This window comes from Sulfitobacter sp. IGS-18 (assembly GCF_059628195.1).
Genome location: NZ_CM184556.1, coordinates 2,184,331 through 2,409,837 on the forward strand (window position 1 = coordinate 2,184,331; position 225,507 = coordinate 2,409,837).

General features: G+C 63.5%; 212 protein-coding genes, 3 tRNA genes, 1 other RNA gene and 2 pseudogenes (2 of these 218 cut by a window edge). 99 read left to right on the forward strand and 119 right to left on the reverse strand.

The genetic code is table 11. From position 1 onward, the window contains the following. Both ACWNZ3_RS10560 and dusB read right to left on the reverse strand, forming a co-directional pair. Nucleotides 1–632, reverse strand: the 5' portion of a protein-coding gene (locus ACWNZ3_RS10560) for a two-component system sensor histidine kinase NtrB (RefSeq protein ID WP_274575507.1). Its footprint begins 442 nt before the window's first position; only the first 632 of its 1,074 coding nucleotides appear in the window; the start codon lies at nt 630–632; the stop codon falls past the left edge of the window. Beyond that, nucleotides 629–1,615 carry a tRNA dihydrouridine synthase DusB gene (gene dusB / locus ACWNZ3_RS10565; protein WP_496899915.1) on the reverse strand — a complete coding sequence of 329 codons (987 nt, stop codon included), beginning with the start codon at nt 1,613–1,615 and terminating at the stop codon, nt 629–631. The genes ACWNZ3_RS10560 and dusB overlap by 4 nt, the downstream gene beginning before the upstream one ends. A 180-nt stretch (nt 1,616–1,795) precedes the next feature. Between dusB and ACWNZ3_RS10570 the strand changes: the two genes are divergently transcribed. The 4 genes from ACWNZ3_RS10570 (at nt 1,796) to ACWNZ3_RS10585 (ending at nt 5,210) form a co-directional block, all read left to right on the forward strand. Then, nucleotides 1,796–2,926, forward strand: coding sequence for a bifunctional 2-C-methyl-D-erythritol 4-phosphate cytidylyltransferase/2-C-methyl-D-erythritol 2,4-cyclodiphosphate synthase (locus ACWNZ3_RS10570; protein WP_496899916.1), 1,131 nt, complete (start codon nt 1,796–1,798; stop codon nt 2,924–2,926). Continuing rightward, nucleotides 2,923–3,417: a phosphatidylglycerophosphatase A family protein gene (locus tag ACWNZ3_RS10575; protein WP_496899917.1), complete on the forward strand. Its 495-nt coding sequence runs from the start codon at nt 2,923–2,925 to the stop codon at nt 3,415–3,417. Before ACWNZ3_RS10570 ends, ACWNZ3_RS10575 begins: the two co-directional genes overlap by 4 nt. Continuing rightward, nucleotides 3,414–3,890, forward strand: coding sequence for a CinA family protein (locus tag ACWNZ3_RS10580; protein WP_269361881.1), 477 nt, complete (start codon nt 3,414–3,416; stop codon nt 3,888–3,890). The genes ACWNZ3_RS10575 and ACWNZ3_RS10580 overlap by 4 nt, the downstream gene beginning before the upstream one ends. 138 nt (nt 3,891–4,028) lie before the next feature. Further along, a complete protein-coding gene (locus ACWNZ3_RS10585) occupies nt 4,029–5,210 on the forward strand; it encodes an ammonium transporter (protein WP_496899918.1) in 1,182 nt (393 codons plus the stop codon). Here the strand turns inward: ACWNZ3_RS10585 and ACWNZ3_RS10590 are convergent. Together ACWNZ3_RS10590 and ACWNZ3_RS10595 are read right to left on the reverse strand one after the other, a co-directional pair. Beyond that, on the reverse strand, nt 5,192–6,469 hold the full coding sequence (locus ACWNZ3_RS10590; protein WP_496899919.1) for an MmgE/PrpD family protein: 1,278 nt from the start codon (nt 6,467–6,469) through the stop codon (nt 5,192–5,194). The two genes, ACWNZ3_RS10585 and ACWNZ3_RS10590, sit on opposite strands and share 19 nt — an antisense overlap. Next, nucleotides 6,466–6,918: a type II toxin-antitoxin system RatA family toxin gene (locus ACWNZ3_RS10595; protein ID WP_269361876.1), complete on the reverse strand. Its 453-nt coding sequence runs from the start codon at nt 6,916–6,918 to the stop codon at nt 6,466–6,468. Before ACWNZ3_RS10595 ends, ACWNZ3_RS10590 begins: the two co-directional genes overlap by 4 nt. 69 nt (nt 6,919–6,987) lie before the next feature. On the opposite strand from ACWNZ3_RS10595, the gene hpt reads away from it, so the two are divergent. The 5 genes from hpt to ACWNZ3_RS10620 all read left to right on the forward strand — a co-directional run bounded on the left by hpt (nt 6,988) and on the right by ACWNZ3_RS10620 (nt 10,386). Next, the gene (gene hpt, locus ACWNZ3_RS10600) at nt 6,988–7,524 is read left to right on the forward strand and encodes a hypoxanthine phosphoribosyltransferase (RefSeq protein ID WP_496899920.1); all 537 of its coding nucleotides are present in this window, start codon (nt 6,988–6,990) and stop codon (nt 7,522–7,524) included. Beyond that, nucleotides 7,521–7,694, forward strand: a complete 174-nt coding sequence (locus tag ACWNZ3_RS10605; protein WP_205388325.1) for a hypothetical protein — start codon at nt 7,521–7,523, stop codon at nt 7,692–7,694. The genes hpt and ACWNZ3_RS10605 overlap by 4 nt, the downstream gene beginning before the upstream one ends. A 123-nt stretch (nt 7,695–7,817) precedes the next feature. Continuing rightward, nucleotides 7,818–8,291 (forward strand): c-type cytochrome, encoded by a 474-nt coding sequence (locus tag ACWNZ3_RS10610; RefSeq protein ID WP_269361872.1) that lies wholly within the window; start codon nt 7,818–7,820, stop codon nt 8,289–8,291. A 16-nt stretch (nt 8,292–8,307) separates the two neighbouring features. Beyond that, nucleotides 8,308–9,180 carry a cytochrome c gene (locus tag ACWNZ3_RS10615; protein ID WP_269362081.1) on the forward strand — a complete coding sequence of 291 codons (873 nt, stop codon included), beginning with the start codon at nt 8,308–8,310 and terminating at the stop codon, nt 9,178–9,180. Between the two features lie 153 nt (nt 9,181–9,333). After that, complete coding sequence (locus tag ACWNZ3_RS10620) at nt 9,334–10,386, forward strand: FAD-dependent oxidoreductase (RefSeq protein WP_496899921.1); 1,053 nt, start codon at nt 9,334–9,336, stop codon at nt 10,384–10,386. Between the two features lie 23 nt (nt 10,387–10,409). On the opposite strand, the gene lipA is transcribed toward ACWNZ3_RS10620, so the two are convergent. Further along, nucleotides 10,410–11,363, reverse strand: coding sequence for a lipoyl synthase (gene lipA / locus ACWNZ3_RS10625; protein WP_269361870.1), 954 nt, complete (start codon nt 11,361–11,363; stop codon nt 10,410–10,412). Nucleotides 11,364–11,453: 90 nt separating this feature from the next. Further along, nucleotides 11,454–12,488 carry a DUF6456 domain-containing protein gene (locus ACWNZ3_RS10630; RefSeq protein WP_496899922.1) on the reverse strand — a complete coding sequence of 345 codons (1,035 nt, stop codon included), beginning with the start codon at nt 12,486–12,488 and terminating at the stop codon, nt 11,454–11,456. Between the two features lie 349 nt (nt 12,489–12,837). Between ACWNZ3_RS10630 and ACWNZ3_RS10635 the strand changes: the two genes are divergently transcribed. Then, entirely contained in the window at nt 12,838–13,143 is a 306-nt protein-coding gene (locus tag ACWNZ3_RS10635) for a DUF6477 family protein (RefSeq protein WP_496899923.1), read from the forward strand. Between the two features lie 78 nt (nt 13,144–13,221). Here ACWNZ3_RS10635 and ACWNZ3_RS10640 read toward each other — a convergent pair whose 3' ends face one another. Beyond that, the gene (locus tag ACWNZ3_RS10640) at nt 13,222–14,766 is read right to left on the reverse strand and encodes a trimethylamine methyltransferase family protein (protein ID WP_269361847.1); all 1,545 of its coding nucleotides are present in this window, start codon (nt 14,764–14,766) and stop codon (nt 13,222–13,224) included. Between the two features lie 198 nt (nt 14,767–14,964). On the opposite strand from ACWNZ3_RS10640, the gene guaA reads away from it, so the two are divergent. From guaA to ACWNZ3_RS10660, 4 genes are all read left to right on the forward strand, one after another. After that, nucleotides 14,965–16,539 carry a glutamine-hydrolyzing GMP synthase gene (gene guaA, locus ACWNZ3_RS10645; RefSeq protein ID WP_496899924.1) on the forward strand — a complete coding sequence of 525 codons (1,575 nt, stop codon included), beginning with the start codon at nt 14,965–14,967 and terminating at the stop codon, nt 16,537–16,539. Nucleotides 16,540–16,620: 81 nt separating this feature from the next. After that, on the forward strand, nt 16,621–17,457 hold the full coding sequence (locus tag ACWNZ3_RS10650; RefSeq protein WP_496901902.1) for a DMT family transporter: 837 nt from the start codon (nt 16,621–16,623) through the stop codon (nt 17,455–17,457). A 41-nt stretch (nt 17,458–17,498) separates the two neighbouring features. Then, nucleotides 17,499–18,431 (forward strand): DMT family transporter, encoded by a 933-nt coding sequence (locus ACWNZ3_RS10655; RefSeq protein WP_496899925.1) that lies wholly within the window; start codon nt 17,499–17,501, stop codon nt 18,429–18,431. A 12-nt stretch (nt 18,432–18,443) separates the two neighbouring features. Next, nucleotides 18,444–19,295, forward strand: coding sequence for an ATPase (locus tag ACWNZ3_RS10660; protein WP_496899926.1), 852 nt, complete (start codon nt 18,444–18,446; stop codon nt 19,293–19,295). On the opposite strand, the gene ACWNZ3_RS10665 is transcribed toward ACWNZ3_RS10660, so the two are convergent. Continuing rightward, a complete protein-coding gene (locus ACWNZ3_RS10665; RefSeq protein WP_496899927.1) occupies nt 19,296–19,859 on the reverse strand; it encodes a hypothetical protein in 564 nt (187 codons plus the stop codon). It lies immediately after the preceding gene. Nucleotides 19,860–20,010: 151 nt separating this feature from the next. On the opposite strand from ACWNZ3_RS10665, the gene metA reads away from it, so the two are divergent. Genes metA through ACWNZ3_RS10685 form a run of 4 tightly spaced genes read left to right on the forward strand, consistent with a single transcriptional unit; the run spans nt 20,011 to nt 23,432 of the window. Continuing rightward, nucleotides 20,011–20,928 carry a homoserine O-acetyltransferase MetA gene (gene metA, locus ACWNZ3_RS10670; protein WP_269361837.1) on the forward strand — a complete coding sequence of 306 codons (918 nt, stop codon included), beginning with the start codon at nt 20,011–20,013 and terminating at the stop codon, nt 20,926–20,928. 16 nt (nt 20,929–20,944) lie between these two features. Further along, a complete protein-coding gene (locus ACWNZ3_RS10675) occupies nt 20,945–21,904 on the forward strand; it encodes an alpha/beta fold hydrolase (RefSeq protein WP_496899928.1) in 960 nt (319 codons plus the stop codon). Nucleotides 21,905–21,952: 48 nt separating this feature from the next. Next, nucleotides 21,953–22,822: a polyphosphate kinase 2 gene (gene ppk2, locus ACWNZ3_RS10680; protein ID WP_496899929.1), complete on the forward strand. Its 870-nt coding sequence runs from the start codon at nt 21,953–21,955 to the stop codon at nt 22,820–22,822. Further along, complete coding sequence (locus ACWNZ3_RS10685; RefSeq protein ID WP_114277294.1) at nt 22,815–23,432, forward strand: TetR/AcrR family transcriptional regulator; 618 nt, start codon at nt 22,815–22,817, stop codon at nt 23,430–23,432. Before ppk2 ends, ACWNZ3_RS10685 begins: the two co-directional genes overlap by 8 nt. A gap of 9 nt (nt 23,433–23,441) precedes the next feature. Here ACWNZ3_RS10685 and ACWNZ3_RS10690 read toward each other — a convergent pair whose 3' ends face one another. The 3 genes from ACWNZ3_RS10690 to rplM form a co-directional block, all read right to left on the reverse strand. Beyond that, complete coding sequence (locus ACWNZ3_RS10690) at nt 23,442–24,434, reverse strand: LLM class flavin-dependent oxidoreductase (protein ID WP_496899930.1); 993 nt, start codon at nt 24,432–24,434, stop codon at nt 23,442–23,444. Nucleotides 24,435–24,653: 219 nt separating this feature from the next. Continuing rightward, nucleotides 24,654–25,142, reverse strand: coding sequence for a 30S ribosomal protein S9 (rpsI, locus tag ACWNZ3_RS10695; RefSeq protein ID WP_269361826.1), 489 nt, complete (start codon nt 25,140–25,142; stop codon nt 24,654–24,656). Nucleotides 25,143–25,144: 2 nt separating this feature from the next. Continuing rightward, nucleotides 25,145–25,606 (reverse strand): 50S ribosomal protein L13, encoded by a 462-nt coding sequence (gene rplM, locus ACWNZ3_RS10700; protein WP_114277296.1) that lies wholly within the window; start codon nt 25,604–25,606, stop codon nt 25,145–25,147. A gap of 254 nt (nt 25,607–25,860) precedes the next feature. On the opposite strand from rplM, the gene ACWNZ3_RS10705 reads away from it, so the two are divergent. The 11 genes from ACWNZ3_RS10705 (at nt 25,861) to ACWNZ3_RS10755 (ending at nt 35,569) form a co-directional block, all read left to right on the forward strand. Next, nucleotides 25,861–26,175 carry a hypothetical protein gene (locus ACWNZ3_RS10705; RefSeq protein ID WP_269361823.1) on the forward strand — a complete coding sequence of 105 codons (315 nt, stop codon included), beginning with the start codon at nt 25,861–25,863 and terminating at the stop codon, nt 26,173–26,175. Continuing rightward, nucleotides 26,175–27,236 carry a hypothetical protein gene (locus ACWNZ3_RS10710; protein WP_496899931.1) on the forward strand — a complete coding sequence of 354 codons (1,062 nt, stop codon included), beginning with the start codon at nt 26,175–26,177 and terminating at the stop codon, nt 27,234–27,236. The genes ACWNZ3_RS10705 and ACWNZ3_RS10710 overlap by 1 nt, the downstream gene beginning before the upstream one ends. A gap of 23 nt (nt 27,237–27,259) precedes the next feature. Beyond that, nucleotides 27,260–27,608: a transfer-messenger RNA gene (ssrA, locus tag ACWNZ3_RS10715) on the forward strand. Between the two features lie 536 nt (nt 27,609–28,144). Further along, entirely contained in the window at nt 28,145–30,175 is a 2,031-nt protein-coding gene (locus ACWNZ3_RS10720) for an ATP-binding protein (protein ID WP_496899932.1), read from the forward strand. A gap of 603 nt (nt 30,176–30,778) precedes the next feature. Further along, entirely contained in the window at nt 30,779–31,594 is an 816-nt protein-coding gene (locus ACWNZ3_RS10725) for a chromate resistance protein ChrB domain-containing protein (protein WP_496899933.1), read from the forward strand. After that, a complete protein-coding gene (gene chrA / locus ACWNZ3_RS10730) occupies nt 31,591–32,838 on the forward strand; it encodes a chromate efflux transporter (protein WP_496899934.1) in 1,248 nt (415 codons plus the stop codon). The genes ACWNZ3_RS10725 and chrA overlap by 4 nt, the downstream gene beginning before the upstream one ends. Nucleotides 32,839–32,910: 72 nt before the next feature. Next, entirely contained in the window at nt 32,911–33,393 is a 483-nt protein-coding gene (locus ACWNZ3_RS10735) for an SspB family protein (RefSeq protein ID WP_114277302.1), read from the forward strand. A 108-nt stretch (nt 33,394–33,501) separates the two neighbouring features. Then, nucleotides 33,502–34,893, forward strand: coding sequence for a class II fumarate hydratase (fumC, locus tag ACWNZ3_RS10740; RefSeq protein WP_274575473.1), 1,392 nt, complete (start codon nt 33,502–33,504; stop codon nt 34,891–34,893). Continuing rightward, a complete protein-coding gene (locus tag ACWNZ3_RS10745) occupies nt 34,890–35,066 on the forward strand; it encodes a DUF4169 family protein (protein WP_269361810.1) in 177 nt (58 codons plus the stop codon). The genes fumC and ACWNZ3_RS10745 overlap by 4 nt, the downstream gene beginning before the upstream one ends. Next, entirely contained in the window at nt 35,063–35,287 is a 225-nt protein-coding gene (locus tag ACWNZ3_RS10750) for a ribbon-helix-helix domain-containing protein (protein WP_269361808.1), read from the forward strand. The genes ACWNZ3_RS10745 and ACWNZ3_RS10750 overlap by 4 nt, the downstream gene beginning before the upstream one ends. An 18-nt stretch (nt 35,288–35,305) precedes the next feature. Further along, the gene (locus tag ACWNZ3_RS10755) at nt 35,306–35,569 is read left to right on the forward strand and encodes an N-(5'-phosphoribosyl)anthranilate isomerase (protein ID WP_496899935.1); all 264 of its coding nucleotides are present in this window, start codon (nt 35,306–35,308) and stop codon (nt 35,567–35,569) included. Nucleotides 35,570–36,090: 521 nt separating this feature from the next. On the opposite strand, the gene ACWNZ3_RS10760 is transcribed toward ACWNZ3_RS10755, so the two are convergent. The 4 genes from ACWNZ3_RS10760 to ACWNZ3_RS10775 all read right to left on the reverse strand — a co-directional run bounded on the left by ACWNZ3_RS10760 (nt 36,091) and on the right by ACWNZ3_RS10775 (nt 41,148). Then, nucleotides 36,091–36,984: a fructose bisphosphate aldolase gene (locus tag ACWNZ3_RS10760; protein WP_496899936.1), complete on the reverse strand. Its 894-nt coding sequence runs from the start codon at nt 36,982–36,984 to the stop codon at nt 36,091–36,093. Between the two features lie 118 nt (nt 36,985–37,102). Continuing rightward, a complete protein-coding gene (locus ACWNZ3_RS10765; RefSeq protein ID WP_496899937.1) occupies nt 37,103–38,455 on the reverse strand; it encodes a cytochrome P450 in 1,353 nt (450 codons plus the stop codon). Then, nucleotides 38,452–39,699 carry a hypothetical protein gene (locus ACWNZ3_RS10770; protein WP_496899938.1) on the reverse strand — a complete coding sequence of 416 codons (1,248 nt, stop codon included), beginning with the start codon at nt 39,697–39,699 and terminating at the stop codon, nt 38,452–38,454. The genes ACWNZ3_RS10765 and ACWNZ3_RS10770 overlap by 4 nt, the downstream gene beginning before the upstream one ends. Before the next feature lie 696 nt (nt 39,700–40,395). Beyond that, entirely contained in the window at nt 40,396–41,148 is a 753-nt protein-coding gene (locus tag ACWNZ3_RS10775) for a cytochrome c biogenesis CcdA family protein (protein WP_114277309.1), read from the reverse strand. A 93-nt stretch (nt 41,149–41,241) separates the two neighbouring features. Here ACWNZ3_RS10775 and ACWNZ3_RS10780 point away from each other — a divergent pair, with 93 nt between their 5' ends. Beyond that, nucleotides 41,242–41,469, forward strand: coding sequence for a sulfurtransferase TusA family protein (locus ACWNZ3_RS10780; RefSeq protein WP_274577354.1), 228 nt, complete (start codon nt 41,242–41,244; stop codon nt 41,467–41,469). Nucleotides 41,470–41,540: 71 nt separating this feature from the next. Here the strand turns inward: ACWNZ3_RS10780 and ACWNZ3_RS10785 are convergent, their stop codons facing one another. Further along, nucleotides 41,541–44,597: an Rne/Rng family ribonuclease gene (locus ACWNZ3_RS10785; RefSeq protein WP_496899939.1), complete on the reverse strand. Its 3,057-nt coding sequence runs from the start codon at nt 44,595–44,597 to the stop codon at nt 41,541–41,543. Nucleotides 44,598–45,154: 557 nt separating this feature from the next. Between ACWNZ3_RS10785 and ACWNZ3_RS10790 the strand changes: the two genes are divergently transcribed. Beyond that, nucleotides 45,155–45,445 (forward strand): hypothetical protein, encoded by a 291-nt coding sequence (locus tag ACWNZ3_RS10790; protein ID WP_269361794.1) that lies wholly within the window; start codon nt 45,155–45,157, stop codon nt 45,443–45,445. Nucleotides 45,446–45,534: 89 nt separating this feature from the next. Here ACWNZ3_RS10790 and ACWNZ3_RS10795 read toward each other — a convergent pair whose 3' ends face one another. The 5 genes from ACWNZ3_RS10795 to purC all read right to left on the reverse strand — a co-directional run bounded on the left by ACWNZ3_RS10795 (nt 45,535) and on the right by purC (nt 50,397). Then, a complete protein-coding gene (locus ACWNZ3_RS10795) occupies nt 45,535–46,869 on the reverse strand; it encodes a sigma-54-dependent transcriptional regulator (RefSeq protein ID WP_114277313.1) in 1,335 nt (444 codons plus the stop codon). Between the two features lie 6 nt (nt 46,870–46,875). After that, nucleotides 46,876–48,633, reverse strand: a complete 1,758-nt coding sequence (locus ACWNZ3_RS10800) for a sensor histidine kinase (RefSeq protein WP_269361792.1) — start codon at nt 48,631–48,633, stop codon at nt 46,876–46,878. Nucleotides 48,634–48,669: 36 nt separating this feature from the next. Continuing rightward, a complete protein-coding gene (purQ, locus tag ACWNZ3_RS10805) occupies nt 48,670–49,338 on the reverse strand; it encodes a phosphoribosylformylglycinamidine synthase subunit PurQ (RefSeq protein ID WP_269361790.1) in 669 nt (222 codons plus the stop codon). Next, entirely contained in the window at nt 49,338–49,568 is a 231-nt protein-coding gene (gene purS / locus ACWNZ3_RS10810; RefSeq protein ID WP_269361789.1) for a phosphoribosylformylglycinamidine synthase subunit PurS, read from the reverse strand. The genes purQ and purS overlap by 1 nt, the downstream gene beginning before the upstream one ends. A gap of 67 nt (nt 49,569–49,635) precedes the next feature. Next, nucleotides 49,636–50,397, reverse strand: a complete 762-nt coding sequence (purC, locus tag ACWNZ3_RS10815; protein WP_114277317.1) for a phosphoribosylaminoimidazolesuccinocarboxamide synthase — start codon at nt 50,395–50,397, stop codon at nt 49,636–49,638. A 176-nt stretch (nt 50,398–50,573) separates the two neighbouring features. On the opposite strand from purC, the gene ACWNZ3_RS10820 reads away from it, so the two are divergent. The 3 genes from ACWNZ3_RS10820 to bmt all read left to right on the forward strand — a co-directional run bounded on the left by ACWNZ3_RS10820 (nt 50,574) and on the right by bmt (nt 53,972). Beyond that, entirely contained in the window at nt 50,574–50,891 is a 318-nt protein-coding gene (locus tag ACWNZ3_RS10820; RefSeq protein WP_269361787.1) for a DUF1476 domain-containing protein, read from the forward strand. A 162-nt stretch (nt 50,892–51,053) separates the two neighbouring features. Beyond that, on the forward strand, nt 51,054–52,925 hold the full coding sequence (locus ACWNZ3_RS10825; protein ID WP_496899940.1) for a phosphatidylglycerol lysyltransferase domain-containing protein: 1,872 nt from the start codon (nt 51,054–51,056) through the stop codon (nt 52,923–52,925). Nucleotides 52,926–52,958: 33 nt separating this feature from the next. Further along, entirely contained in the window at nt 52,959–53,972 is a 1,014-nt protein-coding gene (gene bmt, locus ACWNZ3_RS10830) for a betaine--homocysteine S-methyltransferase (protein ID WP_274577346.1), read from the forward strand. Between the two features lie 156 nt (nt 53,973–54,128). Here bmt and ACWNZ3_RS10835 read toward each other — a convergent pair whose 3' ends face one another. Beyond that, nucleotides 54,129–55,205, reverse strand: coding sequence for a PA0069 family radical SAM protein (locus ACWNZ3_RS10835; protein WP_496899941.1), 1,077 nt, complete (start codon nt 55,203–55,205; stop codon nt 54,129–54,131). Nucleotides 55,206–55,420: 215 nt separating this feature from the next. Here ACWNZ3_RS10835 and ACWNZ3_RS10840 point away from each other — a divergent pair, with 215 nt between their 5' ends. Together ACWNZ3_RS10840 and ACWNZ3_RS10845 are read left to right on the forward strand one after the other, a co-directional pair. Then, nucleotides 55,421–56,122 (forward strand): corrinoid protein, encoded by a 702-nt coding sequence (locus ACWNZ3_RS10840; protein WP_114277321.1) that lies wholly within the window; start codon nt 55,421–55,423, stop codon nt 56,120–56,122. 153 nt (nt 56,123–56,275) lie between these two features. Continuing rightward, complete coding sequence (locus ACWNZ3_RS10845; protein ID WP_496899942.1) at nt 56,276–56,461, forward strand: hypothetical protein; 186 nt, start codon at nt 56,276–56,278, stop codon at nt 56,459–56,461. Nucleotides 56,462–56,463: 2 nt separating this feature from the next. Here ACWNZ3_RS10845 and ACWNZ3_RS10850 read toward each other — a convergent pair whose 3' ends face one another. Then, entirely contained in the window at nt 56,464–56,955 is a 492-nt protein-coding gene (locus ACWNZ3_RS10850) for a hypothetical protein (RefSeq protein WP_269361777.1), read from the reverse strand. Nucleotides 56,956–57,059: 104 nt separating this feature from the next. Here ACWNZ3_RS10850 and ACWNZ3_RS10855 point away from each other — a divergent pair, with 104 nt between their 5' ends. Further along, nucleotides 57,060–57,734, forward strand: coding sequence for a DUF1638 domain-containing protein (locus tag ACWNZ3_RS10855; RefSeq protein ID WP_496899943.1), 675 nt, complete (start codon nt 57,060–57,062; stop codon nt 57,732–57,734). 104 nt (nt 57,735–57,838) lie between these two features. Here ACWNZ3_RS10855 and ACWNZ3_RS10860 read toward each other — a convergent pair whose 3' ends face one another. Then, nucleotides 57,839–58,249, reverse strand: a complete 411-nt coding sequence (locus ACWNZ3_RS10860) for a SufE family protein (RefSeq protein ID WP_269361772.1) — start codon at nt 58,247–58,249, stop codon at nt 57,839–57,841. Nucleotides 58,250–58,375: 126 nt separating this feature from the next. On the opposite strand from ACWNZ3_RS10860, the gene ACWNZ3_RS10865 reads away from it, so the two are divergent. After that, a complete protein-coding gene (locus tag ACWNZ3_RS10865; protein ID WP_269361770.1) occupies nt 58,376–58,900 on the forward strand; it encodes a hypothetical protein in 525 nt (174 codons plus the stop codon). 69 nt (nt 58,901–58,969) lie between these two features. After that, nucleotides 58,970–59,482, forward strand: coding sequence for a hypothetical protein (locus ACWNZ3_RS10870; protein WP_496899944.1), 513 nt, complete (start codon nt 58,970–58,972; stop codon nt 59,480–59,482). 155 nt (nt 59,483–59,637) lie between these two features. Here ACWNZ3_RS10870 and ACWNZ3_RS10875 read toward each other — a convergent pair whose 3' ends face one another. The 4 genes from ACWNZ3_RS10875 to purM are packed head-to-tail and all read right to left on the reverse strand — an operon-like array spanning nt 59,638 to nt 62,903. Further along, nucleotides 59,638–59,985: a RidA family protein gene (locus ACWNZ3_RS10875; protein ID WP_269361769.1), complete on the reverse strand. Its 348-nt coding sequence runs from the start codon at nt 59,983–59,985 to the stop codon at nt 59,638–59,640. 60 nt (nt 59,986–60,045) lie between these two features. After that, nucleotides 60,046–61,203 carry a ribonuclease D gene (gene rnd / locus ACWNZ3_RS10880; RefSeq protein ID WP_274577336.1) on the reverse strand — a complete coding sequence of 386 codons (1,158 nt, stop codon included), beginning with the start codon at nt 61,201–61,203 and terminating at the stop codon, nt 60,046–60,048. Nucleotides 61,204–61,263: 60 nt separating this feature from the next. After that, a complete protein-coding gene (purN, locus tag ACWNZ3_RS10885; RefSeq protein ID WP_496899945.1) occupies nt 61,264–61,860 on the reverse strand; it encodes a phosphoribosylglycinamide formyltransferase in 597 nt (198 codons plus the stop codon). Then, nucleotides 61,857–62,903: a phosphoribosylformylglycinamidine cyclo-ligase gene (gene purM / locus ACWNZ3_RS10890; protein WP_496899946.1), complete on the reverse strand. Its 1,047-nt coding sequence runs from the start codon at nt 62,901–62,903 to the stop codon at nt 61,857–61,859. Before purM ends, purN begins: the two co-directional genes overlap by 4 nt. 115 nt (nt 62,904–63,018) lie before the next feature. Between purM and ACWNZ3_RS10895 the strand changes: the two genes are divergently transcribed. The 3 genes from ACWNZ3_RS10895 to ACWNZ3_RS10905 all read left to right on the forward strand — a co-directional run bounded on the left by ACWNZ3_RS10895 (nt 63,019) and on the right by ACWNZ3_RS10905 (nt 64,514). Continuing rightward, nucleotides 63,019–63,095, forward strand: a tRNA-Ile gene (locus ACWNZ3_RS10895). A gap of 160 nt (nt 63,096–63,255) precedes the next feature. Next, a complete protein-coding gene (locus ACWNZ3_RS10900) occupies nt 63,256–63,939 on the forward strand; it encodes an acyltransferase (protein WP_496899947.1) in 684 nt (227 codons plus the stop codon). A gap of 182 nt (nt 63,940–64,121) precedes the next feature. Next, the gene (locus tag ACWNZ3_RS10905; protein WP_269361763.1) at nt 64,122–64,514 is read left to right on the forward strand and encodes a hypothetical protein; all 393 of its coding nucleotides are present in this window, start codon (nt 64,122–64,124) and stop codon (nt 64,512–64,514) included. Between the two features lie 22 nt (nt 64,515–64,536). On the opposite strand, the gene ACWNZ3_RS10910 is transcribed toward ACWNZ3_RS10905, so the two are convergent. From ACWNZ3_RS10910 to ACWNZ3_RS10930, 5 genes are all read right to left on the reverse strand, one after another. Continuing rightward, entirely contained in the window at nt 64,537–64,992 is a 456-nt protein-coding gene (locus ACWNZ3_RS10910; protein ID WP_496899948.1) for a PaaI family thioesterase, read from the reverse strand. A gap of 258 nt (nt 64,993–65,250) precedes the next feature. Beyond that, complete coding sequence (locus ACWNZ3_RS10915; RefSeq protein WP_496899949.1) at nt 65,251–66,468, reverse strand: hypothetical protein; 1,218 nt, start codon at nt 66,466–66,468, stop codon at nt 65,251–65,253. A gap of 107 nt (nt 66,469–66,575) precedes the next feature. After that, the gene (locus ACWNZ3_RS10920; RefSeq protein ID WP_496899950.1) at nt 66,576–66,740 is read right to left on the reverse strand and encodes a hypothetical protein; all 165 of its coding nucleotides are present in this window, start codon (nt 66,738–66,740) and stop codon (nt 66,576–66,578) included. Continuing rightward, nucleotides 66,737–67,783 carry a hypothetical protein gene (locus tag ACWNZ3_RS10925; protein WP_496899951.1) on the reverse strand — a complete coding sequence of 349 codons (1,047 nt, stop codon included), beginning with the start codon at nt 67,781–67,783 and terminating at the stop codon, nt 66,737–66,739. The genes ACWNZ3_RS10920 and ACWNZ3_RS10925 overlap by 4 nt, the downstream gene beginning before the upstream one ends. A gap of 163 nt (nt 67,784–67,946) precedes the next feature. Continuing rightward, nucleotides 67,947–68,849 carry a hypothetical protein gene (locus ACWNZ3_RS10930; RefSeq protein ID WP_496899952.1) on the reverse strand — a complete coding sequence of 301 codons (903 nt, stop codon included), beginning with the start codon at nt 68,847–68,849 and terminating at the stop codon, nt 67,947–67,949. Here ACWNZ3_RS10930 and ACWNZ3_RS10935 point away from each other — a divergent pair. Next, nucleotides 68,830–69,183: a hypothetical protein gene (locus ACWNZ3_RS10935; RefSeq protein WP_496899953.1), complete on the forward strand. Its 354-nt coding sequence runs from the start codon at nt 68,830–68,832 to the stop codon at nt 69,181–69,183. The genes ACWNZ3_RS10930 and ACWNZ3_RS10935 overlap by 20 nt on opposite strands. Nucleotides 69,184–70,109: 926 nt before the next feature. Here the strand turns inward: ACWNZ3_RS10935 and ACWNZ3_RS10940 are convergent. From ACWNZ3_RS10940 to ACWNZ3_RS10955, 4 genes are all read right to left on the reverse strand, one after another. Further along, nucleotides 70,110–71,363, reverse strand: coding sequence for a hypothetical protein (locus tag ACWNZ3_RS10940; RefSeq protein WP_496899954.1), 1,254 nt, complete (start codon nt 71,361–71,363; stop codon nt 70,110–70,112). Between the two features lie 367 nt (nt 71,364–71,730). Further along, the gene (locus ACWNZ3_RS10945; RefSeq protein WP_269361750.1) at nt 71,731–72,942 is read right to left on the reverse strand and encodes a hypothetical protein; all 1,212 of its coding nucleotides are present in this window, start codon (nt 72,940–72,942) and stop codon (nt 71,731–71,733) included. A 238-nt stretch (nt 72,943–73,180) separates the two neighbouring features. Then, on the reverse strand, nt 73,181–74,437 hold the full coding sequence (locus ACWNZ3_RS10950) for a hypothetical protein (protein ID WP_496899955.1): 1,257 nt from the start codon (nt 74,435–74,437) through the stop codon (nt 73,181–73,183). Nucleotides 74,438–74,653: 216 nt separating this feature from the next. Continuing rightward, nucleotides 74,654–75,979 carry an ATP-binding protein gene (locus tag ACWNZ3_RS10955; RefSeq protein ID WP_496899956.1) on the reverse strand — a complete coding sequence of 442 codons (1,326 nt, stop codon included), beginning with the start codon at nt 75,977–75,979 and terminating at the stop codon, nt 74,654–74,656. A 57-nt stretch (nt 75,980–76,036) separates the two neighbouring features. Here ACWNZ3_RS10955 and ACWNZ3_RS10960 point away from each other — a divergent pair, with 57 nt between their 5' ends. Together ACWNZ3_RS10960 and ACWNZ3_RS10965 are read left to right on the forward strand one after the other, a co-directional pair. Then, nucleotides 76,037–76,948 carry an MBL fold metallo-hydrolase gene (locus tag ACWNZ3_RS10960; RefSeq protein WP_496899957.1) on the forward strand — a complete coding sequence of 304 codons (912 nt, stop codon included), beginning with the start codon at nt 76,037–76,039 and terminating at the stop codon, nt 76,946–76,948. An 80-nt stretch (nt 76,949–77,028) separates the two neighbouring features. Further along, nucleotides 77,029–77,103: transfer RNA gene (locus ACWNZ3_RS10965), tRNA-Asn, on the forward strand. Between the two features lie 90 nt (nt 77,104–77,193). On the opposite strand, the gene ACWNZ3_RS10970 is transcribed toward ACWNZ3_RS10965, so the two are convergent. The 4 genes from ACWNZ3_RS10970 to ACWNZ3_RS10985 form a co-directional block, all read right to left on the reverse strand. Beyond that, complete coding sequence (locus ACWNZ3_RS10970; protein ID WP_067293170.1) at nt 77,194–77,778, reverse strand: HNH endonuclease; 585 nt, start codon at nt 77,776–77,778, stop codon at nt 77,194–77,196. A 125-nt stretch (nt 77,779–77,903) separates the two neighbouring features. Beyond that, nucleotides 77,904–78,569 (reverse strand): alpha/beta hydrolase, encoded by a 666-nt coding sequence (locus ACWNZ3_RS10975; protein WP_114275460.1) that lies wholly within the window; start codon nt 78,567–78,569, stop codon nt 77,904–77,906. Beyond that, nucleotides 78,566–79,201 carry a DNA-3-methyladenine glycosylase family protein gene (locus ACWNZ3_RS10980; RefSeq protein WP_496899958.1) on the reverse strand — a complete coding sequence of 212 codons (636 nt, stop codon included), beginning with the start codon at nt 79,199–79,201 and terminating at the stop codon, nt 78,566–78,568. The genes ACWNZ3_RS10975 and ACWNZ3_RS10980 overlap by 4 nt, the downstream gene beginning before the upstream one ends. Beyond that, complete coding sequence (locus ACWNZ3_RS10985; protein WP_496899959.1) at nt 79,198–79,926, reverse strand: precorrin-6A/cobalt-precorrin-6A reductase; 729 nt, start codon at nt 79,924–79,926, stop codon at nt 79,198–79,200. The genes ACWNZ3_RS10980 and ACWNZ3_RS10985 overlap by 4 nt, the downstream gene beginning before the upstream one ends. 433 nt (nt 79,927–80,359) lie before the next feature. On the opposite strand from ACWNZ3_RS10985, the gene ACWNZ3_RS10990 reads away from it, so the two are divergent. Beyond that, nucleotides 80,360–81,631: an MFS transporter gene (locus tag ACWNZ3_RS10990; RefSeq protein ID WP_496899960.1), complete on the forward strand. Its 1,272-nt coding sequence runs from the start codon at nt 80,360–80,362 to the stop codon at nt 81,629–81,631. A 25-nt stretch (nt 81,632–81,656) separates the two neighbouring features. Here ACWNZ3_RS10990 and ACWNZ3_RS10995 read toward each other — a convergent pair whose 3' ends face one another. The 5 genes from ACWNZ3_RS10995 to cysS all read right to left on the reverse strand — a co-directional run bounded on the left by ACWNZ3_RS10995 (nt 81,657) and on the right by cysS (nt 87,263). After that, entirely contained in the window at nt 81,657–82,421 is a 765-nt protein-coding gene (locus ACWNZ3_RS10995; RefSeq protein ID WP_496899961.1) for a squalene/phytoene synthase family protein, read from the reverse strand. Continuing rightward, the gene (locus tag ACWNZ3_RS11000) at nt 82,421–83,167 is read right to left on the reverse strand and encodes a class I SAM-dependent methyltransferase (protein WP_496899962.1); all 747 of its coding nucleotides are present in this window, start codon (nt 83,165–83,167) and stop codon (nt 82,421–82,423) included. The genes ACWNZ3_RS10995 and ACWNZ3_RS11000 overlap by 1 nt, the downstream gene beginning before the upstream one ends. After that, complete coding sequence (locus ACWNZ3_RS11005) at nt 83,157–84,137, reverse strand: alpha/beta hydrolase (protein ID WP_496899963.1); 981 nt, start codon at nt 84,135–84,137, stop codon at nt 83,157–83,159. Before ACWNZ3_RS11005 ends, ACWNZ3_RS11000 begins: the two co-directional genes overlap by 11 nt. Nucleotides 84,138–84,142: 5 nt before the next feature. Beyond that, a complete protein-coding gene (gene cimA, locus ACWNZ3_RS11010) occupies nt 84,143–85,756 on the reverse strand; it encodes a citramalate synthase (RefSeq protein ID WP_496899964.1) in 1,614 nt (537 codons plus the stop codon). A gap of 121 nt (nt 85,757–85,877) precedes the next feature. After that, nucleotides 85,878–87,263: a cysteine--tRNA ligase gene (gene cysS / locus ACWNZ3_RS11015; protein ID WP_496899965.1), complete on the reverse strand. Its 1,386-nt coding sequence runs from the start codon at nt 87,261–87,263 to the stop codon at nt 85,878–85,880. Nucleotides 87,264–87,486: 223 nt separating this feature from the next. On the opposite strand from cysS, the gene ACWNZ3_RS11020 reads away from it, so the two are divergent. Further along, nucleotides 87,487–88,665, forward strand: a complete 1,179-nt coding sequence (locus ACWNZ3_RS11020; protein ID WP_496899966.1) for a pyridoxal phosphate-dependent aminotransferase — start codon at nt 87,487–87,489, stop codon at nt 88,663–88,665. A 582-nt stretch (nt 88,666–89,247) separates the two neighbouring features. On the opposite strand, the gene ACWNZ3_RS11025 is transcribed toward ACWNZ3_RS11020, so the two are convergent. After that, entirely contained in the window at nt 89,248–89,847 is a 600-nt protein-coding gene (locus ACWNZ3_RS11025) for an outer membrane protein (protein ID WP_274578201.1), read from the reverse strand. Nucleotides 89,848–90,275: 428 nt separating this feature from the next. On the opposite strand from ACWNZ3_RS11025, the gene ACWNZ3_RS11030 reads away from it, so the two are divergent. After that, a complete protein-coding gene (locus tag ACWNZ3_RS11030; protein ID WP_496899967.1) occupies nt 90,276–91,814 on the forward strand; it encodes a trimethylamine methyltransferase family protein in 1,539 nt (512 codons plus the stop codon). A gap of 327 nt (nt 91,815–92,141) precedes the next feature. On the opposite strand, the gene ACWNZ3_RS11035 is transcribed toward ACWNZ3_RS11030, so the two are convergent. Next, on the reverse strand, nt 92,142–92,399 hold the full coding sequence (locus ACWNZ3_RS11035) for an EF-hand domain-containing protein (protein ID WP_067287678.1): 258 nt from the start codon (nt 92,397–92,399) through the stop codon (nt 92,142–92,144). Nucleotides 92,400–92,637: 238 nt separating this feature from the next. Between ACWNZ3_RS11035 and ACWNZ3_RS11040 the strand changes: the two genes are divergently transcribed. Next, nucleotides 92,638–93,195, forward strand: a complete 558-nt coding sequence (locus tag ACWNZ3_RS11040; RefSeq protein WP_496899968.1) for an RNA polymerase sigma factor — start codon at nt 92,638–92,640, stop codon at nt 93,193–93,195. Nucleotides 93,196–94,086: 891 nt separating this feature from the next. Here the strand turns inward: ACWNZ3_RS11040 and ACWNZ3_RS11045 are convergent. The 5 genes from ACWNZ3_RS11045 to pdxH form a co-directional block, all read right to left on the reverse strand. Continuing rightward, nucleotides 94,087–97,737, reverse strand: a complete 3,651-nt coding sequence (locus ACWNZ3_RS11045) for a vitamin B12-dependent ribonucleotide reductase (protein WP_269361724.1) — start codon at nt 97,735–97,737, stop codon at nt 94,087–94,089. 898 nt (nt 97,738–98,635) lie between these two features. Continuing rightward, nucleotides 98,636–98,712, reverse strand: a tRNA-Pro gene (locus ACWNZ3_RS11050). Nucleotides 98,713–98,757: 45 nt separating this feature from the next. Further along, nucleotides 98,758–99,198 carry a DUF192 domain-containing protein gene (locus ACWNZ3_RS11055; protein ID WP_269361723.1) on the reverse strand — a complete coding sequence of 147 codons (441 nt, stop codon included), beginning with the start codon at nt 99,196–99,198 and terminating at the stop codon, nt 98,758–98,760. A gap of 47 nt (nt 99,199–99,245) precedes the next feature. Further along, the gene (locus ACWNZ3_RS11060) at nt 99,246–99,815 is read right to left on the reverse strand and encodes a cold-shock protein (RefSeq protein WP_443069511.1); all 570 of its coding nucleotides are present in this window, start codon (nt 99,813–99,815) and stop codon (nt 99,246–99,248) included. A 79-nt stretch (nt 99,816–99,894) separates the two neighbouring features. Continuing rightward, nucleotides 99,895–100,500, reverse strand: coding sequence for a pyridoxamine 5'-phosphate oxidase (gene pdxH / locus ACWNZ3_RS11065; RefSeq protein WP_269362077.1), 606 nt, complete (start codon nt 100,498–100,500; stop codon nt 99,895–99,897). Between the two features lie 209 nt (nt 100,501–100,709). Between pdxH and fabI the strand changes: the two genes are divergently transcribed. From fabI to ACWNZ3_RS11105, 8 genes are all read left to right on the forward strand, one after another. Continuing rightward, complete coding sequence (gene fabI, locus ACWNZ3_RS11070) at nt 100,710–101,516, forward strand: enoyl-ACP reductase FabI (RefSeq protein WP_269361722.1); 807 nt, start codon at nt 100,710–100,712, stop codon at nt 101,514–101,516. 10 nt (nt 101,517–101,526) lie between these two features. Next, a complete protein-coding gene (locus tag ACWNZ3_RS11075) occupies nt 101,527–102,132 on the forward strand; it encodes a LysE family translocator (protein WP_496899969.1) in 606 nt (201 codons plus the stop codon). 4 nt (nt 102,133–102,136) lie between these two features. Continuing rightward, on the forward strand, nt 102,137–102,655 hold the full coding sequence (gpt, locus tag ACWNZ3_RS11080) for a xanthine phosphoribosyltransferase (RefSeq protein WP_274575220.1): 519 nt from the start codon (nt 102,137–102,139) through the stop codon (nt 102,653–102,655). An 87-nt stretch (nt 102,656–102,742) separates the two neighbouring features. Continuing rightward, nucleotides 102,743–103,921: an aminotransferase gene (locus ACWNZ3_RS11085; RefSeq protein WP_496899970.1), complete on the forward strand. Its 1,179-nt coding sequence runs from the start codon at nt 102,743–102,745 to the stop codon at nt 103,919–103,921. Between the two features lie 110 nt (nt 103,922–104,031). Next, complete coding sequence (locus ACWNZ3_RS11090; RefSeq protein WP_496899971.1) at nt 104,032–105,873, forward strand: peptidyl-prolyl cis-trans isomerase; 1,842 nt, start codon at nt 104,032–104,034, stop codon at nt 105,871–105,873. 12 nt (nt 105,874–105,885) lie between these two features. Further along, nucleotides 105,886–107,397 (forward strand): anthranilate synthase component I, encoded by a 1,512-nt coding sequence (trpE, locus tag ACWNZ3_RS11095; RefSeq protein ID WP_496899972.1) that lies wholly within the window; start codon nt 105,886–105,888, stop codon nt 107,395–107,397. Nucleotides 107,398–107,399: 2 nt separating this feature from the next. Beyond that, nucleotides 107,400–108,440 carry a succinylglutamate desuccinylase/aspartoacylase family protein gene (locus ACWNZ3_RS11100; RefSeq protein WP_269361717.1) on the forward strand — a complete coding sequence of 347 codons (1,041 nt, stop codon included), beginning with the start codon at nt 107,400–107,402 and terminating at the stop codon, nt 108,438–108,440. A 55-nt stretch (nt 108,441–108,495) separates the two neighbouring features. Further along, a complete protein-coding gene (locus ACWNZ3_RS11105) occupies nt 108,496–108,996 on the forward strand; it encodes an aggregation factor core (protein WP_496899973.1) in 501 nt (166 codons plus the stop codon). Between the two features lie 1,128 nt (nt 108,997–110,124). Here the strand turns inward: ACWNZ3_RS11105 and ACWNZ3_RS11110 are convergent. Beyond that, complete coding sequence (locus ACWNZ3_RS11110) at nt 110,125–111,768, reverse strand: divergent polysaccharide deacetylase family protein (protein WP_496899974.1); 1,644 nt, start codon at nt 111,766–111,768, stop codon at nt 110,125–110,127. Nucleotides 111,769–111,945: 177 nt separating this feature from the next. On the opposite strand from ACWNZ3_RS11110, the gene ACWNZ3_RS11115 reads away from it, so the two are divergent. The 7 genes from ACWNZ3_RS11115 (at nt 111,946) to lexA (ending at nt 117,433) form a co-directional block, all read left to right on the forward strand. Continuing rightward, the gene (locus ACWNZ3_RS11115) at nt 111,946–112,527 is read left to right on the forward strand and encodes an anthranilate synthase component II (protein ID WP_114275484.1); all 582 of its coding nucleotides are present in this window, start codon (nt 111,946–111,948) and stop codon (nt 112,525–112,527) included. Further along, entirely contained in the window at nt 112,524–113,540 is a 1,017-nt protein-coding gene (gene trpD, locus ACWNZ3_RS11120) for an anthranilate phosphoribosyltransferase (RefSeq protein WP_496899975.1), read from the forward strand. Before ACWNZ3_RS11115 ends, trpD begins: the two co-directional genes overlap by 4 nt. Next, a complete protein-coding gene (locus tag ACWNZ3_RS11125) occupies nt 113,540–114,205 on the forward strand; it encodes a uracil-DNA glycosylase (protein WP_274575212.1) in 666 nt (221 codons plus the stop codon). Before trpD ends, ACWNZ3_RS11125 begins: the two co-directional genes overlap by 1 nt. Next, complete coding sequence (gene trpC / locus ACWNZ3_RS11130) at nt 114,202–115,014, forward strand: indole-3-glycerol phosphate synthase TrpC (protein WP_496899976.1); 813 nt, start codon at nt 114,202–114,204, stop codon at nt 115,012–115,014. The genes ACWNZ3_RS11125 and trpC overlap by 4 nt, the downstream gene beginning before the upstream one ends. Beyond that, nucleotides 115,014–115,487 carry a cyclic pyranopterin monophosphate synthase MoaC gene (moaC, locus tag ACWNZ3_RS11135; protein ID WP_269361710.1) on the forward strand — a complete coding sequence of 158 codons (474 nt, stop codon included), beginning with the start codon at nt 115,014–115,016 and terminating at the stop codon, nt 115,485–115,487. The genes trpC and moaC overlap by 1 nt, the downstream gene beginning before the upstream one ends. Next, on the forward strand, nt 115,484–116,656 hold the full coding sequence (locus ACWNZ3_RS11140; protein WP_496899977.1) for a molybdopterin molybdotransferase MoeA: 1,173 nt from the start codon (nt 115,484–115,486) through the stop codon (nt 116,654–116,656). Before moaC ends, ACWNZ3_RS11140 begins: the two co-directional genes overlap by 4 nt. Before the next feature lie 81 nt (nt 116,657–116,737). Continuing rightward, the gene (gene lexA / locus ACWNZ3_RS11145) at nt 116,738–117,433 is read left to right on the forward strand and encodes a transcriptional repressor LexA (protein ID WP_269361708.1); all 696 of its coding nucleotides are present in this window, start codon (nt 116,738–116,740) and stop codon (nt 117,431–117,433) included. On the opposite strand, the gene ACWNZ3_RS11150 is transcribed toward lexA, so the two are convergent. After that, on the reverse strand, nt 117,397–119,478 hold the full coding sequence (locus ACWNZ3_RS11150; protein ID WP_496899978.1) for a ComEC/Rec2 family competence protein: 2,082 nt from the start codon (nt 119,476–119,478) through the stop codon (nt 117,397–117,399). The genes lexA and ACWNZ3_RS11150 overlap by 37 nt on opposite strands. Before the next feature lie 113 nt (nt 119,479–119,591). On the opposite strand from ACWNZ3_RS11150, the gene gltX reads away from it, so the two are divergent. The 3 genes from gltX to ACWNZ3_RS11165 all read left to right on the forward strand — a co-directional run bounded on the left by gltX (nt 119,592) and on the right by ACWNZ3_RS11165 (nt 123,216). Continuing rightward, on the forward strand, nt 119,592–120,992 hold the full coding sequence (gene gltX / locus ACWNZ3_RS11155) for a glutamate--tRNA ligase (RefSeq protein WP_274575207.1): 1,401 nt from the start codon (nt 119,592–119,594) through the stop codon (nt 120,990–120,992). A 117-nt stretch (nt 120,993–121,109) separates the two neighbouring features. Next, entirely contained in the window at nt 121,110–122,405 is a 1,296-nt protein-coding gene (gene gltA, locus ACWNZ3_RS11160; protein ID WP_269361705.1) for a citrate synthase, read from the forward strand. 499 nt (nt 122,406–122,904) lie between these two features. Beyond that, complete coding sequence (locus ACWNZ3_RS11165) at nt 122,905–123,216, forward strand: hypothetical protein (protein WP_269361703.1); 312 nt, start codon at nt 122,905–122,907, stop codon at nt 123,214–123,216. Nucleotides 123,217–123,618: 402 nt separating this feature from the next. Here ACWNZ3_RS11165 and ACWNZ3_RS11170 read toward each other — a convergent pair whose 3' ends face one another. From ACWNZ3_RS11170 to ACWNZ3_RS11215, 10 genes are all read right to left on the reverse strand, one after another. After that, nucleotides 123,619–124,395: an enoyl-CoA hydratase-related protein gene (locus ACWNZ3_RS11170; protein ID WP_269361702.1), complete on the reverse strand. Its 777-nt coding sequence runs from the start codon at nt 124,393–124,395 to the stop codon at nt 123,619–123,621. 75 nt (nt 124,396–124,470) lie between these two features. After that, entirely contained in the window at nt 124,471–124,923 is a 453-nt protein-coding gene (locus tag ACWNZ3_RS11175) for a cytochrome c-type biogenesis protein (protein ID WP_274575206.1), read from the reverse strand. Further along, nucleotides 124,920–126,887: a heme lyase CcmF/NrfE family subunit gene (locus ACWNZ3_RS11180; RefSeq protein ID WP_496899979.1), complete on the reverse strand. Its 1,968-nt coding sequence runs from the start codon at nt 126,885–126,887 to the stop codon at nt 124,920–124,922. Before ACWNZ3_RS11180 ends, ACWNZ3_RS11175 begins: the two co-directional genes overlap by 4 nt. Nucleotides 126,888–126,972: 85 nt before the next feature. Beyond that, a complete protein-coding gene (locus ACWNZ3_RS11185) occupies nt 126,973–127,545 on the reverse strand; it encodes a holin family protein (protein ID WP_274575204.1) in 573 nt (190 codons plus the stop codon). After that, entirely contained in the window at nt 127,536–128,147 is a 612-nt protein-coding gene (locus ACWNZ3_RS11190) for a holin-associated N-acetylmuramidase (protein WP_496899980.1), read from the reverse strand. Before ACWNZ3_RS11190 ends, ACWNZ3_RS11185 begins: the two co-directional genes overlap by 10 nt. 79 nt (nt 128,148–128,226) lie before the next feature. After that, a complete protein-coding gene (gene ccmE / locus ACWNZ3_RS11195; RefSeq protein ID WP_496899981.1) occupies nt 128,227–128,670 on the reverse strand; it encodes a cytochrome c maturation protein CcmE in 444 nt (147 codons plus the stop codon). 15 nt (nt 128,671–128,685) lie between these two features. Continuing rightward, entirely contained in the window at nt 128,686–129,714 is a 1,029-nt protein-coding gene (gene argC, locus ACWNZ3_RS11200; RefSeq protein WP_496899982.1) for an N-acetyl-gamma-glutamyl-phosphate reductase, read from the reverse strand. A 38-nt stretch (nt 129,715–129,752) separates the two neighbouring features. Next, nucleotides 129,753–130,562: a glutamate racemase gene (locus ACWNZ3_RS11205; protein ID WP_269361695.1), complete on the reverse strand. Its 810-nt coding sequence runs from the start codon at nt 130,560–130,562 to the stop codon at nt 129,753–129,755. A 9-nt stretch (nt 130,563–130,571) separates the two neighbouring features. Next, complete coding sequence (locus ACWNZ3_RS11210) at nt 130,572–131,453, reverse strand: lysophospholipid acyltransferase family protein (RefSeq protein WP_274575198.1); 882 nt, start codon at nt 131,451–131,453, stop codon at nt 130,572–130,574. A gap of 64 nt (nt 131,454–131,517) precedes the next feature. Then, the gene (locus tag ACWNZ3_RS11215) at nt 131,518–134,931 is read right to left on the reverse strand and encodes an indolepyruvate ferredoxin oxidoreductase family protein (RefSeq protein WP_496899983.1); all 3,414 of its coding nucleotides are present in this window, start codon (nt 134,929–134,931) and stop codon (nt 131,518–131,520) included. A gap of 164 nt (nt 134,932–135,095) precedes the next feature. Here ACWNZ3_RS11215 and ACWNZ3_RS11220 point away from each other — a divergent pair, with 164 nt between their 5' ends. Together ACWNZ3_RS11220 and purL are read left to right on the forward strand one after the other, a co-directional pair. Beyond that, the gene (locus ACWNZ3_RS11220) at nt 135,096–136,001 is read left to right on the forward strand and encodes a LysR family transcriptional regulator (RefSeq protein ID WP_269361692.1); all 906 of its coding nucleotides are present in this window, start codon (nt 135,096–135,098) and stop codon (nt 135,999–136,001) included. A gap of 323 nt (nt 136,002–136,324) precedes the next feature. Beyond that, entirely contained in the window at nt 136,325–138,484 is a 2,160-nt protein-coding gene (gene purL, locus ACWNZ3_RS11225) for a phosphoribosylformylglycinamidine synthase subunit PurL (RefSeq protein WP_496899984.1), read from the forward strand. 220 nt (nt 138,485–138,704) lie between these two features. Here the strand turns inward: purL and ACWNZ3_RS11230 are convergent, their stop codons facing one another. Next, nucleotides 138,705–139,982, reverse strand: coding sequence for a vWA domain-containing protein (locus tag ACWNZ3_RS11230; RefSeq protein ID WP_496899985.1), 1,278 nt, complete (start codon nt 139,980–139,982; stop codon nt 138,705–138,707). Between the two features lie 63 nt (nt 139,983–140,045). Further along, the gene (locus ACWNZ3_RS11235; RefSeq protein WP_496899986.1) at nt 140,046–140,954 is read right to left on the reverse strand and encodes an AAA family ATPase; all 909 of its coding nucleotides are present in this window, start codon (nt 140,952–140,954) and stop codon (nt 140,046–140,048) included. A gap of 232 nt (nt 140,955–141,186) precedes the next feature. Between ACWNZ3_RS11235 and ACWNZ3_RS11240 the strand changes: the two genes are divergently transcribed. The 9 genes from ACWNZ3_RS11240 to ACWNZ3_RS11280 all read left to right on the forward strand — a co-directional run bounded on the left by ACWNZ3_RS11240 (nt 141,187) and on the right by ACWNZ3_RS11280 (nt 151,744). After that, nucleotides 141,187–142,221 (forward strand): glycosyltransferase family 2 protein, encoded by a 1,035-nt coding sequence (locus tag ACWNZ3_RS11240; protein ID WP_496899987.1) that lies wholly within the window; start codon nt 141,187–141,189, stop codon nt 142,219–142,221. Continuing rightward, nucleotides 142,218–142,853: a sulfotransferase gene (locus ACWNZ3_RS11245; protein WP_496899988.1), complete on the forward strand. Its 636-nt coding sequence runs from the start codon at nt 142,218–142,220 to the stop codon at nt 142,851–142,853. Before ACWNZ3_RS11240 ends, ACWNZ3_RS11245 begins: the two co-directional genes overlap by 4 nt. Then, nucleotides 142,854–145,208, forward strand: coding sequence for a glycosyltransferase family 2 protein (locus ACWNZ3_RS11250; RefSeq protein ID WP_496899989.1), 2,355 nt, complete (start codon nt 142,854–142,856; stop codon nt 145,206–145,208). Nucleotides 145,209–145,211: 3 nt separating this feature from the next. Further along, complete coding sequence (locus tag ACWNZ3_RS11255) at nt 145,212–145,922, forward strand: FkbM family methyltransferase (protein ID WP_114275509.1); 711 nt, start codon at nt 145,212–145,214, stop codon at nt 145,920–145,922. Next, nucleotides 145,923–146,972: a glycosyltransferase family 2 protein gene (locus ACWNZ3_RS11260; protein WP_496899990.1), complete on the forward strand. Its 1,050-nt coding sequence runs from the start codon at nt 145,923–145,925 to the stop codon at nt 146,970–146,972. A gap of 204 nt (nt 146,973–147,176) precedes the next feature. Further along, nucleotides 147,177–148,109 carry a phosphoadenosine phosphosulfate reductase gene (locus ACWNZ3_RS11265; RefSeq protein WP_496899991.1) on the forward strand — a complete coding sequence of 311 codons (933 nt, stop codon included), beginning with the start codon at nt 147,177–147,179 and terminating at the stop codon, nt 148,107–148,109. A gap of 225 nt (nt 148,110–148,334) precedes the next feature. Continuing rightward, nucleotides 148,335–149,366 (forward strand): dihydroorotase, encoded by a 1,032-nt coding sequence (gene pyrC / locus ACWNZ3_RS11270; RefSeq protein ID WP_496899992.1) that lies wholly within the window; start codon nt 148,335–148,337, stop codon nt 149,364–149,366. A gap of 51 nt (nt 149,367–149,417) precedes the next feature. Beyond that, on the forward strand, nt 149,418–150,095 hold the full coding sequence (locus ACWNZ3_RS11275) for an orotate phosphoribosyltransferase (RefSeq protein WP_496899993.1): 678 nt from the start codon (nt 149,418–149,420) through the stop codon (nt 150,093–150,095). A 149-nt stretch (nt 150,096–150,244) separates the two neighbouring features. Then, nucleotides 150,245–151,744, forward strand: a complete 1,500-nt coding sequence (locus tag ACWNZ3_RS11280; RefSeq protein ID WP_496899994.1) for a replicative DNA helicase — start codon at nt 150,245–150,247, stop codon at nt 151,742–151,744. 273 nt (nt 151,745–152,017) lie between these two features. Here the strand turns inward: ACWNZ3_RS11280 and ACWNZ3_RS11285 are convergent, their stop codons facing one another. Both ACWNZ3_RS11285 and ACWNZ3_RS11290 read right to left on the reverse strand, forming a co-directional pair. After that, a complete protein-coding gene (locus ACWNZ3_RS11285; RefSeq protein ID WP_496899995.1) occupies nt 152,018–153,331 on the reverse strand; it encodes an alpha/beta hydrolase family protein in 1,314 nt (437 codons plus the stop codon). Nucleotides 153,332–153,404: 73 nt separating this feature from the next. Beyond that, the gene (locus ACWNZ3_RS11290; protein ID WP_496899996.1) at nt 153,405–154,139 is read right to left on the reverse strand and encodes a sterol desaturase family protein; all 735 of its coding nucleotides are present in this window, start codon (nt 154,137–154,139) and stop codon (nt 153,405–153,407) included. Between the two features lie 62 nt (nt 154,140–154,201). On the opposite strand from ACWNZ3_RS11290, the gene ACWNZ3_RS11295 reads away from it, so the two are divergent. From ACWNZ3_RS11295 to ACWNZ3_RS11330, 8 genes are all read left to right on the forward strand, one after another. Beyond that, nucleotides 154,202–155,539 carry an MBL fold metallo-hydrolase gene (locus ACWNZ3_RS11295; RefSeq protein ID WP_496899997.1) on the forward strand — a complete coding sequence of 446 codons (1,338 nt, stop codon included), beginning with the start codon at nt 154,202–154,204 and terminating at the stop codon, nt 155,537–155,539. A gap of 31 nt (nt 155,540–155,570) precedes the next feature. Then, on the forward strand, nt 155,571–156,605 hold the full coding sequence (alr, locus tag ACWNZ3_RS11300) for an alanine racemase (RefSeq protein ID WP_496899998.1): 1,035 nt from the start codon (nt 155,571–155,573) through the stop codon (nt 156,603–156,605). Beyond that, entirely contained in the window at nt 156,602–157,036 is a 435-nt protein-coding gene (locus tag ACWNZ3_RS11305; RefSeq protein ID WP_496899999.1) for a paraquat-inducible protein A, read from the forward strand. The genes alr and ACWNZ3_RS11305 overlap by 4 nt, the downstream gene beginning before the upstream one ends. Nucleotides 157,037–157,235: 199 nt before the next feature. Beyond that, a complete protein-coding gene (locus tag ACWNZ3_RS11310) occupies nt 157,236–157,970 on the forward strand; it encodes a DNA repair protein (protein WP_274575226.1) in 735 nt (244 codons plus the stop codon). 56 nt (nt 157,971–158,026) lie between these two features. Continuing rightward, nucleotides 158,027–159,646 carry a peptide chain release factor 3 gene (locus ACWNZ3_RS11315; protein ID WP_114275520.1) on the forward strand — a complete coding sequence of 540 codons (1,620 nt, stop codon included), beginning with the start codon at nt 158,027–158,029 and terminating at the stop codon, nt 159,644–159,646. Next, on the forward strand, nt 159,643–160,581 hold the full coding sequence (locus tag ACWNZ3_RS11320) for a glycosyltransferase family 2 protein (RefSeq protein ID WP_496900000.1): 939 nt from the start codon (nt 159,643–159,645) through the stop codon (nt 160,579–160,581). The genes ACWNZ3_RS11315 and ACWNZ3_RS11320 overlap by 4 nt, the downstream gene beginning before the upstream one ends. A gap of 135 nt (nt 160,582–160,716) precedes the next feature. Next, nucleotides 160,717–162,234, forward strand: a complete 1,518-nt coding sequence (locus ACWNZ3_RS11325) for a DEAD/DEAH box helicase (RefSeq protein WP_496900001.1) — start codon at nt 160,717–160,719, stop codon at nt 162,232–162,234. Between the two features lie 120 nt (nt 162,235–162,354). Further along, complete coding sequence (locus ACWNZ3_RS11330; RefSeq protein WP_496900002.1) at nt 162,355–163,011, forward strand: hypothetical protein; 657 nt, start codon at nt 162,355–162,357, stop codon at nt 163,009–163,011. 65 nt (nt 163,012–163,076) lie between these two features. On the opposite strand, the gene ACWNZ3_RS11335 is transcribed toward ACWNZ3_RS11330, so the two are convergent. The 35 genes from ACWNZ3_RS11335 to ACWNZ3_RS11505 form a co-directional block, all read right to left on the reverse strand. Then, nucleotides 163,077–164,744, reverse strand: coding sequence for a ribonuclease J (locus tag ACWNZ3_RS11335; RefSeq protein ID WP_496900003.1), 1,668 nt, complete (start codon nt 164,742–164,744; stop codon nt 163,077–163,079). Nucleotide 164,745: 1 nt separating this feature from the next. Then, nucleotides 164,746–165,522, reverse strand: a complete 777-nt coding sequence (locus ACWNZ3_RS11340; RefSeq protein WP_269361667.1) for a type III pantothenate kinase — start codon at nt 165,520–165,522, stop codon at nt 164,746–164,748. Nucleotides 165,523–165,539: 17 nt separating this feature from the next. Next, nucleotides 165,540–166,271, reverse strand: a complete 732-nt coding sequence (locus ACWNZ3_RS11345; protein WP_274575173.1) for a biotin--[acetyl-CoA-carboxylase] ligase — start codon at nt 166,269–166,271, stop codon at nt 165,540–165,542. A 55-nt stretch (nt 166,272–166,326) separates the two neighbouring features. After that, the gene (gene nuoN / locus ACWNZ3_RS11350) at nt 166,327–167,769 is read right to left on the reverse strand and encodes an NADH-quinone oxidoreductase subunit NuoN (protein ID WP_496900004.1); all 1,443 of its coding nucleotides are present in this window, start codon (nt 167,767–167,769) and stop codon (nt 166,327–166,329) included. Nucleotides 167,770–167,782: 13 nt separating this feature from the next. Beyond that, complete coding sequence (locus ACWNZ3_RS11355; RefSeq protein ID WP_114275527.1) at nt 167,783–169,345, reverse strand: NADH-quinone oxidoreductase subunit M; 1,563 nt, start codon at nt 169,343–169,345, stop codon at nt 167,783–167,785. Next, on the reverse strand, nt 169,345–171,489 hold the full coding sequence (gene nuoL / locus ACWNZ3_RS11360) for an NADH-quinone oxidoreductase subunit L (protein ID WP_496900005.1): 2,145 nt from the start codon (nt 171,487–171,489) through the stop codon (nt 169,345–169,347). The genes ACWNZ3_RS11355 and nuoL overlap by 1 nt, the downstream gene beginning before the upstream one ends. Before the next feature lie 5 nt (nt 171,490–171,494). Further along, nucleotides 171,495–171,800 (reverse strand): NADH-quinone oxidoreductase subunit NuoK, encoded by a 306-nt coding sequence (gene nuoK / locus ACWNZ3_RS11365; protein WP_025048953.1) that lies wholly within the window; start codon nt 171,798–171,800, stop codon nt 171,495–171,497. A gap of 158 nt (nt 171,801–171,958) precedes the next feature. Continuing rightward, on the reverse strand, nt 171,959–172,561 hold the full coding sequence (locus ACWNZ3_RS11370) for an NADH-quinone oxidoreductase subunit J (RefSeq protein ID WP_269361663.1): 603 nt from the start codon (nt 172,559–172,561) through the stop codon (nt 171,959–171,961). Beyond that, on the reverse strand, nt 172,558–172,959 hold the full coding sequence (locus ACWNZ3_RS11375; protein ID WP_496900006.1) for a carboxymuconolactone decarboxylase family protein: 402 nt from the start codon (nt 172,957–172,959) through the stop codon (nt 172,558–172,560). The genes ACWNZ3_RS11370 and ACWNZ3_RS11375 overlap by 4 nt, the downstream gene beginning before the upstream one ends. Beyond that, complete coding sequence (nuoI, locus tag ACWNZ3_RS11380) at nt 172,956–173,450, reverse strand: NADH-quinone oxidoreductase subunit NuoI (RefSeq protein ID WP_269361662.1); 495 nt, start codon at nt 173,448–173,450, stop codon at nt 172,956–172,958. Before nuoI ends, ACWNZ3_RS11375 begins: the two co-directional genes overlap by 4 nt. A gap of 1 nt (nt 173,451) precedes the next feature. After that, on the reverse strand, nt 173,452–174,492 hold the full coding sequence (nuoH, locus tag ACWNZ3_RS11385; protein WP_496900007.1) for an NADH-quinone oxidoreductase subunit NuoH: 1,041 nt from the start codon (nt 174,490–174,492) through the stop codon (nt 173,452–173,454). A gap of 6 nt (nt 174,493–174,498) precedes the next feature. After that, complete coding sequence (locus ACWNZ3_RS11390) at nt 174,499–174,858, reverse strand: YNQ4 family lipoprotein (RefSeq protein ID WP_269362075.1); 360 nt, start codon at nt 174,856–174,858, stop codon at nt 174,499–174,501. A 20-nt stretch (nt 174,859–174,878) separates the two neighbouring features. Beyond that, nucleotides 174,879–176,894 carry an NADH-quinone oxidoreductase subunit NuoG gene (nuoG, locus tag ACWNZ3_RS11395; protein WP_496900008.1) on the reverse strand — a complete coding sequence of 672 codons (2,016 nt, stop codon included), beginning with the start codon at nt 176,892–176,894 and terminating at the stop codon, nt 174,879–174,881. A gap of 4 nt (nt 176,895–176,898) precedes the next feature. Beyond that, nucleotides 176,899–177,378 carry a DUF5333 domain-containing protein gene (locus ACWNZ3_RS11400; protein ID WP_269361659.1) on the reverse strand — a complete coding sequence of 160 codons (480 nt, stop codon included), beginning with the start codon at nt 177,376–177,378 and terminating at the stop codon, nt 176,899–176,901. 24 nt (nt 177,379–177,402) lie between these two features. Continuing rightward, nucleotides 177,403–177,741, reverse strand: a complete 339-nt coding sequence (locus ACWNZ3_RS11405; protein WP_269361658.1) for a hypothetical protein — start codon at nt 177,739–177,741, stop codon at nt 177,403–177,405. Beyond that, entirely contained in the window at nt 177,741–178,454 is a 714-nt protein-coding gene (locus ACWNZ3_RS11410; RefSeq protein ID WP_269361657.1) for a class I SAM-dependent methyltransferase, read from the reverse strand. Before ACWNZ3_RS11410 ends, ACWNZ3_RS11405 begins: the two co-directional genes overlap by 1 nt. 68 nt (nt 178,455–178,522) lie before the next feature. Next, complete coding sequence (locus ACWNZ3_RS11415) at nt 178,523–179,011, reverse strand: DUF3291 domain-containing protein (RefSeq protein ID WP_496900009.1); 489 nt, start codon at nt 179,009–179,011, stop codon at nt 178,523–178,525. Between the two features lie 117 nt (nt 179,012–179,128). After that, entirely contained in the window at nt 179,129–179,620 is a 492-nt protein-coding gene (locus ACWNZ3_RS11420; RefSeq protein ID WP_496900010.1) for a DUF3291 domain-containing protein, read from the reverse strand. Nucleotide 179,621: 1 nt separating this feature from the next. Then, nucleotides 179,622–180,032, reverse strand: coding sequence for an MAPEG family protein (locus ACWNZ3_RS11425; protein WP_496900011.1), 411 nt, complete (start codon nt 180,030–180,032; stop codon nt 179,622–179,624). Next, nucleotides 180,029–181,324 (reverse strand): NADH-quinone oxidoreductase subunit NuoF, encoded by a 1,296-nt coding sequence (gene nuoF / locus ACWNZ3_RS11430; RefSeq protein WP_496900012.1) that lies wholly within the window; start codon nt 181,322–181,324, stop codon nt 180,029–180,031. Before nuoF ends, ACWNZ3_RS11425 begins: the two co-directional genes overlap by 4 nt. 66 nt (nt 181,325–181,390) lie before the next feature. Continuing rightward, nucleotides 181,391–181,618: a DUF5337 domain-containing protein gene (locus tag ACWNZ3_RS11435; RefSeq protein ID WP_269361653.1), complete on the reverse strand. Its 228-nt coding sequence runs from the start codon at nt 181,616–181,618 to the stop codon at nt 181,391–181,393. Nucleotides 181,619–181,645: 27 nt separating this feature from the next. Next, nucleotides 181,646–182,482, reverse strand: a complete 837-nt coding sequence (locus ACWNZ3_RS11440) for a helix-hairpin-helix domain-containing protein (protein ID WP_496900013.1) — start codon at nt 182,480–182,482, stop codon at nt 181,646–181,648. Nucleotides 182,483–182,521: 39 nt separating this feature from the next. Continuing rightward, a complete protein-coding gene (locus tag ACWNZ3_RS11445) occupies nt 182,522–183,784 on the reverse strand; it encodes an NADH-quinone oxidoreductase subunit E (RefSeq protein ID WP_496900014.1) in 1,263 nt (420 codons plus the stop codon). A 73-nt stretch (nt 183,785–183,857) separates the two neighbouring features. Beyond that, entirely contained in the window at nt 183,858–185,102 is a 1,245-nt protein-coding gene (locus ACWNZ3_RS11450) for an NADH-quinone oxidoreductase subunit D (RefSeq protein ID WP_269361650.1), read from the reverse strand. Nucleotides 185,103–185,217: 115 nt separating this feature from the next. After that, complete coding sequence (locus ACWNZ3_RS11455; protein WP_205388237.1) at nt 185,218–185,391, reverse strand: hypothetical protein; 174 nt, start codon at nt 185,389–185,391, stop codon at nt 185,218–185,220. Continuing rightward, nucleotides 185,391–185,999, reverse strand: coding sequence for an NADH-quinone oxidoreductase subunit C (locus ACWNZ3_RS11460; protein WP_269361649.1), 609 nt, complete (start codon nt 185,997–185,999; stop codon nt 185,391–185,393). The genes ACWNZ3_RS11455 and ACWNZ3_RS11460 overlap by 1 nt, the downstream gene beginning before the upstream one ends. Before the next feature lie 24 nt (nt 186,000–186,023). Further along, a complete protein-coding gene (locus tag ACWNZ3_RS11465) occupies nt 186,024–186,569 on the reverse strand; it encodes a NuoB/complex I 20 kDa subunit family protein (RefSeq protein WP_114275544.1) in 546 nt (181 codons plus the stop codon). Further along, the gene (locus ACWNZ3_RS11470) at nt 186,560–186,925 is read right to left on the reverse strand and encodes an NADH-quinone oxidoreductase subunit A (protein WP_067287807.1); all 366 of its coding nucleotides are present in this window, start codon (nt 186,923–186,925) and stop codon (nt 186,560–186,562) included. The genes ACWNZ3_RS11465 and ACWNZ3_RS11470 overlap by 10 nt, the downstream gene beginning before the upstream one ends. A 158-nt stretch (nt 186,926–187,083) precedes the next feature. Beyond that, nucleotides 187,084–187,983 (reverse strand): NAD-dependent epimerase/dehydratase family protein, encoded by a 900-nt coding sequence (locus ACWNZ3_RS11475; RefSeq protein ID WP_496900015.1) that lies wholly within the window; start codon nt 187,981–187,983, stop codon nt 187,084–187,086. 54 nt (nt 187,984–188,037) lie between these two features. Then, entirely contained in the window at nt 188,038–189,009 is a 972-nt protein-coding gene (locus tag ACWNZ3_RS11480; RefSeq protein WP_496900016.1) for an ABC transporter transmembrane domain-containing protein, read from the reverse strand. Between the two features lie 66 nt (nt 189,010–189,075). Then, entirely contained in the window at nt 189,076–189,867 is a 792-nt protein-coding gene (locus tag ACWNZ3_RS11485; protein ID WP_496900017.1) for a crotonase/enoyl-CoA hydratase family protein, read from the reverse strand. Then, nucleotides 189,860–190,726: a hydroxymethylglutaryl-CoA lyase gene (locus ACWNZ3_RS11490; RefSeq protein WP_496900018.1), complete on the reverse strand. Its 867-nt coding sequence runs from the start codon at nt 190,724–190,726 to the stop codon at nt 189,860–189,862. Before ACWNZ3_RS11490 ends, ACWNZ3_RS11485 begins: the two co-directional genes overlap by 8 nt. 47 nt (nt 190,727–190,773) lie before the next feature. After that, nucleotides 190,774–191,439, reverse strand: a complete 666-nt coding sequence (locus tag ACWNZ3_RS11495; RefSeq protein ID WP_114275548.1) for a glutathione S-transferase family protein — start codon at nt 191,437–191,439, stop codon at nt 190,774–190,776. Between the two features lie 294 nt (nt 191,440–191,733). Continuing rightward, complete coding sequence (locus ACWNZ3_RS11500) at nt 191,734–193,680, reverse strand: acetyl/propionyl/methylcrotonyl-CoA carboxylase subunit alpha (protein WP_496900019.1); 1,947 nt, start codon at nt 193,678–193,680, stop codon at nt 191,734–191,736. 153 nt (nt 193,681–193,833) lie between these two features. Beyond that, nucleotides 193,834–195,438: a carboxyl transferase domain-containing protein gene (locus tag ACWNZ3_RS11505; protein ID WP_269361643.1), complete on the reverse strand. Its 1,605-nt coding sequence runs from the start codon at nt 195,436–195,438 to the stop codon at nt 193,834–193,836. A 117-nt stretch (nt 195,439–195,555) separates the two neighbouring features. Here ACWNZ3_RS11505 and ACWNZ3_RS11510 point away from each other — a divergent pair, with 117 nt between their 5' ends. Both ACWNZ3_RS11510 and ACWNZ3_RS11515 read left to right on the forward strand, forming a co-directional pair. Continuing rightward, a complete protein-coding gene (locus ACWNZ3_RS11510; RefSeq protein ID WP_269361642.1) occupies nt 195,556–195,813 on the forward strand; it encodes a type II toxin-antitoxin system HicA family toxin in 258 nt (85 codons plus the stop codon). Then, nucleotides 195,810–196,172, forward strand: a complete 363-nt coding sequence (locus ACWNZ3_RS11515; RefSeq protein WP_269361641.1) for a type II toxin-antitoxin system HicB family antitoxin — start codon at nt 195,810–195,812, stop codon at nt 196,170–196,172. The genes ACWNZ3_RS11510 and ACWNZ3_RS11515 overlap by 4 nt, the downstream gene beginning before the upstream one ends. On the opposite strand, the pseudogene ACWNZ3_RS11520 reads toward ACWNZ3_RS11515, so the two are convergent. The 8 genes and pseudogenes from ACWNZ3_RS11520 to ACWNZ3_RS11555 form a co-directional block, all read right to left on the reverse strand. Beyond that, nucleotides 196,167–196,328, reverse strand: a pseudogene (locus ACWNZ3_RS11520) (methylcrotonoyl-CoA carboxylase); the annotation flags it as partial. The gene ACWNZ3_RS11515 and the pseudogene ACWNZ3_RS11520 overlap by 6 nt on opposite strands. Before the next feature lies 1 nt (nt 196,329). Beyond that, nucleotides 196,330–196,794 (reverse strand): lysozyme inhibitor LprI family protein, encoded by a 465-nt coding sequence (locus tag ACWNZ3_RS11525; protein WP_274575153.1) that lies wholly within the window; start codon nt 196,792–196,794, stop codon nt 196,330–196,332. Beyond that, a complete protein-coding gene (locus ACWNZ3_RS11530; RefSeq protein ID WP_496900020.1) occupies nt 196,791–198,311 on the reverse strand; it encodes an AMP-binding protein in 1,521 nt (506 codons plus the stop codon). Before ACWNZ3_RS11530 ends, ACWNZ3_RS11525 begins: the two co-directional genes overlap by 4 nt. Before the next feature lie 63 nt (nt 198,312–198,374). After that, nucleotides 198,375–198,776, reverse strand: coding sequence for a DUF1622 domain-containing protein (locus tag ACWNZ3_RS11535; RefSeq protein ID WP_496900021.1), 402 nt, complete (start codon nt 198,774–198,776; stop codon nt 198,375–198,377). A gap of 25 nt (nt 198,777–198,801) precedes the next feature. Next, entirely contained in the window at nt 198,802–199,086 is a 285-nt protein-coding gene (locus ACWNZ3_RS11540) for a hypothetical protein (protein WP_496900022.1), read from the reverse strand. A 3-nt stretch (nt 199,087–199,089) separates the two neighbouring features. Further along, complete coding sequence (locus ACWNZ3_RS11545; protein ID WP_496900023.1) at nt 199,090–200,253, reverse strand: isovaleryl-CoA dehydrogenase; 1,164 nt, start codon at nt 200,251–200,253, stop codon at nt 199,090–199,092. Nucleotides 200,254–200,550: 297 nt separating this feature from the next. Further along, complete coding sequence (locus ACWNZ3_RS11550) at nt 200,551–201,744, reverse strand: DegT/DnrJ/EryC1/StrS family aminotransferase (RefSeq protein WP_496900024.1); 1,194 nt, start codon at nt 201,742–201,744, stop codon at nt 200,551–200,553. Next, nucleotides 201,741–202,415 carry an HAD-IA family hydrolase gene (locus ACWNZ3_RS11555; protein ID WP_496900025.1) on the reverse strand — a complete coding sequence of 225 codons (675 nt, stop codon included), beginning with the start codon at nt 202,413–202,415 and terminating at the stop codon, nt 201,741–201,743. The genes ACWNZ3_RS11550 and ACWNZ3_RS11555 overlap by 4 nt, the downstream gene beginning before the upstream one ends. Nucleotides 202,416–202,544: 129 nt before the next feature. On the opposite strand from ACWNZ3_RS11555, the gene glmU reads away from it, so the two are divergent. The 4 genes from glmU to ACWNZ3_RS11575 are packed head-to-tail and all read left to right on the forward strand — an operon-like array spanning nt 202,545 to nt 206,953. Next, complete coding sequence (glmU, locus tag ACWNZ3_RS11560; RefSeq protein WP_496900026.1) at nt 202,545–203,897, forward strand: bifunctional UDP-N-acetylglucosamine diphosphorylase/glucosamine-1-phosphate N-acetyltransferase GlmU; 1,353 nt, start codon at nt 202,545–202,547, stop codon at nt 203,895–203,897. A gap of 2 nt (nt 203,898–203,899) precedes the next feature. After that, on the forward strand, nt 203,900–205,720 hold the full coding sequence (gene glmS, locus ACWNZ3_RS11565; protein ID WP_496900027.1) for a glutamine--fructose-6-phosphate transaminase (isomerizing): 1,821 nt from the start codon (nt 203,900–203,902) through the stop codon (nt 205,718–205,720). Then, on the forward strand, nt 205,720–206,274 hold the full coding sequence (locus tag ACWNZ3_RS11570) for a pyridoxamine 5'-phosphate oxidase family protein (protein WP_496900028.1): 555 nt from the start codon (nt 205,720–205,722) through the stop codon (nt 206,272–206,274). Before glmS ends, ACWNZ3_RS11570 begins: the two co-directional genes overlap by 1 nt. Continuing rightward, nucleotides 206,249–206,953, forward strand: coding sequence for a DNA alkylation repair protein (locus ACWNZ3_RS11575; RefSeq protein WP_496900029.1), 705 nt, complete (start codon nt 206,249–206,251; stop codon nt 206,951–206,953). Before ACWNZ3_RS11570 ends, ACWNZ3_RS11575 begins: the two co-directional genes overlap by 26 nt. 631 nt (nt 206,954–207,584) lie before the next feature. Here the strand turns inward: ACWNZ3_RS11575 and ACWNZ3_RS11580 are convergent. Continuing rightward, nucleotides 207,585–208,109, reverse strand: a complete 525-nt coding sequence (locus ACWNZ3_RS11580) for a hypothetical protein (protein WP_269361629.1) — start codon at nt 208,107–208,109, stop codon at nt 207,585–207,587. A gap of 85 nt (nt 208,110–208,194) precedes the next feature. Here ACWNZ3_RS11580 and moaA point away from each other — a divergent pair, with 85 nt between their 5' ends. From moaA to ACWNZ3_RS11595, 3 genes are read left to right on the forward strand one after another with little or no spacing between them, the layout of a single operon-like run. After that, on the forward strand, nt 208,195–209,202 hold the full coding sequence (moaA, locus tag ACWNZ3_RS11585; protein WP_269361628.1) for a GTP 3',8-cyclase MoaA: 1,008 nt from the start codon (nt 208,195–208,197) through the stop codon (nt 209,200–209,202). A 7-nt stretch (nt 209,203–209,209) separates the two neighbouring features. Continuing rightward, nucleotides 209,210–210,496, forward strand: a complete 1,287-nt coding sequence (locus ACWNZ3_RS11590; protein WP_496900030.1) for a 3-deoxy-D-manno-octulosonic acid transferase — start codon at nt 209,210–209,212, stop codon at nt 210,494–210,496. Further along, nucleotides 210,489–211,523 carry a glycosyltransferase family 4 protein gene (locus ACWNZ3_RS11595; protein ID WP_496900031.1) on the forward strand — a complete coding sequence of 345 codons (1,035 nt, stop codon included), beginning with the start codon at nt 210,489–210,491 and terminating at the stop codon, nt 211,521–211,523. Before ACWNZ3_RS11590 ends, ACWNZ3_RS11595 begins: the two co-directional genes overlap by 8 nt. A gap of 339 nt (nt 211,524–211,862) precedes the next feature. On the opposite strand, the gene ACWNZ3_RS11600 is transcribed toward ACWNZ3_RS11595, so the two are convergent. The 5 genes and pseudogenes from ACWNZ3_RS11600 to ACWNZ3_RS11620 form a co-directional block, all read right to left on the reverse strand. After that, the gene (locus ACWNZ3_RS11600) at nt 211,863–213,026 is read right to left on the reverse strand and encodes a M20 aminoacylase family protein (protein WP_496900032.1); all 1,164 of its coding nucleotides are present in this window, start codon (nt 213,024–213,026) and stop codon (nt 211,863–211,865) included. Nucleotides 213,027–213,127: 101 nt separating this feature from the next. Next, the gene (locus tag ACWNZ3_RS11605) at nt 213,128–214,294 is read right to left on the reverse strand and encodes a M20 aminoacylase family protein (protein WP_269361624.1); all 1,167 of its coding nucleotides are present in this window, start codon (nt 214,292–214,294) and stop codon (nt 213,128–213,130) included. Nucleotides 214,295–214,317: 23 nt separating this feature from the next. Continuing rightward, nucleotides 214,318–215,665 (reverse strand): annotated as a pseudogene (locus tag ACWNZ3_RS11610) (NAD(P)/FAD-dependent oxidoreductase). A gap of 112 nt (nt 215,666–215,777) precedes the next feature. Beyond that, nucleotides 215,778–216,941, reverse strand: a complete 1,164-nt coding sequence (gene argE, locus ACWNZ3_RS11615) for an acetylornithine deacetylase (RefSeq protein WP_496900033.1) — start codon at nt 216,939–216,941, stop codon at nt 215,778–215,780. 84 nt (nt 216,942–217,025) lie between these two features. Beyond that, entirely contained in the window at nt 217,026–218,858 is a 1,833-nt protein-coding gene (locus ACWNZ3_RS11620) for an ABC transporter ATP-binding protein (RefSeq protein ID WP_269361621.1), read from the reverse strand. A 308-nt stretch (nt 218,859–219,166) separates the two neighbouring features. Between ACWNZ3_RS11620 and ACWNZ3_RS11625 the strand changes: the two genes are divergently transcribed. The 4 genes from ACWNZ3_RS11625 (at nt 219,167) to ACWNZ3_RS11640 (ending at nt 224,368) form a co-directional block, all read left to right on the forward strand. After that, nucleotides 219,167–220,879 carry a peptide ABC transporter substrate-binding protein gene (locus ACWNZ3_RS11625; protein ID WP_269361620.1) on the forward strand — a complete coding sequence of 571 codons (1,713 nt, stop codon included), beginning with the start codon at nt 219,167–219,169 and terminating at the stop codon, nt 220,877–220,879. Between the two features lie 120 nt (nt 220,880–220,999). Beyond that, nucleotides 221,000–222,037, forward strand: a complete 1,038-nt coding sequence (locus ACWNZ3_RS11630) for an ABC transporter permease (RefSeq protein ID WP_269361619.1) — start codon at nt 221,000–221,002, stop codon at nt 222,035–222,037. After that, nucleotides 222,030–223,028 carry an ABC transporter permease gene (locus ACWNZ3_RS11635; protein ID WP_114275570.1) on the forward strand — a complete coding sequence of 333 codons (999 nt, stop codon included), beginning with the start codon at nt 222,030–222,032 and terminating at the stop codon, nt 223,026–223,028. Before ACWNZ3_RS11630 ends, ACWNZ3_RS11635 begins: the two co-directional genes overlap by 8 nt. 302 nt (nt 223,029–223,330) lie before the next feature. Next, nucleotides 223,331–224,368, forward strand: a complete 1,038-nt coding sequence (locus ACWNZ3_RS11640) for a YeeE/YedE family protein (protein WP_496900034.1) — start codon at nt 223,331–223,333, stop codon at nt 224,366–224,368. 19 nt (nt 224,369–224,387) lie between these two features. Here ACWNZ3_RS11640 and ACWNZ3_RS11645 read toward each other — a convergent pair whose 3' ends face one another. After that, on the reverse strand, nt 224,388–225,507 hold the 3' portion of the coding sequence (locus ACWNZ3_RS11645) for a DUF3422 family protein (RefSeq protein ID WP_274575130.1). It continues 164 nt past the right edge of the window; 1,120 of the gene's 1,284 nt are visible here — the last part of the coding sequence; the start codon falls outside the window, past its right edge — the gene reads right to left on this strand; the stop codon is at nt 224,388–224,390.

Sequence of the window (225,507 nt, forward strand, 5' to 3'; positions counted from 1 at the left end):
AGCAGCGCGGAGCGCCGGGCGCGGTCCAGCACGTCATGCAGGTTCACGGGCTTGCGCACCGGCTCGGTCAGATTGCCGAATTGCTCCACCTGCTCCAGCAGCTTCACGATGCGGCGGCTTTCCGCGACAATCAGATCGGTCAGTTCCAGCTCATCCGCGTTCAGGTTCATCGACAAAAGCTGCGCCGCCCCGGTGATGCCCGCCAGCGGGTTCTTGATCTCATGGGCCAGCATCTCGGCCATGCCGATGGCGGATTTCGCGGCGGATTTGACGGAATGGCTCTGGGTCATGCGCCCGGCCAGTTCGCGCGGGCTGATCATCATCAGCATAAAGCCCGCACGCCCCGACAGCGGCGCGATCTGGAGCGAGGATTTCAGCGGCGCGCGCTGGCCCGATCCCACGTCGATGTCATTGACGAACAAAGGCGTGTTGCTCTCGCGCGCACGCTCAAAGGCTTCTTCCAGCGGATCGTCGACGGCGATCATGTCCCACACCGGGCTGCCCTTCACATGTTTGGCAGAGGCGTTGAGAAAGCCTTCGGCGGCGGGGTTCATCGCGTCGATCCTGTTGTCGGGCGCGATCACGAAACTGGGGATCGGCAAAGAGGCCCAGATCTGGCGGTCCATGCTCATGCGGCCACCAATGCGCGGTCGGCGGCCAGCGCCTCGCGCAGCAGTTTGACAGTCCGGTCCGCTGTCGCCCCGGTCAGCACCGCGCGGCGCAGTTCCGCCGGGGTGCCCGCGGTATCCATGTACCAGCCAAGATGTTTGCGGGCGACACGCGCCCCCAGTTCAACGCCGTAAAAGCCAAGCATCGCTTCGTAGTGTTCCTCAACCATGTCGGCAAAGCCCTTGCCCTGCGGCACCCGCGGTTCCGGGGTGCCGTAAAGCGCATGGGAAACCTGTGCCAGCAACCAGGGCCGCCCCTGCGCCCCGCGCCCGACCATCACCCCATCCGCACCGGAATGGTCCAGCGCCCGGCGCGCGGCGCGCGGGCTGGTGATGTCGCCATTGGCAATCACCGGGATCTCCACCGCGTCCTTCACCCGGCGGATCGCGCGCCAGTTGGCCCGCCCCTTGTAGAACTGGCAGCGGGTGCGGCCGTGGATGGTGATCATGCAGATGCCTGCCGCCTCGGCGCGGCGCGCGATGTCCGCCGCATTCAGCATCTCGTCGTCCCAGCCCAGCCGGGTCTTGAGCGTAACCGGCACGTCCACCGCCGCCACCACCGCCTCGATCAGGCGCAGGGCGTGATCCGGGGTCTTCATCAAAGCGGAGCCAGAGGCGCCCTGGGTCACCTTCTTGGCCGGGCAGCCCATGTTGATGTCGATGATCCGCGCACCCTGCCCCGCGATCATGCGCGCGGCCTCTGCCATCGGCGCGGCCTCGCGGCCCGCGATCTGCACGGCAGTGCCCTCGACACCAAGACCCAGCTCGGCCTTTTCGCGGGTGCCGGGGCGGCGGCTCAGCAATTCCTGGCTCGCAACCATCTCGGACACCACCAGCCCCGCGCCAAAGCGCGCCACCAGCGTCCGGTAGGGCAGATCGGTGATTCCGGCCATCGGGGCGAGGAACACCGGAGGAAAGAGGTCATTTGGCAGGCGTGTCGCGGTCACATGCTTAATCCTTGTGCGCTTGGGTCAGGTCTATCGTCACCCCCCTGATACCTCAATGAATTATCGCCCCCCCATACCACAGTACAGCCCGAAATGCCTAATATTTAGGCAGCGCACCTGGACGATTGCGCCTTCAGGCCACATTGCCTAGACAGGTTTCATGCACGATCAGAGCCCTTCATGACCATTTGCGCCCTTATCGTGGCGGCCGGGCGCGGCACCCGCGCCGGGGGCGATCTGCCCAAGCAATGGCAGCGGGTCGCGGGGCGCAGCGTGCTGGCCCATACCATCGCCGCATTCCGGGCGCATCCTGCCGTCGATACCATTGCGCTGGTGCTGCATCCCGATGACCTGGACAAGGCCGCACCGTTCCGGGAGGCGGGCATCGCGGTGGCCTCAGGCGGGTCGGACCGGGCCGCATCGGTACGCGCGGGGCTTGCGCTCCTGCCCGACAGCGGCAAGGTCCTGATCCATGATGCGGCGCGCTGCTGCGTCCCGCAACAGGTCATCTCTGAGGTGATCGCGGCGCTGGAGCATCACGCCGCCGCAGCCCCCGGCCTGCCGGTCACAGATGCGCTGTGGCAGGGCAGCGCGCAGCGTGTCACCGGCACTCAGGACCGCGAAGGGCTTTTTGCCGCCCAGACGCCGCAGGGCTTTGACTTGCCCGTGATCCGCGCCGCCCATGCGGCATATGACGGCCCGGCGGCGGATGACGTGGCGGTGGCACGGGCGGCGGGCATTGTGGTTGCCATCACCCCCGGCGACGCCGATAACATGAAGATCACGACGCCCGGCGATTTCGCCCGCGCCGCGCGGATACTGGAGGGCCGGATGGACATCAGAACAGGCAACGGATTTGACGTTCATGCCTTTGGCCCCGGCGATCATGTGACGCTCTGCGGCCTGCGCATCCCGCATGATCAGGGCCTTGTGGGCCATTCGGATGCGGATGTGGGGATGCATACGGTGACCGACGCGATCTATGGCGCGCTGGCCATGGGCGACATCGGCCAGCATTTCCCGCCCTCGGATCCGCAGTGGAAAGGCGCCGCCAGCGAGGTTTTCCTGCGCCATGCCGCCGGGCTTGCCGCACAGGCCGGATTCGCGATCACCCATGTGGATTGCACCCTGATCTGCGAACAGCCCAAGATCGGCCCCCATGCCCCGGAAATGCGCCGCGTCATGGCGGGGCTGCTGGGGCTGGAGGTTGAGCGCGTTTCGGTCAAGGCCACCACCTCCGAGCGGCTGGGTTTCACCGGACGCGGCGAGGGGATCGCCTGTATGGCCACGGCAACATTGGTGAAATCATGAATATCGCAAAGATGATCGGAACCGTTTTTGGCGTCGGCTACATCCGCCCCGCCCCCGGCACATGGGGCTCGCTTGTGGCGCTGCCCTGGGGCTGGCTGCTGCATGTTCTCGGCGGTTTTCCCCTGCTGGTGCTGGCGGTTGTCGCGGGTTTTGGCAAGGGCTGGTGGGCCACGGCGAAGATGACGGCGGGCAGCGATGATCATGACCCTTCCGAAATCGTCGTGGATGAGGTCGTGGGCCAGTGGATTGCCCTTTTGCCCCTGTCCTATGCCGCCTGGACGCGCGGGTTGGACATGCTGGTGATGTGGCCCGGCTGGATCGCCGCATTTCTTCTCTTCCGCCTCTTCGACATCTGGAAACCCTGGCTGGTTGGATGGGCCGATGCGCGCGGCGATGCGCTGGGGGTGATGCTGGACGATGTGATCGCGGGCATTTTTGCAGCCCTGGGCGTGATGGTCCTGGCCGGTCTATACCACGGAGTTCTGACATGAGCATTGCAGCACAGATTATTGAACTGGCACAGAAAAAAGGCGTCCTGGTCTCCTGCGCCGAAAGCTGTACCGGCGGGCTTGTCGCCGCCGCGCTGACCGAAGTGCCCGGATCCTCGGTGATGTTCGACTGCGGATTCGTCACCTATACCAATGCCGCCAAGATGAAGATGCTGGGCGTGCGCCCCAGCAGCCTGCAGATGTTCGGCGCGGTCTCAGAAGAGGTCGCACGCGAAATGGCAACAGGCGCGCTGGCACATTCCGGGGCCCAGGTGGCCGTCTCCATCACCGGGATCGCAGGCCCCGGCGGGTCCGAGCACAAGCCCGAGGGCCGCGTCTGTTTCGGCCTCGCGGCGGGCGATCAGCTCTGGGCCACTACCCAGGAATTCGGCGCCATGGGCCGCAGCCGGGTGCGCACCGCTGCCCGCGACCACGCCCTGACGCTGCTGGTGCAGGGACTTTTCAGCCTGCCCTGATACCGGGCAAAACACCCCGCCAGCCGCCCAAATTATCGGCATTTTCAAAAAAGATGCCAAAATAGGCATGTTGAGTCTTTTCCGGGCGTTCCGCTTGCCCAAGGTGCGGCAACCCTGACGCTGACCCGGAGACACCCTATGAATGCCGCTGATTCCGCCTGGATCATGACCGCAACCGCGCTGGTCCTTTTCATGACCCTACCGGGGCTTGCCCTGTTCTATGGCGGGCTGGTGCGCGCGCGCAACGTGCTCAGCGTCTTCATGCATTGCTATGCCATCGCTTGCCTGATGTCGGTGCTGTGGTTCCTCCTGGGCTATAGTATCGCCTTCGGCCCCGGCACCGGCGGCATCTGGGGCGGGCTGGACAAGGCCGGGCTGAGCGGCATCACCATCGACAGCCTCAGCGGCACCCTGCCCGAAATCCTGTTCTTTGCCTTTCAGATGACATTCGCCATCATCACCCCCGCCCTGATCGTCGGCGCCTATGTGGAGCGGATCAATTTCGCCTTCCTGCTGCTGTTCTCGGGCCTGTGGATGCTGCTGTGCTATGCGCCGGTGGTGCATTGGATCTGGGGCGGCGGGATGCTGGCCGATGGCGGCATCTTTGGCGAGACGGGGGTGCGCGATTTCGCGGGCGGCATCGTGGTCCATGAAACCGCCGGGATCGCGGCGCTGATCCTGGCGATCATGCTGGGCGCGCGCCGCGACCACAGCAAACCGCCGCACAACCCGGGGATGGTGATGATCGGGGCCGCGATGCTCTGGGTCGGCTGGTTCGGCTTCAACGGCGGCTCGCAGCTGGCCGCCGACGGGGGCGCCGCGATGGCGATCACCGTGACCCATATCTCCGCCGCCACCGCCTCGCTCACCTGGGCGCTCTGGGAAAGGATCAAGTTCGGCAAGGCCTCGCTGGTGGGTCTGGTGACCGGCACCATTGCGGGCCTCGCCTCGATCACCCCGGCGTCGGGTTTCGTGGGGCCCTGGGCCGCGCTGCTGATCGGCGCCATTGCGGGCGTGCTGTGTCAGGAAGCGGTCACGCTGGTGCGCAACAAGCTGAAGGTCGACGACACGCTGGATGTCTTTGCGGTCCACGGCGTCGGCGGGATCTTCGGCACGGTGATGATCGCGGCACTGGGTGCAGGCACCTGGGCCGCACAACTGGGATCGCTGGCCATCGTCGGCATCTTCACCACGGTCGTGACACTGGTCACCGCCTATGCCTGCCGCGCCATCGTGCCGATGCGGGTGGATGCGGAAGCGGAATCAAACGGGCTGGACCTGTCCAGCCACGGGGAGCGGGCCTACGACCTGACCAGCTGATCCATGAAGGCGTCAAGGTCATCGCCCTGCGCCGCCAGCCACAGCGCTTCGGCGTGGTCCTCGCCCAGCAGGGCCACCGCCTTGTCCTGCAGTTTCGCCGCGCGGACCTCCAGCGGCATCGGCGCCGACAGGTCATGCTTCAGCCGCCGCATCGCGCCGCCGGTGAAAGAGACGGCGATTTCGGACTGGGTTTCTGACAGGCGCGCCTCTTCGCTGACGCGGATCTTGTCGCGCAGCGCGACAATCTCCGGGTCTTTGGTGATCTCATCGGTGAAATTGGCAATGCCGCCGGTGTCATGGCCCAGCAGCGCCATGGCACAGGTCTGGGCATAGCTGAACTTGGCCGCCAGCCCCGTGGTCGGTGCGTCGATGTTGCACACGCTCATCCAGCGCGGATTGGTGCGGATGTGGATGCTCTCCACCGCCTCAAGATCCAGATCGGCACCGCGCAGCGCCTCAAGCATCGCATGCAACCCGTGGCAGCAGGCGTGAAACTTGTGGCTGATTTCCGTGATCCGCCAGCTGCCCCTCGGCGCGCTGACCTCTGCCGCCTCGCCGTGATGGGTGGGGCCAAATCCCAGCGGTCCCGCCAGACCATCCTCTGCCGCCGTCATCCCGGCCTGCGCCCAAAGCGTCGCCTCCACCCCGGTGCGGGCGGCCAGACCGGCATTGAGCGGCTTCGCCATGGTGCCGAACTGCGATTTCAGCCCCGAGGCCATGCTGGCGCAAAGGCCAAGCGCCGCCCGCAACTGGCGTTTGTCCAGCTCCAGCAGCCGCGCGCAGCCCATGACCGCGCCGAAGGCCCCCGCCGTGGCGGTCTGATGATAGCCCACCTGATAATGGCTGCGCCCCAGCCAGAGCCCCACGAGAATCGAGGCTTCAACCCCCAGCGTCGCAGCATCGACCACCTCGTCCAGCGGCGCGCGCAGCTCCTGGGCCAGTGCCAGAACCGCAGGCAGCACCGCAACCGAAGGATGGCCGATATGGGCGAAATGCGTGTCATCGTAATCCAGCGCATGGGACAGCGTGCCGTTGACCAGCGCGGCCAGGGGCGCCGTGGCCGTGCCCCCGCCAAAGATCTGCGCCTGCCCGGCGCCCATCGCACGTTGCGCGGCGGCGAAATCGTCGAATTCACCGGCCTGCGCCCCGGCAATGCCGCAGGCGGCCCAGTCGAACAGCGACAGGCGCATCATCACGGCGGCCTCGGCCGGAACCTCTGCCTTGCGGAAACGGATCAGCTGGTCGGTGATGGTGCTCATGCACCCGATCCGTAAAGCGCCTCTGCCCGTTTTTCAAAGGCTTTCACCACGCGCAGCATGGCCTCGTTGAAGACAACGCCGATGATGCCCTGCAAGATCCGATTGCGGAATTCGAAATCGACGTGGAAATGCACCTTGCAGCCCTGTGGCGCATCCTCGAACCGCCAGTTCGACAGCATGTATTTGAACGGGCCGTCCAGATATTCGGTGTCGATCTTCATCTGATCGGGCCAGAGCGTCACGCGGCTGGTGAATCGCTCGCGGAACACCTTGAAGCTGATCACCAGATCGGCATCCATCACGCGATGGTCGCCGATCCGTTCATCGCTGCGGATGCGCGCGGCCGCCGTCCAGGGCAGGAATTCGGGGTACTTGCCCACATCCGCCACCAGATCGTACATCTGTTGCGCGGTATAGGGCAGTTCTTTGGTCTCTGAATGGGTCGGCATTGCGTTCCGGGTCTGCTCGGGTTAGCCCTATGTCTCCGGTAAACGCCATGAAATCAAGGGCCAATGGTCATGACAGATCGTCGCTATGTGATTGATGAAATGATCTCGGCCAAGGCGATTGCCGCCCGGATCGAAGCGCTGTGCCGCGCTATCCATGATGAATTCGACAGCACCGACAAACTGGTGGTGGTAGGGCTGCTGCGCGGCTCCTTCGTGTTCATCGCCGATCTGGTGCGCGAGCTGGACCTGCCGATCGAGGTCGATTTCCTTGAGGCCTCCAGCTATGGCGACGGCACGGAAAGCAGCCGCGAGGTGCGCATTCTCAAGGACCTGCGCGGCGCCATCGAAGGCCGTGACGTGCTGGTGGTCGAGGATATCGTGGACACCGGCCATACGCTGCACCATGTCACCAACCTGCTGAAATCGCGCGAGCCTGCGCGGCTGAAAACCATCGCGCTGCTGGACAAGCCCAGCCGCCGCGAGGTGGACATGAAGGCGGATTGGACCGGCTTCGAGATTCCGGATGAATTTGTCGTGGGCTATGGCATCGATTATGCTCAGCGCAACCGCAACCTGCCCTTCATCGGAAAGGTCCGTTTCACATGAACCCGATCTGGCTCTTGCGCATGGCGAAATGGGCGCATCACCCGCCCTCGGTCAAACGGGTGATACTGGTCTTTGCGGTCATTGCGCTGGCGCTGCTCATCGCCGGGATCCAATGGATGGGATGGTGGCCCGACTGGGCCACGACAGAACGTGTGCCGCGCCGGTTCTGACCCGCGCTACGGGATGTTTCCGCCGATCACGAAAATGTTTTTGGCAGCTTCCATGGTCCGTGGCATGCTGCGGCAAGAACCTGTTAAATTTCACTTTTGCCATTCAGACACGGAGATCAACCCATGCAGAAGAGCTTCACCACCCGGACCGTCACCGCGATTGTCTGCGGTGTGATCGCAACGGCGGGCTTTGCCGCCAGCCACGGGGGCGGCGAAAACAAGAGCGTGGAGGCGCGCCATGCGATGATGCAGATGATCGCCTATCACACCGGCATCCTGGGCGGGATCGCCAAGGGCGAAATGGACTATGATTCCGCCATGGTCGACGCCGCAGCCATGAACATCGCCTCTCTGGCCGCGATGGACCGGGCAACGCTGTGGATCGAGGGCACCGAACAGGGTGCCGCCGCCGATTCCCGCGCCAAACCCGAAATCTGGAGCGATCCGGAAGGTTTCGGTGCCGCCTTTGAAAAGCTGGAAACAGCCGCCAGCGCGCTGGTCGGCGCATCGGATGCGGCAGCGGTGGGCGCCGGGATGGGCGATCTTGGCGGTGCCTGCAAGGCCTGCCACGAAACCTATCGCGGCCCCGAAAACTGATCACCGGACCTGAATGTTGCGCCGTTTTCTGATTGCGATCTGCCTGCTGGCGGTGATTGGCCTTGGGGTGTTCTGGGTGCTGACGCGCCCGGCCCCGCTTGATGCCGATTTTGCCGGCGGGCATGTGGCGGATGCGGAAAACGGCGCGCGCATCTTTCACGCGGGCGGCTGTGCCTCCTGTCATGCCGCACCCGGAAGTGACGACAAGCTGACCCTCGCGGGCGGCGAAGGGTTCGCCAGCGATTTCGGCACCTTCCACGCCCCCAACATCTCGCCCGGGCCGGAAGGCATCGGCGGATGGGATCTGCCCGGTTTCGCCCGCGCGGTCACCCGGGGGGTCTCGCCCGACGGGCGGCACTATTACCCCGCCTTCCCCTATACGACCTATATCCACATGGAAGACACCGATGTGGCGGATCTGTTTGCCTATATGCAGACCCTGCCGGTGTCGGACACGCCCAGCAAACCGCATGACGTGGGTTTCCCCTTCAACATCCGGCGCGGCCTGGGCCTGTGGAAATTGCTCTATCTGGACGAGAGTTTCGTGATGACCGGCGAGATGTCGGAGCAGGTGACACAGGGGCGCTACCTGGTCGAGGCTCTGGGCCATTGCGCCGAATGCCACACGCCGCGCGGGCCTTTCGGCGGGTTGCAGCGCGATGCCTGGCTGAGTGGCGCGCCCAACCCCTCCGGCAAGGGGCGTATCCCCAATATCACGCCCGCCGGTCTGGACTGGTCGGCCGATGACATCGCCTATTACCTGGAAAGCGGTCTGACCCCGGATTTCGACAGCGTCGGCGGCACCATGGCATCGGTGGTGGACAACATGTCGCAACTGCCCGAAGGCGACCGGGCGGCGATAGCGGCCTATCTCAAGGCGCTGCCCTGACGCGGCCGTCCCGCATGGTGAGAGTGCGGGATGGATATTTATGGCCAAAAAGAAAGGGGGACAAGTTGTAGTGCCGCCTGAGCCGTGTCTGGCCTCCTTGTTTTTCACATCGGATTGTGCCCACTTTCTGAACAGCATCAGCAGGAGGCGGTCATGAAGATTCTGATCGTGGGGGCCGGTCCCACCGGCCTGACAGCAGCCGTGGAACTGGCGCGCCGGGGCGTCATGCCGCGCATCATCGACAAAAGATCTGGCCCCTCGAACCTGAGCCGGGCCGTCGGCATCCAGCAGCGCACGATGGATATTCTGACCCCCTCCGGCGCGGCGGAGGAGATCCGCAAGGAAGCGGTCTGTTTTGACGGCGTCGCCTTTCACTCAGGCCCCCGCAGAATCGCGAAACTTGCCCTGAACTTCGATGACAAATCCCGGCTCTATGGACTTCCCCAGGACCGGACGGAGCATTTCCTGGCCCGCGCCTTTGCCCGGTATGGCGGCAAGATCGAATATGACACGCCGTTCGAGGGGCTGACCCAGGATGAAACATGCGCACGCGTGCAGATGGGCGGAACAGAATCACCCTTCGACCATGTGATCGGTGCCGACGGCGCCCACAGCGCCGTGCGCAAGGCGCTGGGGCTGGAATTTCCCGGCTTCGACCTGCCGGGCCAATGGTCCATCGCCGATGTGGAAAGCCCGGACTGGCGTGATCCGCAGTGCTTTCAGGGCTTCCTGCTGCCCCATGGCGACATCTGCATCGTCGCCCCGCTGGAGGCTGCGCGCTTCCGGGTGATCGCAAGCCGGCCCGATGCGCTTGCCGCCTTGCCGGTGCCGATGAACGTGACCAACATCCGCCGCAGCGGCGCTTTCACCATCTCGGTGCGGCAGGTGACGGATTATGCGGTGGGCCGGGTCTGTCTCGCCGGGGATGCCGCACATTGCCATTCCCCGGCAGGCGGGCGCGGCATGAACCTCGGCATCGCGGATGCGGCCGACCTTGCCGGGCGGCTGGTTGACGGGGGCCTTGCCGGCTACCACGCCGCGCGCCATGCGGAAGGGGCACATGTGCTGGCCTTCAGCGAGACCGTGCGCAAGGCGGTGCAGTCAAAAAGCCCGCTGCGCCGGATGGTCATGCCCTGGGTGATGAAACTGGTCGCCGCCATCCCGCCGTTCCAGCGGGCGGCGGTACATTATTTCGTCAGCGGCTGAAACGCTTCCGGTTTTCGTTGAAATCAGGCCAGCCCCAGCTTGCGGTTGCGCGCTTCGCGCAGGCGGGTGAAATCATCGCCCGCGTGATAGGACGACCGGGTCAGCGGCGTGGCGGAAACCATCAGGAACCCCTTGCCATAGGCCGCCTTTTCATAGGCTGCAAATTCGTCCGGATGCACAAAACGGTCGACGCGGTGGTGTTTCGGCGTCGGCTGCAGATACTGGCCGATGGTCAGGAAATCGATGTCCGCGGCGCGCATGTCCTCCATCACCTGAATGACAGATTGCCGATCCTCGCCCAGCCCCACCATGATGCCCGATTTGGTGAACATCGAGGGGTCCAGCTCCTTCACCCGCTGCAACAGGCGCAGGGAGTGGAAGTAACGCGCGCCTGGGCGGACCTCCGGATAAAGGCCCGGCACGGTTTCGAGGTTGTGGTTGAACACATCGGGACGCGCCTCAACCACCACTTCCAGCACCTTGGGATCGGCGCGGATGAAATCCGGTGTCAGAATCTCGATGGTGGTCCCGGGGCTGCGCTTGCGGATGGCGCGGATGGTCTGGGCAAAATGCTCCGCCCCGCCGTCCGCCACATCGTCGCGGTCGACAGAGGTGATGACCACATGGTTCAGCCCCAGCTTGGCCACCGCATCGGCCACCCGGCCCGGCTCGAACACATCCAGCGCCTCGGGCGGCTTGCCGGTGGCGATGTTGCAGAAGGTGCAGGCGCGGGTGCAGACCTCGCCCATGATCATCATGGTGGCGTGGCCCTGGCTCCAGCATTCGCCGACATTGGGGCAGCCCGCCTCTTCGCAGACCGTGGTCAGCTTGTTGTCGCGCATGATCTTCGCGGTTTCGGCATATCCCTTGCCGCCGGGGGCCTTGACCCTGATCCAGTCCGGTTTCTTGGGCTGGGCATTGTCGGGCTTGCGCGCCTTTTCAGGGTGGCGCTGTTCGGGGATTTTCAGATCGCGCATGGGGACCTCACATTGCTTGCGATCTATGTAACACAACTTTGCGCCAACAAAAGCCCATGCCGCGCAATGCTGCCTTGCACCCGTGCGATGCTATCCGATCATCGGGCCACCCGGGCCGATGGTTTCGTCATAATGCCGCTTCAGGCGCATCAGCGCGATGCGCAACACGATCTTGCCGGACCGCGCCGACCAGCCCAGACGTTTTTCCGTGGTCTCCAGCCCTTCGAGATAACAACAGCACCGCAGCGCCACATCCGACAGGCCCGGCCCGAGATAGCGCAACGCCGCCGTCACCCGTGCCTGCGCCGCCCCGGCACTGTCCGATATCGCGCGCGTCCCGCAAGTGCCGCCTTGCGTGCCCGCGGTCAGGAAACCCTGCCAGTTCTGGGTCACCCGCGTGCCCATCTGCGCCAGTTCGAAATCCTCGCGCAGGCGTTCGCCTGCATGGACCAGCGCATCGCTCAGAAAGGGCTTTCCGCTCTTGTCCTTGCGCCGCGACAAGGCGATCAGCGGGCTTTCGGCCAGTGAATAGCGCATTTTCTGGCGGTGGCTGCATGCGGCCTCACCGCTGTCGTCCCGCCAGCCCGCGTCAGCGCCGTCAAATCCGGTCTGGGCTTCGGCAAAGCCCTGGGTGCCACGCGGCATTCCCCCCTCTGCCCCGATCATCCCCCCCAGCGCGCTGCGGCCCGCGGTGGTGATGTGATAGCGGATGATGCGCCCGGAATTGGAGGGGGCGATCCAGTCCTTCAACGCCATGGCCTGTGCCACCGCGGCATCCACCACGGCGGTCCGGGTGCTGCCCCCCGATGCGGTATCGCGCACCACCACGGCCTTTTCCATGTCTGCCGCGATGGCCAGCACCGCGCCGGTTTCGCACAGCCTGGGCAGGATGCGCATCGCCTCCTGTGTCAGCGCGGCTTCGTCGGGGACGGATTTGTGGGCGGGCTGGGCCATTGGCAGTTCCTCCTTTAAGGCGTTTTTCCCGGCACCGGTCGGTCGGCGTTCCGCGCCCAGGCGTTGCAATGCGGCATCCACCAGCGGATCGTCCCGGCGGGTCTCGATCCGGCGGATCTGGCGCATGATTGTGGAAGCGTGACATCCCGCACTTCGGGCGAGTTCCCGCATCGGTCGTCCCTGCTCCGTATGGGCCAGATAATGAATTGCGCCTTCCGGCACCCAGTCCGGCAGGCTTAACGGTTGATGAGCACTCTTAGCTGACAAAACGCGTACCACTCTATTTTACATTGTTGTTTCCGTAGGTTGACTAGTTATCCACAGGTGGACAAATCGCAACCTATGGGTGCACTGGTTACCTGATCGTTAAAACTTTTTCGGTTTCTCAATCATTGTTTCGAAAGTCTAAACACTGGTGAAGGCGCCGCACGTCCCTCTCCGGGAGGGCGCAACACCCGCGTGAGTTGTGGCAAAACGGAGGCAGCGATTCCGCCATCCCGACCAGAAAAGGACCACTGCCATGCAAGATATCTTTTCCATGCTGAGCGCCCTGCACCGCCCGCAACTGATGATGCGCGCCGCGCGCATCGGGGCGGAAAACTACCGCCGCTCCAGCCATCTGCCCCGGCTGCTGGGCTATGGCGTGCTGCCCCGCCACAGCGCAGCCCTGCTGCGCCTGATGGAGATCGAGGCCGTGATGGAGGATGAACGCAAGCGCGCGGATGCAGGCTACAGCCTGATCCGGCACATCGACGTGCTGATTGCCATGGTGGGTGAGGCGCGGGTGCTGCGCGCGGTCAATGCAGCCCCCCGCAGCGTGACGTGACGGGTAAATGGGCCGCCACCGGGGCCGCGGCCGGGTCATCCATGCTGCCAGACCGGAACAACCGGCCCGGCTGCAGCCTTACATGAAGCTGTCGGGCGCTTCGGACTTCTTGCGCGCCACATAGGCATCCAGCGCTTCGCGGATCGCCGGGTCCAGCGCCGGCTGCTGGTAATCCGCCAGCATCTTCTCCACCCGGATCGTGGCCAGCTGCGTGGTGTCGCGCGCGCCTTCGTCTTCCCATGTCTCGAAGGGCTTGTAATCCAGCAGATCGGATTTCCAGAAGGCCGATTTGAAGTTGGCCTGCGTATGCGCACAGCCCAGGTAATGCCCGCCGGGGCCAACCTCGCGGATCGCATCCATCGCCTGACCGTTCTCGTCCATGGAGACGCCCTTGGCAAAATGGTGCAGAATGCCCAGCTGATCCGCATCCATCACGAATTTCTCGAAGGAGGCCACAAGCCCCCCCTCCAGCCAGCCGCAGGAGTGCAACATGAAGTTCACACCCGACAGCAGGCCCATGTTCAGGCTGTTCGCCGTCTCATAGGCGGCCTGCGCGTCAGGCAGTTTCGACCCGCAGAAGGACCCCGCGGAGCGGTAGGGCAGGTTCAGCCGCCGGGCAAGCTGCCCCGCGCCATAGGTGATATGCGCAGCCTCCGGCGTGCCGAAGGTGGGCGCGCCCGAGTTCATGTCGATCGAGGTCACGAAGGCCCCCATGACAATCGGCGCACCGGCACGGCACAGCTGGCTGTAGGCGACACCGGCCAGGGTTTCCGCCAGCACCTGCGTCAGGGTCCCGGCCACGGTTGTCGGCGCCATCGCACCGCCCACGATGAAGGGCGAGATGATGCAGGCCTGGTTGTTCTCGGCATAGACCTTGAGCGCGCCCATCATCACATCGTCGAAGGTCATCGGCGAGTTGATGTTGATCAGCGAGGTCATCACCGTGTTCTGCTGAACGAAATCCTCACCAAAGAGCAGCCCGCACATATCCACCGAATCCTGCGCGCGGCTGGGTTCGGTCACCGATCCCATGAAGGGCTTGTCGCTCAGCGTCATATGGGCGTGCAGCATGTCCAGGTGCCGCTTGTTGACGGGAATATCCGTCGGCTCGCAGACCGTGCCGCCCGAATGGTGCAGCCACTTGGACATATAGGCCAGTTTCACGAACTTGTTGAAATCCGCCATGGTGGCATAACGCCGTCCGCCGGCCGCATCGCGCACGAAGGGCGGGCCATAGACCGGTGCCAGCACCAGATTGCGGCCCCCGACCTCGACATTGCGCTCCGGGTTGCGGGCATGCTGGGTAAAGCTGGACGGTGCCGTGGCACAGAGCTTGCGGGCCAGACCTTTGGGGATATGCACCCGTTCGCCGCGCACATCCGCCCCCGCATCGCGCCACATCTGCAGGGCTTCGGGATTTTCGGGGAAATTGACACCCACTTCTTCGAGGATGATATCCGCGTTGCGTTCGATGATCTGCAGCGCTTCCTCGTTCAACACTTCGAAGTTTGGAATGTTGCGTTCGATAAAGCGCGCGGTTTCGAAAGAGACCGCCGTGCGCTCCGCCCGGCGCGCTGCACCGCCGCCACCCCGTGTCCGTCCGCGCCGTGCTGATTCCGCCATGATATGACCCTTACTCAGAAATTTCCTTCTCCTAACGTATCCCCCCGCCCCAATTCGCGCGATTTCCGCCGCCGGGGGGAGAAAAACGACATCCTCCCGACGCCCCCATGCTGTTTTTGACCAAAATAATCCAAAGCGCCGGGGCCGCGCCCCAGTCCGACACTTGCCACGCCGTCAAACCCTGCCTAATCAATGGCCATGACAGAACTCATCTCCCCCGCCGCCCACGACCGCCTGCTGATCATCGATTTCGGCAGCCAGGTCACCCAGTTGATCGCACGCCGCCTGCGCGAGCTCAGCGTTTTCTGCGAAATTCACCCGTTCAACACGGTGGACGACGCCTTTCTGAAGGAATTCGCCCCCAAGGCGGTGATCCTCTCGGGCGGCCCCTCCTCCGTCTTTGCCGAAGGCGCGCCGATGCCGCCGCAATCGGTCTTTGATCTGGGCGTGCCGATCCTTGGGATCTGCTATGGCCAGCAGGTGATGATGCATTGCCTCGGCGGTCAGGTCGAACGCGGCCACGGCACCGCCGAATTCGGCCGCGCCTTTGTCAAACCCACCGGCCAGGCGCTCGACCTGCTGGAAGGCTGGTTCGCCACCGACCGCGAGCAGGTCTGGATGAGCCATGGCGACCACGTGAGCAAGATCGCACCGGGGTTCGAGGTCTATGGCACCTCGCCCAACGCACCCTTTGCCATCACCGGCGACCCGTCGCGTCATTTCTACGCCGTGCAATTCCATCCGGAGGTGCATCACACCCCCAACGGCGCAAGGCTTTACGAGAATTTCGTGCGGCTTGCGGGCTTCAAGGGCGACTGGACCATGCGCGCCTACCGCGAGGAAGCGGTGGCAGCGATCCGCGAACAGGTCGGCGACAAGAAGGTGATCTGCGCCCTCTCCGGCGGGGTCGATTCCTCGGTCGCGGCGGCGCTGATCCACGAGGCGGTGGGCGACCAGCTCACCTGCGTCTTTGTCGACCACGGGTTGCTGCGCAAGAACGAGGCCGAAGAGGTCGTGGGCATGTTCCGCGACCACATGAACCTGCATGTCATCCACGCCGATGAGGTGGACCTGTTCCTGGGCGAGCTGGACGGTGTCAGCGACCCCGAAACCAAGCGCAAGATCATCGGCAGGCTGTTTATCGACGTCTTCCAGAAATACGCCAACCAGATCGAGGGGGCAGAGTTCCTCGCGCAGGGCACGCTATACCCCGATGTGATTGAATCCGTGTCCTTTTCCGGCGGCCCTTCTGTCACTATCAAGAGCCATCACAATGTCGGCGGCCTGCCCGAGAAGATGGGCTTGAAACTGGTCGAACCGCTGCGCGAATTGTTCAAGGACGAGGTCCGCGCGCTGGGAACCGAACTGGGCCTGCCCGCGCATTTCATCGGCCGTCACCCCTTCCCCGGGCCGGGTCTCGCGATCCGCTGCCCCGGCGAGATCACCCGCCAGAAACTCGACATCTTGCGCGAGGCGGATGCCGTCTATATCGACCAGATCCGCAAGCACGGGCTTTACGACGAGATCTGGCAGGCCTTCGTCGCGATCCTGCCGGTGCGCACCGTGGGCGTGATGGGCGACGGGCGCACCTATGATTTCGCCTGCGCCCTGCGCGCGGTGACTTCCGTCGACGGGATGACGGCGGATTACTATCCGTTCAGCCACGAATTCCTGGGCGAAACCGCCACCCGCATCATCAACGAGGTGCCGGGAATCAACCGGGTCACCTATGACATCACCTCGAAACCTCCGGGCACGATCGAGTGGGAGTGATCAGTCAATGACCCCCGCCCGCCCGTGACCGATAACACCGTCATCCCCCCGATCAACCAGACGCTCAAGGCCGCGTTCTGGATGATCGGTGCCATCACCTCCTTCACGGCGATGGCCATGGCCGGGCGCAAGCTGGGGGCCGATTACGACACTTTCGAGATCATGCTCTACCGCTCGGCCTTCGGTTTTGTCGTCGTGGCCGGCCTGGCCTGTGCCCTTGGCACCTGGCGCGAGATCAACACCAATGCCCTGGGGCTGCAAACCCTGCGCAATCTGGTGCATTTCACCGGCCAGAACCTCTGGTTCTTTGCGGTGACGGTGATCCCGCTGGCGCAGGTCTTTGCCTTTGAATTCACCACACCGCTCTGGGTGATCGTGCTCTCCCCCTTTCTGCTGGGCGAGCGGCTGACCAGGGTCCGCTCCATCTCGGCGCTGATGGGGTTCATCGGCATCCTGATCGTGGCGCGCCCCACAGTTGCCGGGATGAACGCGGGGGTGCTGGCCGCCGCCGGCTGTGCCGTCTTTTTCGCGCTGACCTTCATCACCACCAAGAAACTGACCGCCCGGCAAAGCATCACCGCGATCATGTTCTACCTGACATTGCTGCAACTGATCTTCGGGCTGATCACCGCAGGCATTGACGGCGATATCGCCCTGCCCACATTGTCCAGCGCCCCGTTGCTGGCGCTGGTCGGGGTCTGCGGGCTGCTGGCGCATTTCTGCATCGCCAATGCCCTCCGGCTGGCCCCGGCGGCGGTGGTGTCGCCCATCGACTTTGCCCGCCTGCCGGTGATCGCCATCCTAGCCATGCTGGTCTATGGCGAAACCGTGGACCTCTGGGTATTTGTCGGTGCCATCATCATCTTTGCCGGGAATTACCTGAACATCTGGGTCGAGACCCGGCAGAAAACCGCATGATCCGGGTCGCGATGCGCAGCCCGGCCAATTAGGTCACCCCCATGAGCCCGCAAAAATCCATCACCCCCCGCGCCTGGACCGAGATGCTGCTGCTGGCAGCGATCTGGGGCGCGTCCTTTGTCTCCATCCGGATGGCGCTTGATGAAATCGGACCGCTCTGGGCCGTGGCCCACCGGGTTGGCTGGGCGGCGGTGGCGCTCTGGGCGGCGGTGCTGGTCATGGGCCTGAGGGTGCCCCGCGATCCGCGCATCTGGGGCGCCTTTCTGGTCATGGGGTTGCTGAACAATGTGATTCCCTTCGGGCTGATGGCCTGGGGCCAGTTGCACATCGAAAGCGGCCTGACCTCGATTCTCAATGCCGCCACCGCGATCTTTGGCGTGATCGCGGCGGCAATCTTCTTTGCGGATGAGCGGATCACCCTGCGCAAGGCTATCGGCGTCCTGCTGGGTTTTGCCGGCGTGGCCACCGCCATCGGGCTGGAGAACCTGGCCCAGTTCGACCTGCGGTCGCTGGCGCAGCTGGCGGTGATCGGCGGCACGGTGTCTTATGCGCTTGCCTCCGTCTGGGCGCGCAAGACATTGTCGGGCCAGCCGCCGCAGGTGGCCGCGGCGGGGATGGTCACCGGCGCGACCCTGATCATGCTGCCCGCGGCCTGGATCCTCGAAGGGCCAATAGACCTCTCGCTTGCCCCCCGCACCTGGGCCGCCATCGGCTATTACGCCCTGCTGGGCACAGCGCTGGCCTATCTGCTCTATTACCGTGTCCTGGGCATGGCGGGCAGCGGCAACCTGATGCTGGTCACGCTGCTGATCCCGCCCTTTGCGATTCTGCTGGGGGCGCTGGTGCTGGGTGAAACGCTGCGCCCGGCGGCCTATGCGGGTTTTGCACTGCTGGCGGCGGGGCTGCTGATCCTGAACGGCCGCATCTGGCGTCCGCGCCGCCGCTCCGCTAGACAGGGGGCGACATCAACCTGACGGACCTGCCCCATGCTATACCCCACTGCCCAGGACTGGCGCGCCGCGCCGCGCCGCAAAGTGCTTGTCTTCGGCATGTCGGGACTGGGGAAAACCCATCTGAGCGGGCTGCTACGGGCCTCTGGCGGCTGGTTCCACTATTCCATCGACTACCGCATCGGCACCCGCTACCTGGGCGAGGCGATTGTCGACAACGCCAAGTCCGAAGCGATGAAAGTGCCCTTCCTGCGCGATCTGCTGATGACTGACAGCATCTATATCGCCTCCAACATCACCTTCGAGAACCTCAGCCCGGTTGCCACCTGGCTGGGCAAGCCCGGATCGCCGGACAAGGGCGGCCTGCCAATGGCGGAATATGCCACCCGGCAGGAAGCCTTCCGCCTGGCCGAGATCGCTGCGCTGAACGACACGCCGCATTTCGCCCGGCGCGCCAAGGCGCTTTATGGCTATGACCATTTCATCTGCGACACCGGCGGGTCGATCTGCGAATGGGTGGACCCGGAAGACCCGGAGGACCCGCTGCTGAAAACCCTGTCGGAGGAATGCCTGCTGGTCTGGATCAAGGGGGATGAGGCCCATACCCAGGAGCTGATCCGCCGCTTTGACCGCGCGCCGAAACCGATGGCCTATCAGCCCGCTTTCCTTGAACGGGTCTGGAAGGATTATCTGAGCGAAAACAAGGTGTCAGAGGATGAGGTTGATCCCGATGCCTTTGTCCGCTGGACCTATGCGCAGGCCCTGTCGCACCGCCAGCCACGCTATGCCGCCATGGCGAAATGGGGCGTCACCATCACCCCCGACCAGATCGGCGCGCTGAAAAGCGAAGCGGATTTCGTGGAGCTGATCGCCGGTTGTCTGGACTAGTCAGCGCCCAAAACACCCCTGCACCGCGCTGTTGATGCTTTCACCGGCACCGGACAGCGAAAACTGGACCAGCGATGCGCCATTCAGCGCCTCGACCCGCAGCCATGATCCCTCCTGCACCCCCTGCATAAAGGCATCGCCCGGCGGGATGTTCACGCTCAGGTCGCCCCGGCTGCGGTCCAGCGGCACCAGATAGGCGACATCACCGATCACAAAACGGTATTGGCCCGCCGCCATCGGCAGAGCTGTCAGCGCAAAGAAACTGGCCTGCGGTGTGCAGAAATAATAGAAGCCATAGCCCTGCTCGGCATCCGCACCGGCAAAACGGTGTACCCCGTCGCTGGCCAGCCCGGCGCGCCATGCGGGCGCTGCAATTGAGGGGCGCGGCGCCGCAGGCTCACCTGAACAAAGCGACACAACACATTGATTGTATTCAGCACTTGCCGGACCGGAGGAATCGGCAAGACAGCGCCAGACGCAGCGTTGAACATCCATGGGATCCTCCTCCTGCGCGGCAACGGCAAGCGGCGTGAACAGGCAGATCAGCAAGAGTGTCAGACGCATGGAAACCTCGGCACTTGGCGCAACAGAATGTCATGATGCGCGCGCGCGCGGAAAATGCAATGTCACATCAGCGGGTGCAGCCACCCCGCCCCCTTGGCAGCGCAGCCTGCCCGGTCTATCTAAGCCCTTCACTACACGGATCGCCACGCCCATGCCCATCAAAATTCCCGCCACCCTGCCCGCCTATGACGTGCTGAGCCGCGAGGGCGTGATGCTGCTGGACGACGAATTGGCCGACCATCAGGACATTCGCCCGCTGAAGATCGCGCTGCTGAACCTGATGCCCAAGAAGATCCAGACAGAGAACCAGTTTGCCCGGCTGATCGGGGCCACGCCCCTGCAGATCGAATTCAGCCTGCTGCGCATGTCGGACCACCGCACGCGCAACACCGCCGCTGCGCATATGGAAAGCTTCTATCGCCCGGTGAGCGAGGTCTGGGACGAAAAATTCGACGGGCTGATCATCACCGGCGCCCCCATCGAACACATGGATTTCACCGACGTCACCTATTGGGACGAGCTGAAACGCGTGATGGACTGGACCCAGACCAACATTCATTCCACCTTCGGCGTCTGCTGGGGCGGGATGGCGATGATCAACCATTTCCACGGGGTCAGGAAACACATCCTTGAGGAAAAGGCCTTTGGCTGTTTCCGGCACCGGAACCTCGCCCCCGCCTCGCCCTATCTGCGCGGGTTTTCGGACGATTGCGTGGTGCCTGTCTCGCGCTGGACAGAGATGCGCCAGGACGAGGTTGATGCCCATCCCCAGCTGACCACCCTGCTGGCCAGCGACGAGGTCGGCCCCTGCCTGATCGAAGATCCGGGGCACCGCGCGCTCTATGTCTTCAACCACTTCGAATACGACAGCGATACGCTGAAACAGGAATACGACCGCGACGTGGCCTCCGGCACGCCGATCAACGTGCCCTGCAATTACTACCCCGATGACGATCCCACCCGCGCGCCGATGAACCGCTGGCGCAGCCATGCGCATCTGCTTTACGGCAACTGGATCAACGAGATCTATCAAAGCTGCCCCTATGATATTTCGCTGATCGGCACCTGAGCTGATGCGAACCGGCGTGTTTCTTGCCCTTGTCCTGCTGGCGGTGCTGATCGGTATTGTCCAATGGCGCGCAGCCGCCCGTGAAGCCGCGGCAGAGGCCGCCACGCCGCCCGTCGGGCAGATCCTGAACATCGACGGCGTGCCGGTGCATGCGCTGGTGATGGGCGAAGGCCCCGATCTGGTGCTGATCCACGGGGCCAGCGGCAATCTGCGCGACTTTACCATGGGCTTTGCGGAGCAGCTGGCCGACCGCTACCGCGTGATCCTCTTTGACCGCCCCGGCATGGGCTGGACCGGCCGCCTGCCCGGATCGGGCGGTGCCTGGAACACCAGCGAAGAGACGCCGCAGGCCCAGGCCGCCTTGCTGCAGAAAGCGGCCGATGCGCTGGAGGTGCGCAACCCCATCGTGCTGGGCCATTCCTTTGGCGGGATCGTGGCCATCGCCTGGGGCCTGTCGCGCTCCGATGACACCGCCGCGCTGGTGCTGGCCGGTGCCGTGTCGGAGCCCTGGCCCGGCGGGCTGGGCTGGACCTATACAGTCAACGGTTCGCTGCCGGGCGGTGCGCTCTTTGTGCCGATGGTCACCGCCTTTGTCCCGAAATCCTATGTGGAGGCCAGCATCAACGCCATCTTTGCCCCGCAAGAGGCCCCGGCGGGCTATGGCGATCATCTGGGCACCGGGCTGACCCTGCGCCGCACATCGCTGCGCGCCAATGCCCAGCAGGTCAATGCCCTGCGCCCGCATGTGGTTGAAATGCAAAAGCAATACGCCAGGCTGACCATGCCGGTCGAGGCGGTGCACGGCGATGCCGATACCATCGTGCCCGCCCATATCCACGCCGAGGTGCTGATGGGCGACGTGCCCCGTGGCACCTTGAAGATCCTGCCGGGTCAGGGCCACATGCTGCAGCATACCGCGCCCGGCGAACTTGTTGCCGCCATTGACCGGGCCGCAGCCCATGCGGGTTTGCGTTAATCCCCTTAACATCCCATATTGAAACCAAAGACCCTTTCAGGAGGCCCCATGGACCTGCCCTTTGACGGCGCGATCAGCGCCTTTTACGAGAATGAAGCGCCCGACCAGATCCGCAACGCGATCCGCCGGGCCGACAAGGGAGACGTGATCTCCGCCTCCTACCCCCATTCGGAGCGGCTGGCGCGCAAGGTCTATGAGCACGCCTTCGAAAAGCTGCAGATCGAACTGGTCAAGCTGCAATCCTGGGTCCGCGACAGTGGCACCCGGATCGTGATGGTCTTCGAAGGCCGCGATGCCGCCGGAAAAGGTGGCACAATCAACCGGATGCGCACCAATCTTAATCCACGTGCCGCCCGCGTCGTCGCCCTGTCGAAACCGACAGAGACGGAACAGGGCGAATGGTATTTCCAGCGCTATCTGCGCCATCTGCCCACTGCGGGAGAAATGGTTTTCTATGACCGTTCCTGGTACAACCGGGGCGTGGTCGAACCTGTCTTCCGGTTCTGCACCCCGGATCAGAACAGGCATTTCTTCAACCAGGTGCCGGATTTCGAAAAGATGCTGGTGGATGACGGCATCCATCTGTTCAAGTTCTGGCTGAACGTGGGCCGCGCCGAACAGCTGCGCCGCATGCTGGCGCGCGAAAGCGATCCCCTGAAGCAATGGAAGCTCAGCAGCATCGACGTTCAGGGGCTGGCCAAATGGGATGCCTATTCCGAGGCGATCAAGGACACGCTGACGCGCAGCCATACCGACCATGCGCCCTGGACCATCATCCGCTCTGACGACAAGCGCCGCGCGCGGCTGAACGCCATGCGGGTGCTCTGCCATGCCTTTGAATATCCTCAGAAAGACGCACGCGCCATCGGTGCGATCGACCCGCTGATCTGCGGCGGTCCGGACCTCTGGGATGCCTAAGCGCGGCTATCACCACGGCAATCTCCGGCAGGCGCTGATTGACGCCGCACTAGAGCTGATCGAGGCGCGCGGCCCCACCGGCTTTACCCTGTCGGAGGCGGCCAAACAGGCGGGGGTGACCCCGGCGGCGGTCTATCGCCACTTCGATGGCCGCGAGGACCTGATCGCCGAAGCCGCCCGGCAGGGCTATGAGATTTTTGCCGATCTGATGGATTTTGCCTATCAATCCGGCCAGCCCTCCGCGCTCAGGGCATTCGAGGCGACGGGCCGCGCCTATCTGGCCTTTGCCCGCAAATACCCCGGCCATTACATCGCGATGTTCGAAAGCGGCATTTCGGTGAACCGCACCCCGGAACTGGCCGCCGTGGCGGGGCGCGCCAATGCAGTGCTGGAACGCGCCGCCACCGACCTCAGCCAGCATATCCCCGAGGACAGACGCCCGCCCGCCTCCATGTTCTCGGCCCATATCTGGGCGATGAGCCATGGGGTGGTGGAACTTTTCGCCCGCAACTCCCCCGGCCGCGCCTCGCCCTTTCCGGCGGACGACCTGCTGGAAACCGGCATCGGCATCTACCTGCGGGGTCTGGGGCTGGTGCGCCCGGATGAGTGATGTTCCTGTTCAGGCGGATTCAAGGATCAACGCCTGCATCACCTCCGCCGCAATCTCAAAGGACCTCAGCCGCGCCGCATGGTCGTGGATCTGCCCGGTCAGGATCAGCTCGTCCGGCTGATGGCGCGCGATCAACCCGGCCAGCTGCGCGCGCACCGTCTCGCGGCTGCCGACGGCCGTCACCCGCAGCGCCTGGTCCACGCCGCGCCGCACCGCCTCGCCGATCTCGGCGTCGATATCCGCCACCGGGCGCGGCAGCTTGCCGCGCTGGCCGGTGCGCATCCGGGCAAAGGCCTGCTGCATCGAGGTCCGCAGATAGGCCCCTTCCGCATCGGTCTCGGCGGCAAAGACATTCACCGCCAGCATGAACTGCGGCTTGTCCAGCTGCGCCGAGGGCTGGAACTGTTGCCGGTAGACCGCCACAGCCTGCTCCAGCGCATCGGGGGCAAAATGCGAGGCAAAGGCGTAAGGCAGTCCGAAATGCGCCGCCACCTGCGCGCCGTAGAGCGAAGATCCCAGGATCCACAGCGGCACATGGGTGCCCTCGCCCGGCAGGGCGCGCACCGTCGCATGGGGCACAGGCGCGCCAAGATACCCCTGCAATTCGGCCACATCGCCCACGAAATCGTCGCTGCCCGCCCGGCGCAGCGCCTGATAGACCGCCTGATCGCCCCCCGGCGCGCGCCCCAGGCCCAGGTCGATCCTGTCACCATAAAGCGTGGCCAGCGTGCCGAATTGTTCCGCAATCGCCAGCGGCGCATGGTTGGGCAGCATGATGCCCCCGGCGCCCACCCGCATGCTGCGGGTCACGCCGGCCACATGGCCGATCAGCACCGATGTCGCGGCAGAGGCGATGCCGGGCATGTTGTGATGCTCCGCCATCCAGTAGCGGTGATATCCCAGCGCCTCGGCCCGCTGCGCCAGTTCGGTGGTATTGCGCATCGCCTGCGCCGCATCGCTGCCTTCGGGGACAGGTGCCAGATCGAGAAGGGAATATTTCACGGCAATCTCCTTGTTGCTTCCCAAGATAGACAGCCGCGACCCGGGTAAAACCCTGCCGCATTCTTTTTGGCAAGAAATTTTCCCGGTGGGGGTCCGGGGGAGGCAGCGCCTCCCCCGGCGGTCGGCGCGCGCCAGCGCGTCGAAATCACTAGAAAAACCTCAGAAAACGAAAAGGCCGCACCAGATGGCGCGGCCTTTCCCGAAAATTTGAACAGCAGCTTAACGCTTGGAGAACTGGAAGCTCTTACGCGCCTTGGCCTTGCCGTATTTCTTCCGCTCGACAACGCGGCTGTCACGGGTCAGGAAACCTGCCGCTTTCAGCGCGCCGCGCAGGGAGGGGTCATAAAGCTGCAGCGCCTTGGAGACACCGTGCTTGACCGCACCGGCCTGACCGGACAGACCGCCACCCTTGACGGTGGCGACCACGTCGAACTGGCCTTCGGTATTGGTGATGCCGAAAGGCTGCGCCAGGATCATCTGCAGCACGGGGCGCGCAAAATATTCGTTCTGCGGCTTGCCGTTGACGGTGACCTTGCCGGAACCGGGCTTGATCCAGACGCGGGCAACCGCATCTTTCCGCTTGCCGGTGGCATAGGCACGGCCCAGTTCGTCACGCACGGGCTCACGCGGGGTCAGCTCAACTTCCGGTGCTGCGGCGATGCCTGCAACTTCGGCCAGATCTTCGAGTGTGTTGATTTCGTCAGCCATGCTCATGCGCTCCGGGTGTTTTTCTTGTTCATGGACTTCACGTCCAGAACGTCGGGGTTTTGCGCCTCGTGCGGGTGCTCGCCACCTGCATAGACGCGCAGGTTGGTCATGATCTGGCGGCTCAGGCGGTTGCCGGGCAGCATGCGCTTGACGGCCTGGGTCACGACCCGCTCGGGGTGCGCGCCTTCGAGGATCTGCGCCTTGGTGCGGCTCTTGATCCCGCCGGGGTGGCCGGTGTGCCAGTAGAAGTGCTCTTCACGCTTCTTGCCGGTCATCTGGATCTTCTCGGCATTGATGACGATGACATTGTCACCGCAATCCATGTGAGGGGTGAAGGACGGCTTGTGCTTGCCGCGCAGCCGCATGGCAACGATCGACGCAAGACGGCCCAGCACGACGCCTTCGGCGTCAATGATGATCCACTTCTTGTCGATGTCTGCCGGTGTTGCAGAGAAAGTTTTCATCGGAAATTCCCGTTTGGTGGTGAAAGCAGGGGCAAAGCACCCTGCCTGGTAACTGATGGGCGGGTTATAAACATCCCCCGCGCCCGGTCAAGCGACACTTTGTCCGATTTATCATTCAAAAACAGATACTTGAAATTAAGGTATTATTTTACCCCATCCCGCACCGAGTTCCGCACCCGGTTTGCGGCACAAGGTTCCCGTCTGCCCCTCTCCCGTGCTAAAGCTGCTCCTGTCGCGTCACAACAGGCACTTCGATGTTTTCGCCCCCCGGCCCCCTTCTTGCCACCCTTGTCCTGCTGGTGCTGTCCACCGCCATCGGCATCCGCCCCGTGGTCAAGCTGATCCAGGTCTACGAGGCGCGCCACGAATTGCGCCCCGGTTCCGCCGGGCGCATCCGGTCGCTTGCGGGCTGGGCGGTGATTGCCTTCTGGCTGATGGCGACATGGTTTTTCGCCACCATCATCGGCGACTGGCATGTGACGGGCGATCTGGCGGGGGCGATAGACCGGTCCTGGCTGCGGCTGCGCATCCTGCTGGAAATCGCCGCCGCCCTGGGGGACAACGACTGATGCCGGGTGACAGCACCGAGCGGGTTGAAGCGGATCAGGCCGCGCTGTCCTGCGCCGCCTGTGGCGGGCATTGCATCTTTTCCCCGCTGAAGGGCAAGCTGGAATGCACCAGCTGCGGCACCGCCCAGGACGTCGAGCCCCCCGAAGACGCCGATGCGGCGCGGGAATTCGCCTATGACCCCGAGGCGCCGGAGAACGATCCGCCCGAACTGACCCGCGAGCGCATCTATCAGTGCCGCAACTGCGGCGGTGCCGTCCTCTTTGTGGGCGCGGCCCTGTCCGAACATTGCCCCTATTGCAATGGCCCGGTTGTGCTGGGCACCGGGGATGCCGGCTATCGGACCAAGGCGCTGATCCCGTTTCGGGCCGATCACGGTTTTGCCCGCCGCCAGATGCGGGCCTGGGTCGTCAAAAGACTGGCCGCGCCAGGCAGCCTGCCCGCGCTGCTGGAAGACGCACGGCTGGCAGGGCTTTATGCGCCCTTCTGGACCTTCGACAGTCACGAGGCCCTTCGGTACTGGGCCAAATACACCACCGGCACCGGTGACAAACGCCGCACCCACAAGACCTCCGGGGCGCTGCAGATCGCCTTTGACGACCTGCTGATGCCCGCCTCGCCCCATGTCACGCCGCTGATCCGCGACGGCATTCTGCATGATTTCGATCCCGGATCGCTCCGGCCTTTTCATGCGGGCTATCTGGCGGGATTTGCAGCCGAGCGCCATCACCAGAGCGTCGCACAGGGGCTTGCCGCCAATGCCCCCGACAAGAAACTGCTGATCCGAAACCGGATCAGGCATCACATCAACAAATCCGGCGTTCACGACATCCGCTATCAGACCGATACCACCGGCATCCATTACCGCCGCATCCTGCTGCCGGTCTGGATCGCGCATTACAGCTATGACGGCAAACCCATGAAGGTGGTCGTCTCGGGCATCGACGGGCGCACCTTTGGCGAACGCCCCTTTTCGAAATGGAAACTGGCCGCCTATGCCGCGGGCCTGTCGGCCATGGCAATTGCGCTGGGGCTGGCCTGGGGTGTCGGCGGGCTGCTCTGACGCCGGTCGATTTCATCACCTGGGAGATTGAAAACCCCGGCCCGCTGCCCTATATCTGGAGTGTTCTTCGGAACTATGGACATAAACGCGCTCGTAATAAGCGGATCGGACCCGGGGGCGGTACCCGGCGACTCCACCAATATCCTTCATTTGGGGATCATGGGGTCGAAACAGGATCGACGAACGTCTAAAGGGGTTTTGCTTTGTCTCGGCTGACTGCCACCGTTATCGGCGTAAAAAGTACAATTGCAAATGACAATAGTGCTCCAGTAGCAATGGCCGCGTAAGCGACCGGAGAGACTGAAATCTAAGTCCTTGGGTTTAGCGACTTAAGGCGGGGTTCGCAGGCACCTGGCAACAGAAGCCTGCACTTTCCCCTTCCTCGATGGCCGCAATGCGATGCGGATCAGCAGCAGGGCGGTCTGCCCTTTTTGTCAGATGCACTGCCACTGACCCGGTGATCCGGGCCGAATCCGCCGCCCCGGAAACGCGCGGCGCCCCCCCAATCGCCCCGCCCGGATGCCAGGCCGTCCCGTCCCTGAAAGGCAGAACTTTCTTGCGAAAACGGCGATCCCGGCGCGGTATCGGCATGTCGCCGCACTGGCATCAAAGGTTATTTTGCCACCCGACGGGCGGGACATTTTGACCCTATCCAGATTCCTGTCTTGCCCTGATGCGGTCATTTTCAGATGATGTGATCGGGTCACACTATGCCATAATTTCCCCGTTAGATTGAAATATCAGTGGCTTGGTCACGGTTTTTCCCAATTCTGGGCAAATGTTTGTGTAGGTGGTTCGGATAAAAAGACAGAACGATACAGGACAGAAAGTTAGGCCGAGATATGACCCGCTACACGGGAAATCGCCCCACACCCCAGCGTTCCCTGTATCTGTGGGTGCCGCGTATCATGCTGATTGCGGCCGTCTGCGGCATCATTGTTGCCTTTGGCAAGAAGATCGAGAACCTGTCTTACCAGACCTATCTGCAAAGCCTCCGGCTGAATGCCACGATTGAGCTGTCCACCATCCGCGAACAATTCGAATCCGAAATGGTGGACCGCGTCCTGCGGATCACCCAGCTGGCCTCCGCCCTGTCGGAAAACCCCGACATGAACCAGACCGAATACAACATCAAGGCGGTCGATTTCCTGTTGCAAAGCAATGATGTGATCAACATTGCCGCAGCGCCCGACCTGGTTGTCAGCATGGTCTTTCCCAAGACCGGCAACGAAGCCGTGCTGGGGCTGGATTATCGCGCGAACCCGGCGCAATATCCGAAAGTGGCCGAAGCGATGCGCACCGGACGCGGCCAGATCGACGGGCCCGTCGATCTGGTGCAGGGCGGGCGCGGCCTGATCCTCAGACAGCCGGTCTTTACCAAGCGCAACGGCCAGACGGAGCCCTGGGGGCTGCTTTCCGTGGTGCTGGATTACGATTCATTCGTCGACAACATCAGCAGATCGAACCTCTCGGAACGCTATGACATCGTGCTGCGCGAAAGGCGGATTGACGATGCCCCGACGGCCCAGGTGCTGCTGGGCGACATTGACGCGCTCAGCCAGGATCCGGTGGTGATGACCCTCAACATTCCGCTGGGCATCTGGGAATTGGCGGCCACCCCGGCAGAGGGCTGGCCACAGCGCCGCCCGCAATTCTATTGGCATTGGGCCTTGCGTCTTGCCTTTACCTCGCTGGTTGCCTTCGGCCTGATGTATGTCCTGCGGCTGGCCGATAACCGGCGGAACGCGGAAAGCCGGCTGCAGAACGGCATCGAGGCGCTGCACCATGGCTTCGTGATGTTCGATCCCGAAGGCAGGCTGATCGCGATGAACCAGAAATACGCCGAAATGCACGGCCCCTCCTCTGTCGTGAAGATCGGTGTGAAATACGAAGATATCGTCAAGTCCAGCCTGGCCAAAGGGGTCATCCGCGGCGCCGTCGGCCGCGAGGAGGAATGGCTGGAGGGCTGGCGCAACCGCCCGCTGGACGGATCTTCGGATCCCGAACAGGTCTTGCCCGACGGGCGCATCATGCAGACTTCCGACCGCCTGATGGAGGATGGCAGCGTGGTGGGCCTGCGCATCGACGTGACCGACCTGAAACGTGCCCAGCAGGCGGCAGAGGCCGCCAACAAGGCCAAGACCGATTTCATGGGCGTGTTGAGCCATGAATTGCGCACGCCGCTGACCGTGATCCTGGGCCATGCCCGCCTCGCCCGCCATGTGGACCGCCTGCCCCCTGCGGTGGCCCTGCATGAAGCGCTCAAGGCCCATCCCGAAATCGCCGAGGAGATCGAGCCGCATCTGAAATCGCTCACCGGGCAGATCGTCAACATGATGACCCGGCTGGAACGCTCGGGCGAACACCTGCTGTCGCTGATCAGCGAGATCCTGGATTTTGCCAAGCTCGAATCCGGCAGCCAGGCCATTCAGCCGACCCAGAACGACATCAACGAGATCGTTGGACCGGTCGAAGATCAGATGCGCCCGATGATCGAGGACAAGGGCCTGGAATTCGACGTCTCCGTCGAACCCGGCGAAATCTATGCCGATGCCAACCGGGTCCGCCAGGTGTTGATCAACCTTGTCGGCAACGCGACAAAATTCACCCAGACAGGCAGCATCAAACTGCATGTGGTCATGGATGGCAACCTGGTGGAATTCAGCGTCGCGGATACCGGCATCGGCATTCCCGAAGATCAGGTCAGCCGGGTCTTCGAGGCGTTCCACCAGGTTGATGCCTCTTCGACCCGTCAGTTCGGCGGCACCGGCCTTGGCCTCGCCATTTCACGCGATATCGCCGAAATGCATGGTGGCACGCTGACCGCCAGCAGCGTCCCCGGTCAGGGCAGCACCTTTGTCCTGCGCCTGCCCCGGGAACCCGAGGAATCCGAGAAATCCACCGAAACGCCCGAAGAACGGCAGAATATGGTTGCCTAGGACCTGTCGCAGGTCGTGCTGCATCTTTGACTCGGCGCTGCGGATTATCTGACTCCCTGCAATGGGCCGCATCATGCATTCGTGACCCAATCGTCAAGCGCATCCGGCCCAGACCGGTGCTTCGACGCGGTTTGGGTCAAGGACCGGAGTGCGGACGTTGCTGCCGTGCGCAACAAAACACCAAGCCGCGCATTGACGGGCCGTGGTGCGGCGATCCGACCTCAGTGACTGGCACTTTATGGCGGCCAAGCACATCCTACATAACGATGTAGCATTATAGCAGCCAAATCGCCGTGCCAGGGGACGGCCCGGCGATGCGCGGCGGCCTGCGGCCTTGATCCCGCGCTTGGGAAAGCTGAAAGGCCTCCTTTCTGCCGTTCGTTACGATCTGCGGACAGGTCCGGTTTTCCATTTTTGGGTCAATTGATGACGTAGCTGCCAAAGTCAGCTGACGCTCAACACTTGCCTGACGCCCCCGCACCTCACCATCCGGCCTTGACAGAAGCGCGCTGCGGTGCTGTCTGGGGGCATGGGGTTCTCCGCGAACGCCCCGTGAGGCGCCAGCCAAAGTTCGCATGTATCCCACTTGAGAGGACGCATGCCATGGCTGCCCCGAATGAAATAACCGTACCGCAACTGCTGCGCCTGATCGGCACGCCGGACTGTCCGGTCATCGTCGATATTTCCATTGACCCGGACTTTGCCGAGGATCCGTTTCTGATCCCCGGCTCCTTCCGCCACCCCCATACCGATATTGCGGGCCTCAAGGCGCGTCTGAACGGGCGGGCCTGCGTGATCACCTGCCAGCGCGGCATCAAGCTCAGCCAGGGGATGGTCGCCCGCCTGCGCGCCGACGGGCTGGCGGCGGAATATCTGTCGGGCGGGATGTATGGCTGGCGGGACCATCCCGACACCCTGCGCATCCCCGCAACCGCCCTGCCCGCACCGGTGGACGGGGCCACCCTCTGGGTGACGCGCCACCGGCCCAAGATCGACCGGATCGCCTGCCCCTGGCTGATCCGCCGTTTCGTGGACCCCGACGCGCGCTTCCTTTTTGTCTCGCCCGCCGAGGTGATGGGCGTGGCCGCGCGCTATGATGCGGTGCCTTTCGATGTGCTGGACGTCCGTTTCTCGCATGAGGGTCCCCTGTGCACCTTCGACAAGATGCTGTCCGAATTTGCCCTATCCTCCGACGCGCTTGACCGGCTGGCACAGGTCGTGCGCGCGGCCGATACCGATACCCACGACCAATCCCCCCAGACGGCAGGGCTGCTGGCGCTCTCGGTCGGGCTGTCGCGCCAGTACCGCGATGACCAGATGATGCTTGAGGCGGGCATGGCGCTTTATGACGCGCTCTACCGCTGGGCCCGAGACGGACAGGACGAAGGCCATGACTGGCCTGCGGACCGCGCGTCATGAGCGCGCCCGGCTGGCCGGAAATGACCCGTGTCTTTGGCCGCATCGGGTTGCTGTCCTTTGGCGGACCGGCGGCGCAGATCGCGGTGATGCACCGCGAGCTGGTCGAACACCGCCCCTGGCTGGGCGAGGAGGCGTTTCTGCGGGCGCTGTCGCTGTGCATGCTGTTGCCGGGGCCGGAGGCGATGCAGCTGGCCACCTATGCGGGCTGGCGGCTGCGCGGCGTGGCGGGAGGGCTGCTGGCGGGGCTCCTGTTTGTCGTGCCGGGCGCGCTGGTCATTGCGGTGCTGGCACTGGGCTATGCCTGGTACGGGCAGTTGCCGCTGGTGCAGGCCGGATTCCTGGGGATCAAGGCGGCGGTGATCGTCGTGGTCTTCCAGGCGCTGCGCAAGGTGGCGGGCAAGGCCCTGCACGGCGCAGAGGGCTGGGTGCTGGCGGTGCTGTCCTTCCTGGCGCTCTTTGTGCTCGGCCTGCCTTTTCCGCTGATCATTCTCTGTGCCGGGCTCTGGGGGATGATGCGCGGCCAGACCACCGGGGCGGAGCCGGACGATCTGCCCGCCCGCCCCGCCCGGACCGGGCGCACCCTGCTGGTCTGGTCCGCGCTCTGGGCCGCGCCGCTGCTGGCGCTCTGGGCACTGGATCAGGATTTCCTGCTGCAGCTTGGTCTGTTCTTTTCCAAGCTGGCGGTTGTCACCTTTGGCGGCGCCTATGCGGTGCTGGCCTATATGACCCAGACCGTGGTTCAGGATTACGGCTGGATCAGCACCGACCAGATGATCGACGCGCTGGGGCTGGCGGAAACCACGCCGGGGCCGCTGATCCTGGTGACGGAATTCGTGGCCCTGCTGGCGGGATTCGCACAGTCAGGCGTCAGCGGCGCATTGGCGGCGGGTTTGCTGGCGCTCTGGGTCACCTTCACCCCCTGCTTCTTGTGGATCTTCCTTGCCGGTCCCTACCTGGAGCGGATTTCTGCGCAGCCCCGGCTTGCCGGAGCTTTGCGCGCGATCACCGCCGCCGTTGTCGGCGTGATCGCCAATCTCTCCGTCTGGTTTGCGCTGCATGTGATCTTTGACCGGGTCGAAGGCGCGTTTTTCCTCGCCATTCCGGCCCCGGATCCGGGCAGTTTCAACATCCTGGCCTGCCTCCTTGTCATCGCCGGCATGGTCCTGATGCTGGGCTTCCGGCGGGGTTTTGTGCTGACAATGGCGGCACTGACAACCGCCGCCTTGCTGATGGCTCTGGTTTGACGCTGTACCCCCTTTTCCTTGCCGGGGAATGGGCTATGCTGAGGCGGCCCAAGGGCACAACCGGAGTGAACGATGAGCCGAAAGATCGACTATGGCAACCTGATGCACGAGGCCATGCGGGGCTTGATCCGCAAGGTCCTGCTGGATGTCGCGGAACGCGGTCTGCCGGGGAATCATCACTTTTTCATCACCTTCGACACCTCGCACCCGGATGCGGAACTGGCCGACTGGCTGTCTGACCGCTATCCCGGCGAAATGACCGTGGTGATGCAGCATTGGTACGACAAGCTGGACGTCGGCGAAGAAGGCTTTGCCGTGACGCTGAATTTCGGGGACGCGCCGGAGCCGCTTTACATTCCCTATGATGCGATCCGCACCTTCGTCGACCCCTCGGTCGAATTCGGCCTGCGCTTCGAACAGCAGGACAGTGGCAGCGCCGCGGACAAGACCGTCGAGCGCGGCGATCTGCCCCAGCAGACCGAAGACGAGCTGGAGGTGCCGGAGGAAGACCACAAGGACGCCGAAATCGTCTCGCTCGATTCGTTTCGCAAATAGAGACCGATAGATCCCTTCCGGCAGCCTGTTAGCGCCACCTGCCGATTGCGCAGGGCGCGGCGGGCCGCTACACCCATGCGCAACCGACAAAGACATCAGGAGCCCGACATGGCCGACACCCGCACCGAAACCGACAGCTTTGGCCCGCTCGAAGTTCCCGCCGACAAATACTGGGGCGCGCAGACCCAGCGCTCGATCATGAACTTCCCCATCGGCTGGGAACGCCAGCCGGTTGCGATCATCCGGGCGCTGGGGGTGATCAAGAAAGCCTGCGCCGAGGTGAACCTTGGCTTTGGCGATCTGGACGCGGCACTGGCCCCGGCGATCAAACAGGCGGCACAGGAGGTGATCGACGGCAAGTTCGACGACAACTTCCCGCTGGTGGTCTGGCAGACCGGCTCCGGCACCCAGTCGAACATGAACGCGAACGAGGTCATCTCCAACCGCGCGATCGAGATCATGGGCGGGCAGATGGCCTCGAAAAGCCCGGTGCACCCCAATGATCACTGCAACATGGGCCAGTCATCGAACGACACATTCCCCACGGCGATGCATGTGGCCATCGGCATGGTGGCGCGCGACACGCTGCTGCCGGGCTTGCGCAAGCTGCACACCGCCCTTGCGGCCAAGTCCGAGGAATTCAAGGACATCATCAAGATCGGCCGCACCCATACCCAGGATGCGACACCGCTGACCCTGGGCCAGGAATTCGGCGGCTACGCGCATCAGATGGCCAAGGGCATCGCGCGGGTCGAGGCCTGCCTGCCCGACATCTATGAGCTGGCGCAGGGCGGCACCGCCGTCGGCACCGGTCTGAACACCCGCAAGGGCTTTGCCGAAAAGGTCGCGGCCGAGATTGCCAATATCACCGGCCTGCCCTTTGTCACCGCCCCCAACAAGTTCGAGGCACTGGCCGCCCATGACGCGATGGTCATGTTCTCCGGCGCGCTCAAGACCGTGGCGGCCTCCATGTTCAAGATCGCCAATGACATGCGCCTGCTGGGCTCCGGCCCGCGGTCGGGTCTGGGCGAGCTGATCCTGCCGGAAAACGAGCCGGGATCGTCGATCATGCCGGGCAAGGTGAACCCGACCCAGGCCGAGGCGCTGACCATGGTCTGCGCCCATGTGATGGGCAATGATGCCGCCGTGGGCTTTGCAGGCTCGCAGGGCCATTTCGAGCTGAACGTCTACAACCCGATGATGAGCTACAACGTGCTGCAGTCCATGCAGCTGCTGGGCGATGCGGCGGGCAGTTTCACCGACAACATGGTGGTGGGCACCAAGGCCAACGAGGCGCGCATCGACAAGCTGATGAAGGAAAGCCTGATGCTGGTGACCGCACTGGCCCCCACCATCGGCTATGACAATGCGACCAAGGTCGCCAAGACCGCCCACAAGAACGGCACGACCCTCAAGGAAGAGGCAATTGCGCTGGGTTTCGTGGATGCGGAAACCTTCGACCGCGTGGTGCGGCCGGAACAGATGATTGGACCCAAATGAGCGCCCCCATCAACCTCAACAAGGTGAAGAAAGAACGCAACCGCGCGTCCCGCAAGGCCCGCGCGGATGAAAACGCGGTACAGTTCGGACAGACCAAGGCGCAGAAAGAAGCGCTGAAGGCCCGCGCCGAGCAGATCGCGCGCAATCTGGAGGGCCACAAACGCGAGACATGAGCGGCCGGCCTGTCAAACATTCGGTGACCCTGCAGGGGCACCGGACCTCCATCTCGCTGGAGGATGCCTTCTGGGACGAGTTCCGCGCCATTGCGGCGTCCCAGGGCCAGCCGATCAACGCGCTGGTGGCGCAGATCGACGCGGAACGTGACGTGGACACCGGCCTTGCCTCGGCCATCCGGCTGTTTGTGCTGCGCCGGTTAAAGGATCGTTTACCTTGATTGCGCTAGGCTCGCGCCATGTCTTTGCCGATGGAAATGTCACCGCAGCATTGGGTGACCCATGTCTTCAGCTCGAAAGCGGCCCGCGAGGGTGGCGTGGTGCGCCGCAAGATCAGGGACATCGAGCGTTACGTGGGGCTGGATGCCTTTCTGGAGGAACTTAACCGCAGGGGATTCTCGGCGTTGGAGAATGCGGGGCAACTGGTGATCTTCTGCAATCAGGAACCTGTGCGGATCGCCTCCGGACCCATTCTTTCAAGGAGATCCGTGCCGAACCTGTGAAGGCATCGGGCTTGCAAAGTCCGCTGGGCTTGTATCGTTTTCTTTGAAGAAAACGGCCCGGACTTTTTGAAAAGTCCGCATCCACCCGGTCCTCGCCGAAGAGATTCACCTCACAGCCCCTGCTCCGACCAGACGCACCAGAACCCGTTTTCTTTGAAGAAAACGGCCCGGACTTTTTGAAAAGTCCGCATCCACCGGTCCGAACCGAAGTGACCCACCTCACAGCCCCTGCTCCGACCAGAGGCACCAGAACCCGTTTTCTTTGAAGAAAACGAACCGGACTTTTTGAAAAGTCCGCATCCACCCGGTCCGAACCGAAGAGGCTCACCTCACTGCCCATGTCCCAACCAGAGGCACCAAATCCCGTTTTCTTTGAAGAAAACGGCCCGGACTTTTTGAAAAGTCCGCATCCACCGGTCCGAACCGAAGTGCCTCACCTCACTGCCCCTGCCCCGACCAGAGGCACCAAATCCCGTTTTCTTTGAAGAAAACGAACCGGACTTTTTGAAAAGTCCGGCGCCCTAGCCGACAGAAGCGCGGTAGATCTTGCCGATATTCTCGCCCAGTGCCGCGTTGAAATCCGCATCCGACATCTTCACGTTCAGACCCTCGGTCAGCGCACGAGAGAAGCTCGCGATCATCTTCGGGTTACGGCTGAGACGGCGGCAGGCCTCGTCGGTGGAATAGCCCCCCGAAAGCGCCACCACCCGCAGCACATTGTCATGTCCGGCAAGCGTGTCATAGATGCCGTCCTCTTCGGGGATCGTCAGCTTCAGCATCACCAGCTGGTCCGGTCCCAGCTCGGAAACATGTGCCAGCAGCGCGCGGGCCAGCATCTCTTCGGCCTCCGCCTTGCTTTCGGAGTTGATGTTCACCTCCGGCTCGATGATCGGCACAAGTCCCGCCGCACAGACCGTCCTGGCCACTTCGAACTGCTGCGCCACAACAGCCTCGATGCCCGCCTCGTTCGCTGCATGGATAACTGAACGCTCCTTGGTTCCGAAAATCCCCTTGTCCGCCGCGCGGGCCAGCAGGTCTTCCAGACCGGGCATGGGTTTCAGCAATTGTACATCGCGGTCGGTCTCTTCCAGACCCTTGTCGATCTTCAGGAAGGGCACCACCCGGCGGTCTTCCCACAGCAGCTGCGCAACGGGCTTGCCGTTGATCTCGGCATCCATGGTCCGCTCGAACAGGATTGCGCCAATCACCTTCTCGCTGGTGAAATCATCCGCCAGAATGATCCGGGCGCGCATGGCATGCATCGCGGCAAACATCTCTTCGTCGCCGTTGTAATCCTCGGGCTCAACGCCATAGAGGCTCAGCGCCTTGGGGGTCGAGCCGCCGGATTGATCCAGGGCCGCGATGAACCCCTTGCCGCTGGTCATCTGCATCTTTTGTGCTGAATTGATCGCCATGAAGAGCTCCGCCTGTCCTGTGATTCCTGTCAGCATCGTTCATAAGACAAGACGGCGACCGATGGTAGAGAGCGTGCCGGATGATAGCGCAAACGGCCCCCGCAAGCGCCCGGGTGCCTCAACGGCGCGTCAGCTGCAGCCAGATCCCGCGCTCAGAGCGCACCGTCAGATGCGCCACGGGGACAGGCACCCTGCCCGGCACCGCCGCCACCCGGTAATCGCGCAGGATGCGCGACAGGATCAGCGGCCCCTCGACCATGGCAAAGCCGGCCCCGGTGCAGACCCGTGCCCCGGCGGAAAAGGGGATATAGGCCTCGCGCTGACATTTCTGCCCGTTTTCCGTGCCCCAGCGCGCCGGGTCGAACCCATCCGGATTGTCCCACAGCCTTTCGTGGCGGTGCAGGTGCCAGGGGCTGAGCACCAGCTGCGCCCCGGGTTTCACATCGCGGTCGCGGAAGTGCTCCGGGCAGGTGCTTTCCCGGACCATCATCGGCACGGGCGGATAAAGCCGCAGCGCCTCGCGAAAGACATCGCGGCTGAGCCTGAGTTTCGACATCACCGCAAAATCGCAGGTCTCCAGCACCTGCGCCTCTTCGGCCAGCCGGTCCTGCCAGTCAGGATGGGTTGCCAGCAGATACAGCGTCCAGGCCAGGGCCGAGGCGCTGGTTTCATGCCCTGCGAGGAAGAAGATGGCGACCTGGTCCACCATCTCTTCGGTGTCAAAACGCGCGCCGGTCACCGGGTCGGCGGTGGTCATGATCTTGGTCGCCAGATCGTCAGGCGCGATGCCTGTGGCAATCTCCGCCATCCGGCCTTTGGTCAATGCGGTGATCAGCCGGCGGATGCGGGCGGCGCTTGCCTTTGTCCCGCGGCGAAAGAAACGCGGCATCCAGCGCGGCAGCGGCACAAAGGCGGCAAGATTCAGCAGCGGCTGGCTGCGCTGATAGGTCTTGAACTCCTCGAACACCTCCCGCGCCAGGTGATGTTCGATGGGGATCGAGAACAGCGTGCGAAAGATCACATCGGCAGCGGCATGGCTGGTCTCCGCCTCGATCTCGATCACCTGGCCTGCATGGGGCGCCAGCCGTTGCGCCGCCGCCTCTGCCGCCTCCCACATGGCGGGAAAAGTCTCGCGCAGGCGGCCCCCCTCAAAGGCCGGGTCGATGATGCGGCGCTGGCGCTTCCAGGTGTCGCCATTGGTCAGGAACACCGAATTGCCCAGCAGCGGGCGCAGCCCCTCGCCGATGCGGCCCGATTTGGGGAAATCATCGGGCCGGTCCTTCAGCACCGTCTTGATCAGCTCGGGCTGGTTCATCAGGTAGCTGCGGAAGAAGGGCGTGCGGAACTCCGCCATCCAGGCGCGGTAAAGCCGCGCGGGCTGCGCTGACAGGATATCGGCGCGAAACAGCCGCGCATAACGCCAGAGCGAGACCTTGTCAGGGCGGCTGGCGGGCTTCGGCGGCAGGCTCATGCGGCCAGCGACGTGTATTTGTTGACCGCGCGGTCGATGCGCGATTTCGACGGCGGCCGCCCGGCATAGCGCGCGGCAAGGGTCCGGGGCCCTGCGGTGATCTGGAAGTAATCATAGTCCTTTGGCCGGTCAAAGGCGCAAAGGTACTGGAAATGCAGGCGGAAGAACCGCCAGCGCAATTCCTTCCAGCGCGCGGGGCTGAGCGACTGCGTGAAGGCGGCAGAGAACACCAGCGGCCATTTCTTGCCCGCCGGGGCCACGCCCGACACCGCCACCGGATCGCAAAGCGCAAAGGCGCAGCCGTCGCCGGGGGCGGTGACATCGACCCAGGTCAGCTCGTCACGGGCACTGAGATACTGCAAATCCGCCCGCAGCCGATGCGCTTCGGGCAGGAATGATACCATCGGCACCACCTGCCCCAGCGTCAGAAAGGACAGTGCAGGACCGTCATCCGGCGCCCGGCCCGCGCGGATCAGATCGGCCAGCACCGAGACCCCCAGATGCGCGCCCGATGAATGGCCCACCACCAGCACTTCCTGCACGTCCTCCTGCAATGCCGCTGCGATGCTGTCGCCAAATGCCGCCATCCGCGCTTCAAGTGCGGCGGGATTGGCCCCGCGCGTGGCGGCACCATAGGCGTAGTCATGCATCAGGTAATAGGCAAAGAACCTGCTGTCCTTCTTCTTGAACCAGCGCAGCAACGCGACGGCCAGGAAAACCCCGATGGCAGCCGCTGCGACAACTGCAAGCACCGTGGGAACCTGCGGCAGGAACCCGCGCTGCAGCGCGACCACCGCAAAGCCCGCCAACCAGCCAAGGCCCACCGCAATTCCCAACTGCCCCAGCAGCATCCCCACCGGATAGAGTGCCGCGATCACCGGCCCCTTGCGCAGCTTCATCAGCCGCCAGAGTGCGCCGGAGGCAATATAGACCCAGGCCGTGCGCAGCAATTGCAGGTATGTGGCGGGGATCGAATTGCTCATGCTGTCGCGCACGATGTCGGACCAGACCAGCACCTCCACATCCGCAGCGACATGTGCCGCCTCGATGGTGGCATCGACGTGCCAGCCGTAGTTCCCACCCTTGGGTTTCGGCTTGAGGGCAATCTCATATCCCGAAATCGCCGCCTGGGCCGCGCTTTCCTTGCGATACAACTCCCGGTAGCGGCGCGGATGGATCGGATCGTAGCCGGGAATGTAAAACACCCGCCGCCGCGCCACCCGATTTTCCACCTGTTCGCTCATTGCCTGCCGCCCGTTGTTGGCGCGAGTTTAGCCAGAAATCCAGGCGAGAGTAAGGCGCTTTAGCGCAAGCGGCATGGCCATCGGCCCTGTGCCTCCCGGCGCTCATGCGCATGGCAAACTGGGTGGATCATGCCGAAAGGTTCTGCGCGGCCGGGCCGTTTGATACCGCTCCGCGAAGACATGTCATTCTATACAGGTCTGCGATGACATGTCATTTCAGACCGGTCTTGGTAGACATGTCATATTTGACATGTCAGATTGCTGACAAACCCGGAAACGGCTGCCGCCGGAGGTAAATCGTTCTTCTGCGCTCTGCGTTACGTTTTCGAACGAAGGGCCGCGCCCGAGCCTGGGAGGGCGCATTGAGACGTGCATTCGGAGCGCTTCCCTTACAAATATCAATGTTGTCAGTGTGATACGAGAAGTCACCAAAAGCGCCCTCCCGGGGGGAGGGTCGGGCGCGGCCCGGGCTTTCAGCCCGCGCCAAGGGTTGTGGCTGGCGTCGTGGAAGAACGATTTCGTTGTTTCGGGGGGGCGGGTGCAGGAACGTGCTTTTTCAGCAGCCTGACATGTCAAAAATGACATGTCTTCATTTGAGGCACGACAATCGCAAGCTGCCGCGACCGCAGATGCCGGGCATAAAGCGGCAGAGGCATATGCCACACCAAGACAACAGCAATCGCTCAGGAGTGGCCCTCAGCCCAACGACCCCAGCGCCGGAAAAGTCTCCAGCAACCAGAAGGCAAAGCCGGAGAAAGCCCCGGTCAGCATCGCCAGCCCCACCAGCACCAGCAGGATGCCCATGATCCGCTCGATCAGCCCCATATGCGGCTTGATCCGGTTCATCAGCCCCATGGCACGGGTGATGAACATCGCCGCCAGCAGAAAGGGAATGCCCAGCCCCGCCGCATAGATCCCCAGCAGCAGCGTGCCACGCGTCACGGAAGCCTCGGATGCCGCCAGTGACAGGATCGCCCCCAGCTGCGGCCCGATGCAGGGCGTCCAGCCAAAGGCAAAGGCAAGCCCCAGCACATAGGCGCCAAAGCTGGATCCGCCCTTGTCACCCGCGTCAAGCCGCGCCTCGCGGTCAAGAAAGGGAATGCGGAACAGCCCAAGGAAATGCAGACCGAAGACAATGATCACAACACCTGAGATTCGCGCGAAAAGCACCTGATTTTGCAGGAAAAACGCGCCAAATGCAGATGCGGTGAAGCCCAGGATCAGGAAAACCGTGCTCAGCCCCAGAACAAAGAAGACCGCCGCCACAACCGCACGCCTGCGCGCCGCAGCCACACTGGACATATCGCCCAGACTGACGCCGCTCATATAGGCAAGATAGGGCGGCACGATCGGCAGCACACAGGGGCTGAGAAAGCTGATCACCCCCGCCAGAAGCGCCACCAGCATCGCCGGGAAAAGACCCGCATCTATGAGTTCGATACCAAACATGCGCCACCCTTACCCCCGTTGCGCAGCCGCGTCACGCCCCGCGCCGGTCACAAGCCTGTGGACGGGGTGTAACATCTGTCTTATCCCGGCGGTATGATCACACAAGACCTCGATGCCATCGGGCTGCTCTGCCCCCTGCCCGTGTTGAAACTGCGCAAACGTCTGTCCGCGCTGTCACCGGGCGATTGCATCGCCATGCGCGCGGATGATCCTGCCGCGATCATCGACGTGCCGCATTTCTGCGCCGAGGCGGGGCATACCCTGGTCGAAACCCGCGAGGACGGGGCCGCCCAGCTCTATCTCGTGCGCAAGGGCGGATAGCAAAAGGCGGGCCCAAAGACCCGCCTCTTTTTAGGCGTCAGACGCCATAATTCATGATCTGCGCTGCGGCGTCAGCCGCCCAGCGACCACCAGCCGCGTTTCTTCGGCTTTTTCTCGGCAACCTCTTCCGGTGCCGCCTCGGGCGCGGGTTCAGCTGCCTTGGCTTCGGGCTCCGCCGCCTTGGGTTCTGGCGCCGCCGCTTCGGGTGCGGGCTCGGCTGACAAGCTGGGGGTCGATGCCGCCTGTGCAACCGGTGCCACGCTTGGCGTCACCTCCGGCTTTTCCTCGGCCACGGCTTCCGGCGTTGCCGCCTCGACCGGTGCCGCCGCAGTCTCCGCCTTGGGATCAACCTTGGGTTTCGGCTTGGCCCGGCTGCGGGTGGTTTTCGGCTTGGCCGCGGTTTCCTTGGCAGGGGTCTCATTGGCCGTAGTGGTATTGGCCGTAGTGGTCTTGGCCGTGGTTTCCTTGCCCGTGGTTTCCTTGGTTGCGGCCTCCTTGGCAGTGTCATCCGCCGCTGGCGCAGTCTTGGCCTTGGACGTGCTGCGCGAACGGGTGGTTTTCGGCTTGGGCTTCGGCGCCGCCTCGGCATCCGCTGCTTCCCCGGCTTCCGCAGGTGCCGAAGTCCTGGCATCCGCATCGAGCGCAGCTTCGGCCTCGGCTTTCGCCTTGGCAGATGTGCTGCGCGACCGGCTGCGGGTGGAGGGTTTCTTCTTGGTCTCCGCCTCGACCGGTTCTGCGCTGGCCTTGGCCTCCTCTGCCGCAGGCTCTCCTGCGGTGGCCGCATCCTCAGCGGATGCGGCGCTCTGACTTACCTGGCCTGCATCGGCATCCGAAGATTGATCCTCATCATCCGAGTCATTGTCATCGGAGGATTGATCGCCATTCTGATAATCGCCGTTCGACTTGCTCTTGGACCGGCTCCGCCGGCGCCTGCGACGCCGCTTGGGCTTGCCTTCACCGTCAGAGGACGACCCCTTGTCAGAGGAAGATCCCCTGGACTGGCTCTGCCCGCCGCCATCATCTGTCTCCTCGACGGCATCCTCCCCGGCCCGTTCCGCCGCTTCCGCGGCGGCGGCGTCATCCTCGTCGATCTTGTCCATCAGCGAGGTATCGACAGATACCACATGGTTGGCCGGCGGCACGACCCGTGTCGCGGTCTTGAATTTTTCCATGCTGAACTCAGGGCTGATCAGATGCGGATCACCCTCGATCCGCACCGACATGCCATAGCGCGCCTCGCATTGCGCGACATGTTCGCGTTTCTGGTTCATCAGGAAGTTCGCGATGGCCACCGGTGCCTTGATCAGCACCTCACGGGACCGGCGGCGCGTGCCTTCTTCCTCGATCTGGCGGATGATCGACAGCGCAAGGTTGTCGTCGCTGCGGATCAGACCGGTGCCATGACAGGCCTGGCAGGGCTGCGTCGTCGCCTCGATCATGCCGGGGCGCAGACGCTGACGCGACATTTCCATCAGGCCAAAGCCCGAAATGCGGCCAATCTGGATGCGCGCGCGGTCGGTCTTGAGCTTGTCTTTCATCCGCTTCTCGACGGCGGCGTTGTTCTTGCGCTCGTCCATGTCGATGAAGTCGATCACGATCAGCCCCGCGAGGTCACGCAGACGCAGCTGGCGCGCCACTTCGTCAGCAGCCTCCAGGTTGGTCTTGAGCGCGGTCTGCTCGATCGAGCCTTCCTTGGTCGCCCGGCCGGAGTTCACGTCGATCGCCACCAGCGCCTCTGTCACGCCGATCACGATATAGCCGCCCGACGGCAGCTGCACCGTCGGATTGAACATGCCGCTGAGATAGGTTTCCACCTGGTAGCGGGCAAACAGCGGCAGCCGCTCCTCATAGCGTTTCACGTTCTTGGCATGGGACGGCATGATCATCTTCATGAAGTCCTTGGCGATGCGGTAGCCGCGCTCGCCCTCCACATGGATCTCGTCGATGTCGCGGTTGTAAAGGTCGCGGATCGAGCGTTTGATCAGGTCGCCTTCCTCATAGATCTTGGCGGGTGCCATGCTTTTCAGCGTCAGCTCGCGGATCTGTTCCCACAGGCGCTGCAGGTATTCGTAATCACGCTTGATCTCGGCCTTGGTGCGTTTCGCCCCGGCGGTGCGCACGATCAGCCCGGCCCCCTGGGGAACCTTGATCTCGTTTGCGATTTCCTTGAGCTTCTTGCGGTCCGCCGCATTGGTGATCTTGCGCGAAATGCCGCCGCCACGGGCGGTGTTCGGCATCAGCACGCAGTACCGGCCCGCCAGCGACAGATAGGTGGTCAGCGCCGCACCCTTGTTGCCACGCTCTTCCTTGACGACCTGAACCAGCAGGATCTGACGGACCTTGATGACTTCCTGGATCTTGTAGCGCTTGGGCCGGGGCTTGCGCACCGGGCGGATGTCTTCGCTGTCGTCTTCCTCGGCAACGGATTCGATACTGTCGTCCTTGTCCGAAGCATCGCCACTGTTGTCATTGCCGCGCGCGTCAGCGCCGTCCTCTTCACCGCTGTCATCGTTTTCGGAGGCATCGCCGTTTTCGGCACCGTCATCATTGCGGTCTTCATCGCTGCGGTCGTCGTCCTGCTCGTCTTCGCCGACGGCAGGCGTTTCAACCGGAGTCTCGCCAACCCGCTCCATCGGAGAGGAAGCCTCGTCCTCGCGCACATCGACCTCGTCATCCTCGGACAGATCGACGGTTTCCATGCCGTTGATATCACTGGATGTTGTTGCATCCTGGGTTGTGACATCCGCCGCCTTGGAACTGGACCGGCTGCGCGACCGCGACCGGGAGGACGACCGCTTGGGCTTGTCCTCCTCTTCCTCGCGGGCCGCCTGTGCCTCGGCATAGGCGCGTTCCTCTTCCAGCAGCGCCTGACGGTCGGCTACGGGAATCTGGTAGTAATCGGGATGAATCTCCGAAAAGGCGAGGAAACCGTGACGGTTGCCGCCATAATCGATAAACGCCGCCTGCAGCGACGGTTCGACCCGTGTTACCTTTGCGAGATAGATGTTGCCAGCAAGCTGGCGTTTGTTTTCGGATTCAAAATCGAACTCCTCAACCTTGTTTCCGTCCACGACCACGACACGGGTTTCTTCCGCGTGGGTGGCATCGATAAGCATTTTCTTAGGCATAAATCCACTTTGCACAACACGCGCGCCGCTGCCTGCCCGGGGGGCGCCAGGGGCTGCGTGATGAGACTTGTCAGGGCGATGGGGGACGGCGCAAAAACGGGGCCGGAACCGGCCTCTGATCGTCTGCTCTTGGCACTCGCGCGCGTCATCGCGTTTCTTCTCCGATATGAATCCCCCGAAAGGGGCCATACCCATTATTTACTGCGGTTTTTCAGGGGGCATTGCCCGGACCGTCAGCGGTTCTTTGGCCGTTTCCGGCCCAATCGGCCTGTTCAGGCGTCCCCGGTGGGGCGCGCGAAAACAGCGAAACTCATTGCGGGGTGTCGGATTGGCGCATTGACGCTCCAGTCCACCCTCTGTGCAGTTAAGAGGTTTGGGGGGCAAATGACAATGGGCAATCGTCCCCGTTTATATCGAATGGAGTTGAAACCCGGGCAAAGCTTGACAACACGCAGCCGCTTGGGGACAGTCCCTGCGCGCAAACCGGCTGCACGGTGCACGCGCCAAATTGCATTTTGCGGCCCTCTGCCGGTCGCCCTGATACCAAAGGACCTGCCATGCCAAGATTTCTGCGCCCCGCCCTTTTCCTGTCACTGCTGGCGCTTGTCGCCTGTGACGAGGTTGCCGTGGCCAATGACCCGGTTGCGCGGGCGGAATTGCGCGCCACCAAGAGCTGCATAGCGGCGGTGGAGAAGGAAACCGGTGTGAGCGGTGCCGCCATCAACACGACAATCCCGATCATCGAGATCAACCAGTATATCGTGAATGTGCCCAACGCCCCCTACTGGACCTGCTTCACCAATGACGAAGGCCAGGCACAGACCATCGTGGAAAACCGCCGGGGCTGACCGGGGGCCGGAATTTTCAAAAATTCCGGGCAAATTCTTTTGAAAGAATTTCCATCAGGCCGCCCCATGGGCGGCCTGATGCGTCAGGGTTACAGATAGTCCGAACGTTGCAGCCCGTATTTGGCCATCTTCTCGTTCAGGGTGCGCCGGGGCAGGCAAAGCTCGTCCATCACGCTGGCGATGGAGCCCTTGTGGCGGCGCATCGTGTTGTCGATCAGCATCCGCTCGAAGGCTTCCACATATTCCTTCAGCGGCTTGCCTTCCGTGGTCATCACCGGCTGCATCTCGTCATGATCGGACATCAGCAGCGATGCGATGGTCCCCGAGCCGCGCCGCGATTGCAGCACCGCACGTTCCGCCACATTGATCAGCTGACGCACATTGCCCGGCCAGGGCGCCTGCAACAGCTGCGCGGCCTCCTGCGCGCTGACCTGCGGCGCGTCACAGCCATATTCATCGGCAAACTGGTCCGACAACCGGGTGAACAGCGTCAGGATATCCTCTCCCCGCTGGCGCAGCGGCGGCACGGTGATCCTGAGCGCCGCAAGGCGGTAGAACAGATCCGACCGCAGCGCATCTTCCGAGGTGCGGCCCGCTTCCTGCAGGTTGGAGATCGCCACGATCCGGGTTTCCGCCGGGGTGCCCTGTTCGTTGATCACGCTCAGCAGACGCGCCTGCAATGTTTCCGACAGCGCTTCTATGTCCTCCAGCACCAGGGTGCCGCCGCGCGCCTCTTCGATGGCGGGCAGCTGCGTGTCCTCGGGCAGCATCGGGCCAAACAGCCGCTTGCTCAGCGCGTCCTCCTCCAGCGCGCCGCAGCTGACCAGCACGAATTTCTTGCCTGCGCGGCTGCCAACCGCATGCAGCGCATGGGCCACCAGCGTCTTGCCGGTGCCGGTTTCGCCGTCGATCAGCACATGGCCATCGGCCTGCCCCAGATCAAGGATATCCTCGCGCAGACGCTCCATCACCGGGCTCTGGCCGATCAGCTTTTTCATCAGCTGGCCGCCGTCGGAGAGTTCACGCCGCAGCGCGCGGTTGTCCATCACCAGCCGCCGCGCCAGGGTCGCCTTCTTGGCGAGTTCGTTCATCCGGTCCGGGTTGAAGGGTTTTTCGAGAAAGTCGAAGGCCCCGACGCGCATCGCCTCGACCGCCATCGGCACATCGCCATGCCCGGTGATCATGATCACCGGCAGCGCGCTGTCATTGCCCATCAGCTTTTTCAGGAACTGCATGCCGTCCATGCCGGGCATCTTGATGTCCGAAATCACGATGCCGGGGTAATCCGGTCCCAGCTTCTTCAGCGCATCCTCGGCCGACCCGAAAGTCTCCGTGTCATATCCCGACAGCGCCAGCCACTGGCTGATCGACTGCCGCATGTCCTGTTCGTCATCGACAATCGCGATCTTCATTGCCTGTGCCATAGCCGTTTACTCCGCCGCTTCCATATTGTTCGTATCGCCCAGAATGGGCAGTTGCATTTCAAAAACTGCGCCACCGCCCTGTCCGTTCCGAGCCGTCAGCCTTCCGCCCAGATCGGTCACGATCCCGCTTGAGATGGCAAGGCCCAGACCAACGCCGTCGCCGGGCTGTTTGGTCGTGTAGAACGGTTCGAACAGCGCGTCGAGGTCCTCGATCCCCGGCCCGTTGTCGCGCACTGTCAGTGTCGCCGTCTCACCCGCGCTCAGCATGATCTCCACATGCGGGTTCCTTTCAGACTTGGTGGCGTCGAGCGCATTGCGCAAGAGGTTGACCATCACCTGTTCAATCCGCATCCGGTCGCCCATGACCATCACCGGCGCATCGGGCAGGATGCGGCTGATCTGCACCTGCCGCTGGCGCAGCTGCGGTTCCATCATCGACAGGCTTGAGGCAAGTGCCGCCGCCATATCCACCGGTGAAAACGCCTCCTGCCCCTTGCGGGCATAGGATTTCAGCTGCCGGGTGATCGCCCCCATCCGCTCGATCAGATCGTCGATGCGCCCGAAAGAGGACAGCGCCTCCTCGGGCCGGTTGCGCCGCAACAGCAGCCGCGCGCCGGCAAGATAGGTCTTCATCGCGGCCAGCGGCTGGTTCAACTCATGGCTCACCGCGGCCGACATTTCCCCCAGCGCCGCCAGTTTGCTGGATTGTTCCAGCGTCTGTTCGGCCACCGCCAGGGTTTCCTGCACCCTTTTGCGCTCGGCGATTTCCCGCTGCAGGGCGGCGTTCAGCGCCCGCAGCTTGGCCGACTCACGCTGGAAAATCGCCAGCCTGCCCGCCGTGCGGCGGCTGAGGAAGTAGAAGGCCAGCGCCAGCAGGATGGCAAATGCCATCACCTCCAGCGCCAGCACGCCGTTCACCTTCTCGCGGACCGAGGCATAGGTGGTGTAGCTGGTCATGCGCCAGCCCCGGAACGGGATCTTGTTCTCCAGCCGCATCACCGCCTCGCCCTGCAGATAGGCATCGGGCGGCAGCGCGGTCCAGTCCGCGGTCACCTTGATCGCGCGTTCGATGGCGCTGCGCGCGGGCTGGGTCGACAGCGCCTCGGGCTCGGTCCGGCCACGCCAGCGCGGCTCGGTCGCCAGAATGATCTCTCCGGCGCTGTCCATCACGATCACCGCATCCGAAATGCCCGCCCAGGCGCGTTCGAACTTTTGCAGATCCACCTCGACGGCAATCACCCCCAGCGTGGTGCCGCCATCCTGAATCCGCCGTGAATACATGAACTTATAGCCGCCGCCATCCACCTTGATGGTGCTGAAGATGGTGGCATTCGACCGGATCGCATCGACAAAATAGGCATTCGACCGATGGTTCGATCCCAGCCGGTTGCGGTCGGTTGCAGCCACGGTGCGCCCGTCCAGATCATAAAGCATCAGCGAGGCGGCTCCGATTTCCTCGACAAAGGAGATCAGCCGTTGGGTGGAAAGCGAATAATCTGCCGTCTGCAGCGCGCCGATCAGCGTGGGGTCACGCGCCAGCAGCTGCGGCACAATGGCGTTCTGGCGCAATTCGGCCAGCAGGTTTCCCGAATAAAGCGCAATCCGCAGTTCCGCGCGGCTGCGGGTGCTGTCGGTAAAACGGTCGGTCAGCAGGCTGTTGGTGACCGAGATCACGGCCACCGCCAGCAACATCAGCACGCCAATGGCCACCCGGACCCGCCAGGAGACCGTCAAGGTTCGTCGTTTGTCTGTTGCTTCCGCCATCTGCGCAATTTACGCGCAAGGCACCGCGCACTCAAGTCAGGCCGTGGCCAGCGCCCCTGCCAATGCGCGGAAGAGCGCCACCCCGTCGGTTCCGCCATGCCCCGCATCCGCCGCCCGCTCCGGATGCGGCATCATGCCCAGCACCCTGCGGTTCGGTGACAGGATGCCGGCGATATCGGCCTGCGCCCCGTTGGGGTTGTCGGTATAGGTAAAGGCGACGCGGTCTTCGTCCTGCAGCCGGGCGATGGTATCGGCATCGGCAAAGTAATTGCCGTCATGATGTGCGATGGGAATGTCGATCACGTCACCGGCGTTATAGGCGGAGGTGAAATCGCTCTGCGATGTCTCCACCTTCAGACCCACGGTCTTGCAGATGTACTTGAGCCCCGCATTGCGCAGCAGCGCACCCGGCAGCAGCCCGGTTTCCGTCAGCACCTGAAAGCCGTTGCAGACCCCCAGCACATAGCCGCCCCGCTCTGCATGGGCCCTGACCGCGCCGCAGATCGGCGATTGCGCGGCAATGGCGCCGCAGCGCAGGTAGTCGCCATAGGAAAAGCCGCCGGGAATGCCGACCATGTCGATCCCTTCGGGCAGCGCGCTGTCCTTGTGCCAGACCATCTCGACCTCGGCCCCGGCGGCGCGAAAGGCCACCGCAAGGTCGCGGTCGCAGTTCGATCCGGGAAAGACGACAACCGCCGCGCGCATCAGGTCAGTTCCACGGCGTAGGATTCGATCACCGTATTGGCCAACAGCTTTTCGCACATGGCCGTGACATCGGCCTCGGTGGTGCCCTCGGCCAGGTCCAGTTCGATCACCTTGCCCTGGCGCACCCCGTTCACCCCGTCAAAGCCAAGCGCGCCAAGCGCATGACGCACGGCCTCGCCCTGGGGGTCCAGAACCCCGTTCTTCAACATCACATGCACCCGTGCTTTCATGGCGCGTCCCCTCGCTTCTTTATGCCAAAATACGCAGGCGCCCTGCCCGCCCTGATTGTCTTCCGCCTCAGTTGATGAGCTTCGGTTTGGAAATCGGCGTGGAGGACTTGGGCATCACACCCAGCCGCCGCGCCACTTCGGTATAGGCGTCGGTCAGCGAGCCAAGGTCACGGCGGAACACATCCTTGTCCAGCTTCTGGCCGGTCTCGATGTCCCACAGCCGACAGCTGTCCGGGCTGATCTCGTCGGCGACGATCAGGCGCTGGAAATCACCGTCATAGACTCGGCCGATCTCGATCTTGAAATCCACCAGCTTGATACCGACCGCCATCATCACACCGCTGAGGAAGTCGTTCACCCGCAGGGCGAGGCTCAGGATATCGTCCATGTCCTGCTGGCTGGCCCAGCCAAAGGCCGCGATATGTTCCTCGGTGACCAGCGGATCGCCCAGCTTGTCGTCCTTGTAGCAATATTCGACGATCGGGCGCGGCAGCTGCAGCCCTTCCTCGATCCCCAGCCGCTTGGCCATGGTCCCGGCGGCGAAATTGCGCACGATGACTTCCAGCGGAATGATCTCGCACTGGCGCACCAGCTGTTCGCGCATGTTCAGACGCTTGATGAAATGCGTGGGCACCCCGATCTGGTTCAGCCCGGTCATGAAAAATTCGCTCAGGCGGTTGTTCAACACGCCCTTGCCTTCGATCACGTCTTTCTTCTGCGCGTTGAAGGCGGTGGCGTCGTCCTTGAAGTACTGAACGATGGTGCCGGGTTCGGGGCCTTCGTAGAGGATTTTCGCTTTGCCTTCGTAAATCTTGGTGCGCCGGGCCATGGGCGTCCTTTCCGCAAGGGGGCCAGCCGCAAGAAGAGAAGCAAGGCCCGTTTGCGCTCCTCTTAGTCTATGGGTGCGCACACCGCAAGCACGCCTTGGGCCGGTTTTCCCTTGCGCCCGTCCGCCCCAGCACCCACATTTAAATTCAGAACGATCATTGCCAGGGAGAGAACCCGATGACCACGATGAAAGACCGCGAAAAAGCGTTCGAGAGCAAATTTGCCCATGACGCGGAAATGCAGTTCAAGGCCGAGGCACGGCGCAACAAGCTGCTGGGCCTCTGGGCGGCGGAGTTGATGGGCAAGACCGGCGATGCGGCGCAGGCATATGCCCGCGAGGTGGTCAAGGCGGACTTCGAGGAAGCAGGCCACGAAGACGTCTTTCGCAAGGTCTCGGGCGATCTGGGCGACAAGGCGGACGAGGCGACGATCCGCGCCCGGATGGCCGCCCTGATGACCGAGGCCAAGGCCCAGATCCTGAACGAGACCGACTGAAACCGGAACCCGCCATAAACCCGCTGCAAAGGCTTGAAAATTCAACGCGTCTTTCATTCAAATGGAAGGCGCGTTTTTGTTTGTGATGGCGGCGGTTTAACCTTTTGACCGCCACCGCCCCCTATTGTCGCCCCGCAGGCAAGGCATGGGGGACATGGGATCATGGCAAGTATCGCGGTGGCATCGCGGCATCTGGCGCGGGGGGCACGTTTTGTTGTGCCGCTGGCCCTTACGGCGGGCTGTCTTTGGCTGGTCCGTCAGCAGGTGGGCGATGACATGCCCGCCGCCCTGCCCGCCAGCCTGTCCGGCATTGGCGCGGTCAACATCCTGCTGGCGCTGGGTTGCGTTGCGATCGGTTTCTGGGCCGTGGGGCGCTATGACGGTTTGTCGCACCGCCATTTCGGCACCCGGGTGCCGCCACGGGTCGCCCGGCTGAGCGGCACCATGGCCATTGCCCTGGCCCAGACCCTCGGCTTTGGCGTGATCACCGGGGCGCTGGTGCGCCACCGCCTGTTGCCCGGTCTGGGGTTTCGCCGCGCGTTACAGCTTTCGGTCTTTGTGTCGCTCAGCTTTCTGGCCGCCTGGCTCTGGATCACCGCGCTGGCCTGCGTCGTTCTGCCCGCGCCGGGCTGGACCACACTGCCTGCCATGGTTGCGCTGGCCGGTCTGCCGCTCTGTACGGGGCTGATGGCTTTTGGTCCGCGCCCGCGTAAGGCGCGCTGGCGCGCTGCCCTGCCGACACTGCTGGCACTTGGTGCCATCCTGCTCTGGGCGGCGCTGGACCTGCTGGCGGCGGCGCTGGTCCTCTACCTGCTGATCCCGCCAGGCACCCTGGGTTTCGGCAGCTTTGTCCCGGTCTTCCTGCTGGCCTATGGGGCCGGGCTGCTGTCCGGTGCGCCGGGCGGGGTCGGCCCCTTTGAACTGGTCCTGCTCAGCCTCTTGCCGCAGGTCCCGGATGCCATGCTGATCGGCGCGATCATGGGCTATCGCGGGCTTTACTATGCGCTGCCCGCCGTCCTTGGCGCGCTCGCCCTGCTCCGCCCCTTGTCGCTGGACCTGCCGCCGACACCCGTGCCGCGCGCCCGGCATGAAGGGCGCGCGGAACTGGGCCTCATGCGGCAGAACGGTGGCCGGGTCGCGCGGCTGGGCGGCAGTGACATGGCGCTGTGGCGCTGCGGTCAGGCGCTGGTCGTGCTGCCCGGTGCCGCGCCGCTGGCGACTGTTGCGTCCCTCACCGCGCTGCAGCGCCGCGCGCGGCACGACAACCGGCTGGCCTGCCTGTACAAATGCACCGCGCGCGAGGCAGCGCTTGTCCGGTCGGCGGGCTGGCAGGTGCTGCGCATCGCGCAGGAGGCGCTGCTGGACCCGCAGGCCTTCGATCTGCACCAACCCGCCTGCCGGGGCCTGCGCCGCAAGCTGCGTCAGGCGGCAAAGGCCGGGGTCCTTGTGCAGCAGGCCGGGGTGCTGCCGCTGGGGCCGATGGCGGCGATTGATGCCTGCTGGCAGCGCCGCAACGGCCCCGCGCGGGGCGGCACCATGGGGCGGTTCTGCCCCGATTACATCGCGGGTCAGCAGGTCTTTCTGGCCTGGCAGGATGACAGGTTGCTGGGCTTTGCCAGCTTCCACGCGGGCGCCCATGACAGGGCGCTGGACCTGATGCGCCTGTCGGCGGAAGCCCCCGCCGGGACGATGCAGGCGCTGGTGATCGCCGCGCTGGAGGCGGCGCGTGCCGACGGGTCAAGCGGCTTCAGCCTTGCCGCGGTGCCGGATATTCCGGCGCTGGCGCATCCGCTGCTCGCCCCCATGCGCGCGCCGCTGCTGGCGCGCGCCGGTGCCGCAGGGCTGCGGCAGTTCAAATCCGGTTTCGCCCCCCATTGGTCGCCCCGCTATGTCGCGGCACCAAGCCGTGCGGCGCTGGCGCTCTGCCTGGCCGATCTCACCCGCGAGATCCATCATCCGCCCGCGCTGGCGGGTGGTGGCCCGCTTCATGACGGTGATGAAGAATATGAACTTGCCCCAGAGCGGGCTGCGTGAAATAGGCAGGGAACCACGCGCGGAGTATACCTGATGTCTAATGCATTCACCGACCTTCTTGCCGAAAAAGGCTTTCTGCTGGCCGATGGCGCCACCGGGACCAACCTGTTCAACATGGGGCTGATGTCCGGCGATGCGCCCGAGATGTGGAACGTCGAAGAGCCGCAGAACATCATCAAGCTCTACCGCGGCGCGGTGGACAGCGGCAGCGACCTGTTCCTGACCAACAGCTTCGGCGCCAATGCCTCGCGCATGAAACTGCATGGCGCGGAAAAGCGGGTGCACGAACTGGCCCGCGTCTCGGCCGAACTGGCGCGCGAGGTGGCGGATACCGCCGGGCGCAAGGTGATCGTGGCCGGATCCGTCGGCCCCACCGGCGAGATCATGGAGCCGGTCGGCACCCTCAGCCATGCATCAGCGGTGGAGATGTTTCACGAGGCCGCTGACGGTCTGAAGGCCGGCGGGGTCGACATCGGCTGGCTGGAGACGATCAGCGCCCCCGAGGAATACAAGGCCGCCGCCGAAGGTTTTGCCCTGGCCGGTCTGGACTGGTGCGGCACGATGAGTTTCGACACCGCCGGGCGCACCATGATGGGCGTCACCTCGGAAGCGATGGTCGACATGGTGCATGGGCTGGACAACCGGCCGATGGCCTACGGCGCGAACTGCGGCACCGGTGCATCGGACCTGTTGCGCACGGTGCTGGGCTTTGCCGCCAAGGGCGGCACATTGCCGATCATTTCCAAGGGCAATGCGGGCATTCCGAAATACCACGACGGTCACATCCATTATGACGGCACGCCGGAGCTGATGGGCAAATACGCGGTGATGGCGCGCAATTGCGGGGCCACGATCATCGGCGGCTGCTGCGGCACCATGCCGGAGCATCTGGTGGCGATGCGCGCGGCACTGGACAGCCAGCCCAGGGGCGCGGCCCCGACCCTTGAGGAGATCGTCGCGACGCTGGGTGATTTCTCCTCTGCCAGCGATGGCACCGACGGCCAGGGACCGGTGCGCGCGCCGCGCAAGGGGCGCCGCAGGGGCTGACAGAGGGGCTGACCCCGGCACGGCGGGGCGGCAGAACTGGCAGGCGGTTAACCCGTGGGTTACGCAACACATTGTTAACATTCATTTTTATTCCGTTAACGCGGCGCGCGCTGCGCTTCGAAAAGCCGGGGAGCGGCCCGGCTTGCGCCCCACCCGCTAAAACAGTGACATCTGCGCGGTTTCCTTTTGTGGCGGCTGGAACAGGTCGCAGCGCATCGGGCTGCCGCGCGACTTCAGGCCCAGGCGTTTGACCGCCACGTTGAAGCGCTGCGCGACCATCTCTGCATAGGGACCCTCGCCGCGCATCCGGCGGTGCCAGCTGGCATCATATTCGCGGCCGCCATGCATCTCGCGCAGGCGCGACATGATGCGCCCCGCCCGGTCCGGGAAATGCTGCGCCAGCCAGTCCTGCACCAGCGGCGAAACCTCGCGCGGGAGGCGCAGCATGATCCAGCTTGCATGGCGCGCCCCCGCATCCCGGCCCGCCCGCAGGATGCTTTCCAGCTCCGGATCGGTCAGCGCCGGGATCATCGGAGAGGCCATGATCCGCACCGGAATCCCCGCACCGGAGAGCGACCGGATCATCTGCAGCCGCCGTTGCGGGGCGGGTGCGCGCGGCTCCATCAACCGGCTGAGCCTGGCGTCCAGCGTGGTCACCGAGATGCCGACCCGCACCAGCCCGCGCCGGGCCATGTCCTCCAGAATGTCGATGTCCCGTTCGATCAGCGCCCCCTTGGTCACGATGGCAACGGGATGCCCCGCATCGGACAGCACCCGCAGGCAGGCGCGCATGATCTCATGCTCCCGTTCGATCGGCTGATAGGGGTCGGTATTGGTGCCGATGGCAATCGGCGCCACCTTGTAGGATCTGGCGGCCAGTTCCCGCTTCAACACCTGTGGCGCATCGGGGCGCGCCACCAGGCGGGTTTCGAAATCCAGACCCGGCGACAGACCAAGATAGGCGTGGCTGGGACGTGCGAAACAATAGACACAGCCGTGTTCGCAGCCGCGATAGGGGTTGATCGACCGGTCAAAGGGCAGATCGGGCGAACTGTTGTAGGTGATCAGACTGCGCGGCACCTCGATCGCGGTCTGGGTACGCAGCACCGGCAGGTCGGTTTCCGGCGTCCAGCCGTCATCGACCTGCACCCTTTCATGCCGCTCGAACCGCCCGGCATGGTTGCTGCCCGCCGCGCGCCCGACCACCTTGAATCGCCGATCTTCCCTGTCCATGCCCGACACTAGAACAAAATGAGAACGCGGACAATGCAAATCCGCCGCCCGGCGCACTTGCGCGCCTTGTCTCCCCTGCGCGAAAAAGCGTAGTCTGGACCGGATCGCGTCGCGCTTTACGCGGTCGATGTCGCAATTCGCTCTTCTGACCGGGGGATTTCGTGACATGTAGGCAAAAGCGCACCGCACCTGCACAGACGGCAGAAGGAACCACCATGTCTGACGACGAAGATATCATCCTCTCCGAACTCGATGACGAAGAGCTTGTACAGCAGATGTTCGACGACCTCTATGACGGTCTCAAGGAAGAGATCGAAGAGGGCGTAAACATCCTTCTGGAACGCAAGTGGGAGCCCTATGACATCCTGACCAAGGCATTGGTCGGCGGCATGACCATCGTCGGCGCCGATTTCCGCGACGGCATCCTGTTCGTTCCCGAGGTGCTGCTGGCCGCCAATGCGATGAAGGGCGGCATGGCCATCCTCAAGCCGCTGCTGGCCGAAACCGGCGCGCCGACCATCGGCAAGATGGTGATCGGCACGGTGAAGGGCGACATTCACGACATCGGCAAGAACCTTGTCGGCATGATGATGGAAGGCGCGGGTTTCGAGATTGTCGATCTGGGCATCAACAACCCGGTGGAAAACTATCTTGAGGCGCTGGACCGCGAGGGTGCCGACATCCTTGGCATGTCCGCCCTGCTGACCACCACCATGCCCTATATGAAGGTCGTGATCGACACGATGGTCGAACAGGGCATCCGTGACGATTACATCATTCTGGTCGGCGGCGCGCCGCTGAACGAGGAATTCGGCAAGGCCATCGGCGCAGATGCCTATTGCCGGGATGCCGCAGTGGCGGTGGAAACCGCAAAGACCTGGATGCACCGCAAGCACAACAGGGCTGCCTCCGCCTGAGTGCGCTGCCCGGCTGATTGAATGACAAGGCCCCCGAAGCGGATTCGGGGGCCTTTTTTCATCCGGGAGAGCTGCCCCTTGTCGCGGGTCCTGCCTGCCCGGGTCTTTTATATGGGCTGGCAAGTCTTACCTTGGGATTGAAAGAGAGGTTCCATGCCCTTCAAGCACCTTGCCCTGCTCCTTGCCCTGGTGATTGCCGCCGCTGCGGTCACCATCTGGCTGGGAATGCTCGCCGCCCCGGCCCTCGGCCTGCCACAATCCGCAATGGCGCTGGTGCCGCTGGCCCTGCTGGCCATTGTGCTGGTCCGGCTGCTGCGCGGCCGGTCCAGACAGAAATAGGATCAGGCCCTGCCGCGTGTCAGCCAGACCATCACCGCCACCATGACAATGCCGTAAAGGACATGCCCCACCAGAGCGACCCAGGTGATTCCGGTGAAGTTGAGGAAAAACGGCAGGCCCGCAATCGCCGTGATCCCGCCGATGGCAAAGACCCAGAGGCCAAAGCCATAGACCGCCGCCGGCACGATCCAGGGCCGGCCCTTGCCGATCACCCGGTCCCAGACCGGTTTGAAGATAAACAGCCAGCCCACCGGGTATCCGATCAGCCCCACCAGATAGAAATGCATGAAATAGCCCGCGAAATCGCCATTCGGCAGCCCCAGCGCGCCAAACAGGCTTTTGGCCAGCCCATGCGGCGACAGATTGGCAAAGCCCAGGCCCGGGCTGACCACCTGCCCCCAGAGATCAAACGCCATCGTCGCGAAACAGCCCGATATGAACATCAGCCCAAGCGTGCCCGTGTTCAATCCCGCCTTGTTCGAGTAAACTGCCATTGGTTCCATCCCTGTCTGAAATGTCGTATCTGACCTAGCCAGTTACGCGCCTTCCGTGGCAGCGTGCAACGACACAGAGACACCCACACGCATTGGTTAGAATTGTGACAGACCGCGCGACACCCCTGCCCGACCTCGACCAGCTGACCGAAACCGGCCTGCGGGCAAAGGGCGCGGGCTCGATCCTGCTGATCGCCTGCGGGGCGCTGGCGCGCGAGATCCTGGCCCTGAAACAGGCCAATGGCTGGACCCATCTGGACCTGACCTGCCTGCCCGCCAAATACCACCTCTACCCCGAAAAGATCACCGCCGCCGTGCGCGAAAGCGTCGCCAAACACCGCGACCGCTATGACAGCATCTTTGTGGTCTATGCCGATTGCGGCACCGGGGGACTGCTGCAGGCGGCCTGTGCGGAAATGGGGGTCGAAATGGTCGCAGGGCCCCATTGCTACAGCTTTTTCGAAGGCAACGACGCCTTTGCCGCCAAGGCGGAGGAAGAATTCACCAGCTTTTACCTGACCGACTTTCTGGTCCGTCAGTTCGATGCCTTCATCATGAAACCCATGGGGCTGGACCGGCATCCGGAACTGCGGGACATGTATTTCGGCAATTACGAAAAGCTGGTTTATCAGGCGCAGACCGACGACCCCGAACTGACGGAAAAGGCCCGCGCCTGTGCCGAGGTTCTGGGGCTGGCGTTCGAGCGGCGCTATACCGGCTATGGGGACCTGAAAACGGCGCTGGCCGGTCTTCAGCCCCCGAACACCGGACCGACCTGAGGCGCTGGCCAGGCGGGGCAATCCGGGGCGGGCAAAACGCCAGGAGGACAGCGGCCCTGTCCGGCTCATCCTGCATTTGCAGCGCCGCCGCGCCGCTGACGCCCTCACGCCGTCTGCGCGGCGGTCTCTCTGATCCGTTCGATCATCGCGCGCAGCCCGTTGGAACGCTGCGCCGACAGGTGATCGTTCAGACCCAGGCGGCCCATTTCGGCGCGCGCATCAACGGCGACGACTTCGGCCGGGGTCAGCCCGTTGTAAAGCACCCGCAGCACCGCGATCAGGCCGGACACGATCATCGCATCGCTGGCCCCGTCGAAATGCAGCGTGCCATCGTCGAACTGGGCGTGCAGCCAGACCTGGCTGGCGCAGCCGTCCACCTTGGTTGCAGGCACGCGCAGGGCTTCTTCCAGCGGATCCATCGCCTTGCCCAGGTCGATGACATGCCGATACCGGTCCTCCCAGTCATCCAGGAATTCGAAATCCTCGACAAGTTCTTCGAATGCGGCGGTGGCCATAGATCGGGGTCCTTTGTAACTGCGCGTGTGGTCAGAGGTAAGCAGCAGCCCGGCAAAGGTCCACCCCCTTCCCAAGGACCGGGGAATAGGCTAGTCAAAGATCAAGAAAACACCCGAGGCGGCACCATGCGCAAGACCCTGACCCTTTTGGCGGTCCTCACACTCACACTTTCGGCCTGTGGGGCGATCCGCGACAGTCGGGTCAACCCGTTCAACTGGTTTGGCAAGTCGCGCTCCGTGGCAACCTCTGTCGCGCCGGAACAGACCAATCCGCTGATCCCGAAAGGCGGCGGATTCTTTTCGCGGGCCGGCAAGGAAGAAGCACCCTATCTGGGCCGTCCCTTTGAACAGATCACCGATCTGACGGTGGAGCCCATTCCCGGCGGCGCGATCATCCGGGCCACCGGGCTGGCCGCGCGGCAGGGCATCTATGCGGTGCAGCTGACCCCCCAGAACGAAGAAGAAGAGCCGGTAGACGGCGTTCTGATCTATCGTCTGGAAGGTGTGCGGCCCGACAAGAACACGCCGGTCGGCACCAAACCGACCCGTGAAGTCACCGCGGGGCGCAAACTGACCGATCAGCAGCTGCGCAATGTCCGGGTGATCCGGGTCGAGGGGGCGCTGAACGCCCAGGAAAGCCGCCGCCGCTGACACGATAGCATTTCGGGATATACCTGAATCACTTGTTCGCTCTCCCTTCGGCCCAAAGCGAAAAGTGATATGGGAGGTTTCAAGCCTATCCCGAAACGATGTAGGCACAAGCGCCGCCGCCAGCCTTACGTTTTCTTCAAAGAAAACGGCCCGGAGTTTTCAAAAACTCCGGCGCGCGGCGAGGCACGGTCAGGAAAACGACAGCCGAAAGCGCCGGAACCAGGCACAAGCCCCGCCGCCAGCCTTGCGTTTTCTTCAAAGAAAACGGACCGGAGTTTTCAAAAACTCCGGCGCGCGGCGCGCCACAATCAGGAAAACGACAGCCGAAAGCGCCGGAACCAGGCACAAGTGCTGCCGCCAGCCTTGCGTTTTCTTCAAAGAAAACGGCCCGGAGTTTTCAAAAACTCCGGCACGCGGCAACGCACGGTCAGGAAAACGACAGCCGAAAGTGCCGGAACCAGGCACATGCGCCGCCGCCAGCCTTGCGTTTTCTTCAAAGAAAACGGACCGGAGTTTTCAAAAACTCCGACGCGCGGCGCGCCACAGTCAGGAAAACGACAGCCGAAAGTGCCGGGCCTATAGCGCTTCGGGATATACCTGAAGCGCTTGTTCGCTGCCCCTCCCTTCGGCCCTGGGCGAAAAGTGATATGGGAGGTTTCAATCCTATCCCGAAACGCTGTAAAGCCAGTGGAATCGTTATTTTTCAAACCGTTACAGTTCGACGTTGAAGGAACCGCTCAGGCGGCGGCGGTCACGATGATCTCGACCGTGAAATCGGCGCGGGCCAGCTTGGCCTCGCCGCAGGCGCGCGCTGGGGCCTGACCTGTTGGCACCCATGCATCCCAGACGCCGTTCATCTCTTCGAAATCGGCCATGTCGGCCAGCCAGATGACCGCCTGCAGGATACGGGATTTGTCCGATCCGGCCTCGGCCAGCAGCTTGTCGATGTTGTCGAGGCAATCCTGGGTCTGCTGGGCAACGCTGGCACCGGGCGTGCCGACCTGACCGGCAAGGTAGACGGTGCCGTTATGGGTGACGATCTGGCTCATCCGGGCGTTGGTGTGGTGGCGGGTGATTTGCGACATTTTGTGCTCCTGCAAAGGGTTTGGTGTGAAACCTTGACCGCTGTTAGACCTCAGCTGCTGTCAGACCTCAACAACGATTACGTCGTTTCCTTTGGCCGTCAGCGCAATCTCCCCGTCACACAGGCGCAGGGCGTCATTGCCAAAGACCTCGCGCCGCCAGCCGGAAAGGGCGGGCACATCGCGCAGGCCTGCGGCAATCCCGTCCAGATCCGCGGCGGGGGCGATCAGCTTGGCGGCAACCCCGGCCTGTTCGGTCTTGGCCTTCAGCAGCACGCGCAGCAGATCGGCCAAGGCGGGGTTCACCTGCAACTTGTCGCGGCTGCGGTCGGGTTGGGGCAGATCCTCGGGCTTGCAGGCGATACCTGCCTTGACCGCCGCCAGGATGCCATCGGCGACATCGCCCCGCCGCCCCTCGCGCAGCAACAGGCGCGCGCGGCCCAGCTCTTCGGCGTTGGCGGGCTTGAGGCTGGCCAGTTCGATCAGCGCATCGTCCTTGTAGACCCGGTTGCGCGGCACGTTGCGTGACTGGGCGTAATCCTCGCGGAAGGCCGCAAGTTCGCGCACCACGGCAAGGAACTTGGGCGAGGAGGTGCGTGTCTTGACCCGTTTCCAGGCATCGCGGGGCGCGGTGACATAGGTGCCGGGGTTGGTCAGGATCTCCAGCTCTTCCGCAACCCAGCGGGCACGGCCGCTTTCCTCCAGCCTGTCGCGCAGGAACTCATAGATCTGGCGCAGGAAGGTGACATCGGCCAGCGCGTATTTCTTCTGCGCATCGGTCAGCGGCCTGCGCGACCAGTCGGTAAAGCGCGAGGTCTTGTCCACCCCGGCATGGCAGATCTTGCGCACCAGCGTTTCATAGCCCACCTGTTCGCCAAAGCCGCAGACCATCGCGGCAACCTGGGTGTCGAACAGCGGTTCGGGAAAGACCTGCGCATCGACAAAGAAGATTTCGAGATCCTGCCGCGCGGCGTGGAACACCTTTACCACTGAGGTGTCGCGGAAAAGATCATAGAGCGGGTCAAGTTCGATGCCATCGGCCAGCGGATCCACCAGCACCGCCTTGCTGTCATCTGTCCCCGGCATTGCCAGCTGCACAAGGCAGAGTTTGGAATAATAGGTGCGTTCGCGCAGAAATTCCGTATCTACAGTAACATAGGGATGATTGGCGGCCTCGGTGCAAAAGGCGGCCAGGTCGGCGGTGGTGGTGATCGTTTTCATGAATTCACTTCGTGACTGCTGGTTTGATCACAGCTACAGCAAGTCCGGCATCATTGCCAGTCACCCCTTGAGGGTGACCGGGCTGCGGTCTCCGGCGGCAAAACGGCGCAGGACGGCGGGATAAAGCCTGTGTTCGAGGGTCAGCACCCGTGCGGCCAAAGTCTCGGGCGTGTCATCCGGGGCCACGTCAAGGCGGGCCTGCCCCAGGATCGGCCCGTCATCCAGCGCAGCGGTGACTTCGTGTACCGTGCAGCCGTGCTGCGCATCGCCCGCTTCCAGCGCGCGGGCATGGGTGTGCAGGCCCTTGTATTTGGGCAGCAGCGAAGGGTGGATATTGATCATCCGCCCGGCCCAGGCATCGGTGAACCCTGCCGTCAGCTTGCGCATGAAACCGGCAAGGCAGATGATATCGGGCGCATGGGAGGTCAGTGCCGCGGTCATCGCCGCCTCAAAGGCGGCGCGGTCCGCACCGAAAGGCCGGTGATCGACCACCACCGTCGCAATCCCCTGCCCCTGCGCCCAGGAAATGCACCCGGCGTCAGCGTTGTTGGACAGCACCACGGCGGGGCGCGCGGGGTGATCGCCCGTCATGTCCGCCACCAGCGCGCGCATGTTGGAGCCGCCGCCGGAGGCAAAGATCGCAACGCCTTTGGTCAAAGCAGGCTGCCCTTGTAGGTTACGCCGCTGCCTTGGGTGATGCGGCCGATTTCAATCGCGGCGTGGCCGTCGGTGGCAAAGGCGGCCCGGGCGGCCTCGACCTGATCCGGGGAGACCACGGCGATCATGCCGATGCCTGAATTGAAGGTCTTGAGCAGTTCGGCCTCGGCCATGCCACCCTCGGCTGCCAGCCATTTGAAGACCGGGGGCAGGTCCCATGCGCCCAGATCAATCTCGGCCCCCAGGGTGTCGGGCAGGACGCGGGGCAGGTTCTCGGTCAGGCCACCGCCGGTGATATGAGCCAGCGCCTGAACGCTGTCGGCCCGCAGTGCCGCCACGGCACCTTTGACATAAAGCCGTGTCGGCGTCAGCAGCGCCTCGCCCAGCGTGCCCTCGGCCCAGGGGCAGGAATCATCCCAGCCCAGCCCGCTGAGCTCGACGATTCTGCGCACCAGGGAATAGCCGTTGGAATGGACCCCGTCGCTGGGCAGGCCAAGCAGCACATCGCCCTCACGGACCGCGCGGGGCAATTCGGTGCCCCGTTCCATCGCGCCCACGGCAAAGCCCGCAAGGTCGAAATCGCCCGCGTGGTACATGCCGGGCATCTCTGCCGTCTCGCCCCCGATCAGCGCGGAGCCCGAGGCGGCACAGCCCGCGGCAATGCCTTCGATGATGCGCGTGGCCTGATCGAGCTCCAGCTTGCCGGTGGCGAAATAATCCAGGAAAAACAGCGGCTCGGCCCCCTGACAGACCAGATCGTTGACGCACATGGCAACAAGGTCGATGCCGATGCTGTCCACATTGCCGGTGTCGATGGCGATGCGCAGCTTGGTACCCACGCCGTCTGTGGCGGCGACCAGCACCGGGTCGGTGAACCCCGCCCCCTTGAGGTCAAACAGCGCGCCGAAGCCGCCCAGCCCCGACATGACGCCGGGCCGTGCGGTGCGTTTCGCCGCCGGTTTGATCCGTTCGACCAGCGTATTGCCGGCGTCGATGTCCACGCCCGCATCGGCGTAGGTGATCCCGTTTCTTGGTGATGACATGGCATGGCCCCCGGCGCAGTGATCCCGTTCGCGCCGGGGTTAGTGCATCGCCGCCTTTTGCGCAACGGTAAGCCTTGACGAAAGCGCGCCCCGCGCATACCCAAGCGCCCATGGCGGGCCTGTAGCTCAATTGGTTAGAGCAGAGCGCTCATAACGCTTTGGTTGCGGGTTCAAGTCCTGCCGGGCCTACCATTATGCCGCCAATTGCCCTTTTTGTAGCGAATTATGTACCGCGAGAAGGATGCCGAGACAGCACCGCTGCGGTAGGCGCGGTTAGTCTTTGAAGGACTGCGTTGATCAAGCCCACTTCTTTCTATACCCACCGTTCATATTTTAACCTTAGGGCGAGAAAATGATTGAAACGTATGATGTTCGCGACTTCCTGGGAAAGGGAAAGGACCAGTTTCACATTGAAGGCGAGGTTCGCTGCTCCAGGGCCGCAAAGAGCAAGATCAACATCACCCCGATGGGGGCAGCGCCGTCCAAAAGAAGTTTCCAGTTGGAGATTTCCGACGTGAGTTTCGTTGGCGCGGTCCTATTTGGTGTTGGTCCGGGGAAGCACAGATGCGCAATTGAAACCGCTGGTAAATTAAAAGCGGTAATAAATTTTTGGCGGAACTCTGCTCTGTGGATAGGTGAACGAACCACCATCAATAATGCCCGGATATTTCTGGACAATGCGGAAATGAAAGTCGGCAAAGACAACCTTTGGTCCGATGAAATTATCGTCCAGACAAGCGACCAGCATGGCATTCATGATCTTGATAGCGGCTTTATTTTGCGCGCGGGCCGCAGGGAAATGACATTCGAGGAGCACGTGTGGATTGGCAGGCGCGCCCTGATCATGCCGGACGTTCGGATAGGACGCGGTAGCATTGTGGGTGCTGGCAGCACAGTGACGCGTGATATCGACAGCTTTTGCGTCGCCGCAGGCAGCCCCGCCCGCATCGTCAGGAGCAACTCGACGTGGAGCAGGAGCCCGCATAACTTCTCGGAGTATGAGAAGGACTGGGTGGCAGAAAACAGGCCCAGTTAGCGACCGCGACGATCGCCCGTCCTGCCCGGCTTACCACAGCTTCCTTTTTCAGCTTATCGGATCGGGCGCATCCCGCAGCGCCGCCGGTAACACGTTTTGCCCGGAACCGCGGCGACAGGTCAAAATTGTGCCACGTTCCGCTGATATCGCTCATCCGGGTAACGATTAGCAGACGGTTTTTGATGAAATTCGGACTTGTCGCAGGTTTTTGTGGGCTTGGCATTCTGGTTGCAATGGCAATCAGCGGTCTCGGCTTGTTCGCATCCGGGTCCGGCGATTTCATTTTCCCTGCCTCGGACGGCAAAGGCGCGTTGAGCTATCGCTGCGCTGACACGGCAACCACCAGGATATCGCAGGAAAACGCCCGTGCCGCCCATGCGCTCTTTGAGCCTGCTCTGCGGGAGACCGCCCGCATCCAGGCCAAGGCCCTGGTTGTTGCCATGACGTCAAATAGCGTTTCCGCAGAAGTCATTACCGAGTTGCAGGCCCTCATCGCCGAAGCCGACGCGCGGCGGAAAAAGCTACACCGAGAGATACAACAAAAATTCGGCTGCGTTTACCGGGGCAGTACCTGAAGGTTTTCAGGCTCAGGTGCCGTTAAACCGACCGCGCCGCGCTCACATGCCAGTTCACGGTCATCTCCGCCACGCTGTCACCGCTTTCATCGCGAATATCCACCGTCACGTCAAAGGCTGCCTTGCCCTCGGACTTGATCCGTTCCAGCAGCTCTGCACCGGGGGCGGAGGTCTTTGCATGGGCAGTCAGCGTGCCATGCGCGACTTTGACAAAGGCGATCCGTGCGGCGGCGGCGACCGGGCGCATATCCAGAATCACCGGTGCCAGCGCCCCGGCCATGGCGGCGCCCGAGGCGGCCTCGCCCAGGGTGAACATCGCCCCTGCGTGCATTGACTTGATGTGGTTCGACACCTCGTTGCGCTGGTCAAGCCGCGCGCTGGCCGTGCCGTCACCGAGTTCGATCAAGGCGACACCGGTGTGGGTGGCGAAAGGCACGGCGGTATCGAGATGTGATATGATCATGTCATAGGGGGTCATGGCGGGCTCCGTTCCGTTTGGCGTCAGACTGGCCTGCGCCGCGCGCCGGATCAACTGTTCCGCCGGGTCAGCCAGATCACCGCGCAATCGCAATACCGGAAGCCCAATCGCTCCGCGACCCCCACGTCACGGGGCCATGGGGCTGGTCAACGTGCCCATGCGGGTTCCCCTTGATGGCATGACAGCGGTGCCCCTGCCCCCGCGCCATCTGCGGCGCGGGCGCGTCGCCTCGCATGCTGACACGTTGCTTAAGCGCGCTCAGTGGCCCTCCAGTGCCTCGATGCGACGCGCCAGGGAGGCGATCAGGGCTTCCTGCGCGCGGGCTTCGCGTTGCTGGCGGGCAATCGTGCTGTCCTGCTCTGCCGCGCGTTCCTCCTGCGCGAGGGTGTAGAGCGTCAGCTCCTCCACCTTCTTCAGCAGGGTCATCTGCATGGCGGTCATATCAACACCATTGGCCCTGATCTCGGCTTCTGACGGCACATCCGGCAGGTGGCTGTTGGCGTCGATGAAGGCGCGGACCTCGGTCAGCGGGCGCAGGGCGTAATCCTCGGCAAAGACATAATCCGGCACGTTCATGTCGGTGTTGTTGACCACCAGGGTGCCGGTCACCACCACCTCGTCCGGGCGGCCATTGCGGCCCAGGCGCAGCAGGTTGTTGTCGGCAAGATTGTCGATCTTGAGCGGTGTGTTACCCCCCGCGATGCCGATGTTCAGCCGACCGGAATCTTCCTGATTGCGGAACTCCCAGGTGGTCGGGATCTGTCCGTCCTGGCGCAGCAGGAAGGCCGCGTCGGCCCGCTCTCCCCGGGCGTCGAACAGAGCAAAGGCGTCGACGCCATCCGTATTGCTGACGATGTGCAGCTTTTCCTCTGGCGTGTTGGTGCCCAGCCCGACAAAGCCCCCATCGTCGACATATAGTGACGCCGGAGGGGCACCGGTCTCCAACCCCAGCAGCGAAGAGCCGTTGGTGATGTCGGTTATCGCGAAGATCGACGGAAAGCCCTGCATCAGCCACGACTGAGGTGCCGGGGTGGTACTCTCCAGCCGGATGACGGAGGAGCCGGCGCCGACGATATGAAGCTGGTTCTGGGGCAACGTGGTGCCGATGCCGACATCTCCGTCGTCCTGGATATAAAGCGCATTGTTCGGCGCGCCAGCTTCGATCTGGAAGGGCGTGGTGAAGGTGTCGAGGCTGCGGAAATACAGCCGTTCGGGGAAATCGCCGCCGACCTCGATGATCCAGTCGGCCGTCGGAAAGCCGTTGACCGAAGTATCCTCGAACAGCAACGAGGGCTTGGTGTCCTTCATGATCAGGCTGTGAAGGGCGTATTGCTCTGTTCCGTTGCAGGCAACACCGACGCAAAGTCGGCCGTCGATATATTGATCGCCCGTTGCCAATTCGGTCTGCGCGCCTGCAGGCAGGGCCAGCAGGCAGAGAGCCATGACAGTGGCAGGCAGTTTGGTGTTAAAAATCATTTCTGAAAACTCCGATGGGCGTCCGGGCGGGCCGGAGGAATTTGCACAACTTCCTTTTATATTGCCAAGGGCGGTGGGCGGCGCGCAGGCCGCCCCGCCGCATGGGGTCACTTTACGGCTTCGAGCCTGTCGAGCCGCTGTGTCAGTGCCGCCAGCGCATCGCGGTAAGCGGAGATTTCGGCCTCCTGCGCGGTGATGCGGTCTTCCTGCGCGAGGGTGTAAAGCGTCAGTTCCTCGATCTTCTTGAGCTGGGCGAACTGCATTTTGGTCATGTCCACACCGTCCGCCCTGATCTGTGCTTCGGAAGGGACATCCGGCAGGTGGCTGTTGGCCGCGATAAAGGCGCGGACCTCGGCCAGGGGCGCAGGGCGTAATCCTCGGCAAAGACGTAATCCGGCACGTTCATCTGGGTATTGTTCACCACCAGCTTGCCAGTCACGATCACCTCATCCGGTTTGCCGTTGCGGCCCAGTTTGAGCAGGTTGTTATTGGCGGCATTGTCGATCTTGAACGGGGTGTTGCCGCCCGCGATGCCGACATTCAACCGGCCGGAATCCTCCTGATTGCGGAATTCCCAGGTCGTGGGGGTCACCCCGTTCTGCTTGAGGCGGAAGGCCGCGTCAGAGCCGCTGCCCGTCGCTTCGAACAAGGCGAAAGCGTCGCTGTTCGCTGCGTTGCTCCGGATGTGGAGAAGCTCGTCCGGGTCGCGGGTGCCGATCCCGACGGAACCGTCGGATTCGACAAAGAGCGCGCCCTCAGGCGCGTCGGCGCGCACCTCGAAAGGAATATGGAAGGTCTCCAGGTCGACAAGGTAGAAACCAAGTTGGTTCGCGCGCAGATCCCAAGCGTGTAAGGACCCACTGGTTTGTTCGAACCGAATCCCGGGTTCGGTGGTGTCGGTGATATGGACTTCTTGCACCGGTATGGCCGTCCCCAGCCCCAGTCTGCCGCTGGATGTCACCCGGAGCGCGTTGGTGGGGGCGTCGGCATCGACGCGGAAAGGGACCGTGCCGTTGGTCGCATCCACGACGGAGAAATACTCTTCGCCACCGTAGGTATCGTTGATCGAGATTCTCCAGTCGTTGTCTGGCAGACCGGCGATGGTTGAATCGTCCTCGAAATGCAGGCGCACATTGTTGCCCTTCAGCCGCAACTCGTCACCGGCGTTGAGTTCCTCGTCAGCGCAGCCGGGACCGACGCAAAGGAAGTTCCTGATCGTTGGATCGTCGGTCGACAGCACGTCGGCATTGGCAGCCACGGGCCCCAGCAGGTTCAGCGCAGCGGAAAAGAAGATAAAGGATGTGTAGGTTTTCAAGGTAATACTCCCGGCATGAATCGGGGGCACTCAAATAAGGTGTGTGAAAGATCGCAATAAAAACATCCGCCGCCCCCGGTGACGAATGCCGGCACGTTATTGCGAAGTGCGGCACCCTGTCAAACCTGCCTTTGTCCGGCACGTCTGACAGGGCGGGCCCGGTTCAGTGGTCGGCGATCAATGTCGCGACCATGCCTTCCAGCTGCGCGATGCGGTCGCGCTGTTCGGCGTTCGCCTTGCCCAGGTCGATGACATGCAGGGTCAGTTCCTCGATCTTTTCAAGCTGGGCCAGCTGCATCTGCGTCATGTCGAGCCCGGTTTCGGCCACCACCGCGGCGGAAGGCACGCCCGGCAGGTGGCCGTTGTCGGCGATAAAGGCGTCAATCTCGGCCAGTGTGGGCAGCTCATACCCCGGCTCAAAAACGTAATCCGGCACATTCATCTCGGTGTTGTTCACCACCAGCTTGCCGGTCACCACCACCTCGTCCGGGCGGTTGTTGCGGCCCAGTTTCAGCAGGTTGTTGTTGGCGAGATTGTCAATCTTCAGTGGCGTGTTGCCGTCCACGATGCCGATATTCAGACGCCCTGAGTCCTGCTGGTTGCGGAACTCCCATGTGGTGGGGACAACACCGTTCTGGCGCAGGCGGAACGAGGAATCCGAGCCCGCCCCATTGGCATCGAAAAGCGCAAAGGCATCTGTATCGACGGCATCGGTGCGGATGTGCAGCAATTCTTCAGGCGTCGTCGTGCCAAGGCCGATCTGACCCGTTGCATCAACTGTAAAACTGCCCGTGGGCGCACCGTTGGAAATCAGGAACGGCTGCACCGTGAAGGAATCGTAGCTGATCGCAAAGGAATCTGGCGTGGCGGCCATCTCCCAGCTTTGCGGCGTGACCCCCTGAACGTCGAGTTTGACAGTGACAGCATCGGTTTCGGTGATGTGCAGATCGGCCTGCGGGATCGCGGTGCCCAGCCCCAGATCGCCCGTTGCCCCCAGCCGGAAAGCATTCTCCGGCGCCCCGGCCATGACACGGAAAGGCGTGGTATTGCTATTCGACACATCCACGATGCCGAAATATTCTTCCCCGCCACTCGAGCTGTTTTCGTCATTGGCCTTGAGACGCCAGTCGTTATTGGGAAGGCTGGAAGTGCTCGATCTGTCATCAAACAGAATGCTGATCGTCGGCGCTTCGAACCTGATCTCATCCCCGGTGAAGGTTTCCGACGACGAACAATTTGAGCCTATGCAAACCATCGAAGCGATGGATGGATTTGTGAGACTGAGATATTCAGCGCTGCCCGCGGCAGGAAACAAAAAAGCGGTCGAGGCGGCGGCTGCAACAGCATGGAGAGATTTGGCGTATTTATTGGTGCGAATGGACAAGTCGAAAAACTCCTGAAAATGGGGGGAAACCCCGAAAATTGCGATGGGTCGGAGCTTAGACCGCGCAATCTTCGAAAAGCAACAAAATGGACATTTTCAAGGCAAATCACACGCTTGGCGTGAATCTCTCGCCCAAAAAAAGCGTCCGACCTATAGCGCTTCGTGATTTAACTGGATCACTTGTACGCTGCCCCTCCCTTTGGCCCCAGGCGAAAAGTGATGTGGGATGTTTCAGGCCTATCCCGAAACGATGTAGGCACAAGAGCCGCCGCCAGCCTTGCGTTTTCTTCAAAGAAAACGGACCGGAGTTTTCAAAAACTCCGACGCGCAGCAAGGCCCGGTCAGGAAAACGACAGCCGAAAGCGCCGGACTTAGGCACAAGCGCCACCGCCAGCCTTACGTTTTCTTCAAAGAAAACGGCCCGGAGTTTTCAAAAACTCCGGCGCGCGGCGCGCCACAGTCAGGAAAACGACAGCCGAAAGCGCCGGACTTAGGCACAAGCGCCGCCGCCAGCCTTACGTTTTCTTCAAAGAAAACGGACCGGAGTTTTCAAAAACTCCGGCGCGCAGCAAGGCCCGGTCAGGAAAACGACAGCCGAACGTGCCGGAATCAGGCACAAGCGCCGCCGCCAGCCTTACGTTTTCTTCAAAGAAAACGGCCCGGAGTTTTCAAAAACTCCGGCGCGCAGCAAGGCCCGGTCAGGAAAACGACAGCCGAAAGCGCCGGGCCTATAGCGCTTCGGGATATACCTGAATCACTTGTTCGCTGCCTTTCCCTTCGGCCCTAGGCGAAAAGTGATGTGGGATGTTTCAGGCCTATCCCGAAACGCTGTAAAACCTGAGACACGAATACCCTGCCGCGTCTGCGGCGCTCTCGGGACAATCGTGTCACAGTTTGTTTCAAGTTAAAGATCGGACGCTTGAGCGGGCCTGTCCTGTGATTTCACTCAGCCTGCGCGATCAGCAAGGCTTCGATCTGCGCCAGCCGCGCCTCAACCGCAGAGAGACGCGATACCTCGCCTTTGAGATCACTGATCGTTTGCTCCTGATCCAACGTATACAGCGTCAGTTCCTCCACCTTTTTCAACAGCGCCATCTGCATCGCGGTCATGTCCACCCCGTCCGCCCTGATCTCGGCCTCTGACGGCACCTCCGGCAGGTGATTGTTGGCGTCGATGAAGGCGCGGACCTCGGCCAGGGGGCGCAGGGCGTAATCCTCGGCAAAAACGTAATCCGGTACGTTCATGTCGATGTTGTTCACCACCAGGGTGCCGGTCACCACCACCTCATCCGGTTTCCCGTTGCGGCCCAGGCGCAGCAGGTTGTTGTCGGCAAGATTGTCGATCTTGAGCGGTGTGTTGCCCCCCGCGATGCCGATGTTCAAGCGGCCGGAATCTTCCTGGTTGCGGAACTCCCAGGTGGTGGGGGTCACCCCGTTCTGGCGCAGCCGGAAGGCCGAATCCGAGCCTGCGCCCTGTGCGTCGAACAGGGCGAATGAATCGGTGTCTGCCGCCGTGGTCACGATGTGCAGTTTTTCTTCCGGCGCTTCGGTGCCCAGCCCGACATTGCCGAGGGGAGAGACATAAATGCTGTCCTCGGGCGCGTCGCCCCGGATACGTAACGGGCGCTGGTTGGTGTTATCAATATGCCTTATGGCAAATTCAAAGGCGCTCGACTCGATCGTCCAGTCGCTTGGCGTGAAGCCGCCCGATCCGTTGCTGGTCAGCCGGATGGAGGGGACGTTGTCGGCCGTGCTGACATGCAGGTTTGCCTGGGGAATACGTGTGCCGATGCCAATCCCCGCCTCCGGAATGGCCGCCGTCCCCACGTTCGACACGGCCAGCGTGTTGTCGGGCGCATCCCCCCAGATCCGGAACGGCGCGGAATTCGCATCGACATTGCGGAAGACAAGGAAATCCGAACCGCCTGAGTTGATGTCGTTGGCCTTGATCTCCCAATCGGTGGTGGGAAAGCCTGTGCCACTGCTGGTGTCTTCCAGAAGGATGCTGATCGCGGCCTGCTTGATCTTCAGGTCGGTGCCGCCGAACACCTCGCCAGTTGCGCAGCCGGCGCCGATGCAGGCGGAACCGTCCACCACCAGATCATCGAGGATCAATTCCTCGCCCCTGACCGCTCCGGCCAGAGAAATCGTCGAAAAGATCGCCAGCAAAGCTGCGCTAAAGTGAAAATTGGTCATGGTTCAATTGTCCCTCAGTTGGAAATTTCAGTCGCGCTATCGGCGTTTTGGCCCGGGGCATGCCTTGAATAATCCTGTTGGCCCGGATGAGATGATTTTCGCTACACAAAATAATGCAGCCTTTGCCAGCGGTTGACGTCCGGCGGAGCGGGCTGGCAGGCGGTCCCGCGATACGCGGCGGCCTGCGACCTCGATTTCGCGCTTGGGGAAAGAGCTTGAACCAGACCTTCCCTGCACCTGCATGATCAATCCGACGCCCCCCTTTCGGGTCAGCCCCCTCTCCCGTCCTGCGGGCGCCAATTGCCGTGAACGGAAAAAGGCCCGCCTCCTGTTGTGGCGGGCCTTTCCAGAAACGGGATCTGACGCTTTATTGATCCGCAAGCGACCGAACCACGGCCTCAAGCCGGGCAATGCGGTCCTGCTGCGCCGTCAGCGCGGTTTCCTGCGCTTCGATGGTCTTTTGCTGCGCGATGGAATGGAGGGTCAGCTCTTCGATCTTTTCAAGCTGTGCCATCTGCATTTCGGTCATGTTGAGCGCACCGTCGCTTGCGACCTTCCTGGCCGAAGGCACGCCGGGCAGATGGCCGTTCTGATTGATGAAGGCCTCGATCTCGTGCAGGCTGGGCAAGGCATAATCCGGCTCGAACACGTAATCGGGCACGTTCATGGTGGTGTTGTTCACCAGCAATTCGCCGGTCACGACAACCGCGCTGGAATTCGCATTCGTCCCCAGTTTGAGCAGATTGTTGTCCGCGCCATTGTTGATCTTCAGCGGGGTATTGCCCCCCACCAGTCCCACGTTCAGGTTCCCGGAGTCTTCCTGATTGCGGAATTCCCAGCTTGTCGCGACCGTGCCGGCCTGTTCGATCACAAAGGAGGAGTCGGCGGAAGCGGACTGGATCAGCACCTTTGCCTCTGTCGTACCGGTGCGTTTGACGTGCAGGGGGGCATCTGAGGTAAGTGTGCCGATCCCCACATCGTCATCTGTGTCAATGGTCAGTGAATTCGAGGCAGCGCCCGGGCGCACGCGGAATGGCAATGTCGACCCGTTTGTTGCGTCGCGCAGGAAAAAGCTGGTTTCATTGCCCGCCAGGTCCCAGGTCTGCGCCGTAAAACCGGATGACGTATCCTGTTGCAGCCGCAATGTCGGTGTGTCGCCCCGGACGGCATGGATCTCTGTGACCGGGTTCTGCGTTCCGATGCCGATGTCGCCATCACTTTCCACAACCAGCGCATCTGCCCTTGCACCGGCCTCGACCCGGAAGGGGAAGCGGTTGGCGGTCCGGTCAACGAAAGCCAGATAGTTGCCGCCGCCATTGGTTGAGTCGTTCGCCTGGATCGCCCAGTCGTTCGACGGAAAGCTGGCGGAGGTCGATGTGTCATCGAAATGGATCCGCAGATTGTTTTCCTGCAGGCGGATGGTGTCAGAGCCGAAGCTGGGGTTGGCAGGGCAATCAAAGCCGACGCAAAGGCTGCCGTCGACCACGAGATCCTGAGCGGTTGCGGGAATGGCCGTCAGTCCGGCAAGGCTGGTTGCCGCGAAAAAGGCCGCGCGCTGGGTGAATGTTGTGTTTTTCATGGTGTCCCCTGTCGTCATCGCATCAATAGGTTGTTTAAAAAACTCAGCAAAAATGGCTGAGATCACAGATTCGTCACTATCGCGACATTGTACCCGGTTTTGACATATTTTCAAAGTTTCAGCATAATAATTTGATTTTAATAACTTATTTTTCGTCAAAAGAAATTTTTCCCGGTCAGAACTTTTGCCCCAGCCGAAGAAATCCGGCCCAATATATTCAACGCAAGGTTGTTTTGATTCAATCCTGAAGTGTTTCCAGCCGGGCGATCCTGTCTTCCAGTTCCGCCATCCGCGCCAGTTTGGCCTCCTGCTCCAGCGTGTACAGCGTCAGTTCCTCGACCTTTTTCAGCAGCGCCATCTGCATCGCGGTCATGTTCACGCCATCAGCCTTGATCTCGGCCTCTGACGGCACATCCGGCAGATGGGAATGCGCGTCGATGAAGGCCTGGACCTCCGCCAGCGGGCGCAGGGCGTAATCGTCACTGAACACGTAATCCGGCACATTCAGCTGCGTGTTGTTCACCACCAGCTTGCCGGTGACATGCACCTCGTCCGGGCGACCGTTGCGGCCCAGCAGCATCAGGTTGTTGTTGGCAGCATTGTCGATCTTGAACGGCGTGTTCCCCGCGGCCAGCCCGACATTCAACCGGCCTGAATCCTGCTGGTTGCGGAATTCCCAGGTGGTGGGGGTCACCCCGTTCTGCTTGAGGCGGAAGGCAGCGTCGGAGCCTGTTCCCACCGCTTCGAACAATGCAAAGGCGTCGGTGTCGGCCGCGTCCGAACGGATGTGCAGCAACTCCTGGGGCAAGCTGGTGCCGAGACCGACAAAACCGCTTTCGTCGATATGGAACGCAAAGCTGGGCGCATTGCGGTCGATCTGAAACGGTATCGTGGCGGCGGTGATGTCATTGATGGAGAATATGGTCTGGCCTTTGACCTCCCAGGTCTGGGCCGGCAACATGCCACCGCTGCCGATCTGCTGCAGCCGCAGTCCGGGGCCAAAAAGCCCGGCCGCGTGCAACATGGATTGAGGCAGCATGGTGCCAAAGCCGACCTGACCGGTATCGGCAACCCAAAGCGCATTGTCCGGCGCACCGCCCGCAACGGTAAAGGGCACGGTGCCCGCATCAATATCTTCGATGGAAAAGCGGTCAATGCCGCCCGCGCTGGTCAGCGCGCTGTCATTGACCTTCAGGCGCCAGTCGCGGGACGGATACCCTGAAATCCAGGGCTGATCGTCAAAATAGATGGAGGTTTCCGTGGCCTTGAGTTTCATCACGCTCTCAGCCGAAAAACTTTCGGCAAAGAGGCACCGCCAGCCGACACAGAGATTGCCGTTCAGAACAGTATCGTCATCCACCCACAGATCGGGTCGCGACACATCGTAGTCAGAAATATTGACACCTTCGTAAAACACATCCTCTGCCCCTGCCGGAAGCGCGGCAAGCGCGGATATCAGAAACAACGTATATTGCGACATGCGGTGAATGATCATGGGCAGGCTCCCGTTCACGGGCAGCACCCCGGGTCAGGGGCGAGCGCTAAATGGATTTTGTAAAAATTCCGCCATCCCAGGAGGGCGGATGCATCTGTCTAACGATGCATCTATCTAACACCGTGAAATCGAGACCTGTCAAATTTCCATGCAAGGCCTGTTGCGCTCCATGGGTGCCATTGCCGCTTCGACGGGCGCAAAGTCTCTGCCCGCCTGCTACCGCGCGATCACGATATCCGCGCGCAATCCGCCCAGCCGCGTCGATTCCCCCAGCCGCAGCACGCCGCCATGTGCGCGGGCGATATCCGTGGCAATCGCCAGACCCAGCCCCACGCCGCTGCCCTTGTCCTGGTTGCGCGCGGGGTCAAGGCGGCTGAAGGGTTTGACCGCTTCCACCCGCTGCGCTTCGGGAATGCCGGGGCCGTCGTCCTCAACCCGGATGCGCAGGGTCTTGTCGCTGAGCATCACGGAAACCTCGGCGCGCGCGCCATAGCGCACCGCATTGGAGACAAGGTTGTCCACCGCGCGCCGGATCGCGATGCGCCGCAGCTTGACGGTGCCGGTGCCCTCCCCCTCGGGCGGCAGCAGGGTCACGTCGCGCCCTGCCCGCCTGGCGTCTTCCACCACCTCGGCCATCAGGGCATGGGGGTCCACCCGCTCCGGCTCGCCCTCTGCCGCGCCCTTGGCGAAGTTCAGGAATTCATCCAGCATCCGCTGCATGTCTTCCACGTCCTGCAACAGAGCCGCGGCTTCCTCGTCCTCCAGCATCGACAGGCTCAACCGCATCCGCGTGAGCGGCGTGCGCAGATCGTGGCTGACCCCGGACAGCATCAGCGTGCGCTGTTCCATCTGCCGTTCAATCCGCGCGCGCATGTCGAGAAACGCATTGCCCGCCGCGCGGATCTCGACCGCGCCCGAGGGGCTGTAGGGTTCATGGCGCCCCCGGCCAAAGGCTTCTGACGCCCGGGCCAGCCGTTTGATCGGGCGCAGCTGATTGCGCAGGTAGATCGAGGCGATCAGGCTGAGGACCACACCGAAAAACACCGTGTAGACAAACAATTGATGCGGATTTGCCGCCGAGATGCGCCGCCGGTCGAAGCGCAGCTTCAGCGGCCCCTTGCCGGTCTCAAGGTAGAGATCGACCAGCCCGCCATCGCTCAGATCGACGGCCCGGTATTCCGGCAGCCGCGCAGCCAGACGCCGCGCCAGCACCCGGCCCGAATAATCGTACCACAGATAGCTGTTGGTGCCGGGCATATCCGCCGCCGCCACCGGCGTCACCGCGATATCAAGCCGCCCAAGCCGCTGCCGGACCGCAGCGGGCACATCGGCCCGGTCCGGGGTTTCCGCCACCACATCCAGCACCTGCGCCAGTTCGCGCAGGACCGTATCTGTCATCTGGGTGGTGACACCTTCGAAATGCCGCTGGGCAAAGATCACCACTACCACAAGCTGCAACAACACCACCGGCAACAGCAGGATCAGCGCAGCGCGCCCATAGATGCCACGCGGCACATAGCGTTTGAGCCAGACAAAGAACATGGCTAGACCTTAGCCAGCGCCCGACCGGCGCGAAAGCCGAAATGAAAGGTCCCGCCGATGCTGCCACCCGATGATTTCAATCCGCCCGTCGGCGTGGCAGAGGAGCTGGAGCCGGGGCTGCGGCGCATTGTGGCCCCCAACCCCTCGCCGATGACCTATCGCGGCACCAATACCTATCTTCTGGGCGGGCGCGACATCGCGGTGATCGACCCCGGCCCCGCCAGCCCGGCGCATCTGGAGGCGATCCTGGCCGCCCTCACCCCCGGTCAGCGGATCAGCCATATTCTGGTGACCCACAGCCACCTGGACCATTCCCCCCTCGCCCGGCCTCTGGCCGAACGAACCGGCGCGCCGGTGCTGGCTTTTGGCGGACCACTGGCGGGCCGCTCCGCGATCATGGAGCGGCTGGCCCAAAGCGGCCCGATGGGCGGCGGCGAAGGGATCGACCACGATTTCGCGCCCGACATCGCCCTGGCGGATGGCGAACACGTCACCGGCGCGGGTTGGAGTCTGGAGGTGCTGCACACGCCGGGGCACCTGGGCAATCATGTCAGCCTCGGCTGGGGTGATGCCTGTTTCACCGCCGATCACGTGATGGGCTGGGCCTCGTCGCTGGTATCGCCCCCCGATGGCGACCTGACCGATTTCATGGCCTCCTGCGCGCGGCTGCAGGCGCGGGACTGGCGGGTATTCTACCCCGGTCACGGTGCCGCCGTGGAGAGCCCGAATGCGCGGCTGGACTGGCTGGTCAGCCACCGGCTGTCCCGCGAGACGGCCATCGTGCAGGCCCTGAAGGACGGCCCCGCCGATGCCGCAACCCTCGCCGCGCGCATCTATGCCGACACCCCCGCCGCCCTGCTGCCCGCCGCCACCCGCAACGTGCTGGCGCATCTTGTTGATCTCACTCAGAAATCTATGGTGGCGCCGCAGGATGATCTGCAGGCCGACGCCCGTTTTCGCCTGCTCTGACCGGGGAGAGGAAAAATCACATTTTTGCGCCTTTCCCCTCTGGACGCGGAAAAATGCCACTGCTATATGCCCGGGACCGTTCCGGCGTAGCTCAGCGGTAGAGCAGTTGACTGTTAATCAATTGGTCGTAGGTTCGATCCCTACCGCCGGAGCCATAAAAAGCCCTTAAGTCTCAAAGACTTGAGGGCTTTTTTGGTTTTTGGGCAGGCATGATTTTACCCTCGGGACACAATCTGGCCCCCCCCTCAGGCCTCCAGTTCCGCATCCCAGTAGAGGAAATCCATCCAGCTTTCATGCAAATGACCGGGGGGGAATTTGCGGCCCATGTTGCGCAGTTCTTCTGCGCCGGGCTGGCGCGGGGGTTTGCGCAGGGACAGGCCGGTCTGGTGCAGGGCCTTTGCCCCCTTGCGCAGGTTGCAGGGCGAACAGGCCGCCACCACGTTCTGCCAGGACGTCACCCCGCCGCTGGCGCGCGGCACCACATGGTCGAATGTCAGATCGCCCCGCGCGCCACAGTACTGGCAGCGGAATTCATCCCTCAGAAATAAATTAAAGCGCGTGAAGGCCACGCGCTTTTGAGGTTTTACATAGTCTTTCAGAACGACAACCGAGGGTATCCTGATCTCGGTCGAGGGGCTTCGGACCACTTCATCGTATTCGGCAACGATATCGACCCGGTCCAGCCACTTCGCCTTGATCGCCTCCTGCCAGGGCCAAAGCGACAGCGGATAGTAACTGAGCGGTCGGTAATCGGCATTCAAAACCAGCGCGGGCCTGTGTTTCAGCCCCGCCGGCTGCCTGGTAAATTCGGTCCTGAAATCGCCGTCCATGTCCGGTATCGTCCCCTGCCCGTTTAATCTGACTATATCTCGTGGTTTAGCTCTGGCAAGCCCAAGCGTGGCACAAGATGTCGCGGACAGGAGTAGACCGGAAAGGTGACAGTTTTATAACCGTTTCAAAGCCCGAGCTTGTCGCGCATGAAGGCCAGCGCCACGCTTAACCCGTCGGGCGCTATGCCATGGCCGGTGCCCTTCATCACATGGGCGTAAACGTCCTGCCAGCCCGCCTCCTGCAGCGCCTCGGCGGCCTGCGGCAGGGATTGCGGCGGCACCACATCATCGGCATCGCCATGCACCAGCAGCACCGGCGGGCGCACCACGACCTCGTCCTTCAGCGCCTCGGGCGACAGCAGCCGCCCCGAGAAGGCCACGATCCCGGCCACTTCATCCTCGCGGCGCGGCGCCACATGCAGGGCCATCATGGTCCCCTGGGAAAAGCCGAAGAGCACGACCTGCTCGGGCAGCACGTCCTCATCCACCATCAGCGCGTCGAGGAAGGCGTTCAGATCGGCCACCGCCTGCATCATCCCGCGCTCTGATTCTTCCTCGGAGGAGCCGTCGATCCAGGGGATCGGGAACCATTGGTAGCCATTGGGCATCCCCGCCACCATTTCCGGCGCGTCGGGGGCGACAAAAAGCGTGTCCGGCAGATGTTCGCCCAGCGGGTCCGCCAGCCCCAGCAGATCGGCCCCATTCGCCCCATAGCCATGCAGGAAGACAACAATCGACCGCGTGTCCCCCGATTTCGGCGCGCGGCGCTCTGCGTTCAATACCCGTGTCATCCCAACCCTTCCCTGTTCTTCAGCACCCGGTAGTAGGCAAATAGCGCGCGGGCCGCAACCGACCGCCAGGGCGACCAATTCTGCGCCATCGCTGCCAATTGATCTGCGGTCGGGCGGTGTGGCAGGTCAAACACCACCCGTGCGGCTTCCTGCAGGGCCAGATCACCGGGGGCAAAGCCATCGGCCCGGCCCATCGCGAACATCACATATATTTGCGCCGTCCAGGGACCGATGCCTTTTTGGGCAATCAGCGCCGCTTCGGCCCCGGCATTTGTCATTTTCCCCAGCGCGTCAAAGTCTATGTCAGCATGGGCCAGGGCGCTGACATAGCGGGCTTTCGGGCGGCTCAGCCCCGCGGCGGTCAGGGCGGGTTCATCCACGGCCCTGATGGCGGCGGCATCGCTCAGCCCCGCCGCTGCAAGCCGCGCACGGATCGCATTGGCCGATGCCACGCTGACCTGCTGGCTGACGATGATCTCCATCAATGCGGCAAACCCCGGTGGTTTCAGCCGCAGGGGCAAGGACCCGGTGGCCGCCAGCACCGGGGCAAAGCGCGGCTCGCGCGCGGCCAGCCAGGCGGCACCCGCCTGCAGGTCCGCGGCGTTGCGGATGATGCCGCCCGTGTCGCTCACAGGGCCGCGGCCCAGTCCAGCACCGCATCGACATCCGCCAGCACTTCCGCCCCTTCAGGCAGGGCGGGCCGGGCGATCAGGATCACCGGCAGGCCCAGGGCCTTTGCCGCATCCAGCTTGGGGCGGCTGGGCCGGCCGCCCAGATTGCGGCAGATCAGCAGATCGACGCCCAGTTCGCGGAACAGCGCACTCTCCTGCGCCGCATCAAAGGGCGGGTCGCCAAAGATCAGGTCAACGAAATCAAAGGGTGGCACCCTGTCATGGTGCGTTGTCTGGCGCAGCAGCAGGCGCGCCCCGGGAAATCCGGCGTAATCCGGCAGGCTGGCCCAGCCGGTGGCCGAAAACACCCGCATCCCCGGACTGATCAGCGGCTGGGCTGCGGCCACATCCGCGACCTCGCGCCAATTGGCCGCCTCCAGCCCCCAGCCGGGGCGCGTCAGCCCGACAAAGGGCAGACCGGCGCGCCCGGCGGCCGCATATCCGGCGCGGCTCATCTGCCCGTCAAATCCGTGGCTTGCGTCGATCACGGCATCAAAACCGGCCATTTCCCCGGCCAATCGCCCCACATCGTCAAAACCGGTCAACCGGCAGGGCACCGGCATCGGATCGGGGCCGCGCGGCGGCTCTGACACCAGCGCCTTCACCTCGACGCCCCGCGCCTGCAGGGCCACGGCGATGCGGCGGGCCTCTGCACTGCCCGCAAGAAGGAGGATTCTGCACGTCATCCGCCGACATTAGCCAGAGACCCTGCCGTGGCAAGGGGATCGCGGCACAGCCGTTCCGCCAAAGCCGCCCAAAACCCGGAACCAAACCGCACCTTCTGTGCGGGACACGCGAGGGTTCGCTTGCGGACTTTGCTGCCGTGTCCAACACCCGAAATTGGTCGCGCCCGAACCGAGGGGCGGAAGCGAAGCGCCCGCCCCGTGGGGGCGGTTCGGGCGCTGCCAAAGCTTTGCTTTGGCAATGGGTCTGCACTTTGAGAGCACAGGTTGGCCTCCATCCTGACCTTCACTGCGCCAGGCACAAATGACCGCTGTCCTTTTTCCCATGCGTTTTGGATCAGTTACCTGTCGCAAAAGTCGGTTTTGCCTGACATCTGACACTTGCCCCCCCGGTAGCGCAGGAGTACCCCTGACCCCAAGCAACGGACGAGAGCCCATGATTGATGACAGCCGCGCCAAGCGCAACGTAACCATCCTTGTCCTGGCGCAGGCCCTCTTGGGCGCTCAGATGCCGATGCTCTTCGTGGTGGGCGGGCTTGCCGGGCAATCACTTGCCAGCAACATCTGCTTTGCCACGCTGCCGATCTCGATGATCGTGCTGGGCTCGATGCTCTCGGCCACGCCGGTCTCTGCCATCATGCAACGTTACGGACGGCGCGCGGGGTTCTTCCTCGGCACGACGGGCGGTACGCTGGGGGCGATGGTGGGGGCCTACGGCCTTTACGCCGCCTCCTTCCCGATTTTCCTCATCGGTTCGCTGCTGACCGGCATCTACATGTCGGCGCAGGGCTTCTACCGCTTTGCCGCCGCCGATACCGCCACGGACGCTTTCCGGCCCAAGGCGATTTCATATGTGATGGCGGGGGGGCTCGTCTCTGCCGTGATCGGGCCGCAGATCGTGAAATGGACGGCGGATGCCTATGTGATCCCCTTCCTCGGCACCTATGTTGCCGCCATCGGGGTCAATGTTCTGGGCAGCCTGCTGTTTCTCTTCATCGACATCCCGAAACCACCCGTACCGACCCAGGATGCGCCGCGCGGGCGCAGCCGGATGGAGCTGATCCGCACGCCGCGCATCGCGGTGGCGGTGATCTGTGCCACCGTCTCCTATGCGCTGATGAACCTGGTGATGACCTCCACGCCGCTGGCCGTTGTCGGCTGCGGGCTGAGCGGGGATCTGCTCGGGGCAAGTGCCACCGCCGGCATGTCCGAGACCGAGCGGCTGAAATCCTTCCTCGACCTCGCGTCGAATGTGGTCACCGGCCATGTGCTGGCGATGTTCGCGCCCTCCTTCTTTACCGGCCATCTGATCGCCCGCTTCGGGGTGGAGCGGATCATGGGCCTGGGCATCCTGATCCTGGGGGCCGCCGGCGTTGTTGCCCTGCAGGGCGTGGCACTGGAGAATTTCTATGTCGCGCTGATCCTGCTGGGTCTGGGCTGGAACTTTGGCTTCATCGGGGCCACCACGATGCTGGCCGGTGCCCATGCGCCGCATGAGCGGGGCCGGATGCAGGGGCTGAACGACCTGATCGTCTTTGGCGGCGTGACCATGGCCTCGCTGGCCTCGGGCGGGCTGATGAACTGCTCCGGCGGCTCTGCGGTCGAGGGCTGGGCGGCGGTGAACTGGGCGATGATCCCCTTCCTGGTGCTGGCGGGCGGGTCGCTGATGTGGCTGGTGTTCAGTCGCAAGGCACGGCAGGCCGCCTGAGCATCTGGGCCTGCCGGCGCCCCGTCTACCAGCGCCCGGTCAGGGCGCGCCAGGCAAGGCCGGGATCAGCGGTGGGCAATCGGCCCCCGGCCACTGCCGACGGGTCCCAGATGGCGGCTTTCAACACCGCATCCGCCTGGCCCACATGCAGCAATGCCGCGCGGGCGGGTTTCGGCACGACGCCGCGCCTGGTGCGCGCGCCTGTCAGCCGCTGTTGCGCGCCAAGGGCGAGCGCCCGCACCCCTTCGGCGGTCCCGTCCAGCAGGGGCACCCGGCCCGCCGCCTCCAGCTCCGGAATGGCCAGCAGCCAGGCGGCAACCGCCGCGCCATATGCGGCATCGCGGATCACGGCCTCATCCGCCGCCCCCAGCCTGCGGGCCGCAACCCATGTGAGGTTGCCCGAGGTCTGGTCCAGATAGCGCGCAAAATGATCCGCATCCTCGAATGCGTCGCGATAGACGTCCCAGCGCCGCGCGGCCACCAGCTCGTCCAGCAGGCGCGCATCCTCGGCGTCCAACACATCTGCCAGCGGCGTTGCAACCTCGTGGCGGCGCACCGGGCCGCCTTCGGCGATCTCCTCGCAGACATCGCGCCACCATTGCAGCCGCATCTCCGCGATCATGGTCTCCTGCGTCACCCAGGGCGCGCGCGCCACTTCGATGTTGAAGGCATAAAGCGGGAACAGCACCCGCCGCGCGGGCACCGGGGCTGCCATCGCCGCGCGAAAACGCGCAGGGTCGCCCCGCTCCACCAATGCGGCGCAGGCGGTCAGATCGGCGTCGAACCCCATCAGCGGCCCGCCGACCCGGCCCTGGGCAAGGGCCGCACGAGGCTGAGCAGATAGCCGAAGTCTTCCCGGTGCGCGCGCCAGCAGGCGGCTTCCTCTTGCGCGGCGTCCAGCACCGCGGCAAGGGCCGCATCCGCCCCCGGGCGCAGGCTGGCAATGCGTGCATCGAGCGGGGTGTAATAGCTTTCCCAGGCCGCATCCGTCAGCCTGCGGGTCGCGATGGTCTCATAACCTGCCGCCGCGACCCGTGCCGCGATCCCTTCCGCATCGGTCATCGCGGGATATTGCTGCCAGTGTGTCGCAGCACGCGGTGACGGGCTGCCGGTGAACCAGCAGACCTCCGAAAAGGCGATCATGCCGCCGGGGCGCAGCGCCCGGCGCCAGGCGGTCAGCGCCTCTGTCACCCCCATGAAATAGACCGCACCGGCGCACCAGATGAAATCATATTCGTTGTGGATCGCGGCCATATCGGCGCGCAGCAGCGTCACGCGCGGATCATCCTGCCAGCGCGCGCGGGCCGCGTCCACGAAATGCGCGGTCTTGTCCAGCGCGGTCACATGGCCCTGTGGCGCGGCCTCCAGCAGCGCCGGGATGTCGCCCCCCGGGCCACAGGCCACATCCGCCACCCGCGCCACCGGTGCGAGATCCGCCAGGGCGGTGGCCCAGGCCACATCCGCCGCCTCCCCCGGTCCTTCGCGGGGCAGGTCGCGGTGCAATTGGTAAAAGGCGGTCATGTCGTCAGAACGCATCTAGGAAACCTTCTATGGCCTGGGCGGTTTCAGGGGCATCGACAATCGCCAGATGGCCGATGTCGGGGACCAGCAGATACCGGCCCTTGTCGGTCACCGGTTGCATCGTGGGCTGGTAGCGGGCGGCGTCAAAGGCTTCATCCGCCCTGCCCGCCACCAGCAGGAAGGGCGGCAGGGCAGCCACATCGGCAAGGTAGTCGCCGCGCGGGGCATAGGACGCGTTCAACCGGTAGGAATAGGCCGTCGTCGCCGTATCGCCCAGCGGACCGTCGAGCACCGCCTGCGGCATGTTGAACTGGATCACCGTGAGGTGGTTCAGCGCCCTGATGCCTGCCGCGTTCAGCATGCTCAGCCCGATCAGACGCCGGGTCAGCGGTTGCGCCCAGCCGCCGGAACTGGGCCGTGTGGTCGGGGCGTTGTGTTTCAGGAAGGGGGCAAGCAGCACCGCCCCATCCAGCATCCCGCCATGCGGGCCACCGGCAAAGCGCACCACCAGCCCGCCGCCCGAGGAATGGCCGCCCAGAATGACCTTCTGCCCCGGTTTGCGGCGCGCCTTGATGAGGTCGGCGAGGTCGTCCTCCAACTGGCCGATATAGGCCAGATCGCCGCGCACACCCGGCTTTGCCCCGTGACCGCGCAGGTCCGGCACCAGCACATCGGCCCGCGCCGACAGACGCCGGGCAAGGTGGTCGAACTGCAACCCGTGCCAGCCGGACCCATGGACCAGCACCAGCAAGGGCGCGTCACCGCGCCCGCTGTCATAGGCGCGGAGCTGCATCGCGAACCCGTCGCGCAGGGCAAGGCTTTCCTGGGGCTGCGCAGACGCACCCGCCGCCGAGAGCGGGCCGCTGAAATCCAGCCCCCCCTTGCCACTCAGCCGGGCGGCCCGCTGGGACGCGATCAGGATCAGGGCAATCGCCCCGGTGACCGCAAGCGAGATTGCCAGAAATTTGACAAGGCTGAAAACCATGCGCCTCAGCCCTTCAGATCACGGATCAGCTTCCACCGGATCGCATCCAGCAACGCCTCGAAGGAGGCGTCAATTATGTTGGGGCTGACCCCCACGGTGGACCAGCGCCGCCCCTGCCCGTCCTCGCTGTCGATGATGACGCGGGTCACCGCCTCGACCCCGCCCTGGGTGATGCGCACCTTGAAATCCACCAGCCGCATGTCGTCGAGCATCGCCGAATATTGGCCAAGGTCCTTGACCAGCGCCTTGGACAGCGCGTTGACCGGGCCGCGGTCGCCGTCCTCGTCCATGGATTCGCTTACCGACATGCGCTTTTCGTCGTCGACCTTCACCACCACGACCGCCTCGGAAAGGCTGACCATCCGGTTGTACTTGTTCTTGCGGCGTTCGACCGTGACGCGGTAGCGCTTGACCTCGAAAAGGTCGGGCATCTGGCCCAGAGCCTCACGCGCCAGCAGTTCGAAACTGGCCTGCGCCGTGTCATAGGCATAGCCGATGGCCTCGCGCGCTTTCACCTCTTCGAGGATCCGCGCCAGGGCCGGATCGCCCTTGGCCACGTTCAGCCCCGCTTCGGTCAGGCGGCGGCGCAGATTGGACTGGCCCGCCTGGTTGGACATCGGGATGATGCGGCTGTTGCCCACGGTCGCGGGCTCGATATGCTCGTAGGTGCTGGGGTCTTTCAGGATCGCGCTGGCGTGCAGCCCCGCCTTGTGGGCAAAGGCCGAAGCCCCCACGAAAGCCGCCTGTTTCTGCGGCACCCGGTTCAGGATCTCGTCCAGCATCCGGCTGGTCCGGGTCAGCGATTTCAGCGCCTTGTGGCTGATGCCGGTCTCGTAGCGGCTGGCATAGGGTTCCTTGAGCAGCAGGATCGGGATCAGCGCCGTCAGGTTGGCATTGCCGCAGCGTTCGCCCAGCCCGTTCAGCGTGCCCTGGATCTGGCGTGCGCCCGCGTCGACCGCGGCCAGGGTGCAGGCCACGGCATTGTCGGTGTCATCATGGGTGTGGATGCCCAGCCGGTCGCCGGGAATGCCCGCCCCGATGACCTCACCGGTGATCCGCCCCACTTCGGCAGGCAGCGTGCCGCCATTGGTATCACAAAGCACGATCCAGCGCGCCCCGGCCTCCAGCACGATCCGCAGGCAGGACAGGGCATATTCCGGGTTGGCCTTGTAGCCGTCAAAGAAATGCTCCGCGTCAAACAGCGCCTCGCGGCCCGATGCCGTCAGATGCGCAATGCTGTCGCGCAACAGGCTCAGGTTCTCCTCCAGCGAGATGCCAAGCGCGCGGGTGACGTGGAATTCATGGGTCTTGCCCACCAGACAGACCGATTCCGTGCCCGCGTTCATGACCGCCGCCAGCACATCGTCATTCTGGGCCGAGATGCCAAGGCGCTTGGTCATGCCAAAGGCGGTCAGCTTGGCCCTGGTCTTTGGTGCCGCATCGAAAAAGGCGTTGTCGGTGGGGTTTGCCCCCGGCCAGCCGCCCTCGATGTAATCCACCCCCAGCGCGTCCAGCGCAGCGGCGATCTGGTGCTTTTCCTCGGTGGAGAACTGCACATCCTGGGTCTGCTGCCCGTCGCGCAGGGTGGTGTCGTATAGGTACAGGCGGGTTTTCGTCATCACATTGCCCCCCCGATTTCTCTTTTAGGTCGTGCGCACAGCACGACCTGTCCCCGGCCGCCCCCCCGGGCGGGGACAAGCCCCACCCGCGGCCGGGCAAAGGTCTGCGATGCGGCAACCATCACAACACACCTTCCAGGCCGGTGCCGTCAAAACCCGGCGGCGCTTTCAGCTTCACGCCGTCCTTGCTCATCTGCACTTCGATCCCCAGCGCGGTCAGCGCCGTCTTGATCCGGTCCACCTCGGCGAAATCCTTGGTCTCCATCGCGGTCACCCGCGCGTCGCTCAGGAAGGCTTCGACATCGGTCAGGTCATAGGCCTGTTCCACCGCCCAATCGGGGATCTTGTCGCCCAGGAGCCCCAGCAGCACCAGCGCGCCGCGCAGACCCGCGACATCATTCTCGCCCGACAGCCTGTGGCACAGGGTCAGCACCCCGTGAGAGTTCAGATCATCCGCAAGCAGGTCGACCGCTTCGGCCGGGGGTACCGTCGTCTCGTCCCCCGCGACCTGGGTGTACCACTTGCGCAGCACGCGTTCGGCCTCTTCGCGCTTCTTGTCGGTCCAGTCCATCGGCTTGCGGTAATGGGTCGACAGGAAGACAAAGCGGATCACCTCGCCCGGCACGCCCTGATCCAACAGGTCCCGCACGGTAAAGAAATTGCCAAGCGATTTTGACATCTTGCGCCCCTCGACCTGCAACATCTCGTTGTGCATCCAGACATTGGCAAAGCCGTGGCCCGCGCATTTCGACTGGGCAATCTCGTTCTCATGATGCGGAAAGGTCAGGTCGTTGCCGCCGCCGTGAATGTCGAAGGTATCGCCCAGCAGCGCCTCGGCCATGGCGGAGCATTCGATGTGCCAGCCGGGCCGACCCCGGCCCCAGGGGCTGTCCCAGCCGGGTGTCTGCGCGTCGGAGGGTTTCCACAGGACAAAATCCATCGGATCCTCCTTGTAGGGCGCGACCTCGACCCGGGCACCGGCGATCATGTCGTCCACCGACCGCCCCGAAAGCGCGCCGTATTCGGCATAGGACCGCACCCGGAACAGCACATGCCCCTCGGCGGCATAGGCGTGATCCTTGCTGACAAGGTCCTGGATCATCGCAATCATCTCGTCGATATAGGCGGTGGCGCGCGGCATGGCGCGGTCGTGTTCCGCCCCTTTCAGCGAGGGCTCCAACGCCCCGACCGCCGCCATGTCCTGCAGGAACCAGCGGGTTGTTTCCGCCGTGATCTCGCCAATCGAACGGCCGCTTTCGGCGGCGCGCGCATTGATCTTGTCATCCACATCGGTGAAGTTGCGCACATAGCTGACGTGGTCCGGCCCATAGACATGCCGCAGCAGCCGGTAGAGCACGTCGAACACGATCACAGGCCGCGCGTTGCCGATATGGGCCCGGTCGTAGACTGTCGGTCCGCAGACATACATCCGCACGTCATCCGCCGAAATCGGCACGAAGTCCTCGCGCTTGCGGGTCCTGGTGTTGTGAAGTCTGATTGTCGTCATCGGTCGTCCTCGGCCATGTCTGGCGCGGGATGCCACATCTGGTTCAGAATGAAAACGACATGAGCACGCCCGCGAGAAATCTCAGCAGGTAATAATGATGCGTGTTTTGCATGTCATCGTGGTCATGGGGATGAGGTACGCCCATGATTGCCGCAGGTCAAGGCTGATTGACAAACCGCGCCGCCTCTGCGCCCCTGCGCGCGTCACAACAAGGAGCGCCGCCATGCAAGCATCACACCGCATCAGCCACATTCTGGGAGGAGGCTCCGACGGATGGGGCGTTTTCACCAAGGCACGCCGCATGATCGCCCAGGGCACGAAGGTCACCGAGCTGACCATCGGGGAACATGACATCCGCACCGCCGCGCCGATCCTGCAGGACATGCACCGCTCGGCGATCGAGGGGCACACCGGATATGCCGCGGTGCCCGGCACCGACGCGCTGCGTGACCGGGTTGCGGCGCGGGTCACAAGACGCACCGGCGTGCCGACCACACGCGACAACGTGCTGATCACACCGGGCGGTCAGGCCGGGTTGTTCGCGACCCATATCGCCTGCTGCGATGCGGGTGATACCGCGCTTTTCATCGACCCCTATTATGCCACCTACCCCGGCACGATCCGTGGCGCGGGTGCCGAGCCGCTGGCCATTGCCGCGCGCCCTGACGCGGGGTTCCAGCCCCGGGCGGCGGATATCGCGGCGGAGGCGAAAGGCGCAAGATCGCTGCTGGTCAATTCGCCCAACAACCCCACCGGCGTGGTCTACAGCCGTGAAACGCTGGAGGGGATCGCGCAGGTCTGCACCGATCACAACCTCTGGCTGATCTCGGACGAAGTCTATGACACCCAGGTCTGGAAGGGCGAACACATCAGCCCCCGCGCCCTGCCCGGCATGGCGGATCGCACGCTAGTGATCGGCTCCATGTCGAAATCCCATGCCATGACAGGTTCCCGCTGTGGCTGGATCGTGGGCCCGGCCGGGATGATCGAGCATCTGACAAACCTGGCCACCCATACCACCTATGGCGTGCCGGGGTTCATTCAGGATGCGGCCGTGTTTGCGCTGGATCAGGGGCCGGCCTTTGAAGCGGAGGTCGGGGAACCCTTCCGCCGCCGCCGCGCACTGGCGCATGACATCCTGGCCGGGCAGAATGCCGTCACCCTGGTGCCCTCGGACGGGGCCATGTACCTGATGCTGGACATCCGCAGCACCGGGCTGAGCGGTGAGGCCTTTGCCGATGCGCTGCTCGACGCGCATCATATCGCGGTGATGCCGGGGGAAAGCTTTGGCCGCGCCGCCGCGGGCCACCTGCGGGTGGCGATGACCGTGGATGACAGCCGTTTCGCCGAAGCCCTGTCCACGCTCTGCGGCTTTGCCCAGGAGCGCGCCGAAGCGGCATAAGGCGGCACGGCGAAGGATCAGGCGCCGCAGCCCCCCGGGGCAGCAGTGAAAGGGTTCCCCACGGGGAACCCGATACATTGTGAATAAACATTTCTATATGGCTAACCCTGCGACAGGATACCGGGCCTGACACCGGGGTCCGGCAACGGGGCCTGACGCTTCTGTAATGCAAAAGGCCGGGGCAAAGCCCCCTCAGATTGCTGACAAACCCGGAAACGGCTGCCGCCGGAGGTAAATCGTTCTTCTGCGCTCAGCGTTTCGTTTTCGAACGAAGGGCCGCGCCCGAGCCTGGGAGGGCGCATTGAGACGCGCATTCGGAGCGCTTCCCTTACAAATATCAATGTTGTCAGTGTGATACGAGAAGTCACCAAAAGCGCCCTCCCGTTTTGCCGGAGGCAAACCTTCGGTTTGACGGGAGGGTCGGGCGCAGCCCGGGCTGACACCCGGGCCAAGGCTTGTGGCTGGCGTCGTGGAAGAACGATTTCGTTGTTTCGGGGGGGGGGCGGGTGCAGGAACGTGCTTTTTCAGCAGCCTCAGGCCGGGGCAAAACCCCGGCCTTTCTCTGGCGCGATGGCCAGGCGCTCAGAAGCGCAGGGAGCCGCGCACGGTGAAGGTTGTCGCATCCGCATCCGCGCCGGCGACACCGCCGATATCGTCGAACTTGTGATGCAGCACTTCCGCACCGACGGTGTAGCGGTCGGTGATCTTGTAGGTCGCGCCGATCCCGGCAAAGGGGCCGGTTTCATCGCCGAGCGAAGTATCGGCACGGGCCGCACCGGCGGTGGCGTAGATCAAGGTGTTGCCAAGGTCGTAACCGCCCTTGAACTTCAGCCGGGCCACGGAATCGACATTGGCCGCACCGTTGTTCAGGTCGATGTCGGTCTTGTCATAGTCCAGTTCGCCACCGATGACATAATTGCCCAGGTCATAGTCGTAACCGGCGTGGAAACCGTAGGTGCCATTGTCACCATCCAGCACGCCCGGACCGTCGACATCGCCATACCCCAGTTGCAGACCGGTGTAGAAGCCGGTCCAGTCACCGGAAACCGGGACCGGCGCAGGTGCGGGCGCATAGACCGGGTCTTCCACCACGGGGTCTGCCAGGTTGCCGGCATAGGCGGCACCGCCCATGGCTGTGCTTGCGGCAAGTGTGATCGCGCTGATCTTGATAAACTTGTTCATGTTCTGCTCCTTGGCATTGTCTTTTGTTCATCCCGCATGATGCGCGGTTGTTGGATGAACCCGGAACATAGGTATCGGTTTCGCAATGTCTGCTCACACGCACGTGATGGGCTGGAAGTTGCGCAATCCGCCACTTCGGTTCGGCTGGTTTCAGCTTGGGGCAAAAATCGCCCGGAACCTTTTTGCTGCATGGGCAAAATCATGCCGCGCCTGCACGGGTCGCAAACAGGCCGCGCGGTCGTAAACGGAACAGACGGGCAAGGGCGCGCTTTGCACGATGGGGCAAGGGAGAGGCCATGAACGCTGATCTGTGCATCATTTCACGCATCATCCGCACGATCGGGGCGGAACGTGGTCGTGCAGCCCGCGGCGCGCCGCGGCGGCGCTGACCCCCGCCTGCCCTGCACCTCTTCCACCGGAACATCACCATGACAGATCTTTCACCGACACGCACAGGGGGCCGCGCCGCGCGCCGTGCCGCCCGTGCCGCCCCGCTTGCACAACACCTGCGCCCGATCCGCCCCGGCCTGGAGGGCGGTCTTTACCGCCCGCTGAGCGATCAGGGCATGGCGGATATCCACAATGCCGCCCTGACCGCGCTTGAGGAAATCGGCCTGGCCGATGCCCCGGCCAGCGGCATTGCCTATCTGACCGGCGCAGGCGCGATCCTGGGCGACGACGGGCGCATCCGGTTCCCCCGCGCGCTGGTCGAGGATACCATCGCCCGCGCCAACCGCAGCGTGACCCTGTTCAGCCGCGACCGCCAGCACGATCTGGAACTTTCGGGCAACCGGGTGCATTACGGCACCGCCGGGGCGGCGGTGCATATGGTCGATGCCCTGGGCCGCAACTACCGCGAATGCGGGGTGCAGGACCTGCATGATGCGGCCCGCATCTGCGATGCGCTGGACAATATCCACTTTCTGCAGCGCCCCATGGTCTGCCGCGACATCACCGACAACCGCGAGATGGACCTGAACACGATCTATGCCTGCTGCGCGGGGACCGGCAAACATGTCGGCACCTCCTTTACCGATCCCGCCTATGTGGCGGAGGCGCTGGAGATGCTGCACATCATCGCAGGCGGCGAGGATAAATGGCGCGAACGGCCCTTCGTGTCGAACTCCAACTGCTTTGTCGTGCCGCCGATGAAATTCGCCACCGAAAGCTGCATGGTGATGGAGGCCTGCATCGCAGGCGGCATGCCGGTGCTGCTGCTGTCGGCGGGCATGGCCGGGGCCACGGCCCCCTCGACCGTGGCAGGCGCCATCGTGCAGGCGGTGGCCGAATGCCTGGCCGGGCTGGTCTATGTCAATGCGGTCAGGCCGGGACATCCGGCGATCTTTGGCACCTGGCCCTTCGGGCTGGACCTGCGGTCGGGCGCGATGACGGGGGGATCGGGCGAACAGGCGCTGCTGACCGCCGGCTGCGCGCAGATGCACAAGTTCTACGGCCTGCCCGGCGGTGCCGCCGCCGGGATCGCGGACAGCAAGCTGCCGGACATGCAGGCGGGCTGGGAGCAGATGTGCTCCAACGTGATGGCGGGGCTGTCTGGCTGCAACATGATCTATGAGGCGGCGGGCATGCATGCCTCCCTGCTGGGGTTCTGCCATGAAAGCCTGATCCTGGGCGACGACCTGATCGGTCAGGCCCTGCGCTGCGTGCGCGGGATCGAGGTGACGGAGGAGACCCTGGCGGTGGAAGAGATGCGCGCGGTCTGCCTTGGCGGGCCCGGTCACTACCTGGGCACCGAACAGACCCTGGGCCGCATGGAAACGGATCATGTCTATCCGAAGCTGGGCGACCGGACCTCGCCCAAGGAATGGGCAGAGAAGGACAAGCCGGACCTGATCGTGAAGGCGACAGCGCGCAAGGAGGAGATCCTGGCCCGGCGTGCCCCTGCGCGGTTCGATGCGGCCACCGATGCCATTCTGCGGCGCCGTTTCAGAATCCACCTGCCGGGCTGAAGCCACCCCCCGGGCTGACGCGCGTCCGGACAAACAAAAAGGCCCGGTGCCTTGGCACCGGACCTCATCGGGGCATGGGGGGCCTGTTGTCGCTGCCGTGCCTCCCCCCGATGCCCCGAACCCGAAACGGGGCTGTTATAGCGCTTCGGGATATACCTGAATCACTTGTTCGCTGCCTCTCCCTGCGGTCGAACGCGAAAAGTGATGTTGGATGTTTCAAGTTAATCCCGAAACGCTGTAGCATTTCCAGTTTATGTTGTATCGCCGATGTCCCGAGAGCGCGAAGCGCGGCAGGGTATCGGCGATACAAGTTCAAGGCGGGGCGCTTTAGCCTTCGTCGGAGGTGGGCATCACGCCTGCTTCCTGTGCCGATTGCACTTCGGCATCGTCCAGTGCGCCGTCGGCGTTCAGGTCCATCGCCGAATATTGCTCTGCGGTCACGTCAGGATAGACCGCCTGCACTTCAGTCACGCTGAGCAACCCGTCGCCGTTGGCGTCCAGGTCTGCGACCCCGGCACCCATCGCATAGGCGGGCAGGCAGAGGGCTGTCAGGGCGGCGAGGGTTACTTTGGATACATGTGTCATGTGATACTTCCTTTTCGTGGTTTGGTCGAAGGTCTTGCTGCCTTCAGGGTGTTAGACGCATCCGGAGCGGTTTGCGTTCATCCCCCCGGAGCGGCGCGCGAAGGCCTGCCGACCTGGCCCCCGGCCATGGGCAAAGCGCCGCCCAAAAAGCCCCGGAAGCCGGTTTCGGCGGAAATTCCCCAACTGGTTGTGTTCCGGTGAAATCGGCATGCTGCACAAAAACAAGCGAGGCAGCACCATGACAGACCCCCTGACAGCCCACCTGACCGCCCCCGTCGCGGGCCCCGGACCGGCCCCCGGGCCGGCCTCCTCCCCTGCCCCATGCGCCTTCGACGCCCTGATGCCCCGGCTGCGCGCCCGCGCCCGCAAACTGACCCGCAGCGCGGAGGAAGCCGAGGACCTGGCCCAGGAGGTGGCGCTGAAACTGTGGCAGTTGCTGGCGGGGGATGCAGAGATCGCCGCCCCCGACCGCTATGCGATGATCATGCTGCACAACCTCGCGCGGCACCGCTGGCGCGGGACACGGCAGACCGAAAAGCTGACAGAGGAAATGGCGGTGACAGCACCCGTGGCCCCGGCCCGGCTGGCCTGCGCAGAGCTGCGCGCGGCCATCGCATTGCTGCCCCGCGACCAGCGCGCCTGCATGGAACTGGTGTTGGCCGGTGACACCAGCCCGCAGGTGCTGGCGGCGCATCTGGGTGTGCCCGAAGGCACGGTGATGTCGCGCCTGGCACGGGCGCGGGCCAGCCTGCGGCAGCAGATGGCGCTGGAGGGATCGGTGTCGGAACTGCTGTGAGCGCGGACCGGGGGCCAACCCCCGGACCCCCGGTGGTATTTTTGGAACAATGAAGCCGGGGGTGGTGCAGGAGGTTCGGCGCGGTCCGGGTATGGCAAACCGGGTGCAGAGGCCGGAGTCAGCCCGCATCCTCCTGAGCAGAAAAAAGGGAGAGCCGAAGTGCCCCCTTGAGTTTCGCCGTTCCGTTTGCATTTCCTTCAAATGCAAACTCCCCTGACAGAGGCCTTTTCCTTAAAAGGCCGGAGTCAGCTCTCATCCTTACAGACAGAAAAAAGGCAGAGCCGCAGCCCTGCCTGTAGTTTCGCCGTTCAAGCTCAATATGTTAACCGCTCGGTATTTGTTTGCCTGCGGCCTGAACGTCGTCCAGAGCACGCGCACGCGCTCCGTGTCCCAAGCAAAACCTATTGGTTTTGCTTGGAGGCGGTGGCAGCGTATCGCTTGCGATGCGCGAGAACCGCCCCCGTTTCAGGTGAAGCGCCCCAGCAGAACTCGGATGCTTCAGTCTCAAAGAAGAATTACTTCTTCTTGTCTGGTCGCTGCGTGAGCGCAGACGCGGCTGCCGATTTAGCAGCCTTTGAAGATTTCGGATCACTAAGCACTTTTGCTGCGGCAGATGCGGCTTTGGCGCTTGTGACCTCCGAATTCTTGCGTCGGGTCATTATGATCCCTCCACTTGTGGACAAAGCTATGGGTAAGCAAGGTATGTTCCCTGTATCGCCATGTATCTTCGCCCTGTCGGCAGTGCGTCATTGATCGCAAGTTTCGACCTGTACTACTCCTTTCACAGAGGCCGGACATTGGCCTTTTGCTTCGTCTCTCGCCCGCACCGTGGAAACGAGAGATGGGCCGGGGCTCGAAACTGATACTTTCGGGCCCCAACCCCCAATCTCCTCAACTACACCCCGACGTCCCACCGCAGGTGTTGCACTTCATGCAGGTGCCGTTGCGCACCAGCGTGTAGTTGCCGCATTCGCCGCAGGCCTCGCCCTCGTAGCCCTGCATCTTGGCCTTGGTCCGGGCATCCATGCTGACCGCCCCCGTGGCCACAGACGTGCTTGCCGCCATGGCGACGGCGGCATTGCCGTTGACCTGCGGTGCAGCTGCGGCGACGGCGGCTGCCATCTCGCGCTGGCCGCCCTGAAGCACCACCAGTTCCTGCGGCAGTCGGTTGCGCAGGTAGCCGGTCGAGCTGATCTGACGCAGCACTTCGAGGCTCTTGGTCGCAGCGGTTTCCGACAGTTCGGAGACATTGGCCACGCCTTCTTCCTCTTCGCCCCGGCCGAGATCGTCAAATGTGGCGCCTTCGGGCTTCACATGGGCCAGATCGGTCCGGTCCAGGTAGCTGACCGCCAGTTCGCGGAAGATATAGTCGAGGATCGAGGTCGCATTCTTGATGCTGTCATTGCCCTGCACCATGCCCGCCGGTTCGAACTTGGTGAAGGTGAAGGCATCAACGAATTCCTCCAGCGGCACGCCGTACTGAAGCCCGACAGAGACCGCGATGGCGAAATTGTTCATCATCGCCCGGAAGCCCGCACCTTCCTTGTGCATGTCGATGAAGATCTCGCCCAGCTTGCCGTCGCCGTATTCGCCGGTGCGCAGATAGACCTTGTGGCCGCCGACGATGGCCTTCTGGGTATAGCCCTTGCGGCGCTGGGGCATCTTCTCGCGGTGCGATTTGATGATTTCCTTGACGATCACCTTCTCGACGATCTTTTCGGCCAGCACGGCGGCTTTCTCCTGCAGGGAGCCGCTTTCCAGCACCTCCGCCGCATCGTCGTCATCCTCGATCAGCGCGGCCGCCAGCGGCTGGCTGAGCTTGGAGCCGTCGCGGTAGAGCGCATTGGCCTTGATCCCGAGGCTCCAGGACAGCTCATAGGCTTGCTGGCAATCCTCGATGCTTGCGTCATTGGGCATGTTGATCGTCTTGGAGATCGCGCCGGAGATGAAGCTTTGCGCCGCGGCCATCATGTAGATGTGGCTGTTGACGCTGAGATACCGCTTGCCCTTCTTGCCGCAGGGGTTGGCACAATCGAAGATGCCGTAGTGCTCTTCTTTCAGGTGCGGCGCCCCTTCCAGCGTCATGGTGCCACAGACGTGGTCATTGGCCGCGTCGATGTCCGCGCGGGTAAAGCCCAGGGATTTCAGCAGGTCAAAGGTCGGGTCGTTCAGCTTGTCCGCCGGGATGCCCAGCACGTTCTTGCAGAAATCCGCGCCCAGCGTCCATTGGTTGAACACAAAGCGGATGTCGAAGGCCGAGGCCAGCGCCTTGTCCACCTTGGCCAGTTCGTTGGGGCCGAAACCATGGCCCGCCAGCGAGGTGTGGTTGATGCCGGGGGCATTGCCGATGGTGCCGTGGCCCACGGCGTAGGACACGATCTCTTCGATCTGGGCGGAGCCGTAGCCGAGCTTTTCCAGCGCGGCGGGCACAGATTGGTTGATGATCTTGAAATAGCCGCCGCCGGCCAGCTTCTTGAACTTCACCAGGGCAAAGTCAGGCTCGATCCCGGTGGTGTCGCAATCCATCACCAGACCGATGGTGCCGGTAGGTGCGATGACCGAGACCTGCGCGTTGCGATACCCATGTGCTTCGCCCAGTGTCAGCGCCTCGTCCCAGGTGGACATGGCCACGTCGATCAGGCCGGGCTGCGGGCAGTTGGCGTGATCCAGCGGCACCGGCTTGACGCTCAGCTTCTCATAGCCGGTGTCGTTGCCATAGGCCGCGTTGCGGTGGTTGCGGATGACGCGCAGCATGTGCTTGCCGTTCTTGGCATAGCCCGGGAAGGCCCCCAGCTCGCCCGCCATTTCGGCGGAAGTGGCATAGGACACGCCGGTCAGGATCGCGGTCAGCGCACCGCAAAGCGCGCGGCCCTCGTCGCTGTCATAGGAATAGCCCATGTTCATCAGCAATCCGCCGATGTTCGCATAGCCCAGACCCAGGGTGCGGAAGTCATAGGACCGCTGCGCGATTTCCCGGGAGGGGAATTGCGCCATCATCACCGAGATTTCCAGCGTCACGGTCCACAGACGCGCGGCATGCATGTAGTCTTCGACGTTGAACACGCCGTCCTGCAGGAAGGTCAGCAGGTTCATCGACGCCAGGTTGCAGGCGGTGTCATCGAGGAACATGTATTCCGAACAGGGGTTGGAACCGCGGATCGCGCCGTCTTCGGGGCATGTGTGCCAGTCGTTCACCGTGTCGTGGTACTGGATGCCCGGATCGGCACAGGCCCATGCGGCATGGCCCACCTGGGCCCAGAGATCACGGGCGCGGATGGTCTTGGCCACCTTGCCGGTTGTGCGGTCGGTCAGTTCCCAGTCCGCGTCCTTTTCGACGGCGGTCAGGAAGGCATTGGTGACGCGGATCGAGTTGTTGGAGTTCTGGCCGGAGACCGAGTTGTAGGCCTCGGAGTCCCAGTCGGTGTCATAGGTCGGGAATTCGATGCTGGTGTGGCCCTGCTTGGCGTAATCCAGCACGCGTTTGACGTAGGTCTCGGGGATCGCAACCTTCTTGGCTTCGCGGATCGCCTGTTTCAGCGCGTCATTCCTGGCCGGGTCATAGGCGTCTTCAACTGTCCCGTCCCATTCCTTGATCGCCTTGAACAGAAGGTTCAGCTTCTGCTCGTGCATCTTGGAGCCTGCGACGATGGAGGCGACCTTCTGCTCTTCCAGCACCTTCCAGTTGATGAATTCCTCGATATCGGGGTGGTCCGCATCGACGATCACCATCTTGGCGGCGCGGCGCGTGGTGCCGCCGGATTTGATGGCACCGGCGGCGCGGTCACCGATTTTCAGGAAACCCATCAGGCCGGAGGATTTGCCGCCGCCCGACAGTTTCTCCCCTGCCGCACGCAGCGAGGAGAAGTTGGTGCCGGTGCCGGAGCCGTATTTGAACAGCCGCGCCTCGCGGACCCAGAGGTCCATGATGCCGCCATCGCCCACCAGGTCATCGGCGACGGACTGGATGAAGCAGGCATGCGGCTGGGGGTGTTCGTAGGAGGATTTGGAACGGGTCAGTTTGCCGGTCTTGTAGTCGACATAGTAATGGCCCTGCGCGGGACCGTCGATGCCGTAGGCCCAATGCAGGCCGGTGTTGAACCACTGCGGGCTGTTGGGGGCCGCGCGCTGGCTGGCCAGCATATGGCGCATCTCGTCAAAATAGGCGCGGGCATCTTCCTCGGTGGTGAAATAGCCACCTTTCCAACCCCAATAGGCCCAGGCCCCGGCGAGACGATCGAAGACCTGCTTGGAAGAGGTCTCTCCACCCATCTCGGCACCTTCGGCGGGCACGGAGCGCCACAGGAACTCGGGCACGCCCTTTTCCTTCACCTTTTTCAATTCGGAGGGCACGCCCGCCTTGCGGAAATATTTCTGCGCGATCACGTCGCTTGCGACCTGGCTCCAGCCGGAGGGCACTTCGACATTGTCGAGCTTGAACACGACGGAGCCGTCGGGATTGCGGATTTCGGAAACTGTGCTGACAAAATCCAGGTCCGCATATGCGTCCTGGCCCGCGGTCGTAAACTGACGTTCAATTTTCATTTTTTACTGCCTCATATCCAGCATTAACAATCTACGGAAACCCGCCTGTCATTGCAGGCTGTCCCCACCCCGTTCATTGCCGACAAAAGGCACAGAAAGACCGATCACGGAGGGAGCCTGCCCCGTGTTCCTGCAGCATTTAACGAAGTTTTCGTCCTGGTGCCTGTCTTCTGCCCTGATGCGCCCTGCGAGCGTTAACCACTACATATTGTGGCGTCATCGTCGGCCTACACAAATTGACGCATCATGGGGGTTCGGGTCAACGGATTTTTTGAGAAATCTTCCAATCTTTAAGGTTGACCGGTGCCGCTCTTTTTGAGCGGCCCGCCGGGCTCCGATTCATACCGATCATATCCCCAGCCCCCCTGAACCGTGGAGGTTGCATCGCCGGTGCTATTCTCCAAACGTTACGGCACATTTAGGGGTATCGGCTCACCCTTTGCATGAAGTTATCCACAGATCCGCTGTGAACAAGATGTCCTGAAGGTGGCGATCCGGTTTCGCCGGAAAAATCTGCAGCGATTCATAAAAATGTCACGTTGACCGGAGTCTCGGGCCAAGAATCATCGGCAAACGCGCACCGCATCTGGATGCGGTCGGGGTGCAGCCCACCACATGTAGCGGTGTCGCGTCGTCAGGGGTCTTGTACGATGCGAGCACGGCCCGAGGTACAGCTAGGCGGAGGTTTCTGCCGTCGATCACTAGGTCCGGAACAAGCCGCAGGCGCCGGGCCCCAAGCCAACCTTTAAGATTTCATGAGGCGGCGCATTCACGCCGCAGGTGCAGATAACGTGTTTGCAATCTGGCGGCGGGCAAACCGAGCCTGGGCGCAACGGCACCCAAAGGGCATTTTGTGACCCGAAAGGGCAAATGTCCTGGCTATCAACATAAATGAAAGTGGTCGGAGCGAGAGGATTCGAACCTCCGACCCCCTGTACCCAAAACAGGTGCGCTACCAGGCTGCGCCACGCTCCGACCTGGCCTCTTTAGTCGCTGGCTTCGTGAATGAAAAGACCTAGATTAAGGTGTCTCGCAAGGCCATGCCGGCCCGAAGCGCGCAAAGGCGGGATGGCGCAGCTCAGTGCCTTCCACGATCCCCAGCCGTTGTGCCAGCCCGCCGTTGATCTCCAGCACCGCCAGGACGTTCTCGCCGCCGAAAATCGCGGTTTCATCCAGCGGTACGGCATTGTGGTGAATGTGGCGCACGACACCGGTGGCGTCGATGAACAGCATATCGAGGGGAATCAGCGTGTTGCGCATCCAGAAACTTGAACGGCGCGGCGCGGGATAGACAAACAGCATTCCCGAAGAGACCGGCATCGAGGTGCGGCCCATCAGCCCGCGCATCTGTTCCTGCGGTTCATCCGCAATCTCGACGGTGAAGCGGACCTGGCCCCAGTCACCACGCAGCAGGACCGTATCGGCGCGGCAGCCGGATGCGGCCTGGGCCGCAAGGGGCATCAGCGCGACAAGGACAAGGGCAAGGGCAAGGGCCGCAGCACGGTTCCCTATTCGTCTTCGCGTTCCGTCAAGACCGTTTCCCATGCCTGTACCTCTGCGGCCATACGACCGCGCTTGCCTTCGATCACCCGCATCGCCAGTGCTTCGCCCGGCTGCAAATCGGACAGGCCGGACTGGCGCAGCACTTCGATATGCAGGAACACATCCTGCGGCTTGCCAAAGACATTGGCAAACCCGAATCCCTTGGATTTATCGAACCACTTTACCCGCGCAGGTTCCAGAGGTGCCGCCGCCACGGCGCTGCGGTCCAGCCCCACGATATCCGGCAATGCGCTGGTCTGGACGTTGCCGGGCGGCTGGATCGACAGCACGGCGGTGGCCTGCACCCCGCGTTCGGTCCGCTGCGCGATCACCTCCACCCGCGCGCCATCGGTGACAGAGCTCTGGCCGAAGTTGCGCAGGACATTCACATGCAGCAGAATGTCCGGCCCCCCCTCGTCCGCCACAACAAAGCCGAACCCCTTGATCGGGTCGAACCATTTCACGACGCCCGATACCGGCGTCCCCTCGGGCGCATCTGTTTCGGGCTCGGTCGGTATGTCGCGGTCGTCCTGCACAATCGTCCTTTATCTTTTGCTTCCGTGCCCTTGGGCCGGAAAATTCAAGTTCTTATCACACGAGACAGCTTATTGATACTCAGGGGTTCAGGCGGGTCACATCCCAGGGGGAGGACGGATCGCCCCGCCGCCATTGGAACCGGTTGTGAAGCCGGAATTCGCCGTCAGCCCAGAACTCGATCTCCAGCGGCGTGATTCGATATCCGCCCCAGAACGGAGGCCGCGCCGGATCGGTTCCCTTTGCCGCCGTCACCTTAGCCACTTCGGCAACCAGCGCCGCGCGGCTTTTCAGGGGGCGCGACTGCGCCGAGGCCCAGGCGCCCAGCCGACTGCCCAGCGAACGGCTCTTGTAATAGGCGTCGGCCTGCGGCCCGTCCTCGCGGGTGATCAGCCCGCGCACCCGGATCTGGCGGCGCAGCGATTTCCAATGCATGACAAAGGCCGCCTTGCCCGCGCCATCCAGCTCCCGCGCCTTGGCGCTCTCGTAATTGGTATAGAAGACAAAGGCATCCGCCTCGATCTCTTTCAAAAGCACCATCCGCGCATTTGGCAGACCATCGTCGTCCACCGTCGCCAGGGCGATCGCGTTCGGATCGTTGGGTTCTTTGCTTTCCGCCTCGCCCAGCCACTGCCGGGCAATTTCGAACGGATCCTGCCCCGCAAAAATACCGGTGCGTTTTTCCATGTAGTATCCCAATTTCATAATCGTGCGCCGCAAATCGCACCGATCGCTATAGCGCTATATCAAATGACATAACGCAACAAGCCACAGGACCGATTTTTATACAACCAATCCGGTAGTTGGCGCTAACATGCCAAAGGCAGGCATCTTGATGGCATGGCCGCAATGTCCTAGAGGTAACCGGTAATGTAACAGGCAGAGGTTCGGTGCCCATGGAAAACACTTTGATGCAAGGCAAGCGTGGGCTGATCATGGGCCTTGCGAACGACAAGTCCATCGCCTGGGGCATTGCCCGTACCCTGAGCGAGGCGGGGGCGGAACTGGCGTTCTCCTATCAGGGCGATGCGCTGAAAAAGCGGGTCGATCCGCTGGCCGCACAATTGGGCAGCGACATTGTCCTGCCCTGCGACGTCGGTGACGAAGCCAGCCTGGACGCGCTGTTCGACGGGTTGAAAGAGCGCTGGGGCGGTCTTGATTTCGTCGTTCATGCCATTGGCTTTTCTGACAAAAACGAACTGCGCGGCCGCTATGTCGATACCAGCCGCCGCAATTTCGCGATGTCGATGGATATTTCCGTCTATTCCTTTACCGCCGTCATGCAGCGCGCGGAAAAGATGATGTCACCCGGCAGCAGCGCGCTGACCCTCACCTATTACGGCGCGGAAAAGGTCATGCCGCATTATAACGTCATGGGCGTGGCCAAGGCGGCGCTGGAAGCCTCGGTGCAATATCTGGCCGAGGATCTGGGCAAGGACGGCATCCGCGTCAATGCGATCTCGGCAGGGCCGATCAAGACGCTGGCAGCCTCCGGCATCGGCGATTTCCGCTACATCATGAAGTGGAACGAATACAACTCTCCGTTGCGCCGCAACGTCACCATCGACGACGTCGGCAAGGCGGCGCTTTACCTGCTCAGCGATCTGGGATCCGGCACCACCGGCGAGAACCTGCATGTGGATGCGGGCTACCATGTCGTCGGCATGAAAGCCGTGGACGCGCCCGACATGGCCAAGGAATAAGCCTGAACCGATGTCCCTGGAAAGCCTCATCGCCTTCAACCTGCTCCTCCTCGCGGCCCTGGCCAGCCCCGGTGCCGCGATGATCTTTGTCATCCGGACCACGGTCAGCGCGGGCCGCGTTGCGGGGCTGCTCAGCGGCGTTGGGCTGGCACTGGCGGCAGGCTGCTGGACGGCCTCGGCCTTTCTGGGGCTCGACCGGCTGCTGGCGCTTGCCCCCTGGGCCTATATCACGCTGAAGGTGGCAGGCGCGCTCTATCTGATCTGGATCGCGGTGCAGACCTGGCGGCACGCCCGCCAGCCCCCCGGCGATGCCCTGCCCCGGCCGGCCGGCCGCAACCTCATGGCCGGTGCGCTGGTGAACCTCGGCAACCCCAAATCAATGCTCTTTGCCGCCGCCCTGATCCTCGTGGTCTTTCCCAAGGGCATGAGCGCGGGCGAAATCGCCTTTGTCGTGTTCAACCATGTGACGCTGGAAATCCTGTTCTACAGTCTCTTTGCCACCCTGCTCAGCACCCCGGTTGCGCGGCAGGGCTATCTGCGTCTGAAACCGGTCTTCGACCGCATCGCCGCCCTGCTGCTGGGGGCCTTCGGCACCCGGTTGCTGATCGAAAGGTAACCCCATGTCCGACAAACGCGACGCCAACCGCCTGCCCCATGAAAAAGGCTTTCACATTTCCTGGGACCAGATCCACCGTGACAGCCGCGCCCTGGCCTGGCGGCTGGACGGCGAAGGCCCCGATGACGGCGCCTGGCGCGCGGTGGTCGCCATCACCCGTGGCGGCATGGCCCCGGCGATGATCGCGGCGCGCGAGTTGGACATCCGCACGGTCGATACGATCTCGGTCAAATCCTACGACCACCAGGACCAGTCCGAGGCCCAGGTGCTGAAATCGCCCGATGCGACGCTGATGGGCGACGGCACCGGCATCCTGATCATCGACGACCTGGTGGACAGCGGCAAGACACTGGAAGTGGTGCGCAAGATGTACCCCAGGGCGCATTTCGCCACCGTCTATGCCAAGCCCAAGGGCCGCCCCCAGGTCGATACCTTCATCACCGAAGTCAGCCAGGACACATGGATCTTCTTTCCCTGGGACATGGCGCTGCAATATGTCGAACCCTACCGGGGCAAGGACTGAACCCTTCCCCTCTTTTTGGCCGTAAATATTCCCGGGGAGTGTGAGGGGCCGGTCCCTCACGTCCGCCGCTGCAAGAGGATGCCCCCGATGCCATTGCCCCGCACCGCCACCACCTTTGCCCCGCCGGTGATGGAAGCCCGCCGCTGGCTGCAGGGCGTGGACTTTGCCCCCGGCCGCCCGCTGATCAATGTCAGCCAGGCCGCCCCGGTGGAGCCGCCGCCACAGGCGCTGCGCCAGGCGATGGCCGATGCCGCCCTGACCAATGACGCGGCGCATCTTTACGGCCCGGTGCTGGGCCTGCCGGAACTGCGCGCGGAACTGGCGGCGCAGACCGGGCAGCATTATGGCGGGTCGGTCACGCCCTTGCAGGTCTGTATCACTTCCGGCTGCAACCAGGCCTTTGCCGCCGCCATTGCCACGCTCTGTGCCGAAGGGGATGAGGTTATCCTGCCAACCCCCTGGTATTTCAATCACAAGATGTGGCTCGACATGTCCGGTGTTGCGGCGGTCCCGCTGGCCACCGGCCCGGACCTGCTGCCGGATCCGGACCATGCCGCCGCCCTGATCACGCCACGCACCCGCGCCATTGCGCTGGTCACCCCCAACAATCCCGGCGGCGTCGAATACCCCGCCGATCTGGTGCAGGCCTTCTTCGATCTTGCCCGCCGCCATGGCATCGCGCTGATCCTGGACGAGACCTACCGCGATTTCGACAGCCGCAGCGGCCCGCCCCATGCGCTGTTCCAGGACCCGGACTGGGCCGAAACGCTGATCCACCTCTATTCCTTTTCCAAGGCCTACCGCCTGACCGGGCACCGTGTCGGTGCCATGGTCACCTCGGAGCGGCGCCTTGCGGAGGTTGAAAAGTTTCTCGACACCGTGGCCATCTGCCCCGCGCAACTGGGCCAGCATGGCGCGCTCTGGGGCATGCGGAACCTCGCGCAATGGCTCGCCGGTGAGCGCGACGAGATCCTCGCCCGCCGTGCTGCGATCACGGCCAACATGCCCCGTCTGGCACCGCAGGGCTGGAAACTGCTGGGGCTGGGCGGCTATTTCGCCTATATGCAGCATCCCTTTGCGCAATCTGCCGCCACGCTGGCCCCGGAACTGGTGCGCAGCGCGGGCATCCTCTGCCTGCCCGGCACCATGTTCTGCCCCGAGGGCGACGCCACCGGAGAGCGGCAGCTGCGCATTGCCTTTGCCAATCTCGACGCCGCCGGGATCGGCGTGCTGTTCGACCGGCTGGCAGAACTGAGGCCCGGTTAGGCCCGGGGTTCAATGATCCTGATCCAAAGCGCTGCAAAACATGCATAGTTGCTTGCCCCGCGCGGGTCGGACGCATAGACAGTTGCGAAAGTAAAAAAGGGTGATGGCACATGGCCAAAGGGTCGAGCATTTCAAAAACCGCGGTCTGGATTCTGATGGGTCTGCTGATCCTCGGTCTGGGTGGCTTTGGCGCGGTCAACCTGTCGGGCAACCTGCGCTCCATCGGTACGGTGGGTGACAAATCCATCCCGGTGGATGCCTATGCGCGCCAGCTGCAGAATGAAATCCGCGCCATCGAACAGCAGACCGGCGAAAGCCTGCCCTTTGCCCGTGCCCAGGAAATCGGCCTGGACCGCGCGGTGCTGCAACGGCTGGTGCGCAACCGGGCACTGGACCATGAAACGGCGCAGCTGGGCCTGTCCATCGGCGACGAAGCCCTGCGCGAGGACATTCTGAACATCCCCGCCTTTCAGGGTGTCGATGGCAAGTTCGACCGCGACGCCTACCGCTTTGCCCTGCAGCAGGGTGGCCTGTCGGAGGGTGAATTCGAAACCTCCCTGCGCGAGGAAGCGGCACGCACCCTTTTGCAACGCGCGGTCACCGGCGGCGTGGTGATGCCCGCCACCTATGCCGATACGCTGATGACCTATATCGCCCAGAAACGCAGCTTTACCTGGAGCGTGCTGGACGAAAGCGATCTGGCGACCCCGCTGGCAGAGCCCGGAGAAGAGGAACTGCGCGCCTATTACGACGAAAATCAGCAGGCCTTCATGCTGCCCCTGACCAAGAAGATCACCTATGCCTGGCTTTCCCCCGATGCCATGCTGGACGAGGTGGAGGTGCCCGAGGAAGAGCTGCGCCGCGCCTATGACGACCGCGCCGCCGAATACCAGCAGCCCGAACGGCGCCTGGTGGAACGCCTGGTCTTTGCCGATCAGGAAAGCGCCGACCGGGCCGCCGCCGCGCTTGAGGTCGATGGCACCACCTTCAACGCGCTGGTGGAGGAACGCGGCCTTGAACTGTCGGATGTGGATATGGGCGATGTCGGCAGGCTGGACCTGGACGCCGCGGGCGAGGCTGTCTTTGCCGCCGAAGTGGGCGATATCGTGGGCCCCCTGCCCAGCCCGCTTGGGCCCGCCCTGTTCCGGGTGAACGGCGTGCTGCCCGCCCAGAACACCACCTTCGAGGAAGCCCGCCCGGCCCTGCAGGCCGAGCTTGCCTCCGCCCGCGCCGTGCGCGCGGTAGAGGCCCGTGCGCAGGAGTTGGACGACCAGCTTGCCGGCGGCGTGACCCTCGAACAGATGGCTGAGGAAACCCATATGACCCTCGGCACACTCGACTGGACCCCCGAAAGCAGCGAGGGCATTGCCGCCTACACGGCGTTCCGCGACGTGGCTGCCGATGTCACCGCCGAGGATTTTCCGCGCATCACGCAACTGGAAGACGGCGGCGTCTTTGCCCTGCGGCTGGATGAGCGGCTGGAAGAACGCCCCGAACCTTTCGAGCAGGCCCGCGATGACGTGCGCGCCGCCTGGACCGCCGAACAGACCGTTGCGCAGCTGACCGAACAGGCCGAGGCATTGGTGCAGACACTGGGCGGCACCGCCTCCTTCGAAGAAGCGGGGCTTGACGCCACGATCGAGGAAAACCAGACCCGCCGCGCCTTTATCGAAGGCACGCCCGAAGGCTTCATGGAAACGGTCTTCAGCCTGGAACCGGGCGCCGTGACGGTGCTGCCGGGGGATGGCAATGTGGTGATCCTGCGTCTCGACGCGATTGAAGAGGCCGGCGAGACCGACGAATCCGCCACCCTGCGCGCCCGCCTCACCCAACAGCTGGACCAGAACCTGTCGCAGGACCTCTATTCCGTCTTTGCCGATGACGTGGTGCGCCGCGCCGGGCCGAAGGTGGACCAGCGCGCGCTGCAGGCCGTCCATGTCAACTTTCCCTGATCGGCGGCACCCATGACCCTGACACCGGCATATGAAGATTTCGCCGCAGGCTACGGCGCGGGCGAAAACCAGATCGTCTTTACCCGGCTGGCCGCCGACCTGGACACACCTGTCTCGCTGATGCTGAAACTGACCGGGGCGAGCGAAAACGCCTTTGTGCTGGAATCGGTCACCGGCGGCGAGGTGCGTGGACGCTATTCCATCATCGGGATGAAACCTGACCTGATCTGGCGCTGCCGGGGCGAAAGCTCGGCGGTGAACCGCGCCGCCCGCTATGACGCGGATGCTTTCGAAGAGATGCCCGGCAATCCGCTGGACGTGCTGCGCAGCGTCATCGCCGAAAGCCGGATCGACCTGCCCGAAGATCTGCCGCAGGCGGCGGCGGGGCTGTTCGGCTACCTGGGCTATGACATGATCCGCCTGGTCGAACATCTGCCAAACGTGAACCCCGATCCGCTGGGCCTGCCCGATGCGGTCATGGTCCGCCCTTCGGTCATTGCCGTGCTCGACGGGGTCAAGGGCGAGGTCACCGTCGTCTCCCCCGCATGGGTCTCTGACGGGCAATCGGCGCGTGCCGCCTATGCACAGGCCGCCGAACGGGTGATGGACGCGGTGCGCGATCTGGAACGCGCGATGCCTGCCACCTCCCGCGATCTGGGCGACGCCCATGAGACCCCGGAGCCGGTCAGCAACTTCACCCGCGACGGGTACAAAGCCGCGGTGGAAAAGGCGCGCGACTATATCGCGGCGGGCGACATCTTTCAGGTGGTGCCAAGCCAACGCTGGGCGCAGGGTTTTACCCAGGATCCCTTTACCCTCTACCGCAGCCTGCGGCGCACCAACCCCTCGCCCTTCATGTTCTATTTCAACTTCGGCGGCTTCCATGTGGTGGGTGCCAGCCCCGAGATCCTGGTCCGGGTCTTTGGCAATCAGATCACCATCCGCCCGGTGGCAGGCACCCGGCCCAGGGGCGCCACGCCGGAAGAGGACCGCGCGCTGGAAGCCGATCTTCTGCTGGATCAAAAGGAGCTGGCAGAGCACCTGATGCTGCTGGATCTGGGCCGCAACGACGTGGGCCGGGTCGCCAGAATCGGCACCGTGCGCCCGACCGAGGAATTCATCGTCGAACGCTACAGCCATGTCATGCACATCGTCTCCAACGTGGTGGGCGAGCTGAAGGAAGGCTGCGATGCGCTTGATGCCTTCTTTGCCGGCATGCCTGCGGGCACCGTGTCGGGGGCGCCCAAGGTGCGCGCGATGGAGATCATCGACGAGCTGGAACCCGAGAAACGCGGCCTTTACGGCGGCGGTGTCGGCTATTTCAGCGCGGGCGGCGACATGGACATGTGCATCGCCCTGCGCACCGCCGTGATCAAGGACGAGACGCTCTATATCCAGGCGGGCGGCGGCGTGGTCTATGACAGCGATGCGGAGGCCGAATATATGGAGACCGTGCATAAATCCAACGCCATCCGGCGGGCTGCCGCGGATGCCGCGCGCTTTGGTGGTCAGGGGAACCGCTGAAGGTGCCCAGCCGCGCGCCTTTCGAGATCGCGGGGCAATCTGTCGCCCCCGGCACCAGCCTCGGGATTGATCTGCCGGTCTCCACCCTGCCCGATCACACGCCGGTGCACCTGTCGGTCGAGGTGCATCACGGCAAGCGCCCCGGCCCCACCATGTTCGTCAGCGCCGCCGTGCATGGCGACGAGGTGATCGGCGTCGAGATCGTGCGCCGCCTGCTGCGCGCACCACAGCTCAAATCCCTGCGCGGCACCTTGCTGGTGATTCCGGTGGTCAATTCCTTCGGCTTTCTCAGCCGCTCGCGCTACCTGCCCGACCGGCGCGACCTGAATCGCTGCTTTCCGGGCCACCCCTCCGGGTCGCTGGGGGCGCGGCTGGCGCATATCTTTCTGCAGGAAGTCGTCCTGCGCTGCGATTTCGGGATCGACCTGCATTCCGCCGCGATCCACCGCACCAACCTGCCGCAGGTGCGGGTTTCGCCCTCCGACAAGGTCACCCAGAAAATGGCGGTGGATTTCGGCGCGCCGGTGGTGCTGACATCGGGGCTGCGCGACGGGTCCCTGCGCGCGGTGGCTGGCAAACAGGGCGTGCCGATCCTGCTCTATGAAGCGGGCGAAGGGCTGCGGTTCGACGAAATGGCCGTGCGCGCAGGGCTTGCGGGCATCCTGCGGGTGATGCGCGGCCATGACATGCTGCCCGCCAAGGGCATCGCAAAGGCGCGTGTCGCGCCCTATCTGTGTACCTCCTCCCACTGGCTGCGCGCCCCTGCGGGCGGGCTGCTGCGCACCTTCCGCGGCGAGGGCGAGACCGTCGAAAAAGGCGATGTGCTGGCCACGGTCTCCGACCCTTTCGGCGCGGTGGAGACCGATCTGATCGCCCCCGAAGCCGGCATCCTGATCGGCCGCGCGATCCTGCCGGTGGTGAACGAGGGCGATGCGGTCTTTCACCTGGCCAAGCTCAGCCCCCGCGCGGCGGAGGCCACGGTGGATGACCTGGCCTCGCAGCTGGAAAGCGACCCGCTGTTCGACGAGGATGAAATCATCTGATTGCTCTGCCGCGCAGCCGCGCTACCTGTTCCTGCGACCCCGAAGGAGCCACCAGATGATCCGAACCGCCACCTGTCTCTTGATGCTTTGTGCCGGCAGCGCCCAGGCCGACCTGAACCTGCGCTTTGTCGAAGGTGCGCCCGGCGACCGTTTCGTGCTGACCAACACCGGCAGCTGCCCCCTGGCCGAAGCCACGCTGACGCTGGACATCGGCGCCGCCCCCGCCGGGCTGCTGTTTGACGCAACGCCGGGCGGTGCCGGGGTGGACAGCGATCACCCTTTCGAGGTGATCGAGGGCCGTGGCGCGCTCTTGGGGCTGCCGGAGCTGGCGGATGGCGACACGGTGCTGAGCCTGAACCTTGCAGGGCTTGAGGCGGGCGGCATCGTCAGCTTTTCGCTGGATGTGGATGATACCGGCACAGGCCGCCCCGAAACCATCGCCGACAGCGAGATCGCGGGCACGATGGTCACGCTGGTGATGGGCGAGACAACGCTGGAGGTGGCCTTTTCCGATCAGGCCAGCGCCGTCATTCCGATTGCGCCCTGCATCAGCTAGGGATGCCGGACTTTTCAAAAAATCCGGAGCGATTTTTTCAAAAAAATCGTCTCAGGTCTCAGGCCAGATCACCTGCGAAACCCGCCGAGGTCGGGACCTGCGACCACATGCCAATTGCCCCCACATCAGCCAGACACGCCGGACTTTTTAAAAAGTCCGGAGCGATTTTTTCAAAAAAATCGCCTCAGGTCGCAGACCAGTTCACCTGTGAAACCCGCCGAGGTCGGGACCAGCGACCTCACGCCACTTGCCGTTGCATCAGCCATACGCGCCGGACTTTTCAAAAAGTCCGGAGCGATTTTTTCAAAAAAATCGTCTCAGGTCTCAGGCCAGATCACCTGTGAAACCCGCCGAGGTCGGGACCAGCGACCTCATGCCAATTGCCCCGACATCAGCCAGACACGCCGGACTTTTCAAAAAGTCCGGAGCGATTTTTTCAAAAAAATCGCCTCAGGTCGCAGACCAGTTCACCTGTGAAACCCGCCGAGGTCGGGACCAGCGACCTCACGCCACTTGCCGTTGCATCAGCCATACGCGCCGGACTTTTCAAAAAGTCCGGAGCGATTTTTTCAAAAAAATCGTCTCAGGTCTCAGGCCAGATCACCTGTGAAACCCGCCGAGGTCGGGACCAGCGACCTCATGCCAATTGCCCCGACATCAGCCAGACACGCCGGACTTTTCAAAAAGTCCGGAGCGATTTTTTCAAAAAAATCGCCTCAGGTCGCAGACCAGTTCACCTGTGAAACCCGCCGAGGTCGGGACCAGCGACCTCACGCCACTTGCCGTTGCATCAGCCATACGCGCCGGACTTGTCAAAAAGTCCGGAGCGATTTTTTCAAAAAAATCGTCTCAGGTCTCAGGCCAGATCACCTGTGAAACCCGCCGAGGTCGGGACCAGCGACCTCACGCCACTTGTCCCTGCATCAGCCAGACGCGCCGGACTTTTCAAAAAGTCCGGACCGATTTTTTCAAAAAAATCGTCTCAGGTCGCAGACCAGTTCGCCTGTGAAACCCGCCGAGGTCGGGACCAGCGCCCTCATGCCAATTGCCCCCACATCAGCCAGACACGCCGGACTTTTTAAAAAGTCCGGACCGATTTTTTCAAAAAAATCGTCCCCGGCCCCAGGCCTATTCGCGGGTCAGAACCGCCGAAACCGGGACCAGCGCCACGCTGTTGGCCCGGTCCTGCAAGCCCCAGAGCAGCAGCGCCGAGATCGTATCGGGCCGCAGCCGGCCCAGCATGATCACGGCCCCTTCCTGCCCCGCCTTGAACGCCGCCTGATCCAGGAACCGGCGGATCACCGTGGCGCTCTGCCCGTTGCTGTCGAAATCGCGAAAGATCGGATCGGCCGGCACGCCTTCCTTGCGGGCAAGCTTGGGCATCGTGTTCAGCCCCTTGTCCTGGGTGATCAGCCCATGCCCGGTATCGGCCAGAATCGCGGTGATCTGGTCTGACAGGTCGCGGCTGCCCTGAAAGCCGCCATCGGGGGCCTCCAGCACCGCGACGACCTGGTCCAGATCCGGCAGCACCACATTGAACGTGGTTTCCGCGTCGCTGGGCTGCGCGCCTTCGGGCAGGGACACCATCGCCACCACTTCAAAGCCTGCCTCGCGGTAAAGCGCCATGCGCTCCGCCGCATCGGGCTTGCTGGCATCCACCGCGAAACTCAGGGGATAGGGAAAGCTGCGCAGCGCGGCCAGGCCCTGCGCCCCGGAGGTCAGGCCGGAGCCGTCGTCGATCAGCACGATCCCCATCAGCGGTTTGCCTTCGGTTGGCGGATAGGGCTGCGCAAAGGCTTCAATCGGCGGCACCTTGCTGTCCTCCGGCGTGGCATCGCCATCCACGGCCCCGGCAGAGGCCTCGGCACTCTCCGGGGCGGGCGCGGCAGAGCCGGGGCGGTTTACGGTCACGCCGCTCTCGCGGTCGGTCAGCGTCACGGCGGGCGTGCCGATTGCGGGCCGTGTCGCGCGGTCTGCCGATGGCGTTTCTTCCGCTGCTGTCTCGGACGTATCCGCGGACGGGGGTGTCTCGGCGTCGGGAAGTGTCTCGGCCACCACTGGCGGCGTTTCCGGCTCGGCCTGCGGCGCGATCTCTGCGGTTTCGGGTTCCGGGGCCTGTGGCATCGGCTCGGCCCCGGTGGTCTGGACCGGTGTTTCGCTCTCCGGCGCGACCGGCGTGGCATCGGCGGCAATGTCGTCGGCACCGGGCGCCTCCCCCCCCTCCTGCGCCACCTCGGGTGTCGCGGGCTGCTCCGGTGCATCGGGCACGGCAGGTGCGGCCCCGGTGGTCTCGAACGGTCCGCTTTCCGCCTGCGGTTCGGGCGGCTGCGCAGGTTCGGTGCTGATCGACAGGGTGTCAGGGTCCTGCGGGGCCATCGGGGCCAGGGCCTGCGGATTCGGCAACACCGGGCTTTCGGCCTCGGTTGCAACACCGCTGCTGTCCGCCCCGCCCTCCGGCGCGTTCAGCCCTTCGACGCCGCCTGTCTCTGGCGCGGCCGCAGGGCTTGTCGCCGTTTCGTCCAGCGTGGCCAGCGTATCGGGATCAGGCGGCACCCCCTGGGGCGCGGCAGGCGCGGTTGCGGGGGCGCGATCGGTGAGGCTGGCCTTGTCGGTGCCCGTGCCATCCGGGCTGGCCGGCGCCTGGGTTCCGCCGGGGGCCGCATCGGTGACCTCGGGCGGCATCGGCGGTTCCAGCAGAACCGAGGCGATGCCGGCCACGCTTACGCTCACCACGCCGCCCAGAACGGCCCCTTTGAAAAAACCCCGTGCCATTGTCGCACTCTCCTGCTCTTTTCAGCGGCATGTGAACGCCGCTTTGCCTGCCCTGTTCTTATGCACGGACCGCTCTTGACGCCAGCGGACAACCCTGAACATGTAGGGCGTAACTATACCCCCGTCAGGGGCCTCAAAACCAGTGCCAATCCGGTCATAAGGACAAAGAATTCAGACGTGTTGCTCCTGATAGATAACTACGACAGCTTTACCTACAACCTCGTCCATTATCTGGGCGAATTGGGGGCGGATGTGGTCGTGCACCGCAATGACAAGATCAGCGTGGAGGCGGCGCTCGCGCTGCAGCCCGCGGGCATCCTGCTGTCCCCCGGCCCCTGTGACCCGGACCGGGCGGGCATCTGCCTGGAACTGACCCGCGCCGCCGCCGAGACGGGCCTGCCCCTGCTGGGCGTCTGCCTGGGGCACCAGACCCTGGGCCAGGCCTTTGGCGGCCAGGTGGTGCGCGCGGGCGACATCGTGCATGGCAAGCTGGGGCTGATGCACCATGAGGGCCAGGGCATCTTTGCCGGTCTGCCCAGCCCCTTCCCCGCCACGCGCTATCATTCCCTGGTGGTGGACCGCGACAGCCTGCCCGACTGCCTGCAGGTGACCGCGGCACTTGAGGACGGCACCATCATGGGCCTGCAACACCGCGAGCTGCCGCTGCACGGGGTCCAGTTCCACCCGGAATCGATCCGCTCGGAACATGGGCACAAGATGCTGCAGAACTTCCTCGACGTGATGAAGGTCCCGGCATGAGCGACACCCTCAAACCGCTGATCGACGCTGCCGCCAACGGCCCGCTGACCCCTGCGCAGGCGGCAGAAGCCTTTGAAATCCTCTTTGACGGCGAAGCCACCCCCAGCCAGATCGGCGGCTTCCTGATGGCACTGCGCACCCGGGGCGAGACGGTGGATGAATATGCCGCCGCCGCCAGCGTGATGCGCGCCAAATGCCATGCGGTGAAAGCCCCCGAGGGCGCGATGGACATCGTCGGCACCGGCGGCGATGGCAAGGGCACGCTGAACATCTCGACCGCCACCGCCTTTGTCGTGGCAGGTGCCGGGGTGATCGTGGCCAAACACGGCAACCGCAACCTCAGTTCAAAATCCGGGGCGGCGGATGCGCTGACCCAGATGGGCCTCAATGTGATGGTGGGCCCCAAGGTGGTGGAGCGTGAACTCGCCGAGGTCGGGATCGGCTTCATGATGGCCCCCATGCACCACCCGGCGATTGCCCATGTGATGCCGACACGCTCGGAGCTGGGCACCAGGACGATCTTCAACATCCTTGGCCCCCTGACCAACCCCGCCGGCGTCAAACGCCAGCTGACCGGTGCCTTCTCGCGCGATCTGATCCGGCCGATGGCCGAAACCCTGCGCGCGCTTGGCAGCGACAAGGCCTGGCTGGTCCATGGCTCTGACGGCACCGACGAGCTGACCATCACCGGCGTGAGCTGGGTCAGCGGGCTGGACAGGGGCACCATCCGTGATTTCGAGATCCACCCCGAAGACGCGGGCCTGCCCGTCCACCCCTTCGAGGCGATTGTCGGCGGCACGCCTGCCGAGAATGCCCAGGCCTTCCATGCCGTGCTGGAGGGGGCCGCATCCGCCTATCGTGATGCCGTGGTGTTGAATGCGGCGGCGGCCCTTGTGGTGGCCGATGCCGCGCCGGACCTGAAAACAGGTGTTGAAATGGCCCGCAGCAGCCTTGATTCCGGCGCTGCCCGCGAAAAGCTGCGCCGCGTGGCCGAAGTATCTCAGGAAAAGTGATGAAATCCCCCCTTGCACGGCTTGGCGACTGGGCTGAGCTCCCCTTTTTTACCACCACCTTTCCGGCGATCGAGACCGCGCTGCGGGCCGAGAAGCGCAATGTCTTCCCCCCCGCCGACCAGATTTTCGCGGCGCTGGAACATGTCGCCCCCGGCGATGTGCGCGTGGTCATCCTGGGCCAGGACCCCTATCCAACCGTGAACCACGCCCACGGCTACGCCTTTTCCGCCGAGGAAGATACCCGGCCGCTGCCGCGCTCTCTGGCCAATATCTTCAAGGAGATGCGCAGCGACATCGGCGCCGCACCGGAAAGTGCCGACCTGCGGTTCTGGTCCGATCAGGGGGTGCTGCTGCTCAACACCATCCTGACCGTGCCGGAGGGACAGCCGAAGGGCCATGAGACGCTGGGCTGGCAGGCCCTGTGCGATCAGGTGCTGGCACGGCTGGCCGACAGCCCGCGTGCCTATCTGCTCTGGGGCAGCAGCGCGCAAAAGGCCGCGGCCGGCGTGGACCCGACCACCAATCTCAAGATCGAAAGCCACCACCCGGTCGGCATGTATGGCAACATGGGCTTTTTCGGCTCCCGCCCGTTTTCCCGCACCAATGCGTGGTTGCGCCAGCAAGGCCTGCCCGCCATAAACTGGGCCAACCCGGAGACCACATGACACAGACCATCCTGGACAAGATCAAGGCCTACAAGCTGGAAGAAATCGCCGCGGACAAGGCGGCCAAACCGCTTGAAGCGGTCACCGCAGAGGCGCGCGCGGCAAGCCCGGTGCGCCCCTTTGCCGAAAGCCTGCACCAGGCCTCGCGGGAGGGCTATGGCCTGATCGCCGAAATCAAGAAGGCGAGCCCCTCCAAAGGGTTGATCCGGGATGATTTCAACCCGGCCAACCACGCCGCGGCCTATGCCGCCGGCGGGGCGACCTGCCTGTCGGTGCTGACCGATACGCCCAGTTTCCAGGGCGCCAAGTCATTCCTGACAGAGGCCCGCGCCGCCTGCGACCTGCCGGTGCTGCGCAAGGATTTCCTTTATGACACCTACCAGGTGGCAGAGGCCCGCGCACTGGGGGCCGATTGCATCCTGATCATCATGGCCTCGGTCTCTGACGCTCAGGCGGCGGAACTGGAAGCGGCCGCGATGGAATTTGACATGGATGCGCTGATCGAGGTGCACAATGATGCGGAACTGGAGCGCGCCACCAAGCTGAAAAGCCGGATGATCGGGATAAACAACCGCAATCTCAATACCTTCGTAACCTCTCTTGATGTGACCCGCCGCCTGTCCAAACATGTGCCGCCGGACCGCATGATCGTCTGCGAATCCGGTCTGCACACACCGCAGGACCTGGCGGATATGGCCATGTTCGGCGCGCGGTCCTTCCTGATCGGCGAAAGCCTGATGCGCCAGCCGGATGTGGAACAGGCAACGCGGGACCTGCTGGCCAATCCGCTGACCGCCGGGGGCATGTGATGGCGCTGACGCATTTTGACGGCAAGGGCGATGCCCATATGGTCGATGTCTCCGACAAGGCAGTGACATCGCGCATCGCCATTGCCGAGAACCACATCAAGATGCGCCCCGAAACTCTTGATATCATTACCGAAGGACGCGCCAAGAAGGGTGATGTTCTGGGCGTGGCACGGCTGGCCGGGATCATGGCGGCCAAACAGACCGCCAGCCTGATCCCGCTGTGCCATCCCCTGCCGATCACCAAGGTCAGCGTGGAGCTGACCCCCGACGCCGCGCTGCCCGGCATCCGCATCGAGGCCACGGTCAAGACCACCGGCCAGACCGGGGTGGAGATGGAGGCGCTGACAGCGGCCTCCGTTGCGGCGCTGACGGTCTATGACATGGCCAAGGCCGTGGACAAGGGCATGGAAATCGGCGGCCTGCGCGTGGTTCTCAAGGATGGTGGCAAATCGGGCCGCTACACCGCCCCATGATCTCCGTCGAAGAGGCGCTTGCCCGGCTGCTGGCCCTTGTCGCGCCGCTTGAGGCCGAAGAGGTGCCGCTGCGTGCCGCCGCCGGCCGGGTACTGGCCCGCGATGTGACTGCCAGCCGCACCCAGCCGCCCTTTGCCGCCTCTTCGATGGATGGCTATGCCCTGCGCCGGGACGAGGTGGAGCCGGGCGCGATGTTCAAGGTCATCGGAGAATCCGCCGCCGGTCACCGCTTTGACGGCGTGGTCAAACCCGGTCAGGCGGTGCGCATCTTTACCGGCGCACCGGTGCCGGAAGGTGCTGATTTCATTGTCATTCAGGAAGATGTCACCCGGCGCGGCGATCTGATCACCCTGGGCCATGACATCGGCGAAAAGGACAATATCCGCCCTGCAGGCGGCGACTTTGCCGCCGGTGACAAGATCCCGGCCCCGCTGCTGCTGCGGCCCACGGATATTGCGCTGCTGGCGGCAATGAACATCGCCCGCGTTCCGGTCACCCGCAAACCACGGCTGGCGATCCTTGCCACCGGTGATGAGCTGGTCCAGCCCGGCGAAGAGCCCGGCCCCGACCAGATCGTCGCCTCCAACAGCCACGGGCTGACCGCGATGTTCGAGGAAATGGGCGCCGAGGTGCAGCTGCTGCCCATCGCCCGCGACACTGCCGCCTCGCTGAAACAGGCGTTCACGCTGGCCCGGGGCGCGGATCTGATCGTCACCATCGGCGGTGCCTCTGTCGGTGATCATGATCTGGTCGCGCCGGTGGCGGCCGAACTCGGCATGGAACAGGCCTTTTACAAGGTGGCGATGCGCCCCGGAAAACCGCTGATGGCCGGGCGCATCGGTACATCGGCGATGATCGGCCTGCCGGGTAATCCGGTTTCGGCCATGGTCTGCGGCAGCGTTTTCGTGGCCCCGATGCTGCGCCGGATGCTGGGCCTGGGCGATGCGCCCGCCCCGATGCGCGATGCGGTGCTGGGCGTCGACCTGCCCGCCAACGGCCCGCGCGCCCATTACATGCGCGCGCAGATCCGCGACGGCGCGGTCCACCCCGACACGCGGCAGGATTCCTCGCTCTTGTCGGTGCTGGCCCATGCCGATGCCCTCCTGGTCCGCCCGGTCGAAGACCCGGCGCGCAAGGCTGGCGATACTGTCCGTGTCATCCCGCTTTGAGGCAGAGCGCCCTTTCAGCGTTGACACAAAACAGGAACATCCCTAGAACAAAAAGAAACAACTGACCAAAAGGGACGGGCCGTGCTTACCAAAAAACAACTCGATCTGTTGGCATTCATCCAGAAACGTGTGCAGCGCGACGGCGTACCGCCCAGCTTTGACGAAATGAAGATCGCACTTGATCTGCGGTCGAAATCCGGCATTCACCGCCTGATCACGGCGCTGGAGGAACGCGGTTTCATCCGCCGTCTGGCGCACCGCGCCCGCGCGCTTGAGATTGTGAAACTGCCCGAAAGCCTGGGCGGCGCGCCCAGCGGCTTTACCCCCCGCGTGATCGAGGGGGACCGCCCCGACAGCCCGCCGCCGGCCCAGGCCATGGCGGTCCAGGCCACGGCGCTGGATCTGCCGGTGATGGGGCAGATCGCCGCCGGTGTCCCGATCGAGGCGATCAATCACGAAACCCACCGCGTTTCCGTGCCCGGCGGCATGGTTTCGGGCAAGGGCGAACATTACGCGCTTGAAGTCAAAGGCGATTCGATGATCGAGGCCGGGATCAACGACGGCGATGTCGTGGTGATCCGCGAGACCTCCACCGCCGACAACGGCGATATCGTCGTGGCGCTGGTCGATGACCTTGAGGCGACGCTGAAGCGCTTCAAACGCAGCGGCACCTCCATCGCGCTGGAGGCCGCGAACCCGGCCTATGAGGCGCGGGTGCTGGCCGCCGACCGGGTCAAGGTTCAGGGCCGTCTGGTCGGGCTGATCCGCACATATTGATCCGGCGCGGCCTCCGGCTTTGCCGGGGGCCAATGGGTCCATAATCTGTCACCGGTCCGTTCGCGGGCCGTTGTCAGGGTCCAGCCCTGCTTGCCCGGTGTCAGCGCCAGCGCGCCCGTGTGTTTCAGCAGCAGCGGGTCAAAGACATCGCAGGGCGCTTGCGCCAGATCGGCCGCAGGGACAGAGACGACGACGATCTGCCCCGGCGCACATCCCTCGAGTGCCGCCAGACGCCGCTTGCCGCTCAGGTGGATGACTTCGCCCTCCTTTGGCCAGCGCAGGGCGGCCTCCAGCTGTCCGCCACCGTCGCCATCATTCTCCAGCCAGTTGCGCGCGACAAATCCGGCGGTGCGCTCCCGGCTCAGCGCCCGGCCCTGCGGGGTCATCACCCCGACCAATGCGCCCGTGTCGGAGATCAGAACAGCGGGCCGCTGCGCCCCCTGCCAAAGAACAAGGGCCAGTGCCATCACGGGCAAGCCCGCAAGGCGCAAACGGCCCTGCCAGAGGATCAGCAGCAGGAACCCCAGTGCCAGCAGCGGGATCACCCAGCCCCCCGGCCCCACCACATAGCCGCGCGCGCCCTCCAGCCCGGCGATCCAATGGGCCACGCCGAGAATCCAGCGCAGGCCCAGTCCCATCACCCAAAGCCCCAGCGCCTCTGCCCCGAAGGGGGCGAGTACCAGCGCCGCCACGGCGGCGGGGATGATCAGCACCCCCATCAGCGGCACCGACACCAGGTTCGCGAGCAGCCCGTAGTGGGCAATGGTGTTGAAATGCGCCGCCGCAATCGGCGCCGTGGCCAGCCCCGCCACGGCGGAGGAGACAAAGACCGCAAAGGCGGGTTTCAGCCAGGGCGGCAACCAGCCCATATCGACCGCCCTGAGCCAGCCAAAGACCGCAACCAGCGCCGTTGTCGCGGCAAAAGACATCTGGAACCCCGGCCCCATCAGCGCCTCTGGCCGAAGGATCAGCACCAGCGTTGCCGCAATCGCCACCGCCCGCAGGGACAGCGCCCGCCGCCCGATCATCAGCGCCCCCAGCGCCACGGCCACCATGATAAAGGCCCGCTCCGTCGCCACGTTGCCGCCCGACAGCGCGAGGTAACCTGCCGCCGCGACCAGCGCACCACCGGCCGCGATCCCCTTTGCCGGCCAGCGCAGGGCCGTGACCGGATGCGCGGCCAGCAGCAACCTGAGCGCGCCCAGCACCACCGCGCTGAGCAGCCCCATGTGCAGCCCCGAGATTGCCAGCAGATGCGCCAGGTTGCTGGCGCGCAAGGCCTCCAGCGCCTCGCGGCTGATGGCGCTGCGGTCGCCGGTGGTGATGGCGGCGGCAAAGCCGCCAATGTCCCCGGGCAGAACCTGCCGGATGCGGGCAGAGGCCGCCATGCGGATGCGAAACACCGCCAGCCCCGCATGGCCATCCCGCGCCTCTGCCACCCCCAGCAGCGGCACGCGGGTATAGCCGACGGCGCCCAGCCGCGCGAACCAGGCGTGGCGCTGGAAATCGAATCCGCCCGGCTCCACCGGACCGGCGGGGGGCGACAGATGGGCCGTGGTCATCACCCGCAGCCCCGGTCCGGGCGTGATCCCCGCACCGCCATGTAGCGACAGCCGCACCCGGTCTGGCGTTCGCGCAGGTGACACCCGCGCCAGCCGCACCTGATCCAGCGTCAGGCGCAGCGCATCGGACTGGCTCCGGTCCATCGCGACAATCCGCCCCTCAACCGGCCCGTAATAGCGCCAGCCCAGCACCGGCCCCGCCACGCGATGCGCCCGGCCCGCCGCCAGCAATACCCCGATCAGGCAAAGCACCGTGCCCAGGGCAAGGGGCGCCACCGGCTCCGGCAGGAAGCGGGCCAGCACCAGCATCAGCAGCGCCGTTGCGGCAAGCCCTGCAAGCACCGGCAGGTCCGGCTCCGTGGCCAGTGAAAAATAGCTGCCGACGCCCGCTGCCAGGCAGACCGGCACCCAGCAGATCAGGCCGCCGCGCTGTGCCAGCAGCACCTTGCCTGCAGAATTGGAAATGCGCCCGCATAGGCCCATGCTTGCCCCCGCGCACCGCACTGGATAGACAGGCAGCACCCTAGAGGCCCCGTGATGAACAAGAGATTAACACGAGGCTGAGCACGTCAGAATTTGTTAGGAAAACATCCCCCATGTCCGCCGAAGTCGTCACCCGTTTCGCCCCGTCTCCCACCGGTTTCCTGCACATCGGCGGCGCGCGGACCGCGCTGTTCAACTGGCTTTATGCGCGCGGCAAGGGCGGCAGGTTCCTGCTGCGGATCGAAGATACCGACCGCGCCCGTTCGACCCCGGAGGCGACGGATGCGATTCTGCAGGGTCTGGCCTGGCTGGGCCTCGACCATGATGGCGAGATCGTCAGCCAGTTCGAAAATGCGCCGCGCCATGCGGAAGTGGCCAATGCCCTGCTGGAGGCCGGCAAGGCCTACAAGTGCTTTGCCACGCAGGAAGAAATCAACGCCTTCCGCGAGGCGGCCAAGGCCGAGGGCCGCAGCACGCTTTACCAGTCCCCCTGGCGCGATGCGGACCCCGCCAGCCATCCCGATGCCCCTTACGTCATCCGCATCAAGGCCCCGCAGGAAGGCCAGACGGTGATCCGTGACCAGGTGCAGGGCGATGTGACCATTTCCAACGCGCAGCTTGATGACATGGTGCTGTTACGTTCCGATGGCACACCGGTCTACATGCTGGCGGTTGTCGTGGATGATCATGACATGGGCGTGACCCATGTGATCCGGGGGGATGACCACCTGAACAATGCCGCGCGCCAGATGATGATCTATCAGGCGATGGGCTGGGATGTGCCGGTCTGGGCGCATATCCCACTGATCCACGGGGCGGACGGCAAGAAACTGTCGAAACGCCACGGTGCTTTGGGCGCACAGGAATATCAGGCGATGGGCTATCCCGCCGCTGGCATGCGCAATTATCTGGCCCGGCTGGGCTGGAGCCATGGCGACGATGAATTCTTTACCGATGCCCAGGCGCGCGACTGGTTCGACCTGGACGGGATCCGCAAGAGCCCCGCGCAGTTCGACCTGAAAAAGCTGGAAAACATCTGCGGGCAGCATATCGCGGTCTCGGATGATGCCGCGCTGCGGCAAGAATGTCAGGGCTACCTGGCGGCAGCCGGCCTGCCCCCGCTTGATCCCGATCAGGCGCAGGGTTTGGAGCGGGCCATGTATTGCCTCAAGGAACGGGCAAAGACATTGCCTGAACTCATTGAAAAGGCACATTTTGTTCTGACGCACCGCCCTGTGGAGCCGGACGAGAAGGCGCAAAAGGCGCTGGATGCGGAGGCCCGTGGCTTACTGGCGGAATTGACGCCGCACCTGCAAGATGCTAGCTGGACCAAGGAAACGCTGGAAGAGGTAATGAACAGCTTTGCGGCTGCGCATGATACCAAATTCGGCAAACTCGCAGGGCCCCTTCGGGCTGCCCTTGCTGGGCGCGCGGTCACCCCATCCGTTTTTGACATGATGCTCGTGTTGGGACGTGATGAGACCCTCGCCCGACTGACGGATGCGGCGGCGTGAACAGGGTTAACCCCCTGGAAACGCCACGCGCGATAACACATCGGCAGGTCCTGTCTCAGGGCCTCGTCGTGACGGCGGGCAATACGCCCTGCCGCCAGCTCAAGGGGAAGGGACCGCATGACTGAGAGCACGAAATCCGCAACGCTGACCATCGACGGCAAAAACTATGATCTGCCGATCTTTTCGCCAACCGCAGGCCCCGACGTGGTCGACATCCGCAAGCTCTATGCGCAGGCCAATGTCTTTACCTATGACCCCGGCTTCACCTCCACCGCCGCTTGCGACAGCACCATCACCTATATCGACGGCGATGCCGGGATCCTGCTGCACCGGGGCTATCCCATCGACCAGCTGGCCGCCAAATCGCATTACCTCGAAGTCTGCTACCTGCTGCTATACGGTGAGCTTCCCTCCCCCGCAGAGCTTGAGGATTTCGAAAGCCGCGTGACCAACCACACCATGCTGCACGAGCAGATGATGAACTTCTTCCGCGGGTTCCGGCGCGATGCGCACCCGATGGCGGTCATGGTGGGCGTGGTGGGCGCAATGTCCGCCTTTTATCACGACAGCACCGACATCAACGATCCCTGGCAGCGCGAGGTCGCGTCGATCCGCCTGATCGCCAAGATGCCGACGATCGCCGCGATGGCCTATAAATACACCATCGGCCAGCCCTTCGAATATCCGCGCAACGATCTGGACTATGCGTCCAACTTCCTGCGCATGTGCTTTGCCGTCCCGGCAGAGGAATATGTCGTCGATCCGATCTTGAGCCGGGCGATGGACCGCATCTTTACCCTGCATGCGGATCACGAGCAGAACGCCTCCACCTCCACGGTGCGTCTGGCGTCCTCCTCCGGGGCCAACCCCTTTGCCTGTATCGCGGCGGGCATTGCCTGTCTCTGGGGCCCTGCCCACGGCGGCGCCAACCAGGCCTGTCTGGAAATGCTCAAGGAAATCGGCACACCCGACCGCATCCCCGAGTTCATTGCCCGCGCCAAGGACAAGAACGATCCGTTCCGCCTGATGGGCTTTGGCCACCGCGTCTACAAGAACTTCGACCCGCGTGCGACGGTGATGAAGGAAAGCGCGGACGAGGTTCTGGAACTGCTGGGTGTGGAGAACAACCCGATCCTGCAGGTTGCCAAGGAACTTGAGAAACAGGCGCTCAACGATCCGTATTTCGCGGAAAAGAAACTGTTCCCGAACGTGGATTTCTATTCGGGCATCATCCTTGAGGCCATGGGCTTCCCCACCTCGATGTTCACCCCGATCTTCGCGCTGTCGCGGACCGTCGGCTGGATTTCGCAGTGGAAGGAAATGATCGCCGATCCGCAGAACAAGATCGGCCGGCCGCGCCAATTGTACCTTGGCCAGACCGCCCGCGATTACACGGACATCGAAAACCGGTGATCCGACCCCCGGCAAACGCCCCGTTCAACGGGGCGTTTCGCTTTGTTGCCCAAACGTAAACAACCTTCCCATCAGAACGGGAAGTTTTCGGGGTGCTGATCTTCGCCGGCGGATCAGCTGCCGGCTCGGCGGAACGCCAAGAATCACAACTTTCCCTTCCGCGCCCAAGAACCAAAGGCCGCTGAGCCCGCCGACTGTTTCAGCCGTCATTGCCCAATGCGAAACACCGGCCCCTGAAACATGGCTAAATTGTGGCATTGTTTCGCCCTTCCAGACAATCTGCGAGGTTGCTTGACCGCCCTTCAAAAGCACCGTTAACCTGTTGAGAAATGTAGCGAGGAGGCACCATGTCGCTTTGGTTTTCATGCGGGTCGATTGTGCTGGTCGTTGCCACACTGATCCGGACCACACGAACAGATCAGGCTTTGTTGCGGCCTGTTCTGGTCCCGATCCGTTACAAAACAGATGCGCCCGGTCCCTTGCGGAAATGGAGGCTCACATGACAGATTGCCGCTCGGACCGCCCGATGGAGGGCAGATTGCGCTGGGACCGCGCGGCAGGCTTGTTGCCCACCGCGGCGCGGTCAGGACCGGGGCCGCAGGGCGCGCTGGTGCCCGCAGGCCTGCGTGACAACGATCAGATCGCCGTGATCTATGACAAGGGGCAGACCCCGCCGGAAATCACCATCCGGCAGGTGTCGGGTACGGTCCATACGGTTCTGGCGGATGGTGTTGCGGTCGCCGTTGTGGCCAGCGCCAATGGCCCCGCCCCCAGCAAGGACGATGTGCTGCTGGTGGAACGCTCGGTCTGACCGGCATCGCGCAGCCGACGCATTTCGCGTCCCGGTGCGGGTGTTCGTGGTCTGCGCGGTGTGGGATCGGAAGCTGTTCAATGTGACATGAGACACAAGCCGGGCCGTCGCCTGCCCGGGGTGGGCGATACTGCCCTTGGCTCAAGCCACTTTATTTCTCAACCATGATGAATCCCATCAGTGGAACACCCAGCCTCACCAAATCGCCTACCCGAGGGGCGGGCAGGCGATGGCCCGGCGCCTTCGGCTTGTTCCGGGCCTTGGCATGACTGATCGACGACAGCGCTGCCCGGCTCTGATGAAACTCAATACCCAATACCGTCAGTTTGTACGATCACCTGAAGTGTCATGCGAAAGACCGCAAAAGCCCCGGAGCCCAAACCGGGCCACAGGGTCCGACATTCAGCGCCCCTCGAAGGTCGCCTTGCGTTTCTCGGTAAAGGCCAGCACCCCTTCCTTGAAATCGCGCGTTGCGCCGCATTGGCCTTGCGTTTCGGCCTCCTGCGCGAGCTGATCTTCATAGGAATTGTCCCAGGTCCCCCGGATCACCTGTTTGACCCCGGCATAGGCCGCTGTCGGCCCCTGCGCCAGCTGCGCCGCGCGGGCCTGCCAATGGGCCGCAAAATCCGCATCTGCAACAGCTTCCCAGATCATGCCCCAGTCGTCGGCCTGCCGCGCGCTGATCTTGTCCGCAAAAAGTGCGGCCCCCATGGCCTTGGCCGTGCCCATGTTGCGCGGCATCACATAGGTGCCGCCCGCGTCGGGGATCAGGCCGATCCGGGTAAAGGCCTGCATGAAATAGGCGCTTTCGGTGGCAAAAACCACGTCACAGGCCAGCGCCAGGTTCGCCCCTGCCCCCGCCGCCGGCCCGTTCACCGCAGCAATGGTCGGCACCGGGCAGTTCACGATGGCACGCAGCATCGGCGCATATTCATCGCGCAGCGTGCGTTCCAGATCAACAGAGGCCGCGGTGGCCCGATCCCCCAGATCCTGGCCGGAGCAGAACGCCCTGCCCGCCCCGGTGATCACCACCACCCGCGCTTCCTTGCCGCCCTGGGTTGCGGCATGTGCAATCTCGGCGCGCATCTGCGTGGTCAATGCGTTCATCTTGTCCGCACGGTTCAGCGTGATCGTGGCAATGCCCTCTGCCACATCATAGGTGATCGTCTGATATTCCATGTTTCCGGTATCCTTCGCTTGAGGCCTTTGCCCCTTGATACCAAAGCGGGTCACGCGGACCAGCAAAACCGCACGTCAATCCTTGAGAATCTCGCGCAGCCGGGCCTCTTCCTCCGGGCTCAGAGGGGTCTCTCCGGCCTGGGTGGCACGCGACCGGCCGCGCAGATAGACAAAGCCGACACCCCCCGCGATCAGCAGCATCAGCGGCCCCGCCCCCCAGAGCAGCCAGTTCGCCCCCGTCACCTCGGGCCGCAGCAGCACATATTCGCCGTAACGCTGCACGATGAAATCCACCGCCTCGGCGTCCGTGTCCCCGGCAACCAACCGCTCGCGCAGCAGGATGCGCAGGTCACGCGCGAGACTTGCGTTGCTCTCATCAATGCTTTCGTTGCGGCAGACAAGGCAACGCAGCCCCCTGGACAGCTCCCGCGCCCGTGCCTCCAGCGCGGGATCCTCCAGCATCTCATCGGGCTGCACGGCGGCCAGCGGCGAGGCCAGCAGCATCAGGATCAGGACAAGGCGTTTCATGCCGCGGGCACCGGCGTGGCGCGGGTCTTGCGCGCGCCTGCCGCCACGCGGAAGCGCCGGTCGCTCAGGCTCAAGAGCCCTCCCAGCGCCATCAGCCCGCAGCCGATCCAGATCCAGTTGGTCAGCGGCTTGACATAGACCCGCACGGTCCAGCCGCCATTGTCCTGCTGATCCCCGATCACCACATAGACATCCCGCGCGAGGTTGTAGTCGATGGCAGCCTCGGTCGTGGGCATGCGGGCGACCGGGTAGAACCGTTTCTCGGGCATGAGCTGCGAGATCACGCTGCCGTCCTTCGACAGGGTCACATCGGCCTGCGTCGCCTGATAGTTCGGTCCGCGTATCTCGTTCACCTCGTTCAGCGTCAGGGTATAGCCGCCCACATCCCAGGGCTGCCCGATCTGGGCGACGCGGATGTCATCCTGTGTCCAGGCGGTCAGCCCGGCGATGCCCGCCATGGTCACGCCAAGCCCCGCATGGGCCACGGCCTTGCCCCAGTCCGCGCGCGGCAGCCGGCGCAGCCGCGCCCAGCGTCCCGCCCCGCGCCCCGTGCGCTGCGCCAGTTCGACAACCACACCGGCCACCAGCCAGGCCCCGAGGAACAGGCCCATCGGCCCCAGCAGGCTGCGCCCTGACTGCATCGTCCAGGCCAGCCCGCCGACCGCCAGCGCCAGCACAAAGGCATAGCGCAAGGGCCGGACAGCACGGGCAATGCGCGCCCGTTTCCAGGGCAGCACCGACCCCACCGGCAGGATCAGCCCCAGAAGCACCATGAAGGGGGTGAAAGCCGCGTTGAAAAAGGGCGGCCCGACACTCACCTTGCGGTCAAAGAACATCTCGGCAAGCAGCGGCCACATGGTGCCGACAAAGACCACGAAACAGGCCACCGCCAGCAGCAGGTTGTTCACCACCAGGGCGGATTCGCGGCTGACCAGTCCGAAGACGCCCTTCGCCTCCATCGCGCCCGCGCGCAGGGTGAAGAGGATCAGCGCGCCGCCCATGAAAAAGGCCATGATCGCCAGGATGAACACGCCCCGCTCGGGGTCGTTGGCAAAGGCGTGTACTGAGGTCAGAAGCCCCGAGCGCACGATGAAGGTGCCGATCAGCGAGAATCCGAAGGCGAGGATCGCCAGCAGGATCGTCCAGCTTTTCAGGCTTTCGCGTTTTTCCACCACGATGGCCGAATGCAGCAGCGCCGCCGCCAGCAGCCAGGGCATGAAACTGGCGTTTTCCACCGGGTCCCAGAACCAGAAACCGCCCCAGCCTAGCTCGTAATAGGCCCACCAGGACCCCAGCGCGATGCCAATGGTCAGGAAGATCCAGGCCGCCAGCGTCCAGGGCCGCACCCAGCGGCCCCATGCGGCATCCACCCGCCCCTCGATCAGCGCCGCCACGGCAAAGCTGAACGCCATGCTGAGGCCCACATAGCCAAGGTAGAGGAACGGCGGATGAAAGGCCAAACCCGGGTCCTGCAGCAACGGGTTCAGGTCACGCCCGTCAAAGGGCGGTGTTTCCAGCCGCAGGAAAGGGTTGGAGGTGAAGATGATGAAGGCGAAGAACGCTACCGCAATGGCCGATTGCACCGACAGCACCCGCGCCCGCAGGCTGGGCGGCAGGTTGCCCCCGAACCAGGCGGCCATCGCCCCGAACAGCGTCAGGATCAGCACCCAGAGCAGCATGGAGCCCTCGTGATTGCCCCAGGTGCCGCTGATCTTGTACAGCATCGGTTTCGCCGAATGGCTGTTCTCGACCACCAGCTTCAGCGAGAAATCGGAGTTGATGAAGGCCCACATCAGCGCGCCGAAACTCAGTGCCGTCAGGGCAAACTGCGCGCCTGCCGCCGGTTCCGCCACTGCCATCCAGCCGGGCCAGCGTTTCTGCGCCCCGATCAGGGGCACGATCATCTGAACGATCGCCACCGCAAAGGCGAGGATCAGCGCGAAATGTCCGAGTTCTGTGATCATGCCCCGATTATATGCGGGGGCCGGGGCACCCGCCACGGGATTCTGTCACAATCGGCGCATCAAAGCGTCGCAGCCTGCGCAACTGTCAGGCGGCGCGTTTCCAGGCCTCCAGCGCCGGGTTGCTGTCGGGTGTGATCACCGCCAGGGAAAGGCCCGCGTCATTGCCGGTTTCTGCCGCCCGCGGGCTGTCGCTGCGCAGGGCCTTGATGGCGCTGATGTTCTCCAGCACCTGGGGCAGCCGGGTGACCGTGCCTGCAATCTCGCGCTGGAACTGTTGGGCTTTGACCTGATGGCGTGCCCCGAAATAGAAGGACACGATCACCCCCAGCAGCCACCACAGCGGCTCCGGCACCAGGGCAATGCCCTGCATACGCTCTGAAAACCACAGCGGGTCAACCATGGCCGAGACGAACAGCCCCATCGTCCCCAGCGCCAGCGCCGGGCGTGGCAAGCGGTTCAGCCCATCCATGAAACGGTCAAAGCCGCCCTGCCGCGCCACCGCGAATTCCGCGCCATATTGCGACATCGCCTGCCCCTGCGCCGCCGCGGCCCGCACCGCCCCCGCCTCTGCGTTCTCGCGAAAGACTTCCACGGTTTCGCGCACAACGTTACGCTCGCCCCCGAACATCAAGCCAAAGATGCGTCCGATTACCCCCATGCCGAGATCCTTTGCCGAAATGCCGCCGTGCTGAGATGATACTGCGGCGAGATGAACTCCTCGGCCCGGAGGATCCAGCCGCCCTTGCCGCCCGCCCTGTTGCGCGCATATTTGCGGCTGGCCGGGCGGCGGTCTGCCAGTCGGAAATAATAGTTCCGGCGGGCGATCCCATAGGCATCGACAAAGGCATCAGCGCCCCGCCGCATGGCCCCGCGCACCGCGCCGATGCTTTGCGGCCCCAGCGCGCCATCAACCACCACGTCATATCCCATGTCGCGCAACAGCCGTTGCAGGATCTTCACCGCATTGGCCCCCGCGTTGACATACATGTCAAAGACACTGGGTTGCAGGATGCTGGGCAATTCTCCGATCAGCGGCCTTTCGAAATAATGCCGGATAAAGATATCGACGGCCTGCGCGCGGGTCAGGCTGCGCACATCGCCGACGTCGACCTGCCCGTCCCCGGTCAGGTCCAGCCCCAGCCGCCGCATCGTGTGGATTGTCACGCCAAAGTTCGTGGCTCCGCCCGGATCGTCCGGATCATTCACGAATCCGCCTTCCCGCGCCACGATGGCCTCGGCGATCTGCCTGACCGTCTGCATTGCTGCTGCTCCTTGCCCGTTGATCGGGGCAAAGACTGCTCAGAGAATGGTTAACGGATCTGGCGGCAGCGCGCGTTGCTCAGCCTTCGGGGTCCTTGTAGACGCCCTGCGCCTTGAGCGCGTCCACGACCTCTTTCGGCATGTAGGTTTCATCGTGTTTTGCAAGGATTTCAGTGGCTTCGAAAACACCGTTGATGTAACGGCCGGTGCCGACCATACCTTGATTTTCCGCAAAGAGATCCGGCAGGACACCGCTGAAGGTCACCGGCACCCTGGCCCCGCCATCGGTCACGTTAAAGCGCACGACCTCACCATCACCGCGGATCAGACTGCCCTCTTCCACCAGCCCGCCGATGCGGAACACCTCTGTCGGCGCGGGCGGTTCCGCCATCACCTGAGAGGGCGCGCGGAAAAAGTTGATGCCGTCGCGCATCGCATAGCCGATCAGCGCAGTGGCGGCGACCAGCGCCACCACCGCCACGGCGATCACTTGAATACGGCGTTGCTTTTTCAGGCTTTTCATCGGCTTAGCATGGCCTCACGGGAACAGGGGCGCCATCATCAGCCCCTCGGTCTCTGCAATACCTAACATCAGGTTGGCGTTCTGCAATGCCTGCCCGCTGGAACCCTTTGTCAGGTTGTCCAGCGCCGCGATGACAATGGTGCGCCCTTCGATCCGGTCCGCCACCACGCCGATATGGCAGAAGTTCGACCCGCGAATATGCCTTGTGCTGGGGGCTTCCCCCAGCGGCAGAACCTCGATGAACGGCTCGGCCTCATAGGCATTTTTCAACGCCTCATGAATGGCTTGCGCGTCACCTTTCAAGTAGCATGTCGCCAGGATACCCCGGTTTGCCGGGACCAGATGCGGCGTGAACTGCACCTTCACGGGCCGCCCCGCAAGCGCCGAAAACTCCTGATCGAACTCGCCCAGGTGCCGGTGCGTCCCGCCCACCGAATAAGCGTGGTAGCCTTCGGACAATTCCGCGTGAAGCAGGTTTTCCTTCAGCGACCGGCCCGCGCCCGACACCGCGCATTTCAGATCCAGGATGATCTCATCCAGGTCGATCACCCCGGCCTCGATCAGCGGGCGCAGGGCAAACTGCCCCGTGGCCGCGTTGCAGCCCGTGCCCGCTACCAGCCGCGCGGCGGCGATCTCCTTGCGGTAGAATTCAGTCAGCCCATAGACGGCCTCCTCCTGCTGCGCCAGCGCGGCATGGTCGTTGCCATACCATTTCTTGTAGGCCGCCGGATCGCGCAGCCGGAAATCCGCGGAAAGGTCAACGATCTTGAGGTCTTTCGGCAGCGCCGCGATCACCTCTTGCGAGGTCTTGTGCGGCAGGGCGCAGAAACACAGGTCGATGTCGGAAAAGTCGATTTCCTCGATGGTCACCAGCGCGGGCAGATCAAGGTGGCGCAGGTGCGGAAACACTTCTGCCATGCTTTGCCCGGCCTTCGAGTTTGCACCCAAGGCCTTGATTGTCATGGAGGAATGTCCGGCGATCAGCCGGATAAGTTCAGCACCGGTATAGCCGGATGCGCCAAGAATGGCGATGTTATGGGTCATGTCGTGGTCCCTCTTGCAGGGGATGGAATATCGGGGGTTCAGGCGGCGGTAAATGTGATCGGTCGTCGCAGGAACTGGGTCGCGCGGGCGCTCACCTGCTTGGGGTCACCCGTTGTCAGAAAGGCCCGTTCGCCCGTGCCCAGCATGTTGGGATGCCGGGTCAGGTAATCGGCCAGGCTTTCAGCCACCAGATTGGCCTGGCTGAACACCTGCACATCGGCGCCCAGAGCATCCTGAAAGGCATCCTGCATCAGCGGATAATGGGTGCAGCCCAGAATCGCGGCCTGCGGATGCGGCATCTTGCGTTTCAATGCATCCACATGGCTGCGCACCAAGGCTTCTGCCAGGATGAAATCACCCTCTTCGATGGCATCGACCACGCCGCCGCAGGCCTGCGCCTCCACGTCCACGCCGATGGCGCGGAACGACAATTCGCGCTGAAAGGCGCGGCTGGCGACGGTTGCGGGCGTGGCAAAAAGCGCAACATGGTTCAGCGCCACTTCGCGCGGCGGGGAATTGTCGCCCCATTGCCGTTCGGTCAGCGCCTCGATCATCGGGACAAAGACCCCAAGCACCCGCTTGTCCGTGGGCACCCATGATTCCTGCATCCGCCGCAGCGCTGCGGCAGAGGCCGTGTTGCAGGCCAGAACCACCAGATCGCAGCCCGCATCGAACAGGCGCTGCACCGCCGCCGTGGTCAGATTGTAGATGTCATCAGACGTCCGCACGCCATAGGGCGCATGGGCGCTGTCGGCGATATAGGTGAAATCCACCTCAGGCAAACGCGCCTGCACCGCCTGCCAGACGGTCAGACCGCCCAACCCACTGTCAAAAATGCCAACCGCCATGTCGTCCCTTCAGGCGCGATGCCTTGCTTCGAATTCATAGCCCAGTTCATGCGCATGAACCGGGTTCGGGGACAACTCATATGTCGCTTTGCGCAGGAAATCCATCATCGCTTTTGCATCGCCGCGCAGCGGGTCCAGAAGGTCACGCCCCAGCGGCGCGCCGATGGCGACACGCACCGGCGTATCCACGCGTTTGCTGAATTCCTTGATCAGCAGACCCATGCGCAAAGTGGCGTGCAGATGGCTGGCAATCTGGAACATCCGGCTGCACTGGCCGTCGAAAAAGACCGGCACGACAACCGCATCGGATTTGGCGATCATCCGCGCGGTAAAGCTGCGCCAGCCGGGGTCCAGCGGGCGCGAAAAGGGTCTGGCCGCCGTGCTGACAGTGCCGCCGGGAAAGATGCCGATGGTGCCGCCCTGCCCCAGATAGTCCAGCGCGGTCTTGCGGGTCGCCAGGTTCAGCGCCAGCGCCTCCCTACCGGGTGCAAAATCAATCGGCAGCAGATGGCGGTTCAGGTCCGGCGCACGGTTGAACACCGCATTGGCGAGGATCCTGAAATCCCCACGGCTGCGCGACATCATATGGCCCAGCATCAGCCCGTCCAGAATGCCATAGGGGTGATTGGCGATAAAGATCACCGGCCCGCTGCGTGGAATGAGGTCCAGACTGCCCGCCACCACATCGAGCGAGAGCCCGTAGCGCGCCGCCATCACGTCGAAAAAACATGCCCCCGCGCCGATCTCGTCCTCATAGCCTGCGGCACGCCTGATCAGGCGCAGCCGACCGGTGGAATTTTCCATCAACCGGATCAGCGCACGTCCCCCGCGGCTTTGCGCGGACCATGCGTAGGATATGTCACTGGCCCGGTCCGGTCTCAGCTTGGGCATCGCGGCTCCTGAACGACGGTCACGGCGCATCAGATAGCGGCGAAATGCAACAGTCGCGTGACAGTTACTCCGCCGCCTTTGCGGCTTCCGCCCCGCCGGACCGGATCACCGCCAGCAGTTCCTCGCGCCGTTTGGCGGCCTTGGCCTCATTGGCCTGTTTGACCGGGCCGAAGCCGCGGATCTGCAGCGGCAGTTCGGCCAGCGCCACGATGGCATCGCGGGTCCGGTCGGTCAGCCGGGGCAGCACATCGGCCATATCCCCCTCATACTGCTTGATCAGCGCGCGCTCCATCTTGCGCTCGGCCGTATAGCCAAAGACATCCAGCGGCGTGCCGCGCAGGCGCTTCATGCCCGCCATCATCCGCAGCGGTCTTTCCAGCCACTGGCCGAATTCGCGCTTCACCGGGCGGCCGTCCGGCCCCTGTTTCGAGATGATCGGCGGGGCCATGTGGAAGGTCATCTTGAAATCTCCGTCGAACTCGGCGGCGGCCTGTTCCCGGCTGCGCAGCAGCAGGCGGGCGACCTCGTATTCATCCTTGTAAGACAAGAGCTTGTGATAGCCCAGCGCGACCGCTTCCTTGACCCTGGGGTCACTGATCTGGTCCAGCATCTTGCCATAGCGTTTGGCCAGACCCTTGCCCTGGTAACCGGTCAGATGCTCCTTGCGATAGGCGATCCTGTCGTCCAGCGATTTGGGCAGCGACACGACCTTGGGCGTGATCACCGCCGCCGCATCCTCGGGATAAAGCACCGCCCAGCGCCCGATCTCGAAGGCGCGCAGGTTGCGTTCGACCGCGGCACCGTTCAGGCGGATCGCCTCCTCGATGGACTCGAAGCTCAGCGGGATCAGACCCTTCTGCCAGGCGCCACCAAAGACCATCATGTTGGAATAGATGCTGTCGCCCAGCGCCGCCTTGGCAAGATCGGAGGCATCGAACAGCGCCACATCCTGCTTCAGCCGCGCCTCCAGCGCCAGGGTCAGCCGGTCATAGGGCATCTGGAATTCGGTATCGCGGGTAAATTCGCCGGTGATGATCTGGTGCGAATTGACCACGGCACCGGTGCGCCCGCCCCGCGTCAGCCCCAGCGTCTTGTTGCCTGCCGAGACAACCAGATCGCCGCCGATCAGGGCGTCGGCCTCGCCGGTGGCGACACGGATGGCGCTGATGTCTTCGGGCCGCTCAGCGATGCGGCAATGGATGTGGACCGCGCCGCCCTTCTGGGCGAGGCCCGCCATTTCCATCATGCCGGCCCCCTTGCCATCAAGCTGCGCCGCCTGCGCCAGAACCGCACCGATGGTCACAACCCCGGTGCCGCCGACCCCGGTGACCACAACGTTATGGGTGCCCTTGATCACGGGCAGATCGGGTAAAGGCAGATCGGGAATGTCGATTTTGGTGGTGGGGTCCTTGCGTACCTTGGCCCCTTCCAGCGTCACGAAAGACGGGCAGAACCCTTTGACGCAGGAGAAATCCTTGTTGCAGGACGATTGGTCGATGGCGCGCTTGCGGCCCAGTTCCGTGTCCTGGGGGACGATGGAGACACAGTTCGACTGCACGCCGCAATCGCCACAGCCCTCGCAGACATCCGTGTTGATGAACACCCGCTTGTCCGGGTCGGGGAACAGCCCCCGCTTGCGGCGGCGGCGTTTCTCGGCGGCACAGGTCTGGATATAGACGATGGCCGAAACGCCTTCGATCTGTTCGAACTGCTTTTGCACCTTCATCAGCTCGGCGCGTTCATGCAGCGGCACCCCCTTGAAGGCGGCAAAATCCACGTCTTCTTTCTCGTCATAGACCACGGCCAGGTGCTTGACCCCCATGGCGCGCAATTCGGCCACGATGCGCGGCGCATCCAGGTCGCCCTCATTGTGCTGGCCACCGGTCATGGCCACCGCGTCGTTATAGAGGATCTTGTAGGTGATATTGGTCTTGGCAGCGATCGCGGCACGGATCGCCTGCACACCGGAGTGGTTGTAGGTGCCGTCACCGAGGTTCTGGAACACATGCTTGCGGGTGGAAAACGGCGCCTCGCCGATCCAGTTCGCGCCCTCGCCGCCCATATGGGTAAAGCCGGTGGTTTCGCGGTCCATCCACTGCACCATGTAGTGACAGCCGATCCCGGCATAGGCGCGCGCGCCCTCGGGCAGCTTGGTCGAACTGTTGTGCGGACAGCCCGAGCAGAAATAGGGTGTGCGCGCTGCGATATCCTCGGCGTTGTCGGCACGGCGCGCATCGTCGAGCGATTGCAGGCCGGCGCGGATGCCATCGGTGTCGCGGCCCTCTTCCAGCAGGATTCCGCCCAGCTTTTCCGCAATCCAGATCGGGTCCAGCGCACCACGGGTCGGGAAAAGCTCCTCTCCGTGCTCCATCCCCGCGCCGGACTTGTGCCAGCCATAAACGCGGCGGTGGGTGTCGTTGAACAGCGCCTCCTTGATCTGGATCTCGATCAGCTTGCGCTTTTCCTCGACCACCACGACCAGATCCAGCCCCTCTGCCCAATCATGAAACCCATGCATGTCCAGCGGAAAGGTCTGCCCGACCTTGTAGAGCGTGATGCCCAGCCGCTCCGCCTCGTTCTGGTCGATGTTGAGCAGGCTCATGGCGTGGATCAGATCAAGCCAGTTCTTGCCCGCCGCGACAAAGCCGATCTTGGCCCCGCGCTTGCCCCAAAGGCGTTTGTCCATCTTGTTGGCATGTGAAAAGGCTTCCGCCGCAAAACGCTTGTGGTCGATCATCCGCGCCTCTTGCAGATGCGGCGTGTCCTGCAGACGGATGTTCAGCCCGCCCTGGGGCAGGTCGATCTCCGGCACCGCCAACTGCATGCGATGCGGATCGCCGTTGACGACAGAGGTCGCCTCCACCGTGTCCTTCATCGTCTTCAGGCCGACCCAGAGACCGGAAAACCGGCTCAGCGCCCAGCCATAGATGCCGTAATCGAGTATTTCCTGCACCCCGGCAGGCGAGACCACGGGCATATAGGCATCCACCATCGCCCATTCGGACTGATGCAGCACGGTGGAGGATTCACCGGTATGGTCATCGCCCATCGCCATCAGCACGCCGCCGTGCTTGCTGGTGCCCGCCATATTGGCATGGCGCATCACGTCGCCCGACCGGTCCACGCCCGGCCCCTTGCCGTACCAAAGGCCGAATACGCCGTCGTATCTGCCCTCACCGCGCAGTTCCGCCTGCTGGCTGCCCCAAAGCGCCGTCGCCGCCAGATCCTCGTTCAGACCCGGCTCAAAGCGGACCTGATGTTCCGTCAGCACCTTCTCGGCCCGTGCCATCTGCAGGTCCACCGCCCCCAGCGGGCTGCCGCGATATCCGGTCACGTAACCCGCGGTATTCAGCCCCGCCGCCTTGTCGCGCGCCGCCTGCATCAGCATCATCCGCACCAGCGCCTGCGTGCCGTTCAGGAGCACAGGGCTCTTATCTAGGTCGAAACGATCGTTGAGTGAGATTTTCTGCGTTGTCATGGCGTCCTCCCAGAACGTCGGTTCGCGTGATACGGGATACATAGGTCATTAATGCTGACCTGTATAGCGGGTTTTTTGCCGTATCTCCGCAATATTCCAACTGTGAGACTTTATCTTATATCTATTTAGGATAGAGACAGACAAAGCCAAAGAAAGCGCCGATCATGGATTGGGACAAACTCAGAATCTTTCATGCCGTGGCCGATGCCGGCTCGCTCACCCATGCGGGTGACAAACTGAATCTGTCGCAATCCGCCGTCAGCCGCCAGATCCGCGGACTGGAAGAACAGCTGAACACCAATCTGTTTCACCGCCACGCGCGCGGCTTGATCCTGACCGAACAAGGCGAGCTGCTGTTCGATGCAACGCGGTCGATGACCAAGCGGGTCGATGCCGCCACCGCACGCATCCGCGACAGCGAGGAAGAAGTCTTTGGCCAGCTGCGGGTGACCACAACCACCGGCTTCGGCACGCTCTGGCTCGCCCCGCGCCTGCCCAAGCTCTACGAGAAATATCCGGACCTCTCCGTCGACCTGATGCTGGAGGAACGCGTGCTTGACCTGCCCATGCGCGAAGCCGATGTGGCCATCCGCATGAAGGAACCCAGCCAGGCGGACCTGATCCGCAAGAAGCTGATGATGATCCGCATGTGTCTTTACGCAACCCCTGCCTATCTGAAGGCGAACGGCACGCCGATCCGGCTTGAGGATATGTCCGACCATCGGCTGATCTGCCAGAATACCGAAAGCGCCCAGGTTGCGGCGGGTCAGAACCTTGTCCAGCAGCTCATGCTGAACGATGTGCGGTCCCTGCTGACAGTGAACAATTACTTCGGCGTGCTTCAGGGCGTGCTGCACGATCTGGGAATCGGGGTTCTCCCCGACTACCTGACACAGGACTTTCCCGACCTTGTGCGCATCCTGCCGGATATCGAGTCGGCGGATGTCCCGGTTTTTCTCGCCTATCCGGAGGAATTGCGGCAATCAAAACGCGTCGCCGCCTTCCGGGATTTCGTCCAGGATGAGATCATTACCTACCGTAAACGCCTGCGGGATAAAGAAAACGCCTAAGCTATGCGCAACAAGCATACCCGACATGCTATGGAAATTGAAAAACTGACTTGATCCAGGGCACGGTGCTACCTAATTCAGCGTTATGAAGATTGATGCGCTTCGAACGAGTTCCAGGCGCGTCGCTTCATACCTCCCTGTTGGACTTGGGCCGAGCTTCGTGCTCGGCCTTTTTTTTGGCCCCGCGCGACCGGCCTTGCGTGACAAACCCGCGACAGCATCCGGTCAGGTCCTGACAGCACGGATTGAAGGCCGCTTTGCCCTTTTCCCCTTCCTGCGCTTCAATTAAGACAGCCCCATGAACGCCATCGGGGATACCGCACATGACCGAACCTGAGATCACACCGGAAATCATCAAAGCGCACGGGTTCACCCCCGAGGAATTCGCCGAGGTGAATGCGATCCTGGGACGGGCGCCGAATTACACCGAGATGGGGATCTTCTCGGCCATGTGGAACGAACATTGTTCCTACAAATCCTCCAAGAAGTGGCTGCGCACCCTGCCCACCACCGGCCCGCAGGTGATCTGCGGCCCCGGCGAAAACGCAGGCGTGGTCGATATCGGCGACGGTCAGGCGCTGGTCTTCAAGATGGAAAGCCACAACCACCCCTCCTACATCGAACCCTATCAGGGGGCAGCCACCGGCGTGGGGGGCATCCTGCGTGATGTTTTCACCATGGGCGCGCGGCCCATCGCGGCGATGAACAGCTTGAGCTTCGGCCGCCCCGACCATCCCAAGACGCGCCAGCTGGTGCATGGTGTCGTGGCGGGTGTCGGCGGTTACGGCAATTGCTTTGGCGTGCCCACCGTGGGCGGCGAGGTCCGCTTTGACGCGGCCTATGACGGCAACTGCCTGGTCAATGCCTTCGCCGCGGGCCTCGCGGATGCGGACAAGATTTTCTACTCCGCCGCCTCGGGCGTCGGCATGCCGGTCGTCTACCTTGGTGCCAAGACCGGGCGTGACGGCGTTGGCGGGGCCACCATGGCCTCTGCCGAATTCGACGACACCATCGAAGAAAAGCGCCCCACCGTGCAGGTCGGCGACCCTTTCACCGAAAAGCGCCTGATGGAAGCGACGCTGGAACTGATGGCCACCGGTGCGGTGATCTCGATCCAGGACATGGGCGCGGCGGGCCTGACCTGCTCTGCGGTGGAAATGGGCGACAAGGGCGGGTTGGGCGTGCGGCTGAACCTGGAAGCGGTGCCCCAGCGCGAAGAGAACATGACCGCCTATGAAATGATGCTGTCGGAATCCCAGGAGCGCATGCTCATGGTGCTCAAGCCCGAGCTTGAGGCCGAGGCGCGCGCCGTCTTCGTGAAATGGGACCTCGATTTCGCCATCGTCGGCGAAACCATTGCCGAAGACCGTTTCCTGATCACCCTGAACGGCGAGGTCAAGGCCGACCTGCCGCTGAGCAAACTCGCCTCCACCGCCCCCGAATATGACCGCCCCTGGGAGGAAACACCCCCCCCAGCACCGCTGACCGATGTGCCGGGGGTCGATCCCATCGACGGGCTGCGCGCACTGCTGTCCGATCCGAACCACGCCTCCAAGGCCTGGGTCTACGAGCAATACGACACCATGGTCATGGGCGACAGCGCCCGCACGCCGGGTCTGGGGGCCGGCATCATCCGGGTGCATGGCACCGACAAATCCATCGCCTTCACCTCGGATGTGACACCGCGCTACGTCAAGGCGAACCCGGTCGAGGGCGGCAAACAGGCCGTCGCCGAGGCCTACCGCAACCTGACCGCCGTGGGGGCGACCCCGCTGGCGACCACCGACAACATGAACTTCGGCAACCCTGAAAAGCCCGCGATCATGGGCCAGTTCGTGGGTGCCATCAAGGGGATCGGCGCCGCCGTCACCGCGCTGGACATGCCGATCGTCTCGGGCAACGTCTCGCTCTACAACGAGACCGACGGCACCGGCATCCTGCCCACCCCGACCATCGGGGCGGTGGGGCTGATCACCCATCCCGACGAGATCATCGGCTGCGAGGTGCGCGACGGCCATGTGGCGCTGGTACTGGGCGAAACCACAGGCCACCTGGGCCAGTCCGCCCTGCTCGCCCGTGTCCACGGCCGCGTCGAAGGCGACGCGCCGCCGGTCGATCTGGCGGCGGAAAAGGCCCATGGCGATTTCATCCGCGCCAACCGCGCCCACATCAAGGCCTGCACCGACCTCAGCGACGGCGGTCTGGCACTGGCGGCTTTCGAACTTGCCGAAAAGTCCGGCGTCGGCGTCACGCTGGACGCGGGCGACACCCCGACCCTTTTCGGAGAGGACCAGGCCCGCTACCTGATTGCCTGCAACTTCGACCAGGCCGAGGCGCTGATGATCGCGGCCTCCCGCGCGGGCGTGACCTTGACCAGTGTCGGCAAATTCGGCGGCAGCGAGGTCAGCTTCGGCGGCGTCTCCGCCCCATTGGCAGACCTGTCAGAGACCTACCGCACCACCTTCGCCGCCACTTTCGCCTGAACCTTTGGTTTCGGAGCCGCCTTTGCTTGCGCAAGGAACGGCGGCGCGCGGGGTGATTGCCAAGGGAAATCGCCGAGGGGCCCCTTTGGGGAGACGGCTATTTCCCTTGGGAAGCGCCGCGCGCGTTGCCATGACGGGCGCGATCAAAGACGGGTCCGACATCCATTGGTTTTGGTGAGACCTGCAGCGCAAAACAATAATGTAATGCGCCTTAAGGCGCTCAATTTTCCAACACCCCCATCAGGCGCGTCTTCTCGCCGGTGTCATCCGGTTTCGAGATCACCGCCGCCAGTTCTTCGAGCGAGGCAATCGAATGGCCTGCGCGAAAACTGTCCACATGGGGCAGCATCGCACGGATGCCCGCGGCCTTGGGCGCAAACCCGTCCCAGCGCAGCAGCGGGTTCAGCCAGATCAGCCGCCGCGCCGTCAGATGCAGGCGCTGCATCTGACGCGCAAGGTCACTTTCTTTCACGCCGTCCCCGCCCGCATCCCGGTCCAGCCCGTCGGTGATCAGCAGCACCACCGCGCCCTGCCCCATGACCCGGCGCGACCAGTCGCGGTTGAACATCTCCAGACAGGACCCGATGCGCGTGCCGCCCTCCCAGTCCTGCGCCTCTGCCCCGGCGGCGGCCAGTGCCGCATCCACGTCACGGGTGGCCAGGTGCCGGGTGATGTTGGTCAGCCGGGTGCCGAAGGTAAAGGCATGCACCTGCGCCCAGCCCGCCCCGCGCGCATTGCTGACCGCATGCAGGAAATGCAGGATCACGCGGGAATACTGGCTCATCGACCCGGAAATGTCGCAAAGCACCACGAGGTTGGGATAGCGCGGACGCGGTGTCTTGAAGGCGAGCCTGTCCATCTCCCCGCCCCGCCGCAGGGCACCGCGCAGGCTGCGGGCGGCGTCGATCCGGCCCCGCTGCGACACCATTCCACGCCGGGAGGGGATCGGTTTCACCGGCAGCTTCAGCCGCGCCAGCATCCGTTTCGCCTCGGCCATCTCCGCCAGGCTCATCTGTTCGAAATCCAGCGTCTTCAGCCGTTCCGCAGCGGACATGGTCAGGCTTGCGTCCAGCTCGATCAGCGCATCCTCGTCGCGCGGCTCCTCCGCATCCTCGCCCGGCGGGGCCTCTGCCCCGTCCAGCAGCGCCTCCGCCGCGCGTTTCTCGGCCGGTTGCGCGGGCCGGTCCTCCTGCACCCCCCGGATCGCGGGCAGCATCGCGGCCATCATATGTTCAAGGTACCGCGGATCGCGCCAGTAGAGCCGGAACAGCTGGGCAAAGACGCGCCTGTGTTCGGGCCGGTTCACGAAACAGGCATGCAAGATCCAGTAGAAGTCGCGCCGGTCGGTAAAGCCTGCCGCCTGGACTGCGCGGATCGCGTCGATCACCCGGCCCGGCCCGATGGGCAGGCCGGCCCGGCGCAGGGCGCGGGCGAAATGGGTGATGTTGCCCGCAAGCTTGGGGTCATCGGGCAATTCAAGCGGCGGCAGTTCAGCCATGACTGGCTGAATGGAGGGCGCTGCCCTCCAAACCTCCCGAGATATTTTCTGCCAAAAAGAGGATCATGCCGGTTCCAGGCTGGCGCGCGCCTGGTCGAGAATGCGCTTGGCCTCGGATCCCTGCAATTTGGCGATGTCGTCCTGGTATTTCAGCACCGCACCCAGCGTATCCGCGATCACCTCGGGCGAGAGGGTCATCACGTCCAGCGCCAGCAGGCATTTGGCCCAGTCGATGGTTTCGGCCACGCCGGGTTTCTTGAACAGATCCTCGGTGCGCAGCTGCTGGACAAAGGCCACCACCTCGCGGCTCAGCGCCTCTGCCGCTTCGGGCGCGCGGGCGGCAAGAATTTCCATCTCGCGCCCGAAGTCGGGATAATCCACCCAGTGATAGAGACAGCGGCGCTTGAGCGCGTCATGCACCTCCCGCGTGCGGTTGGAGGTCAGGATGACGATGGGCGGCTCCGGCGCCCTGATGGTGCCCATCTCGGGGATGGTGACCTGAAAATCGCTGAGCGCCTCCAGCAGGAAGGCCTCGAAAGGCGCATCGGTGCGGTCCAGCTCGTCGATCAGCAGGATCGGCGCGCCGTTCTCATCCGGTCGCAGGGCCTGCAGCAGCGGGCGTTCGATCAGGAATTCGTCGCTGAAAAGCGATCTGGTGAGCGCGGCACTGTCCGTGCCTCCCGTTGCCTCGGCGCTGCGGATCGCCACCATCTGGGCCGGAAAGTTCCATTCATAGACCGCCGATGCCGCATCCAGCCCCTCGTAACATTGCAGGCGGATCAACCGGCGGTTCAGCCCGGCCGCCATGGCCTTGGCAATCTCGGTCTTGCCGACGCCCGCCTCCCCTTCAAGGAACAGCGGCCGGCCCAGCCTGAGGCTCAGGAACACGACCGTGGCAAGCGCGCGCCCGCAAACGTAGCCTTGCGCATCCAGCATCTTCTGGACCGCGTCGATGGATGTCATTTCTGTCATGGTGCCTCCCCGCTGCTGACAAAGGTGCATCTGCACCGGGCGGGGTCAAGGTGCCAAAAAGTGCCGATTTGTCACGCGCACCCCCACAGATACGCGCCAGATTGACGCGATTCCACCGCGCTGCCATAATATTTACGAATAAAGATGAGGTTGGGGGCATCCTGCCACCGAACCCAGAGGCGGAAGATGAGACAGACAACAGACACCCCGATGACGGTCGGCGGCTGAGGCCATGCGCATCACGGCAGTCACCTGCGTCAAGAACGAAGGGCCCTTCCTGCTGGAATGGATCGCCTTTCATCGGATCATCGGCGTCACTGATTTCCTGTTTTATTCCAACGATTGCACCGATGCGACGGACCGGCTGCTGGACCGGCTGGAGGGGCATGGCATCTGTGCGCATCTGCCGAACCCGGCAACCAACCGCAATTACCAGATGCAGGCGCTGAAGAAGGCCCGGCGGCATCCGCTGATCAGATCGGCCGATTGGGTCTGGGTCGCGGATGTGGACGAATTCCTGAACATCCATGTGGGCGATCATACGATCTCCGCCCTGATTGCGGCCTGCGGCAATCCCAAGGCGATATCGGTGACCTTTCAGTTCATGGCCAATGGCGGGGTGGAGGCATTTGAGGATGCGCCGGTGATCACCCAGTTCCTGCGCTGTCACAATCCGGACATCTGGTGCGCCGAGACCGCGATCGAGGTCAAAAGCCTGGTGCGCGGGGATTTCCCGCTGGAATATTACGGCGCGCACCGCCCCTTCCACGACGAGGCAAAGGAACGCCCGCAATGGACCGACGGATCAGGCCGCCCTGTGCCACCGCCGTTTCGCAAGCAGTCGAACAAGCGCCGCATCCGCGCCTATCCCGCAAGAGGGGCGCGGGAATTTGCCACGCTCAACCATTATGCCCTGCGCTCGCTCGACAGTTATCTGGTCAAGAACGACCGCGGCGATGTGAACCGCGAACACCGTGCCTTTGACGATACCTACTGGCGCGAACGCAACGACGGGGCCTGGTTCGACGACAGTATCCTGCGCTACGAAGCGGCACTGCGGGCCGAGATGGACAGGTTGAAGGCGCTGGAAGGTGTGGGCGACTTGCATGACGAGGCGGTGCGCCTGCACCGCGCGAAACGCGATGCCCTGCTGGCGCAGGAGAGCTACCGCGAGATGCAGGCGCAATTGCGCGCAGCCAGCCCCTATGCCGCGGCCGAAGCCGCCCTGCGCGACGCGATCGGTCTGCAGCCGGGGGAAGCGCTTTGAGCCGTTTGCGTGTCGTCAACCTCGCCCTGCCGAAAACCGGCACCACCACGCTGACGGATGCGCTGCGTCAGGCCGGTCTGACGGTGGCGGACTGGAAGATCCGCCCCGGCCAGAGCAGCCGCAGCGACATTCCCCGCCAGCACCTGGGCAAGGTGATCTACGAGGATTACTTTGCCAGTGGCGATCCGCTGGCGCGGCTGGATGAATTCGACGTCATCAATGAAATGTCCGCGGTGCGCCAGGACCGCTCGCTCTGGCCGCAGACCGACTGGGGGCTGATCAGCGCCATTGCCGCGCATCATCCCGGTGTGCGGTTCATCCTGACCACCCGTGACCCGGCGAAAGCCGCCAACAGCATGATGCGCTGGAACAATCTGGGCAAGCGCCGCCTGCCGCAGGCCGATATCCCCGGCCTGCCGCGCGGTTTCGGCAGTACGGAGGCCGAGCTGGCGCGCTGGATGGCGGGGCATTACGCCTTTTGCCGCCGTGTCTTTGCGGGGGCCGGCAATTTCATGGAATACGACATCGAAGATGCGGATGCGCCGGAGAAGATCGGAAGCTACCTGGGCCTTGACCTGCCCTGGTGGGGACAGAGCAACATGGGCAAGCCCCAGGCGCAGGAGGCCGGCTAGATGCGTCTGACGCTGTTCATCGGCCCCACAGAGAAAGCCGCCATGCGGCTGCGGGGGCTTTTCAAGGAGAAGGAAGCGTCGCTGGCCAAACAGGGGATCATGGCCCCCGACTGGAACCATGTACGCCTTTATGCCGCCTGCGCCGAGGCCGAAGAAATCAGTTCGCTGCGCCACAAGCGGGGGCTAGACAATCCGCTGGTGCAACAGACCCTGACGGCGGAGTTCCAGAGCCTGCTGGCTAGGGAATTGCCCGAAATGAAGGGCAATCATGTGGTTCTGGCTGCGGCGCAGCTGGGCAGCCTGCTGTCCCGGCCCGCGGAACTGGCGCGGCTGCACGATCTGCTGGCGCCGCATTTCGAGCGGATCGAGATCGTGGCGCATCTGGAGGAACAGGCACGCGCCCTGACGCAGCACTACAATCTTGCGGTGCTGGACGGGCGGCGGCGCGATCTGGGGCAGGAACTGGCACTGGCGGGGCAAAAGGACTGGTGGAAGGGGGCACTGGCGCTCAGGGGCGAAAACGACAGCTATCTGGCGCAGTTCAACGATGTGCAATGCCCGCCTTTCTGGCTGGACTACAAGGCGCTGCTGGCGGCATGGGAAAAGGCATTTGGCAAGGGCCGGGTGACATTGCGCCCCCTGGATCTGCCCGCGCTTTGTTCCGAAACAGGCACGGCGGAGCTGGAAGCTGTGCTGGGGGTCAAATCGCTTGGCAAGGTACAGCCGGACCGCATCCCGCAGCAGGAGGCGGCCGCCTCCCTCACCCGGATCAGGCAGATGAATGAAGGTCTGGCGCGCTATGCCCGGGCCAAACAGATCATCATTGCGCGCGACTTCTGCCAGCAGATCCGCTTGGCGGTGCGCGTCGGCGGGCCGGAAATCGCGCCGGGCAGCCTGCATGCGATCTCGAAACATTTCAAATCCGCCAATGCGGCATTGGTCAAAGGCTTTCCCGACCTCAAGGCGGCGCTGACGCCGGATGCGCCTGCCCCCGACTGGCAGGAAGCGGACCCCACCCAGGGGTTCCGCGCGACGCAATATCTTGCCGCCTTTGCCTTTGGCATCAACAAGAACGCCACCCCGATGGCCAGCAAGCGCGCCGAAGCCGAAGCGGTGGAGGAAGCGGCGGAAAAGTTCGACGAGTTGCTGCCGGCGGACAGCCGGGATGACGCCCAACAGGACGCCAACACGCGGCTGCTGAACCGGGTGAAGGTCAATCACCAGATGGTGCTTTCCACCCAGTTCCGGCCCCATAACAACCTTGGCGCGGTGAACGAGGAGGAATTGGGCGCGGCCTATACACCTGCCCCGGCACGGGTGCTGAAACCCGGCTCAACCGGCAATGTGATCGTCGGCTGCATGAAGAACGAAGCGCCCTATATCGTCGAATGGATCGCCTATCACCGCGCCATCGGGGTCGATAACTTCCTGATCTACACCAACGATTGCAGCGACGGCACCGATGCGGTGCTGGGCCATTTGCAGGAAATGGGCGTGATCCAGCACCGCAACAACGACAACTGGAAGGGCAATTCGCCCCAGCAATACGCGTTGAACCAGGCGATGAAGGAACCGGTGATCGAGAATGCGGAGTGGATCATCCATATCGACGTGGATGAATTCATGAACGTGCGCACCGGTAATGGCACGCTGGAGGACTTCTTTGCCGCTGTGCCCGATGCCACCAATGTCGCGATGACCTGGCGGCTCTTCGGCCACAACGGCGTGACGCAGCTGCGCGATGAATTCGTGATCGACCAGTTCGATACCTGCGCGCCGAAATACTGCCCCAAGCCGCATACGGTCTGGGGGTTCAAGACCATGTTCCGCAACATCGGGGCCTATGCGAAACTGTCCTGCCACAGGCCCAACAAGCTGGCGCAACCCTTTGAAGACAAGGTAAAATGGGTCAACGGATCGGGCCGTGACATGACCCGCGATGCCGCCCATAACGGCTGGCGGTCGTCGAAAAAGAACGTGGGCTACGACCTTTTGCAACTGAACCATTATGCCCTGCGCTCGGCTGAAAGTTTCCTGATCAAGCGCCAGCGGGGCCGCGCCCTGCATGTGGACCGCTCCATCGGGATCAACTACTGGATCCGCATGGACTGGTCCGATTTCCGCGACATCACCATCAAGCGCAACATCCCACGCGTGCGCGCCGAATACGACAGGCTGATGCAGGATGACATCCTGCGCGCGGCCCATGAGGCGGGCTTTGAATGGCACAAGGCCAAGGCACGCGAATTGCATGGCATGCCGGAGTTCCGCGACCTTTACACGCAGGCGCTGGAGGTCAAACTGAACGAAACGGAGCGGGTGGCCTATGCGCTCTCGCTCGACATGGAGAGTTGAGACATGGACGGTAACACAGTCGATACGCCCGGACGCAAGACGAACGCCCAATTCGTGATGTCACGCGGCATGCGATTCCCCAAACATCCCGACATCATCCAGGGCCGCGTCCGCAAGCTGTTGCGCACCAACCAGTATGAAGCCAAGGAGACCGAGGCCGCCCTGCGGGTCGTGCGCGAGGGCGATGTGGTGATGGAACTGGGGGCCGGCATCGGCTATATGTCCACCCTGGTCGCCACCAAACGCAAGATCGCCTCGGTCCATTCCTTCGAGGCCAATCCGCACCTGATCCCCTATATCCAGACCGTACATGCCGCCAATGGCGTGAAAAACGCCTCGGTGACCAATGCCATTCTCGGCCCCCGCAAGGGCACCGTCGATTTCTATGTCCGCGACGCGCTGCTGGGCTCCTCGCTGCAGGTGCTGGAGGGTGAAGTGGACCCGCCCGCCACCAAGGTCGACGTGCTGAACATGAACACGGTGATGAAAGAGATCAAACCCAATGTGCTGATCTGCGACATCGAAGGGGCCGAAGCGGATCTGATCCCGCAGATGGACCTGTCAGGCCTGCGCGCCGCGATCCTGGAGACCCATCCGCAATGGATCGGCCCCGAGGGGATCAACAAGATCTTCCGCGCCTTCATGGATGCGGGCCTCGCCTATTACCACCGCGGCTCGCAGGGCAAGGTCGTCTGTTTCCGCACGGATTGGTAAGTGACCCATACCGCGCTTTTGTGCGTCCGCAACGAGGGCGCTTTCCTGCTGGAATGGCTGGCCCATCACCGCGCGGTGGGCTTTGACCATTTTGTCGTCTTTTCGAATGATTGTCAGGATGGCACCGATGACATGCTGGACCATCTGGCGACGCAGGGCTGGCTGACCCATCTGCGCAACGACGGCCCCTATGACAAGGGCGGCATCCAGTTCACCGCGCTGAAGGCGGCGGCAAAGCGCAAAGAGCTGCGCCGCGCCGACTGGCTGTTGCCGCTGGATGTGGATGAATTCGTCAACATCCACACCGGCGACCATACGCTCGCCGCCCTGCACGCCGCCCTGCCGGAGGCCACGGCGATCACGCTCACCTGGCGGCTCTTCGGTACGGCGGGTCAGGTCCGCTATCAGGATACCCCGGTGACAGAGACCTTCACCCGATGCGCCCCTGCCGTTCTGCACTGGCCCTGGCGCGCGGCGATGTTCAAGACGCTTTACCGCAATGACGGCACCTACGGCAAACCGGGCGTCCACCGCCCCCGCGCGCCCGACCCCGCGCGGCTGGAACAAGCTCGCTGGTTCGATGGCCATGGCCGCCCCCTGCCCGACCAGTTCAAGACCAAACGCATCTTCTCCAACTTCGGCCAGGACAATTACGGTCTGGCGCAGCTCAACCATTATCCGCTGGGCGCGCTTGAATCCTATGTGCTCAAGGCCGACCGGGGCCGCGCGGTGCATTCGGATCACCTGCTGGGGCTGGATTACTTCGTGGAGCGGAATTTCAACACCGACAGCGACACCAGCATCAATGCCATCGCCCCCCGGCGCGATGCCCTGCTGAACGAATTGCGCGCCGATCCCACCCTGGCCGCGCTACATGACGCCGCCGTCACCTGGCGCAAGCAAAGGTTCGAGGCATTGCTGCGCCTTGAACCCTTCCGCGCCCTCTTTGGCAGGCTGATGATGGCACAGCCGACCCAGCCCCTGCCCCGGCAGGCCGCCCGTTTCCTGGTGCATCACGCCAACCTGGCGCGGCAGAGCAAGGGCGATTAAAGCGCTTCGGGATATACCTGAATCACTTGTTCGCTGCCTCTCCCTTCGGTCGAACGCGAAAAGTGACGCGGGATGTTTCAAGTTTATCCCGAAACGCTGTAGCGCCAATTTCGCAAAATTTCTCCCAATTTTTGCCGCATTCCCGATCTATTGCCTGCATAATCATACGCTCCAGACGTATGAAACCGGCTTGAGGATGCGGCAATGGCTGACGAACCCCTTACCCTGAAGTCTTCGCTGGCTGACCTGTCCAAACGGGACTGGCTCGCCGCGGTGTCTGAACTGTGTGAGGAAGACGGGTATTTCGAACCCCTGGGCAAGCGCCATTTCGCGGCCTTCATTGAGCGTGATTCAACCCTTCTGGTCAGCTTTGAAACCATTCAGGGCATGCATGCGCTGTCGGACAAGGCACAGCCGCTGGGCTGGGAAATGATCGAGACGGGCAACTGGTCGCACCTGTGCCTTGCCAGCGACGGCGACACCTGGTTTCGCGACCAGGCGGTACATCGCTATTTCGACCGGCTGATCGACGATGGGTTCTTTGACGAATTCGAGACCGTGCTGTTCTATGGCGCGGGGCCCTGCGGCTATGCCGCTGCGGCCTATTCCGTTGCCTCCCCCGGTGCCCGGGTGCTGGCAATCCAGCCGCAGGCCACGCTGGATCCGCGCGTCACCGAATGGGACCCGCGGTTTACCGACATGCGCCTGCAGGATTTCACATCCCGCTACGGCTATGCCCCCGACATGCTGGATGCCGCCGACCACGCCTATGTGCTTTATGACCCGCGCGAGGCGCTGGACGCGATGCATGCGGCGCTGTTCACCCGCCCCAATGTGACCAAGCTGCGCATGCGCTTCATGGGCGATGCCCTGCAGACCGATCTGCTTGAGATGGAACAATGGGCCCCCCTGCTGATCGCAGCCGCCGACGGCAGCCTTGATGCGGCGGCTTTTGCCACCACCTATCGCGCGCGGCGCGAATACCGCCCCTATCTGCGCAATCTGCTGAACGCGCTGGACGACGACGACCGCGACGGGCTGATCGAGATGCTGTGCCGCAATGTCGCCGGACGCATTGGCGGGCGGCGCTTTGTGAACCGGCTGGCGCAACTGGAAAAGGCGCGCGGCGAAGGGTGATCTGATCCCGCGCCGCCTGCCCCTCACGCACAACTCCGGCTCGACGCGCTCTACCTGCTCGATCGACCTGCCCGACGCCCCACCCCCGAATGATGACATGTCATGTTTGACATGTCTTGGCAGCAGGCGCCCCGGACAAGGCACCAGCGCGCCACGGGTCACCTTCTGCCCCGGAATTGCCAAAGGATACTGGCCCCCCCGCCGCCATTGTGCTAGCGCGAGGCCATGACACAGACACTGACAATCCGCCGCCCGGATGACTGGCACCTGCACCTGCGCGACGGCGACATGCTGCGCGCCGTTCTGCCCCATACCGCGCAGCATTTCGCCCGCGCCATCATCATGCCCAACCTGGTGCCGCCCGTGGTGACCGGGGCCGAGGCCGCCGCCTACCGCGACCGGATTCTCGCGGCCCTGCCAGAGGGGGCTGATTTCACCCCCCTCATGACCCTCTATCTGACCGAAGACACCGACCCCGACGACGTGGCACAGGCCCATGCCTCGGGGCTGATCCACGCGGTCAAACTCTATCCCGCCGGGGCCACCACCAATTCCGCCAGCGGCGTCTCCGACTTTTCCCGCGTGGCCGCTGTCCTGGGCAGGATGGCAGAAATCGGCCTGCCGCTTTGCACCCATGGCGAAGTCACCGATCCGGCCATCGACATCTTCGACCGCGAGGCGGTGTTCATCGAACGGGTGCTGGACCCGATCCGCAAGGCCCACCCGGAGCTGCGCGTGGTGATGGAACATATCACCACCTCCGATGCGGTCGACTATGTGATGGCCTCGGACCGGAACCTTGCCGCAACGATCACCACCCATCACCTGGTGATCAACCGCAACCACATCCTCGCCGGGGGCATCAAACCGCATTACTACTGCCTGCCGGTGGCCAAGCGCGAAACCCACCGCCTGGCCCTGCGCCGCGCCGCGACCAGCGGCGATGCCAGGTTCTTTCTGGGCACCGACAGCGCGCCGCATACGGATGCCAACAAGCTGCTGCCCTGCGGCTGTGCCGGCTGTTTCACCGCCCCCAACACCATGTCCATCCTCGCCGAAGTCTTTGAACAGGAGGCGGCGCTTGACCGGCTGGAGGCCTTTGCCTCCCGCAATGGCCCGGCCTTCTACGGCCTGTCCGTGAACGAGGATACCCTGACCCTGGTGCGCGAAACCCCGGATTTTCCCGGCCATATCGACACCCCCGATGGCCCGGTCACGGTTTTCGATCCGGCCATGCCGCTGCACTGGACCGCCTGATTTCATTGTTCCCAAAATACACCAAAGCACCGCCAGCAAAGGACGCAACCGATGATCCCAACCAGCTATCCCTCGCCACAGGAAATGGCCCGCCTCACCGCCCGGATGCTGCTTGAGATCAAGGCGGTCCATTTCAACGCCGCGGAACCGTTCATCCTGGCCTCCGGCCTACCCAGTCCGACCTATATCGACTGCCGCAAGCTGATCTCCTACCCCCGCATCCGTGCCACGCTGATGGATTTCCTGACCGTGACCGTGATGCGCAACGCAGGCTTTGAGGCCTTCGACAACATCGCGGGCGGCGAAACGGCCGGTATCCCCTTTGCCGCCCTGGTGGCCGAACGCATGGGCCTGCCGATGACCTATGTGCGCAAGAAACCCAAGGGCTACGGGCGCAATGCCCGTATCGAGGGCGACATGAGCGAAGGCCAGCGCGTGCTGCTGGTCGAGGATCTGACCACCGACGGCGGATCCAAGCTCAGCTTCGTGGATGCGATTCGCGACACCGGCGCGAGCTGCGCGCACACGACGGTGATCTTCTACTACGGCATCTTTCCGCAGACCGAAAAGACATTGGGTGATCATGGCGTTACCCTGCATGCGCTCTGCACATGGTGGGATGTGCTGGCCGAAGTCAGGGCGCAGAACGCCTTTGACACCAAGACGCTGCAGGAAGTGGAAAGCTTCCTCAACGCCCCGAAGGCATGGCAGGACGCCCATAAATCCTGAGGATTTCCCACCTCATCTTGACCCGGAGGCCCTTTCCCGGGCAAGATGTGGTGTGCGGGCGGTTCTCCACCAGATATCCACAAAAACATACAATTTGCCCCCGCGCAGCGCGCTGCCTATGACAGCCCTGGGGACAAACGGGTGAGACAATGAACGAGATCACGTCGCTGAACGCGAACAATATCGCCGTGCAGGCACCGGAAACGATGCCGCATTCCATCGAGGCCGAGCAACAGCTTCTGGGCGCGATCCTGACCAATAACGACATCTATGACCGTGTCGCCTCCATCATCGGGGCCAGGCATTTCTACGACCCCGTTCATGCCCGCATCTATGACATCGCGGCTCAGCGGATCGCCAAGAACAACCTCGCCAGCCCGGTGACCCTCAAGGCCTTCATGGAAGACGACGAGGGCCTCAAGGAACTGGGCGGACCGGCCTATCTGGCCCGCCTTGCCGGTGCGGCGATCAGCGCCTTTGCGGTGCGCGACTATGCCCAGATGATCTATGACCTCGCGGTGCGCCGCGATCTGATCCAGCTGGGCCGCGACATCTCTGCCAAGGCGGCACAGGTCGATATCGATTCAGAGCCGCGCGAACAGATCGTCGAAGCGGAACAGAAACTCTACCAACTGGCCGAACAGGGCCAGGTCGAAAGCGGATTTCAGAGCTTTCTCAAGGCGGTAACGGACGCTGTTAATGTCGCCAACGCGGCCTATCAACGCGACGGGGGGCTCTCGGGTGTCTCCACCGGGCTCATTGACATGGATGCCAAGCTAGGCGGGCTGCACCGCTCCGACCTGCTGATCCTCGCGGGCCGCCCCTCCATGGGCAAGACCTCGCTGGCGACCAACATCGCCTTCAACGTCGCCAAGGCCTATAAGCGCGGGCTGACCCATGATGGCACCGAAGGGGCCGTCGATGGCGGCGTCGTGGGGTTTTATTCGCTGGAGATGAGCGCGGAACAGCTGGCCGCGCGCATCCTCTCCGAAGCCGCCGAGATTCCCTCCCAGCAGATCCGGTCCGGTGACATGACAGAGGCCGAGTTCCGCCGCTTTGTCGATGCCGCCAAGGCGCTGGAGGCCTGCCCGCTATTCATCGACGATACGCCCGCCCTGCCGATCAGCCAACTGGCCGCCCGCGCACGCCGCCTGAAACGGACCCATGGCCTTGACCTGCTGATCGTGGACTACCTGCAGCTGGTGCGCGGCACCGGCAAGTCCGAGAACCGGGTGAACGAGATTTCCGAGATCACCATGGGCCTCAAGGCCATCGCCAAGGAGCTGGACATTCCGGTCATTGCCCTGTCCCAGCTTTCCCGCCAGGTGGAAAGCCGCGAGGACAAACGGCCACAGCTGTCGGACCTGCGTGAATCGGGTTCCATCGAACAGGATGCCGATGTGGTGATGTTCGTGTTCCGCGAGGAATACTACAAGGAACGCGAGAAACCCGGTGACCACGAGCTGGAAAAAATGGCCGCCTGGCAGGAAGAAATGGAACGCCTGCATGGCCGCGCCGAGGTGGTGATCGGCAAGCAGCGCCATGGTCCCATCGGCACGGTCGACCTCAGCTTTGAAGGGCGCTTTACCCGCTTTGGCAACCTGGCCAAGCCCTGGCAGCAAAACGGCGGCAACGATCAGGAATTCTGACGGCCTGCGATCCGCGCCGGAATTTTCAAAAATTCCGTGCCGATTTTTTCGAAAAAATCGCCTCCTATTGAAAGGGCACCGTGCAAAAGCCGGTGTCCTTCGTCATTGATCGGTTCGTCCCGGCGATGCAGGGCGGCTGCCGCAAAAGCGAGGATCAGGGCACCGGCCCTGCCGCGTCCCGCGCCGGAATTTTCAAAAATTCCGGACCGATTTTTTCGAAAAAATCGCCCCCGGCAGGTAGGGCACCGCGCCAATGCCGGTGCCCTTTGTCATTCATTCGGGCGATTTGACCTCATAGACCAGCCCCTTGGCCGTGCCTTCCGGAAAGCCTTTCCAATAGCTGTGGTCTTCCTTTTCAGTGCCGTCCTCGTTCATCGACCAGACACCATCGTTGGAGTTTTCCACCAGGTCGAGGTAGGCACCCGCCCCGGCATCGCCTTTCAGCTGTTCATCCAGCCAGGCGGTCACGAAATGCTGCGCGATGTTGTTCATCCGCGCGGTGTCCCAGACCGCATCCGTGTAATGTTCGGAAATGTTGAACCCCTTTTCCTCGCTGAAATAATAGCTTTCCTCCGGGGCGGGCATCGGCGCACCGGCGTTGTGATCCGCATTGATGTAGGTCAGCAGCGCCGTCTTCACGCCCGATACGTTTTCCCAGATTGCCCGCACACCCTTTTCATAAAGCGATGTCTCATCCCGCGAACCCGCAATGAAGAGCATCGGAATCTGCACGCCTGCCAGGCCTTCGGCGTCCCAGAACCCGGTGTTCATCCCCCAGGGGCCAAAGGCAACGGCGGTCTTGATGCGCGGATCGGGCAGGTTCTTGTGGGTTTCGGACCCGGCCTGATGGATGCCCAGCGCGCCATGCGGCCCTCCCCATGGATAGCCGACCGAGGCTTCGGTCACGCCGCCCCCGGCGGTGATCACGGCGCCGTATCCGCCCATGGAATAGCCGATCAACCCGGTGTTTCCGGCGTCGTAGAGCCCCGCGAACTCACCGCCCTCGGCCGCCTTCTGCGCCATCTGCTCCAGCACGAAAAGCTGGTCCAGCGACCGGTTCACCAGGGTCGAGCCGAAGGCCGCCTGGGTGCGATAGGTGCTGTCGGTATGGTCGATGGAGGCCACCACATAGCCCTTGGAGGCCAGATTTTCTGCCAGATGCGACATCAGGAACCGGTTGCCGGGATAGCCATGGCTGATCAGCACCAGCGGATAGGCCGCCGCGCCCGCCGCAGGCTCTGCGTCCCGGTGGGCCTTTCCGACCAGTGTGACCTCGGTGACACCGTCGCGCAGATAGGCCTTCATGCTGGTATCGCCCTCGGCCCCCTCTGTCGCAGGATACCACATCTCCACCGTCAGCGGACGGTCATAGCGGGGCCATTCGGCGGGCTTTTCCGCCTGCGGGTCGATGGCCAGGATGTCGATCTGGCCGGGATTGACCATCTCGATCGTGCGGACCCCGACCGGCAGCGCTCCGTAGGCTGCCAGTTCCGGCGCGTTTGGCAGTTGGGTGTCGATGCGATTTTCGGCCAATGCGCCCCCCGTCCCCAGGGCAACCGTCGCCGTGGCGATGATAAGATGTTTCATGGTCCTCTCCCTTTATGAGTGCATCCAGACCTTAGGCGCATCTCGGGACAGGGCAAGCGGTGATAAAGTGACGTTACGAAGACTTCATATTTGCGGCCTGCGCCATCTGCGCGGCGCTGATGCCAAAGCGCGGCCCAAAGCGCGCCCGTGCCGCAATGAGGCGCGGATCGTCCGGCCGCATGCCCAAGGTGCGGATAAAGTCGATGCGCTGGCGGGTCTTCAGCGCCTCGCGGTCGATGTCGGTGCCCATCGCGCGGTCGATGACCTGGCCGCCCGGGCTGACATGGAACCATTTTGAGAAATCGCGGAAATGGTGCTGGTTGTGCAACCGCGTGACATGGGTGGCAACGCGGGACTTGGGGATGTTCAGATGCGCCGTCATGTGGAACCATTCATAGACCATGAACATCGCCACCCCGCCCACCGGCACGATGGCCACGGCGATCCACAGCGCATCGGTCAGACCCGACAGGGCCGCGATCCCCCAGACCAGCAGGAAATTGCCTGCCAGCATCGGCAGTGCCACCCAGACCGGGACAAAGAACAACCCGGTGTTTGTCGGGAAATCGTGATGCCCGTAATGTGCGCGATAGAGCAGGTCAAAGGCCCATTGCCGGCGCGGCGGATGCAGGTGAAAGACAAAGCGATGCAGGTTGTATTCATTCAGCAATTGCGCCCCGATGCCCAAAGGCACCAGCGCCCAGACCCAGCCCGGACCGGCGCGCAGCAGCGCAGCCAGCCCAAGCGCAAAGGCCAGCGCCATGACCACAAGCGACAGATGCGATGCCATGATCTTCACCCGCTGCATCTGCTTTACCCCCCTGGTGGTCTTGGTTAGACGGAAACAACCCTTCCCAGCGGAGCATCGTGATGCAGATCGAATTCGTCAACCATGCCTCGGTTCTGATGACCCATGGTCAGGTTGGTCTGCTGTCAGACCCCTGGTACAGCGGCCCCGCCTTTCACAAGGGCTGGCGCCTGCTGGTGGAGACGCCCGAGGACCGCATCGAAGAACTGCTGTCCCGCGTCACCCACATCTGGATCAGCCATGAACACCCCGATCATTTCTCCATCGGGTTTTTCAAGCGCTGGGGCGATGTGATCCGCCAGCGCGGCATCAAGCTGTTGTTTCAGGACATCGACGATCAGCGGGTTGCCGACTTCCTGCGCGCACAGGGGATGGCGCTGACCGAACTGACATTCGGCAAGGCCTTTGATCTGGGCAGCGGCGTTTCCGTCACCTGCCTGAAGGATGAATTCTACGATTCGGCGCTCTCCGTGCGGATGGGCGACACCCATGTGCTGAACCTGAACGACTGCGCAGTGCGCACGCCGGAGCGTGCCCGCGAGATCCGTGATGCGGTTGGCACCTGCGACATCCTGCTGACCCAGTTCAGCTATGCCGCCTGGAAAGGCGGGCGGGAAAACCGCGACTGGCGCGCGGAAGCCGCGCAGGAAAAACTGAACAATATCAGAATACAGGCAGAGGTTCTTGAACCGAAAACAGTGATCCCCTTTGCCAGCTTTGTCAGCTTCGCCCATCAGCGCAACGCCTATCTGAACGATGCCGCAAACCGGCCTGAGGACGTGATCGAGGCGTTTCAGGCCGCGCCCTTCGCGCTTTGTGTGATGCAGCCGGGCGATGTGACCGACGGCACGGTGCCCCCCGGCCAGAACGCCGCCGCCGTGGCTTTCTGGGCCGAATATTATGACCGCGCGGGCCAGGACCTGATGACCTATGACAGCGTGGAGGAAACGACCCTGCGCGAGAGCTTTGCCACCTGGCGCAAGCGCGTCTTCACCAACAATTCCCGCCCCGCGATGCGGCTGGCGCAATCGCTCTCTCCGATCCGGGTGCTGCAGCCCGTGGTGGTGCGCCTGGACGATACCGGCCAAAGCTGGCGGATCGACCCGCCGCGCGGCACGCTGGACAAGACCGATGACCCCGCCGATCTGATCATGCATTCCGAAAGCCTGAACTTTCTGTTCTCTAATTCCTTCGGCTTCGACACCCTGGGCGTCAATGGCACGTTTGAAGAGGCGCGCGAGGGCGGATTTTCCCGCGCCGCGCGCTCCATCTCCATCGAGAACCTGAACAATCTCGGCATCCGCTTTGGCCCCGGACTTTTCCTGAACCCCAAGATCATCGGAATCTTCCTGGAACGCCTGCGCGGCGTCAGCGCCAAGATGAAGCGCAGGGACAGATGACCCTTTTCCCCGATAGGACCCACGAGAGCCCATGACCACACCGACCCTGACCATCGACCTGACCGCCATCGCCGCCAACTGGCGCGCGCTGGACGCCCTTTCCACCTGCGAGACCGCGGCGGTGATCAAGGCCGACGCCTATGGGCTGGGTGTCGCCCGTGTCGGCCCTGCCCTGGCCGAAGCCGGCGCGCGGACTTTTTTCGTTCATGCGGCAGAAGAAGGCGTGCATCTGCGGCGCGCCCTCGGGGCCGGCCCTGTCATCAACGTCTTTTCCGGCCATATGCCCGGTGACGCCGACATGATCCGTGCGGCGGGGCTGGTGCCGATGATCAATTCGGTCGATCAGCTTCTCACCCATGTGGAATCGGTGCCGGGCCACCCCTTTGGCCTGCAGCTGGACAGCGGCATGAACCGGCTGGGGATGGAACCTGCCGAATGGTCCGCCCTGCGCGACATCGCATTGGCGCAAAAGCCCCGGCTGATCATGTCGCACCTGGCCTGTGCCGACGAACCGGACCACCCGATGAACGCCATGCAGTTGCAGAACTTCAGGGACATGACCGACGGGCTGGATGTGCCCCGGTCGATCGCCGCGACCGGCGGCACCTTGCTGGGGCCGGATTTTCATTTCGACATGACCCGGCCCGGTGTCGGGCTTTACGGCGGGTTGCCCTTTGTCGATGCGACGCCGGTGGTCACCCTGGACCTGCCCGTCGTGCAGGTGCGCGAGGTCGCAGCCGGTGAGACTGTGGGATACGGCAATGCCTTTATCGCACCCGGCCCGATGCGCATCGCAACTGTCTGCGGCGGCTATGCCGACGGGCTGATCCGCGCCATGGGGAACAACGCGACCCTGACCTTCGAGGAACACAAGCTGCCGCTGGTGGGGCGCGTGTCGATGGACATGATCACTGTCGATGTCACCGCCCTGCCAGAGGTGCCGGAACACCTGCAACTGATCGGCCTGCACCAGTCGGTGGATACCATCGCCGATTTTGCCGGGACCATCGGATACGAGATCCTGACATCGCTGGGCGCGCGCTATGACCGGGTGTATCTGAAGTGATCCTCAAGGCGCTGAACCTTGCGCTGCTGGTTCTCTACCCCATCGCATGGGCCGCCCCGCTGATGCGGGCGGGCCTGCTGCCACTGTTCGGGCTGGAGGAGATTTCCGTGCTGACCGGGCTGCAATCGCTTTGGGCCTCGGACATCTTTCTGGGGCTGGTGGTCACCCTCTTTGCGCTGTTTGCGCCTTATATCAAGACCTTCGGCCTGTCGCTGGTCCATTTCGACCTGCTCAGCCGCCGCGCGCTGCCTGTCCTGTCCTTTCTGGGCAAGCTGGCGATGGCGGACATTTTCCTGATCGCGCTTTACATCACCCTGTCCAAGGGAATCGGCGTCGGCCGGATCGAAACCGCCTGGGGATTGTACCTGTTTACCGGCTGCATTCTTGCCTCAATCTTCGTTTCCTGGCGGACTGAACAATCAGGCGGCTAGCGCCCGGATTGGTCCCGATCAGGAAACAGCCAAATAACGGAATGTGTCACAGGACACCGATTCGTTAACTTTTCCGTCGAAAACCTTTTTTTTCATGGCAAAAGTTCTGGATCAGCATAAACTTGCCGATGAAGGTTATCCGTGGGGGAATAATCGCTTGTCTCATTTTCGTGCTGTTGTTTACCTGTTCCAATACCTGATGCAGCGCCTTGCATTGGCCATATTTCTTGTGGCCGCACTGGCCCTGCTGGCGGCAACCGCCATGGCAGCGCTTGGGCAATGGTCCTGGGTCAGCCTGACCGTCTATTTCCAGGGCCAGCCGGTGCCGGAGGCCGGGATGTACGCCCAGATCGGGCTGACCGTGCTGGCGGTGGGCCTGTGTTTCTTTCTGCCCTCCAACCGCCGCATCATGCAGCTTGAGAACTCGCACCGTTCCTTTTCCATCGGGATGCGCGATGTGGCCCGTGCCTATCACGCGGTCCATGCCGCGGACCGGGCCCAGACCTTCAAGCTCAGCTCCGAATTCGATGCGGTGCGCGAGCGTCTGGCCTATCTGCGCGACCATCCGGACCTCAGCACGCTGGAACCCTCCCTGCTGGAGGTCGCCGCCCAGATGAGCCACATCAGCCGCGAGCTGGCCACCGTCTATGCCGATGACAAGATCGCCCGCGCGCGCGGCTTCCTTGAGCAGCGCCAGCAGGAGATCGAACTGTTCAACAGCAGGCTGGAACAGGCCAAGGCCATTTCGAACGAATTGAAACATTGGGTCCACGAGATCGAGCTTGAGGAAAGCGTCGCCGCCGCCCAGCTGGACCGCTTGCGCCGCGAGATGCAGGAAATCATGCCGGAACTGGGTCTTGAGACAACCGTGCGTACTGATCCCACCGCGCTGGACAACACCATCGTCGACCTGCAACCCAAAGCGGCGGAATAACCGGCAGGCTCAGGTCGCGCTTGCCCCGGACTGGCCCCGAATATATACGCCAATCCATGTTGGACACCCCCCAGAACCGCCCCGAATTGCCGCCCGAAATCGCGCGGCGCCGCACCTTTGCGATCATCAGCCACCCTGACGCGGGCAAGACCACGCTTACGGAGAAATTCCTGCTGTTCGGCGGGGCAATCCAGATGGCCGGACAGGTCCGCGCCAAGGGCGAGGCGCGGCGCACGCGGTCGGACTTCATGGCGATGGAAAAGGACCGGGGCATCTCCGTCTCGGCCTCTGCCATGTCCTTCGATTTTCAGGGCAAGGACCGCAATTACCGGTTCAACCTGGTGGACACGCCCGGCCACTCGGACTTTTCCGAAGATACCTACCGCACGCTGACAGCGGTGGACGCGGCCGTGATGGTGATCGACGGCGCCAAGGGTGTGGAAAGCCAGACGCAGAAACTGTTCGAGGTCTGCCGCATGCGCGACCTGCCGATCCTGACCTTCTGCAACAAGATGGACCGCGAATCGCGTGATGTCTTCGAGATCATCGACGAGATTCAGGAAAACCTTGCCATCGACGTGACCCCGGCAAGCTGGCCCATCGGCGTCGGCCGCGATTTTCTGGGCTGCTATGACATCCTGCGCGACCGGCTGGAGCTGATGGACCGCGCCGACCGCAACAAGATCGCCGAAAGCATCAAGATCGAGGGGCTGGACGACCCCAAGCTGGCCCAGCATGTGCCGCCTGCCCTGCTGGAAAAGCTGCGCGAGGATCTGGAGATGGTGCGCGAATTGATGCCGCCGCTGGATGCCGCGCTGATGGCCGAAGGCTCGCTGACCCCGATCTGGTTCGGCTCGGCCATCAACTCCTTTGGCGTCAAGGAACTGATGGACGGCATCGCCACCTATGGGCCCGAACCGCAGATCCAATCCGCCGAGCCACGCCAGATCCTGCCGGAGGAAAAGAACGTCTCCGGCTTTGTCTTCAAGGTGCAGGCCAACATGGACCCCAAGCACCGCGACCGCGTGGCCTTTGTCCGACTTGCCTCGGGGCATTTTACCCGTGGCATGAAGCTGACCCATGTGCGGTCGAAAAAACCGATGTCCATCACCAACCCGGTGATGTTCCTCGCCTCTGACCGCGAACTGGCCGAGGAAGCCTGGGCCGGCGACATCATCGGCATTCCCAACCACGGCCAGCTGCGCATCGGCGACACGCTGACCGAAGGCGAAGCAATCCGCGTGACCGGCATCCCCTCCTTCGCGCCGGAACTGTTGCAGGGCGTGCGCGCGGGCGACCCGATGAAGGCCAAGCACCTGGAAAAGGCGCTGATGCAATTTGCCGAGGAAGGGGCCGCCAAGGTCTTCAAGCCCTCCATCGGTTCCGGTTTCGTGGTGGGTGTCGTGGGCCAGTTGCAGTTCGAGGTGCTGGCATCACGGATCGAGCTGGAATACGGGCTGCCGGTGCGGTTCGAGGCCTCGCAATTCACCTCGGCCCGCTGGGTCAATGGCACCAAACAAGCGGTGGACAAGTTCACCGAGGCCAACAAGCAGCACATCGCCCATGACCACGACGGCGACATCGTCTACCTCACGCGCCTGCAATGGGACATCGACCGGATCGACCGCGACTATCCCGATGTGCGCCTGACCGCGACCAAGGAAATGATGGCGTGAGCCCGCGCTGGGGATTGGTTGCGACGATCAAGGCCCCGGCGGAGGAGATCCTGCGCTTTGCCGCCTTTCACCTTGAGGCCGGCGCGCACCGGTTGTTCATCTATCTGGACGAGCCGAACCCGGCAGCGCAGAGCGCACTGGAAAACCACCCGAAATGCCGGGTGACCCTGTGTGATACAGCCCATTGGAAGATGCTGATCGGCAAGCGCCCGGTCAAACACCAGTCGCGCCAGACCCTGAATGCGACCCATGCCTATGGCCGCGCGGGGGATGTGGACTGGCTGGCCCATATCGACGTGGACGAGTTTCTGGTCAGTGACCGCCCGGTGGCCGACCATCTGGCAGATGTCCCGCCGGCGGTGGAAACCGCCCGCGCCCGCCCGATGGAGATGCTGGGCGGTGACGGCACGGCCTTCAAACGTTTCATCCCCAATGGCCCCCGACGCGAGCGCATCGTGAACGCGGTGTACCCGACTTTTGGTGAATATATCAAAGGCGGGTTTCTGAGCCATCTGGCCGGCAAGGTCTTTGTCAGGACGGGTATGGAGGGCATCACGATCCGCATCCACAACGCCTTTCGCGGGTCCGAGATGATCGAAGACACGCAGGAGCTGTCGGAGCTGCGGCTGGCCCATGCCCATGCAAAATCCTGGGAGGACTGGCAGGCCGCCTATCGGTTCCGGCTTGAGAAAGGCTCCTACCGCGCCGATCTTGGCCCCGCCAAGCCCCGCGTGCGCGGCGGGCTGACACTGAACGAATTCTTCGCCATCCTTGAAGCCGAAGAGGGTGAAGCGGGATTGCGCGCCTTTTACGACGAAGTCTGCGCCGACACGCCCGACCACCGCGCGCGGCTGGCGGCCCATGACCTGCTGCACCGCGCCGATCTGCGGCTAAGCACCCATTTGGCCACATATTTCCCCGATTGGGCGGGCTGAACGGACATCTGTTTGACCGCAGCCAGTTATGTTGCTATGCGGTCGCAACATGTAGCGGCAAAGTCGCCTTGGGCCATGGGGGCCTGCATGATTGCTGCTGCGGGCCAAATGAGTGTCCGCAAAACACGGACACACATGACAAAATTCTCTGATCTGAACTTGAATCCCAAGGTCCTCAAGGCGATTGCCGAAGCGGGCTATGAAACCCCCACACCGATTCAGGCCGGGGCCATCCCCCCTGCCCTTGAAGGTCGCGACGTTCTGGGTATCGCCCAGACCGGCACCGGCAAGACCGCCAGCTTCACGCTGCCGATGATCACCATGCTGGCGCGGGGCCGCGCAAGGGCCCGGATGCCGCGCAGCCTGGTGCTTTGCCCCACGCGCGAACTGGCGGCACAGGTGGCGGAAAACTTCGACACCTATGCCAAACATGTGAAACTGACCAAGGCGCTGCTGATCGGCGGCGTGTCGTTCAAGGAACAGGACACCGCCATCGACAAGGGCGTGGATGTGCTGATTGCCACACCGGGCCGCCTGCTGGACCATTTCGAGCGCGGCAAGCTGATCCTGAATGACGTCAAGGTCATGGTGGTGGACGAAGCCGACCGGATGCTCGACATGGGGTTCATCCCCGACATCGAGCGCATTTTCGGCCTCACGCCCTTTACCCGGCAGACGCTGTTCTTCTCGGCCACCATGGCGCCGGAAATCGAGCGGATCACCAACACCTTCCTGTCCAACCCCGCCCGCATCGAAGTGGCGCGGCAGGCCACGACGGGCGAGAATATCACCCAGGGCGTGGTAATGTTCAAAGCCTCCCGCAAGGACCGCGAAGCAACCGAAAAGCGCAACCTGCTGCGCGCGCTGATCGACGGCGAAGGCGACAAATGCACCAACGCCATCATCTTCTGCAACCGCAAGATGGATGTGGACGTGGTGGCCAAGTCGTTGAAAAAATACGGCTATGACGCGGCACCGATCCACGGCGACCTGGACCAGAGCCAGCGCACACGCACGCTTGACGGGTTCCGCGCGGGCGATCTGCGCTTTCTCGTGGCCTCCGACGTGGCCGCGCGCGGCCTTGATGTGCCGGCCGTCAGCCATGTCTTCAACTTCGACGTGCCCAGCCATGCCGAGGATTACGTGCACCGCATCGGCCGCACCGGCCGCGCGGGCCGTGACGGCAAGGCGATCATGATCTGCATCCCCCGCGACGAAAAGAACCTCGCCGATGTGGAACGTCTGGTCGAACGCGAGATCCCGCGCCTGGACAACCCGCTGGGCAATGGCAATACGGCAGAGGCGGCACCCGTGGCCGATGACACTGCCGACAAACCCAGGAAAACCCGCTCGCGCAGCCGCAGCAAGCCCAAGTCAGAGGCACCAAAGCCCGAGACGGACGCCAAACCGGCAGCCGAGGCAAAGCCCAAAGCCGAGCCTCAGTCAAAACCGGAACCCAAGCGCGAGAACGCGCCGAAGTCCGAGCCGAAGCAATCCGCGCAATCCAACCGGAACGATGCGCAGGACCGCAGCAGCAGCAGCAGCAGCTCACGCAGCCGCAGCCAGAACAGCCGCGGCAATGACAACCGCGTCGTGGGCCTGGGTGATCACACCCCGGATTTCATCGGGCTGAGCTTCGAAGACCGCGAGTAAGGTCAAAGCCCCGGGCCGTCGCGGCCCATCGGCAGAAAGCAGCGCGTAGACGTCAGGACCACATGGCGCGCCCCTCCGGGGCGCGGTATTCAGGGCCGAACCCTTTTCAAGGCCTGACAGATGCTGCGCCCTTTCCTTGCCCTGCTGTTGATCATCTCCGCCTCTGCCGCCACGGCAGAGCGGTGCCGCGCCGTGGTCAACGGCAGCGAAATCGTGATCGAAGCGGATAATTTCGCCACTTTCGCCGAAGACGTCAAAACCCGCGAGAAACTGATGCGCTGGCCCTCGGCCAGGTGGAACCGCGCCTGGGGCACGCCCCCCGCCTGCCTGAGCGCTGTGCTCTACGATTACCTCGCGACGACGGTGCCCGACAACCAGATCGAGGGCTATTGCCTGACACAGGACGACAAGACCGGGTTTTTCCTGGTCCCCGGAGAGCGCAATTTTCGCGGGCTCTGCCGCACGACGGTCTGCGAGCGGGTGAACACGACAAAGGCCGAAACACTGGCCGTGACGAAATCCATCGCAAATGCCGCCCTGACAACGGTGACGGACCCGGCGGCGGCGGTGGCCGTGGCGCATAAATCCGGCGCGATGATCCTGTCGGGCAGCGCCAGCACGCTGATCACCAACCTGAACGCCACCAGCTCAGCCGTGGTCACGGCCCTGTCCACCCCCGCCGCGTTGACGGCGGTGGGCGTATCGGTGCTTGCGGTTGGCGGTGCGGTCTACATGTGCAACGGCGATGCGCCGGAGGAGGATGTTCCCGCCGAATGATCCGGCGGGAACGATAAAGCGTTACGTGATGCCTGATGCCTCAGGTATTTCGTCAGACGCTATGGTCAGCTCAACCGGCTGACCACCACTGTCACTTCCGGCTTCTTGCCGATCTCGTCCTGCGCGGACTGGCGCACGGCGCGTTTCAGCCCCTCGTTCAGCTTGTCATCGTCGCGCAGCGTGGCGGCCTTGGACCGGCCCAGAAACTGGCTCAGGTCCGCTTCGATCACATCGGCCAGCGGCGCCTTGGAGCGGCCCGTTTCCGGCAGGCCCATCATGTCGACCCAGGGATCACCCAGCGGCTCGTCATCCTCGTCCATGATCACGGTGACGGTCACATGACCGTTCAGCGCCATGCGGATACGGTCGCGCACGACCCCGTCCAGCGCGCCGATCTGCACCGAACCATCCAGATAGGTGCGTCCGGTCTCGACATATTCGGCCACGCTCGGCTTGTTGCCGCTGAGGTCGATCATCATGCCATTGACCGCCAGCACACCGGTCATGCCCTTGCCCTCGGCAATCTTGACGTGTTCGCGCAGGTGGCGGTGTTCGCCGTGCATCGGGATCAGCACCTGCGGTTTGACCACGTCATGCAGGGTTTCCAGGTCAGGCCGGTTCGCATGGCCGGACACGTGGTAAAGACCCGAACTGTCGTCCACCACATCCACACCGATTTCGGAGAACTGGTTGATGATGCGGATCACGCCGCGTTCATTGCCGGGAATCGTCTTGGAAGAGAACAGGAACATGTCCCCTTCCTTCATCTCGATCCCCTGATACTTGCCCCGGGCAAGCTGTGCCGATGCCGCGCGGCGTTCGCCCTGCGACCCGGTGACCAGCAGCAGCAGGTTCTCGCGCGGGATGCCGCGCGCCTCTTCGGGGCTGACGGTGTTCGGGAAATCTTTCATCACGCCGGTTTCCAGCGCCGCCTCGACCATGCGTTTCATCGCACGGCCCAGCAGCACGATGGAGCGCCCCGCCTTGTCGCCCGCGACCGCCAGCGTCTTTACCCGCGCCACGTTGGAGGCAAAGGTGGTCGCAACCACCATGCCCGACGCGCCGCTGATCAGCTTTTCGATCTCGGGGCCAAGCGTCGCTTCCGACCGGCCCGGCAGCGGCGAGAACACATTGGTACTGTCGCAGACCAGCGCCTTGATCCCGTCCTTGCAGACCTCGGCCCAGAGTTCCGGGTCAAAGGCTTCGCCGACGCCGGGGGTCAGGTCGATCTTGAAGTCACCGGAGTGGATCAGACGCCCCTCTGGTGTGTCGATCACCAGCGCGGAGGATTCAGGGATGGAATGCGAAATCGGCAGGAACCCCACCTGGAACGGCCCCGCCCCCTGCTGGTGCGGCCAGGCCCCCACGGTCTGCACCGCGTCATCGGGATGGCCGTGTTCGGACATCTTGCGCCGCGCAATATTGGCGGTGAAGGTCCGGGCATAGATTGGCGCCTGCAGCGCCTCGTAGGTATGGGCGATGGCGCCAACGTGGTCTTCATGCGCGTGGGTCACGAAAATCGCCTCGATCCGGTCGCGGCGTTCCTTCAGCCACTGGATGTCCGGCAGGATCAGGTCCACGCCGGGGCTGCCATCCATATCGGGAAAGGCCACGCCCATGTCCACGACGATCAGCCGCTCCTTGCCCGGTTTCCCGTAGCCATACACATAGGCATTCATGCCAATTTCACCCGCCCCGCCGAGGGGAAGGTAGATCAATCTCTCGCTGCTCATATTATTCAGCTTTATCCTTGTTATACTTATGGATCACGGTCAGGCCGTGCATCGTAAGGTCATCTTCAATGACGTCGAAAAGGTCTTCGGTCTGGGCAAACAACGGGGCCAGCCCGCCGGTTGCGATAATCTTCATGTTCTGGTCGCGTTCGGCCTTGATCCGGGCACAGATCTCCTTGACCAGGCCGACATAGCCCCAGAACACGCCCGATTGCATGCAAGCGACCGTATTGGTGCCTACTACACGTTGTGGCTTGGTAATGTCCACATGTGGCAGTGCGGCGGCGGCCATATGCAGCGCTTCAAGGCTCAGGTTCACGCCGGGTGCAATGACCCCGCCCACATATGCGCCATCATGGCCCGCCACATCAAAGGTGGTGGCGGTGCCGAAATCGACCACGATCAGGTTGCCGCCGTGCCGGTCGAAAGCCCCCGAGGTGTTGACCAGCCGGTCCGGCCCCACGATCGTGCCCTGGTCCACGCGCGGCGCGGCCGGCAGCAGGCAGTCGGGCTTGCCCACCACCATCGGACGGCAGTTGAAATACTGGTCGGAAAAGACACGCAGGTTGAACACCACCCGTGGCACGGTCGACGAGATGATCACATCGGTGATGTCGGGCTTGATCTGATGATGGTTCAGCAGGGTCGAAAACCAGGTGAAATAGGCATCCGCCGTGCGCGCGTGATGGGTCGATGTGCGCATGGTGCACAGCGCACGCCCCTCATCATAGATGGAAAAGACCGTGTTGGTGTTCCCGCAGTCAATCGCCAAGAGCATCCCCTGCCCCCCTTCTTTCAGAAAAACACATCCGCAGCGGCAATCGCGACCCTGCCCTTTGCCGTGTTCAATATCAGATTCCCGTTCTGGTCCACATCCTCAAAGACGCCACTGGTCTCATCCCGGGTTGTGCGCGCGCGGATGACCTCGCCCAGACGTGCCGCATGGGCCAGCCAGGCGGTGCGGATGGGATCGAACCCATAGGTGGTGAACTGCGTCTCAAGCACCGCGTATTCGGCCGCCAGCACATCCAGAAAGGCCTCTGGCGCAACGCCGATCCCGAATGCCCCGGCAAGGCTGACAGGGGTGACAGCCCCCGGTTCCACCTGATCCGCGCCCGGCGCATGGGCCAGGTTGACACCAATGCCGATCAGCAGATGCGGACCGTTTGTTTCCAGCAGGATGCCAGCGACCTTGCCGCCGTCCAGCAGCACGTCATTGGGCCATTTCAGGGCAAAACGGTTTCCCTGCCCGGTGACCGCGACAAAGCTGCGATAAAGCGCCAGCGATGAGACAAAGGACCGCAGCGCGGCGATGCCCGGTGCCTCGGCATTGGGCAGGACCAGCGTTGCCGCGAAATTCCCCCGTGGGGTGGACCATGCGCGGCCCCGCCTGCCCCGTGCCGCGGATTGCTCCCTTGCCAGGATCCATTCCGGACCGGAGAGGTCACGCAGCCGGCGCCCGGCCTCTGCCAATGTGGAATCGACCGTGTCCAGCACCAGCCGCCCATATCCTTCGGGCCAGCCCATCAAGGGGTGAGGGTCCGTGAAAGCGGCAAGCTCAGCCTGTCAGACCGCAGAACGGTCAGTTGACAAGCGCCCCGGCGGCGGCCGCAGCCACGCCTTCGACACCAAACATGTTGATGATGCCCAGCACCATGATCAGCGCCGAAGCCATCAGGAAGCCCGAGAGCACGCTGCTGCCGGACCGGTCCAGCGTATCCGCCTGTTCGGACCCGAAGTACATGTAGAACACGATCCGCAGGTAATAATATGCCCCGATCACCGATGCGATCACACCGGCCACCGCCAGCCAGGCCAGCCCGGCGTCATAGGCGGCGCGCAGCACGTAAAGCTTGCCGAAGAAGCCCAGCATCGGCGGCACCCCCGCCAGCGAGAACAGCAGCACCAGCATTGCCAGCGCCCGGCCCGGGTTGGTCTTGGCGTACATGTTGAGCGATGCGATATCGGTCACCGGCGCGCCATCCCGGCTCATCAGCAGGATAAAGGCGAAGGTGCCGACGTTCATGGTTACATAGATCGCCATATAGACCAGCATCGCCTGCACGCCCAGGGCGGTGCCGGCGGCCAGCCCCATCAGCGCATAGCCCATATGCGCGATGGAGGAGAAGGCCATCAGCCGCTTGATATTGGTCTGGCCGATGGCGGCAATGGCGCCCAGGTACATGGACAGCACCGAAAGCAGCGCGACAATCTGGCTCCAGTCCGCAACGGCATTGCCGAAGGCGTCATGCAGCACGCGGGCGAAAAGGCCCATCGCCGCGACCTTGGGCGCGGTGGCAAAGAAGGCGGTGACCGGCGTGGGCGAGCCTTCGTAGACGTCCGGCGTCCACATGTGGAACGGCACGGCGGAAACCTTGAAGCCCATGCCCGAGATCAGGAAGACGATGCCAAAGAGCAGGCCCAGCGAGGTCTCGCCCGATTGCGCGGTCTGGATGATGCCGGAGAACAGCGTGGTGCCCGCATAGCCGTAAACCAGCGAAGCGCCATAGAGCAGCAGGCCCGAGCTGAGCGCGCCGAGAACGAAATATTTCAGCCCCGCCTCGGTCGAGCGCACGGAGTCGCGCCGCAGGGAGGCGACCACGTAAAGCGCCAGCGATTGCAGTTCCAGACCCATGTACAGCGCCATCAGGTCGCCCGCGCTGACCATCATCATCATGCCCACGGCGGAGAGGGCCACCAGCATCGGGTATTCGAACCGCAGCAATCCGCGGGCTTTCATATAGCCTTCGGACATCAGCAGCACGGCAGCGGCGCTGAGCAGGATCGTGACCTTGGCAAAACGGGCAAAGCCGTCTTCGATGAACATGCCGTTGAAGGCCAGACGGGTGCCTTCGCCGGTAAAGCCGATCCAGGCTGCCAGCAGAACAAAGACCGCCGAGGTCAGCCAGATCAACAGGCTCCCCACCTTGTCCTTGGTGGTATAAACCGCGACCAGCAGTCCCAGCAGCGAAAAGCAGGACAGCAGGATTTCTGGCAGGATGATGTTCAGATCAGCGGAAATCATCGCACGGGTCCTTTTAGTTCGACACTTCGGCGGTCTGGATTGCGGCGCTCGCCGCCTCCAGCGCGATGTCATAATTTTCAACAAGTTCCGTGACCGAGGGGCCGATAATGTCGAGCACCAGTGACGGGTAGACGCCCAGCAGCAGTGTCATCACCACCAGGGGCGCGAAGATCCAGCGCTCGCGCGTGGTCATGTCGGTGATCGACCGCAGGCTTTCCTTGATCAGGTCGCCCATGACCACCCGGCGGTAAAGCCAGAGCGCATAGGCCGCCGAGAAGATCACCCCGGTGGTCGCCACGGCGGCAACCCAGGTGTTGACCTGGAAGGTCCCCATTAGCGTCAGGAACTCACCCACAAAGCCGGAGGTGCCCGGCAGGCCCACGTTGGCCATGGTGAACAGCATGAAGATCAGCGCATAGGCGGGCATCCGGTTCACCAGCCCGCCATAGGCGTCGATGTCGCGGGTGTGCATCCGGTCATAGATCACGCCGACGCAAAGGAACAGCGCGCCCGAGATGAACCCGTGGCTGATCATCTGGAAGATCGCACCATCGACACCCTGCTGGTTGGCAGCAAAGATGCCCATGGTCACAAAACCCATATGCGCAACCGAGGAATAGGCGATCAGCTTTTTCATGTCTTCCTGCACCAGCGCCACCAGCGAGGTATAGACGATGGCAATCGCGCTCATCCACAGGATCAGCGGTGTCAGCACCTCTGCCCCCACCGGGAACATCGGCAGGCTGAACCGCAGGAAGCCGTAGCCGCCCATCTTGAGCAGGATCGCAGCCAGCACCACCGACCCCGCCGTGGGGGCCTGAACGTGGGCATCGGGCAGCCAGGTATGGACCGGCCACATCGGCATCTTGACCGCGAAGCTGGCGAAGAAGGCGATGAACATCAGCGTCTGCATCCCGCCGATCACCTGCACGCCCATCAGGCTGAAGCTGTCAGAGGCGAAACTGTGGTTCAGCAGGCTGACATCACAGGCGCCGATGCAGGTGGTGCCAGCGTCGGTGTACATCGCCACCATGGCCACCAGCATCAGCACGGAACCGAGGAAGGTATAAAGGAAGAACTTGAAGCTGGCGTAGATCCGGTTGGCCCCGCCCCATATGCCGATGATCAGGAACATCGGGATCAGCCCGGCCTCGAAGAACAGGTAGAACAGGATCAGGTCCAGCGCCATGAAGACGCCCAGCATCAGGGTCTCCAGCAGCAGGAAGGCGATCATGTATTCCTTGACCCGGTGCTCGACATTCCAGCTTGCCGCGATGACCAGCGGCATCATGAAGGTGGTCAGCATCACGAAGAGCACCGAAATGCCATCGACGCCCAGGCGGTACTTCAGCCCCAGCAGCCATTCCGATTCCTCGACAAACTGAAACCCGGTGTTGCTGGGGTCAAAGTCGAACAGCACGAAGAGCGAGATCAGGAAGGTTGCCGAGGTGGTGATCATCGCCAGCCACTTGGCATTGCGCGCCGCTGCCGCATCCTCACCGCGCAGGAACACCGCAAGGATCAGCGCCGCAAAGGCGGGCATGAAGGTAATGATGGAAAGAAGATGCGTGTCCATCAGTGGGACCCTCCGGTCATCGTCATCCATGTGACCAGAACCGCGATCCCGATCACCATGGCAAAGGCATAGGTAAAGATATAGCCGGACTGCGCCTTACCGGCGAGCCGCGTGAACCAGGGCACGATGCCCATCGCGACCCCGTTCAGGGTGCCATCGATCACGTCGCCGTCGCCGCGCTTCCACAGGAAGCGGCCAATCGCCTTGGCCGGACGGACAAAGATCACGTCATAGATTTCGTCGAAGTACCATTTGTTCAGCAGGAACAGGTAAAGCGGCTGCTGGTTCGCGGCCAGACGGCCGGGCAGTGTCGGGTTCCAGATGTAGAACCACAGCGCCAGGACAAACCCCATAAGCATCGCGATGAAGGGGCTGACCTTGACCCAGACCGGTGCCTCATGCGCCGCTTCCAGCACATGGTTTTCGGGGCCGAAGTACAATGCCCCCTCGCCCGGCGCGCCGCCAAAGGCTGCGTGATGTCCGCCGCCGTGGCCCGCTTCGGCAGTCTCGCCATGGCCCGCTTCGGCCGTCTCGCCGTGACCGGCACCTTCTTCGGTTGCGGCATGGGCTTCGCCCGCGCCTTCGGCATGGGTGTCGCCACCTGCCGCCATTTCGGCCAGCGGGATGTCGTAGAATTCTGCCATCTCCTCGGTCGAGCCGAAGAAGCTGCCGTACCACAACATGCCGGAGAAGACGGCACCAAGGGCCAGAACACCCAGCGGCACCAGCATGGTCATCGGGCTTTCATGCGCGTGGTCATGTGTGTGTTTGTCGCCACGCGGCTTGCCGTGGAACGTCAGGAAGATCAGACGCCAGCTGTAGAAACTTGTCATCGCAGCCGCGACAACCAGCAGCCAGAAACCATACATGGACCCGCCGCCCCAGGCGCTTTCGATGATCGCATCCTTGCTGAGGAAGCCCGCGAAACCGATATGTGTCAGCGGGATGCCGACCCCGGTGATCGCCAGGGTGCCGATCATCATCGCGGCATAGGTATAGGGGATCTTTTTGCGCAGACCGCCATAGTTGTTCATGTCCTGCTCGTGATGCATGGCATGAATGACCGAGCCCGCGCCGAGGAACAGCATCGCCTTGAAGAAGGCATGGGTGAACAGGTGGAACATCGCTGCCGAATACATGCCAACGCCTGCGGCGACGAACATGTAGCCCAGCTGCGAACAGGTGGAATAGGCGATGACGCGCTTGATGTCGGTCTGTACCAGACCCACGGTCGCGGCGAAAAAGGCGGTGGTGGCGCCGATCACGGTGACAAAGGTCATCGCCTGGGGCGCGAACTCCATCAGCGGCGACATCCGGCAGACCAGGAAGACACCTGCCGTCACCATGGTCGCGGCGTGGATCAGCGCGGAGACCGGTGTCGGGCCTTCCATCGCATCGGGCAGCCAGGTGTGCAGGAACAGCTGGGCCGATTTGCCCATCGCCCCCACGAACAGCAGGAAGGCGATCAGGTTCGCGGCGTTCCAGTCGGTCCAGAGGAACGAAATGGTCTGCTCTGCCAGATCAGGGGCCGATGCAAAGATATCGTCGAAACGGATGCTGTCCGTCATCATGAACAGGGCAAAGATGCCCAGGGCAAATCCGAAATCCCCCACGCGGTTGACCACGAAGGCCTTGATCGCCGCGGCATTGGCGCTGGGTTTGCGGTAGTAAAAGCCGATCAGCAGGTAGGAGGCGACGCCGACCCCTTCCCAGCCAAAGAACATCTGCACCAGGTTGTCGGAGGTCACCAGCATCAGCATGGCAAAGGTAAAGAACGACAGATAGGCAAAGAACCGGGCGCGGTATTGCTCGGTATCCTTGAAGTTCTCGTCATGGGCCATGTAGCCGAAGGAATAGAGATGCACGAGGCTGGAGACCGTCGTCACCACGATCAGCATGATCGCGGTCAGCCGGTCCAGCCGGATCGACCAGTCGGTGGACAGGCTGCCGGAATCGATGAACCGCAGGATCTCGATATGTTCGGTGGGCCCGTCGAAGGTCAGGAATACGATCCAGGACAGGATCGCGGCCAGGAACAACAGGCCAGTTGAAACCCACTGCGCCGCTGGCTGGCCGATGATCTTCCAGCCGAAACCGCAGATCAGTGAACCGACAAGCGGGGCGAAAAGGAGTATGGTTTCCATTGCCCTCAGCCCTTCATCACGTTGACGTCTTCGACGGCGATGGTGCCGCGATTACGGAAGAAACAAACCAGGATCGCCAGACCGATCGCCGCCTCGGCGGCCGCGACGGTCAGCACGAACAGCGTATAGACCTGCCCCACCAGATCGCCGAGAAAGCTGGAGAAGGCGACAAAATTGATGTTCACCGCCAGCAGCATCAACTCGATGCTCATCAGCAGGATGATCACGTTCTTGCGGTTCAGGAAAAGCCCGAAGATGCCGATGACAAAAAGCGTCGCCGCCACTGTCAGGTAATGTTCAAGTCCGATCATGTCGTCCCTCGTCTCGCGCCCTGTTGCCGGGCTTCTAGTCTTTCGTGTTCCCGACTTCCACCGGGAACCCGCCGCTCAGCCGATAAATCAGCAGGCATCCTTCGCGACCAATCCGCCCGCGATGTCTGCCATCGCCACCGATATGATCACAGCCGGTTTCACAAGCCCTGCCCCGGTTTCACGTCACGCAGTTCCATCGCCTTGGCCGGATCGCGCATCATCTGCGCCACAACGTCCTGACGCTTCACATCCGCGCGGTGGCGCAGGGTCAGAACAATGGCCCCGATCATCGCAACCAGCAGGATCAGACCCGCAAGCTGGAACAGCAGGAAATACTGATCATAGAGGATCAGGCCCAAAGCCTCGGTGTTGAAGGTGTTCGGGTCCGCCACCTGTGCGCGCAGCCCCTCGGCGGCGTCGTTGGTTTCCCAGGCGCCAAAGGCCATGACGAACTGCATCAGGATCACAAGGCCGATCAGCAGGGCCAATGGCATGTATTTCGCCATCTCCGCCTTCAGCTCGGCAAAATCGACGTCCAGCATCATGACCACGAAAAGGAACAGCACCGCGACCGCGCCGACATAGACGATGATCAGCAGCATCGCGACGAATTCCGCCCCCAGCAAAACAAAAAGCCCCGCCGAGCTGAGAAAGGCCAGGATCAGCCAGAGCACCGAATGCACCGGATTCCGGCTGACCACGGTCAGAAGCCCGCCCGTGATCACGCAAATGGCAAACAGATAGAATGAAAAGACCGTCATTCCTTACCCTCTTTTTCGTCCCAGACCTGCCCGGCCAGTTCCATGGCGCGCGACATGGCCGGTACGCCGGCAAATACCGACATCTGGCCAATTGTCTCGGTGATATGTTTCTTGGTGGCACCGGCCTCCAGCGCGTGGCGCACCGTCTGGCGCACCGCCACATCGTTCTGCGCGCCCTGCATGGTCAGCCCCGCAAGGGTCAGCAGCAGCCGCGTCCGCGCGTCCAGCCCGCCCTCGTTGACGGCATTGCCGAACATCATTTCCATCATGTCCCTGGGCATGGTGCCCATCATTGCCTCGAACACCTTGGGGGAAAAGGCATCCATTGCCGGAAAGGACTTTGCCATCTCCTGCGCCTGGCGCATCATCGCCTCGAAGGGGTTGGTGGGATCACTCATCTGTAAGGCGCATCTATTTCGAGGTTGCGGGCAATCTCCGCTTCCCAGCGTTCACCATTCGCCAGCAGCTTGTCCTTGTCATAGTACAGCTCTTCGCGGGTTTCGGTGCTGAACTCGAAATTCGGCCCCTCGACGATGGCATCCACCGGGCAGGCCTCCTGACAGAAGCCGCAATAGATGCACTTGGTCATGTCGATGTCATAGCGCGTGGTGCGGCGGCTGCCGTCGTCGCGCGGTTCCGCGTCGATGGTGATCGCCTGCGCCGGGCAGATCGCCTCGCAAAGCTTGCAGGCGATGCAGCGCTCTTCGCCGTTGGGATAGCGGCGCAGCGCATGTTCACCGCGGAAACGCGGGGACAGCGGCCCCTTTTCATGCGGATAGTTCACCGTCGCCTTGGGGCGGAACATCTGCTTGAACCCCAGCGCGAAACCCTTGGCAAAATCCTGCAGCAGGAAATACTTGGCGGCGCGGGCATAGTCGATTTGTGTCATGTCAGCCTCCTACGGGCCAGCGGGCATAGATGCCCCAGAACCATTCGAATTTTGCCGCGAAGGCCACGAAAACCACCCAGAACAGCGAGAACGGCAGGAACACCTTCCAGCCCAGGCGCATCAGCTGGTCATAGCGGTAGCGCGGGGTGATCGCCTTGACCATGGAGAACATGAAGAACACGAACAGCATCTTCAGAAACATCCACAGGAAGCCATCCGGCAGGAACGGGATCGGCGAAAGCCAGCCGCCCAGGAACAGCAGCGACACCAACGCGCACATCAGCACCACGGCCACCAGTTCACCGATCATGAACAGCAGGAACGGCGTCGAGGAATATTCAACCTGATAGCCCGCCACCAGTTCTGATTCCGCTTCCGGAAGGTCAAAGGGCGGGCGGTTGGTTTCGGCCAGGGCCGAGATGAAGAACAGGATCAGCATCGGGAAATGCGGCAGGAAGTACCAGTTGAAGATGCCCCCGGCCCCCTCCTGCGCCGCAACGATGGCGGAGAAGTTCATCGACCCGGTGGAGATGATGACACCGATGATGATCAGGCCGATGCTGACCTCATAGGAAATCATCTGCGCGGCAGAGCGCAGCGAGCCCAGGAACGGGTATTTCGAGTTCGAGGCCCAGCCGCCCATGATCACGCCATAAACCTCCAGAGAGGAAATCGCGAAGACATAGAGGATCGCCACATTGATGTCCGACAGCACCCAGCCGTCGTTGAAGGGAATCACCGCCCAGGCCACCAGAGCCATCACCAGGCTGACCATCGGGGCCAGCAGGAACACCGCCCGGTCGGCCCCGGCGGGAATCACCACTTCCTTGACCACATATTTCAGCAGGTCGGCAAAGCTTTGCAGCAGGCCAAAGACACCCACCACATTGGGCCCGCGCCGCATCTGGACGGCCGCCCAGATCTTGCGGTCGGCGTACATCAGGAACGCCAGGCACACCAGCAGCGGCAGCAGGATCAACAAGACCTGCCCCGTGACCAGCAGCCCAATCCCCAACCCCGTGTTCGTAAAGAAGTCAGCCATTGTCCCTCACACCGTCGGTATGCCTTTTTCCACACAGCTCTGTGTGGTCACTTCAGCATCAATTGTCTTTATGCCCCGTGGCAAGCTTGGCGAGATTGTATAAACAGCATCCGCTCGCCAGATGCCACCCTCTTGCTCTACATTTGTGCGCACATGGCGCGCAAATCCGTAGCCGCGGATCAGCGTATAGCGTGCGGCGGCACATTCGGCGTAATCCGCCACGTCCTGCGTGCTGAGCGCCTTGGTCATCGCCACGTTGAACTGCACCAGGTCACCATCCAGCAAAACAGTCTCTACCCCCTTGTATTCCGGGATAAAATCAGAGGCCACGGGCACCTGCGGTTCACATGCACCCAAGGTCATCATCGCAAGGACGGCAGTTGTTCTCACTCCGCCGCCATGGGTTTGGCGCGGCGCGCCGCGGCATTGGCCGAAAGCTCAGCCATCAGCTGGCTGGCCCGGGCAATCGGATTGCTGAGGTAGAAATCCGCAATCGCCTCGCCAAAGGGTGCCGCATCGACGCTGCCGCGTTCCAGTGGCGTCCATGCGTTTTCGGCAACCTCGTCAACACGGGCCAGATGCGGCACGTCACTGACCAGCGCGCGGCGCAGGGCGGCGATGGAATCAAACGGCAATGTCGCCTCCATCTCGGCGCTCAGCGCGCGCAGGATGGCCCAGTTTTCCTTGGCCTGACCGGGGGCAAAGCTGGCGCGTTGCGCAAGCTGCGGACGGCCTTCGGTGTTCACGAACAGGCCGGGTTCCTCGGTATAGGCGGCGCCTGGCAGGATGATGTCGGCGCGGTGCGCACCCCGGTCGCCGTGGCTGCCCTGGTAGATCACAAAAGGACCGGCGGGAATGTCGCCCTCATCCGCGCCAAGGTTATAGATCACGTCAGCTTCCAGAACGGCAGGCACCCCGCCTTCGGCGGTGCAGCCCGCGTCCATCGCACCGACACGCGATGCAGCGGTGTGCAGCACCATGAAGGAGGATTTTGTTGCTTCCGCCAGCGCCATCGCATCGGCCAGCACTGCGGCACCGTCTTCGCGGGTCAGGGCTGCCTGCCCCACGATGATCACCGAGTGCTTTTCCTGCACAGCGGAATGATCGCGCTTCAGCAAATCGGCCATGACCGACGGATTGTCACCGATGTGGGCATATTCATAGGTCAGATCGACCTGCGGCCCGATCACACCCACGTTTGCGCCGCGCGACCACGCCTTGCGGATACGCGCGTTCAGCACCGGAGCCTCCACCGCCGGGTTGGTCCCGATCAGCATGATCGCCTTGGCAGTGTCCAGCTCTTCGACCGTGGCTGTCCCGACATAGCCGGAGCGGTTGCCCGCAGGCAGCTTGGCCCCATCGGTGCGGCATTCGACGATACCGCCCTGCCCTTCGATCAATGTTTTCAATGCATAGGCCGCCTCGACCGAGGACAGATCGCCGACCAGACCGGCAACCTTCTTGCCCTTCATCGCGGCAGCGGCGGCTGCCAGCGCCTCGGGCCAGTCCGCTTTGCGCAGCTTGCCGTTCTCGCGGATGTAGGGCGTATCCAGCCGCTGGCGGCGCAGCCCGTCCCAGACAAAGCGGGTCTTGTCGGAAATCCATTCCTCGTTCACGCCGTCGTGGTTGCGCGGCAGCATCCGCATCACTTCGCGGCCCTTGGTATCGACACGGATGTTCGACCCCAGCGCATCCATCACGTCGATGCTTTCGGTCTTGGAAAGCTCCCAGGGACGCGCGGTAAAGGCATAGGGTTTGCTGACCAGCGCCCCCACCGGGCAAAGGTCGATGATATTGCCCTGCAGGTTCGATTCGAGCGTTTCCCCCAGGTAGGAGGTGATCTCCGCATCTTCGCCACGGCCGGTCTGGCCCATCTTGTGCACGCCTGCGACCTCGGTGGTGAAACGCACGCAGCGGGTGCAGGAGATGCAGCGCGTCATATGGGTTTCGACCAGCGGCCCGAGGTTCAGATCCTCGGTCGCGCGCTTGGGTTCGCGGTAGCGCGAGAAATCCACACCATAGGCCATCGCCTGATCCTGCAGATCACATTCGCCACCCTGGTCGCAGATCGGGCAATCCAGCGGGTGGTTGATCAGCAGGAACTCCATCACGCCTTCGCGGGCCTTCTTGACCATCGGGCTGTTGGTTTTCACAACCGGCGGCTGGCCCTCGGGACCGGGGCGCAGATCGCGCACCTGCATCGCGCAGCTTGCGGCGGGCTTGGGCGGGCCGCCCACGACCTCCACCAGACACATGCGGCAGTTCCCCGCAATCGAAAGCCGCTCGTGATAACAGAAACGCGGGATCTCGACGCCCGCCTGCTCGCAGGCCTGAATGAGCGTCATCGCCCCTTCGGTTTCGATTTCCTTGCCATCAATGATGATCTTGCGAAGGTCGCTCATAGGTTCACTTTGCTCTCAGTAACGAACCGATCCGGCTCTGTTTTTGAATCTCTTCGAGTCCAAGCGCACAATAGCTTTGTGGATCGGAAGTATCGACCCCCCTCGCCTTGAAAAACGCCCTTCCGCGCGCTTTGAGCCGTTCTTTTTCCGCATCGCTTTTGCGATAGGCGTCGATTTCAGCATCCGTATAGCCCAGATCATTGGCCTGACCCTTGATTTTCCACAGAAAGCTGGTGGCCCTGATCAGCCGGGCATCTATCGTGGGACAATTCTTGCGGATCGCATCGGCGATTCCGACATCCAGCAGGGCATCGTCGATCGCGGCGACCTCGCGCAGCGGTGGTTTGGCCGAAACCGGGGCGGCAAGCACCGCCAGACCAAACAGGGCAATCATCATCAAACGCATTTCACTCTCCTTCGGAAGTTGACCGACAGCTGGGTGAGCCTGCGCTGATATGCAATAACACCCGGTCCCGACAGCCATTTTCCGCAGGTTTCAGCGCATGGCCTATTGGGCCTGCGGGCAGGTCCCCTGATAGGTCAGCGTGTCATCGACGATGCGCAGCTGGTCTGCCGGCGTGTCCGGCCCCACCACCCAGTCGATGTCGGAACTGCCATAGGTCGCCACGCAATAGCCGTTTGCCGCGTGCAGCGCGGCCCCCCGTGCGCCTTCGAAGGATTGCGAGACACCTTTCACCGTCGCCACGAAGACGTCGCGTTGCTTGTCGACCCGCTTGACCTTGGTGCGGAAATACTTGCCGTCAAAGGCAAAGCGGTTCTCACTGTCGGAGCAACCAGCCACAAGGGCGGCGCAAAGCAGCGCCATGACGCTAATTCGGGTCTTCATCATTTCTGCACTCTCGAATGGGTGGGGCGTTGCGCTTCGGCCTTGTCGATCACGACAATGGAATCATGCACATGCACGCCGCTGATTTCGCGCTTCATCTGCGGAAGCTGCGCCGGTTTGTTGTTGTGATACCACATGTGCATGTCATCAATCATTCTGCGCACCGTGTTATAGAAATTCTCCGGCGCGTGAAAGCCACCGCCGAAACGCGGGTAATAGGCGGTGTGCAGATCCTCTATCATATAGGTGCCGCCGGTGGTCAGCAGCGGGAACAACACCCGCAGCGAGGCTTCGATATGGGCCATCCGGTGGCTGCCGTCATCCAGCACCACATCGACGCCGCCCATCTCCTCAACCACCTTTGCCAGGAAAGCCGGATCGTCCTGCGAGCCGATGCGCACCATGCCGGACTGGCCGTCGTATTGCGCGCAATCGGGGTTGATGTCGATGCCGCAGAGCACCGCGTCCTTGCCCAGGTAGCGCCGCCACATCTGCAAGGAGCCGCCGTTGTTCACCCCGATCTCAAGGAATTTCACCGGCGTATTCCGGTAGCGGCTGAAATAGCGGTCATAAAGCGGCAGGTAATGATGCCACTTGTGCACCTTCACCCCATCGTTCTGCGCGTAGATGTCCAGCAGGTCGCCGTCGAATCCGTATCGTTCCCTGATGTCAGCGGCGACATCCCCGTCTTCGGGAAATCTGAACTTCTTCATTGGCGGTCTCCTGCACGGCCCTTTGGGGTTTTCCCCTTATTTCTCAACATATCCGCCAATTCGGGATTTCAGGCAACCTCTGTCTGGCGGCAACCGTGGGTCCTGTGCATTGTTGCAGCAGGCAGGTGACGCCAGCCAAAGGCATGATCGCTGTCGCCATGGGCGCGCAGATGGTCGAGCCGGTCCAGCGCCTCGCCCAGGCCGGGCCGATGCCCCGGCGGCACCCACCACATCACGAAATGCATCGCTCCCAACACCTCGAACCATTCGGCGCGGCGTTCGTAGAATTTCTTGTGCACCGTGCCCCAGACAAAGGTTTCCAGCGTGGCGACACTCTCCCAGACGCTCAGGTTCGGAATGAACAGGGGATCGCCGTCAATTGCGGTATCGGTGTTGCCTGCCCCGGTCTCGCCTTCCATCATCCACTGGAAACCGGGCATCCGCTTGGCCAGCCCGTTGATCCGGTCAAGGTTGGCCATGAATTCCGCCACGCGGGGATCATCCTTGGCGGCGACAAGCCTGCCCACGTTCAGTTCCGCCAGATGCATGTCTTTCATCGTCTCTCCCTTTGTCAACAGCGCCCCGCCTTCAACCTGATACACTCCGTATCGCCGATGTCCCGAGAGCGCGAAGCGCGGCAGGGTATCGGCGAGTCAAGTTTAAGGCGGGGCGCGTTATCCGCAGGCCTTGTCCTTCCAAAGCTCTGCCTCCCTGAGGTGATCCCAGCCAAAGGCGTGATCACCTGGCCCGTGCTGTTCCAGATGCCTGAACCGCGCCATCGCCTCTGCCATCGTCGGCCGGTGCCCAACGGGCACCCACCACATGCAGAACCGCAGGCTGGCCCCCATGTCGTACCATTCCGCCTTGCGGTCATAGAACCGCTTGTGAACCGTGTTCCAGACGAAATGCTCAAGGCTCGCCACGTCCTGCCAGACGCTCAAAGTCGAGGCCATGCGGGGGTTTGCGCCCATTGCGCCGTCCTCGTGGGTCTGTTCAAACGCCATCTCCGCATCATCCATGCGCCAGACAAAGCCCGGCGAACGTGCGGCGACGCCGTTCACGAGGTCCAGACCGTTCACGAAATCCTGCACGCGCGGATCGTCCCAGTCATATTTGAGAATGCCAAGGTTCAGCTCCGCCAGGTGATGTCCTTGGGGCTGCTTCACTTCAGATAACGGCGCAGGCGGCCAGCCCCACCAGCCCCAGCACGGACAGCAATCCAACCGACCAGAGGGCAGAGCGCAGGGGCTGGCTTTCGGTGCCGATATGCACCACCGCCACCGCAATCCGCGACACCAGGAACAAAGAGGCCAGGAGGTTGACCCAGAACGGGTCCCCACCGGCCAGAATCGCGGCCACCGTCGCCCCTATGAAAGGGCCGGACATTTCCATGGCATTGGCAAAGGCCCGCCCCCGGCGATAGGCGACATCGCTGTAATCGCGCTTGGGATGGCCACAGGCACAGGTGTTTTCCGCGGTCTTGCCGCGCGTCGCAACCATGCCCAGAACCAGGCTGACAACGGACCAGAGCGCCAGCGACAGGATCGCATGCCCGTAGGCGTCAAAACCCTCGATCACTCGGCTGCCACGGCGCTGACGCGCCCTGTCCGCTTGTGCTTGATCCGGTCTTCGATTTCATCGCGGAAATGCCGGATCAACCCCTGGATCGGCCAGGCCGCCGCATCGCCAAGCGCACAGATCGTATGGCCCTCGACCTGCTTGGTCACATCCAGCAGCATGTCGATTTCCTCGGGCTCCGCATCGCCTGTCACCAGCCGGTCCATGACCCGCATCATCCAGCCCGTGCCCTCGCGGCAGGGCGTGCACTGGCCGCAACTTTCGTGCTTGTAGAACTTGGACAGCCGCCAGATCGCCTTGATCACATCGGTGGAATTGCCCATCACGATCACCGCGGCCGTGCCCAGGCCCGACCGCTGCTCGCGCAGATAGTCGAAATCCATGATCGCGTCTTTCATCTGCGCGCCGGGGATCAATGGCACGGAGGACCCGCCGGGGATCACCGCCTTGAGGTTGTCCCAGCCGCCGCGAATGCCGCCGCAATGGGTCTCGATCAGCTCTTCGAACGTGATGCTCATCGCCTCTTCGACCACGCAGGGGTTGTTCACATGACCCGACACGGCAAACAGCTTGGTCCCCGCATTGTTGGCCCGGCCGAAACCGGCAAACCACTCCGGCCCGCGCCGCAGGATCGTCGGCACCACGGCAATGGATTCCACGTTGTTCACCGTGGTCGGGCAACCATAAAGGCCCGCGCCCGCCGGGAACGGCGGCTTCATGCGCGGCATCCCCTTCTTGCCTTCGAGGCTTTCCAGCAGGGCGGTTTCCTCGCCGCAGATATAGGCCCCCGCGCCATGGGCCAGGTAGAGGTCGAAATCCCAGCCGGATTTCGCCGCGTTCTTGCCCAGCAGGCCCGCGTCATAGGCCTCGTCGATGGCCGCCTGCAGCGCCTCGCGCTCGCGGATGTATTCGCCACGGATGTAGATGTAGCAGGCATGCGCATTCATCGCGAAAGAGGCGATCAGGCACCCTTCGATCAGCGTATGCGGATCATGGCGCATGATCTCGCGGTCCTTGCAGGTGCCGGGTTCGGATTCATCCGCGTTGATCACCAGATAGGCCGGGCGCCCGTCGCTTTCCTTGGGCATGAAGGACCACTTGAGCCCGGTGGGAAAGCCCGCGCCGCCCCGGCCGCGCAATCCGCTTGCCTTCATCTGGTCGATGATCCAGTCGCGGCCCTTCTTGATGATCCCGGCGGTGCCGTCCCAATGGCCACGCTGCTGCGCGCCCTTCAGGGTGCGGTCATGCATCCCGTAGATGTTGGTAAAGATGCGGTCCTGATCTGCAAGCATTGCTGCGTCCCTTACGTTTGTCTCGGCCCCAAAGGGTCGTTTGTCTGTTGCTCCGAAAGGAGCGTTCTATCCATCATCCGCAGCCCGGCGCGCCTGCCAGAGCTGATAGGCCACCACCAGCGACCAGAACAGCGCCGCAAGTGCGGCAAAGTCGATCAGCAGCGCATAGCGCCCCGGCAATCCCAGTGCCGGACCGGCCCAGTTCGCGGCCAGCCAGATCAGCATGGTCCCGGCAATCACCAGTGCCACGGTCTGCCCCTTGCGAGACTGTGCCTTGTCGCTTTGCTCACTCATGCCTGGCCCGGTTGCCCCCTCGGCGGTTTACTTCTTTTTCTTCTTCGAAAACTCGGTTTCGCCGCCTTTTGCAAGGATCTTGGCCTGGCTCATCCAGTCGTCGCGTTCGATCCGGCCCTTGAAGCGCAGCCGCGCATCGACCCAGGCGATCTCTTTCTTGCGCCAGCCCGCGACCTGGCTGTAATGCCAGATGCCCAATTCGTTCAGCGTCTGCTCCAGCTTGGGGCCGACACCGCTGATCAGTTTCAGATCATCGGCACCTTCGGCGCGCGGGGCGTCCATCAGATCGGGCTTGCCGTCAGCCGCCACCGGCGCACGCTTGGCCCTGGCCGGTGCGGCCTTTGCCGCTGGTGCAGGCTCTGCCACGGCCGCCGAGGCGCTTGCCGCAGCCTTTGCCGGGGCCGCTTTCCTGGCAGGCGCTTCCGCGCCCTCTTTCTCGTATTTCCATTCGCCCTTGCGCGCCGCCAGTTCCGCCTGACCCGCCAGCGTTTTCGTGGGCTTGATGACGGAACCCGATGCAGGCGCAGCCGCTTTCGGCGTGTCAGCCTCCGCCGCGGCTGCCGGTTCCTCAACCGCCTCGGGCGCGTCGGAAACGGCCGGGGCCACGGCAGATGCAGCAGCAGTCGGTGCAGCAACGGCATCAGCCGCCGGCGCTGCCACGGCGCTGCCGCCGGTTGCACCCGGACAGATGACCAGGGAAAGGAACAGACCGACAACCAGCGCGATGACAACGGCCAGGATCAGGGCAGCGGCAAAGCCCCACCCGCCGACCAGCATCAGCAAAAGCCCGATCACAAGGCCCGCAACAATTGCCAGTGCCCAGCTTTTCGCCGTGCAGCTCATCGAATTGTCATTCTCAGCCATCTAAAGTTCCCTCTCCCGTCAGACCGGTAGCGGCCCGGATTACGTGTCGTAGAGACCATCCTTGCTGGCACGGGCAGAAAACTCGGTCTCCTCCCCAGCAGCCAGGCGCGTGGCCTGATCAACCCAGTTGTCGCGCGACACACGGCCTTTGAACCCCTTGAGGTTCTCATCGACCCAGGCCACTTCCTCCGCGCCCCAACCGGCAATCTGATCGTAATGGAAGAATCCCATATCGTTCAGCATTTTTTCCAGCTTGGGCCCGACGCCCCTGATCATCTTGAGATCATCCGCCCCGCTATCGCGTGCGGCGGCCATTGTGGCGGGCTTGGTGCCCGGCCCCTCAGACGCTGCTGCGGCTTGCGCCTTTGTTTCCTGCTTGCCGCCGGGGGCGACACTGCCCTTTGCCGGTTTCGCCTTGGCCTTGACCTTGGGCGCTTCACCTTCAGCCTCGGCGTGTTTGTCGGAACTGTCACCCTTGTTGCGCGGGGCCTTGGCCTCTGCCTTGCTGCGGCCGGCCTGCGCGCCATCCGGGCCTTTGGGCGGCATCAGTTCGTCCCGCTTGGCCTTGGCCGGTTTGCCGCCCGCATTGGCGGCCTTGCCCTGCCAGGGCGTCAGCAGCGGCACCTCTGTGCCGTCGATCCGCTTGATCGTGTCGCCGATATCGACCGCAAGCTGCACGCTGGCGTTATACTGCGTGCGGCCGCTGTCGTGATCCTTGAGGCTGGTCAGCCCGCCCAGAGGCTCGGAAGCATAGCGCCCGTTCTGCGGACCCGGCACCGGCACCTTGCCCGCCGCCAGTTCATCCAGCAGCTTGCCAAAGCCCTCTGCGGTCAGATCCTCGTAATAATCCTTGCCGATCTGCGCCATCGGCGCATTGGCGCAGGAACCGAGGCATTCGACCTCTTCCCAGGAAAACTTGCCATCCGCCGAAAGCTCATGGGCATTGGGCGCGATCCGCTCCTTGCAGACGGCCATCAGGTCCTCTGCCCCGCAGATCATGCAGCTGGTGGTGCCGCAAACCTGAATATGTGCCACGGAACCAACGGGTTGCAGTTGGAACATGAAGTAGAAAGTCGCGACCTCAAGACCCCGGATATAGGCCATGCCCAGCATCTCCGACACATGCTCGATCGCCGGACGGGAGAGCCAGCCCTCCTGCTCCTGCGCACGCCACAAGAGCGGGATGATGGCAGAGGCCTGCCGCCCCTCGGGGTATTTGGTGATCTGCGCTTCGGCCCACTTCTGGTTGGCGGGCGTGAAGGCGAAACTCTCGGGTTGTTCGTGGTGCAGTCGGCGGAGCATCAGTGGGTCTCTTTCGAATTCGCTGTCTGGCTTGCGGCACCGGGAAAGCCCGCAAAGAAATGAGGTCTCGGCATCACCGGTCAATCTCCCCGAACACCACGTCCATGGTGCCGATGATCGCGGCGACATCTGCCAGCTGGTGGCCTTTGGAAATATGATCCATCGCCTGCAGATGCAGGAAGCCGGGCGCGCGGATCTTGGCGCGGTAGGGTTTGTTGGAACCATCCGCCACAAGGTAGACGCCGAATTCGCCCTTGGGCGCCTCGACCGCGCAATAGACTTCGCCCGCAGGCACGTGGAACCCTTCGGTGTACAGCTTGAAGTGGTGAATCAGGCTTTCCATGTCGGTCTTCATCGCGGTGCGGCTGGGCGGTGTGATCTTGCCACGGGCCAGCACATCGCCCTTCCCTTCGGGCGCGCGCAGCTTTTCGATGGCCTGTTCCATGATGTGCACGGACTGGCGCATTTCCTCCATCCGGCAGAGGTAACGGTCAAAGCAATCGCCGTTCTTGCCCACCGGCACCTGGAAGTCGAATTCGTCATAACATTCATAGGGCTGCGAGCGCCGCAGGTCCCAGGCCAGGCCCGATCCCCGCACCATCACGCCGGAGAAGCCGTAGTTCAGGATGTCCTCTTCGCTGACCACGCCGATATCGACGTTGCGCTGCTTGAAGATGCGGTTCTCGGTCAGCAGACCGTCAATGTCCGCAAGGATTTCGGGGAAGGATTTGCACCAGGCCTCGATATCGTCGATCAGCGCTTCGGGCAGGTCCTGATGCACGCCGCCGGGCCGGAAATAGGCCGCGTGCAGACGCGCGCCACAGGCCCGTTCGTAAAAGATCATCAGCTTTTCGCGCTCTTCAAAACCCCAGAGCGGCGGCGTCAGCGCGCCCACATCCAGCGCCTGCGTGGTCACGTTCAGCAGGTGGTTCAGTACGCGGCCGATCTCGCAGAACAGCACCCGGATCAGCGAGGCGCGGCGCGGCACCACCGTGCCGGTCAGCTTTTCGATGGCCAGACACCAGGCGTGCTCCTGATTCATCGGTGCCACGTAATCCAGCCGGTCGAAATACGGCAGGTTCTGCAGGTAGGTCCGGCTCTCCATCAACTTTTCGGTGCCACGGTGCAACAGGCCGATATGGGGGTCGCAACGTTCGACGATCTCGCCGTCCAGTTCAAGCACCAGCCGCAAAACTCCATGCGCCGCAGGGTGTTGCGGGCCGAAGTTGATGTTGAAATTGCGGATCTTCTGTTCGCCCGTCAGAGCATCGGTCGATCCGTCGTCATAGCGGTTCACGCGAATATCGCCGTCCATCATTTAGGTCCCTTCAACTGGCGCTGCTGCGGATGAGGACGGTTCGCGCGGACCCGCACCGGCAACTCCTGGCGGGTGCCGAACAACCGGGCCAAAACCTCTTCCAGAAATGCGATCATCACAGTTTCTCCAACTCTTGCAGTTTGAGCCCCATCCACCACAGCAGCGCAATGGTGCCAAAGGGGATCAGACAGGCCGCCGCCCAGTATTTGTTGATGCCGAAGAAGGGCAGCAGTTTGACCATCGGAATGGCTGTCAGCGCGGACAGGAGAAGCCACCAGAATCCGCCCATTACTTGGCTCCTTCCGCCTTGTCGTCACCCGGCAGGATGTATTCCGCGCCCTCCCAGGGCGACATGAAATCAAACTGGCGGTATTCCTGCACCAGCGACACCGGCTCATAGACCACGCGTTTCTGCGCCTCGTCATAGCGGACTTCGGTATAGCCCGTGGTCGGGAAATCCTTGCGCAGCGGATAGCCGCGAAACCCATAGTCGGTGAGGATACGGCGCAGGTCCGGGTGACCGGAGAACAGGATGCCGAACATGTCGAAAACTTCACGCTCGAACCAGTTGGCCGAGGGGTGGACGCTGACCAGGCTCGGCACCATGTCCTTTTCCCGTGTCGCGACGCGCAGGCGGATGCGGTGGTTCTGATACATGCTCAGCAGGTGATAGACCACGTCGAACCGCTTGGCCCGGCCGGCATAATCCACCGCCGTGATGTCCACGAGGGTGGAGAAACGGCAGGTCGGATCGCCCCTGAGGAATTCCACCAGCCCGGCGATATTGGTCAGGGTGACATCCATGTTGAGCTCACCCTGCGCGATGTCCCACGCGAGGATGCAATCGGGGCGTTTGGCCTCGATATAGGCACCAAGTTCCTGAAGTTGCTCGCTCATCTCAAATCCTTCCAGACGCGCGGTTCATCGCACGATCGTCCCGGTCCGGCGCATCTTGCGCTGCAGCTGCATGATCCCGTAAAGCAGTGCCTCTGCCGTGGGCGGGCAGCCCGGCACATAGACATCCACCGGCACGATCCGGTCGCAGCCGCGCACCACGGAATAGCTGTAGTGGTAATAGCCGCCGCCATTGGCGCAGGAGCCCATGGAGATCACATAGCGCGGCTCGGGCATCTGGTCATAGACCTTGCGCAGCGCCGGGGCCATCTTGTTGGTCAGCGTGCCGGCCACGATCATCAGGTCGGACTGGCGCGGCGAGGCACGCGGCGCGGTGCCGAAACGCTCAAGGTCATAGCGCGGCATGGAGGTATGCATCATCTCGACCGCGCAGCAGGCCAGACCGAATGTCATCCAGTGCAGCGACCCGGTGCGCGCCCAGTTGATGATATCGGCGGTGGAGGTAACAAGGAATCCCTTGTCCTGCAACGCGGCATTCAGATCCTGCGTGGCAACCTCGCGGTCCGGTCCGGCCTTGTAGCTGCCCGGTGTGCCTGCGTCCGTTACTGCCATTCCAGCGCCCCTTTCTTCCATTCATAGGCAAAGCCAGCCGTCAGCACGCCCAGGAAAACCATCATCGACCAGAAGCCGACCATCGAAATGTCCTTGAAGGCGACCGCCCAGGGGAACAGGAACGCGATTTCCAGGTCAAAGATGATAAACAGGATCGAAACCAGATAAAACCGCACGTCGAATTTCATGCGCGCATCGTCGAATGCGTTGAACCCGCATTCATAGGCCGAGACCTTTTCAGGGTCCGGATTGCGCACGGCGACGATGACGGCCGCAAGGATCAGGATGGCTCCGAATCCGATGGCTACGGCCAGAAAAACGAGGATAGGCAGATATTCCCGCAGCATGTCGTCCAAGGGGAGGCTCCTTTATGGTGCTGGGCACGGATGCGCCAGGGCGCTCGGGCCAGTCATGGCTTGGCTTCGGGTTTACTCTGCCGTCCCGACAGGGTCAACCAAGGGGGCATGATTTTGGCAGTCTGAAAAGGACACCCGCAGGCCGGGATCATCAATGCCTAAACGCCATGCAGATCAACCAGATCGCGCCAGCGGTAAATCGGCTCGAACCCCAGCAGCTTGCGCGCCTTGGCGATGCTGTAAAAGGTCTCCTCCGCGCCCATCTCGCGCATGACCGGGACATCCGGGTAGAACCTGTCCAGCAGGGCCTGCGTGGTCAGGCTGACGGAATGTTCCGCATTGGCCGCGTTGAACACCTGGTATCCCAGACCGTCGGTCTGCAGGCAGCGCTCCACCATCTGACCCAGGTCGCGCGCGTCGATATAGGCAAAGATGTTGCGCTCTCGCTGTTCGGGGTTTGCGACGAACTGCGGGAAAAGCGTTTCATATTCATGCGGCTCGATCACATTGTTGATCCGCAAGCCATAGATATTGGCCCCGGACCGGGCCTGAAAACTGCGCGCCGTCGCCTCGTTGCAGACCTTGGACATGGCATAGCTGTCTTCGGGCACGGTGGGGTGTTCCTCGTCCACCGGCAGATAGTTGGGTTTGCGCGACCCATCGGCGAAACAGACGCCATAGGTCGTCTCCGACGAGGCAAAGATGATCTTGGGGATGCGGTTCTTCACCGCCGCGTCGATGACGTTGTAGGTGCTTAGCGTGTTGTTGCGAAAGGTCTCGTTGTCCGGCCGGATCAGGATGCGCGGCACGGCGGCAAAATGCACAACCGCGTCAAAGGCGGGCACGCCGCCGCCCGGTTCCAGCTCGGACAGATTGGCATAGCTTTGCATCACGTCGAACACCTGCCCCGCATCGGTCAGATCGGCGATCCGGTTGTCGACACCCTCATGCTCCAGCGGTGCCAGATCGACGTTGAGCACCTGATGCCCCTGCGCCAGCAGATAAGGCACCACATGCCGCCCGGCTTTTCCGGTGCCACCGGTGAATAAAATGCGCATTGTCTGGTTCTCCTGTTGCTGTCCAAGGGTCAACGCGGCACTGCCCGCTGCGGTTCAGGACGCGACCCTTGCCATCCATTTTGCAATCATGTCGTGCTGCACCCGCGCCTGTTCCGCCACGCGGTAAAAGCCGACCAATTCGCGCACCGGCGCGCTGATCTTCTCGAAACCGGAGATGAAGGCCACGATCACCCCCACCTGGGTCTGCCCCTGCATCACCAGATATCCGCCAAAGATCAGCACCGACAGCGGCCCCAGCGCATTCAGCAGGTTCAATGCCGCCTTGAGTGCGAATTTCAGCAGGTTGAAGCGGATGCGGTTGTCAAAGATCCGGTCGAGAATACGGGCCCCCTCTTCCTGCACCGGTGCATCCATGTCCGATATCCGGTCACCCAGTTCGCGGATATAACCCACCCTTTCCGCCACCAGTTCGTTCAGGCGGCGCTGCAGGAAGGGTGTCAGAATGATCTGCGGCACCATGAAGGCCAGCGCAAAAAGCGCGATGCTGGGCTGCACGACAAACATGTAACCCAGCACGCCCAGCAGGATGGCCAGATTGGCGCAGGACTGGGACAGCACCTCGCCCACGAAGCCGCCCAGTTTCTCGACCTCGGAACCGATGATGGACACCACCCGTCCCTCACTGTCCTGTGTGGTTTCGATCTTGTCGCCATAAAGTCCCAGCAGGTGCCGCCGGGTATAGATGTTGGTGCTTTCCGTCAGCCATGACTGATAGGCACGCAGGGCGAATTTGCCGGCCTGATGCAGGCCAATGACGGCAAGATAGGCCAGCCCGAACCGGATCAGCAGCGGCACATTCTGCGTCTCCACCACCTCGTTCACGATCCGGCGCTGCAATTCGATGGGGGCGAGGTTCAGCAGGGCGACAAGCACCGCCCCGGCGCAACAGCCAGGCTGGTGCCAGCCCGTCATCCGCCAGACGTAGCCCCAGATCGTTTTCGCAGCACTGTCATCCCCGGTCCGTTCGATGTCACGGGGGCGGAAGTAATCGACAAGGGATTTCAAATGGCGCTCCGGCGTTTCAGTTCAGTCTGGCCCGAGCCTTGCGTCAAAGCCCGCCCCGCGCAAGGGTCAGGAGGACGCAACCACCCAGGCCGCCTTGCGCTTGTCAAAGAACGCGCCGATCCCTTCGGCGGCTTCCTCGGTCTCCCAGCGGGCAGCGAGTGCTGCGATGGACATCTCCACCGCCTCCTGCGTGGCAGCACCGCCCAGGTCCAGCGCCAGCGCCTTGGCCGCCGCCACGGCCCCCGGTGCGCAGGACAGGTAAGGTGCCACCTCACGTTCCACCGCCGCGTCAAGGTCACCGGCGGGCACCGCGCGGGCCAGCAGACCCAGCGATACCGCCTCTGCCGCGTCGAACAGCCGGGCAGACATGAAGACCCGCCGCGCCATCCCCTCGCCCATGCGGGCAATCACGTAAGGTCCGATGGTGGCCGGGATGATCCCCAGCCGGGTTTCGGTGAAGCCCATGCGCAGGCTGTCCACCCCGATGGCCACGTCACAGACGCTGGCCATGCCGACCCCGCCGCCAAAGGCATTGCCCTGCACCCGCCCGATCAGCGGCTTGGGCAGCCGGTTCAGCGCGCCCAGCATATCCGCCAGCTTGCGCGCCTCTGCAGAGCGTGTCGTGGCATCCATGTCGCGCTGGTCGCGCATCCAGCCCAGATCGCCCCCCGCGCAGAAGGAGGCCCCCGCCCCGGTCAGCACCACCACACGCACCGCGTCATCCGCCCCCAGCTGTGCCGCCGCCGCAGTCAGGTCCGCCAGCATCTGCGCCGACATGGCGTTGTGCTTGTCGGGGCGGTTCAGGGTCAGTGTGGCGACGCCGCGCGCGTCGGTTTCAATCGTGATCGTCTCAGGCATCCACCGGTCCCCGCATCGCCTGCGCCATGGCCGCGGCCTCCTGCACGATGGCCTGGTCGATCCCGGTCTTGTAGCCCAGCGCCAGAAGATGCGCATTCACCGCTTCCGTGGCCACATTCCCGGCCGAACCGGGCGCGTAGGGACAGCCGCCCAGGCCCCCCACGGCGGCGTCAAAGACCCGCAGACCCAGCGACAGGGACGTGTCGATATTGGCCATCGCGCGGCCATTGGTGTCGTGATAATGCCCCGCAAGCCGCCCCACGGGCACCACATCGCGCACCGCAAGCAGCATCCGCGCGATGCTGTCGGGCCTGCCCGCACCGATGGTGTCGCCCAGTGAAATCTCGTAGCACCCCATCGAGAACAGGCGATCCGCCAGCGCCGCAACCGCGCTGGGGGCCACCGGCCCGTCATAGGGGCATTCCACCACGCAGGAGATATAACCCCGGACGGGCACGTCCCGGTGGCGCGCATCCTCCAGAATGGGGGCAAAGCGTTCGATCGATTCCGCCACCGAGGCATTGATGTTCTTGCGGCTGAACCCTTCGGAGGCCGAGGCAAAGATCGCCACCTCGTCCGCACCTGCCGCCAGCGCATCCTCATAGCCGCGCATGTTCGGCGTGAGCGCGGCATAGCGCACCCCGTCGCGACGGCTGATCCCGGCCATCACCTCGCCCGAGCCGGCCATCTGCGGCACCCATTTGGGCGACACGAAGGAGGCGCATTCGATGCGCCCGAAACCCGCGCCCGACAGCCGGTCAATCAGCGCGATCTTTTCCGTCACCGGTATCTCGCGCGCCTCGTTCTGCAACCCGTCGCGGGGGCCGACTTCAAAGATCTCACAAGGTCCAAGGCTCATATCGTCCCCTTTCAGGTGTTGTCAGGCACGAACGGGTGCCAACCGGGTCATTCAATCGGCCAGGGCGGATAAAAGTCCTTTTCATAGATACCCTCCCCCTGCGGCAGGCTTTCGGCGAAACTCTCGCGCTCGGTGATGCGCTCGTACCATTCCGCCACCGCCGGATGCGCATCCAGCCTGGCAAAATACTGCGACATGTACACCGCCTGCCCTACGGAAATATCCACCGCCGAGAAGCCGCTGGTCAACAGATAGTCGCGGTTCTCGACCGGCGTCGACAGCCGCGCCTCCAGCGCATCGTAGCATTTGCCGATCCGCGCCGCCTCCAGCTTCATCACGATGGGGCTGCGCATGTGGTCCTCGCGCAGGGCGATGTGCTGCTGGGTCAGGGCCGCGGTATGCTGGCTGATCGTCTCGGCGAAATGCAGCCAGACCAGCCAGGCCATACGGTCCGGCACGCCGGGCATCCGGCCCAGCCGCTCCGGGCTGAACCTTTCACACAGGTATTCGGTGATGGCGCCGGTCTCGAACATCCGTTCGCCGTCGATCTCCAGGGCCGGCACGCGGCCCGCAGGCGACAGGGACAGATAGGCCGGATCGCGCAGCGAGCGGTCAAAGGCATAGGTGCGGACCTGATATTCCACATCCATTTCGTTGAGCAGCCAGAGCGTGCGCATCGACCGCGTCTGCGGACAGTGATGCAATGTAATCATCGGGGAAACCTCGTCATAATCATCTACCTGCCAACATGACATGGGGCGTTTTGCCGGGGGTCAAGCGGCCCGGCAGCGGCCTTCCGGCCCGCCGCGCCACCTCATGCCCCGCAAATGTGCAAAAGGCGCGCAACGCCATGTGGCACCGGCCCCGCCCCGACATCTGCAGCACCGCAATATGCCACATCATCAACAGGATCGCCGCCAGGATCGGCGGCTCATCCCCCGGGACATATGCGATAATCCCGGCAGCTGCCAGTGCGGCCGGCACCAGGTGATGCCGCACCCGCCCTTTCACGCGGCAGCTTCCGGCTCGGCCTCCAGCCGGACCAGCGCGGCCCCGGCCTCCACCTGATCGCCTTCGGCGGCCAGCACCTCGGCCACCACGCCGTCGCGCGCGGCCAGCAGGCTGTGCTCCATCTTCATCGCCTCCAGCACCGCAAGCCGGTCGCCCGCAGTGACCTTCTGGCCCACCTTCGCATCGACCAGCCGCACCATGCCGGGCATTGGTGCCTCGATCAGATTGCCGTCACCGGACTTGCCCGCCGCCCGCGCCAGCGGGTCGATCACGTCAAACCCCATGCCATAGCCGTCAAAGACCGTCACCACCGACCCGGCCACGGCAACCGCAGGGGCCATGTGCCCGTCCAGATACCAGCGCCCGGCCCTGCGCTCGGCGCTGAGCTCGGTCTCACCCACCGACCAGGACTGCCGGTCAGGCGACAGCACCCGGACCTTGAGCAAAGTTTCCTCCCCGCCATGTGCCAGCATCACCTGTCGGCGGAGCGGTCGCCACAGGGTAAACCCCGTCTCGGGCTGCGGTGACATCAGGCCCAGCGCCGCCATGCCCGCCAGGGCCATGTGCCAGGGTGCCACCGCGGGGGCTTCGGTCAGTTCCGCGATGTCGCGTGCGATCAACCCGGTGTCGACGTCGCCTGCGGCAAATCCCGCATGGCCCGCCAGCGCCCCCAGAAAGGCCAGATTGGTCACGGTGCCCGCCACCTCGCAGCCCGCCAGCGCCGCGCGCAGCCGCGCCAGCGCCACGTCCCGGGTGGGGCCATGCACGATCACCTTGGCAATCATCGGGTCGTAGAACGGGCTGATGGTATCGCCCGCCCGCACGCCGCTGTCGGCCCGGGTCTGATCGGTGAACTGCAGATGCGTCAGCGTACCGGTCGCCGGCAGAAAGCCTTTCGGCACATCCTCGGCGTAAAGCCGCGCCTCGAAGGCATGGCCGTTGATCGTCAAGGCCTCCTGCCCCATGGGCAGGCTTTCCCCCGCCGCCACGCGCAGCTGCCATTCCACCAGGTCGACGCCGGTGATCGCCTCGGTTACGGGATGTTCCACCTGCAGGCGCGTGTTCATCTCCATGAAGAAGAACCCTTCCGCGCGCAGCCCCTCCGAGCCGTCAACGATGAATTCCACCGTCCCCGCCCCGGCATAGCCGATGGCCTCGGCCGCCCGCACCGCCGCCGCGCCCATCGCGGCGCGCATCTCTTCTCGCATGCCCGGTGCCGGGGCTTCCTCGATCACCTTCTGATGGCGGCGCTGCAGCGAACAATCGCGCTCGAACAGATGGACGGCCCTGCTGCCGTCACCAAAGACCTGCACCTCGATATGGCGCGGCTTGGTCACGAACTTTTCGACCAGCACGTCGGAATTGCCAAAGGCGGTCTTCGCCTCCGAGCGGGCGGAGTCCAGCGCGGCCTGGAAACCCGATGCCGCATCGACCTGCCGCATCCCCTTGCCGCCGCCGCCCGCCACGGCCTTGATCAGCACCGGATAGCCGATCTTCTCCGCCTCCGCCGCCAGCAGCGCATCGTCCTGATCCGCGCCGTGATACCCCGGCACCACCGGCACGCCGGCCTCGACCATCAGCGCCTTGGCGGCATCCTTCAGACCCATCGCGCGAATGGCCCGGGCCGAAGGACCGATGAAGACAAGCCCGGCCTTTTCCACCGCATCGACGAAATCGGGGTTTTCCGACAGAAATCCATAGCCGGGGTGGATCGCCTGCGCGCCGGTGTCCAGCGCCGCCCGGATGATCACATCACCGCGCAGATAACTCTCCGCCGGGGCCGAGCCACCGATATGCACCGCGACATCTGCCATGGCGACATGTTTTGCACCTGCATCCGCATCCGAATAGACCGCGACACAGCGCACCCCCATGCCCTGCGCCGTCTCCATCACCCGACAGGCGATCTCGCCCCGGTTCGCAATCAGGATCGTGTCAAACATCGCGCATCCTCTCCAGTTGATCTCTACTCATCATTTCTTTTTGGCCCCAAATATTCCCGGGGGAGCAGCCGCAGGCTGCGGGGGCAGCGCCCCCTGTGCACAGGCGGTGCATGAACAGGGCACGGCCCCTGACCGGCAATGCGCAATCCATCCTCACATCCGGAACACGCCAAAGCGTGTCGGCTCGATCGGCGCGTTCAGGCTGGCCGACAGGCTCAGGAACAGCACATCCCGGCTCTTGCGCGGGTCGATGATGCCATCGTCCCACAGCCGCGCGGAAGCATAAAGCGGATGGCTCTGTTCCTCGAACATGTCGATGGTGGGCTGCTTGAAGGCGGCCTCTTCCTCCTCGGTCCAGGTCTCGCCCGCCCGCTCCATCGCATCGCGTTTCACGGTGGCCAGCACCCCCGCCGCCTGCGGCCCGCCCATGACCGAGATCCGGCTGTTGGGCCAGGTCCACAGGAACCGCGGGCGATAGGCCCGCCCCGACATGCCGTAATTGCCGGCACCGAAGGAGCCGCCGACCAGCATGGTGATCTTGGGCACATTGGTGGTGGCCACCGCCGTCACCATCTTGGCCCCGTGGCGCGCGATGCCCTCGTTTTCGTATTTGCGGCCCACCATGAAGCCGGTGATGTTCTGTAGGAAGACCAGCGGGATATTGCGCTGGCTGCACAATTCGATGAAATGCGCGCCCTTCTGGGCCGCTTCCGAGAACAACACCCCGTTGTTGGCCACGATCCCGATGGGGCAGCCCTTGAGATGGGCAAACCCGGTCACCAGAGTTTCGCCAAAGCGGGATTTGAACTCGTCAAAGCGGCTGCCGTCCACCAGCCGGGCAATCACCTCGCGGATGTCATAGGGCGTGCGCAGATCGGCAGGCACCACACCCAGCAGTTCCGCCGGGTCATAGGCGGGCTCCTCCGGGCTTTCCCATTGAACGGTCGCGGGCCGGGTCCGGTTGAGCTGCGCCACCGCGCGGCGCGCAAGGCTCAGCGCATGGGCGTCATCCTCTGCCAGGTAGTCGGCCACACCGGACAGGCGCGTATGCACATCGCCGCCGCCCAGATCCTCGGCGCTGACCACTTCGCCCGTCGCCGCCTTGACCAGCGGGGGCCCGGCCAGAAAGATGGTGCCCTGTTCCTTCACGATGATCGTCACATCCGACATCGCGGGCACATAGGCCCCGCCTGCGGTGCAGGACCCCATCACCACGGCAATCTGCGGTATCCCCTTGGCCGACATCCGCGCCTGATTGTAGAAGATCGCGCCGAAATGGTCCCGGTCCGGAAAGACCTCGTCCTGGTTCGGCAGGTTCGCGCCGCCACTGTCCACAAGATAGACGCAAGGCAGATGGTTCGCCTCGGCAATTTCCTGTGCGCGCAGGTGCTTCTTGACCGTCATCGGGTAATAGGTGCCGCCCTTCACCGTGGCGTCGTTGCATACCACCATGACCTCATGGCCCTGCACCCGGCCAATGCCCGCGATGACGCCGGCGCAGGGGGCTGCGCCATCGTAAAGTCCATGTGCCGCCGTTGCCCCGATTTCGAGGAAGGGCGATCCGGGGTCCAGCAGGTTGGCCACCCGTTCCCTGGGCAGCATCTTGCCCCGGCTGGCATGGCGCGCGCGCGACTTCTCGCCGCCGCCGAGGGCCGCCGCCTCCGCCGCGGCCGCGACGGGTTCCAGCGCCTTGAGATGGGCGGCTTCATTGGCCTTGAAGGATTCGGAGGACGGCAGAGCCTGAGATAGCAGTTTCATTTGCAGAATTCCCCCTTGACGATATCACTTTTTGATACTAATTTGCAATCTGTTCGGTGAAGGTGCGCAGGTATGAGTGCTGGAGACACAATGTTATCTCCATAAGGACTTCTGCGAATGGTATCTTCCAAACACGCGGCAACACTTGCTGCACTTTTCCAAAAGCCAGACCGGGCCAATATCCGCTGGCGTGACGTTGAAAAACTGCTGCTGGCATGCGGCGCCACACTGAAAGAAGGCGCAGGCTCGCGCATCCGCCTAGAATTGAACGGGATTCGAATGACACTGCACAAACCACATCCCAAACCCGAGATGGACAAAGGTGCCGTCGTCACGTTGAGACGTTTTCTCCAACAGGCCGGGGTCTCTCCATGAAGCCCTACAAAGGTTATACCGCGTCGATCTGGTACGAGAGCGACGATTTGCTTTTTCACGGCACCGTCGAAGGTATCCGCGATACGGTCCACTTTGCCGGAGCTTCTGCGCAGGAACTGGAGCGCGCGTTTAGAGACAGCGTCGACGATTACCTGAATTGGTGCGCCGAGGACGGTGTCGAACCGAACAAGCCCTATTCTGGTAGACTCGCCTTTCGCACCACTCCTGAACACCATCGACTGATTTCCGAGGCCGCATCGGCGCAGGCCCGTTCGATCAATCAATGGATGGACGAAGTCCTCGAGGAAGCGGCGCGCAAGACGCTGGATGAAGGGCGGCAAAAGATCAAATTCGGGTAGCATTATTCTTTTAAATCCCCTAGCGCGCGACTTCTCGCCGCCGCCAAGGGCCGCCGCCTCTGCCGCGGCCGCGACGGGTTCCAGCGCCTTGAGATGGGCGGCTTCATTGGCCTTGAAGGATTCGGAGGACGGCAGAGCCTGAGATAGCAGTTTCACATCAATTTCCCTTCATGTCGCGCAGCTCCAGCGAGCGCCGGGCTGTCATCACCAGCATGCAATTGGCATGGACGATGCTGCGGATCGAACCGTCCTGCCAGCGCGCGTAATCCAGCGCGCATTCCGCATCGCGAAAGGCGATCCAGGCCCGTTGCGCCGTCAGCAGATGGTCCTTGAGCGCCGGGTCCTGCGCGCCCAGCGCCGTGCGGGTGCTCTTGTATTCTTCGTTCAGGATCGCATCCCAGACCGCTGTTTCCGCCTGGATGCACTGGGTCATGCCCATGGTGGTGTCAAAGCCCTGATCCTGGCAGCTGTTCGATGCGGCCCCCAGGCAATCGGGAGAGATCTCTCCGATCGGGGTCTGCGCGAAACAGGACCGGACCGTGCCACTGTCGACCTGCTGCGCCCAGGCGCCACCGGACCAGAGCCCGGCCCAGAACATTGCCATGATAACCATCCGTCTCATTGCCGGGTCTCCTCTGTCGCCATCTGTTTGAGCATGCGTCGGATCACCTTGCCGGTGACCGTCATCGGCAGTTCTTTAAGAAAGGTTATTTCCCTTGGATATGAATAGCTTGCAAGCCGTTCCCTGACCCAGTCCTGCAATTCGGATGCGGTCACCTCGGCCTTGTCCTTGCGCACCACATAGGCCTTCACGATCTCGGTGCGCAGCGCATCGGGCTTGCCCACGACGCCGCAGGTGGCCACGCCCGGATGGGTCAGCAGGCAATCCTCGATCTCCGCCGGGCCGATCCGGTAGCCGGCAGAGGTGATCACATCGTCCTCACGCCCCACAAAGCGCAGGAAATCGCCCTCCCACCGACCCCGGTCCCCCGTCACCAGCCAGTCGCCGCGAAACTTCCCGGCGGTGGCTTCGGGCCGGTTCCAGTATCCCAGCATCATGGAGGCCGATCCGCGCCGCACGGCCACGTCACCCTCACCCTCAACCGGCTGGCCTGCATCGTCGATCACCGCCACCTCATGCCCCGGCACCGCCTTGCCAATACAACCTGCGCGGGCGCGATAGTCCACCCCGCAGCTTGACGCGACCATATTGCATTCCGTCTGGCCGTAGAATTCGTTGATCTGAAGGCCGAATGCCCCCTGCCCCCAGGCCAGCATCTCGGCCCCCAGCGGCTCGCCCCCGCTGGCGACAGAGCGCAGGCCCGGCAGCGCACGGTCTGCTGCCTTGAGCATGCGCAGGGCCGTTGGCGGAAAGAAGACGTTGCGCACATTGCCGCGTGAGATGACATCGGCGCAGCCTTCGGGGGTGAACTTGGCCATTCGCGCGGCCACGACGGGCACGCCCAGCGCAAGCCCCGGCATCAGCACGTCGAACAGCCCGCCGATCCATGCCCAGTCGGCGGGGGTCCACAGGCAATCATCCGGCTGGCCAAGGTGATCGTGGCTGATCGCCACGCCCGGCAGATGGCCGGTCAGGACCCGGTGGCCATGCAAGGCCCCCTTGGGCGTGCCGGTGGTGCCGGAGGTATAGATCAGCACGGCAGGATCATCGGGCCCGGTATCGGCAAAATCCACGGGCGCACCGTCAATCCCGACGTCCTCCGCAATCCAGGGTTCTGCCAGCGCGCCAAGCAGATCGGCCCCTTCCGGGTCCGTCAGCACGATCTCGCATCCCGCGTCGCCTGCGCGGGTAGCCAGGGCATCCTGTTTGAACAGCTTGAACAGCGGGACCGAGATTGCGCCGATCTTCCAGATCGCCAGATGCGCCGCCGCACACCATGGCCCCTGGCTGAGCAGCACGCCCACCCGATCCCCCGGCACAACACGCGCCATCAGGGCGCGCGCAAGGCCATCCGTCATCCGCGACAGTTCCCCATGGCTGACATCGCGCCGCACCGGCCCGGTCAGATCGACGATCGCCAAAGCATCAGATGGCCTGGCGAGACATTGCGCGGCCATGTTCAGCCGGGTAGGCAGATCCCAGGTGCCATCCGCTCGCAGCCCTTGCAGATCACTCATCTGCGATGCTCCGGCACGGCACATCCGATCCGGCGGCAAACGGACTGTGGCAGATCGCTGAGATCAGTCATTTCCCAACTCCTTTTGAAGTTGTCCAAGCTCCCGATCCAGGAAGAAGGATGTGATCGAGCGGATGATCACCAGCAAAAGCAGGAATATCAGGTCGGTAAACCGCAGGCTGAGCGCGGTGTGGATCACGTCGGAGACGATGAACAGCTCCAGACCGGCCAGGATATAACGCCCCAGTTCGACCCGCTCACGGTTGGTGCGGCGCACCCGGTCGATACCACGGCGCGCAATCTCTGCCTGGGTCACTCCAAGGATGAAGCGCGCGGCACCGACCAGCAGCAGCGCGATGGCCGCCAGATCAATGAAGGTGGCGCACCATTCCAGCACCACGACAAGACCGTGGAGGTGCCCATGCAGAATTCCACTCTCTGCCTTGAGGTCGATCAGGCTATCCATTCCGTTTGCTCCCTTGATACGTCCGTCATGCCTCGGGCCCTTCCGGCAGGGAGATCAGCCGCCCCGCCCGGTCCACGGGATAGATCGCCACATCCCCGCAATGCACCTCGATCCAGACCTGCGCACTGCGGCCCGGCACGGCAACACAATCGGACTTTTGCCCGCCATGCTCGGCCACATATCGCGTGGCGAAATGGTCGATCACATCCGTCTCCGTCATATGCGCGGCGATCCAGCCCTGCCGGAACAGCAGCAGTCCCGCCAACAGGGTCAGCACCGCCAGAGGTGTCCACCACAGCCAGCGCGGCATCGCCTAGCCCATCGCCGCCATCATCTCGCGGCCCACCAGCATCCGCCGGATTTCCGAAGTGCCGGCCCCGATCTCCATCAGCTTGGCATCGCGGAAGATGCGCGCCACGGCCGTGTCGTTCAGATAGCCCGCACCGCCCATCGCCTGCACCGCCTGATGCGCCTGTGTCATCGCCTGTTCCGATGCATAGAGACAGCAGGCCGCCGCGTCCTGACGGGTCACGTCACCCCGGTCACAGGCCTGTGCCACGCTATAGACATAGGCCCGGGCCGAGTTCATCGCCGTGTACATATCCGCCAGCTTGCCCTGCATCAGCTGAAAGTTCCCGATCGGCTGACCGAACTGCTTGCGTTCGCTCACATAGGGCATGACCTCGTCCAGGCAGGCCGCCATGGTGCCAAGGCCGATGCCCGCCAGCACGACACGTTCGTAATCCAGCCCCGACATCAGGACCGCCACGCCGCGCCCCTCTTCGCCCAGCACGTTCTCGAAGGGCACTTCCACATCGTCAAAGACCAGCTCACCGGTGTTCGATCCGCGCATCCCCAGCTTGTCCAGGTGGTGCGGGGTGCTGAACCCCTTCATGCCGCGTTCGATCAGAAAGGCGGTGATGCCCCTGGACCCGGCCTCCGGGTCGGTCTTGGCATAGACCACCAGGGTCTCTGCATTGGGCGCATTGGTGATCCAGTACTTGTTGCCCGACAGGCGGAAATGATCGTTGCGCTTTTCCGCGCGCAGCTTCATCGACACCACGTCGCTGCCTGCCCCCGCCTCCGACATGGCCAGCGCACCGACATGTTCGCCGGTGCACAGCTTTGGCAGGTATTTCGCCTTTTGCTCCGGCGTGCCGTTCAATTTGATCTGGTTGACGCAGAGGTTCGAATGCGCGCCGTAGGACAGAGAAACGGAAGCCGAGGCGCGGGCGATCTCCTCGACCGCGACGACATGGGCAACATAGCCAAGGCCGGAACCGCCGTATTCTTCCTCCACCGTCATGCCCAGAAGGCCCAGTTCGCCCATCTCGGTCCAGAGTTCGGGCGGAAAGTCGTTTTTGGCGTCGATCTGCGCCGCCATCGGTTTGACCCGTTCCTGTGCCCAGCGGTGGACCATCTCGCGCAGCGCCGCGACATCTTCACCCAGATCGAAACTCATACTCGCGTTAAACATCGTCGCCTCCCCCAAGGTCATTTATTGAACGCACGTTCATTACCTACGCCCCGCCCGTGGTTGCGTCAAGCCTCTCTGCTTCTGTGACGCGGCGCCCCTCCCGGTGGCAGGACCCGGGCAGCACGGCAATGCAGGCAAAGGATACATCAAGGGCAAAGAATCCGGGAAGGAATTCTGGGACCGGATGGAGGACCTGCGTGCCGGAGTTTGGGGAACGCCCCGCGTCTTTGACCCAGGGTGAGTTTGCCGCCGTCAACCAGTTATGGAGCCAACCCCGGAGCCCTCCCGCCGCTGGTCTCAGGCCTTTTGAAACACCGCGCTTACTTCCGCACGGATGATCCGCGCGATCAGCGCGCAATCGTCCAGCGAGAATGTCAGCGGCACCCGCATGTCGACAATTCCTGCCAGCACCGCATCGCTGGCGGGCATTTTCTCGGACGCCACGTAGCGCCATGAATCGTAGCGGCTGGTAAAGCCCACCGGCTCCGCCGCGCCGAACCATTTCAGTTCAACCCCCCGCGCCAGACAGCGGCGCAGAACGTCCCTCACCGCGCCCGCCTCCCAGCCTGCCAGCAGGAACTGTATCGAAGAGCCCACGATGCTTTCCTCAGCGGGTCTTTCGATCACCGTCAGACCCGGCGTGCCGCGCAGCCCCGCCTCGATCGCGTAATAGCGTTCATTCCAGCGCGCGCACTGCCGGTCCAGATCGCGCAGCTGGGGCCGCAGGATCGCGGCGCGCAGATTGTCCATCCGGCCCGACACATTGGGGGTCTCGTAGCGGATCGTCTCGAAGGTTTCTTTCGGCGGCCCCGCGCGGTGGCTTTCATAGAGCATGTAAGAGCCCGAGAGCATCACCGCCCGGGCTGCGACCTCAGGATCGTCGGTCACCAGCAGGCCACCTTCGCCTGCGTTCATATGCTTGTAGGTCTGGCAGGAATAGCACCCCACCTTTCCCTGCGTGCCGGAGGGCACGCCTTTCCAGGCGGCCCCCATGGTATGGGCACAATCCTCGATCACCGTGATGCCATGGGCATCGCAAAGCGCCATCAGCGCCTCCATATCGGCAAGATGGCCGCGCATGTGGCTCAGCAGCAGCACATCGGCCTGACCGGCCTTTGCGGCCAGATCCTCCAGATCAATCACCAGCTGCGGGGTCACGCCAACAAAGACCGGCTGCGCGCCCACGGCGGCAATCGCGCCCGGCACCGGGGCCAGGGTAAAGGCATTGGTCAGCACCCTGTCCCCCGGCCTGACGCCAACCGCACGCAGGGCCGTTCCCATGGCATAGCCGCCGGAGGCCACCGCAAGGCAATAGCGCGCGCCGACCTTGGCTGCGAATTCCTGTTCCAGCAGGACGGTCTGCGCCACCTCGCCGGGGGCCGTGTTGTAGCGGTGCAACCGGCCCGAGCGCATGACGGCGACCGCCGCCTCGATCCCCTCTTCGGGGATCGGCTCCTGCTGGGTGAAACTGCCGCTGAACACCTCCGTCACGCCGCGGCCCCCACCAGGCCCAGGATGATGTCATGCAGATCGTCGTAGTGGTTCAGCAGGGCCTCGGGCTCCAGCGCCGCCATATCGCCACCTGCCGGGCCGAAGGTGACCAGCACGCAGGGCACGCCCGCGTTGCGCGCGGTGTTGCGGTCGGTGTCGCTGTCCCCGATCAGCACACAAAGCGCCGGATCACCCCCGGCGCGGCGCGCGGTCTCGAACAGATGTTCCGGGTCGGGCTTGCGCACGGTCAGGGTGTCGGCCCCCAGCATCGCGTCGAACCTGTCGCGCACCCCCAGCCGTGTCAGCAGCGCCTCGGCCAGCCCCTCGGGCTTGTTGGTGCAGATCGCCACGCGAAAGCCTGCGCGTTTCAGCCTCGCCACAGCCTCCATCGCGCCGGGATAAAGCGTGGTATGGGTGTCGATGTTGCGGGCATAGGCCTCCAGCAGCTTGGGGTAATAGGCGTTGATCGCTTCCTGATCGTCCGAGCGCCCGAGCCGCCCCAGCCCCAGTGTCAGCATGGCGCGCCCGCCGCGCAGGGCGGTGCCGGCATCGGCCACCGGGTCCAGCAGATCGCCTGCTCCCATCTCCCGGAAACAGGCATTCGCGGCCGCGATCAGATCACCGCTGGTGTCCGCAAGTGTCCCGTCCAGATCAAAAACAACCGTCTTCATACCACCCCCGTCTGCGCGGTTCCCCGCCCGCTCTTGTTGCAAGCCGCAACCTATCTTGATGCCCGCCACCCTTGCGCCTTTGTGCGTAGGGGGTAAAGAGAATGCAAGGTAGAGCATAAAGAGAACGATATGAAAACGTCACTGATCATCCTTGCCGCAGGCAAAGGCACACGGATGAATTCGGACCTGCCCAAGGTCCTGCACACCATCGCGGGCGAGCCGATGCTGATCCATGCCATGGAAGCCGGCCGCGTGCTGGAACCGGAACTGACCGTCGTCGTTGCAGGCCACAGCGCCGAGCAGGTGCGCGCCGCCACCCTGGCCCATGACCCCGATGCAACCGTGGTCGAGCAGCAAGAACAGCTTGGCACCGCCCATGCGGTCGCCCAGGCCCGTCCGGCGCTGGCGGATTTCGACGGTATGGCCGTGGTGCTTTACGGCGATACCCCCTTTATCCGGCCCGAGACGCTGGAGCGGATGCAGGCCGCGCTGGACCACCACGATGTCGCGGTCCTGGGGTTCCAGGCCGCCGATCCCGCCCGCTATGGCCGGCTGGTGATGCAGGGCGACACATTGGAACGGATTGTCGAATTCAAGGACGCGACAGAGGCGGAGCGCGCGATCACCCTGTGCAATTCCGGCGTGGTCGCCGCACGGGCCGGCCTGCTGTTCGAGCTGATCGACGGGGTCGGCAATGACAATGCCGCCGGTGAATATTACCTCACCGACATTGTCGGTCTGGCCCGCGCGCGCGGTCTGAGCGCCACCGCGGTCACCTGCGACGAGGCCGAGACCATGGGCGTGAACTCCCGCGCGGATCTGGCCCTGGCCAATGCCGCCTTCCAGACCCGCGCCCGCGCCGGTCTGCTCGAAGATGGCGTGACGCTGATGGCCCCCGAAACCGTCTATCTGGCGCGCGACACCTACATCGGACGCGACACGCTGATCGAACCCAACGTGGTCTTTGGCCCCGGTGTCACGGTCGAATCCGGTGCCACGATCCGCGCCTTTTCCCACCTCGAAGGCTGCCATGTCTCGCGCGGTGGCATCGTCGGGCCCTATGCCCGCCTGCGCCCCGGTGCCGAACTGGCCGAGGATGTGCGCATCGGCAACTTTGTCGAGATCAAGAATGCCCAGGTGGCCGAAGGGGCCAAGATCAACCACCTCAGCTATGTCGGTGACGCCTTTGTCGGTGCCGGTGCGAACCTTGGCGCGGGAACGATCACCTGCAACTATGACGGGGTGATGAAACATCACACCCATATCGGCGCGCGCGCCTTCATCGGCTCCAACACCATGCTGGTGGCCCCGGTCAGCATCGGCGAGGGCGCGATGACCGGCTCAGGCTCCGTCATCACATCGGATGTGGAACCCGACGCCCTGGCCCTGGCCCGTGCGCCACAGGTCGAAAAACCCGGCATGGCGCGGAAATTATTCGAAATGTTGAAGGCCAAAAAGGCCAGAACCCAGCGAGGCAGCTGATTATGTGTGGAATTGTAGGGGTCCTGGGCAACCACGAAGCAGCCCCCATTCTGGTCGAGGCACTGAAACGGCTCGAATACCGCGGCTATGACAGCGCCGGGATCGCCACCCTGAACCACGGCAAGCTCGACCGCCGCCGCGCGGTGGGCAAGCTGGTCAACCTCAGCGATCTGCTGGTGCATGAGCCGCTGGCCGGAAAATCCGGCATCGGCCATACCCGCTGGGCCACCCATGGCGCGCCCACCGTGACCAATGCGCACCCGCACCGTGCAGGTGGCGTGGCGGTGGTTCATAACGGCATCATCGAGAACTTCCGCGAGTTGCGCGAGGAACTCGCAGGCCACGGGGTCAATTTCGTGACCGAAACCGATACCGAAATCGTGGCCCTGCTGACCCAGCATTACATGGCACAGGGTGCCGCCCCGGTTGCGGCCGCCAAACAGGCCCTGTCGCGGCTGACCGGCGCCTTTGCGCTGGCCTTCCTCTTCGACGGCGAGGATGACCTGATGATTGCCGCGCGCAAGGGCTCGCCCCTGGCCATCGGCTATGGCACCGGCGAGATGTTCGTGGGCTCCGACGCCATCGCCCTGTCCCCCCTGACCGACCGGATTTCCTATCTGGAGGAAGGCGACACCGCCGTCATCACCCGCACTTCGGTCGAGATCACCGACAGCACCGGTGCAGCCGTGCAGCGCCCGATCAAGACCATCCAGATCGACAGCACCCGCATCGACAAGGGCGGCCACAAGCATTTCATGGCCAAGGAGATCGCGGAACAGCCCGGCGTGCTGGGCCAGGCCCTGCAACATTACATCAGCAATGACGGGCAGATCCACCTGCCGGGGGCCGGGCTCGATTTCACCGGGATCGAACGCATCACCATGGTTGCCTGCGGCACCGCCTTCTATGCCTGCCTGACCGCGAAATACTGGTTCGAACAGATCGCGCGCATTCCCGTCGAAGTCGATGTCGCCTCCGAATACCGCTACCGCGAACCCCCCATCACCTCCGGCACCCTGGCGATTTTTGTCAGCCAGTCGGGCGAAACCGCCGATACCCTGGCCGCCCTGCGCTATTGCGCGGGCAAGGTGGATACCATCGCCTCGGTGATCAACGTCCCCGAAAGCTCCATCGCCCGCGAAAGCGACCTTGCCCTGCCGATCTATGCGGGTGTCGAGGTTGGTGTCGCCTCCACCAAGGCCTTCACCTGTCAGCTGACAGTGCTCTTCATGCTGGTGCTGAAAGCCGCCCGCGACCGCGGCCTGCTGGACACCGCCGCAATGGCGGACCACATCCTTGCCCTGCGCGGCCTGCCATCGGTGATCAACAGCGCGCTGGAACAGAACCAGGCCATGCGCGACACCGCCTACAAGCTCTCGACAGCCCGCGACGTGCTCTTCCTGGGCCGTGGCCAGATGTACCCGCTGGCGCTGGAAGGCGCGCTGAAGCTCAAGGAAATCAGCTATATCCATGCCGAAGCCTATGCCTCGGGTGAGTTGAAACACGGCCCCATCGCCCTGGTGGACGAAGAGGTCCCGGTGATCGTCATGGCCCCGCGCGACGCGCTTTTCGACAAGACGGTCAGCAACATGCAGGAAGTCATGGCGCGCAAGGGCAAGGTGATCCTGATCTCGGACGCCAGGGGTCTGGCCGAGGCCAGCGAAGGCACCTGGGCCTGCATCGAAATGCCCACCATCGCCGATGCCCTGGCCCCGATCCTCTATGCCCTGCCCGCGCAGCTTCTGGCCTATCACACGGCGGTGGCCAAGGGCACGGACGTGGACCAGCCCCGCAACCTCGCAAAATCGGTGACCGTGGAATAATGGCAAAGCAGTTTGACAGCATCACCGAAGACCACAGAAAGTTCATCGAGGCGCAGCACATGTTCTTCTGCGGCAGCGCCGCCGAGACGGGCCGCGTGAACATCTCGCCCAAGGGGATGGACAGCTTGCGCGTGCTTGGCCCCCACCGGATCATCTGGCGCAATCTCACCGGCTCGGGCAATGAAACCGCCGCACATCTGGCGCGCATCAACCGCATGACCCTGATGTGGTGCGGGTTTGAGGCCCGTCCGATGATCATGCGCGCCTATGGTTCCGCCCGCACCCTGCATCCGCGCGATGCGGCGTTCGACGCCCTCAATGCGCATTTCCCGCCCGATCCCGGCGCGCGGCAGATCTACGACATGACCGTGGATCTGATGCAGACCAGCTGCGGCTATGCGGTGCCCTTCTATCAGCACAAGGGCCCGCGCGAGGTCCTGCACCATTGGGCCCGCGACAAGGGGCCCGACGGGGTTGCCACCTATTGGCAGGACCGCAACCAGCACAGCATCGACGGTCTGCCCACGCATGTTCTGGCCGACCCCGATGCATGAATCCTATCTGGCGGCGCTTGAAGAACTGGCCGACCCCGACCGTGCGGCCCAGATGCGCGCCTATCACAAGGCGGACCGCCGCTACCTTGGCCTGACCAATCCCCGGATCAACGATCTGACCCAGACCTGGCGCAGCGAGACTGATGCCGAAACCCGCGTCGCCATCGCGGACGGACTGTGGCAGACCGACATCTTCGAGGCGCGCCTCGCCGCCGCCAAACTGCTGACCCAGGCGCGCATCCGCCCCGATGACACCCCCGCATGGGATCTCATCATCTCCTGGACCCCGGATTTCGACAGCTGGGCGATTGCCGATCACGCCTGCATGGCCGGGGCCAAACGCCTGACCGCCGATCCCGGCCGCCTTGATACGGTTGCGACCTGGGTCACCTCAGATCACATGTGGACCCGCCGCGCCGCCCTTGTCTCCACGCTCCCCTGGACCAGGCAGAACCACCCGAAACCGCAGGAACTGGCCGACCGCGACCGCATCCTGGGCTGGGCCGCAACCCTGGTGACCGATCACCAGTGGTTCATCCAGAAAGCCATCGGCTGGTGGCTGCGCGACCTGTCGAAACACGATGCCCCCCGCACCCGGACCTTCATCGACACCCACGGTGCCGCGATGAAACCCTTCGCGGTAAAGGAAGCCCTGCGCCACCTGAAGAAAACCACCTGAAACATCCCTGGTCTGGCGCCGCCCTTGCTTGAGCACGTCAGGGCGCCAGCCGACCGGATTGCCAAGCACAATCGCCGAGGGGCCCCGCAGGGGGAGACGGCTATTGTGCTTGGGAAGGCGGGCGGATGGTGCCATGAAAGAGATCAATCAAGGGCGGCACCAGACCCTCCTGGGATGGTGGGCCCGCAGCGAAAATCCATAATATAATCTGCGCGCAGCGCAGTCCTTCGGATCACGCTAGGCTCTGGACCCATTAATCTTACATGCTCAGCGGCGATTTCACGAAATTTCAAGGGTTTGGGGCGTGCAGCCAATCCCCTCTCGTGACATTTGCCTTGCAAATGCACTGCCGGGCAGTGGTAGGTTCTATTGGCAAGCGACCCAAGACGTTGAAATGAAGTGAAATCGCCGCCCGTCGCTCCGAAGGAGCGCCGACTCATGTTGGCACGCCTTTGGCGTGACGGGTTTGACGGATTTTCCCGCAGCCCATTGCCCGGCAGGGCATTGCGCAGCAATGTCCCGAGAGGAGGCGTCACATCTGCTTGGAATAGAACCACTATTCTTGCGCAGATTTTCCTGGTCTGCGAAAAAATCTGTCAAACTGAGCACGTAAGATTAATGGGTCCAGAGCCTAACCCTCCAGCGCCACCTCGACCTCTGTCAGCTCCGTCAGGGAGGCACCGATCAGGCGCAGGGCCGACAGCGACATCTGGCTGCCCGCCGTCGCGGCACCGCCCAGCGGAATCAGCGTCACCGCCGAGGATTTCCCCGTCGCCGGATTGGTCACCCGCCCCTTGGCCTCTGCCGCCACCAGGGGTGTCTTCAGCCACAACCCCGGCTGGGTCGGATCCCCCAGGGCCGCCACCGTTGTGCCCAGCACCCGGCCCCCGGCCGCCGCGGGCACAGCCGCCGCGGCACGCTGTTCCGGCGTGGTGGTGTCCAGCGCCTCGGCCGAGCGCGCCGCAGGCGGTGGCGGCGGTGCCGCCGTGGCAAGGTCAAGCGTTGGCACCTCAGCCGGATCAGCAGCGACAAAAGGATCAATCGGACCCTCCTGCGCAGTGCCACCCGCCTTGCGCCCAAGGCCAAAACGCTCGGTCACGGCGGCACAGCCCGCCACGCCCAGAACCAGTATCGTCAGGATCAGAATTCTTTTCATGACCGCAGGCTACCGCCCGCCCGCCCCCACATCAATCTGAGAAATGCCGCTTGCGGGCTTACCGGCGGGCGATTACCTATAAAGCATGAATGCTCCATTGATCGACCCATTCGCCCGCGCCATCACCTATCTGCGCGTCTCTGTCACGGACCGCTGCGATTTCCGCTGTGTCTACTGCATGTCCGAGAACATGACCTTCCTGCCCAAGAAGGAACTGCTGACGCTGGAGGAACTGGACCGGCTCTGTTCCACCTTCGTGGGTCTCGGGGTGCAAAAGCTGCGCATCACCGGGGGCGAGCCGCTGGTGCGCAAGGGCATCATGACCTTTTTCGACAGCATGACCCGCCACCTTGACGCGGGCACGCTCAAGGAGCTGACGCTGACCACCAACGGCAGCCAGCTGGAACGTTTCGCCGGGGATCTTTATGCCGCCGGTGTGCGCCGGGTGAACATCTCCCTCGACACGCTGGATGATGCCAAATTCGCCGATATCACCCGCTGGGGCCGCCTGCCCCAGGTGCTGCGCGGCGTCGATGCGGCGCAAAAGGCGGGTCTGCGGGTCAAGATCAACGCCGTGGCCCTGAAAGGTTTCAACGAGGATGAGCTGCCCGCCCTCACCCGCTGGTGCGCCGAACGCGACATGGATCTGACCTGGATCGAGGTGATGCCGATGGGCGACCTGGGCAATGAGGACCGCCTGGGCCAATACTGGTCCCTCAAGGATGTCCGCGCCCGCTATGCCGAAGAATATACCGTCACCGATCTGGCAGAACGTTCGGGCGGCCCCGCCCGCTATGTCCGGCTTGAGGAAACGGGTCAGAAGATCGGCTTCATCACGCCGCTTTCCCACAACTTCTGCGAAAGCTGCAACCGCGTGCGCATCACCTGCACCGGCGAGATCTACATGTGCCTCGGTCAGGAAGACGTGGCCGATCTGCGCGCGCCCCTGCGCGCCCACCCCACCGATGATGCCCCGCTCGAAGCGGCAATCCGCGCCGCCATCGACCGCAAGCCCAAGGGCCATGACTTCGACTATTCCCGCCAGCAGCTCGACGGGCAGATGCCCCGGCACATGAGCCACACGGGCGGCTGAGCCCGGCATGGCCCCGCTGCTCTACCGCCTCTGGGTGGGGGCCAGCATGGCGCTGGTGCCCTTTGCGACCTGGGCTGTCACCCGCAAGCTGCGCCGCGCAGGCGTGCCGGTGGTGCGCTGCCACGAAAAGCTCGGCCATGCCACCGAACCGCGCGACCCCGATGCTGCGCTGATCTGGTTCCATGCCGCCTCCGTGGGCGAGACCCAGGCGGTGCTGGCGCTGATCACCCGCATGGGCGTGGCCCTGCCGCAGGCGCAGTTTCTCATCACCTCGGGCACCGCCACCTCCGCCACCATGGTCGCCCGCCGGATGCCGCCGCGCTGCGTGCATCAATTCTCGCCGCTCGACGCGCCCGGGCCCCTGCGCCGCTTTCTGCGCCACTGGCGGCCCAATGCGGCGCTCTTTGTGGAAAGCGAACTCTGGCCGCAGATGCTGCGCCGCACCCGTGCCCAGGGCGCGCGGATGGCGCTGGTCAACGCGCGGCTCTCGGCCAGATCCATCGCCAACTGGCGCCGCTTCCCGAAAACCGCGCGCTACCTTTTCGAGGTCTTCGACCTGATCCTGACCCAGAACGATGCCATGGCCAAAGCCATGGTCGAGATCAACGCCCCCGCCGACCGGGTCGCCCGGGGCATCAACCTCAAGTCGCTGGCAGGCCCCCTGCCGCAGGACGAGGATGCGCTGTTCGAGGCGCGCGCGGCCCTGGGCCATCGCCCGGTCTGGATCGCCTCCTCCACCCACCCGGGCGAGGAGGAGACCGTGCTGGCCGCCCACAAGACCCTGCTGGAGCAACACCCCGACCTCTGCCTGATCCTCGTGCCGCGCCACCCCGAACGCGGGCAGGACGTGACCAATCTGATCGCCGGGGCGGGCCTGAGCCTGACCCGCCGCACCCGTGGGGACATGCCCGGCGGGCAGGTCTTTCTTGCCGATACGCTGGGTGAACTCGGCACCTGGTACGCGCTTGGCGATATCGTGTTTCTGGGCGGCTCCCTGCGCCCCATCGGCGGGCACAACCCGTTTGAGGTCGCCCAGGCCGGGGCGGCGGTTCTCTCGGGCAACCATGTCGCCAATTTCGCCGAAACCTTTGCCGAGATGGAGGCGCGCGGCGCCGCGCGTCTGGTGGCCGATGCCGGGGACCTCGCACTGCGGGTCGGCGCGCTTCTGGACGATCCCGCCGCACTGGAGGCCGCCAAAGCCGCCGCCACGGCGTTTACCCGGGACCGGACCGACATGCTGGACGGCATCGCCGCGCGGCTGATCAAGGCGCTGGAGCTTGCCCCCCGTGCCTGAGCTTTTTGTCACCAATTACAATCCGAATTTCACCGGCGTCTCGGCGACAGCGGCCAATGTGATCCGCCAGCAGATGTCGCGCTATGACCTTGCGCTGGTGGGTCGGCCCCTGCCCGGCTGCCCCGACCAGCTGACACCTGCGCAGGCCCATCTTGCCTGCCGCCAGGGCGCGCCGGAAAACCGGCCTTTCGCGATCTGGCATGTGCGCCGCAACCCCGAGATGCGCAGCGCCATCTGGCTGCGCGACGTCCGCCGCGCGCCGATCCGCATCGTCTTTACCTCTGCGGCACAGCGGCTGCATTCGGCCTATCCGCGCTGGCTGATCAGCCGCATGGATGCGGTGATCGCCACCACGGACAGGGCGGCGGAATTCGTCCCCCACGTCCGCGCCGTGGTTCCGCACGGGGTAGATACCGATCTCTTCACCCCGGCATCCGACCGCGCCGCCGCCTGGCGCGCCCTGGGTTTCGGCGGCAGCCGCGGGATCGCCACCGTTGGGCGCATCCGACCCGAAAAGGGCACGGATGTCTTTGTCGAGGCGATGCTGCGCTTCCTGCCCGATCACCCCGATGTCACCGCCCTGGTGGTCGGCCGCGCGGGCGGCAAGTTCGAAAGCTATCTGACCGGCCTCAGGACCAAGGTCGCGGCGGCAGGGCTGACCGACCGCCTGCGCTTTGTGGGGGAGATGCCGGCCCCCGACCTGCCCGCCCTGATGCGCGCCCTGTCGCTGGTCATGCAGCTGCCCCGCTACGAAGGCTACGGCATGGTCCCGCTCGAAGGTCTTGCCAGCGGCACGCCTTTTGTGGGCAGCGAGGCAGGCTATTACCGCAGCTTTTCCGATGCGGGCAAAGTCGGCACGATTGTGCCCCTTGATAACGCTGAAGCGGCCGCAGCCGCCGCCAGGACGCTGCTCGACCGAACCGACATGATCGCCGGGGCCGCACGCGAGACCGCCCTGACCCGCTTCAGCGCCCGCGCCGAAGCGGAAGGGATCGATGCGGTCTATCAATCGCTCTGGCAGGGCTGACAGGGGCGCGCCGGGTGGCTTGAGCGCGCATCCCCCGCTTGTTTAGGCCAAGACAACCGGAACGACGCGGGGCGCTCTGGCAGCCGGGCCCGGAACAAGCCGAAGGCGCCGAGCCATCGCCTGCCCGGCCGTCGCACCGAAGGTGCGCCCTTGATCGTCGGCATGCCTTTGGCATGACGGGCAGGCGATGGCCCGGCTTGTGCCTAATCTCGGGGTTCGGAGGGTCTCAATCCTGCCCTTAGCTGCATTATCCATGAATGACCGCTTGGCATCTGCCCCCGCGCACGCCACCCAGGTCGTGCGAAACGGGACGGACCCATGCCCGCCCCGCGCTAACAATCAGGCCGCTGGCATCCGCTGCTCGACGATACCCGCCCACCAGCTGCAGCCCGCCGGGATCGCCTCGTCGTTAAAGTTGTACATCGGGTGATGCACCATCGCCCCATCGCCATTGCCCACCAGAATATAGGCCCCGGGCCGTTCTTCCAGCATGAAAGCGAAATCCTCGCCCCCCATGACCAGCGGCGCCTCGTCACACTGGCCCGACACGCTGCGCGCCACTTGGGCGGCGAATTCGGTCTGCTCGGGATGGTTCACCATCACCGGATAGTTGCGCTTGTAATCCACCGTGGCCTTGGCACCAAAGCTGGCGGCAATGCCCTCGCAGATCTCCGTCACGCGTTTTTCCGCCAGATTGCGCAGATCGTTGCTCAGGGTGCGCACAGTGCCCATCAGGTTCACCCGCTGCGGGATCACGTTGAAGGCCTTGGAGGAGGATTCGATGGAGGTGATCGAGACCACGATATTGCCGATCGGATCCGCATTGCGGCTGACGATGGTCTGCAGCGCGGTGATGATATGTGCCGTCACGACCCCGGTATCAATCGTCTCATGCGGCTTGGCCGCATGGCCGCCCAGCCCCTCGACCTCGATCTTCAACAGGTCGGTGGCGGCAAAGAACGGGCCGGTGCGGATGCCGAAACTGCCGGTGGGCATGCCCGGCCAGTTGTGCATGCCATAGACCTCCTGGATGCCCCAACGTTCCATCATGCCGTCGTCGCACATGACCTTGCCGCCGCCGCCGCCCTCTTCGGCAGGCTGAAAGATCACCACGGCGGTGCCATCGAAATTGCGGGTCTCCGCCAGATATTGCGCCGCCCCCAGCAGCATTGCGGTATGTCCGTCATGGCCACAGGCATGCATCGCATTCGCCGTCTTGGAGGCGTAGTCGAGCCCGGTCTGCTCGTGAATCGGCAGCGCATCCATATCGGCGCGCAGCCCGATCACCTTGCCCGACGCGGTGGTCTTGCCCTTGATCACGCCTACAACCCCGGTGCGCCCGATCCCCTCGACCACCTCGTCACAGCCAAAGGCGCGCAGCTTTTCGGCGACCGTGGCCGAAGTGCGGTGCGTCTCGAACAGGATTTCGGGGTGTTCGTGCAGATCTCGTCGCCAGGCGGTAATGTCATCATGCAGTTCGGCAAAGCGGTTCTTGACGGGCATCGGGTTTCCTTTTCGATGGTTTGGGGCACGGGGCCGCCACGCGGGTCGGCAGCGTGCAAAACGTTCGGCAGATGGGCGAACCGCCCACCTTTCGCCTTGGTCTATCCCACCGGCATCCGGGTTTCCACCAGTTCGGCGAACCACGAACAGCCCGCCGGGATCGCCGCATCGTTAAAGTCATACGCCGGGTGGTGCAGCGAGGCGCTGTCACCATTGCCGATCATCATATAGGCCCCCGGCCGCGCGTTCAGCATGTAGGAGAAATCCTCCCCCGCCATCACGGGCGGCAGATCGCGGATCACGCCGGGTGCCACCTTTTCGGCCATGTCGGCGGCGAAATCGGTCTGGTCGGGGTGGTTCACCGTCACCGGGTAGCCGCGCATGTAGGAGATCTTTGCCCCGCATTGATAGGCCGCTGCCGTATGGGTGACGACGTCGTGAAATCGCGCTTCGGCAAGGTCGCGCACCGCCTCGTCGAGCGTGCGCACCGTGCCCCGAAGCCGCACCGACTGGGGCAAGACGTTGTGGCTGTCCGTATCGCTCTGCACCGTGGTGACGGAGACCACCACCTGTTTCACCGGGTCCACATTGCGCGACGCGATGCTTTGCAGCGCCACGATCACATGCGCCGCCGCAAGGTTGCTGTCCGCGCCGTTATGCGGGGCCGCCGCATGGCTGCCGCGGCCTTCGATAATGACCTCGAATTCATCCGCCGCCGCCAGCAGAGCGCCATGCCGGATCGCGAATTCACCTGCCGGGAAGTCCGGTATGTTGTGCATGCCGTAAACTTCCTGGATGCCCCATCGGTCCATAAGGCCGTCCTTGACCATCTCGTTGCCGCCGCCGCCGCCTTCCTCCGCTGGCTGAAAGATCAGCACGCAGCGGCCGTCGAAATTCCGTGTCTCCGCCAGATACTGCGCCGCGCCCAGCAGCATCGCGGTATGCCCGTCATGGCCGCAGGCATGCATCTTTCCCGGCACCTTTGAGGCATAGTCCAGCCCCGTGGCCTCGGTCATCGGCAGCGCGTCCATATCGGCCCGCAGCCCCAAGGTGCGCCCGGAGCTGTTGCTGCGCCCCTCGATCACCGCGACCAGCCCGGTCTTGCCGATCCCGGTGGTGATGTCGGTAATGCCGAAGCTGCGCAGCTTCTCCTCGACGAATTTCACCGTCTCATGCACATCGAACAGCAATTCCGGGGTCTCGTGCAGATGCCTGCGCCAGGCTGTGATCTCGGCATGGGTCTCGGCAAAGCGGTTCTTGATCGGCATGGCAGGTCCTTTGCAGCAATGGTTCAAAGAGGCGGCAGTCTGATCGCGCTCCCATCGGTGAATCGGCTGGCGCGGAATCTGCTCAGATCATGGCCCAGCTCGCCGCCTGTGACCAGAGCGGCCAGGCACCGCCCGACCCCCGGCCCGATGCCAAAGCCGTGGCCCGACATGCCGGTGCCGATCACCAGCCCCTCGATGTCGGGGCTGCGGTCGATCACCGGCACGATGTCCGGCATGGTGTCGATCATGCCCGCCCAGGCGGCCTTGACCTTCACCGGCCCCAGTTCGGGATACCGTGCCTCAAAGCCACGGCAGGCCCGGTTCACCAGCCGCCGGTTCGGCGCGGGGTCCAGAATGCGCATCCGCTCAAACGGACTTTCCTCCGCGCCGCTCCAGCGCCGCGGCGTGCCCCAGGCGTCGGGATAGCCGCGGGGTGCCGCCGGGCTGTAGCTCTGGTCGAAGGGGGCTGCACGCAGCTGCGGCAGGTAATGCGGCAGCGCGCGAAAGGCGTCCGGCCCGATGAAAAGCTCGGCCCTGCCGCTGCCCGCAAGGGTATATCCCCCATCCTCGCGCCGCCGGAAAGCCAGCCCGTCGTCCGCCGCGGCACCGGCATGTACATCCGCCAGGGGTTCCGTGGCCACCACGGTTTCGCGCACCGACAGCTGCGGCAGGGAAACACCGTGATTGCGCAGGAACAGCGCCGACCAGGCCCCGCCTGCCAGCACCACCTGCGCGCAGGCAATGCGGCCCGTCTCGGTCAGAACGCCGGTGACGCGCCCCGCCGCGAGATCCAGCTGCCGCACCGCGCAGTTCTCGACAATGCTGACCCCGGCGCGCGCGGCGATCCCCGCCAGCACCGGCACCGCCAGCCAGGGTTCCGCCCGCATGTCCGACGGGGTGGTCATGCCCCCCGCATAACGTCGCGTCAGCCCCGGGAACATCGCCGCCACCTCTTCCGGTGACAACATGCGGGTGTCCAGCCCCTGCGCCGCGGCGATCCCGGCCCAGGCCTCGTAGCTGGCCAGCGTCTTGCCGGTCTCGGCCAGATAGGTCACCCCGGTCTGGCGCAGACCGAAATCTTCGTTGGTCCCGGCCGCCAGATCCTGCCAGAGCCGCCGCGCCTCCATCATGATCGGCAGCTCCGCAGGGTCGCGACCCTGCTGGCGGATCCAGCCCCAGTTGCGCGAGGGAGGATTGCTCGCCCGCGATGCGGCCCTTTTCCAGCAGCGTCACCCGCTGCCCCGCCCGCGCGAGGTAGAGCGCCGTGCAGACCCCGATGACCCCGCCGCCGATCACCACCACATCCGTGTCGGGGGGCGGCGGCCCGGGATAGACCACCGGGTTGCGCATCGAAATCGGGAAACCCTTCATGCCTGAACACCTCGTGCCGGGGCTGGCGACCCCCCGGCTTCTTTTGTCAAAAATACACCAAGGCAACGCGGCCCCCGGAGAGCCGGTCACGCGTGCGCGCCACCGGCGTTGCTCAGCCGCCCAGCCGCGCCACCAGTTTCTTCATGAAATCATGGCCCGCCTCGAACTGGCTGACCTCGATGAATTCATTGGGCTGATGGGCCTGGTCGATGCTGCCGGGGCCACAGATCACAGCGGAATAACCCGCCTCCTGAAACTGCCCCGCCTCGGTGCCGTAGCTGACCTTGTGGCTGGCGTTGTCGCCGGTGATCTGGCGCACCAGTGTCTCGGCCTCGCCTTCCGTTTCGGGCTGCAGCGCGGGCACGTCGAATCGCGGCGTGACCGAGATATAGGTCTCCGACACCACGGCCTGCATCTGCTTTTCCACCGCGCGCACCTTCTTGAGGTAAGCAGTGCCCCAGGCATCCTTGTCCTCGCCCGGCACCACGCGGAAATCCATCGCGAAATGGCAATCCTTGGCGGTGATGTTATGCGCCGTCCCGCCCGAGATCATACCCACATGCGCCGTGGTGAAAGGCGGGTTGAACATCGCCGCCAGCTCGGTCGGCTTGCGCTCCATGTTCTCGGTGTTCATCTCATTGGCCCATTCGATCAGCTTGGCCCCCGCCATGATCGCATTGACGCCGGTATGCAGCAGCGAGGAATGCACCTCGAAGCCCACCACATGGGTGTCGAACCCGGTGCCGCCCTTGTGGCCCGTGACCGCCTGCATCGACGAAGGTTCCCCCACGATCACCGCGCTGCCCTTCGGCAGAACCGGCTGCATCGCCTCGATCATCGGCGGCGCGCCGGTACAGCCGACCTCTTCGTCGAAACTCAGCGCAAGCTGCAGGGGGCGGGTGACACCGGCATATTTCGCCTCCACCAGCGCCCAGAGCGCCAGCGCATCGAATCCCTTCATGTCGCAGGTGCCGCGGCCATAGTATTTGCCGTCCCGCTCGACGACGCTGAACGGATCGCTGTCCCAGGGCTGCCCGTCGATCGGCACCACATCGGTATGTCCCGACAGCACCACCGCGCCTTCCTCCCAGGGGCCCACATGGGCAAAAAGCGCATGTTTGGGCTGTTCGGGGTCGATGTAGCGGTGCGATTCGATGCCATGGCTGCCCAGATACGCCGCCACCCAGTCGATCAGCGGAATATTGGTATCGCGGCTGACGGTCGGAAAGCTGACCAGCTTTTCCATCAGTTCAAGGGGAGAAAGGCGGTCGGTCATGATGGGTCCATTCGTCGAAGGCCCCTTTTCCCGAACAGGAAACGGGGCGCGTGGTCGGGGATAACCGGTGGCTGTCCCGGCAAGTCAGTAGCCGCTGTCCGAGGTCAGCACCAGATGTCCCGGCTCCACTTCCCTGTATTCCGAGGGGCCCGCGACATAGTCGACCGGACGGATCGGCGAGGGAATCGGTTTGAAGTTCAATTCGCTCTCTTTCTTGCGCTGGCGGGGGTCCGCGACCGGCACCGCCTTCATCAGGGCCTGGGTATAGGGATGCTGCGGATTCTCGAAAACGCGGGCGCGCGGCCCCAGTTCCACGATGCGCCCCAGGTACATCACGCCGACCTGATGGCTGACCCGTTCGACCACCGCCATGTCATGACTGATGAACAGGAACGACAGCCCCAGTTCGGCCTGCAGTTCCATCATCAGGTTCAGCACCTGCGCCTGAACGCTCACGTCCAGCGCGCTGACCGCTTCATCCGCGATGATCAGCTTGGGGTTCAGCGCCAGCGCACGGGCAATCGCGACCCTCTGGCGCTGACCACCCGACAACTCATGCGGGAAACGGCGCATGAAGCTGCGCGGCAGTTCAACCCGGTCGAACAGCATCTCGACCCGTTTGCCGACATCGCCGCCCTTGAGCGTTCGGAAATTGTGGATCGGCTCCGCCACCTGGTCGGCCAGCTGCATCTGCGGGTTGAGCGAGGCAAAGGGATCCTGAAAGATCATCTGCATGTCCAGCCGCGCGGTGCGCAGATCGCGCTGGTTCAGCGCCATGATGTCCTTGCCGTCAATGTTGATCTCGCCCGACAGCGGCTCCACCAGCCGCAGGATCGACCGGCCCGCGGTGGATTTCCCGCAGCCCGATTCCCCCACCAGGCTCAGGGTCTGCCCCTTGTTGATGGTAAAGGACAGATCCTCCACCGCATGGACATTGGCCACCGTGCGGCGCAAAAAACCGCCCGTGACCGCAAACCGCGTGGTCAGGTTCTTGACCGTCAGCAGGGTCTCGTTGGTGCCCTTGATCGGCTTGATCTCCTGGCCCCTGGTCCCCAGCAGCTTCATCGGCTCCGGATAGGCCTTGCCGGTCATCTCGCCCAGCTTGGGCACCGCCGCCAGCAGCGCCTTGGTATAGGCGTGCTTGGGGTTTTCGAAGATCTCCTCGACCGTCCCCTCCTCGACCTTGAGACCACGGAACATCACCACCACGCGGTCCGCCATCTGGGCCACCACGGCCATGTCATGGGTGATGAACATCACCGCCGTGCCGGTCTCGCGCTTGAGCCGGTCCATCAGCGCCAGAATCTCCGCCTGAATCGTCACATCCAGCGCCGTGGTCGGCTCATCCGCGATCAGCAGGCGCGGCTCGCAGGCCAGCGCCATGGCGATCACCACGCGCTGGCGCATGCCCCCCGACAGCTCGTGCGGATATTGTTTCAACCGCCGCTCCGGCTCGGGGATGCGCACCTGTTTCAGCAGTGCCAGCGCCCGTTCCTCCGCCTGCGACTTGCTGAGGTTCTTGTGCAGGCGCAGCCCTTCGGTCATCTGGCGGCCCACCGTGAAGACCGGGTTCAGCGCCGTCATCGGTTCCTGAAAGATCATCCCGATCTCATTGCCCCGGATGCGGCGCATCAGCGCCTGATCGGTCTGGGCGAGGTCGATCTCGCCGCCCTCCGAGCGATTAAAAAGCAGGCGCCCGCCCGCGATTTCACCGCCGCCATACTCGATCAGCCGCATCAGCGACAGCGAAGACACCGATTTGCCGGACCCGGATTCGCCCACCACACAGACCGTTTCACCCGGATTGATATCAAAACTGACATCTTCGACCCCGACTACCGGCCCATCCTTGGTCTGAAATTCGACACGTAGGCCCTTGATCTGTGCGATTGGTGACGTGCTTGATTGATCCAGCATGTTTTCCCCCGGTGAGCTCCGCGAATGCAGTTGCCGAACGCTAAGGCCAATCCGAACCTGCGTCAAACCACTGTCGCCCGAAGACGGTTGAAATTGCTGTCGGCAAATCTCGGGACTTGCATTTCTTCGAAAACCTGTTTCGATACTGCGCATGCGCTCCGGGGGACGGACCCGCACTTCTTTGGTATTTATCCTAGTTTACGCAAGGTTAGAGACCATAGTTAATCCGGCCTTCGGGTGGCAAGACAAGACGGGCACAACCCCGTAGCAGAACGCGGCGCACCAATGCGTCCAACAAGGAGTATAAAATGAAACTGAGAACCATACTGATGGGTGCAATCGCCACAACGGCCTTTGCCCCCCTCGCGCTGGCCGATGGCGAGCGCGGCAGGGACGGCGAGGTCAAGATCATCTATTGGCAAGCCCCCTCCATCATGACCCCCTATCTGTCTGGCGGCACAAAGGATCTCGAAGCGGCCAGCCTGGTGATCGAACCGCTCGGCCGCTATGACGAAACCGGCGCGCTGGTGCCCTTCCTTGCGGAAGAGATCCCTACCGTCGAAAACGGCGGCGTCAGCGAAGACCTGAAATCCATCACCTGGAAGCTGAAAGAGGGCCTGCTGTGGTCCGACGGCACGCCGGTGACATCGGCAGACGTCAAATTCACTGCTGAATACTGCATGCACCCCGAAGGCGGCTGTGCACAGGGCGCGAAGTTCGATGGGGTTGAATCCATCGACATCATCGACGACCTGACGCTGACGGTGAATTTCTCCGAAGCCAAACCAAACCCCTATGGCCCCTTCATGGGCGCGCAATCGCCCATTATTCAGGCAGCGCAATTCGCCGAATGCCTTGGCCCCAAGGCCCCCGAATGTACCGAGGCCAACTTCAACCCCATCGGCACCGGCCCCTTCATGGTCACGGATTTCCGTCCCAACGACGTGATCCAGCTTGAAGCCAACCCGAACTACCGCGATCCAAGCAAGCCCGCCTTTGCGTCCGTGACGTTCAAGGGTGGCGGCGATGCCGTCGCGGCGGGCCGTGCCGTCATGGAGACAGGCGAATACGATTACGCCTGGAACATGCAGCTTGCCCCCGATGTGCTGGCCAAGATGGCCGAAGCAGGCAAGGGCAAGCCGATCTCGGCCTTCGGGACGCTGGTTGAGCGGATCGAGATGAACATGACCGATCCTTCCCCCGACCTGCCGGAGGGCGAACGTTCCACCGTGGCGCATCCGCACCCGATCCTGTCGGACTTCAAGGTGCGCAAGGCGCTCTCCATGGCCATCGACCGCGAACTGCTTGTCGAAGTGGGCTATGGTCAGGCCGGTCGCCCGACCTGCAATCTGGTGCCGGCACCGGCGCTCTATGCCTCTGACAACACAGAATGCCTGACGCAGGACATCGAAGGTGCCAAGGCATTGCTGGAAGAAGCGGGCTGGACCGACACCGACGGTGACGGCGTGCGCGACAAGGACGGCAAGAAACTGTCTCTGCTGTACCAGACATCGACCAACGCCGTCCGGCAGGACTTTCAGGCGCTGATCAAGGATTGGTGGAGCCAGATCGGCGTGGAAACCGAACTGCGCAACCTGGATGCATCCGTGTTCTTTGGCGGTGATCCCGGTTCGCCCGACACCTTCCAGAAGTTCTATGCGGACGTGGAAATGTACGCCAACAACTTCGACGGCACCGATCCGCAGGCCTATCTCTCGCAGTATCGTTGCGGCAACGAGCCCAAGCCAAGCAGCCAGTGGCAGGGTGAGAACATCAACCGCTTCTGCTCGGAAGAATACGACGCCCTGCTGGACGAATTGTCCCGCACCGGCGAGCTGGACAAGCGCGGCGAGATCGCCAAGCAGCTCAACAACATGTTAACCAAGGACACGATGACCATCGTGCCGCTGGTGGACCGTGGCCGTGTCTCTGCCGCGTCCAACACCCTGGGCGGTGTGATCCTGAATACCTGGGATTCCGAACTGTGGAACGCAGCGGACTGGTATCGCATCAAGGAATGATGTAACCGGCGGGGCGCGCAGCAATTGCGCGCCCCTTTCCGGTCGCTTTCCATCGCGGTTTGCGGCTCCTGGACCCGACCCGCATACCCTCCCTAAGACCGATAAGAAAAGGCGGCGCTTATGTTGACCTTCACCATCCGACGATTGTTGTTGTCGATCCCGACGCTTTTGCTGATCAGTCTTGTGATTTTCGGCCTGTTACAACTGGCCCCCGGCGACCCGATGGCCCAGGTCCCCCTGACCGTGCCCCCGGAAGTGAAACAGAAGATGCGCGAGGCACTTGGCCTGGGCCAGGCCTGGTACGTGCAATACTACAAGTGGCTGGTGCAGTTCTTCTGGATCGAACCCAAGGTCCTTGTCGACTATCTGACCAACTCAAGCACCCTGCTGGGCTGGCTGCCCGACACCTCGCTCTATAATGGCGAGCTGCGGGTGATTTCCTGGCAGACCCGCAGTCCGGTCATGGACATCGTGGCCCAGCGGATGCCGCAGACCCTCTGGGTTGTCGGCCTGAGCTATATCGTGGGGATCGTGATCGCCATTCCCATCGGCATCTATTCTGCCTACCGGCATTATTCGGTGTTCGATCAGGCGGGGACCTTCATCACCATGATCGGCTTTTCCATTCCGCCGTTTTTCACCGGCCCCCTGCTGATCGTGATCTTCTCGGTCTATCTGGGCTGGCTGCCCTCGATCTATGACACCACCCATGTCGTCAACGACTGGGCCAGCTTCAAGGTGCAGTTCTTTCAGATGATCATGCCGGTGATGGTGCTGGCCCTGCAAACCACCGCACAGATCAGCCGCTATATGCGCGGTGCCATGCTGGACAACCTCAATCAGGATTACGTGCGCACGGCCCGTGCCAAGGGCCTGAAGGAAGGCGTTGTCGTGATGGTCCATGTGCTGCGCAACTCGATGATCCCGGTCGTCACCGTCATCGCCCTGGGCATGCCCGCCATCTTTGGCGGCGCGATCATCACCGAGAATGTGTTCAAGGTGAACGGCATCGGCCAGCTGCTGCTGACGGCGCTTTTTGCCAACGATCTGCCGATGGTGATGACCCTGACCTTCATCTTTGCGATCCTGATCGTGCTGTTCAACCTCATCGCAGACGTGCTTTACGGTCTGCTCGACCCGAGGATCCGCTATGACTGAGCAAGCGACACCTGCCAGCCCGCTGGAGGCCGATATCGAAACCATCGGCGCACTGATGGACAAGGGGCCGTCCAAGCCGCCCCGCAGCCAATGGCGCGATGTCTGGGACCAGTTCCGCAAACACAAGGGCGCTGTCTTTGGCGGCGGGTTCCTGTTGCTGATCACCTTCGCCGTGGTTTTCGGCCCCTATATCTGGGATGTGGACCCCAAGGCGCTGGACATTCGCAACAAGAACTGGCGTCCCGTCTATACCCTGCTCTGGGATGGCGGGGCCAATGCAGGCTGGGCGCATCCCTTTGGCACCGATCAGCTGGGCCGGGATATCCTGGCGCAGATGATTTCCGGCGGGCGGGTGTCGATGGCCGTGGGCTGGCTCGCCATGGGGCTCGCGCTGGTGATCGGCACCGCTGTCGGGGTGATCGCAGGCTATTTCAAATGGCTCGACTTCTGGCTGATGCGCTTTACCGATCTGGTCCTGTCGCTGCCGATCCTGCCGCTGGTGCTGCTGGCCGTGACCCTGTTCCGCCAGCCGCTGAACTCACGCTTCGGGCCGGAGGGCGGCATGTTCATCCTCATCGTCTCGGTGATCGGGCTGACCTCCTGGATGCAGACCGCAAGGATCGTGCGCGGCGATATCCTGGCGCTGAAAGAGCGTGAATTCATCCTTGCCGCGCGGTCCATCGGGACCACCAGCGGCAAGATCATCCGCCGCCACCTGCTGCCCAATGTGATCTCGCCCATCATGGTCTCGGCCACGCTGGGCCTGGCCACCGCGATCATCACCGAAAGCGCGCTCAGCTTTCTTGGCGTCGGTTTCCCGTCAGACTATCCCACCTGGGGCAAGCTGCTGGCCGATGCGGTGCCGCGGATGCAGGATTTCCCCGAAAGAGTGCTGCTGCCGGGGATCGCCATCTCGCTGACCGTGCTTGGCGTGAACTATCTCGGCGACGGGTTGCGCGATGCGCTCGACCCCCGCATCCGGGGCAGATAGCCCCAAAAAAGGACCATGACACCGCCCCGGCCCCAGGTCGGGGCCGGTCCGACCTTTCGGCGCGCCATCAGCTGAAAGACGTCCCGATTTCCCGAAGATTTCCGGAAATCTGTTCCCTTTGGCGCCGCCATGTCCTCCGCCGCAGTGCTTGATCCCTGCCCCGGACCCCGCCAAATGGGAAATAATTCTGCTTTTGCGGCTCTTCGCGGATTTCCTGCCAGAACTGGCAGCCAAATCACCTTGAAAGCAAGACAGGATATCTGATGACCGGCGCGATACCGGCACCTTGGGGAATTTTGGCCATGTTTGAATCATTCGGCTTCGAGAGCCTCACCGCGCCGCAGGCGGTTGTCTATTTTGCCCTGGCCATCGGGCTTGTCTTCGGCCTGCTGGCGCAGATCACCAAATTCTGTTTCCGTCGTTCCCTTGTCGGCGAGGACAGCCGCGCCGCCGCCGGTGTCTGGTTCACCGCGCTTGCCGTGGCGGTGCTGGGCACCCAGGGCGCGGTTGCCCTGGGCTGGATCAGCTTTGCCGACCACCGTTTCATGGTGTCCGAAGTGCCCGTGCTTGCCATTGCGGTGGGCGGGCTGCTGTTCGGCGCGGGCATGGTGCTGACCCGTGGCTGCATCTCGCGGCTGACGGTGCTGACCGGCACCGGCAACCTGCGGGCAGCCGTCGTCCTGCTTTGCTTTGCCGTGGTGGCGCATATGACCCTGAAGGGGGTGCTGGCCCCGCTCCGCGTCGCTCTGGGCCAGGTCACCCTGAACATGGGAGAATCCGTCAGCCTTGCCACCCTGCCCGGTGGGGCGCCGCTCTGGGCGGGGCTGATCGCTGCCGCCGCACTGGCCATCGGCCTGCGGTCGGGCAACCGCCCGCTGCACCTGGTACTGGCCGTGCTGATCGGCCTGCTGGTGCCGCTGGCCTGGGTCGGCACCGGTTTCATCCTTTACGACGATTTCGACCCGATCGCGATGGAAAGCCTGTCCTTCACCTCCCCCTCTGCCGAAACCCTGTTCTGGAGCATCGCCAGCACCTCGATCCCGGCCGGATTTGGCGTGGGATTGCTGGGCGGCGTTGTCGCCGGTGCCCTGCTGGCCAGCCTGATCTTTGGCGGCTTTGCCTGGCAAAGCTTCGAGACGCCGCGCCAGACCGGGCGCTATTTGCTGGGGGCGGTGCTGATGGGCATCGGGGGCGTGCTGGCGGGCGGCTGTACCCTTGGCGCGGGGCTCTCCGGTGTGCCGACACTCTCTGTCGCCGCCGTGCTGGCCATCGTGATGATCGGCATCGGCGCCAGGGCGACCCATGCCCTGCTCAGCGATGCGGCGGTCCGGCACGCCTGAACCGGGCGCGGTCCCGCAGTCAGTCCAGGTGCTTGCGCAGCCTGCTGATCAGCAACCACACCACCGCCACCACCGGCAGGGTCACAGCGGCGGTCAGCAGCCCCTTGCTGAGGCCTGTCGCCTCGGCCACCGGGTACAGCAGGTATCCCGCCAGAGACACCGCGTAATAGCTGATCGCCACCACCGACAGCCCCTCGACCGTGCGCTGCAGGCGCAGCTGAAGGTCGGCGCGCCGGTCCATGCTGGCCAGGATCGCCTGATTCTGCGCAGACCGTTCCACATCCACCCGCGTGCGCAGCAGCTCCGAGGCGCGGATCGACCGGGCCGACATGATGCCCAGTCGCCGCTCTGCCGATTGCACGGTGCGCATTGCCGGTTCGTACCGGCGCATCATGAATTCGGCAAAGCCCTGCTGCCCCATGAACCGCGTCTCGCGCAGCACCTCGATGCGTTGGTCCACAATCGCCTGATAGGCCCCCGTCGCCCCGAAGCGGAAGGCAGATTGCGCCGCCAATGTCTCCAGTTCCACCGAAATGTCCAGGAGCGCATGCAGCGTGTCTTCTGCCCGCGCTGCCGGCCCGCGCATCTCTGCCATCAGGTCGGTCAGCTTGGTATCCAGCCTGTTCAGCTGGGGGCCAACCTCGCGCACCATGGAAAAGCCCAGCATCGAGGCCGCCTTGTAAAGTTCGATCTCGCAAAGCCGCTGCACAATGCGCCCGATCCGGCCGCTGCCGGTGGTGGCGTCGGGAAAGACGGCGATCCGCAGATGGCCGGATGAATCGATGCGGAAATCGCTGGCCACCACCGCCGCCCCGTCCAGCACCGAAGCCACGGCAAGGCTTTCCGGCACGAACCAGTCGCGCAGATGGGCCGATATGGTCTCGTCCTCCTGTGGCCGCTCCATCACCCGCAACAGGGCCGAGGTAATCCGCCCGCCGGGCGCCTCATCAAGCCAGTAGTCGGGAAAGACATCGAATTGCGACGGGTCGAAGGGCCGCGCGCTCAGGTCATTGCGGATCACCATATAGGTGACCAACTCGGTGTGCTGTTCCCACTTGAGCCAGTATTTCCCCATCTCGCCGGAGTAATGGGTCGCATTGGGATCCGGGCGGGGCGCGCCATAGTGATCCAGCAGGGCC

Coding starts and splice junctions, on each gene's coding strand:
- ACWNZ3_RS11600 (WP_496900032.1), bottom strand. CDS start 213,026: ATGCCCGTCAAGAACCGCTTTGCCGAACTGCATGATGACATTACCGCC.
- ACWNZ3_RS10875 (WP_269361769.1), bottom strand. CDS start 59,985: ATGTCGCAAATCACCCGCCACCACACCAACGCCCGGATGAGCCAGATC.
- ACWNZ3_RS10605 (WP_205388325.1), top strand. CDS start 7,521: ATGAACCCGATCTGGCTCTTGCGCATGGCGAAATGGGCGCATCACCCG.
- ACWNZ3_RS10835 (WP_496899941.1), bottom strand. CDS start 55,205: ATGGACAGGGAAGATCGGCGATTCAAGGTGGTCGGGCGCGCGGCGGGC.
- ACWNZ3_RS10940 (WP_496899954.1), bottom strand. CDS start 71,363: ATGACCAATTTTCACTTTAGCGCAGCTTTGCTGGCGATCTTTTCGACG.
- lipA (WP_269361870.1), bottom strand. CDS start 11,363: ATGCGCGATCTGAAAATCCCCGAACAGCGCCACCCTGAAAAGGCGCGC.
- moaA (WP_269361628.1), top strand. CDS start 208,195: ATGAATGCTCCATTGATCGACCCATTCGCCCGCGCCATCACCTATCTG.
- guaA (WP_496899924.1), top strand. CDS start 14,965: ATGACAGAACTCATCTCCCCCGCCGCCCACGACCGCCTGCTGATCATC.
- ACWNZ3_RS10665 (WP_496899927.1), bottom strand. CDS start 19,859: ATGCGTCTGACACTCTTGCTGATCTGCCTGTTCACGCCGCTTGCCGTT.
- ACWNZ3_RS11215 (WP_496899983.1), bottom strand. CDS start 134,931: ATGACAACGCAGAAAATCTCACTCAACGATCGTTTCGACCTAGATAAG.
- ACWNZ3_RS11400 (WP_269361659.1), bottom strand. CDS start 177,378: ATGGCTGTCGGGACCGGGTGTTATTGCATATCAGCGCAGGCTCACCCA.
- fumC (WP_274575473.1), top strand. CDS start 33,502: ATGGCCGACACCCGCACCGAAACCGACAGCTTTGGCCCGCTCGAAGTT.
- ACWNZ3_RS11150 (WP_496899978.1), bottom strand. CDS start 119,478: ATGGGCCTATGCGGGCGCATTTCCAATTCTGCAGGCAAGGTGCTGCTG.
- ACWNZ3_RS11530 (WP_496900020.1), bottom strand. CDS start 198,311: ATGAGTGATCTGCAAGGGCTGCGAGCGGATGGCACCTGGGATCTGCCT.
- ACWNZ3_RS11580 (WP_269361629.1), bottom strand. CDS start 208,109: ATGAAAAGAATTCTGATCCTGACGATACTGGTTCTGGGCGTGGCGGGC.
- ACWNZ3_RS10850 (WP_269361777.1), bottom strand. CDS start 56,955: ATGGCAGTTTACTCGAACAAGGCGGGATTGAACACGGGCACGCTTGGG.
- ACWNZ3_RS11040 (WP_496899968.1), top strand. CDS start 92,638: ATGACAGACCCCCTGACAGCCCACCTGACCGCCCCCGTCGCGGGCCCC.
- ACWNZ3_RS11140 (WP_496899977.1), top strand. CDS start 115,484: ATGATCTCCGTCGAAGAGGCGCTTGCCCGGCTGCTGGCCCTTGTCGCG.
- nuoK (WP_025048953.1), bottom strand. CDS start 171,800: ATGATCGGACTTGAACATTACCTGACAGTGGCGGCGACGCTTTTTGTC.
- ACWNZ3_RS11535 (WP_496900021.1), bottom strand. CDS start 198,776: ATGGATAGCCTGATCGACCTCAAGGCAGAGAGTGGAATTCTGCATGGG.
- gltA (WP_269361705.1), top strand. CDS start 121,110: ATGACTGAGAGCACGAAATCCGCAACGCTGACCATCGACGGCAAAAAC.
- hpt (WP_496899920.1), top strand. CDS start 6,988: ATGACAGATCGTCGCTATGTGATTGATGAAATGATCTCGGCCAAGGCG.
- ACWNZ3_RS11325 (WP_496900001.1), top strand. CDS start 160,717: ATGACAAAATTCTCTGATCTGAACTTGAATCCCAAGGTCCTCAAGGCG.
- ACWNZ3_RS11525 (WP_274575153.1), bottom strand. CDS start 196,794: ATGAGACGGATGGTTATCATGGCAATGTTCTGGGCCGGGCTCTGGTCC.
- rpsI (WP_269361826.1), bottom strand. CDS start 25,142: ATGGCTGACGAAATCAACACACTCGAAGATCTGGCCGAAGTTGCAGGC.
- ACWNZ3_RS10865 (WP_269361770.1), top strand. CDS start 58,376: ATGCGCAAGACCCTGACCCTTTTGGCGGTCCTCACACTCACACTTTCG.
- ACWNZ3_RS11030 (WP_496899967.1), top strand. CDS start 90,276: ATGACAGATCTTTCACCGACACGCACAGGGGGCCGCGCCGCGCGCCGT.
- ACWNZ3_RS11545 (WP_496900023.1), bottom strand. CDS start 200,253: ATGTTTAACGCGAGTATGAGTTTCGATCTGGGTGAAGATGTCGCGGCG.
- nuoN (WP_496900004.1), bottom strand. CDS start 167,769: ATGATTTCCGCTGATCTGAACATCATCCTGCCAGAAATCCTGCTGTCC.
- ACWNZ3_RS11415 (WP_496900009.1), bottom strand. CDS start 179,011: ATGAAAGACATGCATCTGGCGGAACTGAACGTGGGCAGGCTTGTCGCC.
- ACWNZ3_RS10780 (WP_274577354.1), top strand. CDS start 41,242: ATGATCACACAAGACCTCGATGCCATCGGGCTGCTCTGCCCCCTGCCC.
- ACWNZ3_RS11075 (WP_496899969.1), top strand. CDS start 101,527: ATGTCCCTGGAAAGCCTCATCGCCTTCAACCTGCTCCTCCTCGCGGCC.
- ACWNZ3_RS11295 (WP_496899997.1), top strand. CDS start 154,202: ATGCAGATCGAATTCGTCAACCATGCCTCGGTTCTGATGACCCATGGT.
- ACWNZ3_RS11205 (WP_269361695.1), bottom strand. CDS start 130,562: ATGGCGGTTGGCATTTTTGACAGTGGGTTGGGCGGTCTGACCGTCTGG.
- ACWNZ3_RS10725 (WP_496899933.1), top strand. CDS start 30,779: ATGGCTGCCCCGAATGAAATAACCGTACCGCAACTGCTGCGCCTGATC.
- trpE (WP_496899972.1), top strand. CDS start 105,886: ATGACCCTGACACCGGCATATGAAGATTTCGCCGCAGGCTACGGCGCG.
- ACWNZ3_RS11055 (WP_269361723.1), bottom strand. CDS start 99,198: ATGCCCCTTGCGGCCCAGGCCGCATCCGGCTGCCGCGCCGATACGGTC.
- ACWNZ3_RS10745 (WP_269361810.1), top strand. CDS start 34,890: ATGAGCGCCCCCATCAACCTCAACAAGGTGAAGAAAGAACGCAACCGC.
- purM (WP_496899946.1), bottom strand. CDS start 62,903: ATGTCATCACCAAGAAACGGGATCACCTACGCCGATGCGGGCGTGGAC.
- ACWNZ3_RS10955 (WP_496899956.1), bottom strand. CDS start 75,979: ATGTTCTTTGTCTGGCTCAAACGCTATGTGCCGCGTGGCATCTATGGG.
- ACWNZ3_RS10775 (WP_114277309.1), bottom strand. CDS start 41,148: ATGTTTGGTATCGAACTCATAGATGCGGGTCTTTTCCCGGCGATGCTG.
- ACWNZ3_RS11265 (WP_496899991.1), top strand. CDS start 147,177: ATGGCTGACGAACCCCTTACCCTGAAGTCTTCGCTGGCTGACCTGTCC.
- ACWNZ3_RS11290 (WP_496899996.1), bottom strand. CDS start 154,139: ATGCAGCGGGTGAAGATCATGGCATCGCATCTGTCGCTTGTGGTCATG.
- ACWNZ3_RS11445 (WP_496900014.1), bottom strand. CDS start 183,784: ATGCTCCGCCGACTGCACCACGAACAACCCGAGAGTTTCGCCTTCACG.
- ACWNZ3_RS10655 (WP_496899925.1), top strand. CDS start 17,499: ATGAGCCCGCAAAAATCCATCACCCCCCGCGCCTGGACCGAGATGCTG.
- ACWNZ3_RS10595 (WP_269361876.1), bottom strand. CDS start 6,918: ATGCCGACCCATTCAGAGACCAAAGAACTGCCCTATACCGCGCAACAG.
- nuoF (WP_496900012.1), bottom strand. CDS start 181,324: ATGCTTGCAGATCAGGACCGCATCTTTACCAACATCTACGGGATGCAT.
- purC (WP_114277317.1), bottom strand. CDS start 50,397: ATGGCCCGGCGCACCAAGATTTACGAAGGCAAAGCGAAAATCCTCTAC.
- ACWNZ3_RS11605 (WP_269361624.1), bottom strand. CDS start 214,294: ATGCCGATCAAGAACCGCTTTGCCGAGACCCATGCCGAGATCACAGCC.
- ACWNZ3_RS10640 (WP_269361847.1), bottom strand. CDS start 14,766: ATGGCGGAATCAGCACGGCGCGGACGGACACGGGGTGGCGGCGGTGCA.
- gpt (WP_274575220.1), top strand. CDS start 102,137: ATGTCCGACAAACGCGACGCCAACCGCCTGCCCCATGAAAAAGGCTTT.
- ACWNZ3_RS11555 (WP_496900025.1), bottom strand. CDS start 202,415: ATGAAGACGGTTGTTTTTGATCTGGACGGGACACTTGCGGACACCAGC.
- ACWNZ3_RS10960 (WP_496899957.1), top strand. CDS start 76,037: ATGCTGCCACCCGATGATTTCAATCCGCCCGTCGGCGTGGCAGAGGAG.
- ACWNZ3_RS11250 (WP_496899989.1), top strand. CDS start 142,854: ATGCGTCTGACGCTGTTCATCGGCCCCACAGAGAAAGCCGCCATGCGG.
- ACWNZ3_RS11590 (WP_496900030.1), top strand. CDS start 209,210: ATGGCCCCGCTGCTCTACCGCCTCTGGGTGGGGGCCAGCATGGCGCTG.
- ACWNZ3_RS11630 (WP_269361619.1), top strand. CDS start 221,000: ATGTTGACCTTCACCATCCGACGATTGTTGTTGTCGATCCCGACGCTT.
- argE (WP_496900033.1), bottom strand. CDS start 216,941: ATGACCGACCGCCTTTCTCCCCTTGAACTGATGGAAAAGCTGGTCAGC.
- ACWNZ3_RS11490 (WP_496900018.1), bottom strand. CDS start 190,726: ATGAGCCTTGGACCTTGTGAGATCTTTGAAGTCGGCCCCCGCGACGGG.
- ACWNZ3_RS10985 (WP_496899959.1), bottom strand. CDS start 79,926: ATGACGTGCAGAATCCTCCTTCTTGCGGGCAGTGCAGAGGCCCGCCGC.
- ACWNZ3_RS10995 (WP_496899961.1), bottom strand. CDS start 82,421: ATGGGGTTCGACGCCGATCTGACCGCCTGCGCCGCATTGGTGGAGCGG.
- ACWNZ3_RS10575 (WP_496899917.1), top strand. CDS start 2,923: ATGAATATCGCAAAGATGATCGGAACCGTTTTTGGCGTCGGCTACATC.
- ACWNZ3_RS11335 (WP_496900003.1), bottom strand. CDS start 164,744: ATGAGCAGCGAGAGATTGATCTACCTTCCCCTCGGCGGGGCGGGTGAA.
- ACWNZ3_RS10765 (WP_496899937.1), bottom strand. CDS start 38,455: ATGAGCCTGCCGCCGAAGCCCGCCAGCCGCCCTGACAAGGTCTCGCTC.
- ACWNZ3_RS11235 (WP_496899986.1), bottom strand. CDS start 140,954: ATGACAGAAATGACATCCATCGACGCGGTCCAGAAGATGCTGGATGCG.
- rplM (WP_114277296.1), bottom strand. CDS start 25,606: ATGAAAACTTTCTCTGCAACACCGGCAGACATCGACAAGAAGTGGATC.
- ACWNZ3_RS10915 (WP_496899949.1), bottom strand. CDS start 66,468: ATGATTTTTAACACCAAACTGCCTGCCACTGTCATGGCTCTCTGCCTG.
- ACWNZ3_RS10945 (WP_269361750.1), bottom strand. CDS start 72,942: ATGAAAAACACAACATTCACCCAGCGCGCGGCCTTTTTCGCGGCAACC.
- ACWNZ3_RS10845 (WP_496899942.1), top strand. CDS start 56,276: ATGCCCTTCAAGCACCTTGCCCTGCTCCTTGCCCTGGTGATTGCCGCC.
- ACWNZ3_RS10620 (WP_496899921.1), top strand. CDS start 9,334: ATGAAGATTCTGATCGTGGGGGCCGGTCCCACCGGCCTGACAGCAGCC.
- pdxH (WP_269362077.1), bottom strand. CDS start 100,500: ATGGAAAAACGCACCGGTATTTTTGCGGGGCAGGATCCGTTCGAAATT.
- ACWNZ3_RS10900 (WP_496899947.1), top strand. CDS start 63,256: ATGATTGAAACGTATGATGTTCGCGACTTCCTGGGAAAGGGAAAGGAC.
- ACWNZ3_RS11640 (WP_496900034.1), top strand. CDS start 223,331: ATGTTTGAATCATTCGGCTTCGAGAGCCTCACCGCGCCGCAGGCGGTT.
- ACWNZ3_RS11375 (WP_496900006.1), bottom strand. CDS start 172,959: ATGAGTGATCCCACCAACCCCTTCGAGGCGATGATGCGCCAGGCGCAG.
- ACWNZ3_RS10755 (WP_496899935.1), top strand. CDS start 35,306: ATGTCTTTGCCGATGGAAATGTCACCGCAGCATTGGGTGACCCATGTC.
- ACWNZ3_RS10770 (WP_496899938.1), bottom strand. CDS start 39,699: ATGAGCGAACAGGTGGAAAATCGGGTGGCGCGGCGGCGGGTGTTTTAC.
- nuoL (WP_496900005.1), bottom strand. CDS start 171,489: ATGGAAACCATACTCCTTTTCGCCCCGCTTGTCGGTTCACTGATCTGC.
- ACWNZ3_RS10975 (WP_114275460.1), bottom strand. CDS start 78,569: ATGACACGGGTATTGAACGCAGAGCGCCGCGCGCCGAAATCGGGGGAC.
- ACWNZ3_RS11450 (WP_269361650.1), bottom strand. CDS start 185,102: ATGATGGACGGCGATATTCGCGTGAACCGCTATGACGACGGATCGACC.
- moaC (WP_269361710.1), top strand. CDS start 115,014: ATGGCGCTGACGCATTTTGACGGCAAGGGCGATGCCCATATGGTCGAT.
- argC (WP_496899982.1), bottom strand. CDS start 129,714: ATGACCCATAACATCGCCATTCTTGGCGCATCCGGCTATACCGGTGCT.
- nuoG (WP_496900008.1), bottom strand. CDS start 176,894: ATGAGCGACCTTCGCAAGATCATCATTGATGGCAAGGAAATCGAAACC.
- ACWNZ3_RS11025 (WP_274578201.1), bottom strand. CDS start 89,847: ATGAACAAGTTTATCAAGATCAGCGCGATCACACTTGCCGCAAGCACA.
- glmU (WP_496900026.1), top strand. CDS start 202,545: ATGAAAACGTCACTGATCATCCTTGCCGCAGGCAAAGGCACACGGATG.
- metA (WP_269361837.1), top strand. CDS start 20,011: ATGCCCATCAAAATTCCCGCCACCCTGCCCGCCTATGACGTGCTGAGC.
- ACWNZ3_RS11575 (WP_496900029.1), top strand. CDS start 206,249: ATGTTCTGGCCGACCCCGATGCATGAATCCTATCTGGCGGCGCTTGAA.
- ACWNZ3_RS10720 (WP_496899932.1), top strand. CDS start 28,145: ATGCTGATTGCGGCCGTCTGCGGCATCATTGTTGCCTTTGGCAAGAAG.
- ACWNZ3_RS11165 (WP_269361703.1), top strand. CDS start 122,905: ATGACAGATTGCCGCTCGGACCGCCCGATGGAGGGCAGATTGCGCTGG.
- ACWNZ3_RS11230 (WP_496899985.1), bottom strand. CDS start 139,982: ATGGCTGAACTGCCGCCGCTTGAATTGCCCGATGACCCCAAGCTTGCG.
- ACWNZ3_RS11280 (WP_496899994.1), top strand. CDS start 150,245: ATGAACGAGATCACGTCGCTGAACGCGAACAATATCGCCGTGCAGGCA.
- ACWNZ3_RS11540 (WP_496900022.1), bottom strand. CDS start 199,086: ATGCCGCGCTGGCTGTGGTGGACACCTCTGGCGGTGCTGACCCTGTTG.
- cimA (WP_496899964.1), bottom strand. CDS start 85,756: ATGACGAAAACCCGCCTGTACCTATACGACACCACCCTGCGCGACGGG.
- ACWNZ3_RS11410 (WP_269361657.1), bottom strand. CDS start 178,454: ATGAAGAAGTTCAGATTTCCCGAAGACGGGGATGTCGCCGCTGACATC.
- trpC (WP_496899976.1), top strand. CDS start 114,202: ATGACACAGACCATCCTGGACAAGATCAAGGCCTACAAGCTGGAAGAA.
- ACWNZ3_RS10660 (WP_496899926.1), top strand. CDS start 18,444: ATGCTATACCCCACTGCCCAGGACTGGCGCGCCGCGCCGCGCCGCAAA.
- bmt (WP_274577346.1), top strand. CDS start 52,959: ATGTCTAATGCATTCACCGACCTTCTTGCCGAAAAAGGCTTTCTGCTG.
- ACWNZ3_RS10650 (WP_496901902.1), top strand. CDS start 16,621: ATGATCGGTGCCATCACCTCCTTCACGGCGATGGCCATGGCCGGGCGC.
- ACWNZ3_RS11310 (WP_274575226.1), top strand. CDS start 157,236: ATGCAGCGCCTTGCATTGGCCATATTTCTTGTGGCCGCACTGGCCCTG.
- ACWNZ3_RS10760 (WP_496899936.1), bottom strand. CDS start 36,984: ATGGCGATCAATTCAGCACAAAAGATGCAGATGACCAGCGGCAAGGGG.
- ACWNZ3_RS11105 (WP_496899973.1), top strand. CDS start 108,496: ATGATCCGAACCGCCACCTGTCTCTTGATGCTTTGTGCCGGCAGCGCC.
- ACWNZ3_RS10970 (WP_067293170.1), bottom strand. CDS start 77,778: ATGGACGGCGATTTCAGGACCGAATTTACCAGGCAGCCGGCGGGGCTG.
- alr (WP_496899998.1), top strand. CDS start 155,571: ATGACCACACCGACCCTGACCATCGACCTGACCGCCATCGCCGCCAAC.
- ACWNZ3_RS11625 (WP_269361620.1), top strand. CDS start 219,167: ATGAAACTGAGAACCATACTGATGGGTGCAATCGCCACAACGGCCTTT.
- ACWNZ3_RS10795 (WP_114277313.1), bottom strand. CDS start 46,869: ATGGCACAGGCAATGAAGATCGCGATTGTCGATGACGAACAGGACATG.
- ACWNZ3_RS11000 (WP_496899962.1), bottom strand. CDS start 83,167: ATGCGTTCTGACGACATGACCGCCTTTTACCAATTGCACCGCGACCTG.
- ACWNZ3_RS11505 (WP_269361643.1), bottom strand. CDS start 195,438: ATGAAACTGCTATCTCAGGCTCTGCCGTCCTCCGAATCCTTCAAGGCC.
- ACWNZ3_RS11515 (WP_269361641.1), top strand. CDS start 195,810: ATGAAGCCCTACAAAGGTTATACCGCGTCGATCTGGTACGAGAGCGAC.
- ppk2 (WP_496899929.1), top strand. CDS start 21,953: ATGGACCTGCCCTTTGACGGCGCGATCAGCGCCTTTTACGAGAATGAA.
- ACWNZ3_RS11035 (WP_067287678.1), bottom strand. CDS start 92,399: ATGACACATGTATCCAAAGTAACCCTCGCCGCCCTGACAGCCCTCTGC.
- ACWNZ3_RS11185 (WP_274575204.1), bottom strand. CDS start 127,545: ATGGGGGTAATCGGACGCATCTTTGGCTTGATGTTCGGGGGCGAGCGT.
- ACWNZ3_RS11440 (WP_496900013.1), bottom strand. CDS start 182,482: ATGGCTGAGAATGACAATTCGATGAGCTGCACGGCGAAAAGCTGGGCA.
- ACWNZ3_RS10610 (WP_269361872.1), top strand. CDS start 7,818: ATGCAGAAGAGCTTCACCACCCGGACCGTCACCGCGATTGTCTGCGGT.
- ACWNZ3_RS10635 (WP_496899923.1), top strand. CDS start 12,838: ATGCAAGATATCTTTTCCATGCTGAGCGCCCTGCACCGCCCGCAACTG.
- ACWNZ3_RS10870 (WP_496899944.1), top strand. CDS start 58,970: ATGGGAGGTTTCAAGCCTATCCCGAAACGATGTAGGCACAAGCGCCGC.
- ACWNZ3_RS11340 (WP_269361667.1), bottom strand. CDS start 165,522: ATGCTCTTGGCGATTGACTGCGGGAACACCAACACGGTCTTTTCCATC.
- ACWNZ3_RS11500 (WP_496900019.1), bottom strand. CDS start 193,680: ATGTTTGACACGATCCTGATTGCGAACCGGGGCGAGATCGCCTGTCGG.
- ACWNZ3_RS10990 (WP_496899960.1), top strand. CDS start 80,360: ATGATTGATGACAGCCGCGCCAAGCGCAACGTAACCATCCTTGTCCTG.
- chrA (WP_496899934.1), top strand. CDS start 31,591: ATGAGCGCGCCCGGCTGGCCGGAAATGACCCGTGTCTTTGGCCGCATC.
- ACWNZ3_RS11620 (WP_269361621.1), bottom strand. CDS start 218,858: ATGCTGGATCAATCAAGCACGTCACCAATCGCACAGATCAAGGGCCTA.
- ACWNZ3_RS11170 (WP_269361702.1), bottom strand. CDS start 124,395: ATGGAATATCAGACGATCACCTATGATGTGGCAGAGGGCATTGCCACG.
- ACWNZ3_RS11435 (WP_269361653.1), bottom strand. CDS start 181,618: ATGAGTGAGCAAAGCGACAAGGCACAGTCTCGCAAGGGGCAGACCGTG.
- ACWNZ3_RS11510 (WP_269361642.1), top strand. CDS start 195,556: ATGGTATCTTCCAAACACGCGGCAACACTTGCTGCACTTTTCCAAAAG.
- ACWNZ3_RS10585 (WP_496899918.1), top strand. CDS start 4,029: ATGAATGCCGCTGATTCCGCCTGGATCATGACCGCAACCGCGCTGGTC.
- ACWNZ3_RS10910 (WP_496899948.1), bottom strand. CDS start 64,992: ATGACCCCCTATGACATGATCATATCACATCTCGATACCGCCGTGCCT.
- cysS (WP_496899965.1), bottom strand. CDS start 87,263: ATGACGACAATCAGACTTCACAACACCAGGACCCGCAAGCGCGAGGAC.
- ACWNZ3_RS11090 (WP_496899971.1), top strand. CDS start 104,032: ATGGCCAAAGGGTCGAGCATTTCAAAAACCGCGGTCTGGATTCTGATG.
- ACWNZ3_RS10800 (WP_269361792.1), bottom strand. CDS start 48,633: ATGGCGGAAGCAACAGACAAACGACGAACCTTGACGGTCTCCTGGCGG.
- ACWNZ3_RS11465 (WP_114275544.1), bottom strand. CDS start 186,569: ATGGCAGTAACGGACGCAGGCACACCGGGCAGCTACAAGGCCGGACCG.
- ACWNZ3_RS10840 (WP_114277321.1), top strand. CDS start 55,421: ATGTCTGACGACGAAGATATCATCCTCTCCGAACTCGATGACGAAGAG.
- gltX (WP_274575207.1), top strand. CDS start 119,592: ATGTCCGCCGAAGTCGTCACCCGTTTCGCCCCGTCTCCCACCGGTTTC.
- rnd (WP_274577336.1), bottom strand. CDS start 61,203: ATGAAAACGATCACCACCACCGCCGACCTGGCCGCCTTTTGCACCGAG.
- ACWNZ3_RS10570 (WP_496899916.1), top strand. CDS start 1,796: ATGACCATTTGCGCCCTTATCGTGGCGGCCGGGCGCGGCACCCGCGCC.
- ACWNZ3_RS11475 (WP_496900015.1), bottom strand. CDS start 187,983: ATGCGCATTTTATTCACCGGTGGCACCGGAAAAGCCGGGCGGCATGTG.
- ACWNZ3_RS11190 (WP_496899980.1), bottom strand. CDS start 128,147: ATGCAGACGGTCAGGCAGATCGCCGAGGCCATCGTGGCGCGGGAAGGC.
- purQ (WP_269361790.1), bottom strand. CDS start 49,338: ATGCGCGCGGCGGTTGTCGTCTTTCCCGGATCGAACTGCGACCGCGAC.
- ACWNZ3_RS10685 (WP_114277294.1), top strand. CDS start 22,815: ATGCCTAAGCGCGGCTATCACCACGGCAATCTCCGGCAGGCGCTGATT.
- purL (WP_496899984.1), top strand. CDS start 136,325: ATGACCGAACCTGAGATCACACCGGAAATCATCAAAGCGCACGGGTTC.
- ACWNZ3_RS11005 (WP_496899963.1), bottom strand. CDS start 84,137: ATGGTTTTCAGCCTTGTCAAATTTCTGGCAATCTCGCTTGCGGTCACC.
- ACWNZ3_RS11275 (WP_496899993.1), top strand. CDS start 149,418: ATGATCCCAACCAGCTATCCCTCGCCACAGGAAATGGCCCGCCTCACC.
- ACWNZ3_RS10860 (WP_269361772.1), bottom strand. CDS start 58,249: ATGGCCACCGCCGCATTCGAAGAACTTGTCGAGGATTTCGAATTCCTG.
- ACWNZ3_RS11020 (WP_496899966.1), top strand. CDS start 87,487: ATGCAAGCATCACACCGCATCAGCCACATTCTGGGAGGAGGCTCCGAC.
- ACWNZ3_RS10825 (WP_496899940.1), top strand. CDS start 51,054: ATGGCAAGTATCGCGGTGGCATCGCGGCATCTGGCGCGGGGGGCACGT.
- ACWNZ3_RS11110 (WP_496899974.1), bottom strand. CDS start 111,768: ATGGCACGGGGTTTTTTCAAAGGGGCCGTTCTGGGCGGCGTGGTGAGC.
- ACWNZ3_RS10920 (WP_496899950.1), bottom strand. CDS start 66,740: ATGACCAAAATGCAGTTCGCCCAGCTCAAGAAGATCGAGGAACTGACG.
- ACWNZ3_RS10905 (WP_269361763.1), top strand. CDS start 64,122: ATGAAATTCGGACTTGTCGCAGGTTTTTGTGGGCTTGGCATTCTGGTT.
- ACWNZ3_RS11570 (WP_496900028.1), top strand. CDS start 205,720: ATGGCAAAGCAGTTTGACAGCATCACCGAAGACCACAGAAAGTTCATC.
- ACWNZ3_RS11460 (WP_269361649.1), bottom strand. CDS start 185,999: ATGAGCGAGCAACTTCAGGAACTTGGTGCCTATATCGAGGCCAAACGC.
- ACWNZ3_RS11210 (WP_274575198.1), bottom strand. CDS start 131,453: ATGCCCAAGCTGAGACCGGACCGGGCCAGTGACATATCCTACGCATGG.
- ACWNZ3_RS11495 (WP_114275548.1), bottom strand. CDS start 191,439: ATGATTACATTGCATCACTGTCCGCAGACGCGGTCGATGCGCACGCTC.
- ACWNZ3_RS11180 (WP_496899979.1), bottom strand. CDS start 126,887: ATGATCACAGAACTCGGACATTTCGCGCTGATCCTCGCCTTTGCGGTG.
- purS (WP_269361789.1), bottom strand. CDS start 49,568: ATGAAAGCACGGGTGCATGTGATGTTGAAGAACGGGGTTCTGGACCCC.
- ACWNZ3_RS10580 (WP_269361881.1), top strand. CDS start 3,414: ATGAGCATTGCAGCACAGATTATTGAACTGGCACAGAAAAAAGGCGTC.
- nuoI (WP_269361662.1), bottom strand. CDS start 173,450: ATGACACAAATCGACTATGCCCGCGCCGCCAAGTATTTCCTGCTGCAG.
- ccmE (WP_496899981.1), bottom strand. CDS start 128,670: ATGAAAAGCCTGAAAAAGCAACGCCGTATTCAAGTGATCGCCGTGGCG.
- trpD (WP_496899975.1), top strand. CDS start 112,524: ATGAGCGACACCCTCAAACCGCTGATCGACGCTGCCGCCAACGGCCCG.
- ACWNZ3_RS11485 (WP_496900017.1), bottom strand. CDS start 189,867: ATGCCTGAGACGATCACGATTGAAACCGACGCGCGCGGCGTCGCCACA.
- ACWNZ3_RS10590 (WP_496899919.1), bottom strand. CDS start 6,469: ATGAGCACCATCACCGACCAGCTGATCCGTTTCCGCAAGGCAGAGGTT.
- ACWNZ3_RS11220 (WP_269361692.1), top strand. CDS start 135,096: ATGGATTGGGACAAACTCAGAATCTTTCATGCCGTGGCCGATGCCGGC.
- ACWNZ3_RS10705 (WP_269361823.1), top strand. CDS start 25,861: ATGTTTTCGCCCCCCGGCCCCCTTCTTGCCACCCTTGTCCTGCTGGTG.
- ACWNZ3_RS11315 (WP_114275520.1), top strand. CDS start 158,027: ATGTTGGACACCCCCCAGAACCGCCCCGAATTGCCGCCCGAAATCGCG.
- nuoH (WP_496900007.1), bottom strand. CDS start 174,492: ATGGCTGACTTCTTTACGAACACGGGGTTGGGGATTGGGCTGCTGGTC.
- ACWNZ3_RS10790 (WP_269361794.1), top strand. CDS start 45,155: ATGCCAAGATTTCTGCGCCCCGCCCTTTTCCTGTCACTGCTGGCGCTT.
- ACWNZ3_RS11390 (WP_269362075.1), bottom strand. CDS start 174,858: ATGATGACCTTGGGTGCATGTGAACCGCAGGTGCCCGTGGCCTCTGAT.
- glmS (WP_496900027.1), top strand. CDS start 203,900: ATGTGTGGAATTGTAGGGGTCCTGGGCAACCACGAAGCAGCCCCCATT.
- ACWNZ3_RS11175 (WP_274575206.1), bottom strand. CDS start 124,923: ATGAAACGCCTTGTCCTGATCCTGATGCTGCTGGCCTCGCCGCTGGCC.
- ACWNZ3_RS11455 (WP_205388237.1), bottom strand. CDS start 185,391: ATGGGCGGATTCTGGTGGCTTCTCCTGTCCGCGCTGACAGCCATTCCG.
- ACWNZ3_RS10785 (WP_496899939.1), bottom strand. CDS start 44,597: ATGCCTAAGAAAATGCTTATCGATGCCACCCACGCGGAAGAAACCCGT.
- ACWNZ3_RS11635 (WP_114275570.1), top strand. CDS start 222,030: ATGACTGAGCAAGCGACACCTGCCAGCCCGCTGGAGGCCGATATCGAA.
- ACWNZ3_RS11240 (WP_496899987.1), top strand. CDS start 141,187: ATGCGCATCACGGCAGTCACCTGCGTCAAGAACGAAGGGCCCTTCCTG.
- ACWNZ3_RS10710 (WP_496899931.1), top strand. CDS start 26,175: ATGCCGGGTGACAGCACCGAGCGGGTTGAAGCGGATCAGGCCGCGCTG.
- ACWNZ3_RS10820 (WP_269361787.1), top strand. CDS start 50,574: ATGACCACGATGAAAGACCGCGAAAAAGCGTTCGAGAGCAAATTTGCC.
- ACWNZ3_RS10750 (WP_269361808.1), top strand. CDS start 35,063: ATGAGCGGCCGGCCTGTCAAACATTCGGTGACCCTGCAGGGGCACCGG.
- ACWNZ3_RS11255 (WP_114275509.1), top strand. CDS start 145,212: ATGGACGGTAACACAGTCGATACGCCCGGACGCAAGACGAACGCCCAA.
- ACWNZ3_RS10630 (WP_496899922.1), bottom strand. CDS start 12,488: ATGCGGGAACTCGCCCGAAGTGCGGGATGTCACGCTTCCACAATCATG.
- fabI (WP_269361722.1), top strand. CDS start 100,710: ATGGAAAACACTTTGATGCAAGGCAAGCGTGGGCTGATCATGGGCCTT.
- ACWNZ3_RS11405 (WP_269361658.1), bottom strand. CDS start 177,741: ATGAAGACCCGAATTAGCGTCATGGCGCTGCTTTGCGCCGCCCTTGTG.
- ACWNZ3_RS10735 (WP_114277302.1), top strand. CDS start 32,911: ATGAGCCGAAAGATCGACTATGGCAACCTGATGCACGAGGCCATGCGG.
- ACWNZ3_RS11125 (WP_274575212.1), top strand. CDS start 113,540: ATGAAATCCCCCCTTGCACGGCTTGGCGACTGGGCTGAGCTCCCCTTT.
- pyrC (WP_496899992.1), top strand. CDS start 148,335: ATGACACAGACACTGACAATCCGCCGCCCGGATGACTGGCACCTGCAC.
- ACWNZ3_RS11345 (WP_274575173.1), bottom strand. CDS start 166,271: ATGGGCTGGCCCGAAGGATATGGGCGGCTGGTGCTGGACACGGTCGAT.
- ACWNZ3_RS10950 (WP_496899955.1), bottom strand. CDS start 74,437: ATGATCATTCACCGCATGTCGCAATATACGTTGTTTCTGATATCCGCG.
- ACWNZ3_RS11285 (WP_496899995.1), bottom strand. CDS start 153,331: ATGAAACATCTTATCATCGCCACGGCGACGGTTGCCCTGGGGACGGGG.
- ACWNZ3_RS11355 (WP_114275527.1), bottom strand. CDS start 169,345: ATGGACACGCATCTTCTTTCCATCATTACCTTCATGCCCGCCTTTGCG.
- ACWNZ3_RS11085 (WP_496899970.1), top strand. CDS start 102,743: ATGCCATTGCCCCGCACCGCCACCACCTTTGCCCCGCCGGTGATGGAA.
- ACWNZ3_RS11330 (WP_496900002.1), top strand. CDS start 162,355: ATGCTGCGCCCTTTCCTTGCCCTGCTGTTGATCATCTCCGCCTCTGCC.
- ACWNZ3_RS11045 (WP_269361724.1), bottom strand. CDS start 97,737: ATGAAAATTGAACGTCAGTTTACGACCGCGGGCCAGGACGCATATGCG.
- ACWNZ3_RS11370 (WP_269361663.1), bottom strand. CDS start 172,561: ATGACGGTCTTTTCATTCTATCTGTTTGCCATTTGCGTGATCACGGGC.